This is a genomic window from Sphingomonas sp. BL-S-30, assembly GCF_055521475.1.
The window spans coordinates 2,543,637-2,770,895 of record NZ_CM145481.1 but is presented as its reverse complement, the minus strand read 5'-3'; the positions used below and the strand labels follow the sequence as shown (position 1 = coordinate 2,770,895).

Here is a 227,259-nt window from a genome sequence, read left to right as displayed (position 1 = left end):
CAAGTCGAAGGTCAGCAGGATCGACACCGTGCGCGGCGGCGCCTCTTCGTCGGGCAAGCTACGCGGGTATGTGGCGACCGGGCCGAGCCGCCTGGTGACCTTGCTCGACGCGACCGCAAGGTTCGACAGTGTCCGCGTGGCCTATAACCAGCAGATGCTGCGCCAATACTACCTGACCCAGGGCTATACCGATGTCCGCTTCACGTCGGCGATGGCCGAACTGACCCCGGACAAGACGGACTTCATCATCACCTATGTGGCGCAGGAAGGTCAGCGCCGTGACTTCAGAGCCACCGCCGTCGACAGCGAGTTTGGTAACGACGACACGATGAAGTTTGCCACCACGTCGCAGGTCAACCGCGTCGTTTGGTACGACACTGCCAAGGGCGCGATCGACAATCGGGCAGAGCCGACTGGCTTGTTCGCCTATGCCTTCACCGAGGTGAACCCCGAGCTCGATCGCAACGGTCAGTCCCCGACCATGGGGAACAATTCACCTACCTCGGACGGCAGGCAAGCTTATGTCGAGCGGATCGACATCAACGGCAACGCCCGGACGCGGGGCAAGGTGATCCGCCGCGCGGTTGGCCCGCGGAAAGGTGACGCGTTCAACAGCTTCCAGGTCAAGCGCTCGCAGGACCGGATCAATTCGCTCGGCTTCTTCCAGGAGAAGTTCGAGGTCAGGAAGACGCAAGGTTCTTCGACCGACCGCGTCGTGCTGACCGGTGACCTCGAAGACAAAACGGCCGGCGAGTTGTCGCTGTCGGCTGGCTATTCGAGCCTCGAGAAGTTCATCATCGGGGCTTCGGTCAAGCAGCACAACTTCCGCGGCAAGGGCCAGGAACTGCGCGCCAGTATCAACTGGTCGGTCTACGCCAAGTCCGCCGAGCTCGGCTTCACCGAGCCCTATCTGTTCGACAAGAATATCGCGATCGGCGGCGATGTGTTCGGGCGCGAGTATGGGGCATTCAGCTATACCGGTGACGCGTGTCAGACGATCTACACGCAGGTAGCGGCCGGTTTCCGGGTCGTTGCCGGTGCGCCCGTGCTCGGCGACCGCCCGTCATCCGGCGGCTCCGGCCTGTCTGGTTGCGACGTTGACCTCGTCAAGCCGGCCGATGGCGCCAAGGCCGTCACTGCGCCCGGCAGCGAGGTGCTCGGCACCCGCATGACCCTATCGAGCGACCGGTACGAGCGCGGCAATAACGCGCTCCTGCTGCTGGTCGGCGCCGAGGCTGCCGCGCTCGCGCATCGTGACGGACCGGACAGCGGCGCGACCAGCGACGCCTATGGTTTCGGTGGTGGCGCGATCGGGCGCCGCAGCACCGACAATCCCGGGGCCGGGCGGTGCGCTGAACGCTACGCATCCGGCGGCGGTGTCCAAGCCGTGGTCACGCGGATCGGCGGCGCGACCGCTTATGCCGACCATGCGTTCGGCGGCCATCTCACCTATCTCGGAAGGTCCGACCTCGAGATGCCGCTCGGCACGCTAGGCGACGAAACCCGCCTGATCCCGGCGATCTCCGTCACGATCCCGCCCGGCACGCTGATTTGCAAGACTGGCTATGCGATGACGCTCGACACTCGCGTGACGCCAGAGCGCGCAGTCTCGATCGGGGGCGCCGCGTCCGGCACCACGATGGCAATCGCCAACCTGATCGGCGTCGGTTCCAAAGGCGCCGGCCTCCCGGTCACTACGGCTCAGGCTAAGGCCACGCCCTCGCCACGCTTGTGGACCGAGATCGCTTTTCACTTGTCCGGCGGGACGCGATCGTGACCAACATAGGGACACAATCCTGCCGACGTGATCGGCTGCCGGCGCAGCATCCGGCTGGTATCGGAAGCGTGTCGCTCACTTGGCGGTCGTTGCCCGATCGTCGCGCAGGTCATTGAAGCCCGGAAACGGTATTCAACGCCTCGGCAGGAACGGTGTCAGCCGCGCGGGGAGCTATCCGCCGCGCGCTTCGGGTCGTTGGCTCAGCGCATTGCCTGGCGTACGGCCGCGTTGACTATTGTTTCACCCGAGGCGGACACCGCCAGGGGTGCGCTCGACCGCCCCATCAGCGATCAGCGGCAGGCTCGGGCAGAGAGAAATGGCTCTGCATCCACATTCAACGCACGCAGCTTTGCGCGCAACAGGGATCTCAGGTCGACGTCGCGCGCGAGCGTTGCGCGAAGGTCATATCCTTCCATCAGCAGGATGGCCTTTGACGGATTCTGCCTGAGCATCGGCACGACGTGCTCGGACCAGCCGCTGATCGACAGAAACAAACCCATGGTCTGCCGTCCCGACCTGTTCACCTGACCGATCAACCCGTCCAGATCGCGAGTATCGGCCGGCTTTTGGCGCCATCGGCATTCGACGAGATAGTGCCAGCCGTCCATTTCGAACGCGCCATCGATCTGCTCGGCGCCGTCGTTGCGGAAAAAGGACTTGGTCACCGGGAAATCGTGCAAATCGAAAAGCCGATTGAGCAAGTCCTGCAATAGGAAGCCGCGTTCGTGCGGTTCCCCGTTTGAGGTGGCGTGGTCGAACTGGCCGAGCAGCAGAGCACTCTGCTGTCTCACCTGCGCCGACTTTTCGGTCGCTGCGTCCTCTGCCGCCTGCCGCGCGCGCGCGGCGGCGACCTCTCGCTCTTGCGCATCCTGCTCGAGCATATGGCCTTTGACCTCGCGGGCCTTTTGCACGGTGCCACGCGCGACATATTCGTCGGCGGCTAGATGGTAAGCGTCCCACTCGGACGCGATCGCGATGAGACGGGAGACGATTTCCTCGTCACCGCCGTCCCGCGCCAGCACGTCGAGCACCATCGTGCCAGCCACGCGCTTCGAAAGACGCTCGTTCGTGGCGGGATCACGGTCCTTCAGGAAGCGCTTGATCAGGTCTTCGGGAACGCCGGCGCGGCGTAGCAGCTGGTCGGCCGCCGACCGTTTGATATTCACCAGGGTCGCGATGATCTCCAGCGCCAGACGGCGGCGGTCCGCAGCCGAGACGGTCACGTTTCTGGTCCAGACGCGCTCGCGTATGAACTCTCAGTCTCGCTCATCTCTGCGTCCGTGAGAGTCCCGAACTCATCGCCGCCCGCGCAATAAAAAGGGCGTCCGCCATTCTCGTTCGGGAATGTGTGCAGCACGTTATACTGACCTGGGGGCATGTTCATGATCCGCTCCACGCCGTGGCCGAAAGTATCGAAGGACGCAAGGAAGCGAACGTCGTCCGGCGGGAGGTGATTGCTGGTTTGCGCGGCACGATCGGGAAGAACGCGGCAGGAGCATGCGCGTCGAAACAGCGATGCCAATCGCCGCTCTCGAGCAGCGCTTCGACATGCTGCCACTCGCCACTAGAATGTAGTTATCCAACCTCACATTGGCCGATGCGGGAAATTGCGATACGATTTCCTGGAGGCAGAAGGGTACGAGACGGCGTATAGAATGCTCTTAGCCGCCGTGGGCCCCGACAATACCTATTCTCGACGTGTCGAAGACTCACTTTCGTCGCTCGGCGATGGCGGGGAGCCCGTCGGGCCGATTTGAGGTGGTGCGCACGGGCCGTCAATTTTCCTACAGGCCTTTGTGCCAGCCGTCGAATTAAACGAGGCTCCCGTGCTACGGTCAGACCAGACTGGCGCCAGCCCACGGCGGAGGGCGCGACGGTAGCCCGGTTCGACGCCGCTGATCCCGCCGCTCTGCCGGGTGCCAGCCTTTGTTGGCGGTTGGCGGCGGCTGCGCCGTCGGTGCAAGCGGACGCCGCTTCGCGGCGGCGTGGTTTGGGCCACTCCCAACAGCGGAAGTGAGCGGCGCTCCGTGCTAGGCCGCCCGCGGTCCGGTGTGGCTGGCTATTGGCTGGGGTCGAGATTGTCGATCGTGTCGTCGGCTCCCTCCAGCCCGCCGCTGCTTTCCTCGGTAGCGGCCGACGCCGTCACATCGACCGCCGCAGCGGGCGGTCCGATCCTGGCTTGGAGAGCGCTAAGCCTGGTGTCGGCTTCGTCCGCCGCTTCGCCTGCGCCTGTCGCCGCGGCCAGATAGCGTCCGGCCGCGACTTCGTTCTGGAAATAGGCGGTTTCCTTCTCAAGCCCCGCCACGTCAGTTTCCGGCAGCGACTGGACCGCAAGCATGTCGAAGGCGCCGCAGATATCGAGCTTGCCCCAGCCAAAGGAGCGGCTGAGCGCATCATAGCAATTCTGGCTGTATATCATCGCGCCGGAGACGCCTTCCGCTGCAAAGGCGAGCCGCTCATGGGCCATGCCGCGCTTGACGCTCTTTCGGCTGAGCGGCTGGACGGGGGGTGGCGTCTGCGCCTTCACTGCGTCGCTCAGGCTTTGCGCCATCGCGGTCGGTGCCGCGCTGCTGTTCTGCGTGCCGGTCGGCGTCGAGCAACGGGAAAGGCTCCAGGCGATGCCGATCACCACGATGATGACGACGGTCATGGTGCAGCCATTGTCAGGCGGCTGCGGGCCGGTGCCGGAAGGGGGCGAGGGTTTCACCATTGCCGCACACGCTCGCGCGCTTGTTCGATCATCCCGCATCCTCCCGAAATATTCGAGCAGTCTAGCCGCGCCGGCGATGCGCGCAATCGTCTGATCTCTCGCACGCGCTCAATATTCGTTCTTGTTGAGGGCAGACGCGCGGCCTAGTCTAGTCATCTGCCGCGCTTTGGGAGGAGCGCCTTTATGCCTGATACTATCCAATGCGACCTGCGGCCCGAGTGCCTTTCCTTGTCGCAGACTGCTTCAGGCTGGGTTCGAGCTTTTTATCCCGACGTGACACTGGAGCTGGAGGGAACAACCGTCAGCCTGTCCTCGACGGTCAGGCGAGGCGGCGAGCTGGCCCTCATCTGGAAGTCGGCGCTCGCCAACGAGCGCCTGCTGGCGCGCGGCGCCGTCGCGCGCAGCGTCGTGCTTGCGCGGTTGCTAGAATGACCTTCCTGCCGATCCGCGCCACGCCTATGCGAGGCGACCGGGCACTCCTCGTGAGCGACACAGGGGGCTTTTGCACCGTTTCCTACGGCTTGCTCGACCGGCTCGCCGAAGATGCATTGTCGAGCGAAGACCTTCATGTCCTTGAACGCCATGGCCTTGCGATCGTCGACGAGGACGCGCTCGGCCATGTCGCGCACGCCTACGGCCTGGCGGAGCGGCTGACCCGTCCGGGACCGCTCGATTATCTCATCCTCGTACCGACGCTCAGGTGCAATCTCAGCTGCTCCTATTGCCAGGTGTCGCGTGCAGGCCTTGCGCAGAAGGGCTATGACTGGAGCGACGCTACGCTTGGCGCGGTTCTTCGCCAGCTTGACGCCCTGCCGACCAAGCGCATCAAGATCGAATTCCAGGGCGGCGAACCGACGTTGCGGCCCGACCTGCTGCGCGCGGTGATCGACGGTTGCGCGCGCTTCGCCAAGCGTCAGTTCGTCATCTGCACCAATCTGCACGCGCTCAGCGACGAGATCCTTGCGATCTTCGATCGGCCTGACGTCTATATCAGCACCTCGCTTGACGGCGACGCCGCCACGCACGGCCACAACCGCACCGGCGATGCCGCGGAGACCAGTCAGTTCCTCCGGAACCTCGACGCCGTCATCGCGCGCTATGGGCCCGAAAAGGTGTCGGCTTTGCCGACGATCAATCCGCTTTCACCGCCCGCGATCGACGACCTGATCGACAGCTATGCAAGCCGCGGCCTCGACAGCCTGTTCCTGCGACCGATCAATTTCCAGGGCTTCGCCAGGAAGCGCCACCGGGACTCGCGCGAACAGGACGCCGCCTGGCGCGATTATTATGAACACTTCGTCCGCCGGATCATCGAGCGCAACTGGGCGGACCGGAGCCGCGTGCTCGAGGAAACGTATCTCAGTATCTGCCTCAGGCGGATCTTCCAGCCCGGGCGCGATCGTCATGTCGATCTGCGCAACCCCAACCCGATGGGCACCGATTATATCGTCGTCGACCATGACGGCACGGTCTATCCTACCGACGAAGCGCGGATGCTGGCCCGGTCGGGCGTGATCGATCTCGCGATCGGCGATATCGCCTCGGGTTGGGACACCGAAAAGCGGGCGTTGCTGAACGCCCACGCGACCAACCAGTTCGATCCGGCCTGCCAGCGCTGCGCCTACCAGCCCTATTGCGGCCGTGACCTTGTCGACGACATCGCACGCTATGGCCGCATCGACGTGCCACGCGCCGAGACCGATTTCTGCCGGCGGCACTTGCACCTGTTCGATTTCATCTTCGAGCTGATCTATTCGAACGACCCGGCGGTGCGCCATTCGCTCAGCCGCTGGCTGCGTCTCCCCGGCACCCCGTCGGAACTCGGCGTGTCAGCCCTATGATCCCGCTCAGTCTCGCAGCGCTTGCCGAGGCGGACCGCCCGTTCGTCACCCGGCTGCGGTCGGACAGGAGTGCCGGGCTCGTCGAGTGGGATTCAGTCCTGGTCGACCACGAGGAACTTGGCGCCTGCTATGCCGGTAAGCACGGCCTGGTCGCGATCGACGGTGCCGCGGCCACCGACCTCGATGGCGATATCATCCTGGTGCAGCCGGGTACAGGCCGCGCCGAGCGCCTTTTGCGCAGCGGGTCCGCCCACAACACGCTCCTGGTAACGGAACGCTGTGACCAGCTTTGCGTCATGTGCTCGCAGCCGCCCAAGAAAACGCACGTCGACCGGTTCGACCTTTTCGAGCAGGCCTGCTTGCTCGCCGAGCCGGGCACGCTGATCGGCATCACTGGCGGCGAGCCGACCCTCTACAAGGAGCAGTTATGCGGTATGATCGAGCGGGTTCTCGCCGCCCGGCCCGATCTCGAATTCCACGTGCTTACCAACGGTCAGCATTTCGCGGACGACGACATCGAGCGGCTGCGCGACCCCCGTTATGCGCGCGTGAGCTGGGGCATCCCGCTTTATGCATCCGACGCAGCGCTCCATGATGAAATCGTCGGCAAGACGGGCGCATTCGTCCGCCTGCAGCAGAGCCTCGCGATTCTGGCGCTCGCCGGCGCGAGGATCGAGCTGCGGACGGTGTTACTCACCACCAACCTCGATGCGCTGCCTGGGCTCGCCCGCCACGTCGCGGTCCGTCTTCGCTTCATCGAGGTCTGGTCGATCATGCAGCTGGAAAATACCGGCTATGCACGCAACCGCTGGGGGAGGCTGTTCGTCAATCACGCAAGCCGGTTCGATCCGATCGCACAAGCGCTCGACCTGACAGCCCTGCACGGCATGGACGCGCAACTGTTCAACTTCCCGAGATGCACCGTGCCGCAGTCCTACCGCCACCTGGCAATTGCCTCGATCTCGGACTGGAAACGCAAGTTCACGCCGGCGTGTGAATCCTGCCGTGAACGCGATGCGTGCAGTGGTTTTTTCGAATGGCACCCCGATGCTGACGCGCTTGCCGGAGTATCGCCACTATGAAGCGAACCCGTTTCCTGATCTCGAGCATGCTGGCCGCTGGCTTCGGCACGCAGGATGCCGCCAACGCCGCGTTCATCAGCGCAACGACCACGGGTGTCGATGATCCCAACAAGGGCACCCTGTTTCGTGTGTTCGGCCAGGATCACCTGATGATCCTCGCCCAGCATCGCAGCCATAGCAGCCACTCAAGCCATTCGAGCCACCGGTCGGGCTATGGCGGCGGGCATTACAGCCATACCAGCCACCGCTCGAGCACGGGCGGCGGTTACGGCGATTCGAGCTATACCGCCCCCGCCTACACGCCGCCGGCACCGAGGCCAACGCCGAGCCCGACGCCTGATCCGGCGCCGCAGCCGCTCGTCGCACTGTCCGAGCGGGCGACGGCACCCGCGGAACCCGCTACCTCGACGCTGTCCGGGCGGACCAAGCGCTTTGCAGCGATCGTCCGCCGGGTCCAGATCGCCCTGCTCGCGCAAGGCTTCTATAATGGACGGATCGACGGGATCGTCGGGCCGGCATTGCGCTCGTCGCTTCGCCGGTTCCAGGCGAGCAGGTCGCTGGCGGTCACCGGGACGATAACGCCCGAGGCCCTCGACGCATTGATGGTGTCGAGCAACTGAGTCCAGCCGGGCGGCGATCTGCCGCAACTCTACCAGGTCGCAGTACGTGCTATTCCTCGACGGCGGCCGGGGTCATTGCCAGAAGGGCAGGCCTTGCGTGCAGCGTCTCATAGTGTCGACCGCCTGGTCCGCGAACGCCAGGGCGCCGGTGACGGCAGCGGTAGCGGCCGCTCAGCGTGGATGGCGTCTCGACTGCATATAAGTTCCTTCTTCCTCGAACTTCGGAGTGTATTGCCCGACTACGCGGCCCAGGCCTTGGTATGCAGTGTGAGCATCAGTGTTGCGCGCCGGTGCCGTCGATGGCTCGCAGGGCGGTTGATCACGCCAACTACGTCGTAGTACGGACCTGAAGGGCTCAACGCTGCTCATGGCGGGCAAGCCGGTCAGGTTTTGGGACCGCTGAGTATAGCAAGCGGATGTCGTTTCGACAGGCTCGAACCTCCGGAATCTTGACCAAGTGTAAGGGAACTGAATTGGCCGAACCAGGCGCACCGCAGATCGGGCCAGAGATCCAACGGCTGCGCAAACAGGAGAGCCTGACGCTCGAGCAACTGGCCAAGCTTTCCGGAGTGTCGCGTTCGATGCTTTCCCAGGTCGAGCGAGGTGAGACCAATCCCACGCTCTCGACGGTGTGGATGCTGGCAGAGGCCCTCAAAATCGATATCTCGGAACTGATTGGCGGTCGCCAGTCGGTTCCGCGCGTTGCGATCGACGTCGCTACCGCGTCCTTCACGCCCCAGATCCGGACGGACGACGAATTGTGCTTGCTGCGCATCCTCAGCCCCGCCGATCGTGCAGGCTCCGTCGAATGGTACGAATTGCGTTTCTTGCCTGGTGGGGCTTTGGTGTCCGCACCGCATGCAAAGGGCATGCGCGAGCACCTGACGGTATTGGATGGGGAGATGGAAGTCGCCGCGGGCGACCAGCGGAGCGTGGTATCAGCAGGCTCAACGGCTCGTTATCCGGCGGATGTCGAGCACGCCATCCGCAATGTCGGGAGGGCCGACGCCAGAGCATTACTGGTCGTAATAGGTTAGAGAGAATTCCTAATTCCATTATATTGGATAATGGTTCCGCCATATCGTAATCATCCGTCATCTTGTGAAGGAAAGCTCGATGGATCTCGGATTTTACGACCGGATAGGTGCCGAACTCGGTGCGATCGCTGAAGCCGGCCTCACCAAGACTGAACGCATCTTATCATCGCCTCAAGGCGCCACCGTACGGGTGGCGACGCGCTCGGGCCCGCGGGAGGTGCTCAATCTGTGCTCCAACAATTATATGGGCCTGGCGGCAGATAGGCGTGTGATTGCGGCGATGCAGGACGCAACCGCGAAGTGGGGCGCGGGCCTCGCTTCGGTCCGGTTCATCTGCGGAACGCAGGATATCCATAAAGACCTGGAAGCGGCCCTTGCCGGCTATCTTGGCTTCGAAGACGCAATCCTTTTCGCTGCTGCATTCGATGCCAATGGCGGCGTATTCGAGCCATTGCTGGGCGAGAAGGACGCGATCGTCTCGGACACGTTGAATCATGCGTCGATCATCGACGGCGTGCGCCTGTCCAGGGCGAAGCGCTATCGCTTCGCTACCAATGACATGGCTGATCTGGAGCGCCAGCTCATCAAGGCCCGATCCGAAGGGGCGCAGTCGATATTGGTTGCAACTGACGGCGTATTCTCGATGGACGGTACGATCGCTGACCTCGTTACGATCACAGACCTCGCCGAGCGCCATGGTGCGCTGACGCTGGTGGACGATTGCCATGCAACCGGCTTCCTCGGGCCCCAAGGGCGGGGCTCGGCTGCTTATCGCGGGGTGGAGGGGAGGATCGATATCCTGACTGGGACCTTTGGAAAGGCACTTGGCGGCGCAATGGGCGGCTATGTTACCGCGCGGCGGTCAGTCGTGGAACTGCTGCGGCAGCGGGCGAGGCCCTATCTGTTCTCTAATGCGCTAGCGCCGGCAATTTGCGGGGCGAGCCTCGCCGCGATCGAGATCGCGAAATCAACCGAAGGCGATGTCGCAAGACGGCGCCTGATGGAGAATGCCCGGCAGTTTCGCGCAGGCCTCACCGGTCTCGGCTTCGAGCTCCTGCCCGGTGAGCATCCGATCATTCCGGTGATGCTGTTCGATGCCGTGAAAGCGGAACGCCTGGCGGCGGCTCTACTCAACCAGGGCGTGTACGTGACCGCCTTCTCGTTCCCCGTCGTGCCGAAGGGGCAAGCGAGGGTCCGGACGCAGGTGTCTGCCGCCCATACGCCCCATAATATCAGCGAAGCCATCTCCGCCTTTGCAGCGGCGGGCCGCGCGGAAGGAATTATCCAGTGACCATGGCCACGACCTTTTGTCCGGACGCCGCTGTCGATACAACCATGTTCGGCCTCGCCAAGCTCGAGGCGAGAGAAGGTGTATGGGCGACGCGCGCGCCGATCCCTTCGCCCGCCGCGGATGAAGTGCTGATCAGGGTCCGCCGCACAGCGATCTGCGGTACCGACATCCATATCTACAATTGGGATGAGTGGGCGGCCCGCACCGTACCGGTACCAATGATCTTCGGCCACGAATTTGCCGGGGAGATCGTCGAAATCGGACGCGCCGTCACCCGGCCGCTGCGCGTCGGCCAGCGGGTATCGGGCGAAGGCCATGTCATCGACCCAGACTCCGTCGCTGCCCGCGCGGGGCGTTTCCATCTCGACCCCAATACGCGCGGTGTCGGCGTCAATCGCCAAGGAGCCTTTGCGGAGTATCTGTGCATTCCGGCCTTCAACGTCGTGTCGCTGCCAGACGAGGTAAGCCTGGATGTCGGGGCGTTGCTCGATCCATTCGGTAACGCGGTGCACACCGCGCAGCAGTTCGATCTACTGGGCGAGGATGTGCTCGTCACCGGTGCGGGGCCGATCGGGATCATGGCTGCGGCGGTCGCTCGCCGGGCTGGAGCGCGGTCGGTCGTTCTTACTGACGTAAACGACTTTCGCCTGAATCTCGCGACAAGACTCGCCGATGTTCGGCCGGTGAACATCGGCCGGGAGGATTTGCGCGACGTGATGGCTCAGGAAGGCATTACGGATGGTTTTGGCGTGGCGCTGGAGATGTCCGGTGCGACGTCCGCAATTCGACAGGCGATCGACGCGCTCGTCATGGGTGGCAAACTCGCGCTGCTTGGTATTCCGGGCAAGGAGATCGATGTTCGGTGGGCAGACATCATCTTGAAAGCGATCACCATCCGCGGGGTCTATGGACGAGAGATGTTCGAGACCTGGCGTAAGATGCTGGGCCTGCTCCGCAACGGCCTGGACCTTGAGCCGTTGATCACCCATCGCCTCGAGGCGCGTAGTTTCCAGGCCGGTTTCGACGCGATGCGCTCCGGAGGGGCCGGCAAGGTCGTGTTGAGTTGGTGAGGTCGAGTGGCTTGTGGCGTTGTATGCGCCCTGCAGTTGGATCGTGGCCGGCACTCCGAATTCTCGGGATCGGTTTCACTCAGCGCAGCGTGCACATGCAGCAGCCCTAATCTCGGCGGCGATGCAAGCGGTGGCCGCAATTGCATTGGCGCGCTTACTTGGTGGAGGAAAGCCCGTCACGCCTTTTCCACTGGAGAACGTGACGCTCACGATGACGCCGAAGGCTTTGACGCGCGCGAGCGGCACGGCCGACCGTTATTTGCTCGAGCCGCGCAGGTGCCGGAGCCTCCGCGTGACTGCGCCGACGGATTTCCGAACCGGAGGCAAGACGGGAAGTGCGGATCCCGGGCTGATCGGCTCAGTTTGCGGCTATACGTTGCAGCTCAGCGAGAAGCGCCGCCGCTGCCGGCATCTTGATATGCCCGAATCCCCGCACGGCGAGCGGCGCACTCGCGACGCGCAACGCGTCGTCCAGAGAGTCGGCCGACAACCGCCAGGAAAGCTGCTCGATCGCTGTCAGATAGGCGTCCCGCAGGTCGCGTTCCAGGCGGCGTTCTGTGGTTCGGCCAAAGGGGTCGAGCACGGTCTCGCGCAATGGTTTTAGCCTGGCCAGGAGGCCCAAAGCCGGGAAAATCCAAGGACCAAAGGTCCGCTTGCGTGGATGGCCTGTGCGTGGATCGATGCCGGAGAGGATCGGCGGCGCGAGATGCACCTTAACCGCGCGCGGGCTGTCGAACTCACTCTCCAGTGCCGCGCGGAAGCGGCCATCCGCGTAGAGGCGCGCGACTTCATACTCGTCCTTATACGCCATCAGCTTGTATGCCGAACGGGCTACCGCCCAGGCAAAGGCCTCGCCGCCGGAGACACCGGCGCTGGCGCTACGTACCTGAACCATCAGGTCGCCGTAGCGCCGAGCGTAGCTGTGGTTCCAGTAGAGTGCGAGATCGTCGCTGCGGCGCCCGATGAAGCTATCGAGCGTTTCCGGCGGTGGCGCGACATCCGCCGCTTCAAGCGCCGCACGCCGGCCCGCGTCAAAGGCGATGATATTGGCCGCGACGGCGCGATTGTTCAGCTCGATCGCCTTGATGATCGCCGCACGCGGCAACGGGATCCGGCCCTGCTGCCAGGCAAAGCCAAGCAGGATCATATTTGATCCGATCGCGTCGCCGAACAGGCGCGTGGCCAGCTGGCTGGCATGCAAGGTGTTGGGACTCAGGCCGGAGGCCGTGGCGAGAGGCGCCAGCAACGTCGCCGGATCGATCGCAGAATCGCGGTTGGCCTGAAAATTGGCGGTGGCGCTGGTGTCGCTGTTGCCGATCACCGGTGTTCCCTCAGCGATTGTGGAAAGCACTTCGGGATGCACTGCGGCGATCAGGTCGCAACCGAGAACGAGATCGGCCTGACCAGGGCCGATCCTGGCCGACACGACGCACGACTCGTCACGGCGCAGCCGGACGTGGCTGAACACAGCGCCACCTTTCTGGCTGAGTCCCGTCATGTCGAACAGATTGGCGTGAAGGCCCTCGATCTGCGCCGCCATCCCCAGCACAGCTCCGATCGTGACCACGCCGGTCCCGCCGATGCCGGCGATGATCATGTCGAACGCCTCCGCTGGCACACGGAAGTCGGGTTCGGGCAATGGGAGGTCGACCTGCGCAAGCTTGGGTGCCGCCTTGCGGAGGCTGCCGCCCTCGACCGTCACGAAAGAGGGGCAGAAGCCCGCGACACAAGAAAAGTCCTTGTTGCAGGCGGACTGATCGATCCTGCGTTTGCGGCCGAGTTCGGTCTCGAGCGGCTGGATCGCCAGGCAGTTCGACGCAGTCGAGCAATCGCCACAGCCTTCGCAGACCAGCGCATTGATGAACGTCCGCCGATCGGGGTCGGGAAACGCGTTGATCTTTCGACGCCGGCGTTTTTCGGCAGCGCAAACCTGATCATAGATCAGCACGGTGACGCCCGGAAGTTCCCGCAGCGCCTTCTGGACGAGGTCAAGCTCGTCGCGATGCCGCAATTCGGTCCCATGCGGCAGCGGCTCGTCGCTAAACCGCCCCGGGTCCTCAGACAGAACGACCACCCGCTCTACGCCCTCTGCCCGGACCTGCTGCACGATCCGGCCCACCGTGAGGTCGCCTTCGACTGGCTGCCCGCCGGTCATCGCCACCGCGTCGTTGAACAGGATCTTGTAGGTGATCGTTGTCCCGGCACGCACGGCAGCGCGAATGGCAAGCGAGCCTGAATGGTTATAGGTTCCGTCGCCGAGATTCTGGAAAATATGCGGCATGTCCATGAAGGTCGACAGGCCGATCCAGTTCGCGCCTTCGGCGCCCATATGACCCATCGGGATCGGATTACGTTCCGGATGGAACATCACCATCGAGTGGCAACCGATACCGGTCGCACCGAACGAGCCTTCGGGAACCTTGGTCGACAGATTGTGGGGGCAACCGGGGCAAAAGGCCGGGCGCCGTGCAGCAACTGGCAGCGACGCGCCCGCGCTCTGTGCACGTGCACGAACCGCTGCCAGAGACGCGGCGAAGTGCGGGGCATGCCGGGCGACCTGATCCATCATGGCCTCGATGCGTGCGCCGAGCGCCAGTGCCACGCTTGTGGGGTCGAGCGGCATATCCTCGGGCAGCAGGGCGCTGCCGTCCGGTGCCCGCTTGCCCGTGATCCGCGGGCGGTTGTCCTTCGCGTAGAACTGAATGATCGCCTGAGCTTCGGCATGGGGCCGCTTTTCCTCGACGAAGAAGATTTCGCGCGCCCGGGTAGCTGCATCTTGCAGGCCAGCCGGATCGAGCGGGTAGATCAGGGCAATCTTGTAGACCCCGATCCCAAGTCGTTCTGCTGCCCCGTCATCCACGCCGAGCAGGGCGAGAGCTGCGATGACATCCGGGAAGGCCTTGCCCGCCGTTGCGATCAACAATTCAGGCTGCAAGGCACCAAACGCCATACGGTCGAGCGCGTTGGCTCTCGCGAAGGTAGCAGCCATGGGCAGCTTGTGGCGTACCAGCCGTGCATCCTGCCGTTGCGTCGCCATGACTTCCGGCCGGATGTGGACACCCCCTTCAACCTCGGGCGCGTCCGGAACGATGAACGGCATGGGGGTCGGCAGGTCGATCGCTTCCGTTGCCTCTGCGGTCTCGTTGACGAGCTTCAGCCCGACCAGAAGCCCCGAGTAGCGTGACATCGCGATCGCAGCGAGCCCCATTTCCAGGATTTCGGCGACGCTGCTCGGATAGAGGGTCGGCACGCCCCAGCTGGCGAGGGTCAGGTCGCTTTGGTGCGCCGTGGTCGACGATTTTCCATTATGGTCGTCGCCATAGATCAGCACCACGCCACCCAGCGGCGATACGCCTTGCAGATTGGCATGCTTGATCGCATCGCCGGAGCGATCGACTCCCGGGCCCTTGCCGTACCAAAGAGCAAAGACGCCATCGACCTTCTTGCCGGGCATGAAATCGATCTGCTGGGTTCCGGCAACCGCGGTCAGCGCCAGATCCTCGTTCACCCCGGGATGAAAGACGATGTCGCTCGCGGCCAGCTCATCGCCAGCCTTCCACAAGGCGTCGTCATATCCGCCCAGCGGCGATCCGCGATAGCCGCTGATATAGCCAGCGGTGTTGAGACCGGCGCGGCGATCCATGTCGCGTTGCACGATCGGCAGGCGCACAAGCGCTTGCGAACCGCTGATCAACGCGCGACGGGCATCGACCCGGTACCGATCCTTCAGGCTTATCGTATCGGTGGGCATGGTGCACGCGTGCCTCTTGTGCAGGGAGTCGGGATCGTCGATCGCACCCGTATTTCTGCTCCGACGCGCATTTCAAACCACCAATTCGTAATGGGGCCATGAGGCCGGGAATTGAGCCGTTACGCGGCCCGCCGAGGGCGGCGGGTTCGGCACGCTATCCACGAAGGTACATGGACGCTGCGCGATCAGCGGGACGAACCGCGTGGGCGCGCTGTCAGTTCGAAACGCGCTTCAGCCTGAGATCGTGATAGTCGAAGCTGAAGTCGGCGAGCGGAGAAAGAGCTCTGAGCGTGACGCCTCCCATGTCTCCGCGCGTCATGTCGAAACAGATCACTGCGTCTTCCCCGGCGCCGCGCTTGAACCGCGTGCGGAAGCAGTCTGGACCAAAGGGCTCTAGCGCACTTTTGAGGGCGGGTGTACGCGTAAAATCGATGAAGAGGTTCGCTCCTCTCCGCGCGATCACAATGTCCCCATACCACGGGTCCCGGTATCGACCGGCATAAAGGTCGAGGGGGCGGCTCGGTCCGCCGGCCGGCGCTTTGAAGTCGCCATTTCCGAGCAGGGCCGCGACCTGCTTCAGCTGTTCGGCGCGGGTGCTGCGGGCGTTAGCCAGCCAGTCATGCGCCGGTGCGGCCAGCAGCAGGTCCATGATGGCGTAGCGAAGGGCCGAGACCGCATCGCTGTCCTCGCAATTGGTATAGACCACGAAGGCGATGCCCTGATCGGGCAGTAACGTCGTCCGCGTCACTTGCCCGGCGAGCCCGCCCGAGTGCGACAGCATCCGGCAACCGCGATAGTCGGCAACGCCCCAACCGAGGGCGTAGGCCGACAGAACCGTCCGCTCGGGGTGATCGGCGCCTGGCCCCGGGCCGCTCGAGATGATCGTGCGCGGCGTCCACATTTCCCTCGCCTGCGCTTCGCTCCACAAGCGAACGCCGCCCGGTATCGCTCCCTTGCCAAGCTGGACCTGCAGCCAGGGCACGGCCCCGGCCACGCTCAGACCGATTCCGCCTGCCGGTCCGATGACCGGCGACTCCGACGGAGGCACAACCTCGATAGTGCCGAGTCCGCGCGTCGGCGGGCCAAGCCTGGCGTGCCGGGCAGCGATGTTCGGGCCCGTCATCAGGCTGGTATTGGTCACCGCGTCATCCATGCCTAGCGGCGCGAAAATCCGTCTGGCGACATAATCGTCCCAGCTGAGGCCGGACACGCGTTGCAGCACGATGCCCGCGACGATGTAGAGGATATTGTCATAGGCATAGGCGGACCGAAATGGCGACGCCGGCTTGAAATGCGGCAGTGCCGCCAGCATGTCCGCGGCGCTGTGATCGGTCGGCGGCACCTGCATCAGATCGCCCGCGCCGAGCGGCAGCCCGCTATTGTGCACCAGCAGGTCGCGCACGGTCATCAGCGTCGTTACGGTGTGATCATACATTCTAAACTCGGGGACGTGCTGCGTGACCCTGTCGTCCCATGACAGTTTCTTCTGATCCACCAGCAGCGCAAGGCTGGCACTCAGAAACGCCTTGCTGTTCGAGGCGATGGCGAACTGGGTGTGCACGTCGACCCGGGCAGGCGCCCCCAGCTTTCGCACACCATAGGGCCGCAGTATCGGGTCGCGACCCGCCTGCACGATTGCGACTGCGACGCCTGGGATGTCGAAGGCGGCCATGAAGCGGGTGACCGTGCTGTCGAGTGCGTCAAGCGCCGGTGACGCGGCACTTCCGGTTGACGGTGCGATCGCCGCGAGAGTGCCAAGTGAGGCCCCTTTCACAAGCGCGCGGCGGCTGATCTGCACGGGGTCCCTCATGCTAGCTGCGCCTGTTGCGGCAGCCAGGCGCGGAGCCGCTCGATCGCTTCCTGCACCAACTCGGTCGACACCGCGAAGCTGAACCGGATGAACTCGCCCCCGCGCTCCGGATCGAAGTCGAGCCCGGGGGCTGCTGCGACGCCGGTCTCGGTCAGCATTTTCTTACAGAAGGCAAGGCTGTCTCCTGTGAGATGCGCGACCGAGGCATAGATGTAGAAGGCGCCGTCGGGCGGGGCAATCTCGCCCAATCCCAGCGCGGGCAAGTTTTCCAGCAGCAACGCCCGGTTGCGGCGATACGTCTCTACATGGCCGTCCAGTTCCTCCCTGCAGTCGAAAGCGGCGAGGGCAGCATGCTGGCTGAGCGACGGCGGCGTGAGGAACATGTTCCCCATCCGCTTGCGGGCTTCCTCGACCATGTCGGCGGGAGCGACCATCCAGCCCAACCGCCACCCGGCCATGCTGAAATATTTGGAGAAGCTATTGATGATGATGGCGTCCTGGGAATGCTGCAGCATGCTCTGTGCCGGCGCGGCGTAGCTGAGCCCGTGATAGATTTCGTCGGAAATAATGCGGATATCCCGTTCCGAGCAAACGCTGGCGATAGCGGCGAGTTCGTCCGGTGCGATGATCGTGCCGGTCGGATTGGCGGGGCTCGCGATGATCACGCCGCGAGGGGCAGGATCAATCGCGGCGATGGCGGCAGCGCTGATCTGAAACCTCTCGGGGGCGCTGCACTCAAGTTCGATCTCGTCCATGTGCAACGCGCGCAGGCAGTTACGATACGCGACATAGCCGGGCCGGGCCAGGGCCACGCGGTCACCGGGCACAAACGCCGTGCTCAACGCGAGGACGAGCGCAGGCGAGGCGCCGCACGTCAGCACGATTCGGCCCGGGGCGACCTCCAGGCCATACCTCTCGTTGTAATGCTGGGAGATACGTTCCTTGAGAGGAATGCTTTCCCAATAGCCCATCGGATCGCTTTCCAGGATCTGCCGGGCTATCGCTATCGCTTTGGCTGGCGCACCGGTTGAAGGTTGGCCGAATTCCATGTGGATGACCGAGCGGCCCTCAAGTCGAAGCTTATGGGCAAGCTGACTGATCGCGATCGCATGAAAGGGTTCGATTCGAGAGTTCAACTGGCTATCCTCGCGGCACTTCAGGCGTCACCGAAAGCGGCGAGCGCACCAAGGCACCATGGGAGGGATCTGTTGGCCATCCCGGAAAACTCTACGACCCATTAGCCAGCGCGATGGATCGAGCTCAGTTTCCGGGCGCGACGAGCGCGAGCATCTGAGATTGCGTCTCCGCCATCGTTCTGGCCCACCAGGCGGCGAATTGCCGCACCGGGGAACGTGCGTCGCCAGGCCGATGGGTCACGATGCGATAGCTCGGACCAGGCACTGGCGCATATGGGGCGGCGGGCACGAGCTCGCCGCGTTGCACAAGGCGCTGAACGATTGCGGCGCGGCCCATGGCGATACCCTGGTCGCACATCGCCGCATGGTAAGCGAGGATCGAGAGGTTGAAGTGGCGATCGATCACCGGCGCGTCAGGCCATGTCGTATTCACGATGCGGCGCCAGTCGCTCCATTCGAGATTGGGCGCTTCGCCAGCGCACGGCACGTCGTCGTGTAGAAGGACGATGGGCGGCGGATCGTCCGACTGAAGGCGCTCAAGATAGGCCCGCGAGCAAACCGGGAAGAGCAATTCGCGCACGGCGGCTAACTCGTGCATGCTCTCCGCGGTCTCCCCGGTGTAATCGATAACCAGGTCGACCCCCTCGTCGTCGAGCCGCTCCGAGGTCCACAGCACGAATTCGGAACGCAGGAAAATCTCGATGCCGGGATGCTCGCGATAGAAACTCTCAAGATGGGCAACCAGCCATTCGGTCGCGAGCGAGGGCACACAGCTCAGAACGATCGCACCGCGCTGATGCTGGTAGATGCGGCTGATGCTGTCATTCAGCTCCCTGGCGACATTCGTCATCGAATTCATCAGCAGCTCCCCCGCATCGGTAAGCGAGATGCGGCTCTTGTTGCGAATGAATAGGGGCGTGTTCAGGCGGGCCTCGAGCCGCAGCACGCGCTGGCTCACGGCCCCCTGGGTAACGCCCAGCTGCCGAGCTGCAGCCGTAATCGAGCCGAAGCGACCTGCCGCGCGAAATACCCAAAGGTCCGACAGCAATTGAGCGTCGAGACGGTGGGCATCCGCCTTCGAGTCTTCGCGGGGTATCATCGTCCGAACCTACCCATACGCCCGCATTTCGCAACAACCCACATGGGGCCGACGACGGAAGGTCGTGCGAGAAGCCTAATGACCGCATTAGCTTTGAGGCTTTGTCCTGCCGTGGGCGCGGTGGTTCCTTGACCCGCGTCATTCAGGAAGGCGCGGCACCATGTCCGCCCCCAGTCACGAGCGTGAGGCGGTGGTAACGAACCATGATACAGCGGCCCTATCTGATCTTTCTCGGCGATGCCAAAGGGGAACCCAATACCAAGACTGCTTTCGGCGTGCGCGACTGGCTGCCTGACGACGTAATCGGGCAGGTTCGCCTGCCGGGCTGCGATGTCGATCTCGGACTGCCGGAACTGTCGATGGCCGAGGGCTTTGAACGGGGGGCGCGGTCGCTGCTGATCGGCGCTGCGCCGGTCGGGGGGCTGCTGCCCGCAAGCTGGACGCCAAGCCTACTTGCAGCGCTCGATGCGGGGCTGGACATCGTCAGCGGACTGCATACGCGGCTCACCGATATCGACGAGGTCAGGCAGCGCGCTTCTGCCCTTGGCCGGACACTGCACGACGTTCGATCGCCGACCCGCCAATTCGCCGTGGCGACCGGCCTAAGGCGCGGCGGCAAACGCATGCTGATGGTGGGAACCGACTGCGCCCTGGGCAAGAAATACGCCGCGCTTGCGATCGAAAGGGCGCTGTCTGCCGCAGGGGTGGATGCTGATTTCCGAGCGACGGGCCAAACCGGGATCATGATCGCCGGCCGGGGAATCGCCATCGACGCCGTGATCGCTGACTTTGTTGCCGGCGCCGCCGAGATGCTTTCACCCGAGGCACCGGACGATCATTGGGACGTGATCGAAGGACAGGGTTCGTTGTTCCATCCAGCTTATGCAGGCGTCACATTGAGCTTGGTGCATGGCTCGCAGGCCGATGCACTCGTGCTGTGCCACCATCCGCTTCGCCAGACGCTGAACGGCTATCCAAGCTATCCCTTGCCCGACCCTGGCGAAGCGATGGACCTGTACCTGCGCGTGGCGCGCCTGACCAACCCTGCGGTTCGCTTTGTTGGTATCAGCCTCAACACGTCTCAGATGGAGGCCGCAGACGCTCAACAGCTCATCGCGGCTTTCGAAGACAAGTACGGCCTTCCCTGCTTCGATCCGCTGCGTTCGGACCTGGGGCCGTTGGTCGATCATGTGCTGGGCGGCAGGGTGCCGGCGTGACGCGGCTCGCCATGCATGTCGAGATCAAGAAATGGCCGATGCGCGAGCCATTTGCGATCTCGCGCGGCGTACAGGATGAGGTGCCTGGCCTTTGCGTGACGCTCACCGATGCCAAGGGTGCGCGCGGCCGCGGCGAGGCTTGCGGCGTCGACTATGCCGGCGAAACGCCCGAGAGCATGTCAAAGCAACTCGAGGGGGCTCGCGCGCCCATCGAGGCTGGACTGAGCCGGGCGGCGCTGCTCGACTTGCTGCCGGCGGGCGGGGCGCGGTTTGCTGTCGACAGCGCGTTATGGGATCTTGAGGCCAAGCAGAGCGGCACGCCGGCCTTCCTGTTGGCCGGCCTCGCAGAGCAGAATCCGGTCGATACCGCGTTTACCATCGGAATTCGCCCAACTGCCGATTATAAGAGCGCGGCGCGGGCGCGGGCCGAACATCGCGTGCTCAAGCTCAAGGTGAACGGCAGCGATCCGATCGGTGCCGTCCGGGCAGCCCGGGCGGGCGCACCGAGCAGCACTTTCATCGTCGACCCGAACCAGTCATGGAGCGTCGAACAACTCAAGCAATTCGCACCCGTGCTGGCCAAACTCGGCGTGGTGTTGGTGGAGCAGCCGATCCCGGTCGGCGCAGAAGCAGGCCTGGACGGGTATCACTGTCCAATCAGGCTCTGTGCCGACGAACTGATAGATAGTGTCGCCGATCTAGGAAAGGCGGTAGGCCGGTTCGACGTGATCAATATCAAACTCGACAAGGCCGGAGGACTCACTGCGGGACTCGCGCTCGCTGCCGCTGCTCGTTCACAAGGACTGGGCCTGATGGTCGGTTGCATGGCGGGTTCTTCGCTGGCGATGGCCCCAGCGACGATCCTGGCCCAGCAGGCCGACTTCGTCGATCTTGACGGCCCCTTGCTCCAGGCAGAAGATTGGCCGGACGCGTTGCGCTACGATCGTGGCCGGGTCCTCCCTCCGACGTCGGCGCTCTGGGGCTAGTGGCCAGCGCCGCCTCCCCGGATTCGGCCATGTGGTTTGGCCAACCACGCGGCCTCACGATCCTGTTCCTGACCGAAATGTGGGAGAAGTTCTCCTATTACGGCATGCGCACGCTGCTGATCTACTACATGGTCAAGCAGCTGATGCTCGGTCAGGCCCACGCGTCGCTGGTCTACGGGCTCTATACGGCATTTGTCTATTTCACACCGATCCTTGGTGGCATCATTTCCGATCGCTGGCTCGGTCGGAGGCGGGCCGTCATCATCGGTGGATCGATCATGGCGGCCGGTCATTTCCTGATGGCGTCAGAACCACTCTTCTACGTTGCGCTCGCGACCATCGCACTCGGCAACGGGCTTTACCTCACAAACCTGCCGAGCCAGATCGCGAGTCTCTATGCGGAGGACGATCCGCGCCGCAACTCGGCCTATAGCGTCTATTATGTCGGCGTGAATCTGGGCGCGCTGCTGGCGCCCATCCTGTGCGGGACCATCGGCGAAATCTATGGCTGGCATTGGGGCTTCGCCCTGGCGGGGATCGGCATGCTGACGGGCCTGCTCATCTATGTGTTTGGCGCACGCTATCTGCCTCCCGAGCCGGCCCGGGCGAGACCAGTCGCGCATGTCGAGGCCGAACCAGGCCGGTGGAACGCGCTCTGGCTCCTGCTGGGCGTCGCCATCGCGGTCGCCGTCCTGCGCGGCGCTTATGAGCAGATCGGCAACACCATCGCGCTCTGGGCGGATGGACAGGTCGATCGCAAACTCGTCGAGGGCATTATCATTCCGATGACATGGTTCCAGGCCCTCAATCCGCTCTTGATCTTCATCATTACCCCATTCCTGATCAGGCGCTGGACCCGTCAGGCGCGGGAGGGACGTGAGCCCAGTTCGACGAGCAAGATGGCAATCGGTGCCGCCGGCATCGGGTTTGCCTATCTCCTGCTGGCCGGCGCCAGCGCTGCGACCACAGCCAGTGGCGGGCAGACGAGCTGGGTGTGGCTGAGCCTGTTCCTCTTGGTGCTGACAGCGGCCGAGCTGTGGGTGCTGCCGATCGGGGTGGGTCTGTTCGCCCGGCTGGCACCGCCCCATATGAGCGCAACGATCATCGCCGCGTGGTTCCTTGCGACGTTCGCCGGCAACCTTCTGGCGGGTTTGCTGGGGACCTTGTGGAGCTCGATGCAACCCGCGCAGTTCTTCGTGGTGATGGGCGGCGTCGCGGCAATCTCGGCGTTCGGCCTCGTGATGCTCAATGGCCCCGTGAGCCGCGCCGAGGCGGCCAGGAGCGGCGCGTGAGAGCACCGCCTCCGCCGCCTGCCGATCTCGCTCCATTAATCGGGCAATATGGCGACCCGGGTGTGTTGCTCGACATATTCGAGGCCGAGGGCGCGCTCTGGGCGATGGGACCCGGATACGCAGCCGACGCCCTCGAGCGGGTCGACTCGACCACGTTCAGGGGAAAGCGCGGGAGGCGGCGGCTGACGTTCGAGGCAAGTGGCGAATGGCTTCTTGCCGACAAGGTGCCGCTGCGCCGCCGCGACGTCGGTGCCGAGCTGGTGTCGGCCTTTCAGAAATCGCTTGACCCCGCGGCATATTCCGCCTCGTCTCAATCGGACGGCCCGCGCTTGGAAGCCCTTGCCTCACTCGACGCCATAGCCGGAGTCCGGCTCGACATCCGCTATGCGACGGCGGACAATTTCATGGGCTTTGCGATCTACGATCGTCCCTACGCTTTTGCCCGTCCGGCGGTCGTGGACGCGCTCACTCGGGTCCAGGGTACCATGGCGCGCCACGGCTATGGCCTGGTCATCCACGACGCTTACCGGCCTTGGTCGGTCACCAAGATGTTCTGGGACGTCGTGCCGCCGGCATCGCGCGCGTTTGTTGCTGACCCAGCGATCGGGTCCAAGCATAATCGCGGCTGCGCGATCGATCTGTCGCTCTGCGACGCGGAAACGGGGTCGCTGTTGGTAATGCCGTCGCACTTCGACGAACCGACCGAGCGCGCGCACAGCCAGTATCGGGGCGGTACGACCCTGGCCCGCTGGAACCGTGACCTGTTGCGCATGGCAATGGAGACGGAGGGGTTCGCGGTTCAGGCCGACGAGTGGTGGCACTTCGACTTTCACGCCTGGCAGGATTACCCGATCGAGAATGTCAGCTTCGCCAACCTGGCGGTCTAATAGCGGCATTAGCTTTCGGCATTTGTCTTTGTCTATCGCATCGGGTGGCTTGGCGCATGCCTCAAAGTCTCTCCGCCAAGCGCTTCTACATCTCCGCCGACATCGAAGGTATCGCAGGTGTCGCGTCACGCGACAATCTGATGCCGGGCCGCTTCGAATATGAGCAGGCGCGCGACTGGATGACGGATGCTGTACTCGCATCCTGCGAAATGCTGACCGAGCTTGGCGCGACCGAAGTGGTGATCAGCGACTCTCATGGCAATGGGCAAAACATCCGGTACGAACGGATGCCCGAATACGCCCGACTGGTCCGTTCCTGGCCCCGGCCGCTGGGAATGATGCAAGGAATCGAGAGCGGCCGATACGACGGCGCGCTCCTGGTCGGCTACCATGCCGGTGCCGGAAATATCGGCGGCACGCTGTCGCACACCGTCAGCGGGCATTTCTTTCAGGAGATACGGCTGAACGGCGTTGCGGCGTCCGAGGCACTGATCAGCGCCGCGATCGCCGGGCATCATAAGATCCCGGTGCTAATGATTGCCGGCGACGATGTGGCGGTGTCGGAGACCAGTGCGCTGCTGCCGGGCATTGCGACTGCCTGCCTCAAAAGCAGCTACGGGTTTCTTTCGACCAACACGCTATCGCCCCGCGCGGCCGGCCTCGCCCTGCGCGAGGGCATCCAGCAGGCAGTGAGCAAGGTCGGCACGATCGAACCCTTTGTCATCGCTGGCCCGATCGACCTCGAGCTCCGCCTGCGTGACCGGTTAATGGCGGAATGGCTGTCCTATCTCCAAGGAGTAGAGCGGGTCGATGCCTTCACGATCCGCCATGGTTGCCCCGATATCGTGGCTGTGTCGCGCTTCCTCCAGTTCCTGACATCGGCAAAGGACGCGCTGGCGTGACGGCGCCGACGTTTCTCGGCCATCCGCGAGGGATCGCCTATCTTGCCTTTTCCGAAGCGTGGGAGCGGTTCTCCTATTACGGGATGCAGGCGCTGCTCGTCCTGTACATGGCGACCGAATTGCTGCTGCCGGGTCATGTCGAGAAGGTCGCAGGCCTGTCGCGGTTGAGAGCCCTGCTGCAGGGAGAGCAAGGGCCCTTGTCCGGCCAGGCGCTTGCATCGGCCATCTTCGGAATGTTCGCCGCTTCCGTCTATCTGACCCCCATCCTGGGCGGACTGCTCGCAGACCGCCTGCTCGGCCGGCGCCGCACGGTGATTCTCGGCGCGGTCCTGATGGCCGCCGGTCATTTCCTGATGGCGTTCGAACAGCCGTTCCTGCTGGCGCTGTTGCTTCTCACGCTCGGCGCCGGCTGTTTCAAGGGTAACATCGCGTCCCAGGTCGGCGGCCTGTACGCACCGGGCGATCAACGCCGGGCCGACGCCTTCCAGATCTTCTACCTCTGTATCAACGCTGGTGCGATCCTTGCTCCGCTTGTCTGCGGAACGCTAGGCGAGATGGTGGGCTGGTCCTGGGGATTCGGTGCGGCTGGTGTCGGCATGCTCGTCGGCCTGGCAATCTACCTGGCCGGCACGCAATATTATCCCGCGGAAGTGCCGCGTGAGGCGGGCCGGGTCGCCTTCGCCCCGATGAACGGGCGCGACTGGCAGGTGATGATGGTATTGCTGGCGATGTTGCCGGTCTCTGCGGTGTTGCTGATTCCCAACCAGCAGGTCGGCAACGCCTATCTGCTCTGGGCAAAAGCGCATGTCGGGCTCCACGCTTTCGGTCACGAACTCCCGGTGACCTGGCTCCTGACACTGGAATCGGTCGCGACGATCATCTGCCTTCCAGGATCCGTGGCGTTCTGGCGGGTCTGGGCACGGCGGCGGCCAGAGCCTGATGAAATGACGAAGATCGTGATCGGCGCTGCCTTTCTCTGCGTCGCCCCGGCAATGCTCGTGCTCGGGTCGATCCGGGCGACTGGAGGCGAGGTCGGCTTGGGCTGGCTCATCTGCTTCGCCTTCCTCAACGAGGTGGGGTTCGCCAACGTCCTCCCGGTGGCGCTCGCCCTTTACGCCCGTGCCGCCCCGCGCCGTTTCGCCTCGACGATCATCGGCATGTATTATCTTCAGTTGGTCGGCGCTAACTTCCTGATGGGCCTGGTCGGCGGGCTGCTCGCCCCGTTGGGACCAACCCACTTCTGGCTCCTCCATGTCGGCCTCGCCGGCGGCGGCCTTGTCGCCCTGCTTCTCATCCGGCTTGTCTCGCGAGCCCTGCTCGCGACCAATCCTCCTTCAACAACGAGTATCTCATGACCAGAATCGCGATCACCGCCGGCTCACTCCGTTTTGTTGCGCGGCTTGAGGAAGAGCGGGCGCCAAAGACCTGTGCGGCGTTTCGATCCATGCTGCCGTACCACGAGAAGGTCGTTCATGTCCGCTGGAGCGGCGAGGGGGTCTGGATCCCGCTCGGCGATCATGACCCCGGATTGCCCTTCGAAAACGCGACCAGCTATCCGGCACCGGGCGAGATCATCTTTTATCCCGGCGGTTACGGCGAGACCGAGATCCTGCTTGCCTATGGCGGTGTGCGTTTTGCGAGCAAGCTTGGCCAGCTCGCCGCGAACCATTTCATGTCGATTGTGGAGGGGCTTGATCAGCTGGCAGAGCTCGGTCGTCGCGCCCTGTGGGAGGGCGCACAGGATATCGCGTTCAAGCTTGCCGACTGATCCGTGCGAGCCTGCGACGCTGCTAATGGACGCATTAGATAAGACGTGTTGTCTCGAAAATGTAAATCAATTCTCCTGCGCCGACGTCAGCAGGTAAATGCCGCGGCGCAGCAAAGGGGTTTTACATGTCCTACCTCCTGACCAACTCGAAAAGCATGCCGCGTCGCGGCGTTGCGGCAACCTGCGCCGCGCTTCTGTGCGGCGTCGCGGTGTCCGGCATGACGGCCTCCGCGGCGAGCGCTCAGGCGCAGACCGGTCCAGTGGCCGATGCCGGGCCAAACGATGACATCGTCGTAACGGCGAACAAGCGGACCGAGCGCCTGCTGGATGTGCCGGCGCCGGTGACCGCCGTCAGCGCTGAGGATCTCGCGCGTACCCATGCCAACAAGCTAGAAGATCTGGCGGCGCACACGGCCGGACTCAACCTGACGACGACGCGCCCAGGCGAGACCCAGATCATTCTGCGCGGCATTACCACCGGTTCGCCGATCAGCTCGACCGTTGCCACCTATATCGACGATACCGCCTTCGGATCGTCGACGACGCAGGCGCTTGCCGGCTATCTCAGCCCCGATCTCGATCCGAGCGATATCAAGCGCATCGAGATCCTGCGCGGCCCGCAGGGCACACTCTACGGCGCGAGTTCGCTCGGCGGCCTCGTCAAATATGTGACGGAAGAGCCGGATCTCGAAAAGGTGAAGGGGCGCGTAGAGGCGGGGGTCAATGGCGTCAGCAAGGGTGGTACGGGCTTTGAATTCCGGGGCATGCTCAATCTCCCCGTGATAACCGACACGCTCGCGCTGAGAGTCAGTGCCTACAAGCGCCGGGACGCCGGTTTCATCGACGATACGCAGCAGGGCATCTCCGACGTCAATCGCACCGATGTCGAGGGAGGGCGAGCTGCGCTGCTCTTCCGGCCGAGCGAGAATTTTTCGATCGATCTGACCGCGACGCTGCAGAATCTCGAAGGACAGGGATCGTCCGACGAGGATGTCGTCGTAACGGGGACCAGCCTTGCGCCACTGCAGGGCGACCTCACCCATGTCCGGTACACGCCCGAGCCGCTCAAGCTGCGCTATCGTCTGTATAGCGGCACCGTGACCTATGATCTCGATTTTGCGCGCCTGGTGTCAGTCACTAGTTATAGTACGCTGCGGCAGTATGCGACCACCGACCAGACGACCCAGCTGGGCCCGACGCTGAGTGGCCTTCTCGGCGTACCAGGGGTGGGGTTCAGTGTCGGTTCGGATCTCAGCCTGAAGAAATGGACCGAAGAAGCGCGGGTTGAATCCCAGGCCAACACCACACTGGAATGGCGCCTGGGCTTTTACTACACGCGCGAGACGACGGCGCGGCTCGAGCCGAGCTCGACATTCCTGTACGCGACGCAGACAAAGATCCTCCCGGACAACGCGGTCTTCTTTGCCAATCTTTATTCGCATTATACCGAATATGCCGGCTTCGGCGACGTGACCTGGCATATCACTCCGCGGCTCGACCTGTCCGGCGGTCTCCGCCACAGCGGCAACACACAGGACTTCAGCGAAACCCATGGCGGTTTCGCGATCGGGCCAACCACCACCGTCGCGGAAACCTCATCCGACAAGAGCACGACCTTCCAGGTCTCCTCCAAATTCAAGCTGGACGCAGACAGCATCCTTTATGCGCGCATCGCCTCCGGCTATCGCCCGGGCGGGCCGAATGCCGTCACGCCGGCGCAGACTGCCGCGGGCGTGCCTTCGCAGTACCAGCCGGACACGCTGACCAGCTATGACATCGGCTATAAGGCAGCGCTGTTCAACCATGCAGTGACGCTCGACCTCTCGGCCTTTTATATCGACTGGCAGGATATCCAGTTGCTCACCCAGTTCGGCGGCTTTACCAGCGCCGGCAATGGCGGCGCGGCCCGCAGTCTCGGCGTCGAGGCGAGCGCGACGTGGAAGCCGGTAACCGGAGTGCGCTTGTCGGGGAACGCGAGCTATACGGACGCCAAGCTGACCGAGGATTCGCCAGGCGTAGCCGGCTTTGACGGCGACCGGCTCCCCAATGTTCCGAAATGGGCTGGCGCTTTGTCGGCGGACTATGACTTCACGCTCTCCGGCGGCGTATCGGCTTATGTCGGTGCCGGCGTGCACGCAGTCGGCGCGCGGCGAGCGGGCTTCATTTCGGGCTCGCCGGCGAGCTATGTGCGTCCGACGCTGCCGGCCTACGCGACCGTCGATCTGCGCGCCGGTGTCGACCTGGAGGCCTTTAGTGTGTCGATCTTCGCGAAGAATGTGGGTGACAAGCGGGGCTTCAACTATATCGCGTCGCTCAACAACGATGCGTATCTGCCGCCCTACTCCGCAAGCGTGATCCAGCCGCGCACCATTGGGGCAACCCTTTCGGCGAAGTTCTGACCATGCGCCGGGTGGGATTTCGCAGACACGAAAGGATTTCGATGAAGGCGTTCCTCACCCGGCTCATGATCGCGGCGGCCTGCATCACGGTCAGCGCGCCCCTGTCGGCGCAGGAGGGCATCCCGGCGGATACGCCTCTGGTCGATCACCACATCCATATCTTCTCGCCTGCTTCGTCGGCAGTGCTGAAAGGAATCTGCAAAGCGGTCGGGCCGGAGCGTTGTCCCGAAGAGATCTCGAAGGAACCCTCGACCGGTGACGACGTCGTCCGCGCGCTGGATGCCGCCGGGATAAGGAAGGGTGTGTTGTTCTCGGGGGCCTATTTCTTCGCCTCGCCGGCCGCGGCAGTGCCGCGAAGCAAGCTGGCGCAGCTGATCCGCGCCGAGAACGAGTTTATCGTTGCCCAGGCAAAAGCGCATTGCGGTCGCTTGATACCGATCATCAGCGTTAATCCGCTCTGGCCCGGAGCCGTTGCGGAAATCGATCATTGGGGGAAAGTGGGCGGCGCGGCCGGCGTGAAAATGCACCTTGGCAATTCCGGCTTCGATTTCCGCGACGCGGCCCAGGTCAAGAAACTCGCCGCTGTATTCGCGGCAGCCGACCGCAATCATCTGGCAATCGTCATCCACCTTCAGACGCAGCTTTCGACCTATGGTCCCGAGGATGCGCGAATTTTTCTGACCAAGGTGCTCCCCGCAGCGCCGCACGTGCCGATCCAGATTGCGCACGTCGGCAGCGGTGGCGGCCTCGACAAGGGCGTGCTTTCGGTGCTCGGCGTGTTCGCCGATGCGATCCATGACGAGCCGGCCCAAACGCGGCATCTGGTATTTGATCTCGCGATGGTGCCCGACCTTTTCTCGAACGCCCGCAAGCTGTCCGCTACCGCGAATGACGACGCTGCGCTCGGCGCCATAATGCGGCGCACCGGACTCGACCGGTTTGTGCCCGGCTCCGATTATACGTCCGGCCTCGATCTGCGCGCCTATTATGCCAATCAAAAGACATCGCTTGCGTTGAGCGAGGCGGACTGGCGGACCGTCGCCTATAATCAAGCCGCGTATGTGAGGGACCGGGCGCCGTGTCGGCGCCGGTGAACGGCGAAGCTGATCGCTTGGCGGACGCACTGGCGTGGTTGCCGGTTCGGAGCCCCGGAGCGTTCGACCTGAGAGTCGATTGCCAGCGTTGCCGATACAGCCACGTTAAACGCAGCCATCTCTGCGGCCGGTGCCCAATTGCGGTCGAGGAGTGACCAAGCAAGTCGCAGGTGCCCGATGCCGAGCAACACCCAAAGCACCAACAGCGATGGTAAAGCAGTGGCTTGCTCGGGAGCTAGAAACGGCATCGCCACCGCAGTTTCGAATTGAAGGAATGCAATGGGCAGCATTAGGCACAGCACAACGGCGTATCTTGCCAGAGCGAAGCGTCCTTCTGCTTGTCTGGGCATTTCCCGCCATGCGGCGAAAAGGCAGCCCATCGCGAAACCCAGGACCTTTCGATCCTCGATCGCTGCGTCCAGCTCACCCCACATCGCGCATGCCCATCCGCGACGATGTTCGCCCAGACTAGCGGTCGCAACCGCAAGGATTGCCCTCGCCAGCCCGGCCGTCATGCGAGCGCCGCTCGTGTCGACGGGCTGGCAGCCGCGACGTCGTTTGTCCGAGCAACAGCGATTCCGGCCGCCGTGATGCGGTAGACGTGGCGCGCGGGTCGGCCGAGCTGAGCCGGCTCACGCCATTCGGCCTCGACAAGGCCCTGCTCACTCATCCGCATCAACAGCGGATAGAGCGTGCCCGACATGAGTCCGGTCTCCTTCATGAGGTCATATCCATGTCGCCACTGCCGCCCTCCCGCGGTCAGCGCTTCCAGGAGGGCGAGCATTTGCTTCGATGGTCGGCGGCTGCGCGGCATCGCATCAGACAACCTATGTAGAGTTCGGAGTCAAGACGTGGCCGGCGTTTGTTGATCGGCTGCAGTCGTCGCTCTCGCCGTGGGAGGGGCTAAAACTGGAGACGACGATCGGCTCGTCTGCGCCCGCTCAGAGGATTGAGATAAATGAATGTCCGAAAGCAGGGATGATCCAGTCCCTCGGGAATGTCCGCAAATGGGTAACCGCAGAACCGGCATGCCGACGGCAGGAGGCGACAAACATACAACCTTCAGAGGCTGGGACGTGAACGGCCCGCTTGCTGTAAACCCGCTATTCGCCTCACCGACACTAGCCTGCCGGCAAGGCGCACAGCAGCCACTCGTAAGCAAACGCCATTTCGTGTAATCAGACCAGCTATCTCGGACGCATTCTTTGGCGCACTGTGTAAGGTAGTGTTGACACCCCGTAACGAGCGAGGTATGTCATGTTATCCTGACATAATGTCAGGGAGATCTGATATGGACAACGAGCCGCGATGAAGAACCGGCTAAGGGTGCTGCGAGCGGAACGCGAATGGAGCCAGCTCGAACTGGGCGGGCGGATCGGTGTTTCGCGCCAGGCGGTGAACGCGATCGAAACGGGGAAACATGATCCTTCGCTTCCGCTTGCTTTCCGTATCGCCCGACTGTTCGGCCTGCGGATCGAGGAGGTTTTCGATGATGAATGCGCGGATGAATGAGGAAGGCGAAGGCGCGCGTGCGGCGCGAGCCCGCATCCGGAGCTACTGGCGCACCGCTGTCTTGTCGCTGCTTGGCGGCGTTGGCATCGCCCTGATAATGTTACTGGGCAAGACCGAGCCGGGGCATCTCCAGCCGGTTTACGCGATTGCGACCGTGGCGGCGATGGCGATCGTGCTGCCGCTGGCCGTGCATTTCAACAATCGCTTGAAGGACGAGCTCGATCGGCTGAATGCGCTCAGGGCGAACAGCTTCGGCCTCTATGTCTGGCTGTTCCTTGGGTGGGGCTGGCTGGTCCTCGCAAATGGCGGGCTAGCGCCTCCGCCCAACATGCTGGCCCTGGTGGTCGTCACTAGCCTGCTCACTATGGCTTGTTACGTAAAGCTCAAGATGGGGCGGTAGCCCCGCCAACGCTCAGCCACCAGATTTCCGCTTCCGGGGAAGGTTCATGCGCATAGTCTTTCACGCCTTTTTGCTGATGACGGTATTGCTAGCAGGCATAGCGCCCGCCCGAGCCGCTCCACTGCCATCCTCGTCCGCGCAGGCCACGGCCGCGGCAATAGACGCCGTTGGCGAGTGGCATGGAACCCTCGTCACACCGGGCGGCGCGCTGACGCTGGTGCTGTTCGTCAGCCGCGCGGAGGACGGATCGCTCAAGGCCGAACTGGAAAGCCCGGACCAGGCGCCCGGGCAGAAGATTCCGGTGTCGAGCATCAAGGCCGAGGGCGACGAACTCTCGCTTGAGATCGCAATGATCCACGCGTCTTTCGAGGGACACTGGGTGGTGGCCGAACAGGCATGGAACGGAACGTTCCGGCAGGGAGCCGAACTGCCGCTCAAGCTGGCGAAGGGACCCCCGCCGGCAAAGCCCGTCGTAGCCGGGCTGGACGGGACCTGGCGTGGCAAGATCAGCCGCAACGGCGTCGATCTGCGGCTGGTGCTCCATATAAAAACCGGAGCCCAGGGAACAGCGGTGCTGTTGGACTCGCCAGACCAGCTCGCCAACGGCGTGCCGATCCAGGGCCTGATGCGGGACGGGCAGAAGGTGCGCTTCAGGCTCGACGTTCGCGGCATGCGCTATGACGGCGTCCTGTCGCCGGACATGCAGCGGATGAGCGGCACATGGCTGGCACCCGACCAACCCGCCGCGCCGGTCGATTTCGTGCGTGGCGATGGCGTTTCCGCCGGGAGCGCCCCTAAGCGGCCGCAGACGCCGCAGGCGCCTTTTCCCTATCGCGCCGAGGAGGTGGCGTTCGAGAATTCGGCAGAAAGCGGGGTCCATCTCGCCGGGACGCTGACGTTGCCGCAGGGCAACGGGCCGTTTGCGGCGGCGATCCTGCTCACCGGCTCAGGCCAGCAGGATCGAGACGAGACGATCCTCGGCCACAAGCCGTTCGCGGTGATCGCGGACTACCTGACCCGGCGCGGCATTGCGGTGCTGCGCGTCGACGATCGCGGTGTCGGCAAGTCGACCGGGGATGCAAGCAAGGCGACTTCGGCGGATTTTGCGACGGATGCAAACGCAGCCTTCGCCTTTCTGCGGACGCGCGGCGAGATCCGGCGCGATGCGATCGGCTTCATCGGCCATAGCGAGGGCGGCATGATCGGCCCGATCGCCATGGCGGCGAACAAGGACGTCGCTTTCCTGATCATGCTGGCCGGGCCGGGGACGGCGACCAGGGCACTGCTGCTTTCGCAGCGTCGCGCGATCGGGCTCAGCACTGGTCAGAGCGAAGCCGAGATCGATCGAGCTGAACCCGTCATGGCTGCCCTGTTCAAGGCGTTGGCAAGCGGCGCAAGTTATGAAGCGGGCGTCGCGGCCGCGCGTGCTTTGCTGACACCAGAGGCAATGACCGCGATCGGCGCGCCCCCTGGCGCGAGCCCCGAGCTGGTCATGGCGCAGTTCAGCAGCCCTTGGTTCCGCTATTTCTTCCAATATGATCCGGCGCCTAATCTGCGCGCGATCCGAGTGCCGGTGCTGGCGCTGAACGGGAGCCTCGACCGTCAGGTCCTTCCAGACGAAAATCTGGCCGCGATCAAGGCGGCCCTCAAGGACGATCACGATGCGACCATCGTCGAGATACCCGGCCTCAACCATCTGTTCCAGACCGCCAAGACGGGCGCCGTCGGCGAGTATGCCGATATAGAGGAGACGGTCGCGCCGGTCGCGCTTGAGCGAATGGCGGACTGGATCAACGCGCGCTTCGGACGCCGTCCAGGTTAATGCGTGGCGTTCCCGATAGCGGCTTTCGGCCCGTTGGTTATGGTGCCGGTCCGATGAGGTACATTGTCATAGCTGCGGCGACGATGTTGTGCGGCATCGCGTTGCCGAGCAAGGCCCTGGTGCCGCGACGTGCTGACCGGAAGATCGATCCCGCCCGGCTTCCGTTCGACGAGTCGAGCGGCTTCCTGAACGGTTACTCCCTCCGCGTCCCGCACCACGGCGACTTTCTGTGGAACGGCGCACCTGTCGGTCAGGTGGTGTTCACGAACTACCTTCGCCAATGGGCGGCTTTGCCCCCTAGCGCGGGCCGCCTCTTCGTAGCCTTCGAGCCGGGGACCCCGAAGGCCCGTGCGGGATGGGTCCGTAAGCAAGTCATCGACAGCGGCCTTTGTAAGCAGCATCGTTGTGCGGAGGTCGGCTGGAATGTGAAAAGGCCGGTTGTGAACTGACGCCTTGTGCTCCGCGCTTCAACGCGGACCGTCGCCCAACCACCAACTCAAGCTGTTCCCGGCCGCCTTCGGACGCCCCAAACCGGCCGTTCGATTGACATGAACGAGTGACCGGAATCGGGAAACCGAAGTTGCGCCGGAACGTCCGCATCTGGGTCAGACACGACCAAGATCAGGGATGCTTAGCCTACCGCTCCGCGTTCTGCGCCGTGGAATGGTGCGGATCGTCGCCAGGGACATAGGTACCCATTCCGCCGCCTCCAAGCGCGCCGCCACCTATACCACCACCACCGCCGCTCCGGCCAGCATCGTCCTTGTTGCTTCCGGCTCTGCCGCCGCCGGACGACGCGGGACGTGTGGGTCCCTGCATCGCTATGGTCAAGTCGGCTGGGATCGGGTCGAGATCGAGCGCATCGCGCACGAACGCACGCAGCGATACAACAAGATCATGCGTGTGGACCGGGTGGCCCGCGACCAGCTCGCGAACCGCCCTGTCCGCCAGCCGGACATGCTCCTCGGTACCGAGCAGGATGATGTCGGAAAGCGCGGCCTCGACCGCGTCGCGGATGCGGCGCGTGCGGTCCGACCGCGCCGCGCCGTCCGCACTGAGGTCCAAAGCGGCCATTGGCTCCTCTGCGACGCCGCCCTGGTCCCGCCGCCGCAGGTCGCGCCGGTGGGCCGGATCGACGGTCAGGTCCCCGGTAAACGATCCGCCGAGGACCTTGTAGGCGGCGATGAGTGTCCTGAGGCGCTCGTTGATCTGCCGGTTCATGCGCTCACGGCGCTGCTGGAACGTCATTTGGGTGAGCAGACGAATGCCAACGCCCAGCAGCGTAACCAGCGCCAGCCCGAGGATGGTGGCGAGCAGGCTCTGCCAAGAGCTGAAATCCAGACCGCGCAAGTGCATTCCCCTAGCTACAGTCTATGGAACGCTCGTCGATCCTGCAGGTGCCGCAGAGCGGCACGACGGCGAAAAGAGCGAGTGCAATCTCGCACTGTTAACGCAGCTCAACGGACGTCCGAAACTGGGAAACCGCAAAGCTACGCTGAATGTTGCCTTCTGGGTCGTATTGACCGGCGTCAGTGGGGCGCGTTCCAATCAGCTCCCGCGAGCGTCTAGCAACATGCGCAATCGTTCTGCATCTGCTGCCGAGGCAGGGTTGTAGACAATCATTCCGAGCTCGGGCCGTCCTTCGACTGCGAACGATGAGAACTCCATAGCGAGCAATCCCGCGTCGGGGTGATGGATCCGTTTTACCCCCTCGCCGTGAGCGACCACGTCGTTGTCCTGCCACAGTGACTGGAATTCAGCGCTGATGTGGGACAGTTCAGTGACCAGTTGGGTGACGGCCGCGCTACTGTTGGCGCCCGCCCGCGCCACGTCTGCACGGAAGGCGCCGACGACGAACCGGGCAACGCCTTCCCAGTCCGCGTTTCGGACACGGATGTGGTCGCTGCCGAACATCATGCGGAGGATGTTGCGTCCTTCACGCGGCAGCTTGGCATAGTCGGTCAGCAGCACCGCCGCCGCGCGGTTCCAGCCGACCACATCCCACATCGCCGTCTTGATGATCGCCGGGCTCATCACCATCCCGTCGAGCACGCGCTGCAGTCGTGGGGAGATGCCGTCTACCGGCTGGTAGCGCGCCTCCGGCGGACGGCCGAGGCCCAGCATGTAAAGGTGCTCGCGCTCCGGATCGGTCAGCATCAGGCCCTTGGCGATGCGGTCGAGCACGTCGGCCGACGGCGCGCCGCCTCGACCCTGTTCGAGCCAGGTGTACCAGGTCGGGCTGATGTTCGCGCGGGCAGCCACTTCCTCGCGCCGCAGCCCCGGGGTGCGCTGTCGGCCGCCGAACCCCAGGGCCACCGGATCGAGGCGGGTGCGGCGGTCGCGCAGATAGGCTCCAAACGGGTTAGGCGCTTCGCTGGCCATGATCGATCCTGTTAGGCGTTATACCACGATAAGGTCACTACTTTAACACTGTTGATTCGGTCGCGATATGCCTTCTCAGTAAGAAGGAGGTTTGAATATGCGCGTGTTCCTCACCGGCGCGACCGGCTTCATCGGCTCGCATGTCGTTCCCGAACTCATCGCGCGCGGCCACCAGGTGCTTGGCCTCACCCGCTCCGACGCCGGCGTCCGGCAGCTCGAAGCGGCTGGCGCCGAAGTCCATCGTGGCGATCTGGAGCAGCCCGAGACGCTCGCCAGCGGCGCGGCGGCGGCCGACGCGGTGATCCACTGCGCGTTCGACCATAATTTCGCGACCTTCTTCGAGAATACCAAGAAGGACGAACGCAATATCGCTGCGATGGGCGCTGCGCTCGAGGGGACGCAGAAACCTCTCCTCATCACCTCGGGCGTCGGCATCGGCACGCCGTTGAATGGCGGCCCGGCGACGGAGGACGTGCTCAACCCGCGCCACGCCAACCCGCGCATCGCGACCGAACTTGCCGGCGCGGCGCTGATCGCACGACGCGTCGACGTGCGCACCATCCGGCTGCCGCAAGTCCACGACACCACGAAGGCTGGCCTAATAACGCCGCTGGTCGCCGAGGCGCGTCGAGCTGGTGCGGTGGCGTATGTCGGCGAGGGGCGGACACGCTGGTCCGCAGCGCATGTCAGCGATGTGGCCAAGCTTTACGTCCTGGCACTGGAGAAGGGCGAGCCGGGTGCGCGCTACAATGCGTCGGTAGAGGAGGGCGTCACCGCTCGCGCCATCGCCGAGGCGCTTGGAAAGGGGGCCGGGCTGCCGGTCCGCTCGGTCGCAGCCGACGAAGTCGAGCATTATTTCGGCTGGATGGCACCCTTCGCGGCGCTTGAAATGATCGCGTCCAATGCCTGGACACGCGCGCGGCTGGGGTGGGAACCGACGGGACCCGATCTGCTCGCCGACCTCGCCGCGATGAACTATTCGCTGCTCGCCGAAGCCTGATCCGGCAATGCTCGCTGGCGAGCGGAACCGCCGAGCCAGCGATCAACGCAAGATCCGCGTAATAAGGGAGAAGTTGATGGGTCGCGGCGGATGAACGAGCCGCCTGTTGGGAAGCCGCCCGGATGCCCTGAAGGTCATTTTATGGGTTGTCGCTCCCGCAAAGTTGCCGGGCGCGACCCGCCCCACTTTCGGAAATTGTGGCTCGTTCATATAGTGCGGCGATGATTGGGCCATTCGAACCGGGCTACTGGTCCAAGAACGTGGCTCAGCGCTCGTTCGGAGCAATGGTGGCTGGAGGGCGATATGTCGTCGCCGTACCCTTCGCTGATTTCGATGGCGACGTTCATCCTGTTGGCGAAGGATGGACTTTCTTGGGGGCAGCGTTCTTGCCGTACGACGATGGGCAATCGTTATTCGTTTCGCTCGACGGTGAGCGTGAATGGCACATCCGTCTGCAATGGCGGGCCGATGAACAAGCCGAGATCCTCGACCATTTCGATGCGTATGTTCAGCCGGGGATCGGCAGCTAACCACCCGATTGTGTTGAAAAAGGCAGGCTTGAAGTAGTCGCGGACTGGTGATTCAATGTTCCCGCGGGTGCGGGAGACGATCCGATGATGGGCGAGCGGACGGTGGCGCAGGAGGCGCTGTTCTACAGCTTCAACCTGGAGCGTCATGTGCCGGCAGATCATCTGTTGCGCTCGATCGACCGTTTCGTGGACCTTTCGGATATCCGCGAGCAGTTGCGGCCTTTCTACAGCGAGACGGGGCGGCCCTCGATCGATCCGGAGCTGATGATCCGGATGCTCATCATCGGCTACTGCATGGGCATCCGTTCCGAGCGCCGGCTGTGCGACGAGGTGCATCTGAACCTCGCCTATCGCTGGTTCTGTCGGCTGGGGCTGGAGGGCGACGTGCCCGACCACTCGACCTTCTCGAAGAACCGCCACGGGCGCTTCCGCGATTGCGACCTGCTGCGCCGGCTGTTCGAGACCACGGTTGCGCGCTGCATGGCCGAGGGTCTGGTCGGCGGCGAAGGCTTCGCGGTCGACGCCAGCCTGATCCGGGCCGACGCCAGCCGGCAGCACACGGTCGATCGCGACGACGACCTGCCGCCCGGGAGCGGCAGCCATGCTGTGCGCGAGTATCTCGCCGTCCTCGACGATGCCGCGTTCGGGGCGGCCACGCCCGTCGCGCCCAAGCAACTGGCGGTTGCCGACCCGGCCGCACGTTGGACCGCTGCATCGCGGGAGCGGGCGTTCTTCGCCTATTCGACCAACTATCTGATCGATCTCGATCATGCCCTGATCGTCGACGTGGAGGCGACCACGGCAGTGCGCCAGGCCGAGGTTACTGCGCAGCGCCGGATGATCGAGCGCACGCAGGAGCGCTTCGGCCTGTGGCCCGAGCGGCTGGCGGCGGACGCTGGCTATGGCGATGCTCCAAACCTGGCATGGCTGGTTCATGAGCGCGACATCCATCCGCACATCCCGGTGTTCGACAAGTCGGCGCGGCGCGACGGCACCTTCGAGCGTGCCGCCTTCACTTACGATCATGACGATGACAGCTATGTCTGCCCCGGCGGCAAACGCCTGCGCCCGAGAAACCGCAACTTCGCCAACCCTCGCAGCAATGTCGGGCAGGACGGCTTCATCCGCTACCGCGCCCGCCAGCAAGACTGCGCCGGCTGCGACCTGCGGCAGCGCTGCACGCCCAACATGCCGGCGCGCAAGGTCATCCGCTCAATCCACGAAGGCGCCCGCGATCTGGCGCGCGACATCGCCACCACCGACGCCTACGTCACCTCTCGCCGCCAGCGAAAGAAGGTCGAGATGCTGTTCGCGCACCTCAAACGCATCCTCAAGCTGGACCGCCTGCGACTGAGAGGACCAAATGGCGCCAAGGACGAGTTCCTCCTCGCCGCCACCGCCCAGAACCTCCGCAAGCTTGCCAAAATCATCCCGATGCAGACGCCGCCGCTCCCTGCCTGAGGTCCATCGGCCCCCGCGCGCCGCGCTCAAACCAACACTACGCTGCGGCCCAAGGGCGAGTTTTTCAACACAATCCACCCAGTCGCAGACGTTCACTCGAACTTGCATTCGCTCCGGTAGCGGACTGCCTCTGGCCTACTTATGATGCCGGCATGCCAAGGGTTATCGTCCCTCTTTTCGCGATCGCGTTATGCGCCTGTGGCCGATCGCCCAACGTCACGGCCCCGCAACCTGCGGAACAGGAGATCGCACCACTATATCTTCCGTTCGACAACTCCACCGGATTTCTCGACGGCTACTCTCTGAAGGTGACCAACCAAGGCAACCTTTTCTTAGCGTGCCAATAAACGACGCCACCTTGAAGGATTATCTTAGTCGGTGGTCGGAACGCCCGCATGACGCCGGTGGTCTATTTGTCGCATTTGAACCGGGTATCTCCCTGACCCGTGCAGAATGGGTTCGACGGCAAGTGGTCAACAGCGGTCTCCGCGCCCAGCGACGCTGCCGGGAGGTTGGGTGGGACGTAAAGAGGCCCATTGTGAACTGAATGTTTTCAGGCCGGTGGTGAGCGAAAGCGGACTGACCGCTAACCACCCACGCTTGAATATTTTGCGGAACCGCGACGCTCCTGGGACCTGCCGATCAACCCAGATGAACGGGCGTGCATTTTGGGGCGGGATCCCGCGAACGCTGAACGTCCGCAGCTGGGCCTGGTCGGCTCGCACATTGGGCGGAATGACGGCCTGCGGATGATTGAGGCGATCCGCGCATCTGGATAGAACGATGCGACTCGCACGGGTGGCTGCCGCTCTGTCCAGGCTCCGGCTAAAGGCGTCAGCGCGTGTGCTAAGCATGTTCTCAACCGCCCGGCGGGTCACCCCGTTTCCCGCATCGCCAACATCGAAAAGATGGCTGCCCAAGACGGATCATGTATCGATGACATTCGCTACATTCTTGAATCCACTGGAGAATGATCCGTTTCTGAGGCAATTGGCGCTGACCTCTTGCCAATCGGTGGATGCGTAACCTAGCTTCGGCGTGCGCCGCTTTCAGCGCGGCGCCGAGGCGTGAGAACCTCGCTTAGCGACTGACGGATCCGCTTTCGCGGGCCGGGTGGCCTGCGCGCATGTCCAAGCCGTTCGCGGCCAAAGGCGTCGGCGCATGTTTCCTAAGCATGTTCTCATCACCCGGCTTCCGCCGGTCCAGCCTCGCGATGGGAGGCAGGTCGCTTGGAGCGGGTTCTGGAAGTTGGCGAGGGGCGGTGCATCTGCCGTCGTGCCCGGTGCCGCTGAGCCTCGGCAAGCTCGGCGAGGAGGCCCTCGACGACAGCATGGCGGCTTGCGCGGCACCTGCGCCGCCGGTGCCGCTCGATCTCGCGTCGCTCTACCGGTCCCAGCGCTCGCGCCTGTTGCGCTTCTTCCACCGGCGCACCGCCGACCCGCATGAGGCGCAGGACCTCCTGCAGGAAACCTTCGTCCGCGTGATGGGAGTCGAGCATGGGCCGACGTTTCGCAAGCCGGAGGCCTATCTGACGCGCATCGCCCAGAATCTGGTGCGCGACCGCGCCAAGACCCGGGCGCGGCGCTCGGCATCGGCGCATGTCCTTGCCGATGAGACGATTCTCGCCGGAACGGATCAGAATTGCCTGCTCGAAACCCGCGATCTGCTTGACCGGCTGGAGCGCGCCATGCTGGAGCTTCCCCAGTCAACACGGGACGTCTTCATGGCACATCGACTCGAAGGCCTGACCTATGCCGAGATCGCCGCGCGGTCGGGCCTCACGGTCAAGCAGGTCGAATGGGCGATTGCGCGATCGATGGTGGAGCTCGACCGGGCCCTAGGCCCGCGCTGATGGTGCCGCCTCCCATCGATCCGGCGGCCGAGGAGCGACTGCGACAGGAGGCAGGCGAATGGTTCGCGCGGATGCGCGGGCCCGATGCGGAGGGCCATCGCACCGCGTTCGAGGCCTGGATCTCGGCGCATCCTGACCATCTCGCCTTTTACGATCGGATGGTGCTGCGCTGGCAGCAGGCCGGCCTGGTCGGGCACACCGATGTCGGGCAACGCCGCGAAGGGCTGCCGCCGCGGCGCAGGGCGGTGCCGGCCGCGCGCTATTATGCGCTCGCTGCCTCGGTGATCGTTGCGGTCTTGATTGGCTTTTCGGCCTGGCTGTGGTCGCCCGGGCGATCCGGCGGCGGGACTGCGGGGATCGACATCGCGCGCACGGCGGTATCGTCGCCCGTCGGGATACGCCGCGTCCGGCTCGCCGATGGTTCGATCATCACGCTCGACACCCAGACCAGCGTGACGGTGCGCCTGACCCCGTCCGAGCGCCGGATCGTCCTCGTGCGCGGCCGCGCGCGTTTCGAGGTCGCCCATGATATCGGTCGTCCGTTCATCGTGTCGGCCGGCGACGACGAGGTGGTCGCGCTGGGCACGGTGTTCGATGTCAGCCTGGTGTCCGGCCGACCACGGGTCAGCCTGCTGCGCGGGTCGGTAGAGGTGCGGCGTGCGCCGCGTGCCGCGACGGGTCAGGTGCGGACGATCGCCCGGCTGGTCCCGGGCCAGTCCTTTGCATTGGATAGCGACGCGCCCGTCCCGCTGACCGCGCCGCCCGCCGATGCGGCCTGGGCGTCGGGCATGCTGGCGTTCGACGGCGCTCCGCTGAGCGAGGTGCTTGCCGTCGTCAATCGCTACTCCACGCGCGAGGTGACGATCGACGAGCCGGGGCTTGCGACCCTCAAGGTCACCGGCACGTTCAGGGCCGACCGGCCCGACCAGCTCGCCGCGACGTTGGCGGCTGCGTTCGGACTTGAAGCTGCGCCGCGCGGTGATGGGTTCGTTCTGCGCCGCCGGAGACCGGCGCAGCCCTAGCCGACTGCCGTCGCGCCGCGGCTGGTTGTCATTCTCGAAAATTAATTTCGGTCGGCTCCAGGGAAACCCGTTCCGCCGTCGTCAAGGCACCCCAGGCGACCCGCGATTTTAGCGGGCGCATGGGGAGAAGCAGGATGCGCGACCGGAATTTTGGACGGGGTTTCTTGGGGCTGAGTGTTGCGGCCGCAGCGTTCTGCGTGCTGCCGGCAGCAGGCCAGCAGGCAGGCTCGCATCGGTTCGACCTGTCCGAGCAGCCTCTCGGCGCGGCGCTCCGCTCGGTCTCCATCGCGTCCGGCGAGGCGATTGTCGCGCCTACGGAGCTGGTCGCGGGCAAGCGCAGCCGGGAGCTCGCGGGAAACTATTCGACCGAGGATGCGGTGGCCCGGTTGCTCGATGGAAGCGGGCTCATGGCCGTCAGGGTCGGAAACGCGCTGGTGATCCGGCGCCAGTCAGCCGAAAGCGCGCAAGACGCCCAAGGCGAAGGGGAGGGTGCCGGTGACGGCGAGGTCGTCGTGACCGGCACCCGAATCCGCGGGCGGGCGCCGGCGGGCGCGTCGGTGATCACGATCGACCGCAAGGCGATCGAGCAGAGCGGCTACGCGACGACCCAGCAGGTCCTGCAGGCGCTGCCGCAGAATTTCGGGGGCGGCCCGAACGAGACGACGTCGGCGACGGCGCGCGGCAACGCCGATTCCAATACCAGCTATGGTGCCGGTCTCAACCTCCGCGGGCTCGGGGCATCCTCGACCCTGGTGCTGCTGGCTGGCGAGCGACCGCCGATGGCCGGTGTCTCCGGCATCTTCACCGACCTGTCGATGATCCCGGTGAGCGCGATCGAGCGCATCGAAGTGCTGCCCGATGGCGCCTCGGCGCTCTATGGGTCGGACGCGGTGGCGGGCGTGGTCAACATCGTGCCGCGCAGCCGCTTTCGCGGGCTCGAGACGTCGCTGCGCCAAGGTTTCGGTAACGGCATGCACGAATTCCAGGGCAGCGCCATCGCCGGTACCGGCTGGTCGAGCGGGCAGGTGATGCTGTCCTACGAATATTATTTCCGCAGCCGGCTCGCTGCGGCGGACCGCCCCTATGTCAGCGAGGATCTCCGGCGCTACGGTCTTGGCGATTTCCGTGGCGCCGCCGGCGTTCCCGGCACGATCACCGCGGGCGGGCGGCGCTTCGGCATCCCGGCGGGTCAGGACGGCACGGCCTTGCGGGCGGCCGACCTCCTGCCGGGCCAGCTCAACCTGCTCGACCGCTATGCCGGTTCCGACATTCTCCCGCAGCAGGCGCGCCATGCGATCTTCGCCAGCGCGCGCCAGTCGCTCGGTGACCGTCTTGAGCTGCATGCGCAGCTGTTGTTCGGCGATCGCCGCTATGCGGTGCGGCGGCCGACGGCGCGCAATGCACTGACCCTGACCGTGCCGGTGACAAACCCCTTCTATGTGGATCCGATCGGGACGCACCAGCCGGTACAGGTGGCGTATAATTTTCTCAACGACCTCGGCTCGGAGAGCGGTCGCGGTTTCAGTCAAGCGCTCGGCGCGACCTTCGGCGCCGACCTCAGCCTGGGCCGCTGGAACGTGGCGCTTGGTACGACCTATGGACGGCAGGTCGAAGGCCTGACGGTCTATAATCTCGTCAACACCGCGCGCGCGGCGCTCGCGCTGGCGGACACCAGCCCGACAACCGCGCTCAACCTGTTCGGTGACGGCACCGCGAACAATCCCGCGACCCTCGACAAGATCCGCGGCACGCTCACCAGCGGCGGTCGTTACGGTCTCTGGGCGTTCCAGCTGCGCGGCGATGGCCCGCTGTTCGCGCTCCCGGCGGGCGATGTCCGGCTGGCGGTCGGTGCCGAGCACCGTCGCGAGCATTACAGGAGCGACCCGGCAGGCCTCGACATCACCGCGTTGGCTCCCGTCGTATCGACGGCGAGCGCGTTCAGGGGCGCGCGCGAGGTGACCGCCGCCTATGCGGAGCTTGCCCTTCCTTTGTCCGATTTCGACGGGAACGGTTTCGGGATCGGCCGCCTCGACCTGTCGGCCGCGCTGCGCGGCGAGCGGTACGCCAGGATCGGCGATACGCTCAATCCGAAGCTGGGGCTTTCCTGGGTGCCGGTCCGGGCCGTCCGGTTGCGGGGCAGTTTCGGAACCTCGTTTCGCGCGCCGAGTTTCGGCGACCTCAGACAGGATGCCAGCACCACAGCCTATTTCGCCTATCCGGTACCGAACCCATCCGCGCCCGGCGGCGTCACCAATGCCCTGATCGTCCGCGGCAACGATCCCGATCTCGGCCCCGAGCGCGCGACCACCTGGACGGCCGGCATCGACCTGCGCCCGGACGCGCGCTCCGGCCCGCATGGCCAGCTGACTTATTTCGGAATCCGGTATCGCGACCGCATCGTGAACCTGTCTTCCGCGCTGCTCACCTATTTCAGCGACCGCGCGGTCTACGCGCCGATCATCAATATGCAGCCCGATCCCGCGGCGGTCGCGGGCTATTATGCCAGTCCCTATTTCCTCCCGCTGACCGCGATCCCGGCAACCGCGATCAGCGCAGTCGTCGACGCGCGAACCCAGAACCTCGCGTCGCAGCGTATGTCGGGACTCGACTTCGACCTGGGCTATCGGTTCGCGCTGGCCGGCGGGGATGCCGAGCTTGGCGTGAGCGGCAGCTATCTGATCGACTTCCGGCAGCAGCTGACGGCGACCGCGCCGCCTGTCACGCTCGTCGGTACGATCGGCAATCCCCCCGATCTTCGGCTGCGCGGACGCGGGACCCTGGCGCTTGGCGGCTTTGGCGCTGCGCTGTTCGCCAATTATGTCGACGGCTACAGCAACGCCACCAGCGGCACGCCCAAACCGGTGGGGAGCTGGCTGACCTTCGACCTGCAGCTGAGCTATCGCACCGGCGAGGCCAGCATTCTTCCCGGCCTTTCCTTCTCGCTCAGCGCCAATAATCTGTTCGACCGCGATCCGCCGCGTGCGGCCTATCTGCTCGGCACGACCACTATCGGCTATGATGTCGAGAATGCCAGCCCGCTCGGGCGCGTCGTGGCGCTCCAGGTGAGCAAGCGGTGGTAAGGCGGCTGGCGGGGGCGGGCGCTGCATGGCTGATGATGGTGGCGTCTCCGGCGTTAGCGGAGGATTGCCGGGCACGCCTGCTTCCTCCCGCAGCCATTGACGCCGTTCCAAGGCGCGCGATCGACGCCGAGGACCTGATCGAGCTGCGCGACTTCGGGATCGCCATCGACGTGCCGGGTGGCGAGCCGCCATTCTCGCTGTCGCCGGACGGCTCGCGCCTCGCTCTGTTGCTTCGGCGTGCGGACGTGGTGACCAACAGCTATTGTCTGGGGCTGGTCGAGATCGACCTGAAGTCTCGGGCGGCGCGCCTGCTCGATGTCGGCGGCGAGCCGACGCTGATCCTGTACGACATCCACGGCATTGCCGATCAGGGAACCGGCGCGTTCGATGCGTTGCGCCCGCTCTGGTCTCCCGACGGCCGGTGGATCGCCTATCAGCGCCGGATCGGCGGCGTGACCCAGCTCTGGCGCGTGGCTGCCACGGGCGGTCCTGCGGAACAGCTGACGCATGGTCGAAGCGATATACGCCGCTTCGCCTGGGCCGGGGACAGCGACCGTCTTGTCTATGCCGTGCGCGACGGCATTGCCGAGGCCCGCGCGGCCAGTGCGGGGGAGGGCGACAGCGGCTATCTCTACGACGCCCGTTTCTGGCCGCTGTCGGGCGTAGCGCCCGAGCCCAGCGCGACGATCCCGCTCGCCTATTTCACCTATGACGTCTTGAACGGCATGGCGCGCGAAACGAGCGCGGCGGAGCGCGCGGTGCTGCTGCCCGCCGCCGATCCGCGCTATCCTGCCGGCACGCTGCTGCATGCCGAGAGCGGGACGGGCGACCTCGCCTGGGTCGCGCGCGCAGCGGGGCAATATCAGGGTCCGCAATCGCTCGCCGCGCGGGTCTCCGGCACGCTCTATCCCTGCACCGCAGAGGCCTGTGACGATCGCATCATCGGCCTGTGGTGGTGGCGTCCCGACGAAATCCTGTTCCTGCGGGACTGGGGTACGCGACGACTAGGGGAGCTCGAATTCTTCCGGTGGCGTCCGGGGAGCGCGCCGGTGTCCATGTCCCGGACGACCGATCCCCTCAACGGGTGCCTGCGCCAGGACGACACCCTGCTCTGCGGCCGTGAGGCAGCGGGCCAGCCCCGCCGGCTGGTCCGGATCGATCCGGCAGGGGGCAGCGACCTCGTGTTCGATCCCAATCCGGAATTCCAGCGTCTGCGTCTCGGAAAGGCGCAGCGATTTTCCACCGTGGCGGAAGATGGCGCGAAGGCCTTTGGTGATCTCGTGCTGCCGCCCGACCATCGGCCGGGCCAGCGCCATCCGCTTGTCGTGGTCCAGTATAATACGCGCGGCTTTCTGCGCGGCGGGACCGGGGACGAATATCCCGTGCATTTGCTCGCATCGCGGGGCTACGCGGTCCTGAGCTTCCAGCGCCCGCCGAGTGCCGCCTATGGCAAGCCTGTGCCGGATCTCCTTGCCTATCAGAAGACCAACATGGCGGGCTGGGCGGATCGCCGGCGTACCTTTTCGGCGCTCGACAGGCTGGTCGATCGGGTGGTCGCGACCGGCACGATCGACCCAGGCCGCATCGCGATCACCGGCCTGAGCGACGGGACCGCCACGATCCAATGGGCCTTGCTGCACAGCAGCCGGTACCGCACGGCGATCATGAGCACCTGCTGCGAGGATCCGTCGACGGTCTCCATTGCCGCCGGGCCGGCGTTCGCCGCCGAGACTCGCGCCTGGGGCTATCCCCCGGCGGGGCGAGACAATCCGGATTTCTGGCGGGAATATTCGCTCGCCCGTAACGCGGATCGGGTCGAAGCGCCGATCCTCGTCCAGGCTGCCGATCGCGAATATCGCCTGGCGCTGGAGACGGTCGCGGCCATGCGTGAGGCCGGCAAGCCCATCGAGCTCCATGTCTTTCCCGACGAATATCACATCAAATGGCAGCCGCGGCACCGTCGCGCGATCTATGAGCGTGTCCTCGACTGGCTCGATTTCTGGCTGCTCGGCCGCGAGGATCCGCTCCCGGCCAAGTCGGCTCAATATGCCCGCTGGCGCGCCTTACGATCCGGCCAAGGTTCAGCCGAGCCGGCCCGCCCAGGCCCGTAGCCACGCCTCGATCGAAGCCAGTCGGAGCAGGCGGTTGGCGGCCATGTTGGAGATACGCGCCTCGACGGTGAGCAGGGCGCCGATCGCCGGCAGGTCGATCAGCCGCTGCTCGGCGAGGCTCCCGCCGAGCAGCAGGTCGCGGACGACGTCCCGATTGTGGGTGAGGAGCGCATGCGTGAAACCGCCGAACCCGCCCTTGGTGCCGCGGGCCAGCGTGGTGGCGGGAAGCAGGTGTCGGAACGCGGCACGCGCGACCGCGCGGTTCCGCCCGTCGCGGCACCAAAGCCAGCTGGGGATCGAGAGACATGTCTCCACCACCGGTTGGGCGAGGAGGGGGGCGACGACCGGGGCCTGCTCGGCGCGGGCGGCCCATTCGAACTGTCCCTGCATGAGGACGAGCACCCGTACATAGGCCTGAACGCCGGGTAGCGTCCCGCGCGGCGCGGGAAGCCAGGGATGGGCGGGCATCGCCTCGAGCGCCTGGGCTGCCGGTGCCAGGAGAGTGAGGTCGTACGGCCAATGCCGCGGCCGGCGGCGCAGCAATCGGCGCGCCGCGAGCCGCAACGCTTCCGTCCGGGAAGCCCCGGTCATCCAGGCGAGGTCGTTCAGGGTCGCGAGAAAGGCGCCGACACCTTCGCAGCGGAGGCGGTCGAGTGCCGGCGCCACCGTCTGGAAATACCAAAGCACGTTATCGCCGCCGCCGCCCGAGAGGAACGCGTCGCACCCCATCTCAGCGGCAGCGCCGAGGACCGCATGATCCACTGCCTGGCTGAAAGCACGAGCGGTCGGCCGCGGCAGCGCCGCGGCGTCAGAGCGGCGGAGATCGACGGCGCCAACGTCGAGCGTCACGCTGCGCCACGGAAAGCCGAATGCCTGGGCGACCTCATGCGCATAACCGGTCTCGTCGAGATCGGTATCGCTTCCACGCACGGTCACGCAGCGAGCCTCACGCCCGGCGAGGTGAAGCGCAGCGGTCACGATCGAGGAGTCCACGCCGCCTGACAGCTCGCTCAGCGGCCTCTGATAATCGGCGGTGAGTGCTTTCACCGATAGCGCGATCACCTCACGGACGCGGCGCGCCGCCTGGTCGAACGCGGGCGGGTCGCGCCAGCGCTCCGCGTAGCGATAGGGCGACCATAGAGTCTTGGTCTCCCGCCGTTCCGGCGTCACCGTCATCGCCGTGCCCGGGACCAGTTCGGTGAGACCCTCGAGTGCCGTGCGTGCGGTCCGTCGGCCGATGAACTGCAGCTCCGATCGGATCTCCGCCCAGTCGATCGCCAACCCAGTTGCGCCTGCCTCTAGGGCATTTAGCGCATCCGAAGCCACCACCATGCCGGCGTCGCTCGTTCCCATATAGCAGGGCACGGCGCCCGACGGGTCGCGTATCACGATCAAGCGGTCGTCCGCTGCGAGCAGTGCGACATAGCTTCCCCAGAAGCGTTCCATCAGCGCCGTACCGCCCGTCGCGACCCAGTTTTCGGCGGCCTGCCTGGGTACCTCCCGAAGCATCGCCCCGCTGCAATCGAACAGCCGTCCCCAGATGACGCCGAGCCCGTCCGGCAGGATCAACGCGGTCCCCGATGGCGCGCCGTGAAAGCGGATGCCCGGCCGGTGCGCGGTCGCGTCGAGCACCAGACGCGACACCAGGCCGGCTGGCGGCGCCGGTGCGGGGCGTCCCCAATGCGGCAGGACGGCCGTGAACCGATCGTGCCTCATACGACCAGGATCGGTGTGAACGCTCTGACGTGATCTGCGTCGTCGTTCAGAATCTCGGTTGGCGACTGGAGCCAGCAATGCGCTCGAAACGGGTTTGCGATCACGCCGAAGATCGCCCGGGCATCGCTGCCGCGGCGATGCAGGAAATCGAGCATCGCGAAGGAGGCGGGAAGGCAATCGCCTTCGAGAGCGCGCGGGCCGCGCGCAAATTGAAACTGCGACGCGAAGCGCTGTGGCGGCCCTGGATTATCCGGGCGCATCGCTCGCGCGCGGGCGATCAGTCCGTGCAACCCGCCTGTCGCCAGGCGGCGCCGCGTGCGGTGGACGCTGAGGCGCGCGCCGCTCCATGCGCGCAGGGCGCCGAGCGGCGTCGAAGGCGCCGTCGCTCTCGGAAGCGAGTCGATGGGGATCGCCATCTCGACCGGCTGCGGCCGCAGGGTGGCGGCAGAAGCGCGAAGCAGGCCGGCCTCGACCAGCAGCGGCACCGCGGGAGGCGGTAGATCGGGCCTGTCGTCGCCGAGCCATGCGCGAAAGGAGTGCGTCATCCCGCCGGGCAGGGCGAGATACCGGTCGGCCTGCACATCGAGAAAGACCACCGCGTCCGATGCGATGCAGAAGCTGACATGTGGCGGGAGTTCCCAGCCCATGATCCGGGCGCCAGGCGCCGACGGCCAGCGCCGCCGGCGCCCATAGCGTCAGTCCTCGTCGGACAGACCGATTTCCCGCAGGCCGACGCCGACGATGTCGACTTCGGGGATCGGGAAGCCCTGGGTCTCGGCGGTTGCCGCGCCGAGGTCGATCAGCTTGGTCATGTCACGGTCCTTTCAGATTGCCGCAAGGATTTGCGGCATTCCAAGGATCGGACGGGTTTTGGGATACCCGAAGTTTATACGGCAGATATTTGGCGAATGTTTGGATCGCTGCGACGCAGCATCAGGCCGGACCCCGATGAAGCGCGCGGACGAGCTGCGGCACCGCTGCGATTCGCCGGCGGTGATAGGAGCCCAGCAGCGTCCTGAAGGTCCTGAGGTCGGCCCGGATCAGCGCCTCCAGCTCCTCCTGCGTGTCCGGCAGGATCGCCGGTTCGATCAGCCGGATCTTGTACAACCGGTCGTTGATGCCCTTAATCGCCATCGCGTGCTCGCGGTTCGAGGAGCGCTCGGCGATCGCGGTGAACAGATGCTCGACCTGTCCGGCGACTGCATCGGTCGGCTCGCCGGGGCGGTAGCTGAAGCGCGAGGCAAGGCTCGACTGCAGCGCGATCCTGAGCAGTTGCTGGTTCCAGTCATACAGGTCGCGGAGGTCGGGTTCGGTCGCCTTGGGGATGGTGAACCCGTCTGCCCCCGCCTCGACGAGCCGTTCGCCGGCGAGCCGGTGGAGCGCGTCGCGCACCGGCGTGATGCTGGCCACCAGCTGCCCGGCCAGATGCGCGGGATCGAGGCGGTCGCCGGGTGCGGTCCTGCCCTCGCGCAGCAACTGCTTCAGGCCCGCATAGACGCGGTCGAATACGGGCGCCGGGTTCATCATCGCGTTCACCTCTCGGCGCCCGGATCGGCATCGGCCGCGTCGAGGCCGCGCCGGAAGTCCGAGACCATCGCCGCCTGGTCCGGCCGTAGCGCATCCACCGCGCCGATCCGTTCGGGGAGCGCGGCCTCGAGGAGGATCGACGGGCACTGGCCCTCGTAATTGCCGAGATTGGGCCGGTGCTGCCGGTAGCCGACCAGCGCCGCCAGGTCGGCCGGGAAATGGCGCGCGACTGCGGGCGGATAGGCGAGCCATTGATTCTCATACGGCTTGAGCCAGCCCAGGCAGTAGCTGACGATCATGCCGCGCCGGACCTCGTTGCTCCGGTTCCCGCCGGCGCCGTGGAGCGTCGAGCCGAGGAAGAGCAGCGCCGATCCCGGCGGAATCTCGGCCGGCCGGCACGGACCTGGCTCGCCCTGTTCGAGCGCCCGCGCGCCATGGCTGTCGGGATAGATCAGGGTCGCGCCATTCTCCGCCGTGTAGGGCGTGAACGGCCACATCACATTAACGAGATACTCGACCTCGCCCTTCACGCCCTCCCACATGTCCTGGTCGCGGTGCGGCAGCTGGCGCGGGCTGCCTGGATGCAGCTCGATCGCCTGGCTGAGGTTGAGCTGGATGCAGTCGCACCAGGGGCGCAGCACGCGCTCGACGATGTCGATGATGATGGGGTGCTGGATGAAGGCGGCGGCGTGCGCCGATCGCGCGAGCAGACTGCCCAGGCGCTTGGTCCGCTCGCCATAAAAGTCGCCCTGGCAGAACAGGGTTCGTTCGAAATGCGCCTGCAGGTCTGCATCGAGGTCTGCGACCAGCGTCTCCGGCACGAGATCGGGAATAACGCACCAGCCTTGATCGAGCAGCGCTGCCGCCAGGCTGGCGGATTGTTCGGATTCTGCCTTGAGTGCGGTTGCCATGGTTTGTCTCCGGATGGGTGGATCAGGCGGCTTGCTGCCCGGTGCTCGGGTCGATGATCGCGGCGGGTGCGATGCCGGCGCGTGCGAGCAGCGCCGGCGTGTCCGGCGTGATGTCGATCTGCAGCGCGCCGAGCATCGCGCCGCCGACACGGCGCGGCGGCCCGAGCGGTTTGCAGTCCCAGCCAAAGGCGAGGATCTGCTGCAGCCAGCCCATCTCCGCCACGCCGGTATAGGTTTTGATGCCGGCCGAGAGCGCGAACTCGGCCAGTGCGGTGACCAGCGTATCGCGGGTGACGCGGCGCTGCCGGCCGCTCTGTTCGGGGTCCAGGCAAAATCGAGTGATTTCGCGAACCGCCGGGCCGTGCGGGATGGGCAGCTCGCTCAGCTCCGGGAACAGCGTGTCGAGAATATGCGGCCGGTCGGTTTCGAGCAGCCGTGCCGAGCCGAGATGCGCGCCGCTCGCATCGGTCAGCACCAGATAGGTGGCATGGGGATCGTCGAACTGGTCGACCTCATAGTGCCCGGCGAGGACGGGCACGTCCCATTTGAGCAGGTCGATGAAGACACGCTTGCGCGCTGCGAACATCGCCCGCAGCACCGCGTCTTCGCCGGCGCCGCCCGCGGAAACGGTGGATAGAAACACTGGCTTTCTCCCGTCTGGTGATGGACGGGAGCAGACCAAATGCGCCGTTGGCGCGACATCCCCAGTTCTGGGGGGTTGTCAGCGCTTCAAGATGTCCGCGAAGGTGATCAGTCCGTCGAACAGCGCCCAGACCGCCAGCATCGCCTGTTTCGGCACATCGTAGCGCGAGCGTGCCAGCTTGAGATGCTCGATCACGGTTTCCTCGCTGAGGCTGAGGATCTGTGCGATTTCCCAGGCGCTCTTGCCGCGCGCCGCCCACAGCACGCACTCGCGCTGCCGATCCGTCAATACCGGCGGGCGACCCGGCGCGACATCGCGGATCTTGTTCAGGCGCCGCGCAGCCTCGAAGGAGAAGGCGCCGATTGCCTCGATCAGGGGTAAGGTCCGCTCCGGCATCGCGCGGGACGGTTCCACCGCGAACGAGCAGGACCCGCTCATCTCGCCCGGCACATGTGCCGGTACGGTGAAACCATCACCGATGCCTTCGCGCCGAGCCCGCTCGAGCACATGCTCGTCGGCACGGGTAAGCTTGATCATCGCGGGGACGTTCGACCAGATGAAGCCGGCATTGGTGACCTGGCTTGCCCGGTGCACCGGATCGGATACGCTGAGACCGTTGTTATCGAACCACTCGACCCACGGTTCCGGATAATTGTGCAGGCGAATCGCCTGTCCGTCAGTCGAGGCGAAATGCTGGGTCAGTGCGAAATACTGAAATCCCATGCCGCGGCAGGCTTGCTCCAGGGCGTGTTCCAGTTCCTGGTTGGTAACCGCAGACTTGATCAGCTCCAGGAATTCCCGGCAACGTGTCAGTTCAGGCATAGCTCCTTTCGACCTCGGGGGCGTTCCCAATCCGCCTTGTCCCTCGAATCGCCTTGTTCGGGTCGCGATCGCCTGGCCTCATTTTCGGCAACAACGACGTAGCAGTTGCTTGCCTACAAGCATGGCAACAGCAATAAGGCTATTGCGGTTTGCAGTGCAACATCAGCGATTTAACCCCCATTTCTTGGTAAAGCGTAACCTGAGAATTTATGATCGGATTGCCCTCACATTTGTTGTGGGGAAAATTCATGCTCGCTCGGGCAGCACGGGCCCTCAAGTGCTTCTGGTCAACTTGTCGAGGATTCCGCGAAAACATGCTTGCAGCCCCCGCAACCGGGCAGGCTGCTTCTTTGTGACGCGAGGCCCGCACGCCGGCATGCCCGATGGCAGCGATCCGGCGCAGTATCGCTGGCTGGTGAAGCTCGACCGGCCCGGCTGGGCCTGGGAATGGCTGCGCCGTGATACCGCGTATGTCGGTAGCACCCCGTCAAAGGCAATCACAACGGCCGCCGGGCCCCTGTTGCTCGAGGAGGCTCCCGATCTTGCTCGGGGGCTGTTGTTTCGCGGAGAATCCGGCGACGCCTGCGTGGCGCGCACGGATTTTCTTCGATGCCGCGACGGACCCGTCAGTCCTGCCATGCGATGTCGCCGGCGAAGATCCTTCCGGGTTCGATCTGGCTAGCGTCGGCTGCTTCTCTGCGGTGCTGCGCGGCAAGGAGCCCCTGGAGCATGTCCTGCTGACCGACGGTCTGCACCGGCTCAGGCTCGATGTCCGTGGTGGGACAGTGACGAGAGCGCCGGTCCGTCTGCGGTTCGCCTTTGACGGACTGAAATCGATCGATGCCCCGCTGATGACTTTGCGTCGCCTGGTGGCGTTTGACCGCCGCGGTGCCATGCCGCTCGGCCTGTTCGGCACGGAGCGCAGGACCGGCCGCTGGATTGCGGCCCTGCGGGCCGACGACGCCCGGCGTGCCGGTGCCAGCCAGCGCGACGTCGCCGGCCTTCTGTTCGGACCGGATCGCGCTCGAAACGATTGGGTTGAGACGTCTGACTATCTCCGCTCTCAGGTCAGACGCCTCTTGTCCTTTGGTGAGCGCATGCGGTCGGGAGGGTGGCGGGACCTGCTGCTTTCGGGACCGGGCGCCTGAGAGCCGCCTGGTAATAGGGTAGCTGGCGGATGGCAGCTCCCGGCGGCGCAGCGCGTCGGACTTGCTGCCGGGGCCTTTTGGCTTCGAGAGGAAAGCCGGCGATCTTGCGTCCTGCTATTTTGCCAGTTCGGTCCTCACCAGGTCGACGAGCTTGCCGCGCTCAAACGGCTTTCTGAGGAAATGGGTCGCGCCTTCTCCCAGCGCGACGCCGGCTTCGAGATGGCCCGAGGTCAATATCATCGGGAGGGTCGGGAATCGCTGTCTGACGATCCCCAGAAGGTCGAGCCCGTCGACCGAGCCGGGCATGCGAACGTCGCTGAGGATAAGGTCGGCAATCTCCCCCGAGTCGAGTAGGCCCACGGCCTGATCGCCGTTAAAGGCTTCGATGACGACATACCCGGCCTCGCGCAGCGCATCGGCGATGAGCAGCCGGATCAGCTGCTCGTCCTCGACCACTAGGATCCGCATGCGGTGCCACGCCGGATTTGTGTCGCATCGTCCATCTGCATTCGTTTCCATCAACATGGCTGTGACCGCTAACGTGGGGCGGGGACGGCAGTTCCGCGCAAGGGACGTCGAAGCCTCGCCTGCGCGATATCGTGCGGTGCCTGGGTGCGCCGGCGGACTGGCCGTGACCGGGGCAAGGTCGGAAGGTTCGGAGCGACATCAGCAATGGTTGGGAAGCCTTCGGCTCCCCCGGGGGGAGCCGAACGCGGGGGATCAAGGGAGCGCGCACTGGCGGCCTTCTTCGAAGCCGCCAGGGGTCGCGCGTTTTTGAGCCCGCGTGGCACACTCGGGAGCGCCTTGGGGGCGCGGCGGCGGCTGGCCCCCAGGCCCGCGCGCACGCCGCCGCGCCAATGGCGGCGCCCCGAGGGTGCGTCTTTTGTTAGGCGCGCCCTGCGGGCGCGCGTCAGCGGTCGAGCGTTACCGTCACCGGGCAATGATCCGAATAATGGGTCGCCGTCGCATAGGGGATTTCCTCGAAGGATTTGAGGTCGCCGGCGGCGCGCCGGTCGAGCGCGACATGGTCGATGAAGTCCTGGTAGCGCCGATCGCAGCGTGGCGTGATGCCCTGGTCGGCGAGGGTCAGGTCCGCATCTGGCGGCGTTGCATCGTCGAGCTCGGCCCAGACCGGATCGCCGGGGGCGGCGAGGCGCCGGTTCCAGTCGCCCAGCACGATGAAGCGCGTCGGGCCGGCTGCGGCCTTGTCGATCCAGCGTTCGAGCTGGGGCACCTGCTGGAGCAGCGTCGCGCAGGCCGGACCCTGAGCGCCGGCGAAGCAGCCCGACTTGAGGTGGATGGCGAGCAGGCGAAGCGGCTGGCTATTGGCCGGACGGATGGTGATGTCGACGCCGGAGCGCAGATTGGGATTGCCGAGCTGGAGATCGGTGACGTCGGGCGCGCGGTCGAAGGCGAGATCCTTCCGGATCGCGAACCCAACCGCCTGGCGGATGAACGGCTGGGTGGGATTGGCGCCGCCGCAGGTGCCGCCGGCCTCGCCGGGGCGCTGTTCCATCACGATCGTGTAGCGCGCGGGGTCGAACACGCGGGCCGCGGCCCTGGGGTTCTCCGCTTCCTGGAAGGCGATCACGTCGGCGCCGAGATTGTCGGCGATCGCGCGCATCGCGGCATAGTCGGCTTGCTTGCGTGGCTGGCAGCCGGTGCCGTCCTTCCCGGCCAGGAATTCGAGGTTCCAGCTGGCGATCCTGAGTCCTGCGGCGGCTTGGGGAGCGCTTTGGGCCGGCGGGCGCGGAAGGACGCTCGTGCAGCTGGCGAGCAGGGCGGCCATGGCCAGGGCGAGGGGGAGACGCATGATCATCCTGCCTGACTAGTCGGTGGGCGACGGGGGCGGCAAGGACAAGGAGCATGTGGCGCCTCGCGCTGCAGGCGCGACCGCGTGCTACGGTGCATCCCCGCCCTTCGGGCGGGTGCACCGCCGAGCCCTTCAGTCTCGGCCATAAGGTGACGCCCGCTGGCGCGTGGTGCGGAGGCTGCTGTCGCAGCCGCGTTGTTGGTTGTGCCTCTCCCGTCGAGCGGGAGGTGGCCGGCGCTCCCGGCTAGGCCCGCCGCGGCCGACGGCAACCCTGCGCTTGGCGCTTCGGGTGCTCCACTTCGTTCCGCTCTGACGATGCCGCCGGCCGCTCGCTGCGGGCCTTCTCCGTCCGCTTCGCCGCCCACCCCCCGCTCTTTGCGGGGAGGCATGGTGATTTTGGCGGCGAGGAGGATGCGATGCGCAAAGCCGCTGGACGTGACGCCAAGCCCGACCGGGCCGATCTGTATGAGGAGGTGACCGCCCGGATCATTACCGAGCTGGAAGCCGGGCGCTTCCCCTGGGTGCAGCCCTGGGGGAGAAAGGGGGCGGGGCCGGGGCTCCCCCACAATGCCGCGACCGCGCGGCCCTATTCGGGGATCAACATCCTGCTGTTGTGGGGGGCGGCGCAGGAGCGCGGCTTTGCCGCGCAGGGCTGGCTGACGTTCCGGCAGGCGCTCGGCGCGGGCGGATCGGTGCGCAAGGGCGAGCAGGGGACGATGGTCTTCTATGCCGACCGGTTCATTCCGGGCGCCGAGAAGGCGAGGGCGGCGGATGCCGGTGAGGACCCCAAGGCGGTGCCGTTCCTCAAGCGCTTCACTGTGTTCAATGTCGAGCAGTGCGATGGCCTCCCCGAGGGGTTGGCGGGCAGCGCGGAGCCGTTGCCGGAATGCGAGCAGGTACCGCTCGCCGAGCAGGTCATCGCCGCGTCGGGCGTACCGTTCCGGATCGGCGGGGCGGAGGCCTATTATGCGCCCGGACCCGATCTGGTGGTGGTGCCGCCGCAGCGCGCGTTCCATGCCCCCATCGATTTCTACCGCACCGCGCTGCATGAGCTGACCCATGCCACCGGCCATGCCAAGCGGCTGGGGCGCAACCTGCTCAACCCGTTCGGCAGCAAGGATTACGCCCGCGAGGAGCTGGTCGCCGAGCTGGGCGCCGCATATCTCTGCGCCGCGCTCGGCATCGAACCGACCGTGCGCCATGCCGATTATCTCGCCTCATGGCTGGAGGTGCTGCGCGACGACGATCACGCGATCTTCCGCGCGGCGAGCCATGCCAGCAAGGCCGCCGACTGGCTGCTGACGCGCCACCGCGAGGCGCAGGCGGCGCAAGCCTCTGTCGCGCTTCCTCAGGCCGAGAGGATCGCCGCATGATCCTGCTCCCGGACGATCTGCGCGCGGCATTGCTGGCCAATGCCGCCGCGCATCAGGCCGCCCAGCGTGACGGTACCGCCGAACCGGACCCCGTACCGGTCTTGAAGCTGTTCAATCCGATGGGCGCCGCAACATGGCTCGCGACCGAGCTCGATACGGACGGCGACACGCTGTTCGGGCTCGCCGACCTCGGATTCGGCTATCCCGAGCTTGGCTCTTTCAGCCTGTCCGAACTCGCCTCGGTGCGCCTGAGATTCGGGCTCGGCATCGAGCGTGACGCGGATTTCCGAACCGCGTTCGCGCTGTCGGCATGGGCCGACTGGTCGCGCCGCTCGGGCTCGATCCTGTTCGCCGAAACCCTGCTGCGCCGCGTCGCGCTGGGGCGCGGCACCCTCGAGGTTCCCCCCGGACCCTGAGTCCGGCGGAAATGGCGCGCGGCGCGCCTTTCCGCCGCATCCCAAGCAAGGAGTGTAACCCATGAAACTGCAATTCATCGCGCTCGACCGGCTCTCGGTCAGCAAGGCAAACATGCGCCACGGCAAGGCCGTGCCCGATGTCAGCGACATCCTACCCACCGTCCGCAAGCGCGGCGTGATCCAGTCGCTATTGGTCCGGCCGGACGCGGAAGACGGGCATTTCCTGATCGATGCGGGCAGCCGCCGCTTCCATGCGGCGGGGATCGACGCGGCCGAGAAGGAGATTGCGCGCAGTGCCTATCTGCTGCCCTGCGGCATCCTCGAAGACGGCGACGATGCCGCCGCCATCGAGGCCTCGATGATCGAGAACATGGCGCGGCTCGACCCCGACGAGGTCCGGCAATGGGAAGCGTTCACCCGGCTGGTCAAGGAAGGCCATAGCCCCGAGGGCATCGGCCTGACCTTCGGCTTGCCCGAGCTTGCCGTGCGCCGCACGCTCGCGCTCGGCAACCTGCTGCCCCGCATCCGCGACCTGTATCGCCGGGAGAAGATCGACCGGGTGACGATCCGCCATCTGACCATGGCGAGCAAGGCGCAGCAAAAGGACTGGCTCGCTTTGTTCGACGATCCCAAGGCGCATGCCCCGACCGGGCAGCAGGTCAAGGCATGGGCGCTGGGCGGCAGCACCATCCCGACCGGCCACGCGCTGTTCCCGCTCGACGGTTTCGCCGGGCCGATTGTCGCCGACCTGTTCGGCGAGGGCGGCTATTTCGGGGACGCGGATATCTTCTGGACTGCGCAGAATGCCGCGATCGAGGCGCGCCGCGCCGCCTATCTGGAAGCGGGGTGGAGCGAGGTCGCGATCCTCCCGCCGGGTGAGCATTTCTATTCCTATGAATATGAAAAGACGCCCAAGAAGAAGGGCGGGCGCGTCTACATCGCCGTCCGGTCCAATGGCGAGGTGACCTTCCATGAAGGCTATCTCAGCCGCCGCGAGGCAGCGAAGCGGGCCAGGGGAGAAGCACCGGAGGCGGTCGTCAAGATCTTGCGCCCGGAGATCACGTCCGGCATGCAGGCCTATATCGACCTGCACCGCCACGCCGCCGTCCGCGCAGCGATGCTCGCCAAGCCCGGTGTCGCGCTCCGGCTGATGGCGGCGCATGTGATCGGCACCGGCAGCCAGTGGAGTGTCCGGCCCGATGGGCGGAACGCGCCGAGCGACGCCGTCGCCGAAAGCGCCGAAGGCGCCCCCGGCGAGACGGTGTTCGACGCGAAGCGCCGCGCCGCCTTGGCGGTGCTGGGGTTCGGCGAGGACGATGCCAATCTCAGCCATGGCCGGGGCGTCGGGCATGAGGTCAGCGCGGTGTTCGAACGGCTGCTGGACTGCCCGACGCGGTGGTGCTGGAGCTGGTCGCGGTGGCGATGGGCGAGACGCTGGCACGCGGCTCCGCCGAGGTGGAGGCCTTGGGCCTGCATCTGGCGGTCGACATGGCCGACTGGTGGCAGGCGGACACGGCGTTTTTCGATCTGATCCGCGAAAAGGAGGTGCTGGTCGGCATCGTCGGCGAGGTCGCGGGCGAGCGCGTCGCCGAGGCCAATAAGACCGAGAAGGCAAAGACGCTCAAGGCCATCGTCACCGCCCATCTTGAGGGCGCGGACGGGCGCGCGAAGGTCGAGCGCTGGGTGCCGCGCTGGATGGCGTTTCCGCCCGCAGCCTATACCGGGCGGGGCGGCGTCGGCACGATCAGGGCGCATGCCCGCGTGCTGGGCGCGCGGCCCGTCCTGCAGGAGCCCGAACAGCCCGTCGAGCAAAAGCTGGCGGCGTGATGCCGTGGACACGGGCGGCCGGGAGGCCGCCCGTGTCTTCATGGACCCTTGAAATCCGGCCGCGCCGCTCGCCTCTTCGAGGCAAGCGGCGCGGCTTTTCCTTTTGGATGTCGGATAGGCATCCCGCCTGGAAACCCTGTGTTTCCGCACGCTGGCATGACGGGGCGATGCGCCCGGCAGTCCGGCAGCCTATCTCCAGTCGCAGGCGCGGTCCGCGACGACCATGCCGTGATAGCAGCGACGGGAATGTTCATGAAGAAGATCGGCTTTCTCTCCTTCGGCCATTGGTCAGGCTCGCCCCAGTCGGCGACCCGTTCGGCCTCCGACGTGCTGCTGCAGTCGATCGATCTCGCCGTCGCGGCGGAAGAGCTCGGCGCGGACGGCGCCTATTTCCGGGTGCATCATTTCGCGCAGCAATTGGCCTCGCCGTTTCCGCTGCTGGCGGCGATCGGCGCGAAGACGAAGCGGATCGAGATCGGCACCGGCGTGATCGACATGCGCTACGAGAATCCCTTCTACATGGCCGAGGATGCCGGGTCGGCGGACCTGATCAGCCAGGGCCGGCTGCAACTGGGCATCAGCCGCGGCTCTCCCGAGCAGGTGATCGAGGGATGGCGGTATTTCGGCTATGCGCCAGGCACCGGCGAGAGCGATGCCGATATGGGCCGCCGGCACGCCGAGGTGTTTCTCGACCTGCTGAAGGGCGATGGTTTCGCCGAGCCCGCGCCGCGCCCGATGTTCCCCAATCCGCCCGGCCTGCTGCGCCTCGAGCCGCATTCCGCCGGTCTCCGGCGCCGTATCTGGTGGGGCTCGGCGTCCAATGCGACCGCGCTCTGGGCGGCCCGGCAGGGCATGAATTTGCAGAGCTCGACGCTCAAGGCCGACGAGAGCGGCGAGCCGTTCCATGTCCAGCAGGCGAAGCAGATCAGGCTGTATCGCGAGGCGTGGAAGGCGGCGGGCCATGACTGGACACCGCGCGTCTCGGTATCGCGCTCGATCTTCGCGCTGATGGACGATCGCGATCGGGCCTATTTCGGGCGCGGAGACAGCAGCGACCAGATCGGCGTCATCGACGACATGCGCGCGATCTTCGGGCGGTCCTACGCCGCCGAGCCGGACACGCTGATCGAGCAATTGCGGGCCGACGAAGCCCTCGCCGAGGCGGACACCGTGCTGCTGACCGTGCCCAACCAGCTGGGCGTCGACTATAATGCCCATGTCCTGGACGCCGTGATCACGCATGTCGCGCCGGCCCTGGGCTGGCGCTGACCCAGCTCGCTCGGTTGACGGCCGGGGCGTCCGCCCGGCGCCATTGCTGGCCTCGGGGCGCTTGTCCCGGACCTTGATTGGATGCGGTGCGCGTGGTGGGTCCGGCTGCCGCAGGGCGCGCGACCAGTGCCGCACCGACCAGATGTTCCCGTTGCCTCAGCCGCCACGCGGCCTCGAGATGGCTGTCTGGCGGAGCGCGGCCTTCATGCCTGCAACGGCTGCGCCGTCCTCCACTGCGTTCCGGCCCCAAGGGTGCACGCAGGCCGCATGCCCCGCCCGACCGACGCCATCGAGGCCGCAATCGGGCGGCTTCGACCAAGCATCTGGAGGTTATCATGGCACAGATTGGCAGCTTCACCCGCGACGACGCCGGCAATTTCACCGGCACGGTCTGCACCTCGGTTCTCAAGTTCAAGGCGGTGATGAAGCCGTCGCCCAAGGACAGCGACAAGGCGCCCGACTATCGCATCACCGCGAGCAACGGTGCCGAGGTCGGCGCCGGCTGGGTCCGGGCCGCGCGCGAGACCGGTGCCGAATATGTCTCGGTCAAGCTCGACGATCCGGCCTTTCCGGCGCCGATCTACGCGACGCTGGTGCAGGGCGATGCCGGCGAGCACAAGCTGATCTGGTCGCGCTGAGCGGCCGGCTGCGGCGCCCTTCGGGGCGCCGCACTTCTTTGCACGTCCGTCCGGGGGTGTCGTTTTCCGGGGGGTGGCGTTTTCGACACTGCACCCGATCGTGCCGGACCGGCACCTGTCTGCGTCCGGCAGGCCCTGAGCCCGCCAGCAACGGGACGGGCCGATGGACGACGACGAGCATGACCGGGCCGAGAGCGCGAGACGCGGCAGCCCCTATCTGACGACGGCGCAGGCCGCCCATTATCTCGGCATTTCCGAGCGCACGCTGCAGCGGATGCGTGGCGGCAAGCGCAAGGATCCGGGGCCGACCCCGCGCCGTCATGCGCGCATGGTCCAATATCATATCGACGATCTCGACGCCTGGTCGCGCGCCAGCTTCGAGGGGAAGAAATCATGACGCCCGAGGAATCGAAGGACGTTGCCCGCGCCTGGCGCTGGATCCTTTTCGGGCTCGCCTGCTTCTGGGTGACGGTCGTCATGGCGGTGTTTCCGCCGGCGCCGCGCCTGGTCTGGAACGCGAGCGACAGCGCGCCGCGCGGGCTCTACCGCGTCTTTCCCGGCACCCTGCCGGCGCGCGGCGACATGGTGATTGCCTGGGCGCCCGAGCCTTATCGCCGCCTCGCGGCGATGCGCCATTATCTGCCCGCCAATGTGCCGCTGGTGAAGCGCGTCGTGGCGCTCGACGGTGACCGGGTATGCGCGGCCGGTCGCTCGATCCTGGTCAATGGGAAACTCGTCGCGCATCGGCTGGCGGTGGATGGCAAAGGCCGGGCAATGCCGTGGTGGCGCGGCTGCCGGACCCTGACGTCACGTGACTATCTGCTGCTGATGGACGCCCCGGCCTCGTTCGACGGCCGCTATTTCGGGATCAGCCGTACCGACCAGCTGATCGGCAAGGGCAGGCCGCTATGGACGCGCTGAGGCTCGCGCTTGCGCTGCCGTCGCTCGTCCTTGCTGTCCCGGGTAGCGCCGACCCGGTGGCGCGCTGGCAGCCGTTCATCGCCGAGGCGTCGCACCGCTTCAGCATTCCGGAGGAGTGGATCGAGCGGGTCATGCGCGCCGAGAGCGGCGGCGCGACCAGCCGGGACGGGCGGCCGATCCGCTCGTTCAAGGGCGCGATGGGCCTGATGCAGCTGATGCCGGCGACCTGGGCGGACATGCGCGCGCGGCTCGGGCTCGGCGCCGATCCGGACGATCCGCGCGACAATATCCTGGCCGGCACCTGTTATCTCCGGCTGATGTACGACCGGTTCGGCTATCCGGGATTGTTCGGTGCCTATAATGCCGGGCCGGAGCGCTACACCGCCTGGCTCGCGGGCAGGTCGCAGCTCCCCGCCGAGACGATCGCCTATCTCACCGCGGTCGTGCCTGAGGGACGGAGCGCGCCCGCACCGGCTGCGCCGGCGCCGCCGCCGACCCTGTTCGCGGTGCGCCGGGAGGGTGATGCTGAACTGGCTTCCGAGGCTCCCGACCGGCCACGATCCTCGCTGTTCGCGGTGCGGAAGGAGCCGCAATGACGGCGCGTGGGGAAGGGGGCTGGTCGTGGTCGTCCCAGCATGACGGGCGGCGCAGCGGCTATCAAGGCCCGCGGGTGCCCCCCAATTTGCTGCGCAAATCGGTTCCCCCCGCGTCCGCTTCGCGGCGCCTCCGCTATCGCTCCGGCGGCCCTGACAGCCGCTGCGCCACCCGTCGGCGAGGCTGCGTCCTCGATGAGGAGGGCGGCAAGCGGAGACAGTTCATGATCCAATATCAACCCATCTCGGCCGCAGCGGATCGCGTGATCTCGGCACTGGCGGCGGGGCTCGAGCTCGAGTTCGGGCGCGGCGCAGGAGAAGCGTTGGCGCACCGGTTTCTGGCGGCGGAGGATGTCGAATTTCACTGGGATGCGCGGGTCGAGGAGCGCTGGATCGGCGCTTATGAATCCTCAGGCGAGGACGATATCGAGCTCGACCGGGTGCGAATCCTGGGGCGGCTGGACGGCACATGGTTCGTCGCGGTGATGATCGTCGACGGCGATGGCGATGCGCGCGGGATGATGGGCAGGCGCACTTTCAAGCGCCGCGGCGATGCCATTCGGGCGTTCGCTTATGCCTGATCGCACGGCCGGGACGCGGTGCTGAGAGGCACGCGCGTCCCGGCCATTTTTTTTTGCGCCGAGGGAGGGGGGTGGGGCGACTGGAGAAGGAAGAAGGGAATGCAAGAGAAAGGCAATGTCTCGCGGCCATTGCTATGTGGTTGTCTGAACATCGTTTTTTCACGAGACATGGGCGACGGTGCGCGAGACATAGGTAGAAGAACTGGCGGAAATTCGCCATTTCTTGCGCTCGATTGCGAGACTCTCCAGTCCGGACGCTACCGGTGAGCGAGGACGACGACTTCACGCCGCGTCTCGGCAAGATCCGCAATCGGGGCGGCGGCAAGCGCGCCCGGCAATACCTCTCGACCGTCATTGTCGCGGCGGTCCGCTCGGCCGAGAAGGGCGCGATCGGCAGCCGCCGGTTCGACGGCAGCAGGATCGGCCGGGGCGCGAGCTTGGGTCGCCTGCTTTCCAGCCGTGACCGGCTGGCCGCATTCCGCGCGCGGCGCGCGGTCGTCAAGACGCGGTTGGTTCGGCTGGGTGGCAAGGGCCTGTCCGCGGCGCGCGCGCATCTTCGCTATATCCAGCGCGACGGCGTCACCCGAGAGGGCATGCCGGGGGAGCTCTATTCCGCCGAGCACGATACGGCGGACGGCAAGGCGTTCCTCGAACGCTGCGACGGCGACCGGCATCAGTTCCGATTCATCGTCTCCGCCGAGGACGGTTCGGAATATCCCGATCTCAAGCCCTACATCCGCCGGCTGATGACGCAGATGGAAGCCGATCTCGGCACGCACCTCGATTGGGTCGCGGTCGACCATTTCAACACGGCCCATCCTCACACGCACATCATGCTGCGCGGCGTCGATGAGCTGGGCCAGAATCTGGTCATTGCGCGCGAGTATATCTCGCACGGAATCCGCGAGCGCGCGGCTGAGCTGGCGACTCTCGATCTCGGGCCGCGCACCACGGAGGAGATCGAGGCACGCTTGCGCCATGATATCGGCGAGGAGCGGCTGACCGCGATCGACCGCCGGATGCTGCTGACGATGGATGCGGATCGTGTCGTGTCGTCGGCCGATTGCGATCCGTTCCAGCAGTCGCTTCGCGCGGGCCGGCTGCAGAAGCTCGGTACCCTTGGTCTGGCCGAAAATCTGGGCGGTGGACGATGGCAGCTCGCCGACGGCCTGGAGGAGACGCTGCGTGCGATGAGCGAGCGCGGCGACATCATCCGCACGATGCAGCGGGAGCTAAGCGCGCGAAGGCTTGAGCGGCCATGGGTTGGACGAAGCCTGTTTGGAACGGGGGAGGAAACCGAGCCGATCGTCGGCCGGGTGATCGCGCGCGGTCTCTCGGACGAGCACAATGATTGCCACTTCCTGCTGGTCGATGGTGTCGATGGCCATGCGTACTATGTCGATATCGGCCGCGGCGACGCGGTCGGCCCGGTCGCCGAGGGCTCCGTCGTGATGGTCAGCGCGCGAAGCTTGGCAATTCGCGATGCCGACCGGATGGTTGCGGAGGTCGCGGCTGCCAATGGTGGGCGTTACTCGGTCGACCTGCACCTGCGGCACGATCCGACCGCGACACAGGCGTTCGCCGAGGCTCACGTTCGACGCCTGGAGGCGATGCGGCTCGCCCGTACGGGCGTCGAACGGGAGGCTGATGGTAGTTGGCGTATCGAGACCGACCATGTCGATCGGGCGGCCGCCTATGAGGCGCGCCGGCATCGTGACCAACCGGTCGAGGTCGAGATGCTGTCGTCCGTTCCGGTCGAGCAACTGCCCGGCGCGGACGCGTCGACCTGGCTCGACCGCGAGCTTGCGGCGGGTGCGCCGCATGCTGCGCGCGACGCCGGGTTCGGGCGCGAATTGCGCGCTGTGCTCGCCGCGCGCCAGCAATGGCTGATCAAGCAGGAACTGGCGGAAGGGGAGGGCGGTCACTTCCGGCTCCGCGCCAACGCGCTCGCTGTCCTGCAGCGTCGCGAACTGCTGCGGGTCGGTGAGCAGCTGTCGTCAGACCTCGGTAAGGCGTTTGTCGAGACACGGACGGGCATGGAGATCGAGGGTAGGCTCTCACGTCACGTCGATCTGGTGAGCGGTCGCTTCGCCGTGGTGGAAAAGGCCCGGGAATTTACGTTGGTGCCGTGGCGCCCCGTGCTGGCCAGGCAGGTCGGCAACCAGGTTGGCGGGATTATGCGCGACGGTGGCGTCAACTGGATATTCGGGCGGGAAAGGGCAGGGCCGCAAATTGACTAACTGGCAACGCGGTGATCGACCGCTATGCGCCTCAATTGCGGTCGTTCCGACAAGGTTTGGCGCCTCCCTAAAGCCGCCCCTCGCTCATCTGCTGACTGCGAGGTGCCAGAATGTCGAGTCTGAAGCTTGCCTTGCCATTCCAATGGCGGTCCAGAACGACAATTTCCGATAGGAGCTGCTTTCAGACGCCATCCCCATCGAGCATCGTCAACAGTCGCCGCGCATTCCAAGCCTCACGCAGGATCAGACCCTCGTTCAGCAGCTTGCGGAACTCGGATTCGTCCAGTGGCGGAGAAAATAGATACCCTTGGCCCACGGAGCAGCCCAGCGTCCGCATGATTGCACGTTCTGCCTCCGTCTCGATGCCTTCCCCGACGACGCGAATGTCCAGCGCCGCCCCGAGCTTGACGATGCCCTCGACGATGACGCGCTTGGCCACGCTGTGCGCAACATCATGCACGAAACTTCGATCGACCTTGATCTCGCTCAGCGGAAAGCTCTCAAGATAGCGCAGATTGGAATAGCCGGTGCCGAAGTCGTCGATGGAGATGCCGATCCCTAGGCTTCGCAGCTCCTCGAAGGCGCGGCGAATATGCTCCGGCTCCGGGACCATCAGGTCCTCGGTGAGCTCGATCGTCAGCCAGTCGGCATCGCAGCCGGTCTCGTCGAGCGTCTGGCAGACTAGGGTCACCATGTCGCGCTGCATGAATTCCATGACCGATACGTTCAAGGAGAAGCGGATGGGCGTGCGGCGGTTCCGGTTAACCTGCGCCGCATGCGCGGCGAGCGTGCGCAGGCCCCAGGCGCCGATTTCCAGGATCGCGCCGGTTTCCTCCGCGATCCCGATGAAGCGGCTCGGCGGCTGCAGCCCGAACGCGCCATGGTTCCATCGAAGAAGCGCCTCGACGCCGACCAACTCGCCGGTCCCGAGATCCACTTGCGGCTGGTAGTGAAACAGCAACTCCTGATTTGGAACGGCCATCTGGAGCTCGCTCGCTAGGCGGATACGGTTGCGCGCATCGCGCTCGTCCGCGGCGATGAAGGCATGCGGTGGATATCCCGGCGTGGTCTTTGATCGCTGCAACGCCGCACCGGCCTGCCGGACGAGTTGGAGCGTGTCGGTGCCCGCCATCCCCAGGGCGAAGCCCGCGGCAAACTGAACCGCCAGGGACGCCCCCGGAAGGACGAAGCGCGGCTTCAGCAACGCAAGGACATCCTTCGCCACCCTGGCGCCGCCCAAGGGGTGGTCCAGTTCAAATGCGAGTGCGAAGCTGTTGCTGCCCACGCGCGACACGGCGGCGGTCGGCAGCGTCGCCAGTCGCGCGGCAGCTGACCGAAGCAGCGCATCGCCAACGTCATACCCGAAGCCGTTATTGATGTCGTGGAACCGGACGATGTCGACCTTGACCATCAGCAAGGCGGAAGTTGCGGGCGCGTCCGACGCCGACAGTCGGTCGAGCAGGCCATAGCGGTCGAGCAGGCCGGTCAGACGATCGACACCCGTCGCATGGGTCATGTCTCGGATCAGTCCGATGAAATGCGTCACCTCACCGTCGTCGTCGCGAAGCGGCGTGAGGCGCAAGGCGTTGCGGAACATGGCGCCGTCCCGGCGATAGTTGCGCAGCGTCACCGAACAGGAGCGGCCCTCAGCCAGAGCGGCCCGGACCTCGGCGATTTCGGGCTGCAGGCGGTCGCTGCCCTGAAGATAGCGGCAGTTCTTGCCGATCGCCTCCGACGCCGCATAGCCGGTGATCGCTTCGAACGCAGGATTCACTTGGACTATTGGCTGGCCCCGCATGCGCATATCGGCGATCAGGACGCCGTCCGCACATTGCGCCATGGCGAGGGCGGCGGCGGTCGCTGGCAGCGCTTGCACGCCCTCCGGCGCTCCCACGAGCGGGCCCGCGCGCCTGACGCTCCAGAATCTCATGGCCGCTTTCCTTGCATCTCGAATTGCGAGTCGCGGCGCACTCAGCCGTTCCGGAACGACATCGTGTCCAAGGGCGTCAGCCCCGCGACGAAGGCGATATGCAGGGCGTGTGCGAGCGTACCGGCCTTGAGCCGATCCATCATGCCGGCGCGATAGATCTCGATCGTTCGAGAGCTGATTCCCAGGTCGCACGCGATCTGCTTGTTGCTACAGCCGGCGACCGGCCCGGCCGGCACATCGCGCTGGCGCAGGGCCAGGCCATCGACCTTGGAGCGGCACTGCTGCGCTAGAAGCGCGTACGCCGCCTTCCCGTCAGGCGGCGCGGGTGCTGCGTCGGTGACTGGGACTGGGCGCGACTTCGTCCGGTGGCCGGAAGACGCCGGGGCGCGTAGAGTGGCTCTGTCCAATTTCGTTGACGCACGCTCGGCGGGTTTAACTCGCATGTCATGGCCTCCGGTCACGACGATGCGGCCAAGACGTCAGCGTTTCAACGCCGGCCCGGCGGCGCTTCAGGACAAAATGGCGGCACCTACGTCTTCGCTTTGACCTCCCGGCCCCGTGGTCTGGAATCGCAGCCGATACTCAAGGGGCGTGACGCCGATCCCACGCACGAACGCCCGACGGAGCGTGGTCGTCGATCCGAAGCCGGCCGCATAGGCAATGGCCTTGATCGGAGCGGTGCTGTCTTCCAGCAGCTGCCGCGCTATATCGACTCGGGTCAGTTCGACATAGGCAGTCGGGGTCAACCCAAGTTCGGCGCGAAACATCCTGGATAGATGTCGCGGACTGACACCAGCCACTTCAGCAAGCGCTTCCAACTCCAGGGGCTCGCGCGGGTTTTCTAGGATGTGAAGCCTTATCCTGTCGATCGGACTGGCGGCTGCGGTCTGCGCGGTCAAGGCCGCGCTGAACTGGGACTGGCCTCCGGGCCGCTTCAGAAAGACGACCAAACGGCGTGCCACCCATAACGCCAGGGCACGGCCATAATCCTCTTCGATCAGGGAAAGGGCAAGATCGAGTGCGGCGGTCACCCCGGCCGAGCTGAATACCCGCCCGTCGCGCACGAAGATGCGGTCGCGTTCGACCTGGATATCGGGATATTCGGCGGCAAGCCGTTGGGTATATTGCCAATGCGTTGTCACTCGGCACCCCGACAACAGCCCCGCATCGGCCAGGAGGAAGGCGCCCGTACACGTCGAACCGTATCGTCGCGACAAGTCGGCCTGTTCCCGCAACCAGCGCGCGACCTTTTCGCTTGGCGGGGAAGGCACTCCATAGGGTCCAACGACGATCAAAGTGTCCGAAGGCTGCGTCGCTTGCGCGATACCCGCGTTCGGGATGAACATCATGCCCGAGGCGCTCTCCATGGCTGCGCCTCGCTCGGTTACTAGCCTCACCCGATAGGGTTGTCCGGAGCGAGCCTTGCAGTTCGCCTCGAACAGCGCGTCCTGCACGGCGGCGACTTCGAGCAAATGCATGTTGCCAGGGGCATAGATCGTGATGAGCATCGCGCGTCCTGGCTACGCGGCGCCCACGGCACCGGTCGTTCTACTCGGATACGCCTCCTTGTGCTGATTACCTAGAGCGACGGCACCAAGGCTTTGGCATGGGCCGCAATCGTCTTGCGAGGCAAACGTAGAGCACCGAGCCGCAGGGCATGAAATTGAGGGCCTTCGATCTGTCTAACCATCGTCGAAAACCATGGTGGTCAGATCTGGGTAGCGGAAAAGCGAGTGATGTCGTTGACAGTCGTCAATGCGCATCCGTGCGCGAGCGGCCAGAAGCGCAACTTAATTTCATCGAGGTGCTTGCCATGAAGACCGACCGGCTGATGGCCTTCACCGACGCGGTGCTGGCGATCGCCATGACCATCATGGTCCTCGATCTGCGCGTTCCCGCCACCGACAGCTGGCAGGCAGTTCGGCCCGCGATTCCGCTGCTCGTCGCCTATGCGCTTGCCTACATCAATATCGGCATCTTCTGGACCAACCATCACCATATGCTTGCGACTGCCAGCCGAGTGAACGGACGTGCGCTCTGGGCCAATCTGTTCCTCCTCTTCTGGCTCACCTTGATGCCATTCGTGATCCGGTGGATCGGCCTTGCCGGAATCACGCCCCAACCGGTTGCCGCATATGGGGCGGTGACCGTAATGGCGGCTTTCGGGTACATCTGGCTTGAACGCGATCTGATCCTGGCCGAGGGCACGGAGTCGCGCATTAGGGCCGTGGTCGGCTCACGCACAAAGGAATGGGTCACGTTCTCCCTCTACGGCCTCGGCATCCCCGCGGCCTTCATTTCGCCATGGGTCGCCATTACGTTTTATATCACGGTCTCTCTCATGTGGTTGATCCCGGACCGCCGCTTTGAACGCTGGCACAACTTGCAGCAGTCCGCAGCGCATCCCCCGTCGCCGCAGTAGCGGACAACTTCCGCAAGAAGTCGCGCGCGACGAGAACGCACTGATCGAGGCGCAGAGGGCACCGTACTTCTGTTGGTCAGCACGCGCGCGACGGGAGAACTTGCGTTGTGACGATCAAGACTTGGGGCGCGTATTCGGCTGGCGGTTTGCCTGGGAGAACAACGCCTTGATCCGATCGAACAGGCGCTGGCCGCTGCCTTCGCCTTTTGTTTTGCCTTCCATGACCTTGAGCTCGTCCGACAGCGCATCGAGATCCTTCTTCGTCGCGTAACCAAGCGCCTTGGCCAGATCGATCTGCCGCCCCGCATCGGCGAGGAGCTGTTGCAACCGTGCGTTCTCATCGGCGCTGCGTTGCGCCTTTTCGGCGAGGGGTTGCGCCAGACCAAGCGCCGCCCCGGCCCGGGCGAGCGGCAGCGGGACGATCGTGTCCACCACCACCAGCGTCGCGAGCGCGGTTTCGAGCATCACCTTCGCCTCGGCGGTGCTGCCGGCAAGGATGCGCGCCGCTGCCTGCCTTATCGCCGCCGGATAGCTCGCGAGCGGGATGTTGACGGTGCTGATGGCACTTTCGCTGGCGAGCCCCGCGATCAGATGCCGCGCATCCTGCAGGCGTCCGTCCTCAAGAGCCGCCTCGGCAAGGTCGCGCAACGCCTTTACGTCGGCCGGCGTGGCGATGACGTCATGGGTCGTGACGCGGACATCGACCGGAGCAAGGGCGAGGTTGGGATCCGCCGCGAGGACAATGTCGAGCTTGCCGGTGGCGCGCGACAGCGCCTTGACGGCGTCGTCGGTCTTGCCGGCCGTCAGCAGGTCGAGCGCTGTGTAGCTTTCCTGAAGCGCCGACACCGCGTCGGCGATGAGTGTACGGCGCTTCTCGGCGATCTGGCTGCCGACACTGATATCGGACGGCGTCGCGGCGCGAGTGGCGTCGGCAGCGGCGGGGACGGCCGCCGTGCCGCTCTGGGCGTTGCCCGCGGGATTGCTTCCCGGTGAGCAACCCGGCGCCAGCAGGGTCAGGCCGATCAAGGCGACGCCCATAAGAAGGCGGGGCGCGTGCCGGCCGTGGAAAGACGGTGCGGTGGGATGGCGAAGGGCTGACATGGGACATTCTTCCTCGGGTTAAGGGAGGGGCGTTCGATCTGCCGGCGGTCTAGGAGGCCGCCCCGGGCCACTGCCTTGTTCATCCTGTTGGCGAAGGATGGACTTTCTTGGGGGCAGCGTTCTTGCCGTACGACGACGGGCAATCGTTATTCGTTTCGCTCGACGGTGAGCGTGAATGGCACATCCGTCTGCAATGGCGGGCCGATGAACAAGCCGAGATCCTCGACCATTTCGATGCGTATGTTCAGCCGGGGATCGGCAGCTAACCACCAACTCAAGCACTTAACGAGCCGAGCCGATAGGCCCAGGAACTGGCATAAGATAGAGATGAGCGCCTGGATTCGGGGAATGGCACGGGTGTCGCGAATGACCGAGTTTGGGTCTTCCGGCTGCATCAGCTTGCTGAACGAATGGCGGCTATTTCGGACTCGTTACTTGAAAGCAGACAGGCCGCTTTCATGAAGAGTTTCGGATGCCGACAGGCGTACGAAAGTCTTCAGGAGAACGTACCGGCAGCTATTGGGCTTCCGACTGGCGTAAGCGGACCTTCGTTCAGCCCGATCATGATGACAGCTTCGCGCCTCAGAGTCGGTCTATGTTGCTCCACGGATCGTGGTAGCTAAACTAACGCTCGCAACTTGGTGTACTGGAAACGCACTAGGCAAACCCTTGGCGCGTTTTGCTTCCTCCGCCGGCCTCGACGGTAATGCCGGCGAACTGAGGAGCGCAGCGATGCTGCGCTCCTCGACTTCGTCAATAGTCCATCGCCGGCATCGGCGCGGGCTTGTCTTCCTTGGGCAACTCGGCGACGAGCGCCTCGGTGGTGATCAGCAGCGAGGCCACCGAGGCCGCGTCCTGAAGCGCTGTACGCACCACCTTTGCGGGGTCGATCACTCCCGACGCGACCAGGTCCTGATAGTCGCCGGTCGCGGCGTTGAAGCCCCAGTTATAGTCTTCGCTCTCGAGAAGCTTGCCGACGATCCACGCACCGTCCTCGCCGGCATTGTCGGCGATTTGGCGCGCGGGCGCCCGCAGAGCCCGGCGGACGATGTCGATGCCCGACTGCTGGTCGTCGTTGGTGGCCTTGAGGCCCTCCAGCGCCTTCAGCGCGCGCAGCAGCGCGATACCGCCGCCCGGAAGGATGCCTTCCTCGACCGCGGCGCGGGTAGCGTGGAGCGCGTCGTCGACGCGGTCCTTCTTCTCCTTGACCTCGACCTCAGTCGCTCCGCCGACGCGGATCACCGCGACGCCGCCGGCGAGCTTGGCGAGCCGCTCCTGGAGCTTCTCGCGGTCATAATCGCTGGTGGTCGTCTCGATCTGCTGGCGGATCTGCGCGACGCGGCCATCGATGTCGGCCCTGGTGCCGACGCCGTCGATAATCGTGGTGTTGTCCTTGTCGATCACGACCTTCTTGGCGCGGCCCAGCATGGCGACGGTGACGTTCTCGAGCTTGGTGCCGAGCTCCTCGCTCACGACGTTGCCGCCGGTCAGGACCGCGATATCCTCGAGCATCGCCTTGCGACGATCGCCGAAGCCGGGCGCCTTGACTGCCGCCACCTTGAGGCCGCCGCGCAGCTTGTTGACGACGAGCGTGGCCAGCGCCTCGCCCTCGACGTCCTCCGCGATGATCAGCAGCGGCCGGCCGGCCTGCACGACCTTCTCGAGCAGCGGCACCAGCGCCTGGAGGTTCGAGAGCTTCTTCTCGTGGATCAGGATATAGGGGTCGTCGAGCTCGACACGCAGCTTTTCGGTGTTGGTGACGAAATAGGGCGAGAGATAGCCGCGGTCGAACTGCATGCCCTCGACCGTCTCGAGCTCGGTCTCGAGGCTCTTGGCTTCCTCGACGGTGATGACGCCTTCGTTGCCGACCTTCTCCATGGCTTCCGCCAGGATGCGACCGACCTCCTCGTCGCCATTGGCCGAGATGGTCGCGACCTGGGCGATCTCGCTGTTGGCGCTCACCTGCTTGGCATGCGCTTCGAGATCCTGGACCACCGCGTTCACGGCGAGGTCGATGCCGCGCTTGACGTCCATCGGGTTCATGCCCGCGGCGACGGCCTTGGAGCCTTCGCGGACGATCGCCTGGGCCAGCACGGTGGCGGTGGTGGTGCCGTCACCCGCTTTGTCGTTCTGCTTGTTGGCGACCTCGCGCAGCATCTGCGCGCCCATATTCTCGAACTTGTCGGCGAGCTCGATCTCCTTGGCGACGGTGACGCCGTCCTTGGTGATGCGCGGCGCGCCGAAGCTCTTCTCGATCACGACGTTGCGGCCCTTGGGGCCCAGCGTGACCTTCACTGCATTCGCAAGCGTATCCACGCCGCGCAGCATGCGGTCACGCGCGTCCGACGCAAATTTCACTTCCTTGGCAGCCATCTGGCTAACTCCTTTCTCTTGTCCTTCCTGAGATGTTGAGGGATCCGGCGATTACGCCGCCCGCTTGAGCTCGGCCTGCAGCTCGATGACGCCGAGGATGTCGCTCTCCTTCATGATGAGCAGGTCCTCGCCATCGATCTTGACCTCGGTGCCAGACCATTTGCCGAACAGGATGCGGTCGCCGGTCTTCACCGACAGCGCGACGAGCGAACCGCTGTCATCCCGCGTGCCCGGGCCGACAGCAACGACTTCGCCTTCCTGCGGCTTTTCCTTGGCGGTGTCGGGAATGATGATGCCGCCCGAGGTCTTCTCCTCGGCTTCGATGCGGCGGACGACCACACGGTCGTGCAAGGGGCGGAAATGCATGCATAACCTCCAGTTGCATAAGCATAATGACAATGTGCCCGACATTGCCTGGCAACGGCGGGCAGCGGCGAATTAGGAAGCTCGAATTTTCGGTTCAAGACCCGGAACGCAATTTTTGGCACTCGTTGGCCCTAAGTACCAAACGTCGTGATTGAGCGGCCTGGGCGGCGCACCCGACCCCTTGACGAGGCTCGCTGTCCGACCAAATTTGGCACCTGGGCATAGCCCGATGAGAAAGGAGCGACCTGAGGAAAGGAGGACAGCCATGTCGCAGCCAGTCTCCCGTTTTCTGCACCCCTTCGACGTCGCGCATCACCCGAGCCTCGAGCCCGAGGTCAAGCGCGCCATCCTCGCCCGCTGGGCATCCGACCAGTCCGCGGTCCGAGGCAAGCCGGCGCTGCGCAAGCCGCCGGGCGCAGGACAGCCCGTTCCCATCGACGACGTCTTATCCGCATTGCGCGCGCTCGACGGTCAAGCGGGAGCGGGCGAGGCGCGCCGATGAACGACCGCGCGTTCCTCGCCCAGCTCGAGGGGTACGGGCTCACCACTGCCGAGATCCATTATTATCGCCCGGACGCACCGTCCTGGCTCCAGCTGTTCGTCTGGCAGGACTATGACCTAGCGCCCGATTTCCCGGTGCTGTTCGATTTCCTCGACCTGTGGGAGCGCGAGATCGAGGCCGCGCTGCATTCGGTCCGGATCGTCCATGGCCGGCTGATCGGGCCAAGGGAGTGGCGTGCGGTCGACGGCGTCATCACCAGCCAGTGAGCCGCGGTGCGATCCGGCGGTGGCGCGAGCGTGGCGGGCGGATGGTTCGCCTCCTGCTGCCGTTCGACGACATCATGGAGTTCGCGCTGGCGCTGCTATCGGTGACCCCCGCCGAGCTCGAGCTGCTCGGTTGGACCTTTGCCGACCGCAAACGGCTGCTCGATCACTTCCTCGCGTCGGGCAAGGCGGCGCAGGGTGCGCGGCCGAGCGACCTGCCCGGGATGCCGATCGAGCTGGCGGTGCCGCAGCGTGATATCGACCGTCTGCAGCGCTTTGCGCGGCGCGAACTACCCAAGGCCGCCAGCAACGCCGTGATGCTCGACCGCGTGCTCGCGGCGCTGGACGCGGCATCGCACCGTCGCCGCTCCGCCTGAAACGGCAAGCGCCGCTTCTATCCGTGCAGGAACGAGGCCTCGGCCAGGCCGTCGAACACGAACTGCACCGCGAGGCCCGCGAGCAGGATACCCGAGACTCGGCTGACCACATCCGCTCCGGTCCGGCCGAGCACCTCGACCAGCCGCTCGGCCGCTCGCATCGCGCCGAAGGTCAGCAAAAGACAGGCGAGCACCATCGCGATGACGCCTATGGCCTCGGTCCATCCCGCGGTCCGTCCCATCACCAGCACGGCGGCGGAGAGGCTGCCGGGGCCGGCGATCAGCGGGAAGGCGAGCGGGAACACCGCAATATCGCCGGGCTGCTCGGCATCGTGCCTTTCGCTGTCCTTGAGCGACGACAGGCCCGGGCTCGAAAAGGTCAGCGTCAGCGCCTGCAGGAACAGCAGCAGGCCGCCTGCGACGCGAAAGGCCGGAAGCGAGATGTGGAGCAGCGACAGCACCAGCGATCCCGCGATCGCGAAGAGCAGCAGCACGAATCCGGCAATCGCAACCGAGCGCCGCGCCAGGCTGCGGCGCTGGGCGCGGTGAACGCCCGCGGTCAGGTTGGCGAAGACGACCGCCGTCTCCACCGGCCCGATCGTCACGAACAGCGTGACGAAGCTCGACAGGATGCTGGGTGCGATATGCATGACGATGGCGTGGATGAGCTGGACGGCCGGCAGCCGCGATCGCGCCGGCCGTGCGGGGCGATTTTCCCTCGGCAAGCGGATCGGGGAGCGGCCGAGGCCGCCCCCCGAGGGGCTCAGGTGGTTGCGGTGGAAGCGCTGTGAATGTCGGGTGCCGCTTTCGCCGGCGTCACGGCGGACCCGGCGGGCTTTGCCGGGGTTCCGGCATCACAGTCGCCCGAACTGGCCGAGACCAGCTTGGGCTGCTGCCCGGCGCCCTGCGAGGTCCATTGCCAGCTCTGGCTGCAGAAGCGGTTGCCGTCGCTCGTCGAGACGAAGCGATAGCTGACCGTTCCGGCTGGCATGGCGCCGAATGCCGCCACATCGGGTTTGGCGCCCGGGTCGAGCGGCTGCGATCGCAGCGCGCGCACCTGGCGCATCATCGCCGCGGCCTGCCGGTCCATGTCGGCGAAGATCCGGTCCAACCCGGCGAACGGCGCGGCGTCGAACGGATCGACGAACAGAACCGGTTCGAATCGGGTCGTCGGATCGATCCTGACCTTGGGCGCCACGGCGCCCTGATATTCGATTCGCGCGACCGAGCCGTCGGGCAGGTCGACCTTCATCACATGGGTATCGTTGCTCGCCGCCACCGCCGTGCCCGCGACGCAGAGCGCCGCGACCCCGGCCAAGACGGCCGTACGAATTTTTCGCATCAATCGTCCTCCATCCAAGATGTATGGGGGTCAAAATCTACCCGGCGAAGCTGAACGCCGGATGACTCGAGCCTTTCCTTGCGGTCTTCGTAAAGCGCCCCTCAGGCCGCCTTGCTATCGATCGGAATCCGGCGAACATTCTCGTTCGACGCCGCCGACTTGGGCAAGGTGACGGTGAGCACGCCGTTCCGGAATGTCGCGCCCGCCTTGTCCGCCTCGATGCCCTTGGGCAGGGCGATGCGGCGTTCGAAGTGGCCGTAGCTGCGTTCCGAATAGCCGCGGTCCTTGACCTCGGACCGCTTCTCGCCCCGCAAGGTCAGCACACCGTCCTCGAGTGCGAGTTCGACGTCCTTCACGTCCAGCCCGGGCAGCTCCGCGGTGACGTGGATTTCCGTGTCGGTCTCGCCGAACTCGACATGGGGCCACGCGAAGCTGCGCTCGAAGGACCCGAGCGACGGCACGCCGAACCCGCGAAAGACATCGTCGAACAGCCGGTTGACGTCTCGGTGCAGCGATAGCAGCGGATGATCGTCGCGGTCGCGGCCTGCGCCGGACGCGACGGAGAGCCGGTTCTCCTGCCGGCTCCAGGGGATCAGATCACGGATAGCCATGGGTTCCTTTCTCCTTTCCTGGCTGAAGTTGGGATGGCCCACCGGCGCCATGCGCGGCGCCGGTGGGACATTTCGGCTCAGGCCGCCTGGCGAGCCTCTTCGCTGGTCGCTGCGATCCGCTCCTGGGCAGGAGCCCCGCCGATCGCGATCTTGCGCGGCTTCATCGCCTCCGGAACGACACGCTGCAGCGCAATGCTGAGCAGGCCGTTCTGGAAGTCGGCCGACCGGACCTCGACGAAGTCGGCAAGCTGGAAGCGTCGCTCGAAAGGACGCGCGGCAATGCCGCGATGAAGGTACTGGCCCTCGTCCTGGTCCTCGGCGCGCCTGCCGGTGACGGTCAGCTGGTTCTGCTGGGCGACGATCTCGATCTCGTCGGGGCGGAAGCCGGCGACCGCAAGCGTGATCCGGTAGCGATCCTCGCCGTCCCTGGCGATGTCGAACGGCGGATAGCCGTCGCTGCCGTCGCCGCGCATGCCGGTCTCGAGCAGATCAAAAAGACGGTCGAAGCCGACCGTGGAGCGCCGATAGGGCGCGAAGTCGAAATTGGTCCTCATTTTCCAAATCCTCCAAATGAAGCAATCTGGGCATGAGAAGCGCCGGAGAGAGCCGGCGCCCTCTATGTCCACCGGACCCGAACACGGCGCCCGGCGGCAATCAGGTAGGATGCGATTTTTTCGAGTTCAAGGGATCGCGCCATTCCTCGACAGGCCACGATGATTTCTTCGAAGACGGACACATCGCCACCGTCGCGCGCAACGAGCTGCGCTTGCAACGCGCCACGAAGATCGGGCGTGCGCGGCGGTAAATGGCTTTGGGGATCAGTATCGGTGTGATCCGGGGTTCGCACCATCGCAATCAAGCCGCGGCGGCGCGAACCGATGCGTTCAGGCAGGCGACGGGCTGCCATCCTGTCGATCCGAGCACGACTCCGGCGCGGGGTGACGCCCGTAGCAAACGACCGCATCGAGATGCTTACCCTTAAAGTGGCCCCGCTGGTTCCGGCGCAGTGTAAGACGAAGAGAAGTTCCTGTATCAAGGTCCGGTTCCGGGGCACGGACTCGCCGGTCTTAATATCCGCTCGTTGGAGCCGCAAACGGCGGGTGGCTAAGGTTCAGAGGCTGACATGCACGTGCCGAGACGAAACAACTAGGCGGGATGAGCGAATAATCGAACGGCCTTACGCCGCTGGGCGACATCAATTAAGGCCACTGCGGCACTTTCTGCGTTGGTGTCCGTTAGAAGAGGTAATTCTCTCGGCTGGGCTGCCGTTGGGGAAGGAAGGTAAAAATTCCGCTCGCGCCCCGGGGAACGCTCATGGACAATCTTCCGCTTCTCCTGCTTGTGGAGGATGAGCCGGTCATCCGAACTGCATTGGCTGCGGCGCTCGAAGACGGCGGTTACAGGCTGATCGAGGCGGGCAGTGCCGCGGAAGCGATGCAGGCGATTGAGGGTGGCGAGCAATTATTCGGGGTCATAACGGACATCCAGCTTGGTTCTGGAGGCAACGGATGGGAAGTCGCGCGCCACGCTCGCCATCTTTTCCCCAAGCTTGCTGTCGTATACATGACCGGTAACAGCGCCGCTGATTGGGCAGCAGAAGGGGTGCCGAACAGCACTTTGTTGCAGAAGCCATTTGCGACCGCGCAAATGATTACGGCAGTGTCCACGTTGCTGAACGTAGCTGACGTATTCCCGGCGCAGGCCAGTCCTGCCGACGAGTAAGGCAACTTGTTGCTTCCACCAAATCGCTGACATTCAGGCAGTCGCCTCGCACGAAAGCGGCGATACCTTTGAGATGAACGGATGTCCGGTTCGGGAACGTCGTACCGCGCCGCTGAACGTCCGAAACTGGGTCTTCGCGGTCGCGAAGCTATCGGTCAGCAACGCGCCCTGAGTGTCGCCGTTTGCTGCCCTTGTCGATCCGGGAAGCCGTCCTTCGTCATTATGCTCCACTGCTTGCCCGGATCGACTGACGTGGTGACAAAGAGGTCGTCTCGCGACGCTCCACCGAACGACGGTTTGGAGTACTGGGGGGCTCAGCCGACGATTACATGCTCCGCCGACCGTCAGCCGAGCCCCTGGGCCTTTGCCCAGGCAGCGAACATTTCCCTCCAATGCCGTGCTGGCTCTCCCGCCGGGCCCGGCAAGCCAAGGCCATGTTGGCCGGCGGTGAACAGATGGGTCTCCACCTTAACGCCTGCGGCTTTCAAGGCAGCGCGCATCTCGACGCTGTTCTCGACCGAGACCACCGTATCGTCCTCGGCATGGGCCATGAAGACCGGCGGCGTGCCGGCAGCTACGTTGCGGGCGGGGCTGTGCGCGCGCTGCATCTCGGGGGACGCGTTTAGCCCCAGCAGCATCTCGCGCGACCCGCCATGGGCGAGCGGCGCGCTCATCGACTGGACGGCATAGATCGGAGCGGCAATCGCTGGCCGCGCACTCAGCCGGTCCACGGCGTCGATTGGATCATAGACCTTCGCATCGTACCGCGTGGCGAGATCGCCACAGACATGGCCCCCTGCGGAAAAGCCCATCGCTCCAACCTTTTCGGGATCGAAGCCATAATGCGCGGCGCGCGATCGGATCAGCCGCGTGGCGCGCTGCGCATCGACCAGAGGCACATCCGCGCGATTTGCCCAACCTTCTCCTGGCAGGCGATAATACAGGACGAAGACGGTCCAGCCGCGTTCGGCGAGCCAAGGTCCGATCTGATACCCTTCGACATCGATTACGATCACCGAATAGCCGCCGCCCGGGGTCACCAGCAGGGCCGCGCCGTTCGGCTTCGCAGGCCGGAACGCCTTCATGCGCGGACGGGCAATGCCCTTGACCATCCGGCCATGATGGGCCTCCGTGCCCGTCTCTATGACTTGCTCTATTGGCATGACGGCGGGCGCGCCGGGCGGCATAACCGGCCAAAGGTCGATCTCTTCGGCCGGATATGCGGGCCAGGATCCAGTTCGCTGTTCCGCACGCGCTCCCGGACTGAGCAAGGTCGTCGCCAATCCTGCCATCAGCGCTTCACGGCGGTTCAACATGGGCAATCCCTCTCCTCGTCCGCGACCATAATCAGCGGCACGATCCTGAGTGTCAAAGCTCGAAATGCGGCTATCGCGTCGCGAGAGGCTGCGGCGGGGAATAGAATGTGATCCCAGACCCATCAATCCGCTCCCGGCCCACAGCTACCGGTCTGGAATGCCCCCAGTTTCTGTCGTTCAGGCCGATGAGCGCACCTCCCGATAGCCGCCGCCCGTTCATCATCGAATGGCTGCTCTCCCCTAGTCGAGCTCGGCGATCTGGTCCTTCGCCGCCTGCCGCGCGCGCGGGTCGGGATCGGTGGCCATCACTTCCTTATTTACCTCGATCTGCGCGACGTTGAGCGCGCGGTCTTCGGACGAGGGCAAATCGGGTAACACGCCGGTCGCCTGCCAATTGGTGTGCGTCACCGGATTGATCGCCCGGCCGGTCGGCACGAAGATCATGAAGTGCGCGTTGATCCGCCGCGGCTGTCCGGGATGCGCGCCGCCGCCCTGGGTCGGAGTGCCGACGATCGTCGCGCGCCGGTTCGATTTTAGCGCATAGGCGAAGTCCTCGCAGGCCGAGAAGGTCTCCGCCCCGGTCAGCACATAGAGTTTGCGCCTCGATCCATAATTGAGTCCTGCAGCGGCGGGCTGCGTCCAGCGCTGCTCGATACGATTGCCTTCGCGCCACTGGATATCGTTGAGATGCGTCGGCACCTTGAAGAAATAACTCGCCAGCAGCATCACCGTTTCGGGATCGCCGCCGCCGCATTCGCGCAGGTCGATGATTAGCGCCCGGGTATCGCTGAGCACCGCCATCGCCCCGGCGAGCTTCGCCGCCGAAGGACCCGGCCGGCTAAAGGCATGGAGATCAAGATAGCCGATGTTCGACTTGAGCCGCTGCACCGTGCGAACGCCGTAGTTTAGGCGCTTCTGGTTGCTTGCTTCCTCGATCTTTTCCGTGGGGGTTTGGTCCTCGCCCGGCGGCAATTCGGCGATCGGCTTCTCGAAATAGCGCAGCGCGAAATGCGGGTCGCCGGTCTCCTGTTGCAGCACGTCGCTTAGCGACGCCGCCAGTTTCTCGGCGCTGGTGATCGCATCGAAATCGCCCCGCTGGAGCATCTCGCGCAGGTGCTTGGCGATCCCGGGCGCCTTGTCGGCGAAGACATAATAATGCTCGATATCTGCGATCGCGCCCTCGATCACCGCATTCCGCATCGCCGCATCGATCCTCATGTCGGCCTGGAGCGGTGCGAACGGACCCCAACCCATCTCATAGGCGGTAAACCCGGCGATCCCGCCGCCGACACCGAACGTGCCGATCACCACAGCCGAAATCACCAATGCCTTCTTCCACTTGCGCTTCATGCTCATTTGCCTGCCTTTTCCGCCGATTGCCTGCGGCGGGGCTAGGAGCCGAGTGTGGAGGGACTATGGATGCGGGCTAGAGCTCGACGCGATAGCCGACGCCGTACACCGACTGGATGATGTCGGCATCGGGAAGCAACAAAGCGAGCTTGCGGCGCAGATTCTTGATATGGCTGTCGATCGCCCGGTCGGTCACATCGAAATTGTCCACCCCCGCCACGTCGAGCAGGCGCGCGCGCGAATGGATCATGCCCGGCCGCTGCGCCATCGCCGCGAACAGGCGGTATTCGGTCGGGGTGAAATCGAGCAGGCGCGATCCGACGCGGATCGTCTGCTTCTCCGCGTCGATATGGATGCGCGGTGTATCGTCGCGCTCGCCCGAGGTCCTGCGCAGCACCGTCTTGATCCGCGCAACCAGCTCGCGCGGACTGAACGGCTTGCACAGATAGTCGTCGGCGCCGGTCTCCAGCCCGAGCAACCGGTCGATCTCCTCGACCCGCGCCGTCACCATGATGATCGGCACGTCGGATCGTTCGCGAACCGCGCGGCACAGCGCGATGCCGTCGAGTCCGGGGAGCGTCAGGTCGAGCACGATCAAGCGCGGAAGCTGTTGCCGAATGTGGGCCAGCGCCGCCTTGCCGTCCGGCATCACCTGCGCTTCATAGCCGGCCGCGCGCACATATTCGGCGATCAGCGCGGCCAGATCGGGTTCGTCCTCGACGATCAGGATCGTGCCGCTCATGCGGCCACCAGCGTAAGCACGATGCGCACGTGCAGCCCGCCCAGATCGGAGGCGGCGAAGGTGATCCGCCCGCTTTGTGCCTCGACGATGCGCCGCGCCAGCGCCAGCCCGAGACCCGCGCCGCCGTGGCCGCCGGCGCGGGACTGATCGGTGCGGAAGAAGCGCTCGCCGAGCCGGTCCAGCAACGCTTCGGGAACACCCGGCGCCGAATCGTCGATGGTGAACACCAGCGCGCCACCCTCGATCGCGCCGCCGAGGTGAATGCTTCCCCCGGCATCGGTATACCGCACCGCATTCTCGATCAGATTGACCAGCACCTGCCGCATCCGCTCGGCATCGCACAGCACCGTCGAGCGTGGCGGCGCCGCATCGCGCGTGATCGACAGGCCGGCGGCGGCCGCGCGATCCTGGAAACTGTCGGCGACGCCTTCGATCGCCGGCCACAGTGCGACGGGCTGCGTGTCATACCGCAACTCAGCCATGTCCGCCTGTGCGAGAAGATAGAGATCGTCGACGCGCCGGGTCAGCGATCCGACATGGGTCAGCATCAGCCCGAGATTGTCCGGGGTGGCCATGCGAATGCCGTCCTGCAGGCTCTCGATCTGGGCGCGCAGCACGGCAAGCGGCGTGCGCAGTTCGTGCGACGTGTCCGCGACCCACTGCCGCCGCGCCGCTTGGCTGATCTCGAGGCGGGCTGCAAGGTGATTAAAGGTGCCCGCCAGCACGCCCAGTTCGTCGCCGCGGCTGGCGTCCACCCGCATGTCGTAGCGGCCGTCCTCCAGCATCCGCGCCCCCGCCACCAGCTTGGCGATCGGCCGGCGGAAATGCGCTGCCAGCAAGACCGCGAGCGCGAGGGCAAGCACCCCGGCGCCGGTGCCGATGGCGGCGATCCGACCGCCTTGCTGAAGCAGGAATGCCACCGCCAGCGTATCCTCGGCATTGTCCGCACCGGCGACGACGAGATAGCCCACGCGCCGGCCCTCCACCGTCAAGGACATGGATCGCGTATCAATCGAGCCGAACGCGCGCAGGACCGGGCCGGGCGAGACGCCGCTGAGGAGACGGCCGCCTATGTCGACCAGCCCGATCCGGTCGCCGTACGTGCCAATTGTCACCACGGACGTGCCGTTGTCGGCGCTCAGCGTTTGAATCCACAGGGTGCGAAGCCAGCGGCGGCGGTCCTGCGCATCGGACGGCAGGAATGCCCAGTTGCCATGATCTTTGAAGGTGGCTTGCAGTGCGTCGATCAGGCCGCGGCTGTCGGCGTCGATCGCCCGGGATGGCGGCGACTGGTCGCGGAGCAGGCTCCATCGGACGGTGAGAATCGTCGCGCCCCCGAGCGCGCCCAAACAGAGCAAGGTCGCAACGAACAGGCGAGGACCAATCCCGAATTTCACGCTTATCTGCACCCGTTAGGATTGGCTGGCATCGATCGAGGCGCATTGTGCTGATGTTTCGACCCGATAGCCAGCGCCAGGCGATGCGAGCGACTGTAGCGCTGCTGAACCGAATGACAGCTCTCGCCGCTTCAGAGCCGAAAGCGGCCTATCGGCTAGCGGCCCAATTCCGGCCGTTCCTCCCATGCTTGGCGAGATCTGACGAGCACTGACGCGACTGGGCTAGTCCCCCTGGATGTCGTGATGTGAAATTTAGCTCCCGCCCGCGGACACGTGTTCGCGGTCGGAGAGCCAAGTGACCCCGACCAAGCTTCTCATCGGCCAGATCGCCGTCGTGTTCGCGATCGTCATCGGCGGCATCTGGCTGGCAACCCAGTGGGCGGCGGCGCAGCTTGCCTACCAGCCGGAGCTCGGCCCGCCGTGGTTCCACGCGTTCGGCCGCCCCTTCTATCAGCCCTGGGCGCTGTTCGAATGGTGGTATCATTTCGACGCCTATGCACCCGAAGTGTTCGACCGGGCCGGCGGGATCGCGGCAGCGAGCGGCTTTGCCGGCTGTGGGGCGGCGGTTTTCGGCTCGCTCTGGCGTGCGCGTCAGCGCCGCAACATCACCACCTATGGCTCGGCGCGATGGGCCAGTAACGCCGAAATCCGCCGCGCCGGTCTGCTCAATCCCGCCGGTGTCTTCCTCGGCCGGACCGGCGCCGACTATCTTCGTCATGACGGACCCGAGCATGTCATGGCCTTCGCGCCGACCCGCTCGGGCAAGGGCGTGGGGCTTGTCGTGCCGACCTTGCTTGGGTGGACCGGCTCGGCCGTCGTTCACGACATCAAGGGCGAGAACTGGCAGCTGACCGCCGGCTGGCGCGCGCGGTTCTCGCACTGCCTTCTTTTCAATCCGACCGATGCCCGCTCGGCGCGCTACAATCCGCTGCTTGAGGTTCGCCGCGGCGCCGAGGAAGTCCGCGATGTCCAGAACATCGCCGACGTCCTGGTTGACCCGGAGGGAGCGCTGGAGCGTCGCAGCCATTGGGAGAAGACGAGCCACTCGCTCCTGGTCGGGACCATCCTCCATATCCTTTATGCCGAGGAGGAGAAGACCCTCGCGCGCGTCGCCACCTTCCTCTCCGATCCGCAGCGGCCGTTCACCGCGACGCTTCGCCGGATGATGACGACCAATCATCTGGGCACGCCCGACGCGCCGCAGGTCCACCCCGTCGTCGCCTCCGCCGCGCGCGAAGTCCTCAACAAATCCGAGAACGAACGCTCCGGCGTGCTCTCGACGGCAATGTCGTTCCTCGGCCTCTATCGCGATCCGACCGTGGCCGAGGTCACCTGTAGATCCGATTGGCGGATTGCCGATCTGGTCGAGGGCAAGTCGCCGGTCTCGCTGTACCTCGTGGTGCCGCCGTCCGACATCAGCCGCACCAAGCCGCTCGTGCGACTCGTGCTCAATCAGATCGGCCGCCGGCTCACCGAGCATCTCCACGCGCAAAGCCCAGGCGGTCGGCACAGGCTGCTGATGATGCTGGACGAGTTTCCGGCACTCGGCCGGCTGGACTTCTTCGAGACGAGCCTCGCCTTCATGGCCGGGTACGGTGTCCGCGCCTTCCTGATCGCCCAGAGCCTCAACCAGATCGAGAAGGCTTACGGCGACCACAACTCGATCCTCGATAACTGCCATGTTCGCATCGCGTTCGCGACCAATGACGAACGGACGGCCAAACGAATCTCCGATGCGCTTGGAACGGCCACCGAGCAGCGCAGCATGCGCAACTATGCGGGACACCGGCTCGCGCCCTGGCTCGCCCATGTCATGGTCAGCCGCCAGGAGACTGCCCGCGCGCTGCTGACCCCCGGAGAGGTCATGCAGCTGCCGCCGACCGACGAACTCATCCTGATCGCCGGAACCCCACCGATCCGCGCGAAGAAGCTGCGCTATTTCGAGGACGGCAGCTTTACCGCGCGCGTCGTTCCGCCGCCCTTGTTGATGATGGGGGCCTATGCCGACCGTCCCGCCGCGCGCCGCGACGACTGGCAGGGCGTCGTTCGCGGGGTCGATACCAGGCTGAGTGCGGCCGACGAGCAGAACAGCGAACGCAGCAGCGGCGGACTTGAGCAGGCGCGGCATCCAGCGCACGAGGTCGAGAAGCCCGTGGAGCCCGAACCCACGATCGCCGACCCGCTCGGTCTCGGCGACGACGAGGGCGATGCGGCCGGCGACAAGCGGGCGATGGACCAGGCGCGCGCTCTCGGCACTGCCCGGACTGTCTATGCGATCGACGCGGCCGGCGGGCACGCCAACGACCTGCAGCTGGATCTGTGAGGATGGTCGTGAAGGTCCGCCACCAGCTCTTCCTCCCGAAGTCGGTCAGCGACCGGCTTGAAGTGCTCGCCGCGAAGCCGGGCGCGTCCAAGTCCGCGATCCTCGCCGACGCGGTGACCGCCTGGCTGGACCGCCGCGGTCGCTCCGAACTGGAGGACCGGTTCGGGCTGCGGCTTGATCGCTTCACGGCATCGCTCGGCCGGATCGAGCGGGACAATCATGTCCTGCTCGAGACGCTGGCGCTGTTCATTCGGTATGAACTCGCGATCCAGGCGCCCCTGGCCGAGAACGACGCTGCGGGGCGGGCGATCGCCCGGGATCGCTTCGAGGCGTTCGTCGCCCAGGTCGGACGACAGATCGCCGCTGGCCGTCGGACGATCGACGCTCAGGCGGCAGACCGATGAGCGGCGCGGTGACCGCCGACCGCCGCCGGGCGATGCTGCGCACGGCGATGGGGCCGGCGATTGCCGCGGCGATGGCAGACGATCGTGTGATCGAGATCATGGTCAATCCCGACGGCGCGCTTCGCGTCGACATTCTCGGCGAGGGCAGGGTCGATACCGAAATACGGCTCGAGGCCGAACAGATCGAGCGCATCATCCGGCTGGTGGCGAGCCATGCGCGCGCCGAGGTTCATGGCGAAGCTCCGATCGTGTCGGCCGAGCTGCCGCCGCATCTCGAGGGGCGCGCGGGCGAGCGGTTCGAGGGGGTCCTGCCGCCCGTCGCGACCGGGCCGTGCTTCTCGATCCGCAAGCCGGCGACGCGTCTCTACAGCCTCGACGACTATGTGAGCGATGGCCTGATGCACCATGCTGCCGCGGATCGGTTGAAGGCGGCGGTCGTCCAGCGCTTCAACATCCTGATCGCCGGCGGCACCAGCTCGGGGAAGACGACGCTGGCCAATGCGCTTCTCGCCGAAATGGCGTGGATCGACGAGCGGGTGATCCTGATCGAGGACACGCGCGAACTCCAAAGCCCGGCACCGGACACGGTCGCGCTACGCACCCGACCCGGTTTCGTCACCATGGCCGATCTGGTCCGTTCCACGCTCAGGCTGCGCCCGGACCGTATCATCGTCGGCGAAGTTCGCGGGCCTGAGGCGCTCGACATGCTGAAAGCCTGGAACACCGGACACCCCGGCGGCATCGCGACCGTCCATGCCAACAGCGCCGCGTCCGCGCTCTTCCGCATCGAGCAGCTCGTACAGGAAGCCGTCGTCACGGTGCCCCGGCGGCTGATCGCCGAAGCGATCGACCTCGTCGTCTTCATCGCCGGCCGCGGCGTCGATCGCCGCATCGAGACGATCGCCCGCGTCGCCGGCCTCGATCCCGACGGGAATTACGGCCTCATCGACCTCCACAGTCTCGCCAATCCCAAAGGAGAATGAACATGCGCCTCTCACGTACCTCCAACCGCGGAGCAACCTTCCTCGTCGGCGCCGCGCTGGGCCTGGCTCTCACCATCGCCGGCAATGCCGATGCGGCCGGGTCCGGCATGCCGTGGGAGCAGCCGCTTCAGCAGGTGCTCGAGTCCGTCCAGGGACCGGTCGCCAAGATCGTGGCGGTGATGATCATCATCGTGACCGGCCTGACGCTCGCATTCGGCGAGACCGCGGGCGGCTTTCGCAAGCTCATCCAGATCGTCTTCGGCCTGTCGATCGCCTTCGCCGCATCGAGCTTCTTCCTCTCCTTCTTCTCGTTCGGCGGCGGGGCGCTGATCTCGTGACCGGGCATGGCGGCCATATCGAAGGGTTCGAAGCGCCGATCCACGCCAGCCTCGGATCGCCGATCCTGCTGGGCGGCGCGCCGCGGGCGATCGCCATCGTCAACGGCACCGTCGCTGCCGCTGTGGGGCTCGGCCTCCAGCAATGGATCGCCGGCTTCGTGCTCTGGGCGGCGGGGCACAGCCTCGCCGTCTTCGCCGCCCGGCGCGATCCCAATTTTGCGCCGGTGCTGGTTCGCCATCTCCGCCAGAAAGGGCATTTCAGGTGCTGAACCTGTCCGAATACCGCAACCGCGCCGACCGGCTCGCCGATCACCTGCCATGGGCGGCCCTGGTCGCGCCGGGCATCGTGCTGAACAAGGACGGCAGCTTCCAGCGGACGCTCAGGTTCCGCGGCCCCGATCTGGAATCGGCGACCGAAGGCGAACTGCTTTCGGCATGCGCTCGGGCGAACAATGTCCTCAAGCGCTTCGGTACCGGCTGGGCCCTGTTTTTCGAAGCCGAGCGCCGCGAGGCCGTAGCCTATCCGGACAGCGTGTTTCCAGATCCCGCTTCCTGGCTGGTCGATCGGGAAAGGCGCGCGGGGTTTCTTGCCGAGGGCGAGCATTTCGAGAGCATCTACCATCTGACCCTGACCTGGCTGCCGCCGGTGGACAGCGCCGATGCGGCGGGGCGCTCGCTTGTCGACCGGCCAGAGGCCGAGAAGGGAAGGGACTGGCGCGGCAGTCTCGCCGGTTTCGTGGCCGAGACCGACCGCGCACTCGATCTCTTCAGCGGGTTCATGCCGGAGGTGCGCGCGCTCGACGACGCCGAGACGCTGACCTTCCTGCACGGCGCGATTTCGGCGCGCCGCCATCCTGTGCTGCCGCCCGAGACGCCGATCTATCTCGATGCGCTGCTCGCAGACACGCCGCTGGTCGGCGGTCTCGAGCCGATGCTTGGCGACCGACATGTCCGTACCCTGACCATTCTCGGATTTCCGGGCATGAGCCGTCCCGGAATCCTCGACGCGCTCAATCATCAGGATTTCGCGTACCGCTGGGTCACGCGCTTCATCGCGCTCGACAAGAGCGACGCGACCAAGGTGCTGACCAAGCTCCGGCGCCAATGGTTCAACAAGCGCAAGTCGATCACCGCGCTGCTGCGCGAGGTGATCTACAACCAGCCGGTCCAGCTGCTCGACAGCGACGCGGACAACAAGGTCGTCGATGCCGACCTCGCCCTCCAGGCGCTGGGCGGCGATCATGTCGCCTTCGGCTATCTGACCTCGACGATCACCGTGACCGACCCGGACCGCGCGAAGGTCGAGGACAAGGTCCGGCACGTCGAGCGGATCGTCAACGGATTGGGCTTCACGACGATTCGCGAAGGCGTGAACGCGGTCGAGGCGTGGCTGTCGTCGTTGCCCGGGCACGCCTACGCGAATGTACGGCAGCCCTTGGTTCATACCCTGAACCTGGCGCACCTCATGCCGCTATCGAGCGTCTGGGCGGGGCCTGCATGCAATGCGCATCTCGATGGGCCGCCGCTGCTCCATGCCGGCACTGCCGGATCGACGCCGTTCCGCCTGTCTACCCATGTCGGCGATGTCGGGCACATGCTGGTCGTCGGGCCAACCGGCGCGGGCAAGTCGGTGCTGCTCGCCCTGATTGCCCTCCAGTTCCGGCGCTACGTCGGCGCGCAAGTCTTTATCTTCGACAAGGGTTTCTCGGCGCGTGCCGCGGTGCTGGCGATGGGCGGGGCGCACCATGCGCTCGGTCTCGGTGCCGATGCCGGCAGGACGCTGGCCTTCCAGCCACTTCGCCGGATCGATGATGCGACCGAGCGGAGCTGGGCCGCGGAATGGGTGGCGGCACTTCTGGAGCATGAGAAGGTCGCGGTTACGCCGGCCGTCAAGGATGCGCTCTGGTCGGCGCTCGGTAGCCTGGCATCCGCGCCGCCCGAAGAACGGACACTGACCGGCCTGGCGCTCCTGCTGCAATCCAACGTACTGCGGGTCGCGCTCGGCGCCTACACCCTGGACGGCCCATATGGCCGGCTCCTCGATGCGGCCGAGCCGCCCCTCGCATTTGAAGACGTGCAGTGTTTCGAGACCGAGGCGCTGATGGGCCAGGCAGGAGTGGTCGCGCCGGTGCTCACCTATCTCTTCCATCGGCTCGAGGAACGGTTCGATGGACGACCGACGCTGCTCGTGCTCGACGAGGCCTGGATCTTCCTCGATCATCCCCTGTTCGCGGCACGCATCCGCGAGTGGCTGAAGGTGCTTCGCAAGAAGAATGTCGCTGTGCTGTTCGCCACGCAGAGCCTTGCGGACATCGCGTCGAGTTCGATCGCACCCGCGATCATCGAAAGCTGTCCGCAGCGCATCCTCCTACCCAACGATCGCGCGATCGAGCCGCAGGGGCGGGATGCCTATGCGCGCTTCGGTCTCAACGATCGCCAGATCGAACTGATCAGCCGGGCAACGCCGAAGCGGCAATATTACCTCCAGTCCGCCCGCGGCAATCGCCTGTTCGAACTCGGCCTCGGTCCGATCGCGCTCGCGCTTTGTGGTGCCTCCGATCCCGCGACGCAGCAGCGGATCGACGCCTTGCTCGCCGAGCACGGCGCCTCCGAATTTACCCCCGCTTTCCTCAGCAGTGCCGGTCTCGATTGGGCGGCGGCGCTGCTTGCGGATTTCCCCGCCGCCCAGATCCAGGAGTAATTAAATGCGTACCCGCTTCTCCGCCAGGAAGACGCTGACCGCGGCCCTGCTCGGGCTCTGCTCGGCAGGATCGCTCGGCATGGCCTTGTTCACCTGCACGCCCGCGCGGGCGCAGCTCACGGTGTTCGATCCGACCAATTATTCGCAGACGCTGCTGACCGCGGCGCGGTCGCTTCAGCAGATCAACAACCAGATCCAGTCGCTGCAGAACGAAGCGACGATGCTGCTCAACCAGGCGAAGAACCTGGCCCGTATCGATTTTCCCCAGCTTCAGCAGATCACCCAGACCCTGCAGCAGATCGATCGGTTGATGGGGCAGGCGCAGGGCATCGGTTTTCGCATCGACGGGATCGACGAGCAGTATCGCAAGCTGTTCCCCCAGGAATTCGACGCGGCGTTGAACCGCGACGGGCGGGTCGTCGCCGCGAAGGCGCGTCTCGACGCATCAATGGGATCATTCCGCCAGGCAATGAGCATCCAGGCGCAGGTGGTGACCAATGTCCAGGCCGATGCCCTGACGCTCAGCGATCTGGTCGGCAACAGCCAAGGTGCCGAAGGCGCGTTGCAGGTCGGCCAGGCGACCAACCAGCTTCTCGCGCTGAGTGCGAAGCAGCAGTTCCAGATCCAGAACCTGATGGCCGCGCAATACCGCGCACAGGCGACCGAGGAGGCGCGCCGCGCCCAAGCTGAGATCGACGGTCGCGCAGCCACCAGGAAGTTCCTCGGGTCCGGCGCGGCCTACACCCCCCGATAGGCCGCAACCGAACGACGGTGGCGCTGCCTTGCCGCCTCCGTCGCCGCGGGGCGTGGTGGTCAGCTCCCCCCCAAACGCCACGCCTCGCGGCACCCTCTCAAGCGAAGCGAAAGTCGACGCCCGTGAACGACCTCAACGTCATCGACCGCTTCATGCAGGACTTCATCCGCTACATCGACAGCGGGTTCGGCTTGCTGGGGCCGGACGTCGGGTTTCTGACGGCGACGCTGATCGGCATCGACATCACCCTGGCGGGGCTGTTCTGGGCGCTGGGCGGCGATGACAATGTGCTCGGCCGCTTCATCAAGAAGATCCTCTATATCGGCGCGTTCGCGTTCATCCTGAACAGCTTCTCGACGCTTGCCGACATCATCTTCCGTTCCTTCGCTCAGGCAGGACTGACCGCGGGCGGGGGCACCTTGTCGGCGGCCGACCTGCTCAAGCCCGGGCGCCTCGCTGGAACCGGGTTCTCCGCCGCATGGCCGCTGCTCGAGCAGGTTTCGGAACTGATGGGCTTCGTCAGCTTCTTCGAGAATTTCCTGACGATCGCGGTGCTGCTGTTCGCCTGGGCGATCGTGATCCTGACCTTCTTCATCCTCGCGGTGCAGATGTTCGTGACGATCATCGAGTTCAAGCTGACGTCGCTTGCCGGGTTCATCCTCGTGCCGTTCGCACTGTGGAACCGGACCAGCTTCCTCGCCGAGCGCGTGCTCGGGAACGTCGTGTCCTCCGGCATCAAGGTCATGGTGCTCGCCGTCATCGTCGGCATCGGCTCCAATTTCTTCGCCGACTTCACCAGCGCGCTCGAGGGCCAGGAACCAGATATCGGCCAGGCCCTCAGCTTGATGCTCGCATCGCTGACCCTGTTCGGGCTTGGTATCTTCGGCCCCGGCATTGCTTCCGGGCTCGTCTCGGGCGCACCCCAACTCGGGGCGGGCGCAGCGCTCGGGACGGTCGCCGGGGCAGCCGGCGTCACGATGCTTGCGGGCGGTGCGGCCATGGGAACGGCGCGCGCGATCGGTGGCGGCGCGCTCGGCGCCATCCGTGCCGGCACGTCGATGGGGTCGGCTGCATCCACTGCGTACACGCTCGGCAAGGAGACTGCCGCGACCCCCACCGTCGGCGCGGGACTCGGCGGCGTCGCCCAGGCTGCCGGCAATGCGATGCGTGATCGCGCTTCCAGCGCGCTCGGTCTCGGCGAGGCCGCGAGCAGCGGGCGAACCGCCGCCTGGAACGCCCTCAATCGCTCTGGCCAAGGCGGCTCGGCCCCGCAGGGACAGGAAGGTGACGGCGCGCCGGCCTGGGCGAAGGCGATGCGCGCCGAGCAGACCGGCCGTCATCACCGTCAGGTCGCTGCCCACGCGCTCCAGCAGGGCGATCGCGGCGGCGCTTCCGCCACCCCCGACATCAAGGAAAGGGACGAATGATGATCTTCAAGCGAAGCGTCCAGCGCTACGGGCGTACCCCCGAGCCGGAAACGCCCTACCAACGGGCCGGTCAGCAATGGGACGAGCGGATCGGCTCTGCGCGCGTCCAGGCGCGCAACTGGCGGCTCATGGCATTCGGCTGTTTCGGCCTGGCTTGCAGCCTGTCGGGCGGGCTGATCTGGCAATCGATGCAGAGCCGAGTGACACCCTATGTGGTCGAGGTCGACCAGCTGGGCGAGGCGAGGGCGGTGACCCCGGCCGAAGCTGCCTTCGAACCGTCCGATCCGCAGATTGCCTGGCACCTCTCCCGGTTCATCACCGACATTCGCTCGATCTCGCTGGACCCCGTGCTGATGCGGCGCGGATGGCTCGAGGCCTATGACTTCGCGACCAGGCGCGGCGCGCAGTTCCTCGGCGATTATGCGCGCGCCGCAAATCCCTTTGCGCGCATCGGCGAGCGGACCGTGTCGGTGCAGGTGACCAGCGTCGTTCGAGCCTCGGAACGGTCGTTCCAGGTAAAATGGACTGAGACCGCCTTCGAGCGTGGGTCGCAGGTCGGCGCCTCTCGCTGGACGGCGATCGTCACTGTCGTGCGCAAGCTCCCCGCTTCCGCGGACACGCTGCGCAAGAATCCGTTGGGGATCTATGTCGACGCGATCGACTGGAGTCGCGAGCTGGAGCCGACGACACCTGCCGCCGCCCGGCCAGCCGTCGCGGCGCCCGCGAACCTGCCGCTGGGCTCACCCCTAGATCCCAGCCTCGCGAACACCTCACAGTCCCCAACGGAGATCCAGCCATGAAGCTCTTCATTGCAGCGTCGATGGTCGCGCTGTGCATCGTCACCGCGAGCGCCCAAACATCAACGCCGTCTAGACCCGTCGCGTCGATCGCTTCGCCCCAGAAAGTTGTAGCCGGCCCGCGTCACCAGAGCGCTCGCCACCGCAAGCCGAGGGTTGCTCCCGCGGTCGCACGCGTAGCCGCTGCGAACCGCGACGCAACTCGCGCGCCGGCGTCGGAAGGGTTCATCAACGCGGCTCAGATCTATCCTTTCAGCGAGGGCGCGATCTACCAGGTGTTCACCACACCGGGCGTCGTCACCGACATCGCCCTGCAGCCGGGCGAGAATCTGGTGGCGGTGGCCGCGGGCGACACCGTCCGCTGGGTCATCGGCGATACCAGCAGCGGAAGCGGCCCGGACAAGCGAACCCACGTGCTCGTCAAGCCATTCGCATCTGGCCTTGCCACCAATCTCGTCATCACCACCGACCGGCGCAGCTATCATCTCCAGCTCAACGCGACCGCCCGGACCGCTTTGGCCGCCTTGTCCTGGAGCTATCCCGCCGATGCCCTGATCGCGGTGCGCCGCGCCGCCGCCGCAGCCGAGGTTGCCGCCCCCGTGGCGCAGGGCCTGACGGTGGAGAATCTCCGGTTCAACTATGCCGTCAGCGGGGACCACCCCGCTTGGAAACCGGTCCGGGCGTTCGACGACGGCCGCCAGACCTTTGTCGAGTTTCCGGAGACGCTGACAGTGGGTGAGGCGCCGCCGCTGTTCGTCATCGGCATCACGGGCGAAGCCGAACTCGTCAATTATCGCGTGCGCGGCCGCTTCTATGTCGTCGACCGCATCTTCGACAATGCCGAGCTCCGGCTCGGCACGAAGAAGCAGCAGGTCGTGCGCATCAGCCGCGTTGCCGAGCCCGCTCCGCGCAAGGGGAAGAAGTCGTGACCGAAGTGGTCTCTGCCCCGCTGCCCAAGGTCGATCCAGAAACACTGGTGATCCGGGCGAAGCCGCAACGCGCCATCCGCTTCCGGCGCGGTGTCATCATAGGCATCGCCGCTCTGGGATCGGTGAGCCTGGTGACGGTCGCCTGGGTCGCGCTGAAGCCGCAGGTGTTCCGGCATGCCGCCAGCCAGGAGGACCTGTCGCAGCCGAGCACCCGGCCAGCAGCCGAAGCGCTGAGCGGCGTTCCCGCAAGCTATGGCGATGCCCCGAGACTCGGCCCGCCGCTTCCGGGCGATCTCGGCAGGCCGATCCTCGAACATCAGCGTGCGATGGCGGTCGAGACTAGACCAAGTGGCCCGGATGCCGGTGTCCAGGCCGAACAGGCTGAGCGATCTCGACGAGTTGCCGAACGTAAGGCTGCGCTGGAATCGGCCGTCATCGTCTCAAGCAAAGTCGGCACCGCAATCACGACCGAGGGGCAATCGCCGATGCAAACGCCACCGGCGACGGGCGTGGCCGCGCCCGCATCCGATGCGGGAAAGATTGCGATCGATCCGGCTCGTGATCCGAACGCTCAGCAACGCAAGAGCGACTTCATGGGCGTGCTTGACCCGCGCGCGGACATCAACCCGCATCGGCTCGAAGGCGCCCCCTCGCCCTATGTGCTTTCCGCCGGGAGCGTCATTGCTGCCAGTCTCATCACCGGCCTTCGCTCTGACTTGCCTGGGCTGGTAACCGCGCAGGTGACCGAGCGTGTCTATGACAGCCCGACCGGCCGCCTCCTTCTGATCCCACAGGGTGCCCGTCTCGTCGGGAGCTACGATAGCGTCGTCGCATTCGGCCAAAAGCGGGCGTTGGTCGTCTGGCAGCGCATCATGCTTCCGGATGGAAGCTCGCTTCGGATCGACAATGTCCCCGCGACCGATCCATCGGGGTATGCTGGACTGCAAGACAGGGTGGATTTCCATACCTGGACCCTGCTCAAGGGCGTGGTGCTCTCGACGCTGTTGGGTGTCGGGTCGGAGATGGCGTTCACCGGTGACGGCGATCTCGTCCAGGCACTGCGACGTTCGACCCAGGACAACGTCTCGCGCGCAGGTGACCAGATCACCCAACGCAACCTCAATATCCAGCCGACAATCACGATCCGCCCAGGAGCCATGATACGCCTTGTAGTTCACAAGGATCTGATCCTCGCGCCGTGGCGCGAATAGGAGGGCCCGGTGGCTGAGCTGAAACTAGGCAAACTACCTGATCGCACACCGGTCAGGCTGGCTATCTCCCTCACACCGGAACTCCATCAGGCATTGACGGAGTACGCGGCGCTGTACGCTGAGGCCTACGGCAAGGAGGAGGCGGTGTCCGAACTTGCACCGGCGATGCTGGCTGCATTCCTGGAGGGTGATCGCGAATTCAACAAGCGTAGGCGGACTCCTCCGGCACCAGGCTGATATCATGAAACACCAGCGATCATGTCGGAATCGGATGGACGCGATCCCCGCGGACCATGCGGCGCGTCCGCTGTCTGGCTCGGTGCGTCGGTACTCGCGGGAGCTTGTCGAAGAGACGATCAGGGTCTGGCAGCCTTACTATGATGCGCCTCTGACCGAGGCGGACGCCCGGGAGATTATCAGCAACATGACGACATTTGCAGCCGTGCTGCTGGATCTCAGTCCTCCGGATCGTGTTCCGGCTGGATCATTGTCCAATTCGGATGCGTCTCGCTCTTGACGGGTTGCTATCGGAGGATCGGTCGTCAGACTGGTGTTAGTCAGCTGGTTCTTCTGTGATGCGCGGCTGACGAAATGTCAGCGAGAGAGCGTATATGAACAGGCCTAGATCGGATCGTCGCCAGCCCGCGCGAAAGTCACAACGTGCGGTTCTTTATGCACGGGTATCGTCCAAGGAGCAGGAACGAGAGGGCTTTTCGATCGATTCTCAGGTCAAGCTCCTCAAGGCCTACGCGGAGGACGCCGGCCTTCAGATCGTCCGCGAATATATCGACATCGAAACTGCCAAGACCAGCGGCAGGACTCACTTCGGCGAGATGGTCGCCTACCTGCGAAGCCATCCCGCCGTGGACACGGTCTTGGTCGAGAAAACCGATCGGCTGTACCGAAACCTGCGGGACTGGGTGACTGTCGACGAGCTCGATCTCAGCATCCACTTTGTGAAGGAGAATATCGTTCTCGCTCCGGACTCGCGATCCTCGGAGAAGTTTCTGCACGGCATCAAGGTGCTGATGGCGAAGAACTATATCGACAATCTCTCCGAAGAGGTCCGCAAGGGTATGCTGGAGAAGGCGGAGCAGGGGATTTGGCCCTCGGCCGCACCCACCGGTTATCGCAATGTCATCGGGCCGAACGGCAAGCGCGTCATTGAGGTTGATCCGGATAGCGGCGCCCACGTGACGCGCCTCTTCGAATGGTACTCGACGGGCATGTATTCGCTTAAGCAGGCGGCGGCCCGCGCACGTTCCGAAGGCATGACGTTCAGGGGTAGCGTAAAGCCGATCAGCTTGAGCAGCGTTCACAAAATCCTTCGTTCGCGCATCTATACCGGCGAGTTCGAGTGGATCGGCAAACGCTATCAGGGCTCACACGAACCGCTGGTTTCGGTCGAAACCTGGGAGCGAGTCCAGGGCGTGCTCGATGGTCGTCACACCGCTCGTGTCCGAGGCGTCGAGAAGGACTTCCTGTTCACAGGTATGATCGCTTGCGGGCATTGCGGTTGCGCGTTGGTGGGGGACATCAAGAAGGAGAAATATGTCTATTACCGTTGCAGTCACGCGAAGGTGAAATGTGCCGAGCCCTATGTGCGCGAGGAGGTGTTGCTCGAGCAGTTCGGCGAGATGCTCGACCGCATCTCCATCTCCAGCGAGATGTTCCAGTGGCTGACCCACGCACTTCGAGAGAGCCTGTCGGTGATGCAGAAAGACCACGACGCTGCGGTCACGCGGCTTCAGAAGGAGCGTGAGAGGCTGCGGGATCGCATGAAGCAGATCTACATTGATAACATCGATGACAAGATCGACGATTCGATCTTCAACGCGCTAACGGCGCAATTTCGGGAGCAGGAGCGCCGAGTATCGCGCGAACTGGAACTCTGCCACGATGCTGATCTCAGTCATATGGATGACGGCATCGCTCTTCTGACGATCGCCCGCGATTCGAAGCGTCGGTTCTTGGATGCCGAACTACCGGTCAAAAAACACGTGCTTTCCGTGGTACTTTCGAACTGTTCGTTTCGGGATCGAAAGCTTTCCGCCGCGTACCGTAAGCCCTTTGATATCCTTATGGAAAACCTCCCCCAGGCGAGACGGGACGGAAGGGCTCAGAAGGGCAAAAACTGCGAAAGTGCGAAATGGCAGGGGAGCTCGGACTCGAACCGAGGGCCTTCGGTTTTGGAGACCGACGCTCTAACCAACTGAGCTACACCCCTGTGCGGATGCGGGCTTTAGCGTGACGTTGGGCGGGGGGCAAGCGCTCAGGCGGCCGCTGACGCGCCCCAGTCGCGATCGGCAACCGCGCGCGCTTCCTCGACCGGCAGCGGGCGTCCGAAATAATAACCCTGGACCCTGGTGCAGCCGAGATCCTGCACCATGCGGTGTTCCTGTTCGGTCTCGACGCCTTCCGCGGTGGTTGCCATGCCCAGGCTTTGCGCGAGCGCGACGACGGCACGGATGATCGCGATCGCCTCGGGCACTTTCCGCGAGGCGCCCTGCACGAAGCTGCGGTCGATCTTGATCGAGGAGAATTTGGTGCGGCTGAGATAGCCGAGCGAGGAATAGCCCGTCCCGAAATCGTCGAGGCTGAGCCGCACGCCCAGATCCATGATGCGTTCCAGCACCTTGGTCGCGCCAGTGCCCTCGCGCATGAACACGCTTTCGGTCACCTCCAGCTCGAGCCGTTCCGGCGTCAGGCCGCTATTGGCCAGCGCCGAGGCGACGATCGAGACGAAGGCGGGGTTGTGGAGCTGGTCGGGCGAGACGTTCACCGCCACGCGCACCGGCGATTTCCAGCGCGCTGCTTCCTCGCAGGCGGTGCGCAGCACCCACTCGCCGATCGGGGCGATCAGCCGGGCGTCTTCAGCGAGCGGGATGAACTTCACGGGCGAGACCGTGCCGAACTGCGGATGAGTCCAGCGCAACAGAGCCTCGAATCCGGTCAGCGCGCCCGTTATGGCATCGACCACCGGCTGGTAGTTCAGGTGCATCTCGTCATTCTGCACGGCCTTGCGCAGTGCCACTTCGAGGACCCGGCGTTCCTCCGCCTCGACATGCAGTTGCGGCTCGTAGATGCGCACGACTCCGCCGCCGGCATCCTTGGAGCGGTACAGCGCGAGGTCGGCGGAACGGATCAGCATTTCGGCGTTGCGACCATCGCGCGGACCGGTCGCCACACCAACGCTGGCGCCCGTGTACAGCGTATGCTGGTCGAGCTCATAGGGGCGCGACAATACTTCGATGATGGTGTGGGCCAGCTGCTCGATGCGGGCCGAATCGCCGGCGTCGCGCACGACGACGGCGAATTCGTCGCCACCCAGGCGCCCGACCACCTCGTTGTCGGTCATCAACTGGCTCAGCCGTTCGGAGACCCGGCCGAGCAGGCGGTCGCCGATCGGATGGCCGAGTGTGTCGTTGACGGCCTTGAAGCGATCGAGATCGATCATCATGAAGGCGCAGCGGCTGCCCCATTTCTCCGCATCGGCCAGGGCGTGGACGAGAGCCTCGTTGACCAGCAGGCGATTGGGCAGGCCGGTCAGCGTGTCGAAACGCGCCATGCGGTTGATCTTGTCGGCCGAGGCGCGCTGCTCGGTGACGTCGGAGCCGACGCCGCGGAAGCCGATAAAGGCGCCGTGATCGTCCAGCCGGGGATTGGCGGCGATCTCCCACCAGCGTTCCTCGCCATTGACCTCGACCGGCAGCAGCAGGTCGCGGAAGCTTTCGCGACCCTTCAGCTTCGCTGCCAGCGTGCGCAGGCCGGCGGAGAAATTGCCGGACTCCCAGGCGGAGCCGGCCAGCACCTGGAGGAACGGCATCCCGTTGACCGAGAGGGGATCAAGCCCGACCGAATGCGCGAAGCGGGGCGAGGCGCGGACGATGCGGCGATTGGCATCGGTCTCCCATAGCCAGTCGGCGCTATGCTCGGCGAACTCGCGGAGCAGCAGGCTGACGGTCTCGTCGCGCTCGGCCAGCGCGATCTCGCCCGCGCGGATCACGACCAGCGCCTTGCCGCGCCCGAAACAAACCAGCATCAGCAGCACGGTAAAGACGATCGCGGTCGAGGCGAACAGCGATCCGCCGACGAAATAGAGCATCACCGCGACGGCGGCGCCCAGGATGCCGAGGAAGCTGAGCGTCGCCATGGGCAGGGCCGCCATGGCCACGGCCGATGCCGTCATCAGCAGCGCGACGACGATCCACAGGCCGAAGGCGGTCGTCGGGTCAGCGCTGATGCCGAAGACCAAAGGCGGCACTGACCAGACCGTGGCCAGCGCGATCCCTTCGATCACGGTATGGCGGACGTCGCGCAACGTCGCGGTCTGCGCGGTGCGATGACGGAAGGAAAGGCGGCGGAACGTGATGGTCACGGCGACCGTCGCCACCGCGGCGCCCCAGCTCGCCAGCGCCCAGAGCGGCGCGATCGGCTGGAGCACCATGGCGACCAGCATCGCGCCGACCACATTGGCCGCCAGCAGGAACAGGGCGAGCTTGCTGCCCGCATTGACCTGGGCGGCACGAATCGGCGCCCAATCAGTGGTGTCGGCCGGGTCGTACAGGCCGAGCAGCGCGCGGCCATCGATACGCGGGCGGGCGAATTGGGAGGCGGGACGAGTGCTCACGCCGCTATCGCTACACCAGCGTTGGTTAGCGGATGGTTAGGCGAGGAACCGATTCGGAGGTTTTATTTTCGTACGATGTCGTGTCCATATGCGGGCCACTGCCGCAACACCTGCCGAAGGGCGGTCACGATTACTTCTCCAGGTCCGGCGTACGGTTCTAGCGCGGGCATAGCGGGACTGTGTTGCACAATTGTAACACGGTGGCTGGAAAGCTCCGCACCGGACCTTATCCAATTTACAAAAATTGCTCTGCAAGACACGTAGGCTCCATCGGGCGTCCAAAGCGCCCGGCTCGGCTCATTCGGCCGATGCACATAACCATAAATATCGGGGGCTTCATCAATGCGTTCATTTCATCGCCTTAACGCCACGCGTCTGTGTGCCAGTGCCGCGCCGCTCGCCCTTCTGCTGGGCCTGAGCAGCCCTGCCTTCGCGCAGGACGCGCCGGCCAGCGCCACGCCGGCCGACCAGGCGGCCGAAGGTGAATCGGCGGACATCGTCGTCACCGGCTCGCTGTTCCGCCGCACCGATACCGAAACGCCGTCGCCGGTCACCGTGCTGACCGCGGACAGCCTGGCCAAGGCGGGCATCACCACGGCCGCCGAAGCGATTCGCTCGGTCTCGGCCGATAGCGGCGGCTCGATCGGCGTCGGCTTTCAGAGCGGCTTCTCGGCCGGCGGCGTCGCCGTCTCGCTGCGCGGCCTCGGCGTCTCGTCGACCCTGGTTCTGGTCGATGGTCTGCGTTCGACCAACTTCCCGATCAACGACGATGGGCATAACGCCTATGTCGATCTCAATTCGATTCCGTTCAGCCTGATCGACCGTATCGAAGTGTTGAAGGACGGTGCGTCCTCCACTTACGGTGCCGATGCGATCGGCGGCGTGGTCAACCTGATCATGAAGAAGCAGTTTGTCGGCGTCGCCGGCACGGTCGAGGCCGGCGCCAGTGAGAAGGGCGACGCGGGTCACCAACGCGCCAACCTGACGGTCGGTTATGGCGATTATGCGGAAAAGGGCTTCAACGTCTATCTGAACGGCGAATTCCAGCAGGACGGTCGCGTCACCGCGCACAGCCGCGGCTTCCCGTACAATAACCGCGATCTGACTTCGATCGGCGGCGCGGACAATAACGGTGCCGACAACTCGCTGACCACCGCGACGCCGAACGCGGTCGTCGTGCGCACGACCCAGACCAATCTGAACAATCCGCTGAGCGGTGGCACGGCGGTGCTGACAACCCAGTACCAGTCGCTCAACCTCAACTGCGCGGCCGGCACCTACACGCAGGTCAGCGCGGCGGTGAACGGCGTGGGCTGCAAGCACAATATCGAAGACGAATATTTCCAGCTTGCTCCGCTGCAGCGCAAATATTCGGTCAACGGTCGCATCAGCCTCCGTCTGGCCGACAATGTCGAAGCCTATGTCACTGGCAGCTATTCGAACAGCTATGTCAGCATTCTCAACGCCCCGCGCGCCCTGCGCAACACCCAGCCTTATGGCGGCGCACCGTCGCTGGCGTCGAGCAACCCCGGCATCGTCCTGCCGGTCTATATCTGCACCTCTGGCGTCAATTGCGCGACGCCGGGCACGCCCGGGCGCGCGCTCAACCCGAACAATCCCTATGCGGCTGCCTTTGCCGCCGATCCTGCCAATGGCGCAGCGCGCATCTACTATCTGTTCGGCGACATCAAAGCCGGCAGCGACCGCACCAACGAAGTCTATCGCTTCGCCGCGGGCCTGAACGGCAGCTTCGGCGACGACTGGACCTGGAAGATCGACGGCGTCTATGCCCGCGACAATCTCGAGATCGTCCAGCACGGCTATCTGAACATCGCCGCCACGCTCAACGCGATCAACACCGGCAGCTATAATTTCGTCAATCCGTCGCTGAACTCGCAGGCGGTGCGCGATGCCATCGCACCGGACAAGATCACGCCGTCGCATTCGGAAATGTATTCGGTCGACGCCGCGATCACCAAGCGGCTGATCGAGCTGCCCGGTGGCCCGCTCATGGTGGCCATCGGTGGCCAGGTGCGCCGCGAATCGCTGGAGAACAACAACCAGAATGCCGCGCTCGATACCTATAGCCTGACGACCTCGTCGGCGTTCGGCCAGCACACGGTCTCGGCCGGCTATTTCGAAATCGCGGCACCGGTGCTCGATATCCTCGAGATCAACGGTTCGGGTCGCTACGACCATTATTCGGAAGGTTTTGGCCGCTTCTCGCCCAAGATCGGCTTCAAGTTCACCCCGATCAAGCAGCTGGCGGTCCGTGGTACCTATTCGCAAGGCTTCCGCGCGCCGACCTTCGCTGAATCCGGACCGCGCTCGCAATATGCCGGCTTCGTCACCACCACGCCGTCGTGCCTCTTCATTCTGGCGCACAACGGCACCGGCAACACCACGACCTGCTCGGCCAATGGCAATCCGTACAACCTGGCCTATTCGGTGGGCCGCGGCTTCGTCGGCAACCCGAACCTGAAGCCGGAAACGTCGCGCAGCTTCACCGCCGGCGCGATCTTCGAGCCGGTGCCGTGGCTCAGCATGACGGTCGACTATTATAACGTGAAGAAGTCGAACCTGATCGCCAACGGTCCGGATGCGGGTAAGGCCATCACTGCCTATTATTCGCAGTCGACACTGGCAGCCGCCACGGCGGCCGTTGCGGCGGTAGGCCCGGGCTATTCGGTCAACACGATCGACGGTGTCGATCCGGCGGCGCCCAACGCACTGCCGCGGTTGCTGATCATCAACGCGCCGTTCGTCAACGTGAACTACGATCTGACCTCGGGTCTCGACTTCTCGGCGACCGCTCGTATCCCGCTCGGCGACGGCATCCGCTTCACCAGCCGCGCCGAGGCGACTTATGTCATTCAGTATGACCGCCACACCGCGTCGGGTGTGCAGAAGTTTGCCGGTACGCTCGGGCCGTACGATCTGTCCTCGGGCAACGGCACGCCGAGCATTCGCGGCAACTGGCAGAACACGCTGGAAGTCGGGAAGTTCTCGCTGAGCGCAACCGCCTATTATGTCGGCAGGATCAAGGAGGTCGCGACCGACCAGGGCAATCTGTCCACGGCGTGCGCGGCGAACCTGTACAAGACGCCGACTGACGGCACCGGCAACAGCTTCTGCTATGTGAACAGCTTCATCACCGTCGACATGAACGCGACGGTCCGCGTGAACGACCAGTTCAGCTTCTTCGCGAATGTCGGAAACGTGCTCGGTGCCCGCGCACCGATCGCGCCGGCGTCCTATGCGAGCTCGCCGAACTTCCTGACCACCTGGCACTATGCCGGTCTGATCGGGCGCACGTTCAAGGCAGGCGCAAGCTTCAAGTTCTGATCGTACCACCGTCGAAAAACTGGGGCGGCTCCGCAAGGAGCCGCCCATTTTTCATCACCTAGAGTAGCTTGCATTACATCAGAGCCACCACCACCCGTTCGTCCTGAGTAGCCATCGAGTAGCCGCGCAGCGGCGTATCGAGAGGGCGTATCGAAGGACAGGTTCCGCGTGACAACCTGTCCTTCGATACGGGCTCTCGATACGCCTTCGGCACCTCGATCCCTACTCAGGACGAACGGATCAGATTTAACGCTCGCCGCTCTAGTCGAGCTTGGTCTCGAGCGTCGTCCAGGTGTTGAGCTGCGTCCCCAGGCCTTTGCGCGCTTCGTTGGCCTGGCCGACCAGCGCGCCGATCGGCGCGGCCGCGCCACCGGTGGCGAGGGTGAAGCCGATCGCCGCCACCAGAACGAACAGGCTGACGCCGAGCGCGATGCCCGACGCCGTCGTCCTGGGTGCTCGCCACTCTGACCTCGGCCTGGCTCAGATTGCCGCCCCAGCCCGTTCATGAGCTCAGGGCTTCGCCAGTTTTCGATCAAGAAAGTCGTTGATGAGCGGTGCCATCTCGTCGAGCTTGTCCTCGAGCGCGAAATGACCTGAGTCGAGGAGGTGGAATTCGGCATCCGGCAAATCGCGGCGATAAGGATAGGCGCCTTCCGCGGGGAAGATCGTGTCGTTCTTGCCCCAGACGATGAGCGTCGGCGGACGGCGCGTCCGGAAGAAGTTCTGGAATTGGGGATAGAGCGGAACATTGGTGCGATAGTCGTAGAGCATGTCGAGCTGGATCTCCCTGTTCCCCGGCCGATCCAGCAGCGCCTGGTCCTGCACCCAATTATCAGGCGCGATCCGCGCGACATCGCTCATGCCGTCGGTGTACTGGAACTTGGTGATGTCGAGGGTCACGAGGCGACCCAGGGCGTCGCGGTGCTGCGTTGATCCGTCGGCCCAATAGGCCTTGATCGGATCCCAGAAGGCGCGAAGCCCCTCCTCATAGGCATTGCCGTTCTGGACAATGAGCGCGCTGACCCGTTCGGGATGCTTGAGCGCGAGGCGATAGCCGACGGGTGCGCCGTAATCCATCACGTACATCGCGTATTTCCGCGCGCCGAGCTGCCCGAGCAGCGAGTCCATCATGTCGGCATAATGGGCAAAGCTGTAGGTGAAATGCGCGCGATCCGGCGCATCGCTCTGGCCGTAACCCGGATAGTCCGGCGCAATGACGCGATACCGGTCGGCGAGCAGAGGGATCAGGTTGCGGAACATGTGCGACGAGGTCGGGAAGCCGTGCAGCAGCAGCACGACCGGTGCGTCCGCCGGCCCGGCCTCGCGATAAAAGACCTTCACGCCGTCGATCGTCGCATATCGATGGAAGATCGGGACCGGGGCGCGGGGCTCAACCGCCGCGGGGGCGCCGGAGGCAGCGAATGCCTGGGGCGCGGACGCCGTGCCGGCGATGGCAAGCAACAGGGGCAAGGTCAGTCGGTTGATCTTGGGGATTTTTACATTGCTCATGACGTCCTCCATCGCTTCGCCGTGTTGGGTGAGCGGCGGATCGACTTCTACAGTCCTGAAAAATCGATGGGCGTTAGCACTGGTGAATTCCGGTAATTTATCCTTGCGGCAGCGGCCGCCCGGGCCGGCGCGCCCTGCCCTGGGACAGCCGCGATCGAAGGATTGCGTCAGGGGCGGGTATCATCGCCCGCGACCAGCATGCCGGATGTCTCGATCCGTCATGCGCAGGTCGAACGCGGTGCCGGAGCGGCACCTGCGCGCCGTCATCCGGATTCCGGCTGCGCGCGCCAGCTCGGCAATGATCGCCGTCCCGGCCCGCGGCGTCACGCTCGTCGGCTGCATGCCGATGCCGTCATCGCGCACGGCACAGTGGATTTCGCCGTCGTGGCTCGCCAGGTCGACATGGATCAAACCGCCCGGGCCCTGAAAGGCGTGCCGCGCCGCGTTCGTCAGGAGTTCGGCGACGATCATCAGCAATGGCCAGCCGCGCGCGGCATCGATGCGGATCTCGGCCGAGCGACAATGCACGAACGCGGCCTGTCCGGCGAACCGCGCCTGAGCCTGATAACGACAAAGCGCGCAGAGCTTGTCGGCAAGATCCATCACGTCCTCGCGCGGTGGCTGGAGGAGGCGCTGGATCGCCGCCAGGGCATGCAGCCGCTCGATCGCCGTCGTCAGCTGGTCCCGGACTCGGTCGAGCGTCGTTCCGCCTGCGGCGATACGCACCTCGGCGCAGGCAACGGTGAAGTCATTCGCCGAGCGGTGGATGAATTCCGCCAGAAGCAACGTGCTTGCGAGCTCTACGTCGCTCGGGTCCGTTGCATGACGGGACCAACTGGTGTCCGGTTGCATATCGGCCTTCCCCTGAAGGGCATCGGCGCAGTGCGCCGTCTTGCGCTGCGGCCGCTCGGGGCCCGCAACAGGACTTATCGGACAAGCCAGGCGACTGCCCGTAAATTGAGGTTAAGCTGCGCGGGGCCGAGCGCTGGGGCAGGGGCGGGCGACCGTCAACTTCCTTGCGTGCCGTCCCGAATACCCAGCGCGTCCGCCATCCTCACCAGCTTGGGGACCGAGTCCGCCCCCATCTTGCGCATCACATGGCCGCGATGGAGTTTGACCGTCGCTTCGGTGAGATCCACCTCGGCTGCGACCTGCTTGTTGAGCCTTCCGGTCGCGACGAGCGCCATGATCTGGCGCTCCCGCTCGGTAAGCGTCGCATATCTCGACTGCAGCTCCAGGCGTTCGCGCGCCTCGCTGCGGTGCAGCCTGTCCTGCGCGATGCCGCGATTGACTGCCTCGAGCAGGTCCTGCTCGTGAACGGGCTTGGTCAGCACATCGACCGCGCCGGCCTTCATTGCCCGCACCGCCATGGGAACGTCGACATGGGCGCTGATCAGCACGGTCGGCCAGGACGCGTCGCCCTTTGCCATCGCTTCCTGGAATTCGAGGCCGCTTTGGCCGGGCAAGCGGATGTCGAGGACGATACAGCATGGTCCGCCGGGCGCCTCGTCGCTTTGAAACGCCTGAACTGAACCATAGGTCGCAGTGAGGAGCCCGACAGACTCGAACAGACCGCGCAATGCCTCGCGCACGCTTGCGTCGTCGTCGATCACGACGACGATCGGCTCTTCATCGTCACCGCGCTCGACCGTCACTGGCTTCTCCCCGGCGCCATGGGCACGGTGAAGCTGAAAGCACTGCCCCGCGGCGCATTGTTCGACGCAGAGATCGAACCGCCATGCGCTTCGATGATCGACCGGCAAATCGACAGGCCCATCCCGATTCCGTCAGGCTTGGTGCTGAAAAAGGCCTCGAAGATCTGGTCCACTAGCTCGGCCTTGAGGCCCAAGCCCGTATCCGTGACGCTGATCCTGGCGAACCCATCGCCATCGGCCGCAGTGCATATCGTCAGACGCCGTCGCGCGCCGTCGGTTTCCGCCATCGCCTCCACGCCGTTCATCACCAGATTCAGCACGACCTGCTGCAACTGGGTGCGATCGCCCAGCACGATCAGCGGCTTTCGCGCGGCATCGAAGCTCGCGGTGACGCCGCGGCGCCGGAACTCGCCGTTCAACACCAGCAACACGTCGCGGATCGCCTCCTGTACGTCCATCGGCTCCATGCGGACGGGCGCCTTGCGCGCCAGCGCCCGAATACTCGCGATGATCTCCCCGGCGCGATGTCCGTCCCGGATCACGCGTTCGGCTGCCTGCCGCGCCTGGACGGGGTCGAATTGCGTCTCATCGAGCCACCGGAGGCACGTCCCGGCGTTGGTGACGATCGCCATCAACGGCTGGTTGACTTCATGCGCGATCGAGACCGCCAGTTCACCCAGGGTCGTCATGCGTGCGACGCGCGCGAGTTCGCTCTGACTCTGTCGCAACTCCTCCTCGGCGCGCTTGCGATCCTCAATTTCGATGAGCGCGCCGTACCATTTGGCCACATCGCCATTGTCGTCGAGCAGGGGAGCCTGTCGCAAGTTGAACCATCGATATTCGCCATCCGCACGGCGAATGCGTCCATCGACTTCCTCGCCGCGCTTTGCCGCTCGCACCCGGTCCCAGCTGCACCGCATCGTTTCCAGGTCATCGGGGTGGAAGATGCGATAAAAGCCTTCTTCCATGATGTCCTCGAACCGAAGACCGCAGAAGTCGAGCAGGTTCTTGTTCCAGAAATCGACCTTTCCATCGGCGTTGGCTGACCAGGCCATGGCGGGTATCGTATCGATGATCAGTTTCAGCCGCTGCTCGCTCGCCTTGAGCGCATCCTCCGCACGCTGCAGATCTTCGAAGTCGATATTGGCGCCGACCCATCGAACCACGCCGTTCGCGTCCGTTATCTTCTGCCCGGCGAAGTAGAACCAGCGATATTCTCCATCGAACCGTCGGATTCGCCCTTTCAGGCTCATCCGGTCTTTCGTGGCGAGGCAATCCTTCCAGGTCTCCACCATGTCGGCCACGTCGTCCGGATGGTAGAAATTGAGGAAGCCCCATTCCAGAATCGTCTCGGCGTCGACGCCGGCATATTCCGCCCATCGCTGGTTGACGAAATCTGCGCCCCCGTCCGGGCGGGCGACCCAGGCGAGAACCGGGAGTGAATCGATGATGAGACGGAGATTCTGCTCGCTCGCCGCAAGAGCGGACTTGGTGTCCTTCAAGGCATTTTCGGCGCGCTTGCGATCCTCGATATCGAGGACCACCCCATACCATTTGATGACGTTTCCCTTCGTGTCCAACAACGGCTTCTGCCGCAGCGTGCACCACCGATAGTCGCCGTCGGCACGCCTGATTCTGCCATCTACCTCGCGACTGCGCTTCGACGCCATGATCTCCTGCCAGGCGGATAGAAGATGAGGCGTGTCGTCGGGGTGGAAGATGCGGTAGAAATTGAGCCCGCCGATCTCCTCGAACGGCCCTCCGATAAAATCCAGGAAATGCTGATTGCCGAAGTCGAGCATTCCGTCCGGCGTCGCCGACCAGGCCATGGCCGGGATGGTATTGATGATGAGGTTCAGCCGCCACTCGCTTTCCGCCAGCGCCTCTCCTGTCGGCTTTTCCGGGCGCATGTCGGTGGGGGGCGCGCGGTCGCTGAGCTCGCGTACCTCGCGGATGGCGAGGCTTGCCTCGCTTGCCGCGATCCGCAACTTCAGCAATTCGTCGGGCCGGGGAAACCCGTCCCGTCGCGACACCGCGATGAGCTGCCCCATGCTGGAGATGGCGCCGAGCGGAAGCGACACGGCGAACAGTTGATCGCCCCCGATCGAGAGCATGGCCGACGACGATTGCGGATCGCTCTTGAGCCAGGTTTGCACGGCGGCGAGCATGGGCTCGAGCCCATTGGCATCGGCGGCGCGCCGGAAGATGTGCGGGGTTTCGCTGAAGCGAAGGCCGACGAAATCCAGCCCGAGCATGTCGAGCAGCGTTTCCAGAACGTGCTCGGCGATGAAGGTAGGGTCGACGCCTTTCCACGCCGCCGGCAGCCGGCTCAACCGGTCGATATCGTCGCGGCATTGCTGCAACTCTCTTGCCTCGCCTGGCGCGACAGACCTCGTGTGTCCGCTCACTACAGCTCCCGCCCAACATCATTCACCGCGGGCCGTGGGGGCGTTCACGGCAACCGAAATCCGACGTTCACCCTAGCGCACGCGAAAGGCCGCTACCACTCGACTAACGTCGATCGCGACACGACCATGCGCTAGGCATTCAAGAAATAATGGGGGTTCCCGCCCCTTTTGTGGGCGCGATGCCGCACCTTGGTTGATAGGGCGGCGGCGCTTCACGCTTGTGTGATCCGGCCTAGACCAAAGTCGAGCGAAGCAGGACTCACATCCAATGATCGACGACCAAGTTGAATTTGAGGGCTCGTTACGAGCGAGCTACGATCCGATCGACAGCAGCGGAGACATGATCGCATTTCCAGCAATTCGTTTGAACGCGGCTGTTGTTCAGGCGAGCCAAAACAGGGGTGGATCACATGAGCGAAGCAAGGATTTTCTATTTTGGACCGTTCCTGCTCGCGCCCGAGCGCCAATTGCTCACGCGCGGCGACGCCCGGGTGCAGATCGGTGGACGTGCCCTCGATCTGTTGACCGCGCTCGTGGAGCGGCCAGGAGAACTCCTGTCCAAGAAAGATCTCATGGTCCGGGTCTGGCCCACGACGACGGTCGATGAAAGCAACCTCAAGGTCAACATCGCCGCGCTGCGGCGCGCGCTGGGCGACGATGTGGGCGCCGTCAAATATATCGCGACCATGCCGGGGCGAGGGTATCGCTTCATTGCTCCGGTCGAAACGCGGGCGGCTTTTGGCCAACCCCGGGAAGCGCCCGCGGGCGAAGGGAGCCTACAACCGCCCGAGAGGGAGAGTGTCGGCTGGACCGAGCATGATGGCGACCTATGCGTTCCGACAGATGCCTCGATGCTTGATGTTTCGGATCAATGGACAGGCATGCGAGTGGCCAATGTCCCCTCGATCCAACAACCCAGGGCTGGCCTGTCGCCGCTGCACGACCTGTTTGAGCGTGCCGGATACGGGATTGTCATCGATGGGGAGATGACGCTCTGGTTCGATGAAACCGTGGTGTTGCTCAAGCCCGGCAGCGTGGTGACACGACGCGGCTCCAATCATCCGATCGAGACCCTTTCGGCCGGGCCCTGTCGCATGCTCTGTGTCCTGGTCCCCCGCGACCGCGACGTCTCCATTGTTTCGGAGCTGTGCAGCGATATTTAATCAAGTAGTTGATTAATAAAATAATTGCCAAAGGCGCATCATTTAGAATGTCAGTGAACTGCATGACATTCTGAGCAACCCGCCTCGATTCAAACTATCCGTCGCTGCCGCTATTTCCGGCACCGTGATTTATGAACCCGACTTCGCCGATCAGGCCCACCATGAGCCGTTGAGAGCGACCGACGAAGAGTGGCCAGCCGAGCCGCGCCTTACGCCGCGATGTCGTAGGGCTTGATCTCGCCATTGAGATACAGATTGCGCGCCTTGGCGCGGCTGAGCTTGCCCGAGCTGGTGCGGGGCAGGGTGCGCGGCGGGATCAGCTCGATCACGCAGTTCATGCCGGTCACCGACCGGACGCGCTCGCGGATTTCCTCGCGCAGCCGCACGCGCTCGGCATCGTCGGAGCTGCGGCACTGCACCAGCACGGCGGGGGTCTCTTCACCGCCCGGCGTGGTGATGGCGAAGGCGGCGATGTCGCCGGCCTTGAAACCGGGCAGCTGCTCGACTGCCCATTCGATGTCCTGCGGCCAGTGATTGCGGCCGTTGATGATGATCATGTCCTTCGCCCGGCCGACGATATAGACATAGCCATCCGACATGTACCCCATGTCGCCGGTGTCGAGCCAGCCACCGACCATGCAGGCGTCGGTCGAGGCCTGGTCGCGGAAGTATCCGACCATCACCGACGGGCCCGAGCACCAGACCTTGCCGATCGCGCGCTCGGGAAGCGGCGTGCCGTCTTCTTCGCGGATCTCTACCTTCATGTCGCGCACCGGCTTGCCGCAATTGACGATCGCACGGTAGCGCTGCGGCCGGTCCTGCCCCGCGGCGACGCCGGAGAGCTGGGTTTCCTCGACCAGCTCGACCCGAATGCCCTGGCCCGGCGGCATGATCGACACGGCCAGGGTCGCTTCGGCGAGGCCATAGCTCGGCAGGAAGGCGGAGGCCTTGAAGCCGGCATCGGCGAACGCGTCGACGAAGCTCTGCATCACGTCCGGGCGGATCATGTCCGCGCCGTTACCCGCGACGCGCCAGCGCGACAGGTCGAAGCGGTCGCTCGCCTTGGTCTGGCTCGACATGCGGCGCGCGCAGATGTCGTAGCCGAAGGTCGGCGAATAGGAGAGGGTGGTGCCCTTGTTGCGGCTGATCATGTCGAGCCAGGCGAGCGGGCGCCGCGCGAAATCCTCGGTCTTGATGTAATCGGTCGAAACCTGGTTCGCGACCGGCGACAGGAAGCAGCCGACCAGGCCCATGTCGTGATACCAGGGCAGCCACGAGACGCAGCGGTCGCTCGGCTGCAATTCCATGCCGTGGCCGTGCGCCGCGAGATTGTTGAGCAGTGCGTGGTGGGTGATCGCCACGCCGTGCGGAAAGCGGGTCGATCCGCTGGAATATTGCAGATAGGCGATATCGTCGCCCTTGGCCGAGGGCAAAGCGACGTCGGGTACGGGACGCGCGACCAGCTCCGACCAGTCGACGCCCTCGAGCCTGGCGAGGCGGGCCGCTTCGCCGGCCATCTGGGCCAGTTCGGGCGGGTAGATCAGCATGGTCGGATCGCAGCTCGAAAGCTGAACGCGGAGCTGCTCGATATAGGAATCGCGGCCGCCGAACGAGGTTGGCAGCGGCAGCGGCACCGGCCATGCGCCGGCATAGACCACGCCGAAGAACAGCGCGGCGAAATCCGGACTGGTCTCGGCGACCAGTGCGATACGGTCCTCCGGCTTGACGCCGGCCGCGATCAGCCGGCGCGCCATCGCCAGCGCATCCTCGCGCAGCTCGGAGAACGGATAGGGCCGGACGAGACCACCACGGGCATCGTGGAAGTTGAGGCCGCGAACGCCGCTAGCCGCGAAATCGAGCGCTTCCCCAAGCGTTTCGAAATCCGCGAAGCGCCGCGCGAGCGAATCTTCGGTGGGCGTCGAGGTCACCGTGGCGCGCTCCGCCAACAGCTCTTCCGATCCCGGAACGTCACTAACCATTATTCCTTGCGCCCTTGAATGCGGCCTTTCCCCAAAAGCCGCTCCACTATGAAAGCCTGCATCTCTGCCGCTTCCAAGCGTTCAAAATCCGTTCCGAGTGTGGCACAATGATGGCGTGATGCCGCAAGCCCGCCCCAGCCGAGAGCGCCGCCCGCCGCCGCCGCTCGATGCGGGGGCGCTGGAAAGGCTGGCCTTGCGCTATGTCGAACGCTTCGCGACGACCCGGGGACGCCTGACATCCTATCTGATGCGCAAGATCCGCGAACGGGGCTGGGAGGGCGAGCGCGGCGACCCGGCGGCCCTTGCCGAGAAGCTCGCCCAGCTGGGCTATATCGATGACCGGGCGTTCGGCGAGGCGCGCGCCAGCGCGATGGCGCGGCGCGGGCTGGGCAAGCGCCGCGTGGGCGGTGTGCTGCGCCAGGCCGGGATCGGTGAGGAGGATGCCGAGGCGTTGGCCCCGGCGATCGAGGCGCGACGTGTCGAGGCAGCGCTGACCTTTGCCCGCAAGCGGCGGATCGGCCCGTTCGCTGTGGTTGCGCCGGATCGGCCGCAGCGCGAGAAGCAGATCGCAGCGATGATCCGCGGCGGTCACGACTTCGCGCTGGCGCGCCGGATCGTCTCGATGGCGCCCGGTGAGGATATCGATCAATTCGAGTGAATTCGGTTGAATTGTCGTTTTTGTCCTAGCGATGATCCGTGCTAATATAGGATCCGGGGGATTAGTTGGTCATGCGTAACGATCCGCAACCGGCGTTCGGGGGCCGGGCCTGGGATGAGTCGATCGACGAGGCGTCGCCCGTCGCGTTTTCGGCTGCGCCGCTGGTCTCGGGCACGCTCAAATGGTTCGACGTCACCCGGGGCTTCGGCTTTATCGTCGCCGACGATCCTTCGATCGGGGATGTCCTGATCCACTTTTCCGTCCTTCAGCCGCACGGTCGCCGCAGCTTGCCCGAGGGCGCGCGCGTCGATTGCCATGCGGTACGGCGCGAGCGCGGCTTCCAGGCGAGCGAGATCATCTCGATCGACCTGACCAACGCGATCGAGCCGCCGGTCAGGCTCAGGCAGGGCGAGGACCGGATCGATCCCGCGGCGCTGGTCGAGGATGCGGGGCCGTTCGAGGCAGTAACGGTCAAGTGGTTCAATCGCCTGAAAGGCTATGGATTCCTCGTGCGCGATGCGGATTCAGCCGATATATTCGTCCATATGGAAACGCTGCGGCGTGCCGGCATCGCCGAAGTCGAGCCCGATCGGCGCCTTCGGGCGCGCATCGTCGAGGGCCGCAAGGGCCCGCTCGCGGTAGTGGTCGAAGAGGAAGGCTGAGTCTGTCATGATGCTGAAGAATTTCGCGGCGGCGTTTGCGCTGGCCGCGCTGACGCTTACCGCCTGTTCCAGCGATGGCGCGACGGCCGCCTCCGGCGCCGCGGAAACGCCCGCGACGACGATCGCGCTGACCATCGCCAGCGCCAACGGCACGCACGACTTCACCGTCGAGACGGCGAAGACCGAGCAGGAACAGCAGCACGGCCTGATGTTCCGCACCGGCATCGCGCCCAACGCCGGCATGCTGTTCGCACCCTATCCGCCCAATGGCGGCGGGCCGAAGGAAGCGAGCTTCTGGATGAAGAACACGCCGAGTCCGCTCGACATCATCTTCATCCGCGCCGACGGCACGATTGCGACGATCGCCGAGAACACCGTCCCCTTTTCGGAGACTCCGATCCCTTCGGGCGAGCCGGTCGCGGCGGTGCTGGAGATCAACGGCGGTCGCTCGGCGGAGCTTGGCATCGCCGAGGGTGACAAGGTGACCTGGACCGGTCACGGCAAGTGATGAGGCGGACCTGCGAGAGGGCAGTTGCCCGCGTGGCGAGCAACGGGTAAGCGGCGGCGCATGGGCATCAACCTCAATCCATTCACCTGGTGGAACGGCGCCTCCTGGGGCACCATGATCGGCCTGCGCGGCAAGACGCAGGTCGGCGAGGACCATCTCGGCAATGTTTATTATCAGGGCGGTACCGACCCCAACGGCATCCCGCGCCGATGGGTGATCTATGCCGGCGCCAATGATGCGAGCCGCGTCTCGCCCGAATGGTTCGGCTGGCTGCACCACCAGGTCGACGACCTGCCCGATCGTGCGCTGCCCGCGCCGCGCATGTGGGAGAAGCCCGCGGTGCCGAACATGACCGGCACCGCGCTCGCCTATCGCCCGCCCGGGGCGCTGGAAAAGGGCGGTCATCGCGCCGCCGCCACCGGCGATTACGAAGCCTGGACTCCGGAGTGATGCGTCGACTGCTGGGCGGCGCGGCGATCCTTGCGCTGCTCGCGACCGGCGCGTGCGACCGGAAAGCCGCCACGTCCGGCTCCAAGGCGACGACGAAGACGGCGCTCGACGAGGATCAGCCGCCGTCCGGCGTGGTGACGGTCGATGTGCCGGCCGGCGCGGATCCGTCGTTCGGCGCCACGCCGATGGCGCAGCGCGTCGCGGTGATCGGGCTGCTCAACAAGCGCAATGGCGTCGCGCGCGACGTGACGCTAAAGCCGGGCCAGGCGGTGCGGGTGGGGGATGTGATCATCCGGCTGCGTGCCTGCGAGCAGACCGCGCCCTGGGAGCAGGACCATTATACCGGGGCGTTTGTCCAGCTCGACGTGCAGCAGCTCGACCGGACCTGGAAGCGGGCATTCTCGGGCTGGCTGTACAAGGAGCGCCCGGCGCTGAACGTCGTCCAGCACCCGATCTACGATGTCTGGACCAAGAGCTGCGCGATGACCTTCCCTGCCGGCGGCCCCGAGTCGGTGCCGGTCGGCAGCGACGAGGGCACGCCGCGGTCGAGCGCGAAGAAGTCGCCCGCCGAGGCAGCGCCCGCCGCCGAGGCGCCGGTGCCGACCACCCCGTCGACCGCCGCGGACAGCAACCCGACATAGGTGCTGCGCGGAATCTCGACCGCCCCCAGCGAGGCGAGATGATCCGTCATGAACTGGCAGTCGAGCAGGGTGAAACCGCCGATACGCAGCCGCGCGACCAGCCAGGCGATCGCCACCTTCGACGCGTCGCGCGCGCGGCTGACCATGGATTCCCCGAAGAACGCCCGGCCCAGCGCGATGCCGTAGAGCCCGCCGACCAACTGGTCGCCGTCCCACACTTCGACCGAATGGGCGAAACCCAGGCGATGCAGCTCGATCGAGGCCTGTTCGATCTGCGGGTTGATCCAGGTGTCGGGGCGATCGGCAGCCGATTCGGCGCAGAGCGCGATCACGCGTTCGAAGGCAGCATCGCCAGTCACGCGAAAGCGGTCCGAGGCGATGGTCTTGCGCAGCGAATGCGAGAGATGAAAGCCATCGAGTGGCAGGATCGCGCGGAATTTTGGCTCGACCCAATAGACCCCGTCGGCGTCGCGGGCATCGGCCATGGGGAAAACGCCGATCGCATAGGCGCCGAGCACCAGCTGCGGATCGAGCGGCGTGAACGCAGCCGCCGGATCGGGCGGCCCGGCCTTCACTGTACCAGCCGCCGTTCGATCGCCTGCCAGAGCTGGGCAAAGGCCTGGCCGCCCGGCGACTTCGCGGCATAGGCGCCGACCGGCGCGCGGCGGACTGCCATCGACTCGACGATGCTGGCCATGGGCACGACCGGCCAGTCGGGGTTGCGCGCCAGCGCCGCGGCATGGAGCTTGCGGCGGCGGTCGACCATCGAATGGACGGGCATGATTTGTGCCTTGCTGCCGAGATGCTTGACCACCTCGGCATAAGCCCGCTCGGAGAGGGGCGAGGGGATGACGGGCACCACGATCAGGTCGGCGGCGCGCATCACCTGGTCGCTCGTCTCGGTGAGGCCGGGGGGACAATCGAGCAGGATGCGGTCATAGGATTTGCGGAGGCCCGTGAGCAGTTTTTGCAGGCGCTTCTTCTTGTCGAGCTCGTGGAAGAGCAGGTCGAGCCCGCGCAGCGACGAGTCGGCGCTGATCAGGTCTAACCGATCGATGCCGGTGGGTTGAATCAACCTGGACGGCTCGACGTCCTTCGAGAAGATCGACTGGGCCTGATCCCTGGTCTTGCCGCCCGACGAGAGCAGGAAGCTGCTCGCGGCTTGCGGGTCGAGATCCCATAACAGGGTGCGGCGGGCCGAAAGGGTCGCGGCGCACCAGGCGAGGTTGACCGCCAGCGTGGTCTTTCCGACGCCGCCCTTGAGGCTGTAGATCGCGATGGTCGCCATAGCGGCATCGTGCCCGACCCGCTGGAACCGCGCAACCGTTCGGCACATGAAAAAGGCCGGCGGATCGCTCCGCCGGCCTGTTGGAAGTCGATGAACCCGTGCCTTACTGGTGGCAGGTGGTCGAGCCCTTGCCCGGTGCGGTCAGGCTGATGCTCTTGGGCGTGCCGGTGAGCGAATAGCCCTCCGCCTTGAGCGGATCGCCGGCCTTTTCGGCCTTCAGCGTCGTCGCCGGGCCGTCCTTGGCCAGCTTGACCACCGCCATCTTGTCGCCTTCGAAGAAGGTGACGTAGACGAGGCTGTTGTCCTTGCAGCGCATGGTCGCTTCCGCCTTCATCGCGGGCGGCAGTTCGACCGGCGCGCGATTGGCGATTTCGGCCGCCTGCGGATCCGGCGCGGTCAAGGTAACCGTCTCCGGCTTGTCGTTGTTACAGGCCGAAAGCGCGAGAAGCGCGACGGCGGCGAGGGGGATGAAGCGGCTCGTCATGTCGGAGGCTGCTTTGCTCACAGAATGGGGTGCGTCAATAGCTTATTAGTGCATCGTATAGGATTCTCCGGCCCATTCCGGGCAGTCACAAAATCGTAATATCAAAAAGCATTGGCAAGTGTCGGACTATTCGTGGAACTCGCTCAATTCCGGGATTCTTCCAAAGGCGATCTTGGTGCCGACCCGGTCCAATCTGCCGCCATGAAGCGGCCCGACACTGACCGCGTTCCGGCCGAATCGCTGGTTGATTCGGTCCATCGCGCGGCTGAGCGAGAGCGTGCGAGTCTCGCGTGCCAGCGGGTCGTCCGGATCGAGCAGGGCGAACAGCGAAGCCTGCTCCCCCGCGACCGGCTCGATCTCGGCGAGGGTGACGCCGACCATGCGGATCTGGAAGTCGCCCGGACGGGCGCGGCCGACCGCGACCAGCCGCGGGTAGAGTGCCTCGAGCCCGGCCAGCACCGCGAAACTGTCCTGCGTGGCGGGCAGCTTGATGCTGGCGCGCCAGGTCGACTTGTCATCCTCGAACCGGGCGTGGAGCACGAGCAGGCGGCTGCGACAGGATTTGCGCCGCAGCCGGCTCGCCGCCTTGAGCGCGAGGCGGCGCGCGGTGAGACGGACCGGCTCGACGCCGCGCTTGCCGGGCGAGAGGACATGGCTGTGGCCGATCGAGCGGCTCTGCGTCGCTTTCTCGGGCAGGTCGACGCCGTGGAGCAGGTACCAGAGGCGGTCGCCATTGGTGCCGCCCCAGGCCGTGCCGGCATCGCGCGGGCGGCGTTCGCACAGCTGGCGGATGTCGTTGATGCCATCCTGCGCGAGGCGCCGCTCCATCTTCGCGCCAATGCCGGCGATGTCGCGCAGCGGCAGATCGAACAGGCGCTGGGGAAGCTGGTCTGCGGTCAGCACGACCAGGCCGTCGGGCTTCATCATGTCCGAGGCGAGCTTGGCGAGCAGGCGGTTGGGCGCGATGCCGACCGAGCTGGTCATGCACTCGCCGATATTGGCGCGGATGCCGGCCTTGATGCGGTGCGCCAGCGCGATCGCGGCCTCGGGGCTGTTCTCATTGTCGAGCAGGCGGCAGGCGACCTCGTCGATCGAGCAGACGCGGGTGACGGGGACGTGTTTCCAGATCTCCTCAATGATGGCGTCGTGGAACTCGACATATTTCTCGTGCCGGGCGGGCGTGATGATGAGGTCGCGGCAGAGGCGTTTCGCTTCCCAGACGGGCGTGCCGGTGGAGATGCCGTAGCGCTTCGCCTCGACCGAGGCGGCGATGGCGACGGTGGTGTCGCTGTCGACCGGCGCGACGAGGACGGGACGGCCGCGCAGTTCAGGCTGGAGCTGCTGCTCCACGCTCGCGAAATAACTGTTCAGGTCGAGGAACAGCCAGCGCAGCGGGCGTGGGGGCAGGAGGGGCGAGTCGTCCGGCACGATGGGAACATAGCATGAACGGCGGGATTTGTTGAATCGGATTCGGGACTTCCTTTTACCTTCCCCGGCGGAGGCCGGGGCCCAGTAGGGGAAGGGTTCGTGACTAGCGCGCCGACCGTTTCCAAGCGTCTCCCAACTGGGCCCCGGCCTTCGCCGGGGAAGCAAGAAGGGGGAGGGGGTTGTGGTTAGGCCAGGTACTTCCGCAGCGCGTTCCATGCGGGTTGTTTCGCCGCTGCGCCGACGGTGTGGAGGGGGCTGCTGGAGGGGAGGGCGACCAGTGCGAGGCCGGGCGCCGCGCCGAGCTGCTTCGACCCGTGGCGGAAGGAAGTTGCGCCGTTGAAGCCGATCGCGCGGAGATCGGGCAGGGTGGCAACCAGCCCGGCGAGATCGTTGCCGACGAGATCGCGGATCGCGGCGTCGCTGCTGCCGTCGCGGCTGGCGCTGGCGACGACATCCCACAGGCCGACATGGGCGGCGAGCAGGGCGGCGAGGCGGTCTTCATAAGCGAGCGCGGTCAGATCGCGATCGATGACGCCGGACATGAGCCGCCAGAACTGGTTCTGCGGATGCGCGTAATAACGCTGTACGGCGAGCGAGCGATCACCGGGGAGGCTGCCGAGCACGAGCAGGCGGACCTGCGGGTTCACGACCGGGGGGAAGGAGCGTTTCGCGACCATTTGCGTGCTTTACCGGTCGCGAGGCGCTTGTCGAAGCGCTGCGTGGGAAGGGGTTGGACGATGAAAAGAGCGGTGTGGGCTATGTCTGCGGCCGGAATAGAGGAGGGTGGGGGACGGTTGAATCAATCATGCGCCTTTCGCCGGCGGGTGTTGGAGCGGCGGGATAATAGTCGCGAAGAATTCGCGGCATGCTTTGCGCGGGTCTGCGGAAAATCTCGAACTATTCGATGATTTTTGCCAGCCGACGTCGACCCCGAATTTTTTTTGTGTTTCTTCGGGCCTGCAAGAAAATCGGCGAGGATCGGAATCTGCCTTGGCACGGGGACTGTCTGGACGTGGCGAAAGGCGATTCAGCGTACTGAAGGGGTATTCGCCTTTTACTTCCAGAATTATGAGAATGGGTCGTAGTTTCTTCACGCTTTCTCGCCCGTTGAATCGAGTAGTTCGGTGCCCGAACGAGGTGGCGTGCGGGCGGTTCCGGGAGATTTGAGCACAGGGGCGCGGCGGGTTGAATCGGGGATGGTCGGGGGTGGATCCACTATCGGCGTCCGTCCGGGCTGGCCTGATTTGGTTCACGCGAAGACGCGGAGGCGCGAAGGGAGATTGGGCAGGGCGCGGACGGGATCGAGCGGTCGCTTTCGCGGAAGGCCGGCGGCAGGGCGATCGCTCTATGCTCTGCGTCTTCTGCTTCGCGTCTTCGCGGCTTCGCGTGAAACCTCTTCCGCGCCGCAAGGAGCGAAGCCCGACCGAGTGCCATCGAGCCTCTCGAAGACGCTTGCGACAGGCTAGGTCTCCAGTCGACTGGAACGGGTGCCAGGGGCGGCGGCGCGGGCCTCAGTCCCCGTTTACGCTTTCGGCAGGCAAGGGGCCTTTGCCTTGCTGAAGCGGATGCAGTCCCACTCCGTGTCGTCCCGGCCGATCGCATTGTGCGTGTAGCGTACCGCGAGGGTCGCGTTTTGCGGGTCGGTGAGGGGCTCAGCCCGCGCGGCGGCGGCGGGGTCCGTCCAGCCATAGATGGTGCAGGCCTGCCGGCCCTCGCACTGCTTGCGAAGGGCGGCCTCGGTCTTCCGGACATCGGCGTTCGGGGCGATCGTGACGGCGAAGACGTCCGTGCCGATCGGCCTGAACTGGGTGCCCGTCGCGCCGTCGGCCTTGCCGCCACCGCCGCCGCAGCCCGACAGGAGCAGGGCGGCGGCGAGCGCGGCCGCGCGCGTTGCCGATGGTCGCACGGGCATCAGCGCGCGCCGAGATAGTCCAGCTTGCCGATCGGCACGCCCTTGTGGCGCAGCAGGGCGTAGGCGGTCGTGATGTGGAAATAGAAGTTCGGCAGGGCGAAATTGGTCACATAGGAACGGCCGGTGAAGTCGATCGAGCCGCCGGGCGTGGTGAGGGTGACGGTGGTCTCCTCCTTGCCGTCGATCGCCTCGCGCGGGACGGCCTGGAGGAAGGCGACCGTCTTCGCGATGCGCGCCTGCAGGTCGGCGAAGCTGGTTTCCTCATCGGCCATGGGAAGGTTCTCGACCCCGCCGAGGCGGACCGCGGCGAGCTTCGCCGTGTCGCTGGCGCGCTGAATCTGGCCGGTGAGCGGCGCCATATCCTCGATCAGCCGCGCGGTGAGCAGCGCTGCGGGATCCAGCCCCTTCTCGGCGGCGAAGGCCTCCCCCTTGGCGAGGAAGGTGGACATTGCGTGGAAGCCCCGGAGGAAGATCGGGACGGTGAGATCGTAGAGCTGAGTCGTCATGGCGCGCGGTGTAGCGGGGTGGGGGCGGGGCGTCGATGGGGTGGGAGGGTGCCGTGACGGAATAAACCACGCTCCTAAAGTCCTGGTGTTGAGGCATGTTGTCGGTAACAGCCAAGCAGGGCGCTCCTTTACCTGCTAGTAGCCGATCGCTTTTTGTTGAGCGCGCCCGCAGCCTCGTAGCAATAGGCGACGCATTGGTCGCGCACTGCCCGGTCCAGCCAGCAGTCCGCCGCTCGGAGTGTCTGGCCTAAGTGTAACATTCTACCTGCTGCGCGAGCGGCCTGGGCGGGTGTGCTATACGTTGCCGCGGCCGAAGCAACTTCTCGGACCGGTTCCAAAAGCGGGTCGAGCTTCGCGCTCGGTAGCTTAGTCAATTCAACGATATGCGTTACAAGCTCATCGAACCGGCCGGCCTTCATCAAGTAATTTTTTAGCAGGAATGTCGAATTAGTGAAATGATTCTCAAACATATACGCTTGTTTTGTGTTGTCTGACGCAGTCAAATGGTAGCCTCGGGCGTGAAGTTTAATAGATTCGAGAAGTCGATTAACAGATTTCTCAGGATCAGAGTAGAATCCATTCTTGGCTAAATTGTAAAGTGTCGTTGCACGCCGAGACATAAACTCTAGTCTAATGGCGTCGTCATATTCTCGGGAATTGTCGACTAGTTTATATATTAAGCCGGTGTAGTGGTCGGCGCCATCCAATTTTTGCTCAGCTACGAACCACTCGCGCACATATTGGACATCCGGCCCATGGCGCATCGCGAAGCTGTTTTGGAAGTAATCTCTGGCGTCGGCGATATTGGGTGGTCTAAGATGCAGGGCCGCGTAGCCGCAGGCAGCCATGAAGCGAGGGTCCTCGCGAATTAACGCATTGTCCTTAGACTGCATAAGAGCTTGCCACGCAGTCTGGACAGATAATTGATCATCATCATCGCGCATTGATCCCACCAATAGCCTCTCAACACGATGAAGGAGCCGGCTCAATTCCGGAGAATCTGCATATATATTTGTTACAAATTTTGAAACTCGAGCTTTTAGCGCAGAATAATTGTCAAGTTCTCGGGCGGCGTCGAGAACGAAGGCTCGGGTAAGTTCATTGAGTCTGTAAAGTGATCGATCGCCCTCCCGCTCTACTTGAACGAACATCTCTTGGACTTCGGCCATCGCGTCCGGGACAATGGCGGCATTGTCATACATGAGCGCGACAATATCTTCATACACGATTTTTGCTTTGTATAGGGCGAGCAGCGCGAGAAGTTCTCGGCCCCGAGAGGCCGGCTTGATCGAGTCCCATTCCCGGCGGAACACGTAGCCTCGAACATCGTCGCCACCGCCGCTTTTGAAAAGTTCGATGGCTCTCTCATAGGAATCAACGCGCCGCCGAAGCGCAATTACGGCTTCAATGACCAGAGGACGGCGTTCGGAGACGGAACTTAAGTCATCATCTCTGCATTTTGAGTTCGGCGATTCAACGCCAAATTGATTGCTGGCAAGATTAACGAACTCAATATACTCGCTATCATTTAGTCCTGGAACGTCAATTGAATTAGAGAGTGCCTGGGATGGCGCATTTCTGAGCGTGTACAATAATCTAGAACGTTTCGCTGACTTATAGAGCGCGCCAATTAGAAATTCAAAGCCTGCTTCTAGGCCCTTAGTGGTTAAGGTATCAATATCGTCAATAACAATAAAAGCTGAAACTCGCTTGAAAAGTGCCGAAACTTCTTGCTTAAGTTGAACAATAGATAAATCGTCAAGAGAGTCGTATGCCGATCCCCCTTCCGTCAATATCGCCTCGTACAAGGATCTCTCGTCCTTGAAGTCGTTATAGGCAACGCCTTTCTGCAGTTGGGTGCCTGGATCAAGTTCCCGTTCCTTGCCTGTCAGGTACATTACTTTCTCAAGGGGGTCGGCGCCTTCGATCAAGAAGCCGGCGCCAGATTCGCGGAGTGTCTTTGCGACTTGGAACGCGATCGTAGATTTCCCTGACCCGCCCTTGCCGTGTAGAAAATTTCTAGGCTGGTCGGACGTTTTCAGCCATTCGAATATGCGATCGATCGTAGCCATTCGCCCGACAAACTGCCTGATGGTTGCCGGACTCGGTGGCAACGTGCCGTCGATTTCATCGACGTGCTCCTCGTTGCCCCGAATTCCTCGGCAGTACAGTTGAGCTATGTGTTTTGGGCCAGCAGTCTCGACTTCATGCCCTTGGCGTACCCATATAGTACCTGATAGATAATGTTTGCTTTCGGCCCTGAATCTCAGGGGAAGCTCATTGCTCTCGAGTGGGAGCACTAGCATGACCGAGAACTTCCCCGGTTTCTGCGTTTCATACCGTCGAAAGTCGATTCTGAGTTCAGAGCCCACCAGTTCTTTAAAAGCTTGCGCAAAACGGTCGAGATCGGGCGTCGCCTGGCTGCTGCTCACCACTCGAGTTTTGTCGGTCACACCGAAAACTATCAATCCACCGTTCGTGTTAGCGAAAGCGCAAATGAGACGGCAAAGCCCATGAAAATAGGAGTCTGAGTATGACTGGGGCCATGTCTCTTTGAAGTCCCAAAGTGGGCCCTCGCGTAGCACAAAAGAGCCATCTGCTTCTGTAAGAAACGGCAGGATGTCAGCGGCGTCATGTGGCAGGATGCCACGTTGTATAACTTCCTCGAGTTGTTTTGCCATGTCGCTGTCAATGCTCCCCTATGACCAGACCTTAACGTCCGTTCAGAAGTAGGCAAGACCGGCCTCATGAAACCTCCATTCCCCATCCCACGGAATGGATGGAAGCGCCGAATGCCGGCGCCAATGCGCCAGCAGATCAGCATGGCATTATACGGAGCGCAAGCTCTTTACCCATTAAGTGCGCCTGTGGGAGTTCCCAATCATTAATTTGGTCTTGCAGTTGCGTAACGACCGCATTCTCGGTCAAATAGCGTTATGGCGGAACGACAGAACAAGGACGTATCTGGCGCGGTGATCACGCTTCTGACAGGGCGCAGTGAACTCGAGCCTTACGTTGCCCGCATTCAAGCTGTCGCGGATCAGGAAAGGCACGCGTTCGGCTTTCTACCTACCACGGCTTATGGTGAATTTGCTTATCAAGGGCGGATGATTGTAGCTATTGATTCTTTCGGCGAGCTTGTGGGCTATACGGTTTTTGGCGGCGCTATGCCCGAAGGGCGCATATTCCAAACATGGGCATCTACGAATTTTCGCGGCTTTGGCGTTGGGCGGAGGCTTCTCGAGGAAGTGATCCGCGTCCTAGAAAAGTCGAGCTACCTTAGCGTGCGTGCCGATGTGGCGAGTGACCTACCGGGCGCTAACGCATTTTATTCTCAATTAGGATTTGAAGTCATCCGAACAAGGGCGGGCGGCAAGTCGCGCGGGCGGACAATCAACGTTCGCGTTCGCGAGCTGTCCACTCCTAGCCTTTTAGATTTGGCCGCCGATCAATCTTCCGGGTTGGGACTACTTGCAGTTGATGTAACTGCAACTGGGCGTGCGCCCCTCTACGTTCTCGATCTCAACGTCATTTTTGACGTTACGAAGCAGCGAGTTAGGAGTGAGGATGCCAGCAGAGTGATGGCGGCTGCCTTTGAAAATGATGTCAGGCTCGCGATCACGGCTGAGCTTGTAAAGGAATTGGAGCGTCATTCAGTTCCGGGTAAAGGCGATCCCGTTCTGGAACTTGCTAAAGCCCTTCCACGCCTGCCGTCGCCGCCGGCAGCAAGCGTTGAAGCACGTAAGGCAGAACTCGCCGTTATAGTTTTTCCGGATCGAGCGCGGGACCGAAAGCTGACGATTCAAGATTCATCAGATCTCATGCATTTAATCACAGCGATTAATGAGTGTGCGGTTGGTTTTATCACCTCGGAAAAGGCGATCTTGAAAGCAGCAACGCTCCTGCGATCAAGATACGGTTTAGATATTATGTCGCCGGAAGCGTTCTCACCCGATCAGGGCGAGGACTACGGTGCGGGGATCAGGGTAACTGCGACAGCTGGCGTCGTGCAGATCGGTACCGGACCTGTGCGGGATGAAGATTACAACTGTGTCGAAGAACTCATGTCTCGCGCTCATGCCTCTATCGCCCAAATCCGGTCGGTGTTGTCGCGCGGTACCGCTACACTTCCGCGGCGTCGCTTTATCGTTCGCGCTAACGGCGAAGCATGTGCCGTAGCTGCCTGGGATTCTCCCAGTATGAACGCGCGTCATCGCGAACTCTCACTCTGGGTTGACGAACGGAGCTCCGTCGCACTGATCGGCGTAGAGCACTTGCTGGGCCGGGTGATGGGCGATCTCGGCACTGCGCTGCCGTCGGTCTTCCGGATGACAGTGCCCGCGAGTCAGCCAACTGTTCGCCAGGCAGCTATCGGCAATGGTTTCTTTCTAGCTGAAGGCGATGGCCCGCGCTCGCGCATAATGACGAAATTTGCTTTGGGGCAGGCGATCACACCTGCCAACTGGAGCAGCTGTTGCGACACGATACGCAAACGATCGAAAATTTCGTTCCCGCCCGCGCCGCCGAAGTTCATCAACTTGGCCCAGCCCTTCGAACTCCGCAACGACATAGGAAAGTCGGCCGCGCCGACCTTGGCGGAGGTTGAGCGACAGCTCTCTCCAGCGCTGATAATTTTGCCTGGGAGGCCGCTGGTGGTGCTTCCGATCACTCAAGCGTATGCGGAAGAACTGTTCGAGGGTTCGGCGCAGCCCATGTTTCTCGCTAAACGGGAAGCGGTTCTGCACACCATTCGCAGCTACATCAGTAGCGCCAACACATATTCCGTCATTCGGGAAGGTGCGCTTGGCGTGTTTTACGAATCCTCCACTGGAGGAGGGCGCAGCGCTGCCATCGGCATAGCACGGATCAGTCGCCGCTATTTGATGGACAAGGCGAGTGCCTCGCAATACGCGTCGAGGAAGGGTGTGCTTGAGACCCGGGTTATTCGGGGCATGGGCGCAGGTATGCAAGTGTGTGTCAGTGAGTTCGACAACCTCATGCTTTTTCGTAAACCGGTTACGCTCGCCGCATTGAGAGCGATCGGTTGCGTAGACGGCGCGAACTTCGTAACGGCGCGCGCGATTTCCCTCGATCATTTGCTAGCAATCATTGAGACCGGCGAACCGAATGAGTGATCGCGACAATGTCCTGATTTCCGTCCAGGGCAGATTTATCGACAATATGTTGGCCGGAACCAAAAAGGTCGAATTGAGACGTCGCGCACCGCGCATCGCGGTGGGTACTCGTATTTGGATTTACGACAAGGCCCCTATAGCGGCGGTCCGGGCGGTGGCCATCCTTGCCGTGGTTGAGACGATGAACCCCGAGTTGCTTTGGCGCCAACACGGCGCAACGCTTGGGCTCTCACATGACGAATATCAAAAATACGTTGCTGGTTGTGAGCAGGCCACCGCTCTCTCGCTTGACCGCGTGACGTCGCTACCTCCAGTTGGTCTCAATCAATTGCGCGCGCTGAAACGCGACTTCCATCCTCCACAGTTCTATCTACGGCTTGAAGCGTCGAGCCCGCTCGTGTCGATGTTTGAGCGGCATTTGAGTTCTGCCATTCCCTGATACTGGCGAACAACGGCATACGCGCAACGCTACCGATTGAACCCATACCGCAACGCATATCCCGTCGTCGTCCCAGACGCTTACCCTCGAAGCCCAAACGAAACCCGAGCATAGCCAAACTGCCCCGGCGCATCATCGGTCGTCGGATCGAAGTTCGCGCTGTCGCAGGTGAATCAGGTCGGGGCAGCCCGGTCGAACACATTGTCCACCCCGAGCATCAACCGCACGCGGTGGTCCATCCAGGCCGGCGAGACATAGAGCTGCACATCGCCATAGAGCACGCGGCCCATCGTGTGCACGCCTTCGCCGACCTCCTTGCGTCAGCACCACCGCCTCTTTGCTCGGCCCTGTAAAGAGCTCTTGACAGAGCCGCGCTTATTTGTAAAGAGCTCTTTACAGGCTTGGAGGATCGTCTTGGAAAGCAACTTGAAGGCGATGCGCGAGGGGCGGGGTTGGAGCCAGGGCGAGCTTGCCCGGCGGCTCGGGGTCTCGCGCCAGACGATCAACGCGGTCGAGACCGACAAATATGATCCAAGCCTGCCGCTGGCACTGCGCATGGCGAAGCTGTTCGGCGTCGCCGTGCCCGAGCTCTTCATCGATCATTGGGAACCGGAGGACGAATGATGGCCATCGCGAGCAATCAACCCGTGTCGGCATGGCGCGATTTTGTGGCGTGGAGCGCCGTGGCGGCGATTCCCTACATCCTCGCCATGGGCGCGGCGCTCTTGCTGATGCACCGGGACGGGCTCCGCGCGATAGTCCAGCCGGGCGTCGCTCCGGTGCTGGGCCTGAGCCTGGTCGCCGCGATGGCGGTGGTCGGTCTCAGCCGGCGGAAGCGGCCGGTCACGCCGCGGAATCTCCGTAACTTCCTGGTCGCCGATTCGGTGGCGGTCAGCCTGTTTCTGCTCGCCGCCTGGTCCTTCCGGTCGATCGGCGCGGCCCGCGCGATGGGCGTCTCGGAGGCGGTCGCGGCTTTTACGGGCCTGGTTCTCCTCATCTGCGCCATGACGGGCATGCTTTTCACGGCGAGCGCGCGGACGGGCGCCGATCTCATCGGCGACGAGGATGCGGCGGAGGAGATGCGCGACCGCAGCCTGCTCTATTTCTACAGCTTCATCTGGATGGGCATGTACGGCCTGTTGCTGATCGGGCTGAGCCTCGCCGGGCGCGGAGACCCGCTGCCGCCCGTCCCGGCGCTGGCGGGCGCCCTGGGGCTGATCCTCGCCCTGGTCGCGCTGGGGATCGCGGTATGGCGGATGTCGGACGAGCTGGGGCGCACCCTGTCGCACGAGACCGGCAACATGGCCTTCTACCTGATCCTGGCGCTGGGCGGCGGCTGGGCGATACTGGCCCATCTCGGCTTCGTGGCCGCGCCCGCGCCGCTCGACTGGCTGACGCTGTTCACCGTGCTGCTGTTCGCGGCGAGTTTCATCGTCCTGGGGCGGCGGAAACTGCTGTCGCGGTGAGCGCAAGCAAGGGACGACCTTGCCAAAAAGCGGCCGGGTGGCCAGAGGGGGAGGACCTCGGGCGAGTGGCGTCGAACCCGGCGGGTCATCGTAACGGCCGTTCTCGAGGGACCAGGCAGCTGACCATGACTCCGCGGGTTCGCCACGGCATCGACCTCCTGCGCGCCGGCCTGCCCGTGCTGCCGATGGTCCTTATCGCCGTGCTGCTGTTCCTCTGGGCCTATCATCCGGCGATGCTCGATCCCACCCAGCTTGGCTGGGTGCTGCGCGGCGGCGACAATGGCGAGAATGCGCTGGGCATGCATGCCTTTCTGCACCGGGCCGACGGGCCGTTGCACACGCCGCTGCTCAACGCGCCGGAAGGCGTCTCCCTGTTGTTCACGGACAGCAATCCGCTGCTGGGCATCGCGTTGTGGGTGGTCGCGCCGCTGCTGCCGGCCGAGGCGCAGTTCGTCGGCCCGTGGATGTTGCTGTGCCTGTTCCTGCACCTCTTCTTCAGCTGGAAGCTGCTGCGGCCCTATGCGCCCGGCGTGATCCCGCTCTGGGCGGGCGTCGTGCTGATGACCCTGCTGCCGACCTTGTTCAACCGCTACGTCCATGTGAATTTGATGGCGCACTGGCTGATCCTGTGGGCGCTGTGGCTGTTCGTCGATGCGCGCCGCGCGGGCAATCTGCTGGCCTGGGCGGCGGTGCTGGTCGCGGCGGTGCTGGTCCACAGCTATCTGTTCGTGATGGTGGCGGCGATATGGGGCAGCGCGATGCTCGAGCGGTTCGCCGTCGCGCCGGACTGGCGGGAGCGGGGGCGGCTGGTGCTGGGCTCCGCGCTGATCCTCGCGGCGACCGGGTCGATCGCGATGATGCTCGGCGCCGGCGGGGAGTTCGTGCGGCCCTGGGGCTATGGCAAGTTCGCGATGTCGCTCGATGGGCTGTGGAACCCGAATTTTCCGGGCTTTTCGACGATCCTGCCGGCGAACCCGCCGAGCGGCCTGCGGCCCTATGAGAGCTTCCAGTATCTCGGCGTCGGCCTGCTGGTCCTGGCGGTCATCGGGCTGGCGGCCGGCTGGGCGGCGCCGCGCCGCCCGGTCGAGGACGGGCTTTATCGCCGGCTGCTCTGGCTGCTGCCCGCGCTGCTGGTGCTGACCCTGGTTGCGATCAGCAACGAGCTGGAAGTCGGCGGGGTGGCGCTGGTCAGCCTGCCGCTGCCCGCGTTCGTCACCCCTATCACCGATGCCCTGCGGGCTTCGGGCCGCCTGTTCTGGCCGTGCAGCTATAGCCTGGTGTTCGCCGCGATCGTCGCCGTGTACCGCCTCAGGCTCTGGCAGAGCGGGGCGGTGCTTGCCGCGCTGGTCGTCGTGCAGCTGGTCGACATCTCCGGGATGATGAGCCTCATCCGTGCCTATCACTATACCGAGATGACGATGCCGTTTCCGAATTTCACGCGCAGCGCGCGCTGGGACGAGCTGATCGCCTCGTCGCGCGACATCTCGTTCGACGCCCCCGACGTCACGCGCGATCTCGGCCGGTTCCAGGAGATTGCGTGGCGCGCGGTGAATCACGGCGTGCCGGTGCGCCAGGCCTATGTCGCGCGCTGGTCGACCGTCACGATGGAGCGCTATCGCCAGGAAAGCATCGCCTTCCAGGCCGGGGAGCGCGTGCCGGGCCGGCTTTATGTGGTGCTGGCGGGAACGACGCCGCCGGCCGGTGCGGATACCGAGATAATCGATGGGGTGACGGTGGTGCGACCGGCCAAGCCGCTGGCGGGATCCGCGCGGTGAACGGCGGCGCCGAGTGAACCCGATAGGGAAAAGCCGGGCGCGGTTTCCCGCGCCCGGCCTCCCGTACCGCAACCCTGCCGCTCAGAGCCCGAACGAAATCCGCGCATAGCCAAACTGCCCCGGCACATCATAGGTGGTCGGGTCGAAGTTTGCGCTGTCGCAGGTGAAGCAGGCCGGGGGATCCCGGTCGAACACATTGTTCACCCCGAGCGTCAGCCGCACGCGGTGGTCCATCCAGGCTGGCGAGACATAGAGCTGCACGTCGCCATAGAGCACGCGGCCCATGGTGTGCACGCCGTCCCGTTCCGCCACCTTGCTGATGTAGCGGCCGGTGAAGGACGCGCCGAACATCGGGCCTGACCAGTCGATCGTCGCGTTGGCCTTGAAGCGGGGATAGGCCTGGTCGGGGCTGCCGCGCTCCGTGCCGGCGAATTCGAGCGTCGGGGCGCCGAGATCGGCGGGCGGCAGGACATTGTATTTCAGCAGCCAGGCGGCGTTGACCGACAGGCCCGCGGTGCCCCCCGCGATGTCGCGCGAGCGGAAGTTGAACGAGGCGTCGATGCCGTCGGTCTCGATCGCGTTGAGGTTGAGCAGCCGGGCATTGATGCTCGCCACCGCGCCGCTGCCCGTGCGGCGGACCGCCGCGCAGCTGATCGGATCCGCATTGAACGCGCAGCGCGTGAGCGTGAGCGTGGCGGGGACAGAGTCGATCGCGTTCTTCAGGCTGATCTTGTACCAGTTGACCTCCAGGCTGAGCGCGCTCGAGAAGCCGCGTGCCCAGCTGGGGCTGTAGACGCCGCCCGCCGTCCAGGTCTTCGCCGTTTCCGGCTTCAGCGCGGTATTGCCCTGGGAGAAGACCCCGAGCTGTCCGCCGACCGGTTCCGCATAGCTGCCATTGGCGGGGACGCCGTTGGCGATGCAGTTGGCGCGGACGGTCGCGTTGGTCTGGAAGAAGCCGCCGGCCGCGCTGGTGCAGGGATCGTCGATCGTCGCGTCGAAGCGCGAGGGACCGGCATAGAGCTCACCGATGCTCGGGGCGCGCAGGCTCTCGGCATAGCCGCCACGCAGCAGCAGGTCAGTCACCGGCTTCCACAGGCCGGACGCGGTGTAGGTCGTGTTGCTGCCGAAGGACGAATAATTGGAATGGCGGACGGCACCGTCGAGTTCCAGCTTTTCGAAGAAGGGCGTGCCGCTGAGCAGGGGCACGCGGATTTCGCCGTAGAATTCGTCGACGTTGAAGCCGCCGCGCGCCGGGCTGGTCGGCACGTCGGCGCCGAGGCCGGCGACGATCAGCGGATCGGGATCATAGCTCGCCTGCTGATCGCGGTGCTCGTAACCGACCGCGATGCCGACCGGGCCGGCGGGAAGGTCGAACAGGTCGCCCGACAGGTTGGCGGTGAAATCGGCGAGGCGCTGGTTGCTCTTGTCGCGTTCGTCGAAGGTCACATAGTTCAGCATCGGTTGCGTGATCGAGCCGACGCCGCCGAAGATGTTGAAGGGCACGCATTCCCCGGTGCAGGCCGAGACCGGACCGAGCGCGCGGGCGAGCTTCGCCGCGTTGAGGTTGCCGGTGAACAGCTGGTGCGCGTCGTTGTTGCCGTAGACGCCGTTCACATCCCAGTACCAGCGGTGATCGCCGATGTGGAAGGAGCCGTCGAAGGTGACGGTGGCCGACATGGTGTCGACATTCTGGGTGAAGGTGCGCTGCCCGCCCTCGACGAAGCGGCGGCGGATGGTGGAATAGTTGGCCGGGGTGCCGTCCGCGCCCGACGAGAGCGTGACGCCGAACGGGTTGTACGGGTTGGTCGCGTCGACCGAGATGGTGTCGAGCAGGTTGCCGTTGCCGGCGTCAGGCCCGAGGAACAGCGGAAGGAACGCCGCCTGGGTGGTCGAATGACGATGGTTGTAGACCAGCTTCACCCGCATGTTGATGTTGTCGGTCAGTTCCTGCTTGAAGTTGAAGAAGGCGCCGTAGCGTTCCGACGGGGTGAGCAGATAGTTATAGGGTGCGAAGTTGAAGCTGTCGGTCGCCGAAACATAGTTGCGGAAATCGGCCGGGTAGCTCGGGCGGCCGACGACCGGCGCGCGCAGGGTGAGGCTCTGACCGAGCACGTCGAAGCGCCCATTGGGGATCGCGCTGGAGCAGCCGCCCGCGGCGCAGCTGGTGGCGCCGGGAGTGGGGAATTGCGAGATCGCGCGGTCGCGGGTGCTGACCGCTTCCTGCTTGGCGTAGCTGCCGCCGAACACGACCGAGGTGCCGGTGTTCGGGGACTGGATGCCGTAGCTTGCCTCGAGATTCCAGGTGTGGCCGTCGCCTGCGCGGTAGGTGCCGAATTGCGCGGACGCCTTGAGCCCGACTTGCGCCTGTTTGGTGATGATGTTGACGACGCCGGCGACTGCGTCCGACCCGTAGAGCGGGGAAGCGCCGGATTGCAGCACCTCGACGCGCTCGATCATGTTGGTGGGCAGCTCGTTGAGGTCGACCGAGGCGGGGATACCGCCCGCCGCCGAGCCGTTGACGAAGCGCAGCCCGTCGACCAGCACGAGCGTGCGCTTGGCGGCGAGATAGCGGAGATCGATCTCGGCCGAGCCCGAGCTGACGCCGGTGCCGTCCGGCGGGCCGCCGATATTGCCGGCATTGTTGACCTTGGTGTTGAGGCCGCCCGCGGCGCTGGGCAGGCGTTGCAGCACGTCGCCGATGGAGGTGAGGCCGGTGCGCGCGATGGCGTTCTCGTCGACGGTGACGACGGGCTTGTCCTGGTCGAGCGGGCTGCGCCGGATGCGCGAGCCGGTGACGACGATGTCGTCGCTGCCGGCGGCGGTGTCGGCCGGCGTCTCCTGGGCCTGGGCCGGTATGGCCGACAGCCCCGCGATGAGCGCCAGCGACGCTATACCGATGAGTTTCCCCGATTTAAATGTGCGCATGATATCATCTCCTGAACCACGCCCCCCGCGACATCCCCCCTTTTTTTTGCCCTGTCACAAAGGTGAAACGGTGCGGGGGACGCTGGCAAGCGGAGATGCGCGCGCGTACGGTTTCGTTGCTCGTTTGTTGCCGGAGCGTGCTTTGCGGGAGACACATCGAACGCGTTTCGGTTGATTTTTCAGGGCGCTCGTCCGGCGGCGGCGGGACCGCGTACCCATAGTGAGCGCATGGATGGTGCCAAAAGGTCCGAAATGGCATAAAGGCGCCGCCCGCGCGGTCTCACCGAGTCTGCGACGCGCCCGTGTCCGAGGAGCCTGCCCCCAATGCCGTCGACTGCGAGACGCAGTTCCCAGCTCGCCCGATGGGTGGTGGGCGTGGCGATCATCGGCATTCCGCTGATCCTGCTGATCCTGACGGTGACGATCGACCGGGGGTTCGGCGACGACGCCGAGCTCCGGCGCGAAGTCATCCGGTCGTACGAGACGCGGGCCGACCTGCAGCGTGTCCTGTTGCTCCATCAGGATATCGAGACGGGGCAGCGCGGCTTCGTGATCACCTCGAACCACCGCTTCCTAGGCCCCTATTTCAGCGCCATCACCCGGGTGGACGCGGACCTCGCGCGGCTCTCGGAGGATCTGCGGTCCGACCCCGAGGAGCAGGCCGACCTCGCGGCGCTGCGCACGGCCTCGGCCGGGGTGCGCGACTTCGCCGCCCGCACGATCGCGCTGACGCGCGCCGGCGCGCGCGACGATGCGCAGCGGCTGGTGGCGGGCGGCGAGGGCAAGCAGCGGATGGACCGGCTGCGCGAACTGGTCGCGAAGCTTTCCAGCGCCGAACGGATCGACCTGAATCGGCTGACCCAGGAAGCCGAGCTAGCACGGATCGACCTGCGGCGCCGGAGCACCGCGCTCGAGGTGCTGATGCTGCTGACGCTGGGCGCGGCGGCCTATCTGATCGCACGCGGCAGCGCCTCGCGGCAGCGCGCGCTGCTGCGGCACGCCGACCTCTCTGCCCGGCTCGAGGCGATCTTCCACTGCGCGAAGGACGGCATGATCGTGCTCAACCCGAGCGGCAGCATGGAAAGCGTCAACCCCGCCGCGGCGAAGATGTTCGGCTATACCGCCGAGGCATTGTTGCGCCGCGACGTGGCGGTGCTGTACGATGTGGCGCCCGACCGGGGGCAGGTCGAAACCTTCCTGCGTCGGCTGGAATCGCGGCACCGCGAGTCCTCGGGCGAAGTGCAGGAGTTCGTCGGGCGCCGCGTCGACGGCACGGCCTTTCCCATCGAAGTGTCGATCAGCCCGGTCCATCTCGCCTCCAAGACGCTGTTTCTCGCGGTGACGCGCGACATCACCGAGCGGCGCCAGATCGACCAGATGAAGAGCGAATTCGTCGCGACGGTGAGCCACGAGCTGCGCACGCCGCTCACCTCGATCGCGGGTTCGCTCGGCCTGATCACCGGCGGCGTGGCGGGCGAGATCCCGCCCAAGGCGCTGCGCCTGGTGCAGATCGCCCAGGCCAATTCGGCGCGACTGGTGCGGCTGATCAACGACATCCTCGACGTCGAGAAGATCGAGGCAGGGCGGATGGAGTTCGACATCCGGCCGGTCAGGCTCGACGCCGTGCTGGCGAGCGCGGTCCAGGGCAATGCCGGGTTCGCCGCGGAATATGGCGTGACAATCGAGCTGGCGCCGGTGCCGGCCGGGGCGGCAGTGCTCGCCGACGAGGACCGGCTGATGCAGATATTGACCAACCTGCTGTCCAACGCAGTCAAATTCTCGCCGCGCGGCGCCGTCGTGGGGGTGTCGGTGACGCCGCTCGACCGCCGTTTCCGGATCAGCGTGTCGGACAGGGGCGGCGGCATTCCGGAGGCGTTCCACGGGCGCATCTTCTCGAAATTCGCCCAGGCCGACAGTTCGGACACGCGGCAGAAGAGCGGCACCGGGCTGGGCCTGAGCATCGTGCGCGAGATCGCCACGCGGCTGGGCGGGTCGGTGAGCTTCGACAGCGTGACGGGGGAGGGCGCGGTCTTCCATGTCGACCTGCCGGCCGCGATGGAAGTCGAGACGCGGCAGAAGGCGGCGCCGGCGGCAGTGCCCAGGGGTCGGACCGGGCTGCCGCGCATCCTTCATGTCGACGACGATCCGGACATGCTGAGCGTGCTGTCGAGCGTGTTCGAGGATCGCGCGGTGATCCATTCAACACCGACGCTCAAGCAGGCGCGCGCAGCAGTGCGCGAGACCGCGTTCGACGCGGCGATCCTCGATATCGGGATGGAGGACGGGAGCGGGCTCGATCTGGTCCCCGAGCTGCGCCAGCGCCGTCCCGACATGCCGATCCTGGTGTTCACGGCGCAGGAAGTCGAACCGCATCAGTTGAACGGTGTCGACCTGGCGCTGGTCAAGTCGCGCGCGACGCTCGACCGCCTGGTCGCCGAGGCGATGCGGATGGTCGAAGGGCGCCCCCAGGAGGAAGTCGAATGACGCGGATCCTCTATGTCGATGACGAAGCCGACATCCGCGAGGTCGCGCAAATGGCGATCGAGCTGGACCCCATGTTCGAGGTGCGATGCTGCGCGTCGGGGCCCGAGGCGATCGACCAGGCGACGGAATGGGTCCCGGACCTGATCCTGCTCGACGTGATGATGCCGGGCATGGACGGGCCGACCGTGTTCGCGCGACTGAAGGAGCAGGCCGGGACGGCGGCGATCCCCGTGGTGTTCATCACCGCGCGGACTCAGACCCGGGAAGTCTCGAGCTTCCTCAAGCTCGGCGCGCGCGGCGTGATCGCCAAGCCGTTCGATCCGATGACGCTGGCCGATCAGGTCAGCGCGTTCCTCGCTTGACCGAGTTCGACGCGCGCATGGCCGCGCTGCGCGCGCGCTTCCACGCCCGCGCGCTGGAAGAAGCCGATGACGTTACCGGCCAGCTTTCCGCCGGTGCATGGGGTCCCTTGCGCGATCTGAGCCACGGCCTGTCGGGCCGCGCCGGCATGTTCGGTTTTCACGCGATCGGCGACGCCGCCCGGGCGGTCGAACAGGCGATCGACGCCGGCGCTGCGCCGGAGGCTGTACGGGCGTTGGGAGAAACGCTGGTCGCGCTTCTGCGGGAACCGTCGCAGGCGTCCTGATTCACGGCCGCGTTGCATAGGCCTTGACGAGGTCGAACAGGAAATCCCGTCCGACATAGACGGCGCGCACTTCGCGCCGCTCGTTCAGGCCGTGCGTGCCGTTGCCCTCCACATCGCCCCAGCCGACCGGGACGCCATAGGTCGGGATACCGATCGGGGCGATATAGGTCGCGTCGGTCGCGCCCGTCATCATCACCGGGATGAGCGACACGCCCGGGAAATAGCGCGCGACGAGCTTTTCCGCGGGCATCATGATCTTCGGGTCGAGCGGCGGGGGGACGGCGACGGGGCGGAGGCGGCCGACCAGGGTGACCTTGGCCTTGGGATCGCCAATCGCTGCGATCAGTGCGGCGCGGGTGGAGTCGGCGTCTTCGCCGGGCACGATGCGGCAATTTACCGTCGCCCTGGCCCGTTGCGGCAGGGCGTTGGCGGCATGGCCCGCGTCGAGCATCGTCGCCACGCAGGTGGTGCGCAGCATCGAGTTGTAGCTGCGGTCGGCCGACACCAGCGCCTCCGCCGCGCGATCGGCGGGATTGGTCGCGAGCGCCACCATGGCGCGGCCGACATCGTCGTTCCGCGCGGCGCCCTCCTTCGCAAAATAGGCGCGGGTCGTGTCGTTGAAGCGGATCGGGAATTTCCAGGCGCGAACCTTCGCGATCGCATCGGCGAGTTCGTAGATGGCGTTGTCGTCGACCGGGGTCGAACTGTGGCCGCCGGGGTTGGTCGTTTCCACTTCGAAATTCCGGTTGGACTTCTCGCCGATCTGGATCGATTGCGAGACGACCTTGCCGTGCCCGTCAGCGCGGCCGCCGCCGCCTTCGTTGAGCGCGAATTCGGCGGCGATGAGATCGGGGCGGTTCTCCGCGAGCCATTGCGCACCGTTCATGCGGGCGCCGGATTCCTCGCCGCAGGTCAGCGCGAGCTTGATCGTGCGCTTCGGCCTGTAGCCCTGTTGCTTGAGGCGGATCAGCGTATCGACCCAGATGGCGACCATCGCCTTCATGTCCGAGGTGCCGCGGCCGTAGAAATAGCCGTCCTCCTCGATCAGGCTATAGGGATCGCGCGTCCAGTCCTCGCGGCGGGCATTGACCACGTCGAGATGGCCGAGCAGCAGCATCGGTTTGGCGCCGGCGGAGGTGCCGGGAAGCTGCGCGACGAGGCCGCCATCGAGCGGGAAACCGTCGACTTTGAACAAGGTGACCTGATCGTCCGCATAGCCGGCGGCCTTCAGGCGTGTCGCCATCTTCTCCGCGGCGGCGGTGCAGCTGCCGGTGGAGACGGAGGTGTCGGTCTCGACGAGCTCCTTGTAGAGGGCGCGGAAGGCAAGCTGGTCCGGCCGCGGGGCGATCGCCTGGGCTGAGGCTGCCTGGGAGAGGAGCAGTACGAGGGCCGTTGCGGCTGCTGTGGCGAGCGGTTTCATATGGTGTCCCCCGGTGCGTCAAGGCGAGGCTAGGGGGCCGGTTCGGGCAGTGTCAAACGCTTCTGCGAGGCGGGCGCCTCTATCCCGATGCTCCGCCTACCAGCAGGATATGCGCCGCGCGATCGATGAAAATGGGATCGCCGGCGCAGAAATGTTCGAGACGGGCAAGGCTTGCCTCGAGCGCGGGATCCTCGGTTTCCGGGTTCCAGGCGCTCTCGGGACGGAAACGGCTGTGGAAGACGTCGATCCCGGCCAGCTCGCGGATCGCGCAATGCGGCGCGAACAGGGTGCGGAACTCGCGGGCGCTGAACAGATGAAGGCCGAATTCGAGATGACGGCCATCGATCAGGTCGATCTCCAGCCGGTCGTGCGCATGGTCCTGGTGGAAATGCCGCACCTTCTCCATGCCCGAGATGAAGATCGACGGCAGGCTGCCGGTCGAGCGCACCGTGGCGATCAGGACACCATAGGTCACCTGGGCCAGCGCGCGGGCGACTGCAGGGAGTTGAGCGGGGACGACATGGTTGAGCACGCCGTAGAGGCAGAGCGCGAGGTCGCAGGCGTGGCGCCCTTCCCGTTCGAGCGTCTCGAGGATGTCGCCGACGGCAAAGGTCAGGCCGATGCGGGGATCGGTGACCGCGGTGGCGGCCTGGCGGGCGAGGGCGATCATCGCGGGCGAGAGGTCGATGCCGTGCCCCTCGATCGCGGTGAAGCCGAGCGCGCGGGCGCGGGCGACGGTGCGCAGCAGCCAGGTGCCGGGCCCGCAACCGAGATCGAGGATGCGGATGGCATGGCGGCCCTGGGCACGCAGCTCGATCAGCGCCTTGTCGATGCGCTGCCATAATTCGCGGTCGGCAAAGCCGTAGCGGCCGGAGAAATCGGCGGCGGTGTCGCCATCGGCATAGTTGCGATAGTCGATGCCGGCGGCGTCGTAGGCGAGGGCGATTTCTGCGCTTCCTGGTAATGGGTCCAGGCTTGGGAACATGATGGAGCGGGTGGCCATGGGTAGTCCTGTGAGAAGTTGTGTCCCCGCGAAGGCGGGGACCCAGTCTGGGCTCCCGCCTTCGCGGGAGCACAAGTGACGGTCAGCCGGGAACGCGACGGAGTGATCTCAGCGATAAGGATCCCGAAATCCGAGCGTGATGTCGGGTCGGCGCGACTGCTTGGGTTGCGCTAATCGGCATCGTATCGCGAGACCGATCAGCGGGATGCAGATCAGCCCGATCACCAGCAGGCCGGTGATGTCCGGAGTCATCATCTTCCTCCACATCAGGCCGCAAGGGTGGAGATGAGCGGGGCGCTCACCAGCTCAACCGTCGCGCCGGGGAAGGCGTGGCGTTCGAGGCGGGCGAAATGGAGGGCGGCGTCGCGTGAAATGAACACGCCCTCGATCAGGCCGTGATTCTCCTGGACCATCCAGCGGCCGCGGCGATCCTGTCCGACCTGAAGGATATGGGGTGTCGCACGGGCTTCGGCGGGACTGGTGTGCATCGAGATGCTCCTGCGCCGGCAAAGGGGCCGCCGGCACGGCACGGCGCGCTGTCGCGTCGTGGCGTTCAAATAGGCGCAGGGAGCATTAAGCTTCGATGGCGCGCTGAAGGCTTCGCATAAGGAATGCGTAAAGAGCGGCCGGGGGTTGGACATTTCCCCGGCCGCTCCCTGCTGTGGTGATCGCGTCGCTTTCCGGACCTCCCTAGCCGATCCAGTTGCGGCGCGATTCCACAGGCACTTGCCCCGCCTCGGCGAGTTCAGTGAGCTTGACGAATTCCTGGCGCCAATATCCGTCCGGGTTGCCGGCGAGGCGGCGGATATCGGCATAGGCGATGTCGCCGAGCCGCGTGTCGCCGCGCAGCTTCTGCCCGAACGCGGCGACCGCGGTGGCGAAGGCCATATCGCCTTGCGGCAAGCTATGCGTGGCAAGCTGGCGAGCGTCGACCGGGCGTTCGATCAGGCGCGAGGTGTCGCCGCTCGGCAATTTGTAGCGCAGGCGGACAAAAGCCATTTCGCCGTCCTGCTTGCCGGTCGCCGTCGCGCGGCGGTTGTCGGTGTAGCGTCGGTCGGAGAGCCAGCCTTTGGTGCCGGCGGGCACGACCTCGTAGATCGCGGTGACCTGATGACCGGCGCCGATGTCGCCCGCATCGACCTTGTCGTTGTCGAAATCCTGCTCGGCCAGCGCGCGATTCTCATAGCCGATCAGGCGGTACTGGCTGACATAGGCCGGGTTGAACTCTACCTGGACCTTCACGTCCTTGGCGATGGTGAAGAGGGTGGAGGACAGCTCCTCGGACAGGACCTTCTTCGCCTCCATCGCGCTGTCGATATAGGCATAGTTGCCGTTGCCGAGGTCAGCGATGGATTCCATCAGCGAATCGTTGAAATTGCCCTGGCCGAAGCCGAGCGTGGTAAGGGTAATGCCGTCGTCGCGCTCCTGCTCGATCAGCTTTTCCAGCTCGGTCTCGTCCGTGATGCCGACGTTGAAATCGCCGTCGGTCGCGATAAGGATGCGGTTGACGCCGTCCTTGATGAAATTGTCGCGGGCGATGGCATAGGCGAGCTGCAGGCCTTCTCCGCCGGCGGTGGAGCCGCCCGCGCTGAGATCGTCGAGCGCTGCCTTGATCTCGGACGGATTACTGGTGGAATCGAGCACCACGCCGGCCGCACCGGCATAGACGACGATGGCGACCTTGTCCTCGCGGCCGAGATTGTCGGCGAGAGTGGAGAGGGCGGATTTGACCAAAGGCAGCTTGTCGGGCTCGTCCATCGACCCCGAGACATCGACCAGGAAGACGAGGTTCGCGGCGGGGCGGCGGGCATAGGACAGGTCGTAGCCGCGCAGGCCGATGCGCAGGATTTTGGTGTCCCGGTTCCAGGGCGATTGCGCGACGTCGGTGGTGACGCTGAACGGCGCTTCGCGGTCGGAGGGCAGGGGATAGTCGTAGCGAAAATAGTTGATCATCTCCTCGGTACGGACGGCGTCGACCGGCGGTTTCTGGCCCTGAGTGAGGAAGCGGCGGACATTGGCATAGGCGCCGGTGTCGACATCGACCGCGAAGGTCGAGACGGGCGTGTCGGCGACCATATGGACGGGCGAAATGGCGTTAGGCTTGTATTTCTCGCCGGCGGCGTCGGTGGAGGTCAGCTCGTCCGCCACGGCACTGTCTGCCTCGTAACTGGGGGTCGAATAGCTGTTGCCACCTGGCTTCGAACAGCCTGCCAGCATCGCCGCCAACGCCACGCCGCACAGAATCGCTTTGGACTTCATGACATGCTCCCTAGCTCGGCTCGCCTTATTTGAGCCACATTATGGCCATGTTTGTGTCACGCCTTTTTCGGGCTGGCAAGTGTTTTCCTATCTCATAGGAGGGGATTGGATTTTCGCGGTTTTGTGCGGCGCGGTGGCGGCGAGCGGGACGAACTTGTGCTGTTCAGGCGCCATGGTAGAATCCGCAGTTATGGCGAAACAGATCACCAGCTATGCCGCATTCTGGCCTTATTATCTGCGCGAGCATGCGAGGCCGGAGACGCGGCGACTGCATTATGCCGGGACGGCGCTGACCTTCGTCTTCCTTGCGGTCGCGCTGATGAAGGGCGGCTGGTGGTGGGCGCTGGTGCCGATCGCCGGTTACGGCTTCGCCTGGGCGGCGCATTTCGGCGTGGAGAAGAACCGGCCGGCGACCTTCAGCTATCCGCTTTGGTCGCTGTTCAGCGATTACCGGATGTTCTTCCTGTGGCTGACCGGGCGGCTGGGCCCACACCTGCGCGCGGCGGGCGTGGCCTAATCAGAGGGCGGGCACGATATCGGTCCGGGCGAAATCATCGCCCTTGAAGAGGAGCGGTTCGCCCGTCGCCTTGGCAAGGGCATAGGCAAAGCAGTCGCCGAAATTGAGGTCGGCCGCATGTCGTGTGCCTCGACCATATTGCCGATAGCCGTCATTCGCGATTGCCGCGATTTCCCGCGTGACACCCTCGATCTGGATGTCGAAGCGAGACAGCAAGACATCGGCCGCCTCGCCGATCCGCGCATCGCCGCCGCGCGTCGTGACCACCGTCAACTCCAGCCAGGAGCCGGCGGACATCCGCAGGCTCGTCGCCGCGGCCATCGCTTCCAGAAAGGATCTCGCCTCGGGTTCGTCTCGCAGGATGGCAATGATCGCCGAGGTATCGACGATCACTTGAACGAGCCATCCTCGTTATACAGCAGGTCGCCATGCGTGAGCGACAATTCCTGATCGCGAAATTCCGGTTTCCAATGCTCCCGCAAGCCGCGAACGACCGCCATCATCTCCTCGACGGTTGCGCGGCGTCGCGGCGGCACCGCGCGGGCGCGCCGTTCCTGAAGGGCGATGCGGACCGCCTGGGTAACGCTCTCGCCCATCTCGGCGGCGAGTTCGCGGGCCAGCCTGACGGTCTCTTCGTCTTTGATGTTGAGCTGAACGCCCATGTTTCTACCTCCACGCAGGAAAATTCTACCATGGGCGCGGTGAAGCAACAACGGCGAACTTGGCGGGCCGATGATTCAGCTTGCTTGCCCGCCGCGCGATCGCGCGCCATCTAGGCGCCATGCACACTGCCCCCAACACGCTCGCCCTGATCGGCAACACCCCGCTCGTCCGCCTCACGGGGCCGAGCGAGGCCACTGGCTGCGACATCTTCGGCAAATGCGAGTTTGCCAATCCCGGCGCCTCCGTGAAGGATCGCGCCGCCCTGTTCATCGTCGAGGATGCCGAGGCGAAGGGGCAGATCCAGCCCGGCGGGACAATCGTCGAGGGTACCGCGGGCAATACCGGCATCGGCCTTGCGCTGGTCGCCAATGCCAAGGGCTACCGGACGATCATCGTGATGCCCGAGACTCAGAGCCGGGAGAAGATGGATACGCTCCGCGCGCTCGGCGCAGAGCTCGTGCTGGTGCCGGCCGCGCCTTATTCGAACCCCGGTCACTTCGTGCACACCTCGCGGCGGATCGCCGAGGAGACGCCCAATGCGATCTGGGCCAATCAGTTCGACAACATCGCCAATCGCCGCGCGCATATCGTGGGCACGGCGGAAGAGATCTGGGCCCAGATGGAGGGGCGGGTCGATGGCTTCACCTGCTCGGTCGGCACTGGCGGCACGCTGGCAGGCGTCGGAATGGGGCTGAAGGCGAAGGATGAGAATGTCTGCATCGCACTGAGCGATCCATACGGCGCGGCGCTCTACGAATATTATGCCTGTGGCGAACTGAAGTCCGAAGGGAGTTCAGTCGCGGAAGGGATCGGGCAGGGGCGGATCACCGCCAATCTGGAAGGCGCGCCGATCGACACGCAATTTCGCATCTCCGACGAGGAGGGCATGGAGTGGGTGACCCGGCTGCTCGACGAGGAAGGGCTTTGCCTGGGGCTGTCGTCGGGCATCAACGTCGCAGGTGCGGTGCGGCTGGCGCGGGAACTGGGCCCGGGCAAAAGGATCGCGACGATCCTGTGCGACACCGGATTCCGCTATCTCTCGACGCTCTATAATCGTGCCTGGCTCGAGTCGAAGGGCCTGGCGGTTCCGGAGCGGCTGAAACGCGAATAGTCGAGCCCATCGACAAGACTCTCTTCATGCGTTACATTTATGCCACACGTATGAAAATCATTGCTCAAGATCCTGCGCAGACGTCGCAACGGGTGAAGGTCGGGATGATCGGCCTTGCCGCCGTCCTGCTTCTGATCGGGCTGGCGGCCGCGATCTTTTCCACCGCCAGCAAGGAACGGCCACTGATCGTGGTCGGCGGCGCGCGTCCCGACGTCGTCGCCAACATGGCGGCGGGCAGTCAGGCGCCGCCGGTCGAGGGCACAACCAGCGAACCGCTCGCCGAACTCGGTGTGGCGCCGAGCACCGCGACCGACGTGAATGTCGCGCAGCTTTCCAACAACGCGAAGCCGAGATGAGCGCCCGCCCCGGAACCGAGTGCGTCGGCCGGGAAAGTCGGGGAGATCATGGGCAAAGCCCCGGGGCATTCCGGGGAAAACACCCCCCAAACGCAGCGATCAGCGGAACACACCGGGAACATATTGAAATGACAGTAATTAATTCCCCGGAGAATCGAAGATATTAGGGCCTTCGCCCCGATTTTCCCCTGATTTCCCCTTGAATCCCCGAGAGCCCCGAGTTAACCCTGTGCCGACAGGGGTAAACTCATCTCGCCTGCGCGGCGTCGCGCTGGAGGGCGGCGAAGGCCGTCTTTCGAAGACGGGAGAGTCATGCCTGCTGGAGTTCGGGGTACGGCGTGGCGCAAAGGGCAGAATATCAGGGAGACGGACTTGGCCTTGTCGACGACAAGGGCCGTGTCGCCATCCCTGCCTCGCTCAGGGCCATTCTCGCCCAGAACAGCCCGCGTCCCGACGGCAAGGACGGCGGCACCGTCATCATCGGCGTCCATCAGAAGCACCCCTGCCTGATCGCCTATGACCCCGCCTATGTCTCGATCCTGAAGGCCAAGCTCGACGCGCGCGAGGAGAATTACACCTCGGACGACGGAGAGTATGACTACAACATCAAGCGCCGCGCGGCGCAGGGCGAGGCGACGCCGTTCGACGGCAGCGGGCGTTTCATCATGCCCGGCTTTCCGCGCTTTCACGCCAAGATCGGCACCAACGCCTTTTTCTACGGCGTGTTCGATTATTTCGAGATCTGGGATCCCAAGACCCTGATCGAGGCCGAGGGCGTGGCCGAGATGGTCAAGTCATGTGCCCGCTATCACTGCCAGCTCAAGGGAATCGCGCTGTGAGCGCCCCGGAGCTCCCTGTCCCCGCGCCGCATGTCCCCGTGCTGCTCGACCAGGTCGTCGCCGCGCTCGCCGTTACCCCGGGCGAGCGTCATGTCGATGCGACCTTCGGTGCCGGCGGCTATACCCGCGCGCTGCTGTCCAGCGGCGCGATCGTGTTCGCGTTCGATCGCGACCCCGATGCGATCGCGGGCGGACGGGCGATGGAAGCGGCGTCGGACGGCGCCCTCACGCTGATCCCGGCGACCTTTTCGGCGCTCGACGCCGAGCTGGAGGCGCGCGACGCGGTGCCGGTGGACGGCGTGACGATGGATATCGGCGTGTCCTCGATGCAGCTCGACCAGGCCGAGCGCGGTTTTTCCTTCCAGTCGGACGGGCCGCTCGACATGCGGATGAGCCAGGAAGGCGAGACCGCCGCCGATTTCGTCAACCATGCCGACGAAGCGGTGATCGCCGACGTGCTGTACAATTATGGAGAAGAGCCGCGGGCCCGCCGGGTGGCGCGCGCGATCGTCGCTGCGCGCCCGATCGCGCGGACGGGCGAGCTCGCGCACGTCGTTCGCCGGGCGCTCGGCTACAAGCCGCACGACAAGAAGGATCCGGCCACCCGGACCTTCCAGGCGATACGGATTCACCTGAACAGGGAACTCGACGAGCTCGCCGACGGCCTTGCCGCGGCGGAGCGGGTGCTGAAACCGGGCGGCCGGCTGGCCGTGGTGACGTTCCACTCGCTCGAGGACCGGATGGTGAAGCGATTCCTGCGCGAGCGCAGTGGATCGCTGCCTGGCCGGTCCCGCCATCTTCCCGAACTGACGGCCAATGCGAAGCCGAGTTTCGAGAATGTCGGTCGCGCGGTGCGTGCCGACGACGCCGAGATCGCGCGTAACCCCCGCGCGAGATCGGCGACCTTGCGGACAGCGCTGCGGACCGATGCCGCAGCCTGGACTTCTGAAGGAGCGTTGTGATGCTTGCGTATGCTTGGAAGAGTCTCGGTTGGTTCCTGGCCGGCGTTGCCGTCGCGCTGGGCTTTCTGCTCGTGCCGTTGCAGGTCGCGGCTGAACGCAAGAAGCTGGACAAGACGGTGGCGCTGATTGCCCAGGCGCACCGCGACATCCGCGCGCTCGAGACCGAGTTCGATACGCGCGCCAACCTTGCCCAGCTCGAAAGGTGGAACGGCGACACGCTGCGCCTGACCGCGCCGGCGGCGGCCCAGTTCGTGGCCGATGAGGGCGCGCTCGCGTCGCTCGATCTGAGCCAGGGCCAGGCCGCGACGGTGCAGACCGCATCGCTGGTCGTGCCCGCTTTGCCCGACGGTTCGACCATGCGCCCGGCGGCGACGCCGGCGGTGGCGACGCGGATCGTCGAGACCACGCCCGCCGTGGCGCAAGCTCCGGCTCCCGTCACGGTCGCCGCGGCGACCCGCGTGGCGGCCAAGCCGATCCGGACGGCGGCTGCGGCGCCGACGACGACGCCCGGGCGCACCGTCCGGAGCGTCAAGCCGCAGGCGGTGGCGCTCCTCGACCGCAAGCTGCTCAGCGATTCGACGGTCGGCGACCTGTTCAGTGGCGCCCGCGCGGAATCGGGGCGCATGCGTTGACCGCGCTCGTCGCACGCCCGCTGCCACAGCGGCGACCGACCGGCCAGCGCCATGCGCTGGTCGCGACGGCGCATGTGCGGCTGATGATGCTGATGCTACTGATCGCCGCCGGCTTCACGCTGGTGATCGGGCGTATCGCGATGCTCGGCTTCGTCTCGGAGCCGACCAGCACCCAGGGACCGGTGTCCGGCATCATGCAGCGCGGCGACATCCTCGACCGCAATGGCGAGCCGCTGGCGCGGACGATCGAGGCGTGGACCATCGGCGTGCATCCCGGCAAGCTGCTCGGCGACAAGCGCGACCTGGCGGCGAAGCTCGCCGCCGTGCTGCCGGGGCATGACGAATCCTGGTATTATGCCAAGCTGACCCTGCCGGTGAGCTTCACCTATCTCGATCGCCATGCCTCGCCCGCCTTGGTCAACGCCGTGCACGCGATCGGCGAACCGGGGCTTGCCTTCGCGCGCGAGCCGGAGCGGCTTTATCCGCAGACGACCATGGCGGCGCATGTGCTCGGCTATATCGGCCCGACGGGCGACGACAGGCGGATCATGGGGCGTGCGGGAATCGAGCGGGCGTTCGAAGACCAGCTGACCAGCCCCTCGACGCGCGGCACGCCGGTGACCCTGTCGATCGACAGCCGCGTCCAGGCGGCGATGGAGAGCGAACTGGGCCGGGCGATGCTCTCGTTCAAGGCGCGATCGGCCACGGGCATCGTGCTCGACGTCCATACCGGCGAAGTGATGGCGATGGTGTCGCTGCCGGTCTACAATCCCAACAAGCTTGCCGGCACGAGCAGCGATGCGCTGCGCAACAACGTGACGCAGAGTGTGTACGAGCTGGGATCGACCTTCAAGCCGATCACGATGGCGACCGCGATCGAAAGCGGCGTCGTCACGTCGATGGCGCGGCGCTTCGACGCGACCGCGCCGCTGCATGTCGGCGGCTTCACCATCCATGACGACCATGCGCAGAAGCGTTTCCTCGACATGCCCGAGGCGCTGATCCATTCGTCGAACATCGTGACCGCCCGCATCGCCGACGAGATCGGCAAGGATCGCATGGCGGCGATGTTCAAGGCGATGGGTTTCGACACGCGCCCCGAGATCGAGCTGCGCGAGAAGCAGAAGCCGATCTGGCCGGTCTTCTGGGCGCGTACCACGGTGATGACCACCGCCTATGGCCACGGCATCGCGGTCACGCCGCTTCACCTCGCCAACGCCTATGCGACCCTCGTGAACGGCGGCATCTGGCGGCCGACGACTCTGCTCAAGGTCGCGCCGGGCAAGGCGCCCGAAGGTCGCCGCGTGCTTTCCGAGGCGACCAGCGCGCGCATGCGGCAGCTGCTGCGGCTGGTCGTGACTCAGGGCACCGGCCGCAAGGGCGAAGCGCCGGGATACCGCGTCGGCGGCAAGACCGGCACGGCCGAAGTCGCTGGTGCAGGCGGTTATTCGAAGAAAGCGAACGTCTCGACCTTCGCGGCGGCTTTCCCGATGGACGCACCGCGCTATGTGGTGATCGCCATGCTCGATTCGCCCATCGGCAATGCCGAATCCTTTGGTCTCACCACCGCCGCCTGGACCGCGGCCCCGGTCGTCAGCCGCGTCATCTCGCGCACTGGCGCGATGCTGGGCGTGACGCCTGACGACCATCGCGACGTCGATGTCTCGGAGCTGCTGCCGCTGCTCTGGCATGCTCCGGGCGAGAACCCGGCGGACGCCGAATGAAGCTTGGCGCGCTGACCGGTGGAGCGGAGGACGCGACGGTCACCGGCTTCGCGATCGATCATCGCAAGGTGGCGCCCGGCACCGTGTTCGGTGCGTTCGAGGGCGCGCAGGTGAATGGCGAGGATTTCATTCCGGCGGCGATTGCCGGTGGGGCGATCGCCGTGGTCGCCCGGCCGGAGGCGCGCGTCGAGGGCGTGACGCACATCGCCGACGCCAATCCGCGCAAACGCTTCGCCGGACTGGCGGCGCGCTATTTCGCGCCTTTCCCGGGGACCGCGGTCGCGGTGACGGGCACCAACGGCAAGACCTCGACGGTCGAGATGACCCGGCAATTGTGGCGGATGACCGGGTTCCATGCCGCGTCGATCGGAACGCTGGGCGTGACCACGGCGGACGACCAGGTCTCGACCGGCCTGACCACGCCGGACATCGTCACCTTCCTGTCGAATGTCGCGGGGCTGGCGCGCGAAGGCGTGAGCCATGTCGCGTTCGAGGCGTCGAGCCATGGGCTGTCGCAATATCGCACCGAGGGGCTGCCAGTGCAGGCGGCCGCCTTCACCAATCTCAGCCGCGACCATCTCGATTATCACGGGACGATGGAGGCCTATTTCGAGGCCAAGCTGCGGCTGTTTTCCGAAGTGGTGGTCGATGGCGGCGCGGTGGTGGTGTGGGCCGATGATGCCCATGCGGCGCGGGTGATCGATATCGCGCGGGAGCGGGGGCTTCGCGTGCTGACGGTCGGCACCCAGGGCGAAACGCTGAAGCTGGTGTCACGCGATCCGACCCTGCTGGGACAGGGGCTGGTGATCGAGGCCGAGGGCAAGGCGCACAAGGTGATGCTGCCGCTCATCGGCGCCTATCAGGCAGCGAATGCGCTCACAGCTGCAGGGCTGGTGATCGCTACCGGCGGCGATGTGGCGCAGACCCTGGCGGCGCTCGGCCGGCTGCAGCCGGTGCGCGGGCGGCTCGAGCGCGCGGTGATCGCGCGGAGCGGGGCGCCGGTCTATGTCGATTATGCGCATACGCCCGACGCGCTGGAGGCAGCGATCGCGGCATTGAAGCCGCATGTCGCCGGCCGGCTGATCACGGTGTTCGGCGCGGGCGGAGACCGCGACCAGGGCAAGCGGGCGCCGATGGGCGCGGTCGCGGCGGCATTGTCCGACAAGGTCTATGTGACCGACGACAATCCGCGTTCCGAGGATCCGGCGGCGATCCGCTCGATGGTGATGGAGGGCGCCCCCGGCGCGACCGAGATCGGATCGCGGCGCGACGCAATCGGCGCGGCGATCGCCGAGGCGGGGCCGCGGGACATCGTGCTGGTCGCCGGCAAGGGACATGAGCAGGGGCAGATCGTCGGCGATCTGGTGCTGCCGTTCGACGATGTGAGCGTCGCGCGGGAGATGGCGGCATGATCCATTTTCCGTTCGCTTCGAGCGCAGTCGAGAAGCAGGCGCGCAACAAGTGTTTCTCAACTGCGCTCGAAACGAACGGCGGAGGGGTGGTGCTGTGACCGCTCCCCTCTGGACCTCCGCCGAGATCGCGGCCGCCACCGGCGGGACCGCATCGGCCGACTTCGCCGCCAGCGGCGTCACCTTCGACTCCCGTGAGGTCGGCCCGGGCGATCTGTTCGTCGCGCTGAAGGGCGAGGCGAGCGACGGGCACAAATTTCTCGATCAAAGCTCCGAGCGGGGAGCGTCGGGTGCGGTTGTCAGCGTATCGACACCGCACCCGCATGTTTTGGTCGCCGATACGATGGCGGCACTGGAAGATCTGGCGCGCGGCGCGCGGGCGCGCACGGACGCGAAGATCATCGGCGTGACCGGATCGGTCGGCAAGACCAGCACCAAGGAGGCGCTGTTCGCGGCGCTCGATCGTGGTGCGCCCGGCACCGCGCATCGGTCGGTGAAGAGCTACAACAATCATACCGGCGTGCCGCTGAGCCTCGCGCGCATGCCGGCGGCGAGCCGGTTCGGTGTGTTCGAGATGGGCATGAACCATGCCGGCGAACTGGCGCATCTGACCACATTGGTGCGCCCGCATGTCGCGATGGTGACCGCCATCGCCCCCGCACACACTGCCTTTTTCCCCGACGAATCCGCCATTGCCGACGCCAAGGGCGAGATCTTTGCCGGGCTCGAGCCGGGTGGGGTGGCAATCATCCCGTATGACAGCCCGCATCGCGACCGGCTGATCGGCCATGCCAGGCCCCATGCGGCCAGGATCGTGACCTTCGGTCTCGACCAGGGCGCGGACGTCCGCGCGATCGAGACGATGCGCACCGCGAGCGGCGGAACCTTCATCACGGCATCGCTGGGCGAGAAGGAGCTGAGCTTCACCGTCGGCCAGCCCGGCATGCACTGGGTGTCGAACGCGCTGGCGGTGCTGGTGGCGGTCGACGCGGTCGGCGGCGATCTTGCGATGGCGGGGCTCGCCCTGGCGGAACTGAGCGGGCTTGCCGGGCGCGGCGCCCGGTTGACGGTGCCGGTCGCGGGCGGCGAGGCGCTGGTCATCGACGAGAGCTACAACGCCAATCCAAGCTCGATGCGCGCGACCCTGGCGGTGCTCGGTGCCGAGAAGGCGATACGCAGGATCGCGGTACTGGGCGAGATGCGCGAGCTCGGCGAGAAGAGCGACGCCTATCACGCGGCGCTGGCCGAACCGATCATCGCGGCAGGCGTCGAATGGGTCATTCTGGTCGGTGAAGCGATGGCGGCACTGGCGAACGCGCTTGAGGGCAAGGTCGATTTCGTTCATGTGGCCGATGCCGCCGCCGCGCGGACGAGCCTGTCGGCATTGCTGGCGCCGGGCGACGCGGTTCTCATCAAGGGTTCGAACGGAGTCGGGTTGGCGAGCGTGGTCGCCGGTTTGGCGAACGGGACAGCATAATGCTCTATTTGATCGCCAATTATCTCGGTTTTCCGGGTCTTCTCAATCTCTTCCGCTATCAGAGCTTTCGGTCGGGCGGCGCGGTCGCGACGGCTTTGTTCATCGGCCTGATCATCGGTCCCCGTTTCATCGGCTGGCTGCGCGTGCGCCAGGGCAAGGGGCAGCCGATCCGCACCGATGGACCGCAGAGCCATCTGGCCAAGCGCGGCACGCCGACCATGGGCGGGTTGATGATCCTGACCTCGCTCACCCTCTCGCTCCTGCTGTGGATGCGATTCGACAACCCGTTCGTCTGGGCCTGTGTGTTCGTGACATTGGGGTTCGGCGCGATCGGTTTCCTCGACGATTATGACAAGGTGAGCAAGGCCAGCACCAAGGGCGTTTCGGGCAGGATGCGCCTGCTGGGCGAGTTCGCGATCGCGGCGATCGCGAGTGCCCTGATCGTCCACGAGAACGGGACGCATCTCTATCTGCCCTTCACCACCGGCGTCTCGATTGACCTGGGCTATTTCTACATCGTCTTCGCGGCGTTCACGATCGTGTCGTTCGGCAATGCGGTCAATCTGACCGACGGGCTCGATGGCCTGGCCACCATGCCGGTGATCATCGCCTCGGTGACGTTCATGATCATCGTTTACCTGGCGGGCAATGCGAAGTTCGCGGCCTATCTCGGCATCCCGCACGTGCCGGGCGCCGGCGAACTGGCCATCTTCTGCGGCGCGATCGTCGGCGGCGGACTGGCCTTTCTGTGGTTCAACGCGCCGCCGGCCGCCGTCTTCATGGGCGACACGGGCAGCCTGGCACTGGGCGGCGCGCTGGGTGCCATCGCCGTCGTCGCGCACCACGAGATCGTGCTGGGCATCATCGGCGGCCTGTTCGTGATCGAGGCGCTGTCGGTCATCATCCAGGTGTTCTTCTACAAGCGCACCGGCAAGCGCGTATTCAGGATGGCGCCGATCCATCATCATTTCGAGCAGCTCGGCTGGAGCGAACCGACGGTCGTGATCCGTTTCTGGATCATCGCGCTGGTGCTCGCGCTCGCAGGCCTGTCGACCTTGAAGCTTCGGTGATCACCAGCCCCACCTGGCGCGGCAAACGCTACGCAGTGCTGGGGCTTGCACGCTCGGGCGCGGCGACGGTGCGCGCGCTGGTGGCGAGCGGGGCCGCGGTGACGGCGTGGGATTCGAACGAGGCGGCGCGGGCAGCGGTTGGCGGAGCGACCATCGCCAACCCGGAAGAGATCGATCTTACCGGCTTCGACGGGCTCGTCGTATCGCCGGGGGTGCCGATCAATCGCCACCCGGTGGCTGCCAGGGCGCGCGCGGCGAACGTCCCGATCATCGGCGATATCGAGCTGTTCGCGCAGGCGCGGGCCAGCTTGCCGGCACACAAGGTGGTCGGGATCACCGGCACCAACGGCAAATCGACCACGACCGCGCTGATCCACCATATCCTGGAGACTGCAGGCGTCCCGGCGCGGCTTGGCGGGAATATCGGCAAGCCGATCCTGGGCGAGGAGCCCTTGTCGGAAGGTGGCGTCTATGTGCTCGAGCTGTCGAGCTATCAGATCGACCTGACGACCAGCCTGGATTGCGATGTCGCGATCCTGCTCAACATCACGCCCGACCATCTCGATCGCTATGACGGGTTCGAGGGTTATGCCGCCTCCAAGGCGCGGCTGTTCGCGATGCAGTCGCCCGATCACGCCGCGATCGTCGGGATCGGCGATGCCGCCTCGGCCGGGATCGCGCGGTCGCTGTCGGCGCGGGGCGAGCATCTGACCAGGATCGCGCCGGGCATCTGCATGGACCAGTCGCGTTGGCCGTCGCTGCAAGGGCCGCACAATGCCCAGAACGCGCTCGCCGCGATCGACGCGTGCACGGCGCTCGGCGTCGATGACACAGCGATCGAACGCGGTCTGGCGAGCTTCAAGGGTCTGCCGCACCGGATGGAGCGGGTCGCCGCGCATCGCGGCGTGGCGTTTGTCAACGACAGCAAGGCGACCAACCCGGAATCCACCGCGCCGGCGCTTGCCGCCTTCTCGCACATCCACTGGATTCTGGGCGGGCAGGCCAAGACCGATGACCTGGATGCCTGCGCTCCCTGGTTCGGGCACGTCGCACGCGCTTATACGATCGGCGAGGCCGGACCGCGTTTCGCCGCGATCCTGAAACCGCTCATGCCGGTCGAGCAAAGCGGCACGCTCGAAGCGGCGGTGAAGGACGCCGCGGCGAACGCCGCGGCCGGAGACACGGTGCTGCTGTCGCCGGCCTGTGCGTCGTTCGACCAGTTCCGCGATTTCGAGGATCGCGGCGATCAGTTCCGCGCGCTGGTCGAGGCGTTGCCATGACCAGGACCGGCTCCGGCACGCTGACGCTGTGGAAGCGCATGAAGGGCGAAGGCGGTCGCGGCGACCGTTCGGCGCTCGGCATGTGGTTCTGGGATATCGACCGCGTGCTCCTGCTGCTCACGCTGTTGCTGATCGCGGTCGGGCTGATCGCGGTAGGCGCTGCCTCGCCAGCGGCGGCGACGCGCTATTCGGACGACAAGCATCATATCCCGCCGCTCTTCTATCTCTGGTGGCAGCTGGCCTGGGTGTGCGTGTCGCTGCCGATCCTGTTCACCGTGTCGATGCTGCCGGTCGCCATCGCGCGGCGCATGGCGCTGCTCGGCACCGTCGCCTGCCTCGTGCTGCTGATCGCGGTGCCGTTCTTCGGGGTGGAGAAGAATGGCTCGACGCGCTGGCTCAATTTCGGCGTGTCGCTGATCCAGCCGTCGGAATTCCTGAAACCCTTTTTCATCGTCACCTGCGCCTGGCTGTTGTCGATGCGCGCCAAGGACGAGTCGCTGCCGGTGGTGATCATCACCGGGGCGATGACCGTGCTTGTCGCGGTGCTGCTGATGCTTCAGCCCGATTTCGGCCAGACCATGGTGTTCGTCGCGGTGTGGCTGGCGTTGCTGATGATCGCGGGGACATCGCCCAAGGTGATGGCGGCGCTGATCGGCTGCGTGCCGGCCGGCGTGATCGCCGCCTATCTCTTCTACGGCACGGCGCGGACTCGCATCGACGCCTATCTCTTCCCGAACGCCGAGGGGGCGGGGGGATCGGACCATTTCCAGACCAACGCGGCGCACGATACGATCACCGGGGGCGGCTGGCGCGGTACCGGGCCGGGCGGCGGATCGATGAAATTCCGCCTGCCCGAGGGGCATACCGACTATATCTTCTCGGTGATCGGCGAGGAATTCGGACTGATCGCCTGCATGATCATCGCGCTGCTGTTCCTCGCGATCGTCGTCAGGGTGTTCGTGAAGCTGCTCGATGAACAGGACGAGTTCCGGCTGTTCGCGGCCGCCGGCCTCGCGACTCAGTTCGGCACCCAGGCGCTGATTTCGATGGCGGTGAACACCGGACTCGCCCCGTCCAAGGGTATGACCTTGCCCTTTATCAGCTATGGCGGATCGTCGATGATCGCGCTGTCGATCGGTATGGGCATGTTACTGGCTTTCACCCGGCGCAATCCCTTCGTATCGCGGTCGCCTTATATCGCACGATGGAGCGGGGAATGACTCAGGCACGGCATTTCGTCCTCGCCGCAGGCGGCACCGGCGGCCATATGGTCCCGGCAGCGGCGCTCGCGGCCGAACTGATGAAGCGCGGCCATCATGTCGCGCTGATCAGCGACGATCGCGGCGTCCGTTTTCCCGGGCTGTTCGAGGACGTGCAGACTCATGTGCTGCCGGCCGGGCGTCTCGCCGGCGGGCCGCTCGGCTGGGCGCGCGCGGCGTCGGCGATGCTCAAGGGCCGCGCGATGGCGATCGAGCTGTACCGCACCTTCCGCCCCGCGGCGGTGATCGGGTTCGGCGGCTATCCCGCGCTGCCGGCGCTGCTCGCCGCGTTCCACCAGAAGATCCCGACCGCGGTGCATGAGCAGAATGCGGTGCTGGGGCGCGTCAACCGGCTGGTCGCCGGCAAGGTCAGCGCCATCGCGACCTCCTATCCCGATGTCGCGCGGCTCGCGCCGAAATATCGCGGCAAGACTCACCTGGTCGGCAATCCGGTGCGCGATTCGGTGCTGGCGCTGCGTTCCAGGCCCTATCCGCTGCTTGAAGAGGACGGCATCTTCCGTGTGCTGGTGACCGGCGGCAGCCAGGGCGCCAACATCTTGAGCCAGGTCGTGCCGGAGGGGCTATCGCTGTTGCCAGTGAGCTTCCGCCGGCGGTTGCAGGTGACGCATCAGGCGCGGATCGAGGATATCGATGCGGCCCGGGCGAAATATGCCGAACTGTCGATCGCGGCCGACCTTGCGACCTATCTGCCCGACCTGCCCGAACAGCTTGCCTGGGCGCATCTCGTGATCGCCCGGGCCGGCGCGTCGACTCTGGCCGAGCTGACCGTGGCGGGCCGGCCCGCGATCCTCGTGCCGCTGCCGAGCGCGACGGACGACCACCAGACCGCCAATGCGCGCGAAATGACCGAGGCCGGCGGCGCGCGCACGATCGACCAGCGCAGCTTCACCCCGGTCGAGCTGGCCAGGCAGATGCAGAAGCTCGGGCTGGACCCCGTGGCGCTGCAGAACGCGGCGGGCCGTGCGCGCAGCTGCGGCCGTCCCAACGCCGCGCGCGACCTCGCCGACCTGGTCGAGAATTTGAACGACACGCCCGGGGACATGCCGATCGGCGTGCCGATCCCGATGGGCAGCAATGGAAAGCCGCTTTACGCATGAAGGGTGTCGCAACCGATATCGGCACGATCCATTTCGTCGGAATCGGCGGGATCGGCATGTCCGGCATCGCCGAGGTGATGCACAATCTCGGCTACAAGGTGCAGGGCTCCGACATGGCGGAGGGCTATGTCGTGCAGGGCCTGCGCGACAAGGGCATCACCGTCCATATCGGCCAGAAGGCCGAAAATCTCGCCGACGCGGTGGTGATCGTCACCTCGACGGCGATCAAGCGCGGCAACCCCGAACTCGAGGCCGCGCTCGAGCGCCGCATCCCGGTGGTGCGGCGCGCGGAGATGCTGGCCGAGCTGATGCGGCTGAAATCCACCGTCGCGGTCGCCGGCACGCACGGCAAGACCACGACGACGTCGATGATCGCGGCGCTGCTCGACGCGGGCGGCGTCGATCCGACCGTGATCAACGGCGGGATCATCAACAGCTACGGGTCCAACGCGCGGCTCGGCGCGAGCGACTGGATGGTGGTCGAGGCCGATGAAAGCGACGGCAGCTTCCTGCGGCTCGACGGGACGATCGCGGTCGTCACCAACATCGATCCCGAACATCTCGACCATTATGGCTCGTTCGACGCCGTGAAGGACGCGTTCGTCGAGTTCGTCGAGAATGTGCCCTTCTACGGCGCGGCGCTGCTCTGCCTCGATCATCCGGAGGTCCAGGGCATCATCCCGCGCCTGCGCGACCGCCGCGTGGTAACCTACGGCTTCTCCGCCCAGGCCGATGTGCGCGGCGTCAACGTCACGCCCATCCCCGGCGGCAATCGTTTCGAGACCATCGTGCGCAACCGTGACGGGACAAGCCGCTCGATCGAGGGGATCGAGCTGCCGATGCCGGGCCGCCACAATGTCCAGAACGCGCTCGCCGCGATCGGCGTGGCGCTCGAGCTCGGCATCGACGATGCCACGATCCAGCAGGGGTTCAGCAAGTTCGGCGGGGTGAAAAGGCGCTTCACCAAGGTCGGCGAGGTGCCGCTCGACGGCGGCGTCGTGACGATCATCGACGATTACGGTCATCACCCGGTCGAGATTCGCGCGGTGCTGTCGGCGGCGCGCGAGGGCGTCGAAAGCCGGGTGATCGCGGTGGTGCAGCCGCATCGCTATTCGCGGCTCGGCGACTTGATGGAGGAGTTCCAGCAGGCGTTCAACGATGCCGACATGGTCTATGTGACGCCGGTCTATGCCGCGGGCGAGGCGCCGGTCGAGGGGGTCGACGCGGAAGCTTTGGTCGAGGGCATCAAGCGGCGCGGCCACCGATCGGCGGCAACGATTGCCGATGCCGATGCGCTTGCGACGACGCTGGCCGGGGTGGCCCGGCCGGGCGACATGGTCGTATGTCTCGGGGCGGGGGACATCACCAAATGGGCTGCGGGCCTCGCCGATGCGATCGAGGCAGCGCGATGAGCAATGTCTGTCATGCCTTGCCGCCGCTGCAGGGCACGGCCGTGCATGACGGCAGCCTGGCCGACTTCATCTGGTTCCGCACCGGCGGGCCGGCCGAATGGCTGGTGCGGCCGAAGGACGTGCACGACCTGTCGGTGTTCCTGGCCGGGCTCGATCCCGAGACGCCGGTGCTGCCGGTGGGGGTCGGATCGAACCTGATCGTGCGCGATGGCGGCGTGCCCGGGGTCGTGGTGCGCCTGCCCAAGGCGATGGCGAAGACAGTCATTGAACCGGGCAACCGGGTGCGCGCCGGTGGCGCGGCGATGGGGATTTCCGTCGCGAGCGCCGCACGGGACGCTGGCATCGCCGGGCTGGAGTTCCTGCGCGGCATTCCCGGCACGGTCGGCGGCGCGGTCAAGATGAATGCGGGCGCTTATGGCCGCGACACGTCGGATATCCTGATCGAGGCGACCGTCGTGACACGCTCGGGCGATGTCGAGATCTGGCCGGCGGCGAAGTTCGGTTATGTCTATCGCCATTCCGATCTACCGCCGGGTGCCGTGGTGGTCGAGGCAGTGTTCGGAGGTACGCCAGGCGATCCGGCGGTGATCGGCGCCGAGATGGACCGGATCGCGGCCGAGCGCGAGGCGTCGCAGCCGCTGCGGTCACGCACGGGCGGATCGACCTTCAAGAATCCCGACGGCCACAAGGCCTGGGCGCTGATCGACCAGGCGGGCTGTCGCGGGCTGACCCGCGGCGACGCGCAGGTCAGCGAGAAGCATTGCAACTTCCTGCTCAACCTCGGCCGCGCGACCAGCGCGGAGATCGAGGCGCTGGGCGAGGAAGTGCGCGAGAAGGTGAGGGCGACGTCCGGGGTCGAGCTCGAATGGGAGATTCAGCGCGTGGGCGTTAAGAAGTGAGCTTGCACGTCGCAGTCCTGATGGGCGGCTGGTCGGCCGAGCGCGAAGTGTCGCTGATGTCGGGTGCCGGGGTCGCTGATGCGTTGGAAAGCCTCGGCCATCGGGTCACCCGGATCGACATGGGTCGTGACGTCGCGGCCAGGCTGGCCGAGGCGGCGCCGGATGTCGTGTTCAACGCGCTGCACGGGACACCCGGCGAGGACGGGTCGGTGCAGGGCATGCTCGACCTGATGGGCCTCAAATACACGCATTCGGGCCTCGTCACCTCAGTGATCGCGATCGACAAGCTGCTGACCAAGCAGACTCTGGTGCCACACGGCATCCCGATGCCGGGCGGGCGGATCGTGAAGAGCGAGACCCTGTTCGATGGCGATCCATTGCCGCGCCCCTATGTGCTGAAGCCGGTCAATGAAGGCTCCTCGGTCGGCGTGGCGATCGTCACCGACGAAGGCAATTACGGCAACCCGATCGCACGCGGCGTAAGCGGGCCCTGGGGCGAGTTCGAGGAGCTGCTGGCGGAGCCCTATATCCGGGGGCGCGAGCTGACCACCGCCGTGCTGGCCGGCGAGGCGCTCGCCGTGACCGAGCTCAAGCCCAAGAGCGGCTGGTACGATTATGATGCGAAATATACCGATGGCCTGACGTTGCATGTCTGCCCGGCGGAGATCCCCGACGAGATCGCCGACGCCTGCAAGCGCATCGCGCTCGATGCGCACCGGCTGCTCGGCTGCGAGGGCGTGTCGCGCGCCGATTTCCGCTGGGACGACAGCCAGGGCGTGGACGGCCTGTTCCTGCTCGAGGTCAATACCCAGCCCGGCATGACCGCGCTGAGTCTCGTGCCCGAGCAGGGGCGCTATATCGGTCTCAGCTATGCCGAGCTGGTCCAGAAGATCGTCGAGGAGGCCCTGGGTCCGGAGAAAAAGACGTGAGCCGAACGATCAAGCGCGGATCGCCGCCCCGCCGGCAGATCCAGTCGAAACGCCGCCAGCAGCCCAAACAGTCGATCATCGACCGGATGATCGAGGCGCTGCCGATCAGCCACGAGACCCTGGGCCGGATTGCCACCTGGTCGATCGTCGGCGCGGTCGGTGCGGTCGCGATCGCGGCGGCGACCTGGTTCGGCGTACCGGGCGCGATCGGCGTGGCCATTGCCGAGGGTGTCGGTCGTGCCGGCTTTCGTGTCGAGCAGGTCGAGGTCACGGGTCTCAAGCGAATGGATCGGATGACGGTCTATGCCGTTGCGCTCGATCAGAAATCCCGCGCGATGCCGCTGGTCGATCTCGAGGACGTTCGCCAGAAGCTGCTGTCCTTTGGCTGGATCGCCGATGCCCATGTCTCGCGCCGGCTGCCCGACACACTGCTCGTTCATATCGTCGAACGCACACCGACCGCCGTGTGGCAGGATCGCGGGCGGTTGTCGCTGATCGCGGAGAACGGGGTGTGGCTGGAGCCGGTAAAGGCTGACGCCATGCCCGATCTGCCGCTGGTCATCGGGCCCGGCGCGAACCAGCAGGAAGCGAATTATCAGAAGCTGCTCGAGGCAGCGCCCGCGCTCCGCCCGCTGGTCAAGGCGGCGACCTGGGTCGGCAACCGGCGCTGGAACCTGTTGTTCGAATCCGGCGAGACGCTGGCGCTGCCCGAAGGTGATGCCGACGCCGCCAGGGCTCTGGTGAAATTCGCCCAAATCGACGGAGTGACGCCATTATTGGGCAAGGGCTATCTCCGTTTCGACATGCGCGATCCGAAGAAGTTTGTCGCACGCAAGCCCGGTCAGGTGGTCGAGCGTGCGATTTCCGACCCGGACAGCGAAAATAGGCCGCAGGGACCGGCACTTATCGAAGCTAAGCATAGCGCGTTCAAATTGGTACAGGGATAAGGCGTATGGCGAAGACAGCACCTGAAGGACTGATCACTGCGCTCGATATCGGATCGTCCAAGGTTTCGGCGCTGATCGCGCAGAAGGGCGATGGCGGCGAACTGATCGTGCTCGGCACCGGCCAGCGCGAGAGCAGGGGGGTCAAGCGCGGCTATATCGCCGATGCGGCGGCGACCGAAGTCGCCGTGCGCGAGGCGGTCGAGCAGGCCGAGCGGATCGCCGGTACCAATATCGAGAATGTCTGGGTCAGCTTCTCGGCCGGCGGGCTGGTGTCCGATGTCGCCTCGATCGAGTTCGAACTGGGCGGCCACCGCGTCGAACAGTCGGATATCGACGCGCTGCTCCAGGCGGGGCGTGAATCGATCGATCCGGCCGGCCGCATGGTGCTGCATGCGCAGCCGGCATTGTACACGCTCGATGGCCTGACGGGGGTGAAACGCCCGCTCGGCCTGCATGCCGACCGGCTTGGCGTGCATATCCATGTCGTCGCCGCCGACGGATCACCGGTGCGCAATCTCGGCCTGTGCGTCGCCAATGCGCATCTCGAAGTGAAGGCGATCATCGCGTCGCCGGTCGCGACCGGCATGGCCTGCCTGTCGGAGGAAGAGCGCGAGCTGGGCGTCGCGATGGTCGAAATGGGCGCCGGCATCACCAATGTCTCGCTGTTCGCGGGCGGCATGCTGGTCGGCCTGACCTCGATCCCGATCGGGGCGGCGGACATCACCGACGACATCGCCTCGGCATTCGGCACGCGCCGGGCCCAGGCCGAGCGGATGAAGTGCTTCTACGGGTCGGCCAATGCGTCACCGCGCGACAATCACGACATGATCGAGGTCGCGCCGATCTCCGCCGAGGACGGCGCGGGCGAGGGCGCCCGCATCACGCGCGCGCAGCTGATCTCGGTGATCCGCCAGCGCCTCGATCATCTGATGAGCGAAGTGCAAAAGGCGCTGGTCGACCTGAAGTTCGAAGGTCCGGTCGGGCGCCAGGTCGTGCTGACCGGCGGCGGCGCCGAGCTGAAGGGGATCGCCGATTATGCGCAGCAGGCCCTGGGCCGTTCGGTCCGCATCGGCCGGCCGCGCGGGCTGACCGCCTTGCCGGAAGCGCATGGCGGACCGGCATTCGCGACCCTGGCGGGCCTCGCTTTCTATGCCGCGGCGGATCCGGTCGATTTGCGGTCCTTGTCACCGACTAACCAATTGGTGCACCGGCCCAAGGGACTTGCGATCTTCAAGAGGCTGATCGCAACCGCCAAGGCGAATTATTAAAGAAATACGACAAGATTTAGCTGTTCGTGCTGGAGTCACCGCAAGGGATGGTGCAGAACGAACGGTATCATCATTTAAGCGCCCCGATGTTTGGGGTGTTGCGGAGACCAGGCGATGAGCATCGAATTCCTTCCCCCTGAAGTCGACGAACTGACGCCGCGCATCGCGGTGATCGGGGTCGGCGGTGCCGGAGGCAACGCGATTGCGAACATGATGCGCGCTGAAGTCCAGGGCGTCGATTTTCTTGTCGCCAACACCGATTCGCAGGCGCTCAAGCAGTCGAGCGCGTCGCACAAGATTCAGCTCGGCGCGAAGATCACGCAGGGCCTGGGTGCCGGTTCGCGTCCCGAGATCGGCCGCGCCGCGGCGGAGGAGACGATCGAGCAGGTCAGCAAGATGCTCGAGGGCGCGCACATGTGCTTCATCGCCGCCGGCATGGGCGGCGGCACCGGCACGGGCGCCGCGCCGGTCATCGCCAAGGCAGCACGCGACATGGGCATCCTGACCGTCGGTGTCGTGACCAAGCCGTTCGCCTTCGAGGGCAAGCGCCGCGCCGCGAGCGCAGAGGCAGGCATCGAAGAGCTGCAGAAATATGTCGATACGCTGATCGTCATCCCGAACCAGAATCTGTTCCTGGTCGCCAATGCGAACACCACCTTCAAGGAGGCGTTCCAGATGGCGGACGAAGTGCTGCAGCAGGGCGTGCGCGGCATCACGGATCTGATGGTCATGCCGGGCCTCATCAACCTCGATTTCGCCGACGTCCGCTCGGTGATGCAGGAGATGGGCAAGGCGATGATGGGCACCGGCGAGGCGTCGGGCGACAATCGCGCGATCGAGGCGGCGTCCAAGGCGATCGCCAATCCTCTGCTCGACGGTGTGAGCATGAAGGGCGCCAAGGGCGTGATCGTCTCGATTACCGGCGGCGACGATATGCGCCTGCTCGAAGTCGACGAAGCGGCGAACCACATTCGCGAACTGGTCGACGAGGACGCGAACATCATCTGGGGTTCGGCGTTCAACCCCGAGCTCGAGGGCAAGATCCGCGTTTCGGTCGTTGCGACCGGCATCGAAGCTGACTCGCGTCCGACCGCCGCGGCGGCCCCGGTGTCGCGCGCCTTCACCTTCTCCGCGCCGAAAAAGGCCGAGGAAGCGCCGGCACCCGTGATAGAGGCCCCCGAGCCCGTGGCGTTCGATGCCGAGCGACCAGCGGACATCGTCCTTGAGGTGCCCGAGGCCGCCGGCGACAGCGATGAACTCGTACTCGGCAGCGAGACACGGGTTTCCAACATCCCGGTGTTCGGCGACGAGGAAGAGGTCGCGGCGGCGCCTGAAGCCGCACCCAATCCCGATTTCCCGGCGCGCCGCCGCTGGCTGTCGCCCGGCGCCCCCGCCGCGGAGGAAGCGCCGGTCGAAGCAGAGCCCGTCCCCGCCGCGCCGCGCGTGAAGCTGGGCGGTACCCTGTTCGAGCGCATGTCGAGCGTCTCCCGCGGTGCCGCGCGCGACGAGGAGCCGGCCGACAAGGATGGGCTCGACATTCCACGCTTCCTGCATCGCCAGAACAATCAATGAGATGATGCCAGCGTGCGCGCCCGGTTTGTCGCCGGTGCGCGTCGCTCTGGCGCGTGGTGCCCCGGCGGGACATTGTCCGTTCAGCCGGGCTCGGCTCTAGGCTGCCTTCTCATGCGCGTCTCCCGCCTCTTCGGATATGCCTTCACGCTTGCCGTGCCCCTTTCGGCGATGCCGGCGGTGGCACAGGTGCAGACGGTGCAGCCGCTCAACCCGCTGGGCGACGAGCTGGCGGCGGAGATGCGCCTGCTCGCGGCCAACCCGATTGACATCAACGCGCTGGTACGCGCCGGCGAACTCGCGCTGAAGCTGGGTGACCAGACGGCGGCGGCGACGTTTTTCGCGCGCGCCGAGCGGCTCGATCCGCGCAACGCGCGAATCAAGGCCGGCACGGGCAGCCTCCTGGTCCAGGCCGAACGGCCCGGCGAGGCACTGCGCCGGTTCGGCGAGGCCGAGGCGCTGGGGCTCGATCCGCGCTATTATGCCGCTGATCGTGGCCTGGCCTATGATCTGGTCGGCCAGCAGGAACGCGCCCAGCGCGACTATCGCCTGGCCCTGAAGGATGGCGCCGCCGATGAGACGATCCGCCGCTATGCCCTGTCGCTGGGTATATCGGGCAAGCGCGATCTGGCGCTGCAGCAGCTCGATCCTTTGCTCCGCCGAAGCGATCGCGGCGCATGGCGCGCGCGCGCCTTTATCCTGGCGATGAATGGCGACGAGCAGGGCGCGGCGCGTATCGCCACCAACATGATGCCCCCGGGACTCGCCGAGGGGCTGCAGCCCTTTTTCGAGCGGCTTCCGGGCCTCGGCGCGACCGATCGGGCCTTTGCGGTGCATTTCGGCGAGCTGCGCGCGACGCCCGAGCGGATCGCGGACAGCCGGATGGTCCCGACGCTCGCGCCGCTGCCGCCCGAGCCCGGTGCCGTCGCGCCCGCAGTCTTGGCGGCGGCGCAGGTCCAGTCCAAACCCCAGCAGGACGATCGTCGCAGCCGCCGCAGGAAGCGCGGCAAGCTGGATATCGTGCCGGCGGCAACGGTGCCGCCGCCGCAGGTCCAGCCGCAGGCGCCGCCGTTGCCGCAACCGCCGGCCTATGTCGCAAGCACTGAACCGGCCTATCAGCCACCCTACAGCCAGCCGGGCATGGTACAGCCGCTCCGCGGCGTACCGACGCGGACATCGGAGGTCGGTCGGCGAAACATGACGCTGGCCCCGGCGACCGGATCGCGGCCCGCGACCGTCGCCCCCACGCCGCCGCCCGCGCCGGAACGGCGTACAGTACAGGCGGAAGCCGATACGCGCGTGGCTGCTGTTTCGACCCCGTCGCCGGCCGCTCGGCCGGTATCGCCGCCGCCCTCGGCATCCGGATCATCAGCGCGTGCCTCGTCGACGTTGCCGGATCGTCCGGCAATCGTGACGAGGTCGCCGCTGCCGTCCGCGATGGAAACCAGCACCGGGGCCCCGGAAAACTCTCCCCGGCCGCTCGTCGGTGCACCGGCATCGGTTGCGTCGTCCACCGCGGTGCCCACACCTGCCGTGACGACCCCGCCGGTGCGCGGCGTCGCGGCGGCGCCGAGCCCGGTACGGAGCGAGGATTCGATCCTCGCCAACATTATCGCGAATATCGCCGTGCCCGGATCGGAACTGGTGGCCGGCGCCCCGGTCGACACCGTCCGGGCCGATCCGACGCCCGCGCCAGCGCCGGTCCGGGCGGCGCAACCGCCGGCCGACACGGGTGCAGCGGCGCGCGAGCTCGCGGAAAAAAAGGCGGCGGCCGACAAGCAGGCGCTCGCCGACAAGAAAGCGGCTGAAACGAAGAAGCTGGCCGAGGCCAGGAAGCTTGCGGACGCGAAAAAGGCCGCCGAGCTGAAAAAGAAGAACGATCCCAAAATCCTGGAACCCTCGCGCGTCTGGGTTCAGGTCGCGGGCGGGGCGAATGAAGCGACCCTGCCCAAGGAATGGGAGAAGGTCCGCGCCAGGGCGCCTGTGGCGTTCAAGGGCAAGACCGGCTGGACCACGCCGCTGCGCGCCACCAACCGCGTGCTGGCGGGGCCGTTCAAGACCAATGACGAGGCCCGCGCCTTCGTCAATGCGCTGGCCAGGGAGGGGCTGTCGGCCTTCACCTTCACCAGCGACGCTGGCCAGAAGGTCACGAAGCTGGCGGCGAAGTGAGCGCCGCCCCGCGTCACGCGCCCTGGGCCGCGGACCCGGCGAAGAGCCGCGGCCGCCTGAACGACGAGCAGCGCGAAACCGTGCGTGGGCCGCGCGACGCGTTCCAGCGCGACCGCGACCGCATCATCCATTCGATCAGCTTTCGCCGGCTGCGCCACAAGACCCAGGTGTTCATGGCACCGGATGGCGACCATTTTCGCGTTCGCCTGACTCATAGCCTGGAGGTTGCGCAGATCGGGCGAACCGTGGCGCGCACGCTTGGCCTGAATGAGGACCTGACCGAGGCCTTGTGCCTGGCGCACGACATCGGCCATCCGCCCTTTGGCCATGCCGGGGAGGATGCGCTGAAAGAGGCGCTGACCGGGCTGGGCGGGTTCGACCATAATGGCAACACGCTGCGGGCGCTGATGGTGATCGACAGCCCCTATCCGCGCTGGAACGGCCTGAACCTGACCTGGGAGACGCTTGAGGGGCTGGCCAAGCACAATGGCCCGATCGCCCGACCGCAATGGGCGCTGGCGGAGGCCGATGCGGCGTTTCCGCTCGACCTGACGCGCTGGCCTTCGCTCGAGGCGCAGGTCGCGGCGATCGCCGACGACATCGCCTATGACAATCACGATATCGACGACGGATTGCGTGCCGGGCTGCTGACGCTGGATCAGATCCTGGCGGTGCCGGTCGTGGCGGCGGGCTGGGACGCGACCCGCAAGCGCTTTCCCGACATCGCGCCCGACCGGCTGGTCGGCGAGCTGGTGCGCTCGCAGATCGGCACGATGGTCAACGATCTGATCGCGGAGACCCGGCGCCGCGTGACCGATGTGGGAATCGAGACGGCCGAGGATGTACGGGCCGCAGAGACCTGCCTCGCAGGCTTTTCGGACGAGATGCGTGAGGCCGAGCGGTCGCTCAAGCGCTTCATGTACGCCAATCTCTATCATCATCCGCGCCAGCTCGAGGCAGCGCGGATCGCCGGGGAACTGGTGGCGGGGCTGTTCGACGCCTATCACGCCGACCCGAGCCGCATGCCCCCCGACTGGCATGGGCGGCTACCCGCGGAAGAACCCGCGCGCAGCCGCCACATTGCCGATTTCATTGCCGGGATGACCGACCGATATGCCATCACCCGCTATCGCGAAGTGGTCGGTCCGATCGATCTGCCCGAAGGGTTTTAGCGCAAGAGTTTGTTGGCTTGAATCATCTCTCTCCGTTCGCCCTGAGCTTGTCGAAGGGCTGTTCTTTCTTCGGAGGAAGAGAAGAGCAGGGCTTCGACAGGCTCAGCCCGAACGGTGGGGATCAACCCAGCCCGAGAACGTCTTAGCGCGAGGCGAGCACGACCGGGGTCAGCTTGGCCTGGGCGTCCTTGACGGTGAACGAGACGGGCTCGCCGCCCGACACACCGCTGACCTGGTCGCCGCGCACGACGAAATCGAACGCGCTGCCGGAGGGATAGCGGCGGCCGCTGATGACCACGCGGTTGGCCTTGATCGCCATGGTGTAGACATAGGTCTGGCCGTCGCGGGTGAACTTGCGCTGGGGTGCCGCGTCGCTGGCGAGAGCGGGAGCGGAGAGGGTCGCCAGCGTCGCGGCGGCGGCAAGGAGAGTCTTGGGGAGGATAGTCATGGATCTTTCCTTTCGTTGCTCGAAAGCCAGATCAGCATCCTCACCGCTCGTCTTGTGGGCTCATGATATTGCAGTGCAGCAAAATCCCAACCGCAAAGATTGCGCGGCCAGTTGCAAGAAATGGAGGTGCACCGCTGCGGCCATGGATCCGAGGGCCCGCCTGCGAACAGGACTGGGTTGGTCGCGCGATTTGAGTGTGGGCGCGCCATCCGCTAAGGGCCGCGCTCGCTCTTTTGACCGGACCAGCAATGACCCTTTACACCCGTTTCGCCGCGCATCTCGATGCGGCGCTTGATGCCCTTGCCGCGGCGGGCGATCTGCCCGCCGGGCTGGATCGCGCCAACGTCACCGTCGAGCCGCCGCGCGACCCGAGCCATGGCGATCTCGCGACCAACGCCGCGATGGTGCTGGCCAAGCCCGCCGCGACCAATCCGCGCATGCTGGCGGAGAAGATCGCGGCCGAACTGGGCAAGCTCGACGAGGTCCAGGCCGTCTCGGTCGCCGGCCCCGGTTTCATCAATCTCGCGCTGACCGACGACACGTGGCGGTCGGAACTGTCGACGATCCGTGACGAGGGCGGCGATTATGGGCGCTCGACCAAGGGCGCGGGCACCACGGTGAACATCGAATATGTCTCGGCCAACCCGACCGGGCCGATGCATATGGGCCATTGCCGCGGCGCGGTGGTGGGCGATGCGCTCGCCAGCCTGCTCGAATTCGCCGGCGCCACCGTGATCCGCGAATATTATGTCAACGATGCCGGCGGCCAGGTCGATACTCTCGCCCGCTCGGTACACCTGCGGTATCGCGAGGCGCTGGGCGCCGATATCGGCGAAATTCCCGAAGGCCTGTATCCGGGCGATTATCTCGTACCGGTGGGTCAGGCGCTGGCCGCCGAATTCGGCGACAAATATGTCGACGCGCCGGAGAGCGAGTGGCTGGTGCTGTTCCGCAAGCGGGCGGTCGCGGCGATGATGGAACTGATCAAGGCCGATCTCGCCTTGCTCGGCATTCATCACAACCTCTTCTCCTCCGAGGCGGAACTTCAGGCAGCGGGCAAGCCCGAGGCGGCCGAGGCGGATTTGCGCGCGCGCGGCCTGGTCTATGACGGCATGCTCGAAGCGCCCAAGGGCGAGACGCCCGAGGATTGGGAGCCGGTGGTGCTGCCGCTGTTCCGCTCGACTCAGTTCGGCGACGACCAGGACCGGCCGATCAAGAAGTCGAACGGGCAATGGACTTATTTCGGCGCTGACCTGGCCTATCATTACCAGAAAGCGCAGACCGCCGACGCGCTGATCGACATCTGGGGCGCCGACCATGCCGGCACGGTGAAGCGGATCGTCGCGGCGGTGCAGGCGCTGACCGGCGGCAAGACGCGCTTCGACGTGAAGCTGGTGCAGATGGTGCGCCTGCTGCGCGCCGGCGAGCCAGTGAAGATGTCGAAGCGTTCGGGCAACTTCGTCACCCTGGCCGATGTCGTGCGCGAAGTCGGCAAGGACGTGGTGCGGTTCACCATGCTGACCCGCAAGTCGGACGCGCAGATGGACTTTGATTTCGCCAAGGTGGTCGAGGCGTCGAAGGACAATCCGGTCTTCTATGTCCAATATGCGCATGCCCGGGTTGCGTCGCTGCATCGCCGGGCCGCCGAGGCGGGTATCGTTTGCGGGGCGGTCGATCTGTCCCGACTGGAAACGGAGGATCTCGCGCTGGTGAAGCGCGCCGCGCAGTTCCCGCGAGTCGTGGAAACGGCGGCGGCGGCGCGCGAGCCACACAGGATCGCCTTTTATCTCTACGATCTGGCCGCTGAATTCCATGCGCTGTGGAATGTCGGCAACGATCGGCCCGACCGCCGCTTCCTGATCGCGGACAATGCAGCGGTTACCTGCGCGCGTCTTTTCCTGGCGGAAGCAATCGGGCAGATCATCCGCAATGGCCTCGGCATCATGGGGGTGCAGGCGGTCCAGGAGATGAACTGATGACGACGTCGAGAGACTATGAGGTCCGCGACGAGGATCGGCTGCCCTGGCTTCAAACCGTGGAAGAGGATTACGATCAGGGTCCTTCGGTCCTTCGCGTGATCCTGATGATCGTCCTTGGCCTCGCGGTCATCGCGGCGGCGATCTTCGGTTATTATTGGTACCAGCGGCATCGGGGCGCCGACGGGAACGGCGCGCTGATCGTCGCGCAGGAAGGCGATTACAAGGTCAGGCCCGACGATCCCGGCGGCCTCAAGGTCGAGGGCGAAGGCGAGGTAGCCGTCGCGACGAGTGACGGCGAAGGTAGCGGCAATGCCGCGATCGATCTCGGCGCGACGCCGGAGACGCCTGTTGTCGGTACGAAGGTCGCCCCCGTCGCGCCCGCTTCAGGCGGCTCGAAGACGGCCGTGGTGGCCGTCCCGGCATCGGGCGGCAAGCTGGCCGCGACGACGCGGTCGTCCGCGCCCACCGCCGGACCCATGTCGCGCGGTTCGCTGGTGCAGCTCGGGTCCTTCCCCGACGAGGCGTCGGCCAACACGGCCTGGGCCCGGGCGTCGAAACGCTTCACCTACCTCGCCCCGCTCGGCAAGTCGGTGCAAAAGGCCGAGGTGAACGGGCGCACCGTTTTCCGTCTCCGCGTCAATGCGGGCAGCGCGGGCGCGGCGACCGAGCTGTGCGGCCGTCTGAAGGTCGCGGGCGAAGACTGTTTCGTGGCGAACGACTGACCCGTCTCCGGACATGTGGCGTGTTCAGTTAAATATCTGATATAAATGTATATTATAGGAAATATTAGGCGCGCGGGCGAGCGGGAGATATGGGACATCATGGTGTCCCATATCTCCCGCTCGCCCTCGAACCGTTTCCTGAAGGACGGGGCTTTTTGAGGGCGGGGCTTCCTGTTAGTCCCCTCTCATGAAGCCCGTCATCTACGGCCTGTCCGGCCTGACCCTCACGTCCCAGGAACGTTCCTTTTTCGCCGCGGCCGACCCCGCCGGCTATATCCTGTTCAAGCGGAACATCGCTGATCGGGCGCAGGTCCGCGCGCTGACTGACGATCTGCGGGCCCTGTCGGGACGCGACGACCTGCCGATCCTGATCGATCAGGAGGGCGGTCGCGTCGCGCGGATGGGGCCGCCCGAATGGCCCGCTTTCCCGGCCGGCCCGGCCTTCGACGCGCTGTACGAGACCGCGCCGATCTCGGCGATCGAGGCGGCGCGGGCCAATGCCCAGGCGATCGCGCTGATGCTGGCCGAGGTGGGCGTCACGGTCGATTGCCTGCCGTTGCTCGACGTGTCGCAGCCGGACACCACCGAGGCGATCTCGACCCGCGCGCTTGGCTCCGAGCCGATGCGCGTCGCGGCGATGGGCCGCGCGATCATCGAGGGGTTGCGCGAGGGCGGGGTGGTCGGCGTGGTCAAGCATATGCCGGGGCACGGCCGGGCGAAGGTCGACACTCATTATCACCTGCCGACCGTCACGGCCTCGGACGCCGAGCTCGAGATCGACCTGGCGCCGTTCAGGGCGCTGGCCGGCGCGCCGATGGGAATGACCTCGCACATCGTGTTCGAGGCCTGGGATGCGGAACGGCCGGCAACGCTCTCTCCGGTCGTGATCGAGCAAGTGATCCGCGGGCGGATCGGCTTCGACGGCCTGCTGATGACCGACGATATCGACATGAAGGCGCTCAGCGGCAGCGCGGGCGACAAGGCGGCCGGAGCGATCGCCGCCGGATGCGACCTGGTGCTCGATTGCTGGGGCCGGATGGACGAGATGGAGGATATCGCCGCGCGGCTTGGCGAAATGCCCGCGCGGTCGCTCGAGCGGCTCGACCGGGCGATGGCGACGATTGCCGGCAAGGCGCCGCAAGGCGAGATCGCGGCGCTGATCGCCAGGCGGGACGCGCTGCTGGCGCACACCTAGTGCCTCCCTCTCCCCCTGCGGGGGAGGACCTGTTAGCGTGATGCAATGGACGCTGAAGCCGAGACGCTGACCCTTGATATCGATGGCTGGGAAGGCCCGCTCGACCTGCTGCTGGCACTCGCGCGCAACCAGAAGGTCGATCTGCGCGAGATCTCGATCCTGGCGCTGGTCGACCAGTATCTGCGTTTCATCGAGGAAGCCAAGGCGATCAAGCTGGAGGTGGCGGCCGATTATCTCGTGATGGCCGCGTGGCTCGCCTATCTCAAATCGGCGCTGCTACTGCCGCGCGATCCGGAGGAACAGCCGAGTCCAGAAGAACTGGCGCTTCGCCTCCAGCTTCGCCTCGAACGGCTCAATGCGATGCGTGAGGCCGGCGCCCGGCTGATGGCGCGCGACCGGCTCGACCGCGACGTCTTCCTGCGCGGCGCGCCCGAAGGGCTGCGTACGGTGCGCAAGGCATTGTGGCAGGCCGAGATCTACGACCTGATCTCCGCTTATGGCCGGATCAGCGCGCGTACCCGGCCGGTGATGCATATCGTCGCCAACCGGCCCGTGATGACGCTCGACGCCGCGCTGGAGAGGGTATCGCGTCTTGTCGGCGAACGGATAGACTGGGCCATGATCGAGACCTTCCTGCCTGAGTCAGCTTCGGGCATTTTCCGCAAGTCGGCACTCGCCTCCAGCTTCGTCGCCGCGCTCGAGCTGGCGCGGCAGGGCAGGGTCGAGCTTCGCCAGAAATCGCCCTTTGCTCCGCTCTACCTGAAGGCGCCGTCGGTGGAGGCCGGGGCATGAAGCGCGCCGACGATCTGACGCGGGCGGTGGAAGCCGTGCTGTTCGCCGCGACCGAACCGATGACGGTGGACGCGATCCGCGCGCATCTCGGCAATGCCGACAATGTCCGTAGCGTGCTGGAGGAGATCCAGGCCGATTTCGCCGGGCGCGGTATCGAACTGGTCCGGCGCGGCGACCGATGGCATTTCCAGACCGCGGGCGACATGGCGCACCTGCTCCGCCGCGACCGGGAGGAGCCGCGCAAGCTCAGCCGGGCGGGCATCGAGACGCTGGCGATCATCGCCTATCACGAGCCGGCGACTCGCGCCGAGATCGAGGCGATTCGCGGCGTGCAGATCTCCAAGGGCACGCTCGATGTGCTGATGGAAGCAGGCTGGATTCGCCCCGCCGGGCGCCGTGAGGTGCCCGGAAGGCCGCTCCTCTACGCGACGACGCCCGAATTCCTCGGCCATTTCGGCCTTGCCAGCAGGCGTGACCTGCCGGGAATCGACGATCTCAAGGCGGCGGGGCTGCTCGATCCGGTCGATCTCGCGCTGGAACATGCCGGCGAGCATGAAGATGAGAACAGCGAGGTAGAAAAGGCGGACGATGAGGACTAGATAGGCCTGCGTCCTAGGAGATTTGTGATGGGTAGTTTCAGCCTGATGCACTGGCTGGTGTTCGGTGTAATCGCGATCCTCGTGCTCGGGGGCGGTCGTTTCTCGAACATGATGGGTGACGTCGCCAAGGGCATCAAGCAGTTCAAGAAGGGCATGGCCGAAGAGGAAGAGACGCCTCGCGAGCCGAGCCGGATCGACCGCAAGGTCGGCGAGCCCGTGATCGAGGTCGAGGGCGAGAAACTGCGCGAGGAGCGCTGAGCGTTGCAGGCGTGCGTCGCGTCGAGCCCGCTTGAGGCGGACCGGCGCGTGCGCGCTTCCATGACCTTCATCGTCGCACCGAAAATGGCCCTGGCGCGCCTTCGGGGCCACGGCATTTCATAGAGTTTCCGCATGTTCGATATCGCGCCCACCGAATTGATGCTTGTCGGGATCGTGGCGCTGCTCGTCATCGGCCCCAAGGACCTGCCCAAGGCGATGCGTTTCGTCGGCTATTGGGTGTCGCGCGCGCGTGGCGTCGCGCGGCAGTTCCGCTCCGGCTTCGATTCGATGATGCGCGAGGCCGAGTTGCAGGAAATGGAGAAGAAATGGGCGGAGGAGAATGCGCGGATCATGCGCGAGCATCCGCCCACGCCCCAGCAGATGCTCCCGATGGCCACGATCGATCATGAGGATGCCGAGCCGGTGCTGGTCGAGCAGCCCCTGATCTCCGCCGCGCCGGAACCGGAGCCGGAAGCATTGCCCGCGACCGAGATGAAGCCGGCCCGCAAGTCCGCCGCGAAACCAAAGGCTGAGGCTGACCCTGACGCGGCGCCCGCCAAGCGGGTGCGCAAGCCCGCCGCCAAGGCTGAATCGTGAACGCGCCCATGGACGATCTCGACGCCAGCCGCGCTCCCTTGCTCGATCATCTGATCGAGCTGCGGCGGCGGCTGCTCTACTGCGTCGCGGCGATCGTGGTGAGCTTCTTCGTCGCCTTCTATTTCGCCGAGCAGATTTTCGCCTTCCTTGTCCATCCGCTGGCGGCCGCCGGACAAAGTAAGGTCATCTATACCCAGATCTTCGAGGCCTTTTTCGTCCAGGTGAAGGTCGCCTTCTTCGCGGCGATGATGCTGTCCTTCCCGGTCATCGCCAACCAGCTCTGGCAGTTCGTGGCGCCGGGCCTGTACCGCCAGGAGAAAAAGGCGCTGCTGCCCTTCCTCCTGGCAACGCCGGTATTGTTCATCTGCGGCGCGGCGATGGCCTATTATATCGCCGTCCCGATGGCGCTGCACTTCCTGCTTTCCTATCAGGGCGACCTGGGGGGCGGCATCAAGCAGGAGGCGCTGCCTTCGGTCGCCAATTACCTGTCTTTCGTGATGCAGTTCCTGTTCGCCTTCGGCGTCTCGTTCCTGCTGCCGGTGGTGCTGATGCTGCTCGAACGCGCCGGCATCGTGACGCGCAAGCAGCTGGTGAGTGCGCGGCGCTACGCGATCGTTGGCTCGTTCGCGGTCGCCGCGGTGCTGACGCCGCCCGATATCGGATCGCAGCTGCTGCTCGCGATCCCGCTATGCCTGCTCTACGAGCTGGCGCTGATCGGCATCTGGTTCACCGAGCGGAAGCGCGCGAAACAGCCTGCCGAGGCCGAGAGCACCAAAATCGAGAAGGTCTGAAACCGGCCCGTCCTGGTGACGGCGACCTGGCGCAGATAAAGAAAAGGCCTCCTCCGTTCGGGAGAAGGCCCAGGCTGCCTAGAGGGGCGCCCTTATTTGGCGTCGTCAGCCGTCTTTGCGACGGTGCTGCCGGCCGAGGACACGTCCTTGCCGACGCCTTCGACGGTGTTGCATGCGCTGACCATCAGCGCTCCGGCGACGAGGGCCAGTCCAACAAGCTTGCGCATCGAATATCTCCTGAGATTGGCTTTGTGCCGAGGTTTCAATGATCGGCGAACGCGTTCGTTCCGTGAAAGAAACGGCGCGATATGATTGAGGCTGAAAAGAATTTGGGCCCGAAAGCGCCACCGGGGGGGGAGGGTTGACGCTTTCGGGCCCATGTCTTGGATAGCGAGAGCGGGGGGGCATAAATTCACTATCCGAAGCTAAGAACGTGACTCTCGCGAAGCGGTTCCAGGGATTCGAGATTTTTTTTGATTCTTTTGAATCGCTTGAATCAGTCGCGCCCGATGATGGCGATGGCGATTTCATAGGCGCCGACCAGCGGATCGTGATGGAGGCGCGAGCGCAGCTGACGGGACAGTCCCTCCATCACCCGGCCATAGCGCTCCTCCACTACCCGGCGCAGCTCGTCCCCGTCCACCAGCGCCGGGGAATTGACGCGCAGCAGCGCCCGGTCGGCGTTTTCGTCCGGCTTCACCGAGATCCGGATCTGCGCGATCGGATTGAAGGTCATCGCCAGTTCGACGATTTCGGTGATCAGGAACGCGACGGCGATGGCCACGTCCTGATTGACCAGGAACGGATCGATATCGATCGCAATGCCCAGCTGCGAAGAACCTTCGGGCGCCGTCGCCCGGATATTCGACGCGAGCTCGCCGATCACCGAGCGCAGGGAGAGCCCGCGATGCTCTTCCAGCTCGGCGAAATGGTGGCGATGGACCACCGCGAGCGCGTCGACCCGGCGCTGGATCGAGGAATAGGCGGCGGTGGCTTCCTTGCTCCGCGCGCCACGCGCGTGGAAATTGATCAGGCTGGAGATGACCTGGAGATTGTTCTTCACGCGGTGATGTACCTCGCGCGTCAGCCTGGTCTGGCGCACCAGACCCTCCGCGAGGCCGGCCTCATGCGCGGCGACGGTGCGGCTGATCATGCGGAAGGTATCGCCCAGCTCGCGAATCTCCTGCGCCGGCAAGGCGCGGACCTCGTCCGGGTCGATTTCCTCGCCGGGCACATAAGCGGCGACGCTGGTACGCAGCCGGCGCAGCGGACGGATCAGCAGCCGGTCGACCACGAACCAGCCGATGCCGGCCGCCGCCGCCCACATCAGGATCGGCAGCAGCATGGCGATGAGCAGAGGCGAGGTAATCGGCGCGCTGCGCACGCTGGTTTCGAGCGACAGGCCGCCGATGCCGAGCGGGGTCCGCATCGTTTCCCGCCTTTCCAGCGCACCGCGCGGGGGAAGCAGAGTCACCGGCAGCGATTCGCTTCCTTTCACGAGCAGCGCTTCATAAGGCGGCGCGAAATCGCTGGGCCGGCCGGTTTCGGCGAGGAAGCGCGTAGGGAAGAAGGCAGTCGCCGTGGTGCCGCTTGCCCCCGTGATCGCCAGCAGGAGGCCACGCTCGGGCACGATGCGGATAGCAACCGGATCGGTGCCGGCGGCGACGGGCGTCAGATCGGACGGAAAATCCGCGCCACATAAGGGACGTGCGCGACGGTCGCGAATAACGAAGCGGGTGCCGCTGACGGCCTGCTGGGCGAACACGCCCTGCGCGCGCGCGCAGCTGGGCGCGTCGCCCTGATCCGCGTCGAGCGCGTTCAGCGCCACCCGAAGCGCGGTCATGTCGCCGACGAGCTCGATCGCCAGCTTGCGGGCACTTTCGGCGGAGGCGAGGCGGAGCTGAGCGCGAGCGCTCTCGTCGGCGGTCTGGGTGGTCTTGAGCGAGGCGAAAAAGGCGATGATCGCGAGCGGCAATAAAGCCGCGCTCAAAATCAGGAAGATCTTGGCGCCGGTCGGAATCTGTGCGGCAAGCTTCGTGTTGCGAGCCGGAGCCTGAGGCTCGGCGGAATCCGCCATGGCCTGCTCAGTCGAGCTTGCTCAGGAGGTCGAGCATCTCGGGCGGAACCGACTCGTCCACCGTCTTCTGATACACGGTGCGCAAGGCCGCCCCCATATCACGGTCCTTGCTCTGGACCCTGGCCTTCGCGGCCCGCGGTTTTTTCGAAGACTCGTCGCCCGAACGCAAAATCGTCCCCCTTAAGCATCCGGTGTATAAGCCGGGCATATCGAGAAACCCGGCCGAGGAAATCGGCAAGGCGCATCGCGCATACAATCCGCGACGAATGCATGAAACCAAATATCGCGTCGATTGTTCCATGTCCGATGCGAAAAAGCCCGGCACTCACGCTCGGGTCGCGAAACGCGTTGCAAAGCCGGGGGGCCGCTTCCACAAGGACCCTCGTCAGATCTTGGCGTTTTTCTGGAGGAGACCTCGACAGCCATGTCGCTTGGACAGCAGCTTGCCCCCCACCTTCCTTTCCTTCGCCGCTATGGCCGCGCGCTGACCGGCAGTCAGCAGCATGGCGACCGCTATGTGCGCGCGACGCTCGAAGCAATCGTTGCGGCCCCGGCGGAATTCCCGCGTGACGTGGACCCGCGACTTGGTCTCTACCGGACCTTCCAGGCGATCTGGAACTCCACCAATTACGACGAGACGCCCGAGAACGCAGGCGCCGATGTCGGCAGCAGCCAGGAATCGATCGCACGGGCGCGCCTCGCCAAGATGACGCCGCTGTCGCGCCAGGCGCTGCTGCTCACCGCGATGGAAGGCTTCACGCCCGAGGATGCGGCGTACCTAATCGAAGTGCAGACGAGCGAGGTCGACGCGCTGGTGAACGAAGCGCTGGCCGAGATCGAGAAGCAGACCCGCGCACGCGTCCTGATCATCGAGGACGAGCCGATCATCGCGATGGATATCGAGACGATCGTGCGCGACCTTGGCCATGACGTTACCGGTGTCGCGGTGACTCGCGATGAAGCCGTCGCGCTGGCGATGGAGGACCGTCCTGGCCTGGTGCTCGCCGACATCCAGCTTGCCGATGACAGTTCGGGCATCGACGCGGTCAAGGATATCCTTGCCGAGTTCACCGTCCCGGTGATCTTCATCACTGCTTTCCCGGAGCGTCTGCTCACCGGCGAACGCCCCGAGCCGACCTTCCTGATCACCAAACCCTTCCAGCGCTCGACCGTGAAGGCCGCGATCAGCCAGGCGCTGTTCTTCGATTCAGCGACGGTTCCCGCACTCTGACGGGAACTTTTCCATAACCCCCGGCATTGGAGTTCCATCTGGTACGGACCCAAAACAATGCTCGGGGGTTATAGGCATATGGCAAATCCGGAAGAACAGACTCACCTCAGCGGCGATGAGGCCAGGGCAGGCGCGACGCCGCATATGACGCGGTACATATTGGGCATCTCGCTGGTGCTGGTGATCGCGATCTTCGCGTTCCTGCTGCTCCGCTAATTCATTCAAATGAACGAAACCGCATGTGTGGTGGACTTGATCATGGTCCGCCCCCATGTTCGCATTTCGGACCACGAAACGGATGTTCATGACCGACGCGTACGAGAATGACGACGAAGACGATGTGGCGCCAGAGCCGGTCGAGCACGTTGCTCTCTCCGATTCCGAATTCAAGGCGCAGCTGGCGCAGGTGATCCCGCATCTGCGCGCCTTTGGGCGCTCCTTGTCGGGCAATCGCGACCTCGCCGATGATCTGGTCCAGGAAACGCTGATGAAGGCCTGGGCGGCCCGCCTGCGCTTCCAGGCCGGCACCAACATGCGTGCCTGGACCTTCATCATCCTGCGCAACCTTTATCTCTCCCAGATGCGTCGAGCCCGGTTCAAGGGCGAATGGGACGATCTGGTGGCTGATCGCATACTGGCCGCGCCGGCCAGCCAGGACCGGCATGTCGAGCTGGGCGACATGCAGCGCGCCTTGCTGCATTTGCCGCAGCCGCAGCGTGAGGCGTTGATCCTCGTCGGCGCGGGCGGCTTCGCCTATGAGGAAGCCGCCGAGATTTGCGGCGTCGCCGTTGGCACGATCAAGAGCCGGGTCGCGCGCGGCCGCGTTGCGCTTGAGACGATCATGAACGACAATTCGCTGCCGTCGCGTCGCAGCCACAGCAACGAGCCGGGCATGACCGCGCTCGATTCGATCATGGGCGAAGTCGAGGATCTGAGCCGGGATCGCGGCTGACGCCGCGAAACCCATCACCTCAGCAGCGTTGTATGGTCCGATCGGCGACATCGATCTGACGGAGCAAGGCGGCGAAATCGGTCGCCTGGGTATCCTGGGCCCCGAATGCGGCGCGCAAAGCGCCGCTGATCATGTCGCTCGTCTTCGGCGCGGCCACGACATATTCTTGTGGCACAACGTCTTCTGTAGAGGGCGTGATCTTAATCGACATGAACCAAGAACGAACGAGCAACCCGATTGTTTCTTGCACCTGTGTTAATTAAACGGAATTATCCATAGTTGCCGCATGCATGACGCCTATCCCGAAGAATTGATCAAGGACGCGGTTCGTCGTGCGCGGACCGAATCGCCATTCCTGACTCTGCTGCTCGATCGCGAACCGGCACTTGCCGAGGACCTTGATCGGGGCATGCTGCCTCTCCTTGCGGGGGTGCCAATACAGGATCCAGCGATGCCGGTGATGCGCCGGTTGCGGCTTGAGCGGCGCAGGCTGGCGCTGCTTGTCGCCATCGGCGATCTGGCTGGTGTCTATGACCTTACAGCCGTCACTGGCGCGTTATCCGATTTCGCTGACCGGGCGCTCGATGCCGCGATTGCCGCTGCCATCGCTGAACGAACGCCGGGCGCTGCGCCCATCGGTTTCGCGGCCATCGCGCTCGGCAAGCAGGGCAGCCATGAGCTCAATTATTCGTCGGATATCGACCCGATCCTGATCTTCGATCCCGTCACCTTGCCGTGCCGGCCGCGCGAGGAACCCGATGAAGCGGCGGTGCGGATCGGGCGCCGGGTGGTGGAGATTCTGCAGGCGCGTGACGGTGACGGCTATGTGCTGCGTGTCGATCTGAGACTGCGCCCGTCGCCGGAGGTGACCCCGATCGTTCTCCCGGTGGACGCCGCGATCTCCTATTATGAGTCGCTGGCGCTGCCATGGGAGCGCGCCGCGTTCATCCGGGGCAGGGCCGCCGCCGGAGACCTGACGCTCGGCGCGCGGTTTCTCCAGACGATCCGGCCGTTCATCTGGCGCCGTGCGCTCGATTTCGGGGCGATCGGAGAAATCCGCGGCATCTCCCGCCGAATCCGCGATCATCATGCGCAAGGCCAGGCCTTCGGCCCGGGATTCGACCTCAAGCGCGGGCGGGGCGGTATTCGCGAGATCGAGTTCTTCGCGCAGATTCACCAGCTGATCCATGGCGGGCGCGATCCCTCGGTGCGCGCCCCTGCGACGCGCGACGCGCTGGCGCGACTGGCCGAAGCGGGGTGGATCGATCCTCGGGTCGCCACGGCGATGACCGAGGCTTACACCATATTCCGCACGATCGAACACCGGGTGCAGATGGTCGACGACCGTCAGGCGCACCATCTGCCGACCGGACCGGCGCTCGACGGGCTGGCGCGGCTTCATGGCATCCCCGATGGCGCGGCACTGCTCGACCTGTTGCGGCCGCATGTCGAGGCGACGGCGCTGACCTATGACGCCCTCGACCCCGACGATGGGGGGGCGTTGTCGCAGGACGGCGCGCATCTCGAAGACCAGCTCGCCGAAGCGGGGTTCGCCGATCCGCCAGCGGCCGCGCGGCGGATCGAGCAATGGCGTTCCGGGACCTATCCCGCACTGCGTAGTCCGGCCGCACGGGAAGCGCTGGAGGCGGTGTTGCCGGGGCTGATCGAGGCGCTGGCCAGGGCGCCCGATCCGCAGGGGGCGATCGTGCGGCTCGACGTCATGCTGGCGAAGCTGTCGAGCGCGATCAATTTCTTTCGCCTGCTCGAGGCGCGACCGGCGCTGGCGCGTCTGCTCGGTGCGATCCTGAGCCATACGCCGACCCTGGCCGAGGCGCTGGGCAGGCGTCCGGAACTGTTCGACGGGCTGATCGATGCCAGCGCGCTCGACCCTGTCGGCTCGGTCGACGCGGTGGCGCAGGAGATGCGCGAGGAGACCGGGGACTATCAGGCGCAGCTCGATCATGTCCGCCGGGTGGTGGGCGAGAAGCGCTTTGCCCTCGGCACGCAGATCGTCGCCGGCGTCAGCGATCCGCTCGATGTTTCGGCCGGTTATGCGCGGGTGGCGGAGGCGGCGATCGCGACTCTCGCGCAGGCGACGGTCGCCGAATTCACGCAAAAGCACGGTGTCGTGCCGGGTTCCGAACTGGTCATCCTGGCGCTGGGCCGGATGGGCGGCGGGGCGCTGACTCATGCCTCTGACCTTGATCTGATCTATCTTTTCACCGGCGATTACATGACCGAGTCCGATGGTGAAAAACCTTTGGGCGCGGTACTTTACTATAATCGTCTTGCACAACGGGTGAGCGGGGCGCTCTCCGCGCCGACGGCGTCCGGTCCATTGTACGAGATCGACACGCGGCTGCGTCCCTCGGGGACTCAGGGGCCGCTGGTCGTCTCGCTCGACGGCTTTGCCCGCTATCAACGCGAGGATGCCTGGACCTGGGAGCATATGGCGCTGACGCGCGCGCGGCCGGTATTCGGCTCGGCGCATGCCCGGGCGGCGACACAGGCGGTGATCGACGCCGTATTGCGCGGGGATCGGCCGGCGCGCGACGTGGTCGCCGATGCGATCGGCATGCGCGCCGAGATGGCGGCGCACAAGCCGCCGGCCGGGCCGCTCGACGCCAAGCTGTCACCGGGCGGTCTGGTCGATCTCGAATTCGCGGTGCATGTCGTGCAGCTCACCCGCCATGCCGGCCTCGATCCTCACCTCGCCGTGGCAATCCGCGAACTGATCGAGGCCGGGCTGGTGCCCGCGCCGATCGCGGCCGCGAATGATTTCCTCACACGCCTGCTGGTCACGTTGCGGCTGGTCGCACCGGACGCGCAACCGCCGGCCCAGGCGACCCGCGACCTGATCGCGCGCGCGCTCGATGTCGCCGATTGGGAGGCGGTGGTTGCGTGCTTCGCGACGACGCGGCAGGAGGTCTCCGATTTCTGGGCCGCGGTAGCCAAGGCTGGAACAAGGACGGGAGACGAATGATGGCGGCGATCGGCGAGGGCGACTCGCTTCCGGATGTGGCGCTGACGACGCCGGACGGCGGCAAGATCAACCTGCGCGGCTATCTCGGCAAGCCGTTGGTCCTGTACTTCTACCCCAAGGACGACACGGCCGGCTGCACCCGCGAGGCGCAGGACTTCAGCCTTCATTATCCCGAATTCCAGGCGCTGGGTGCGGAAGTGCTCGGCGTGTCGCGCGATACGCCAAGTAAGCACCAGAAGTTCATCGGCAAATATGACCTGACAGTGCCGCTCGCTACCGATGACCAGGATCAGGCCATGGCGGCGTTCGGCGTCTGGGTGGAGAAGCAGCTGTACGGCAGGACCTATATGGGCATCGACCGATCGACCTTCCTGTTCGATGCAAAGGGCGTGCTGGTGCGCGTCTGGCGGCGCGTGCGGGTGCCCGGGCATGTGGCCGTCGTGCTCGAGGCGCTGAAGGAGCTCGGCTGATCGGCACGATGAGCATCGCGCAGGCCGTGCGGGGCGTGCTGGAGACCGGCGATCCCGCGGCCAAGGTTCGCGCCGCCCGGTCGGTGGCGCGGGCGTGGCGTCAGGGGCGCCTCGCACCGCTATTCGATGTCGCCATTCCCGATCGTCCGGCGCGGCCCGCTCATCCGGAACTGCTGGCGCCCAGCCAGATGCCGAAGCGCGGCAAGGGCGGTTCGGAGCGGGGGCGGATCGCGCTGCTCCACGCGCTGGCGCATATCGAGTTCGTCGCGATCGATCTGGCCTTCGACATGGTCGGGCGCTTCGGTGCCGAATTCCCGCGCGGCTTCACGGACGACTGGATATCGGTGGGCGCCGACGAAGCGATGCATTTCGCGCTGCTCGACCGGCGGCTGCGGGCGCTTTCCAGCCATTACGGCGCGATGCCCGCGCATGACGGCTTGTGGGAATCCGCGACGGCGACGGCGCTGGATCCGCTCGCCCGTCTCGCGGTCGTGCCGATGGTGCTCGAGGCGCGCGGACTGGATGTGACGCCGGAGACGATCCATCGCTTCAGGTCGGCGGCGGACGAACCGAGCGCGCGCATCCTGCAGCGCATCCTGACCGATGAGATCCGGCATGTCCGCGCGGGTACCATCTGGTTCGAATTTGGCTGCTCCGCCAAGGGATTCGTGCCGGAATCGCATTGGCGTTCGCTTGTCGCGCGGCACTTCCGGGGGGTGATTAAGCCGCCGTTCAACGACTCGGCGCGCAACTCAGCCGGTTTGACGCGAGAATATTACGGCGCGCTTGCCCCGACCTGAAAAACTAGGTCAATTGCGACATGTCCGGGGCGTGGAGGGGCTGCGACCAGGACATCAGGGGCGGGCGCTGGATTTCCCGGCAATCGCATTCATTTGGTCGCCGGGGATAAATGAACAAAATTTCCATCGCGTCGAGCGCGCAGTTTGCGTCGCGGCTGAAGACGCACTTCACCACCCGGGACTTCATTTTTCACGACGGCCGTGACCTGCGCCGCTTCAGCGTCGGGGGGCGCACCCAGGCGCTGATGGCCGGCGTTGCCGGTGTCACGCTGTGCTTTTCGGCTTATGGCGTCGCCCAGGCAGCCGTTGGCGCCGTCGCGATGAGCGGTATCGTCGATGCCCCGTTGTCGCCGGAAGCCAAGGTCGCGCAGATGCAGGCGAAGGTCGCCGCGATGCAGGCCGATGTCGAAACCATCAAGCAAGCCGCCAAAGCCCATGCCGTCCGCGTCGAGCAGCGCCAGGCGCTGATCTCCGCCGTCATCACCGGCAAGGGCGATCCCCGCGCGCTGGCGCTGGTCGCGCCGACGATCGACAGCCATGCCGACCAGCTTGCCGCCGACGTGCTCGCGCCGCTCAAGAAGGTCGAGCAGCGTCAGGTCGCCATGGCGGTCAAGGCGCGCCAGGCCGCTGAGCAGCGTTATGCCATGACCGTCGCGCATGTGCGCAAGCTCGGTATCGCGCCGGAGCGTTTCGCGGCGCGCATGCCGGCGATGGGCGGGCCGTTCGAAGCCGCCGACAGCGTCGAAGCCGAAGCCGATCTGCGCGCCGACATGCAGTTCCGGTCGCTGTTCATGACCTGGAAGAAGCTCGATTCGCTCGAGCAGGGGGTGATCGCGATCCCGTCGGCCCAGCCGGTCGAGCGCCTTGCCTTCACCAGCAATTATGGCGTCCGCTCCGATCCGTTCCGCGGCACCGCCGCGATGCATGCGGGCGTGGACATTCCCGGCCCGGTCGGCACTCCGATCTACGCGACCGCCGACGGCATCATCGATCGCGCCGAGCGCTCGGGCGGTTACGGCAACATGGTCGAGATCAACCATGGCAAGGGCATTCAGACCCGTTACGGCCATCTCTCCAAGATCCTCGTTGCGCCCTTCACCCGCGTGCATCGTGGCCAGTTGATCGCGCTGATGGGGTCGACCGGCCGTTCGACTGGCCCGCATCTCCATTACGAGGTCCGGATCGACGGTCACGCCGTCAACCCGATCCCCTTCCTGCAGACCGCCGACTATCTGCTCGCGGTGCAGGATCGCGCGCTGAAGACCACTCAGGTTGCGGTGGGCGGCCCGGCTGCGGCCGACTGATCCATCCAGGTGCCCGGGCATCGGTTGCCGATGATCTCGGGAACGCCTATCTGCCAGTCATGGCAACCGTGACAGCTCCAGAAATCGCGCTCACCGATTCAGCCGCCGCGCGCGTCGCGGCGATTGCGGAAAAGCAGGGCAAGCCCGCCATTCTTCGGCTTTCGGTCGATGGCGGCGGTTGTTCGGGCTTCCAGTACAAGTTCGGCTTTGCCGATGCGGTCGACGCGGACGACGCGGTGGCCGAGAATCACGGCGTGAAGCTTGTCGTCGATTCGATCAGCCTCGATCTCGTGCGCGGCGCAGCGGTCGATTATCTCGAGGATCTGGGGGGCGCCGCGTTCAAGGTGACCAATCCCAATGCCGCGTCGGGTTGCGGCTGCGGCTCCAGCTTCTCGGTCTGATTTCCTTGAGAATCGTCACCTACAACGTCAACGGCATCAAGGCGCGCCTGCCGCGCCTGCTGGAATATCTCGCCGAGCAGGCGCCCGACGTGGTGTGCCTGCAGGAGCTGAAATCGAGCGACGATACCTTCCCGGAGGCGGATATCCGTGCCGCCGGCTATGGCGCGGTGTGGCACGGGCAAAAGGGTTTCAACGGGGTTGCGGTGCTGGCCAGGGGCAGCGACCCGGTCGAGCGGCATCGCGGCCTCGCCGGCGATCCCGAGGACGAGCATAGCCGCTATCTCGAGGCGGAAGTCGACGGGGTGGTCATTGCGTCTATCTATCTGCCCAACGGCAATCCGCAGCCGGGGCCGAAATTCGACTATAAGCTCAAATGGATCGAGCGCCTGTCCGATCGGGCGCAGGCACTGCTGGCCGAGGAAAAACCGGTGGTGCTGGCGGGTGACTATAATGTCATTCCCAATGACGACGACACTTTCTCGGTCCGCGCGATGCAGGACGATGCGCTGATGCAGCCGGAGAGCCGTTCCGGCTATCGCGCGCTGGTCGGGCAGGGCTGGACCGACGCCTTGCGCACGCGGCACCCCAAGGGCGGCGTCTGGACCTTCTGGGATTACCAGGCCGGTGCATGGCAGCGCGATGCAGGCTTCCGGATCGATCACCTGCTGCTCAGCCCGATCGCTGCCGACCGTCTTGCCGATGCCGGCGTCGACAAGGACTATCGCGGTCGGGAGAAGGCGAGCGACCATGCGCCGACCTGGGTATGGTTGCGGTAGCGCCCGGTGGCGTTCGATCTCCAGAAGATGCTCCACCGCAAGGGCGAGTTCGAAAGTGCCCGCCTCGACGATTTCGCGTTCCGCACCCGCGCCAGGACGATGCGCCTGCTGGCCGAGGCGCTCGGCCGCGATGCGGCGCCGCTGCTCCGCGGCCTGGCGAAGGGGGAGGATTCGACCATCCTCGACGCCCTTGCCGCTGACGGGCTCGACCGCGTCGAAATTGACCAGGCCTATTACCGTGCTCGCGACAGGGCGGAGCGCATGGTGCGCCACGAGCTGGGGGATCCATCTCCGGTGCGGCTGGCATGAAGCCGCTGGCGGTCGCGCTCCTGCTGCTGCCGGGCGCTGCCTTGGCCGAGGAGCGCGACTATTGCCCGACGCGCCCTGGGCTGGGAACGCCGCCCTGCACGATGGCGCCGGGCCGCGTCTCGGTCGAGATGGGGCTGGCCGACTGGACTCGCGACGACTCGCCGGACACGCGCGACGACACGATCCTGATCGGCGACACGCTCGTCCGCATCGGCCTGACCGACCGGATCGAGGCGCAGGCCGGCTGGACCGCGTTCGGCCATGATCGCACTCGGGACAAGGCGAGCGGATCAGTCGACGCGGCGAACCGCACGGGCGACGCGCTGCTCGGGCTGAAGGCCAATCTGCGCCACCCTGACGGCAGCGGCGTTTCCGTCGCGGTCGAGTCCTTCGTCACGGTTCCGGTCGGCCGCAGGCCGATCGGGGCGGGGGACTGGGGTGCGGGCGTGCTGGTGCCGGTCAGCTTCGACCTCGGCCACAAGCTCAGCCTGCAACTGTCGCCCGAAGTCGATGCCGCGGTGGATCAGGATGGGCGAGGGCGGCATTTCGCCGCCAGCGGTACGGTCGGGCTCGGGGTCGAGCTCAGCGACAAGATTACCGGGACGATCGAGGTTCAGGAAACTCGGGACGATGATCCGTCCGGGCATATGACCACAGCGCTAGCGTCGGGATCGCTCGCTTGGGCGCCGCGCAAGGACTGGCAGTTCGACGTCGGCGCCGTGGCGGGGCTGAACCGCGACGCGCCGAATGTCGAACTCTATATCGGCGTTTCCCGGCGGCTCTAGCAATCTTCGAGCGTGGCCGTTGCCGCCCGTTTCACAGCGTCTTCTGATAGATCTCGTAGGTCTTGTTGACCCGACTCTGGATGGTCTCGGCGATGGCGTTCATGCCCTGATTGTCGTCGAGCACCCACCCGATCTCGCCGCGGCTCGCACCGTATCGGGTGATGGCCGCGCGCCGGATATATTCGATCATCATGAAGGCAAGCTGGCTCGCCATGCGCGAGGACTGGAGTTCCTTCAGGACGCCCATCAGCGGCACACGCATGGTGCGCACCTGGGGCTTGCGCAGCCAGAGCAGCAGCTTGGCCCAGCCGAACGGCAGCAGGCTGCCGTTGAGCGGCTTGATCGCCTCGTTGAGATCCGGAAGCGTGATCATGAACGCGACGGGCCGTCCGTCCAGTTCGGCGATGCGGATCAGGTCGTTGAACACGATCGGCTTCAGCTTGACGCCGACATCGGCGATCTCCGGCGGGGTGAGGGGGACGAAGCCCCAATTGTCCGACCAGGCATCGTTGAGGATCGCGAGGATGATCGCCGCTTCCTCGTCGAACTTCGATTTGTCGACCTCGCGGATGCGGATGCGGGGATTCTTCTCGCCCGACTGGATGATCCGCTTCACGATCGGCGGGAATTCCTGGGTAATATCAAGATCATAGGTATAGAGCGTCTTGGCGGGACTATAGTCGGCCGCCTCGATCCAGCCGCGATATTCGCGCTTGGCATGGCCCATCATGATCGTCGGCGCATGATCATAGCCCTGGATCAGCAGCCCCGGCTCTTCCCAGATCGACATGCTGATCGGGCCGAGCACCCTGGTCATGCCCTTGTCGCGCAACCAGCCCTCTGCGGTGGCGATCAGCGCCTGCGCGGTTTCCGGGTCCTCGGCATCGAAGAGGCCGAACTGGCCGCAGCCGGGGCCGAAGCCCTGTTCGGCCGGCATGGTCAGCGCGAGCGTGTCAATATGAGCGGAGATGCGCCCGACGGCCCGGCCATCGCGCTCTGCGAGGAACAATTGCGCCTCGGCGTGGCTGAACCAGCCATTCTTCTCCGGCGTGATCAGCCCCAGCGCTTCGCCCTTCAGCGGCGGCACCCAATGGGGATCGTCCTTGTAGAGCCGGAAGGGCAGGTCGACGAATTTCTTGCGATCGGCCTTGCTGCTGATCGGGCGGATGGAAAGCGGGTGCGTGGTAGCCAAGACGACAAGCCTCTCTGTAAGAACTGCGCACTCCCGCCTGCGGCACAAGCTGTCAAGCGCGCTCCTGTCAAGCGCGCGGGCGCAGGGGCAACGACATACCCTGTTGCTGCCACCATATAGCCACTATCTTTGTGCAATGCCGCGAACCATGAACACATCGCTTGCCTTCGATCCGCGCGAGACCGTGTCGGGCTCCAGCACCGTCCTGCGCGCGCCGCGGGAGCGCATCGCCGACGACAAGGCGATGCTGCGCGCCGCCGCCGAACTGACCCGCGACCTCAACGCGCCGAAGCCCGCCATCTACTGGACCGACCTGATCCTGTCCGCGGTGCTTGGCTATGCGGCGCTCGCGGCCACGATCCTGGCACCCTCGACGGGCTGGGCGATCGTCGCGGGCGCCGTGGCGATTCTCGCTCTGTACCGCGCCGACAGCTTCATCCACGAAATCACCCATATCAAGCATTCGGCGCTGCCCGGCTTCCGGCTGGGCTGGAACCTGATCGCGGGCATCCCGATGATGGTGCCGTCCTTCATGTATGAAGGCGTGCACAACCTCCACCATGCGCGCACGCGCTACGGCACGTCGGAAGATCCCGAATATCTGCCGCTCGCGCTGATGAAGCCCTGGACGCTGCCGCTGTTCGTCGTCACCTCGCTGCTCGCGCCGGTCGCGCTGTTGTTGCGCTTCGCGGTGCTTGCCCCGATCGCCCTGTTCTTCCCGAAGATGCGGGCCATGCTCGACGAGCGCTATTCGAGCTTGTCGATCAACCCGTCCTTCCGCCGCCGCCCGCCCGAGGGCGCGTTCAAGACTCATTGGCGCCGGATGGAGGCGGCCACGAGCGTGTGGGCGATCACGCTGCTCACCCTGACCGCGACGGGGATCATTCCGGTGCGCGCCTTGCTGACCTTCCTCGGGATCACGTCCGGCGTGGCGATCCTCAACCAGGTGCGCACGCTGGTCGCGCATCTGTGGGAGAATGAAGGGGAGGCGATGACCGTCACGGCGCAGTATCTCGATACCGTGAACGTGCCGCCGCCGGCGCTGCTGCCGGTGCTGTGGGCGCCGGTGGGCCTGCGCTATCATGCGCTTCACCATCTGCTGCCCGGTGTTCCCTATCACGGGCTGGCCGAGGCGCACCGCCGCCTTTCCGCCGCCCTGGGCGAGCAGTCGCCCTATCACAAGGCAAGCTATCCGGGCCTGCCGGGCTTGGTCGATCGGCTGGTGCGCAGCACGATGGGCCGCCGCCCGGCCTGACCTCTGAGCGCGCCCCTCTGCGCGAACACTGATGTCCCGCCTGCCGCCGGTCCGCGCTCCCTGTTCCGCCCCTGTTCTTCCCTGTTATTTTTATTTTTTCGTTTTTTGCCACGATTCAGGTCAAAAAACGGCAGTTTTATCTTTCTAAAATAATACCTTAATCGCATCTTCCCTGTTATCGCGGAACAGGGAACACGCGAGCCCGTAACAGGGGGTGCGTGATAACAGGGTGACTGTGTCGTTGCCGAAACTGAGAAAGAGCCGGGCGGTGCGACGGGAAGCGCCACGCGCGACGACGATCTGCCATAAGAAGCCGGCACATTGAATCGAGGGCGCGATATCGACCGCTTCGATCGACCCGTGCGGTTACTCCTCGGTGCGCACCAGCACTGCTTCGCCGATCAGGAAGAACAGCAGAAACGGCGCCCAGGCGGCGAGAAAGGGCGGGTAGGCGCCCAGATTGCCCATCGCGAGCGCGAAATTGTCGGCCACGAAATAGGTGAAGCCGAGCATCATGCCGATGACGGCACGGAGGAACAGCTTGCCCGACCGCGCGAGGCCGAAAGCCGCCACCGCGCCGAGCAGCGGCATCAGCACTGAGGACAATGGCCCGGAAAGCTTGTGCCACAACGAACCCTCGAGCGCCTTGGTCGGACGCCCGGCATCGGACAGATCGGAGATCGCCGAACTCAGCGCGCTGAACGATAGTCCGTCGGGATCGACCGTCGACAAGGTGAACTGATCGGGGCGCACCCCTTTTGCGACGGTGATCGTGCCAAGCGCCGTCTTCTTGCCGCTCTTCACGTCGAAACGGCTCGCGGAGTCGATCTGCCAGGCGTCGCCAGCGCGCTTGCCGGTCGGGGCGCTGATGATGCCGATCAGGTTGCCGCCCTGGCGATCATATAAAGTGATGTTGGCAAGCGTGGCCGCGTTGCCCCGCCCACGGATCTGACCGACCTCGATAAGATCGTCGCCGTCACGCACCCAGACGTTCGAGCGGTCGCCGCGGTCAATCGGCACGGGTGCATATTCCGCCTTCTGCCACTGATCGAGCGTGCCCGTCGCTCGGGCGACGATTCGGTCGTTGAAGGTGAAGGAAATGAGGGCCACGCCCAGGCTGGCGACGATCAGCGGCGCCAGCACCTGATGCGCCGACAGGCCCGATGCCTTGAGCGCGACGATCTCGCTGTTCTGGTTCAGCGTCGTGAGGGTGATGATCGTGCCGAGCAGCACCGAGAAGGGCAGGAAGCGCGCGATGATCTCCGGCGTGCGCAGGCTGACATAGCGCCAGATCTCCGCATCGCCATTGCCGGCATAGGCGAGGATTCGTCCCGACTCACTGAGCAGATCAAGCGACTGAAGCACGAGCACCAGGGCGGCGAGGATCGCGAAGGTGCGCACCAGGAACATGCGGCCCATGTACAGCGACACGGTGCGCGACGGGAAAAGCTGCAACGCGATCATGTCGTAGCCGCCTCTTCCTCTTGAGTCTTGGGTCTGGCGCCGGGCAGCCAGCGACCGACCAGCTTGCCGGCCTTGGAGAAGACGCGTTCGAGCGCGCCGATCGGCTGACCGCCGGGCACATAGGCGATGGTATAGTACATCCAGAAAATCAGCGCCGCGAAGATGATGAAGGGTCCCCACAGGGCAATCAGCGGGTCGACCTTGCCCATCCCGCCAACGTCCCGGGCATATTCGTTCACCTTGTGATAGGTGACGAGCATCACGATCGACAGGAAGACGCCCAGCGCGGACGTCGATCTCTTGGGCGGCACGCCAAGCGACAGCGCCAGAAGCGGTAGCAGGAACATCGTCGCCACTTCCACCACGCGGAAATGGAAGGCGGCACGGCTGGTGTCGCGCAATTCCTCGGGCGCGGCACGATTGCCGCCGATCCGCGCCAGCTCGGGCAGGGTCAGCTCGTTCCTGCCCTCCCGATTACGGAAATTCTCATATTTCGGCAGCGCGATCGGCAGGTCGTGAAGGCTGAAGGTGAGCACGCGCGGTGTCGCCACGCCCGGTTCATTGCGCACCAGCGTACCGTTGGTCAGGCGGAAGACGATCTCGTCGGGATTGTCCGTCGCGAAGAACTGCCCGTGATCCGCCGTCACCGCATAGTCGCCGCCCTTCTTGTCGACCATGTGCACGAAGATGCCCGACAGCTTGCGACCCTGTTCGCGGCTCTGCTCGATGCGGATCGTCATCTTGTCGCCGAAATGCGTGAATTCGCCGACCTTGATCGACGCCCCCAGGGCGCCGGTGCGCAGCTCGAAGCGCAGCTTCTCATAGGCGTAGCGCGCATCCGGCTGAACGAAGCCGACGATCGCCAAATTCACGATGGCAAGCCCGATCGTGTACATGAAAGGCACCCGCAAGAGGCGGGTATAGCTCATGCCCACGGCGCGGAGCACGTCGAGTTCTGAGGTGGTGGCAAGCTTGCGAAAGGCGAGCAGGATGCCGAGCATCAGGCCGATCGGAATGCCGAGCCCCAGATATTCCGGCAGGAGATTGGCCAGCATCTTCCACACGACGGCGACCGGTCCGCCTTCGGTAGCGACGAAATCGAAGAGCTTCAGCATGCGATCGAGTACCAGCAGCATCGCGGAGATGATGAGGGTCGAAAACAGCGGCACCGCGATCAGCCGGGCCATGTAGCGGTCAATGGACTTCATGGAGCTAGCGGCGACGGCCTTTGCGAGAGGGCAGGGTAAACACGCCCGGTCGGGCGGCTATATCGGGGGAGGGGCGCGGCGTCAGCTACCAAATCACTCTGCGGCGATACTGGTGGATTCGATGCCGCGCGGCGCGGCCACCGCCGCGGCGATCGCGCGCTCGAGCCCGGAGATGGTGAACGGCTTGCGCAGCACATGCTGGCCACCAAACGCCGCTTCGCTCGCCTCGCCGGCAAAGCCGGTGACGTAGAGGACCGCGACATGGGCATAATCGTCGGCCAGCGACGCGATCAGTTCGGGGCCGGTCTGCGTCGGCATCAGCACATCAGTGACGATCAGGTCGATGCTGCTCATCCGGTCGAGCAGGGCTCGCGCGAGAAGGGGATCGTCGCAGGCGAGCGGACGGTGGCCCAGTTCGGTCAGCGCGGCCATGGTCGCGCCGAGCACACGCGGGTCGTCCTCGACGACCAATATGTCCAGCGATGCCGCCGTCGCGACGTCGACCAGCTCCTCGCGCTGCGCCTCGACGATGGCGGCGCCGATATGGCGCGGCAGATAGAGCGTGACGGTCGTGCCCTGGCCGGGTTCGGACGCGATGCCGATCTCTCCATCGGCCTGACGGACAAAGGCGAAAATCTGGCTGAGGCCGAGGCCGGTGCCCTTGCCGACGGGCTTGGTGGTGAAGAAGGGCTCGAAAACCCGCTCCAGCACCTCGGGCGACATACCGCAGCCGGAATCGGTCACCGCGATCGTCACATAGTCGCCGGCCGGGCAGGTGCCGACCTGCTCGGCGGCGAGCACGGTGCGGGCGGTGGTGATGGTCAGCCGGCCCCGGCCCTCCATGGCGTCGCGCGCATTGACCGCCAGGTTCAAAAGGACATTTTCGAGCTGGTAGCGATCGGCGCGAATCTGCCAGCCATCGCCGGCGTCGCGAGTGGTCACGGTGATGGCGTCGCCGAGCGTCCGGTCGAGCAGGTCGGACATGCCCGCGACGAGCGGGCCAGGTTCGATCGGTTCGACTTTCAGCGCTTCCTCGCGCGAGAAGGCAAGCAGGCGCCGGGTCAGCGCGGCGGCGCGGTTGGCGCCTTCCATGGCATTGTCGATATGGCGCCGGACCTGGGCGGCATCGGCGACATTGCGGCGCGCCAGTTCGAGTCCGCCAAGAACGACCGCAAGCATATTGTTGAAATCATGAGCGATGCCGCCGGTAAGCTGGCCGACCGCCTCCATCTTCTGGACCTGGCGGAGCCGCGCTTCCTTTTCGAGCAATTGGGCCGTCGCCTTGGCGACCGCCTCCTCCAGATCCTCCGCGCGTTCGCGTTCCGTCTCTGCTTCCGCATTGGCGATGGCGCGTTCGCCCAGCGCGCGCACCGTCATCCAGCCCAGCACGATCGCGCCGAGCACGATGAGGATGCCGAACCCGCCGAGCACCCGGGCGACGCGAGTCGATTGGGCGACCGAACGCAACGCCTCGCCCGTGCGCGCGTCCAGTACGGTGCGCTCGCGGTCGATGATCTGATCGAGCAGGCTGTTGATCTGGCCCAGCGAGGCCGCCTCGCGTGCCTGGTAATAGCGCGCCAGCGCCTGGTCGTTCTTGTGATAATTGGTGCTGAGCGCGATCAGCGCCAATTCCCGGCCGCGCACCTTGTACGCCTGCTGCAGACCATCAGTCAGCTTCTGCTGGTCGGGGTTGTCGCCGGTCACCCGATCCAGCTTGGCGATCTGCCCGCCCGCGACGCGCCACTCGTCGTAAAAGCGGCGGCCGAGCGACTTGTCGCCGCTGATGACGTAGCGGCCGAGCGACGCTTCCGCCCCTGAGATGGTACCGGACAGCGTGCGCGCCAGAATCATCACTTCGAAGCTGTGAGTCTGCAGGCGCAGCGCCCGGTCGCGCTGGCCATTGGCATCATTGAGCGTCAGCATCAGGGCGACAAGCACCAACGCGCCCAGCAGCCCCATCACGACAAGCATGATGACCCGCCAGGCGCCTCCAGGCTCCTCGGGAGCCACGGCGTCGCCTTCGTTCCCGCTCATTGGCCGCGATTCTACCCGCAAGCGCGACTCCTGAAAAGCCGCCGCATTTTCGGCTCAGCTTATCGCGCCGGTGGCCTGTCCCGCGGACCTGAACATCTCGATGATCGTTTCGATCTGTTCGGCGCTATGTTCGGCGCAGACCGAGCAACGCAGCAGATAGGTACCGGCCGGCGTCGCCGGCGGGCGCGCCATGTTCACATAGAGGCCGCCTTCAAGCAGCGCCTGCCACATCGCGACTGCCTGGGTCTGATCCTCCAGGATCACCGCGACGATCGCCGATTCCGGCGTGGCGGTGCCGAGCCTGAAGCCCATTTCGGTCAGGCCGCCGTGCAGCCGCTTGCTGTTCTCCCACAGATGCGCGCGCTTGTTATGGGCGTGCATCAGCTTGCGGATCGAGGTTGCGGCAGTCGCGACGACCGAGGGCGGGAGCGAGGCAGTGAAGATATAGGGGCGGCTGACGAAGCGCATGATCTCGAACTTCGGATGGTTCGAGACGCAGAAGCCGCCGACGGTGCCGACCGACTTGGAGAAGGTGCCGACGACGAAATCGACCTGGTCCTCGAGCCCCTGGTCCTCATAGACGCCGCGGCCATTGGGGCCGAAAAAGCCCATCGAATGCGCTTCGTCGACCAGCACCATGGCGCCGTGCTTCTTGGAGACGGCGACCATTTCCTTCAGCGGGGCGATATCGCCCATCATCGAATAGACGCCTTCGAGCACGACCAGCTTGCCCGGTTCCGGGGGCAGGCGGCCGAGGCGCTTGTCGAGATCCTCGACCGAATTGTGGCGGAAGCGCACGACCTCGGCATTGCCCATGGCGCAGCCGTCATAGATCGAGGCGTGGCTGTCGGCGTCGAGGATGATATACTCCCCCTTGCCGGCGAGCGCGGAGATCATGCCGAGATTGGCCTGATAGCCGGTCGAGAAGACGATCGCACCGGTGGTGCCGTAGAATTCGCGCAGCGCCGCCTCGACATCGGCATGGTCGCGAAAGGTGCCGTTGAACACGCGGCTGCCGTTGGTGCCCGAGCCGTACTGGTCGAGCGCGTCCTTGCCGGCCTGGATGACGTCGGGATCGAACGTCATGCCCATATAATTATAGGTGCCGAGCAGGATCGTCTCCTTGCCCTTGATCACCGCGACGGTCGGCGACTTCACTTCGTCCATCACGATCGCGAACGGATCGCGCACGCCGGTGTCGAGCAGCGCCTGGCGCTCAGCGATCAGCGGGTCGTATTTGGTGAACAGGTCGCGCTCGGGCGCGATGACGGGCGGGTCGATCGGCGGTGCGTCGGCAGTCTGGGCGGAATCGGTCATCGGGTCAGGCTTTCAGCTTCATCACCGCATCGACGAGCTGCCCGACCGTCTCGATCTCGGCCTGCATGTTCATCGTTATGATGATATCGAATTCGTCCTCGATCGCCGCGACGAAATCCATCACCGTCAGGCTGTCCCACTCCAGATCGCCCTGGAAGGTGGTCGCGTCGGAGAGTGCGACACCCTTTTTGTTGAAGGGTTCGATCAGCCCGGTGACGGTGTCGAAAACGTGTGCGCGGTCAGTCAAGACATGTCCTTCGAAGAGTGGAGCCAAGCCCTGCCAAGAAAATGCGGCGGCTTTCTGACGATCCTATAGCAGCCCCGAACGGCGATGCCACCGGGGCAGTTCGCTCGCGGTCGAGTGCCGGGTCGAATCGGTGCTCATAAGTCACTCTGACCCCTTTTTGGGGGCGATTGGCAAATCGGGGGAGGGCGTGGCACTCTCCCGCCATGGAAACCCGGCCGCCCCGTCGTTTCGCGCCCAATGCGGTCCATATGGTCCGCACCGCCCAGGCGATTCATGTCCAGCTGAGCGCGATGGCGGACCAGAAGGCGAGCATCCTGATGGGCGCGAGCTTCGTGATCTTCACCATCACGATCAACCAGAGCCACGGTACGCTGCCGCCGCTTCCGCTGCTGGTGCTGGGCAGCTTCGCCTTTGTCAGCGCGGTGCTGACGGTGCTCGCGATCATCCCGAAGACCAGGGCACCGGCGGACGGCCCGGTCAACCTGCTGTTCTTCGGATCCTTCACCCGGTTGCCGGAGGATGAGTTCGTCGACCGGATCGTGGACGCGATGGCCGACGAGGAAAGCATGCTGCGTACCGTCGCGGCGGACCTCTACAGCAACGGCCAGGTGATGCAGCGGAAGAAATATCGCCGGCTGGAATGGGCGTACAAGATATTCCTGACCGGCCTGGTCGCGTCGGCGGTGATGTTCGTCGCCCAGTTCGTCTGATCAGAGCAGGCCGTTCGCGCGGTACCAGGCGGCAGTGGCGGCAAGGCCGCGCGGCGTCGGTACTTCGGGCTGCCAGAGCGAAGGGGCGGGGCGGCGCGCGGGGTCGATCGTCCAGTCGGGGTGCGAGAGATAGCCGACCCGATCGGCGGTGAGCTTCGCCTTCGGGCCGCGGAACAGCCCGTCGCCCTTGGCCGCGAGCGACAGCAGGGCCTTGGGCAGCGCAAGGGGCAGAACACGCTGGCCGACCGCCGCGCCGATCGCGCGGGCGAACGCATCGTGAGTCCAGCCGCCCTCGACGCCGTCATCGGCCTCCAGGATCACGCGCCCCGGATCGGTCGCGACCAAGGCGAGCAGCAGCCGCGCGAAATCGCCGACTTCGATCACCGAAATCCTGCCCGGCGGCGGCAGCAGCGCGAGGCCGCGCTTCGCCAGGCGGAACATGTCGCGCATTTCCATGTCGCCCGGGCCGTAGATCGCGGTGGGGCGGACGATGGTCCAGTCGAGCGAGGAGACCTCGACGACATGCTCGGCGCCGGCTTTCGACCAGCCATAGGCGGACAGAGAGGGCTCGCGGGCGGCGAGGGAAGACACGTGGATAAAGCGGCGGGCGCCGGCGCCGGTCGCGGCATCGACCACGGCCTGGGTGCCGGCGATATTGCCGGCGGCAAAGCCGTCGCGGTCAGGCGCATTCACCACGCCCGCGACATGAATCACCGCGTCGGCGCCGCGCACCAGGCTGGTCAGTGCTATGCCCGTGTCGAGCGCGCCGGAGACCCAGGTGACGCGCGGCATGTCGGGCTGCGGTCGGCGGGTGAGGGCGCGGACCTCGTGCCCGGCCTGCACTGCCAGGTCGATCAGCGTCTTGCCGACGAATCCGGTGCCGCCGGTGATGGCTAGCAGCATGAGGTAATCTCCCCAACCGTTCGCCCCGAGCTTGTCGAAGGGCTGTACTTTCTGGCCCGAAGAAAGAGCAGGGCCTCGACAAGCTCAGCCCGAACGGGGTGAGGGGAGAGATTCCTCACAACAGCGCCATATGGTTGCGATGGACCAGCGCGGCGCGGGGTGCGTAGCCGAGGATGGCGGCGAGCGCGTCGCTGCGGCGGCCGATGATCTTGCCAGCGTCGGGCGCGTCATATTCGGCGAGCCCGCGCGCGACGGGCTTTCCGTCCGGCCCGCAGATCGCGACGAGGTCGCCGCGCCGGAATGTGCCCTCGATCCGCACCGCGCCGGCGGCGAGCAGGCTCTTGCCGCCGAGCAGCGCCTTCATCGCGCCGGCGTCGATATGGATCTCGCCCTTGGCGGTCAGGCCGCCCGCCAGCCAGGCCTTCCGCGCGGGCGCGGTCTTTTCGGCGACGAACACCGTGCCGCGGCCGGTCTGCTCGAAGGCCGTCAGCGGGCTGATCTGGTGACCCGAGACGATCGCAAGATGCGCGCCGGCGGCCGTGGCGATGCGCGCGGCGGCGATTTTCGACACCATGCCGCCCGACCCCATGCCCGAGCCGGAACCGCGATCGGCCATCGCCTCGATCCTGGCGTCGATCCGCTCGACCCGGTCGATCATGATCGCGTCGGGATTAGTGGTCGGATTGGAATCATACAGGCCGTCGACGTCGGACAGCAGGATCACGCCCTGCGCGCCCGCCGCCTGGCCGACCCGGGCAGCGAGCCGGTCATTGTCGCCGAAACGGATTTCCTCGGTCGCGACGCTGTCATTCTCGTTGATCACCGGCACCACGCCCAGCGCCAGCAGCCGGCTGAGCGTGGCGGCGGCGTTGAGATAGCGTCGGCGATCCTCGAGATCGTCGAGCGTGATGAGGATCTGCGCCGCGGTCAGCCCCTCGGCGCCGAGCAGTTCCGCCCAGACCTGGCTCAGCGCGATCTGGCCGGTCGCGGCGGCAGCCTGCGCGTCCTCCAGGCTGGCGCGCCCGCCCTTGGGCAGCTTCAACCGGCGCGCGCCGAGCGCGATCGCGCCGGAGGAGACCACGGCGATCTCCTGGCCGGCCTTTGCGCGCGCGGCGATGTCGGCGACGAGGCTGAACAGCCACTCGCGTCGCACCGTGCCGTCAGGCGCGACCAGCAATGCCGAGCCGACCTTGACGATCAGGCGGGGGCATCTGGCCGGGGAGAAGGAGAGCGTGGCGCTGGTCATCGCTCAAGCGCTTAGCGACGGTTGCGCCCGCAATCCACCGGCACGTCACACGATCGACGGGCGCCCGATATCGCTGCGATGCCCGGTCGGCGTAGCGGCGAGCCGCGCCACGATCGCGTCGCGCGTCTCTTCGTCGCCGGCGCGGATTTCGCCGAGCTCGACGGCAGTGAGCAGCACGACCGGCACCATGCGCACGGGCGACAAGGGCATGTCCTCGATCAGCGTGGCGAAATCGGGAGCGGGGCCGCCGATGAGAATGCCGATCGCATCGTCCGCGGTGACGAAATCCTCGGGCAGCTGGTTTCCGATCGCGTGGGACGAGGAGACACCGGGCACCTCCATCGACAACACACCATAGCTTTCGAGCTGCCGCTCGATCCCGCCGGCGCCGGCCACCGTGCCGGCGACATTCTGAAGCAGCTCGAGCATCCAGCTCCGCGCGAGCGGGGATATGTCGCCTGGCGTGCCGGCGAGGTCGGCGGGCAGGTCGGCGCTTTCCACGAACAACTCCAGGTTGAAGCCGTTGGTATCGCCGCCCCGGTCACCCGCGTCGTCGAACGGATCGGACAAGCCGTCGGTCGCGATCAGGATCGATCCGTTCGCCCGGCGGATCACGCGGTAAGCCTGGCGGGTGGTCGGCCAGGCGGGGCCGCCCATCAGGCCCGGGCTGACGAGATGCGTGAGGACGTCGCTCTGGACGGTGCCGACCGTTGCCCAGAACGCGTCCCGCCGCGCTGCCGAGCGCTGGACCGTGTCGAGCTCGACCGGCTCGGGTTCCACGGCCATTTCGGGGTCGACGGCTATGGGGTCGGCAATCGCTTCAGGTGTAGCAGGCGCTTCGGTAGCGACGAGTGCCGGCTGCGATGGAGCGGGCGCGCGGCCGAACAGTTTCCGGATCAGATCGAAAAGCGCCATGTCCACATCTCCGTTCGGTTTCCAGGGCGACGGCCCCGAATCGCTACGGCGTGATCGCGCGGATATGCTTCACAGCGGTGACCATTCGATCGTATCTTCCGCCCCGTCGTCGCGCACCGGCGCCGTTTCGGCCGGGCCGATCGCTTCGAGTAGCCGGTCGAGCACTGCTTCCAGCCCTTCGCCGCCCGCGCCCGACATGGGCAGGACGTCCGCCTTGCTGGCGCGCTTGAGCTTGGTGATCAGCTTCTTGGCATCGGCGGGCTCGATCGCATCGACCTTGTTGAGGCCGATCACCTGGGGCTTGTCGATCAGGCCGGCGCCATAGGCGTCGAGCTCGCCGCGCACGATGCGATAATTGCCGACCGGATCCTCCTCGGTCGCGTCGACGAGATGGAGCAGCACCTTGCAGCGCTCGATATGGCCGAGGAAGCGGTCACCGATGCCGGCGCCGTCCGCCGCGCCTTCGATCAGGCCGGGGATGTCGGCCACGACGAACTCGCGATTGTGGCGGCTGACTACGCCGAGCTGCGGCCGGACGGTGGTGAAGGGATAATCGCCGACCTTGGCCTTGGCATTGGTGACGGCATTGATGAAGGTCGATTTGCCGGCATTGGGCAGGCCGACCAGCCCGGCATCGGCAAGCAGCTTCAGCCGCAGCCAGACCCAGGCCTCTTCCGAGGGCCAGCCCGTGCCGTGCTGGCGCGGGGTGCGATTGGTCGAGGTCTTGTAGCTGGCATTGCCGCGCCCGCCATCGCCGCCGCGCAGGAACACTTCGCGCTGGCCCGCCACGGTGAAGTCGGCGAGCACTTCCTCCTTGTCCTCGGACAGGATCTGGGTGCCGACGGGGACCTTGATCACCAGATCCTCGCCGCCCGCCCCGGTCATGTTCTGGCCGGAGCCGCCATGGCCGCGCGGCGCCCGGAAATGCTGGGTGTAGCGGAAGTCGATCAGCGTATTGAGACCGGCGACCGCCTCGAAGATGATGTCGCCGCCCTTGCCGCCATTGCCGCCGTTCGGGCCGCCATATTCGATGAACTTCTCACGCCGGAAGGCGACGGCGCCGGGGCCGCCCGCGCCCGAGCGGACGAAGATCTTTGCTTGGTCAAGAAAATGCATGGCCGCTCTCTAGCGGAAATCGTAATTTTATCCAGTACGGGCGTGGATCAGGCGTTTTCGCTCTTGTGCGACGCCATCAGCGCATTGGTGGCGAGCTCGCGCGCCTTTTCCCGGGGCAGGCCGAGCGCCTTCGCCATCGGACCGCCGAGTAGCGCGTCGCCCAGCGCGGTCAGCACCAGCTGGAGCGTTTCCTCATGGATCGTCATGCGGCTGGCCTCATGGTCCTCGGACAATTCCTCGACGAGGTTGTGGATCGCCTCGAGGATCGGATCGAGCGCATTCTGGTTGCCGGTCAGGATCATCCAGCTCGCCATCGCGCCCGCGCCACGGGCGAAGGCGTCGAAGGTCATGTCGACCACTTCGCGCGGATTCTGGTCGGTCTCGCGCGCGCGCTTTGCCGCGGCGCCGATCTGTGCGGTGATCTTGTCGGCGAGATGCTTGATCAGCGCGCGTTGCAGATCCCCGGCCGAGCCGAAATGATGGAGCAGATTGGCATGGGTCCGCCCGATCCGCGCCGCGACCGCCTTCAGCGTCACGGCCTGCGGCCCTTCCTCGACCAGCAGCGCGCGTGCCGCCTCGATCGCGGCATCGCGTGATTCTTCCGGGCTAAGGCGTTTGCGAATTATTGACACTAGTGTAAGTAAAGCCTATTGACAGTCTTGTAAGCGACCCATTTCCCTACCCTGTTCGGAGGTTTTCGTGGCGAAAGCAACCACTCCCGGTGACCTGACGATCACGCCACGCGATCGCCGCTTCGGCCGCGAGACGCGGATGGGGCGCTGGTGGCTCAACAACGACCCTTATGCCACGGCCTTCTACAACGCGCTGTCGGTGACGTTTCCGCGCGGCGAGGCCTTTTTCGTGGAGAGCGTCCGCGCGTTTCGCGACGGCACGCCGCCCAAGCTGTCGGGCGAGATCCAGGCGTTCATCAAGCAGGAAGTGATGCATACGCGCGAGCATGTCGCGTTCAACCGCCATGTCGTCGACCAGGGTTATGACATCGCCGGGCTGGAGGCGCGGGTGCAGAAGGGGCTCGACCTGACCAAGGGGCGCCCGCCGATCGCCAATCTGACCGCGACGATGGTGCTCGAGCATTTCACCGCGATCATCGCGCACGAACTGCTCGCCAATCCGCGCCATCTCGCCGGCGGCGAGGAGGAATTCGCCAATCTGTGGCGCTGGCATGCCGCCGAGGAGATCGAGCACAAGGGCGTCGCCTATGACACCTGGCTGCATGCGACGCGGAACTGGAGCGAATGGCAGCGCTTCAAGGTGAAGGCGCTGGTGATGCTTCGCGTCACCGCCAATTTCACGCGCGGACGGACGCGCGGCATGCTCGACCTGCTCGCGCAGGACGGGCTGACAGGTCCCAAGGTGTGGGCGAAGATGTTCTGGTACGCGTTCGGCCGGCCCGGCATGGCGCGCAAGATCGCGGGGCAATGGCTCGCTTTCTTTCTGCCGAGCTTCCACCCGTGGAACCATGACGATCGCAAGCTGATCGGCATGTACGAGAGCGAGTATGAAGCGGCGGTGCTGCCGCGCGAGACGGTCGCGGCCTGAAAAGGGGAGGGCCGGCGAACCGGCCCTCCGTCTTCTTACCAGGTTACGCCGAGCCGCGCGTAGAGATAGCGCCCGTTGAAGCCGAACGGCGAGTAGTAGGGGAAGCCGACCAGGCCGGTGCTGTTGAGTGCCGTTCCCCGCGACGAAGCGAGCTTCACATAGTCGGGATAGGTGTCGAACAGATTGTTCGCGCCCACCGCCAGATTGACGTTGCGGATCACCTGATAGCGCGCCTCCAGATCGAACACCGCGTGGCGGCCGGTATGGATGTCGTCCTCGGCAAAGCCGGTGCTGCTCGGCTGGGTCACGTCACCATAATAGGATCCGCGTGCGGTGACGCCGAGATCGTCGAGCGACCAGTCGACCGTGCCGACGACCTTGGTGCGCGGCGTACCCTGCTCGAACGAGATGATGCGCTGGCGGCTGAAGATCGGCAGCGTGACGCTGGTCGCGCCGCTGGTGATCGTCGCCGGCGCGGGGGCGCGCGTGATCTTGATGTCGTTGAAATTGCCGGCGGCCGTCAGATCGAACGTTCCGATGCCATCGGTCTTCACGCGGTAATGGGCGACCACGTCGATGCCCTTGGTGGTCGAGCGGATGCCGTTGAGGAAGAAGCGGCCGGCGGTGACGCCATAGGGCTGGAGCAGCGACACGACCACCGCGCCGCTGAGATTCTCCGACAGCGCGATCTGATCGCGCACCTTGATCTGATAGGCGTCGACCGACAGGTCGAACCCCCCCGAACGGACGACCAGACCGGCCGAGAAGTTCGTCGCCTTTTCCGGACGCAGCGGCTTGCCGCCGAGAGCGGAGCCGACGGGGCTGATCGACGGGAACAGACCCGTCTCCACGATGTTGCCGTTGCTCAGCACCGAGGCGGTCGAGGTGAAATATTGCTGCTGCAGCGAGGGCGCGCGGAAGCCGGTGGAGGCAGTACCGCGGATCGCAATCCAGGGCGCGAACTCGTAGCGCGCGCTGACCTTGCCGTTCACCGTCTCGCCGAAATCCGAATAGCTCTCACCGCGAACGGCCGCGCCGATCGTCAGCTGCTGGACCGGGTGTGCCTCGATATCGAGATAGCCGGAGACGTTGGACCGGTGGGCATCGACCCGGTTCGACGGCTGGAAGCCGGGAAAGCCCTGGGCGCCGGAGCCGAGCGTGGTCGGCGCCGGGGTCGGCAGGCTCGGATTGCGGTCATAGGATGCCGGTTCGCCCGCGCCGATCTTGAAACCCTCGCGACGAACCTCGCCGCCGCCGGCAATGTTGATCGTGCCGTCGCCCAGCGGCAACTCCTTGGAGATATCGAGGCCGCCGACGATCTGATCGTAGATCAGTTGCCCGTCATAGAATTCCCGCGCGGAATTGGCGCCGTACGTCGCGTTGCCCGAATTGCGGGTGTAGAATGTCAGCTTGTTCCGGCCGTAGGACAGGTTCAGGTCGACCTTCCAGCCGGAGATCTCGCCGCGCAGGCCTTCGGTGAGCGTCACATCCTCCGACTTGACGTTGATCAGCGGCGTGAAACCGTCGGGATAAAGGGCGGCGAGGGCCGCCGCGCTGAGATTATTGTCGGTGCCGCCATTGATGCGCGGGGTGGCCGCGCTGGTGCTGTCGCGGTGCTGATAGCCGCCGAATCCGTAAAGCTCCCAGCCGCTATCGCCCAGGCCATAGCCGGCATTGGCATAGATGCTGTACTGCTCGACTTCGGGGTCGCCGAAGCGCGAGCGCACCCGGATCGGGCTCTTGCGCGGGTCGAAATCGCCGCGGCTGGTGGCGTTGCGGTTCAGATATTCGGCGGAGAGCGTGAGGAACCCCTGCGGCCCCAGGGCGAGGCCCTGCCATCCGGAAACGGTGACGGTCTCCCCGTCATGCTCGTTGCGCTGCCCCCGCGCGGTCTGCACGTCCGTGATATACTGGCCATAGGTCACGGTCGCGCCGCCGCCGCTGCGCGCTTCCCGCAGGCGGAGATTGACCACGCCGGCGATCGCGTCGGAGCCATATTGTGCGGCGGCACCGTCACGCAGCACTTCGATCCGGTCGAGCGCCACCGAGGGAATGGTGTTGAGATCGACCGCCGCGGAGCCGCGACCCACCGAGCCATTGGTGTTGAGCAGCGCCGAGGTATGCGCACGCACGCCGTTGATCAGCACCAGCGTCTGGTCGGGTGAGAGCCCGCGCAAGGTGGCGGGGCGGATCGAATCGGTGCCGTCCACGGCGGACGAGCGCGGAAAGTCGATCGAGGGCACGACTGCCGACAGCGCGGCGCCGAGTTCGGTCGTGCCCTGGCGCTGCAGCGTCGCGTTGGTCAGCACATCGACAGGCGAGGCGCTGTCGAAGCGCGAGCGGCCGGCAGTGCGGGTGCCGGTGACGACGATATCGTTCTGGTCGACCGGTGCGGCGGCATCAGTCGAGTCGGCGGGGGCGGGTACCTCCTGCGCGGCGGCCATCGAGCCATGGGTGAGAGCAATGGCGGATACGGCCAGGGCCAGAGCGGATCGCGACGTCATGGATGGAAACCCCTTTATCTTGCTTGCCGATCCGTAATCTGGCCAAAGGTTGCGCTATGGATCAGCGGGTTACCATAATCCTCCCGTTCGATAGGAATTGATGCGAAGAAATCATTTTCGCACCTAAAGCCGGTGCCGAAAACGGACATGTCCTCTCCCTTGGTCGGGGAGAGGACTGGTCATGCCGCCATCTTCACGTCGCACATTCGGTCCCCGTCCACCTCCGGGTCGAGGTCGAGCGTGAACACGGCGCATGGTACGTCAACGCCGCGCGCGCGCGAATGGCGCGGCACGATATCGCCGGTAGGCCGGAAGCCGAGCTTGGAAAGCACCCGGCCGGAGGCTGGGTTGTCGACGAAATGCCCGGCGCGGATGTGCTTCACGCCGAGCGCGTGGCGCCCCATCTGCAGCACGATGCGCCCGGCCTCGGTCGCATAGCCGCGGCCCCAGGCCGAGGGGGTCAGCCAATAGCCGAGCTCCCAGGCATCGTCCTCCACCCACATCGCGATCGTGCCGACGATGCGCGGATACTCCGCCTCATGGCTGAGGATCATGAAACGCGCTTCGTCGGCCGCGCGGGGGCGGGCGAGGAATTCCTCGGCATCGGCGAGCGTATAGGGCCAAGGCGCGCGGGCCAGGTTGGCGACGACCGCTTCATGCGCGATCGCCTGAGTCAGCGCCGGGGCATCCTCGGGCCAGCCGGGGCGCAGCGTCAATCTTGCAGTCCGAGCGAACATTTTACTCTCCTCGTCGGTCGCATTGCCGCTCGCACGCCGGGATGACGCGGGAACGACAATGGGTGGGGAGGGAGCATGAAAAAAGGGAGCCGGGGCGACCCGTCTCCCTTTTTCGGTTCTCTTGCGAAAACCCGGGTCGCCCAAGTGGGCAACCCGAACGGTTACCCGTGTTATTCGGCGGCAGCCGCCATAATCTCTACCGAGCAGAACTTGCGGCCGAGCTTGCCTTCCTTGAACGACACGCGGCCGTCCACGAGGGCGAACAGGGTATGATCCTTGCCCATGCCGACATTGACGCCCGGGTAGAACTTCGTGCCGCGCTGACGCACCAGGATGTTGCCCGGAACGACGGATTCGCCACCGAACTTCTTCACGCCGAGACGACGGCCGGCCGAATCGCGACCGTTGCGCGAGGAGCCGCCTGCTTTCTTATGTGCCATCTAAACTACTCCTTACGCCTGAGCGGCCGGGGCTTCGCCCTCAGCTGCTGCGGGGGCTGCGTCAGCCTTCTTCGCCTTGGCCTTCTTTTCCTGCTCGCCGATGGCGAGGATCTTCAGGATCGTGTGCTGCTGGCGATGGCCGTTCTTGCGGCGATAATTGTGGCGACGCTTCTTCTTGAAGATGATGACCTTGTCGGCCTTCGCCTGGGCGATGATCTCGGCGGAGACCGTCAGGCCCTCGACCGACTTCAGCTCCGACCCTTCGCCTGCAAGCAGGACATCAGCGAGCGTGATCGACGCTCCCGCTTCGCCGTCGAGCTTCTCGACGACGATCTTGTCTCCAGCGGCAACGCGATATTGCTTGCCGCCTGTGCGCACGATTGCGAACATGGCCCTCATCACTTTCAAAATGCATATGCCCGCGCAGGCAAGCCCGGCGGGGGAAGGGGCGCAGCTAAGGGAGGCAGGCGATTCTGTCAACGCCGAATTGCCCTTCCGCCGGTCAGCGGGGCCACGCCGGAGCGATATAGGGGTTCGAGCGCGAGTCGTCCACGCACCCTTGCCGTCAGGGGATGGCCGCCTGACGATATTGCACGAAGGAGAGAACGTTCCCGTCCGGGTCGCGGACATGGAAGTCGGTGCCACCCCAGGCCTGTTTGACCAGCCTCTGTGGGAATATGACGCCGCGGGCATCGAACTCCTCGAAAAGTGCCTTGATATTGCCCGTCTCGATCGTCGCCAGGATGAGCGAGCCTTCGTGTGCCGCCAGCTCGGCAAAATTGGGCTGGTGAACGAATCGCAGATGCAGACACGCGCCGTCGCGCGAAACGGCGCCGTAGAATGGCGGATTGCCGTGGAGGAAATCCACCGCGAAGCCGAGCTTCTCTTCGAACCAGGTCGCCGCCGCCGAGACGTCGCGCACGAACAGGATGGGGGTGATGGCCTTCAGGACCGGGGGCCCAGGCTCAGTCCGTGGTTGGAATGGGCTGCTCAAGCCCGCCTTGAGCGCGGCCCAGGTCGGGAAGCCGGCTTCGACTGCGACGACCTCCTGCGCTAGCGTGAGTGGCAGCGGCATGTCGAGCGCTTCGCGATCGGTGAGGCGGCTGAAGCGCTCCAGCAGGCGCAGCTTGCCGCCCACGGAATAATTGCCCTCGCGGTGCCAGCGCAGCAGCAGCTTGGCGTGCTTGCGATAGGCTTCCAGGGCGGGATCAGGGGAATCGGACATAGGCAGGCTCCGGCTGAGAATGTCAGCGGGCGGGCCTTGCCCTTTCGGCACCATGCCGATGCACCCCGGTGGAGCAATGCGAGACTAGATTCTGCGCCGGCCGCCTGTCAATCGGCCGCAGGCTCAGTGCTTGTGCTCGCGGCGCAGCTGATAGCGTCCGTCGGCGAAATCGGTGAACAGGTCCGAGATCGCCGGATGATCGATCGGCTCGTCGGTGTCGTCAGCCACCAGATTCTGCTGGCTGACATAAGCGACGTAACTCGACTCCATGTTCTCGGCGAGCAGATGGTAGAAGGGCTGGTCCTTGCGCGGCCGGATATTCTCCGGGATCGCCTCATACCATTCGGCGCTGTTGGCGAAGATGGGATCGACGTCGAAGATCACCCCGCGGAAATCGAACATGCGATGCCGCACGACGTCGCCGATGGCGAAGCGCGCATGAGAGACGGGCGGCAGGGGAATCGTCGCATCGAAGGGGTGAGCGGGGATATGGGCACGAGGCATGATGTCAATCTAAGGACTCTTTTGCGCTGCACAAGCGGATTGCCCGCGAAGCGGTGCTTGTGCGACGTTTAGCTTTGCGTTAGAGGCGCGCGCTCTTCGACCGGCACCCCTTGCTTTCATTGGCCCGGGTTGCTTGCAAAGACCTCTGCGGAGAGGTGCCAGAGTGGTCGATTGGGACGGTCTCGAAAACCGTTGTGCCCTCACGGGTACCGTGGGTTCGAATCCCACCCTCTCCGCCACGGGGCCCTCCATAAGGGGGCCATGCCGGGCTATCGGTATCGAGTTTTTCCTCCTGAAACCGATGCTTAGTCGATCAGTTCACCACGGCCGTTCGTGTCCTTCCGGCGAATTTCGGAGACTCAAACATAGCCAAGCCGCGGACCAGACCCCGCGCGGCTCGATTACCGGCTACGCGACCTCCATGTCACCACAAGGCATTTCAAGAGGTTTCGGCCGCGCGGGGATCGACCATGACGCGCAACACGCGCAACTGCAGTGCTTCCAGTGATTCCTGACGCTCGGCGATAGCGGCGTCGGTGAGCCGGGCGTCCCGAAATTCTTCGAGCGTCGTTCCACGCAAGTCGGCGACTTCGCGTTCGAGACGGTCGATTCGGTCGTTCGACACCGACAGTTCGACCAGCAACGCCAGTGCGATCGCCAACACCCGTTCGGTTTCGACATTGTCGAGGCTCGTCGGACGGGCGCCCCGGCCCGCTGCGATCACCGCATGGATCGCATCCGTGGCGCTCGTCATGCGGCAACCAGCGGCTTGCGGCCGCTGATCACGTACCAGCGGTTGAGATTGCTTACAGCGGCGACGTTATGTTCAGCGACATCGGCAGCGGCGAAACCAGCGGACAGCATATCGGCCTCGAGGTCTGACTCGGTATAGGTCTGCCAGAATATCTCGCCATTGAAGCGGGTGTCCCAGTTCTTCTCGACGCGGTGGACATCGCTCGGCGCGAAGCGGGTGTCGACGTCCTGGAAGATCACCAGCCCGCCCGGCCGCACCACGCGCAGCGCCTCGGCCATGGCGCGGCGGCGTTTGTCGGCGCCGATTTCATGCAGCATGTTATGCGAGACGACGAGGTCGAAATGATCGTCGGGATATTTCAGGTCGGCGGCGTCCATCTGGCTGAAATGCACTGCGACATCGAGCGCTTCGGCGCGAGCGTGCGCATAGCGGAGCATGCCGGCGCCGATGTCGATCGCATGCACCTCCGCGTCGGGAAAGCGATCGGCGTAAGCGGCCGAGGCAGCGCCGGCCGAGCAGCCGAGATCGAGGATGCGCTTCGGTTCGAATCCGGCGAATGTCTCGTCGAGCAGGCGGAAGATGACGCCTGCCTTGCTGTCGCTCTTGCCGGCGCCCTGGCCGAAGGAGAACACGTTGCCGCCGGTTTCGTAAAAGGCGCCGGCGACGACATCGTCGGGCCCGTCATCGCGGGCATAGCCGCCAGGCTGGAGATGAACGTCAGTGCCGGCCAGTTCGGGCGAGGGATCATAGGACGGGTCGAGCGTCAGGCTGCCCTTGCGGTCGGGGGAGGTCGCGAGATCTCGCGCGGCCGCCTGCATCCGGTCGCGATCGCGGAAGATCGGTTCGCCGACCGAGACCCAGATCATCTCCTGGGCGGCGCGATTGGCGGCACTCCACAGGCGGTAGCCGGGGGATTCGAACAAAGCGGCCGAGATGTCGTCCGGCGACTGCGGCTGGCGCTGGTGGCGCGCGGCGAAGGCGGGCGCACCCTCGTCATGAAACCGGCGGACATTTTCCGAACGGACGCGGGCGTTGAGCAACTTGCGCAGCGACACCACGGCGCGCTGGCGGCTCAACTCCTCGGCCGTGGCGCGCGGCAGGACGGGGTGCTGCACGTCCCGGACGTTCATGGCCTTGGTCATCACGTTGCCTCCTCGATGAATTCGATCAGTTCGCCCGCCGGCCCGCGTACCGTGCAGGCGAGCCGCCCGTCATAGCCGGGGCCGTCACGCCGCACCGGCGGCGTGATCGCGAGCGGGGCGATCCGGTCCATCGCGACCGTCGCGATGCTGGCCATCGCGCAGCCCGGCGGGAGCATGCCCGGCGCGCAGGGGCGCGGCCCGGCGATCAGGCCGGGGCCCGGGGGATATTCGTCGAATTCGAACAGATAGCCATGATCGCGCAGGCCCGCCGTGGTCATCCGCGTCACCGTGTCGGGGGAGAGGCCCTGGGCGGTCTGCACCAGCGAAATCCGGCTGTCGCGCAACGGGCGGCGCTTGAGATCGAACAGGTCGCAATACCAGTTGCGGAGCGCGTCGAAGTCCGGTCCCGCTACGACCAGGATGAAGGGGCGATCGATCAGCGAGCGCGGTTGCGGTAGGATCGAGGTAGTGCGGTCGCCGCTTTCCATGGTGAAATAGAGGCATTCGCCGGATGGGCCGACGGCCTGCATCGCGACGATCGAGGGCATGAACTGCAGTGGCCGGGGCTCGCCGATGATGGTGAAAGCGGAGGCTTTGAGGCGATCGTGCACTTCGTAGACATCGTCGACGATGATCTCGAACGCGGCCCAGCCATAGGTGGTCAGGGCGCGGTATCGCGACACGGGAACAACCTCCACGAGGCGGAGATAATCGTCGCTGGCGCCGGCGGTGCTGAGGGTATGACAACGTTGTCCAGCCATGGCGGGGGTGCCCCAGCTGGCGGCGAGATCGGGAGCGATCGTGCCGCTGTCGCGGACGATGTAGCCGAGCGCGGCATAGTCGGCGACGCAGCCGTCCAGATCGGGGGTGGCGACCGTGGCGAAGCGGAACCGCGTCAGCAGCGGATCGCCGTCCGAGGTCCAGTCGGTCATGTCCGCATGCTCTTCATGAGCGGCAGATTATCACCAATTACACTTATTTCTATATCAAATGAGCAATTCGTGGCAAAAGCATCAAGATGTGCGCGAAACCCGCAGATTCCCGACCTTTTCGACGTCCGTCAGGGCCGCGCGGAATGCAGGTCGAGCTTGATCTGATAGAGATCCGGGCGGAATTGGGCGAGCACATACTGGACCGGGCGGTGCGCGGTATCGAACACCGTGCGGTTCACGCGCAGGATCGGCGAGCCGATATCCACTTCGAGCAGATTGGCGAGCGTCCCGTCCGCCAGCGACGCAGAGATCGTCTGACTCGCCGCGCCGATCTGCACGCCGGCCTGTTCGAGCAGCGAGAGCATCGGCGTGGTCTTGAGCGCGGTCCGGTTCATCGCGCCGGCAAGATCGCCGGGGACGTAGCTGACGAGATGGCTGATCGGCTGGTTCTCGAGCCAGCGGACCCGGTCGACGCGCAGGACCTGGCTATCGACCGGCAGCCCGAGGGCATCGCTGATCGGCGGGCGCGCCGCGATCATGTCGAGCTCGAGGATGCGGACCTGAGTCTTGCGGCCATAGGTGATCAGCGATTCGAGCGCCTGTTCGAGGCTGCCCTCGATCGGCCTGGCGGGCGACTGATAGGTGACATGGGTGCCGACGCGGCGCTTGCGTTCGACGAGGTGCGTGTCGGCGAGTTCGGCCAGTGCCCGGCGCGCGGTGATGCGCGAGACGCCGAAGTTTTCGGACAATTCCTCCTCGGTCGGCATGCGCGATCCGAACGCACGGCTGCCGTTGATGATCTCCTCGCGAAGCTGGAGGAAAATCTGATGATAGAGCGGGATCGCCTGCAGGCGGTCCACCTGGTCTTCGTTGCGCTTGCTCAAGGCCGATCGTCTCCCCCGTTGCACCTGCGCTTGTCACTTAACCACCAGCCCACCAAGAGGGAAAAGACTTCATGATTACCAAATTTTGCCTGAGTGCCGCCGAACTGGACCGGATGCTGGCCGCCGCGAGCGCGAAAGCCGCGGAGCTGGGGCTGGCAGCCTCGATCGCGATCGTCGACGAGGGCGGCTATGCGTTTCGCCTGTATCGCGGTGACAGCGCCGGGCTGATGACGCCGGCGGTCGCGCAGGCCAAGGCCCGCACGGCGGCCCTGCTGCGCGCGCCGAGCGGGGTGCTGACCGCCCGGCTCAAGGACCAGCCGGAATTGCTGCGGCTGACCGAATATCTGCCGATGCCCGGCGGCTTGCCGGTGCGGTTCGAAAACAGCGTCGTCGGCGCGGTCGGGGTATCAGGCGGCTCGCCGGACCAGGATGAGGCGATTGCCCAGGCCGCCCTGGACGCATTGGGCTGACATGACGCGGAAGGGCGGGGGGATCAGTGCATCTCCTCGCCGCCCGACACGTTCATCGCCTCACCGGTGATGTAGCGCGCCTGGCCCGAGCAGAGGAACGCACAGGCATTGGCCGTGTCCTCGGCCGTGCCGACTCGGCCGAGCGGGATCCGCCCGCGCATCGCCTCAAGATATTCCTCGATCGTCTGACCGCGCATCTTCGCCATGTACTCGTTCTGCCACGACCCGAGCCCGGTGGTGACATGGTTGGGGCAGACCATGTTCACGTTGATCTGGGCCGACCCCATCTCGATCGCGACCGAGCGGGTCAGGCCGACCAGCCCGTGCTTCGAGGCAATGTAGGAGGAGGTCAGCGCCGAGCCCGATTTCGAGCCGCGGCTGCCGATCGACACGATCTTGCCCCGGCCCCAATCGGCCACTTCGTCCTGCTTCAGCATCTGACGGATCGCGTGCTTCATCGCGAAGAAGGCGCCGCGCAGGTTCACGTCGAGCACGGTATCCCATTGCTCCTGAGTCTGCTCGATGAACGGGCCGAACAGATATCCGACGCCGGCATTGTTGACGAGGATGTCGAGCTGGCCAAATTCCGCGACGGCGCGCGCGACCAGCTCTTCGACTTCGCTCTCGACCCGCATGTCAGCGGTATGCGTGACGATGTCGGGATGGATCGCGCGCAGTTCGGCCGCGATCTCTTCCAGCTCGGACGCCTGGGCGACGCCGTGTTCGGGCGCCATCGCGCCCTTGGTCGTGCCGAGATCGTGAAGGATCAGGCGCACGCCATCCTCAGCCAGCTTGCGGGCGATCGCCGCGCCAAGACCGCCATGGCGGCCAGCGCCGGTGACGATCGCCACCTTGCCTGCGAGATCGGGATACATCGGCAAACTCCTCAGAATGACATGGCGGCGTGATAGCCTTCGGATGTCGCGGCGAGCACCGTGCGGGGCGCATAGGCATCGCCGATCGTGCGCACGTCGAGACCCGCCGCGAGCAACGGGGCTTCGAGCGCGAGATCGGGAATGCGGGCGGTGGCATAGGTGAACAGCGCGATATCCGTCAGCACGGTTTCCCGCCCGGAAAAAACATCGGCATAGGCAAGCTCGCCTTCCTCGAAGCGCGACGTCGCGAGGGGGCGGACCGAAGTGACGAAGTCGATGCCCTTGCGGCCGAAACGCGCATAGACGCCCTGGCGCGTGACCATCGCTTCGTCCGCCGCGAGACGTTCGCGGTCCGTGAGGATCACGACTCGCTCGAAGCGATCGTTGAGCAGTTCGGCCGCCGCATAGACGAACGCCGTACCATCGGAATCGTGAATCACGGCCGTGCCCGTCTGCCGTCCCGGCCGCTGGGCGAGATCGGCCATCACCTCGCGCAGATCGGGAAAGAAGCCCTCACCGCGATATTCAGCCGGCAGATAATCGGGCCAGGCGGGCGTGGCGCCAGTGGCCAGCACGACATGATCGGGGGCGAGGGCGATGATGTCGGCGGCCGTGGCCGGCATGTTCCAGCGGAAGACGGCGCCGGCACGTTCGGCGGCGAGGCGCTGGTAATCATAGATGCTGCTGAGATTCTCGCCCCCGGGCAGCAGGGCGTGGAGCCGCGTCTTGCCGCCGGCCTCATCGGAGGCGGCAAAGACGGTGACATCATGGCCTCGCGCCGCGGCGACCCAGGCGGCCTCCATGCCGGCGATCCCGGCGCCGACAATGACGATCTTCCGCCGCACCGGCGCAGACTCAGGCTGCCAGTCCGCTTCGTCGGGTGCGCCGACGCGCGGATTATTGTCGCAGTGCAGGCCGCGCCCGACATTGATCATGTGCCAGCACGTGTTGCACGACACGCAATAGCGGATCTGTGCCTCGCGCCCGGCCTCGGCCTTGATCCCCCAGGCGGGATCGGTGACCAGCGGACGGCCGAGCATGACGAGATCGGCGAGACCGTCCCGCACGATGCGTTCGCCCTCGTTGGGATCGGTGATCAGGCCGAGCGCGCCGAGGGGCGTACCGGGCGCGGCGCGGCCAAGCGCGGCGATGCGATCGACATAGGGTGTGCGGAGCCCGTGCAGATCGGGGAGATGTTCGTAGAGCGTGTCGCCGTGGGCGCCCCAGCAATAAGTGAGATAATCGACCTGCCCGGTGGCGTGGACCAGGGTAGTGATATCGGCCGCGGCGGCGAGATCGATGCCGTCGGGCATGCCATCCTCGGCGGGCAGCTTGGTGCCGATGATGAAGTCGCTGCCGCAGGCCGAGCGCAGCGCCGCGATCAAGTCGAGCAGCAAGGTGGCGCGGCCAGCGAGATCACCGCCATAGCGATCCTCGCGCACGTTCGAGCGCGCGGCGAGGAACTGGTGGAAGAGATGGCCGTGGCCTGCCGAGATCTCGACCCCGGCAAAGCCGGCCTGCTGAAGTGTCCGTGCGGACTGAACGAATTCGGCGATCATGCGCTCGATCTGACCGATCGAGAGCGCGTGCGGCACGGTACCGCTGAGATCGTCGGGCAGGGCCGACGGACCGAACGCATTCGGATTGCGAAAGCCAGACCGGAAGCCGCGCCCGTTATCCTGAATCTGGCCGAGCATCAGGCTGCCATATTCGCCCACCGTATCGGCCCAGCGCGTCAGTTCGCCGGCATTGATGCCGGAGAGGATCGCCGGGCGAGTAGGCAGATTCTGCCAGGAGAGCATTGCCATCGGCTCGCTGACCAGCATCGACGCGCCGCCTCGGGCACGATTGGCGTAATAGTCGATGAGGCGCGGCGTGACCCGGCCGGCCACTGCATAATGAGTCGACATGGATGCGTGGACGATGCGGTTGCGCAGGGTCCGCGGGCCGATCGTCACCGGCGAAAAGAGATGGGGGTAGGCGGTCACGGCTGGCGGTGCGTTCATCCCGGCGCGTGCATCCGCATCACGCGCTGGAAATAGGCGTTACGCCATTCAGTCCGCTCGGCCTCGACGGCTGCGTCGGCACGGTAGGCCTCGATGTCGGCACGCGACACCAGGCCCTTGTCGTCGAGCAGCCGCTCGATCGTGTCGGTGCGCTCGCGCAGCACCGCAACCTCGGTCATCAGCTCGAAGAAGAAGGTCATCATCTGATCGATCGACGGATCGTCGAAGAAGTGCGGGCGCTGGCCCTTGCTGCTGCGCGGCAGCGAGACATCTTCCGGGGGACGGGCTTCGGACATCGGATCAATCCTGCGGATAGGGACGTGCGAGGGGCGGTACGCAATGTCTGCGCCCCGCCCCTCGGTATTGGCAATCAGAAGTCGAAGCGCGCACGCACCGTCCACCGACCCGGCTCGTTGAGGTACGGGAAGATCAGGAAGGACGCCACGTACCGCTTGTTGAAGCAGTTGGTGCAGTCGGCCGACAGGCTCCAGCCCTGTTCCCGGTTACGCAGGGTGAGGCCGCCGTTGAACAGGCTGTGCGCCTTCTGATAGCCGCGCACATCATTCTGTGCTGAGGGATAGCTGCCGTCGGTATAGGCCCAGGTGACCGACGGAATCAGCTGGAAGCTGCCCCCGAGATCAGCGGTATAGTTCGCCCCCAAGGTGGAGTTGAACGGCGCCACGCGCGAGGGCAGGGCGATATTGCCTGCCGCCGTGACGATGCCCTGGTTGCAGTTGGTCGTTGCGGCGATACCCGCTTTGCAGTTCGCGGCCTGGGTCAGCACCGAAGGATCGACATTGACGAAGCGGGCATGCTGCAGGCCAGCCGTCCAGAAGATGTTGAACCCACGAGCCGGCACGATCGTCAGTTCCGCTTCCAGACCGTAGTTGCGCAGATCGGCGAAGTTGCGCGTGACATAGATGATCTGGCCCGGGACCAGCGGGTTTTCGCGACCGGCTGGCAACTGGTTGTCATAATCGTTGAAGTAGAAACCGGTCAGGTTCAGACGAACCTTGCGGTCGAAGAATTCCGAACGCAGGCCGCCTTCATAGGACCAGATCGTCTCCGGCTTGAAGGCGAACATCCCAGCGGCGTTATAAGAGCGCGATACCCAGCCGCCCGATTTGAAGCCCTTGGTCGCCGAGGCGTAGACCGAGATGTCCGGCGTGATCTTGTAGTCGAGCGCGAAACGCGGGGTCCACACCTTGGCGGTCTGCTTCACCGGATTGCCCGCCGCGATGATGTCGGCCGTGGTGAAGGGCTGGTTGATCCCGACGGGGGTCAGCGGAGTCGCGTTTGGTTGGAAATGAATGTCCTTGAATTCCGCGGTGTAACGGATGCCGGCGGTGAAGGTCAGTGCCGGGGTGATCTTGTAGTCGCCCTGGAAATATCCGGCGATGGCATCGGTATTGTTGTACATGGTGCGATCGGCCGAGAGCGTGCCGACGCCCGCCGCAGTGATGGAAACGTTGGCGAAGCTCGTCTTGTTGTCCTCGCGGATATAATAGACGCCGGCGGTGTAGTTCAGCTTGCCACCGAGCCCTTCGCCGTTGATCTTGAATTCCTGGCTGAACTGCCCGTGCCAGCTGTCGTTCGCGAGCACCGAGGTCGAGCCCATCACCGGCGTGACGATATCGCCCGGATAGGTGTAGACCGTGCTTGCGCTGGCCAGGCTCATCGCGCTGTCAGTGAGGTATTCGTTATAGATGTGGCGATAGCCGGTGATGAGGTTGATCGTCAGGTTGTCGCCCGCGTCGATCTGCACGTTCGAGGTCGCCGACCATGAGGTGGCGGTGTTGCCAAGCTTGTTGTCGGCGAGCCCGGGCGACAGATAGTTGCGGCCGCCGAACACCTGCGAAACGGTCGAATCCTCGCGCAGCCGCGTGTAGCTGACCCGATCACCGGTCGCGGGATCGTAGAAGTTCGGGAAGTTGGCGTAGCTCTGGGAATTATAGTCGCCAGTGATATCCCAGCTGGTGTTGCCGGCGCCGAGCAGGCGGAGCGCGCCGCGGAAGCCGTAGCTGTGCTCCGAATTCAGCTTTTCGCCGGTGACGCGGTTTTTCACATAGCCGGCATCGTCGATATAATAAGCCTGGAACTTGCTGAGCAGCTTATCCTTGATGATCGGAATGTCGACTGAGCCGCGCGCCTGCACGCGATCATATTTGCCGTAGCTGACTTCGCCGAAGCCGCCGAAATCGGCGCCCGGCTTCTTCATGATGACGTTGATCGCGCCGCCGGTCGTGTTGCGGCCGAACAGCGTGCCCTGGGGGCCGCGCAGCACTTCGATCCGCTCGACATCGAACAGCGAGAAATTGTTCGCGCTCTGCCGCGACATATAGACGTCGTCGACATAGGTGCCGACCGGCAGATCGAAGGTCGAGATCGTCTCGTTGTTGTTCAGGCCGCGCATCGAATAGCTGTTGGCGGTGCCGACCGAGGTGTTGTTGTGGCCGATCAGGTTCGGGACATAGGACAGCAGGTCGATAGTGCGCGTGATCTGGCGTGTCTGAAGCTCCTGCGCGGTGAACGCGGAAATCGCGATCGGCACCTCCTGCAGCTTCTGTTCGCGGCGCTGCGCGGTGACGACGATATCTCCAACGCCGTCGGATTCGTCAGCGGCCTGAGTGGCGACGGGCGTTTCGGTCTGGGCGTGAGCCTGGGTAGCGATGGCGATCGCATAGAGACTGAGGCCGAAAGCAGTGCTGTATCGTAGCTTCTTGGTCATCGTTGAACCCTTTTCCAAATGCCGCCGACCGGCGTTTTCGCCTTGCCGACCCCACGCCCGAACGCCGGGCAATACGATCCCGTCTCCGCCAACCCGAGGTCAGCGGCACGCCTGCAAACTTCATTTCTTATTTGTTATAGAGCTATGACATATACTCGGCGCTGTCACGTGAATTATGCGTTAGCCCGAGGGATCGTCCGGAGTGTGTCGTGATTGCAACAATCACCCATTATAGGCCGGGCGCGCCACGGCCCGATCGAGCCAGCCAGCCAGGTTGGCATATGAATTCAGGGACACTTTCGACGGCTTTGCCAAGGCTGCGATGGCCGCGAGATTGACGTCGGCGACGGAAAATTCCCGGCCCAGCAGCCATGGGCGACCGGCGAGCGCGGTATCGAGCACTTTGAGCGGCGCCTGCAGATCCCGTTCGGCCTGCTCGGCGGCGCCCGAGTCGCGATCGGCTTCCGGCTTTATGACGCGTTCGAACAGGCAGACCGTCAGGTTGCGTTCGAGTTCGTTCAATCCCCAGAAGCTCCACTGCCAGACCAGCGCTTCCTGCTCGACAGTCTCGGGATAGAGGCGGCCGGTGCCATATTTCTTGGCGAGGTAAAGGCTTTCGGCGAAGGATTCGAACAGGGTGAAGCCGTTATCGACCAGCGCCGGCACCTTGCCGTTGGGATTGATCGCGAGATAGGCGGGCTGCCTGGTCTCGCCGGCGGCCGGTTCGATATTCTGCACGTCGAGTCCGAGCTCGCGCGCGACCCACAAGGGGCGGCGGGCGCGGGATCCGGGACGGCCGTAGATGGTAATCGTCATTCGGTTGTTCAGCCTTTGCGTTGCAGGAAATCCAGGATCGGTGCGGCCCATTCGGCGGCGCGTTCGAACACCATGCCGGCGCCGCCCGGCAGCTCGGCATAAGCCCAGCCGGGACGACGCTCGACGAGCTGCCGGCCCATCGGGAACAGCCGGTCGGTGCGGCTGGCGATGACGAGCGTCGGGCAGGTAATTGCATCGAGATCGGCTTCGAGATCATAGGCCGGCGCAGCGCGGTGACCGTCCTCCTTCCACGGACCGTTCGCGAAATAGGCGACGATGCCGACATGCACCGTCTCGTCGCTCCACGCCGGATCGGCGATGCGGCGCACGGTGGCCCAGCGATCGGTGAAGTGACTGCCGTCCGCCTTGATCTCCTGCGCATCGTGCAGGCCGGAGGCGCGCTCGGCGCGCTGTTCCGCAGTGTAATAGGGCATGTTGTCCGTGATGAGCGCGGCGATCCTGTCGGGCCGGGTCGCGGCGACCCGCGCGGCGACCAGGCAACCGCCATGGTGGCCGGCGATCGCGACCTGGTCGAGCCCGAGCGAGTCGATCACCGCGGCTGCGGCTGCGGCATAGCCCTCGATGCTTGCCTCGGTGCGCGGCGGATCGGACATGCCGTGGCCTGGCATGTCGGGAACGATGACCTGATAACCAGCCGCTGCCAGCACCGGCATCGCCTTACGATATTGAATGGAACCCCAGGGAGCCTGGTGGATCAGCATGATCGGCGTGCCGGTGCCGAGAATCCGGCAATGAACCTGTCCGTCCGGACCATCGACGTACAGCCGGCGCTCGCCGGGGATGAGGTTTACCGAAGGCAGCATCACCTGGCTCCCGAAAGACGCTGGCCGAGCAGGCGGCCGAAGGTGAGCGCCGGGGTGACCATCATGCCGCCGCACGCCGCCTTGCCCATCGTCTGGCCGGAGCCGAGCAATTCGCCGGCGGCGTAGAGATTGCCGACCGGCGCGCCATCCTGGCGGATGACCTGCAGATCATCATTCACGGCAAGGCCGATCGCGCCGGTGATCGCGCCGCCCTGCATGCGGATCGCGTAGAACGGACCCTGGGCGATGGGGGCAGGGGCGGGGGCGCGACCGAGGAAATCATTGCCGGTCTGCACCCCGTAGTTGAAACCGGCGACGGTGGCGGCGAGGCCGTCTGCGTCGATCCCGGCGGCCTCGGCCAGCCCCGCGATGCTGTCGGCCGAGGCGAAGGAGGGGCCGTTTTCGGCGAATTTCGCGGCAAGATCCTCGCGGGTCCAGCCGACGACGATCGGCGGCGCGCTGTCGAGAATATGCTGGTCGAATATGATCCAGTAGCGCCGGTCCGGCTGGTAGCTCAGTGCCATCTCGCGAGCGTCGACGCTGCGGATATCCTCGCGGATGAAGCGCTGGCCAGCCGCATTGACGTAGATTTCCCAGGGCTCGCGCCGTTCGGGGAAATGCTCGACCGTGCCGATCGCGCGCGCCGGAAAGGTCGCGCTGTTGTAGAGCGTGCCGAAATTGTTGAACACCTTGTCGTGCCCGCGCAGATAGCCGCCGACCGACTGGCCGAGCTTCAATCCCGCGCCGCGCGAAAAGGGATAGGGCGCGGCATTGTACAGCGGATAGCCGTTGAGTTCGGCGAACAGCGCCGGATCGGCCGTGTAGCCGCCCGAGGCGAGGACGACGTTGGCGGCATCGAAATCATGGGTCTGGCCATCGGCGTCGCGCGCCGTGACGCCGGTAACGCGGCCGTCGGGGTCCGTGCGCAGCGCCGTGACTTCATGGCCGAGCTTCAGCGTCACCGCCCCGCTTTCGGCCAGCCCCTCGACGATCGGCACCAGCACGTTTTTCACGCTGATGCCCCCCTCAGGACCCCAATAATAACGCTTCTCCCGATACGGCTCATGGCCGAAACCGGTGACCGGGTGATCGGGCAGCGGCTCGAAACCGCGGCTCATCAGCCAGTCGAACGTATCGGCGGCATTGTCGATCGCGAGCCGGGCAAGGCCTGGATCGATCGTGCCGCGGCTAATCCGGATCACGTCCTCGAAATGCGCGTCGGGCGTATCGGCAATGCCGTTCGCTGCCTGCAGCTGCGTGCCCGCGGCGCTCATCTGGCCGGTCGCGACCCAGAGCGTGCCGCCGAGCTTTTCAGCGGCGTCGACCAGCAGGACCCGCGCGCCGTTTTCAGCCGCGAAGATGGTCGCCGGCAATCCCGCAGAGCCGCCGCCCACCACAATCAGGTCCCACATTAGGCGTCTTTCCACTTGTTCTGAATAATGGAACATCGTTCTATAATGATGCTATGCCGGGCAATGAGGCATGGTCAAGCGCCAATTCGCGGACCGCCCGAAACAAAGTTACGCGCCGTATCGTGCGCCGGTCCGTCAGCATTGACTCGCCCGCTTCGCGGCGTCAGTCTTCATTATGGAACGGTGTTCTATATAGTGATACAAGGAGATTTCGGTGGTGATACGCAGCCTGATCCTGCTCGGCGTACTTTCGGGCGCAAGCGCGCTTGCCGCCAACGAACCCGCGGCACCGCCGCCGACCGCGCGGGCCGCCGCCTGCGTGCCGCCATCGATGCAGGATGCCAGCTGGGACGGGCTGGGCGTGCTGAAGGGCGGCAAGGGCTATGCGCCGACGCCGATGGGACAGGTACATTACCGCCTGATGGGGCCGAAGAACGGCCCGGTCGTCCTGCTGCTCCACCAGACGCCCTGGTCGCTGGTCGAATTCGCCGACATCCAGCCCTGCCTCGCGGCGCGGGGCATCCGGTCGCTTGCGATCGACACGCCGGGTTACGGCATGTCCGATGCGCCGGACGGGATGCCGACGATCCAGCAATATGCCGACAATGTCGCGCCGGTGCTGGACTATCTGAAGATCCGCAAGGTGATGGTTGCCGGCCATCATACCGGCGCCTCGATCGCCGCTGCCTTCGCCGCGCGCTTTCCGCAGCGGGTGACCGGCGTGGTGCTGCACGGTGCGCCCAATTACAACGACGCCGAGCGCGCACAACGCAAGGCGCTGCCGCCTCCCGACCTGCAGCTGAAGCCCGACGGCAGTCATCTCAGTGCCTATTACGCCAAGCTGTTCAAGGCGCAGGGCGCCTATCCGCGCAACCTGGCGACGATCAACTGGTCGACCCTGAGCATCTTCCTCGCCGGCGCCTCCGACGTGGCGCATGTCGCGGTCTATGACAACGACATGGCGAGCGACCTGAACAGGATCACGGTGCCGTTGCTGGTGCTGTCGGACGGTGCCGACGCGCTGAATGCGATCGACCAGCGGACCGGGGCGATGAAGTCCAATTTCCGATACGAGAAATTCTCGGACGGATCGGCCCATATGCTGATCGTCGAGCCGGCCCGCTGGTCCGACATCGTCGCCGGGTTCGTGAAGGGCCTGAAATGAGCTGAGCGTCAGGCCGGATCCGGGCCGCGCCCGGATCCGGTCGACGGCACCGGGGATTCAGGCGACCAGACGGGCCTGCCCGGCAATCCGCGGGACCGAAGCCCCGAGCGCGCGCGACGCCTCGGCGGCAGCGGCCCGGACCTGAGTCACCAGGGTCGCGCTATTCTCTTCGCTGAGGCGCGACAGCGGCAGGGCCAGGCCCATTGCAGCGATGATCTGGTTGTCCGGGCCCCAGACCGGCGCGGCGATGCCGCCGACCGCGGTTTCCCATTCGCCGCGGTTCATCGCGATGCCCCCCTCGCGCACGGCATCGACCGCAGCGGTCAGCGCGTCGGGATCGACGATCGTGCGCGGCGTGTAGGCGCGCAAGGGGCGCTCGAGCGTTTCGCGCAGCGCGGTCGGATGAAAGGCGAGGAAGACCTTGCCGGTCGCCGAACAGTGAGTCGGCGCGCGCTCCCCGATCTCCGAAAAGGCGCGGACTGAATGCACGCCTTCCGACTTGTCGATATAGATCACGTCGGCGCCGTCCGAGATGGCGAGATGGACCGTTTCCAGCGTGGCGCGGGCGAGCTGATCCATGATCGGGCGGATCGAGCGGCGCAGATCCAGCCGTTCGATCACTTTCGCACCCTGCTGCCAGACCTTCAGCGTCGCTGTGTAGCGGCTGTCGGCAGAGGCCGCATAGCCCAGCGCGATGAAGGTCTGCAGATAGCGGTGCACGTTGCTTTTGGTGAGCCCGACCTGGCGCGCCAGTTCGGACACGCCCATCGGTTCGGGTGCGGCGACCAGCGCTTCGAGCACTTGCATGCCCTTGACGATCGTCTTGTCCAATTCCGTCTCCGCTCGTCTATCTGGCCCGGCAGGGGCGTTGTTCAATTATGCGCATGGGCGGGGGAATTCGCCAGTGCCAACTCAAGCTCGCTCACGGCGGCACGGTAATATTTCAGCCCGGCGATGCAGAGCAGGATCGATGGAATGCCGAGCACGAGAACATAGCAACTGAGCACGACACCGATCATCTTCGGATCACCGGTCATATCGGTAGCAAAGCCGATGATCGGCGGGCCGAGCAACGGCCCGATCAGCGAGATGAAGGTGTTGAAGATCGCCATCGATTGTGTGCGGACTTCGCCCGGGGTGATCTGCGCCATTGAGGCGGGGCCGCCGGCGGTCGCCACCGACTTGCCGATAAAGGCGACGAACATGAATATCACCGCGATCGGGGCGCTCGGCATGATCGGATAGAGCGCGCTGCACGGCACGCAGATCAGCAGGCCGAGGATCAGCACGCGCATCGAACCATCGACCCGGCCGATCGCGAAATGCCGCTGCGCCCAGACCGCGACGGCGGTGCCGATCGGGCCGGCGGTGAAATAGAACAGCCCGGTGACGAGGCCGGTCTCCGCGATGCCCCAGCCCCACAGGCGCGAGAAGAGTGGCACGTTCCACAAGGTCAGGGCGCTCAGGGCGAAATTGCAGGTAGAGCCGACGATCAGCGCGCCGAAGCCGCGCCAGCGCAGGCCCATATATTTGAAGGCGGCGCTGGCGGGGGGGCGCTCGGTCGTGGTTTCCTGGCGCACCGGCTCCCTGACCGTCATCATCAGGCCGGCGAAGATGAAGCCCGGAATGCCGACCAGCACGAAGGTCGCCTGCCACGGTGCGAGCCGGCCGAAGATCGGCCAGTCGACATGGCCAAGCGTCTGCAGGTGACTGACGATCAGGCCTCCGAGCAGGAAAGCGAGGCCTGCGCCGAGATAGGGCCCGGCCATGTAGACGCTGATCGCGCGCGGCCGCTCCCGCCGGTTGAAATAATCGCTGATGATCGAGACCGAGCAGGGGCTGACCACTGCCTCGCCGAGGCCGAGGCCCAGGCGCATCAGGAACAGCGGCAGGAAGGTCGCGACCAGGCCGCTGCCGACCGTCATCGAACACCAGATCACGATGCCGGCGAGAAGCAGATATTTGCGGTTCGAGCGATCGGCATACCAGCCAAGCGGAATCGCGACGAGCACGTGGAAAGTGGAGAAAGCCGGTCCGAGCAGCAGCCCGACCTCGAAATCGCTGAGCTTCATCGACGCTTTCAGCGGCTCGATGAGCAGGCTGAGGATGAACCGGTCGAAATAGGAAAGGATGAAGACGCCGAGCAGCAATATCACGACATACCAGCGGTACGCCGGGCCGTTCTTCTCAAGTGTCACGCGCGGCGCCCCCTTGTTGTGGTGTGCGATGAGTGAAGATCAGCCGGGCTTGCGGCTGCCGAAGACATACCAGCCGCCTTTGCCGTGCCGCGGCCGGCCGGGCTCGTCCCAGGCAAAGGCAGTGCCGCGATCGGGATAGGCCGCGATGTCCGGCAGGATGTGCGCGAAGCTCGCCTGCGGATCGAAGCCGGCGCCGGCCATCAGCGCGATGGGATCCTGGTTGCGCCAGGCGGTATAGGCCGGCTCGTTGTTGTTGCGGGTATCCCAGTTCCAGAAATAATTCTCCCACGCATCGACCAGATCATGGGCGGGCAGTTCCTGGTGGATCATCAGGCCGCCGGGCTTCAGCAGGCGATGGCATTCCGCCATCACCTTCTTCGACGCCCAGACCGGGATTTCGTGGAAGAAGAAGCTGGAGACGATCAGATCGAAATGCCCGTCGGGGAAATTGGTCTGCTCGGCATTCTGCTGGCTGAAATGGACGGGCAGCCCGTCATGCTCGGCCGCGGCATGGCCGTAGCGCAGCAGGGGCGCGCCGACATCGATGCCGTGCGCCTCCACGTCGGGAAAGGCCTGGACATAGGGCATCAGGTTCTTGCCCGAGGTGGTGCCGAGATCGAGCATCCGGGTGGGCGTGAAATCGGGGAATTCAGTCTTGATCCAGCGGCTGATGACCCGGGCGACGCCGCCCCAGCTGCGGTGGCTCTGCTGCGCGGTGAAGACGCGCGCGCCGAGGCTGACGACCGCGCCCTGCGCGACATCGTCGTCAGTCCATTCGCTGTGAAAGCAGCCCGGCGTCAGGTGCACGTCCAGATTGGTGACATAGGCCGGCACCTCGAACCCGGGCGTCAGGCGCAGCGATCCGCCCGCCGGGTTGCGCTCCGCCGCGTCGCGGGCGACGGCGATCAGCTCGGGCAGGGCGCGCTCCACTTCCGGCTGGACTGACTGGAAACACATCTCCTGCGCGTTGTAGCGTAGCGTGCTGTAGAAGCGGTAGGACGGCTCGTTGCGCATCGCGCGGTCGATGTCGCGCCAGTCGGCCGGGGCGGGCGCCTTGGGGGCGATGCGCTCGTGGTAATCGCTTTCGAGCGCGGTCGCGAAATCCTGGATCGCGTGACGGCGCAGCGTGCTGCAGAATCGCTGGCGGGCGATCTCGTCATGCGTCGGCTTTGTCACCGTTTCGATGTTGGCGACGGCGGAATTGGAAACCAGCGTATCGGTCATCTCGACCCTCCATTCCAACATTTAGAACACTGTTCTGAATGCAGGCTAACATGCTCTTTCAGCCGTAGCAATGCGCCTGCGGCGATTATCCAATGCTTATTCGTACCCGCTCAGAAACCGCTTGCGCCCGCCTCATTCCTATTAGAAGTAATACAAATCATCCACGGGTCAACGGGGTCGGCGACGGGCATGGAAACGGGCGTGATCGTTGTCGGGGCAGGGCCGGTGGGGCTCACCGCCGCTTATCTGCTCGGGCAGCACGGCATCCCCTGCACGCTGATCGCCGAGGAGCCGGTGCTGGCGACTGACCTGCGCGCCTCGACCTTCCATCCGCCGACGCTCGACATGCTCGATACGCTCGGGCTCGCCGCGCCGCTGGTGGCGCAGGGCCTGCGCAGCCCGACCTGGCAGATCCGCCTTCACGAGACGGGCGAGCGCGCCGAATTCGACCTTTCGGTGCTGGCCGGGGACACGCGGCATCCGTTTCGCCTGCAATGCGAACAGTCGCGGCTGTGCGCGCTGCTGCTCGAGCGGCTCGGGGCGGAGGGCAAGGTGCGGTTGCTGCTCGGCCAGCGAGTCGAGCGCGTGGTGCAGGATGCGGACGGGGTGACGGTGACGGCGCGCCCGGTGGCGGGCGGCGATCCCGTCGCGTTCACCGCCCGCTATGTGATCGGCGCCGACGGATCGCGCAGCGTGGTGCGGCAGGCGGCCGGGATCGGCTTCGAGGGCAAGACCTATCCCGAGACGACGATCCTCGCGACGACGACCTTTCCGTTCCAGGATCATCTGCCGGGCCTGTCGAACGTCAATTATGTGTGGAAGGCGGGCGGCACCTTCTCGCTGCTGCGGCTCAGGCAGCTGTGGCGCTGCAGCCTCTATCCCGATCATGACGAGAGCATCGAGGACGGGCTGACGCCGGCCAGCATCGCGCGCAAGCTGCAGGAGATCGCGCCGAGCGATACGCCGCACGACGTGCTGGAGACGCGCGCCTACCGCGTGCACATGCGCATCGCCGACGATTACCGCGCCGGCCGCATCCTGCTCGCCGGGGACGCAGCGCACGTCAATTCGCCCGCCGGTGGCATGGGCATGAACGGCGGCGTGCACGACGCGTTCGAGCTGGCCGAGACCTTGCGGCAGGTGTGGGGCGGGGCAGGGGAGGCGCTGCTCGACCGCTATACGCGCCGCCGCCGCCCGATCGCCGAGCAGGAAGTGCTCGCGCAGGCCGACCGCAACCGCGCGCGGATGCAGGAACGCGACGGCGACAAGCGCCGCGAGATGCTGAGCGCGCTGCAGGTCGTCGCGGCCGACCCGGAACAGGCGCGCGCGCATCTGCTGCGCAGCTCGATGATCGCGGGGCTTCGGCGCGCGGCCGAGATCGCATGACCGCGGGCGGCTATGATTACGGCCGCGCGGGCCGCATCGGCATCGGCACGCCGCAGGCCAATCCGACGGTCGAGACCGAATTCGCCATCCTGCTGCCGCCGGCGGTCAGCCTGACGGTCACGCGGCTGACCAGCGGGGCGAGCGCACCGGCCGACCGGTTGCGCGCCTATCTGCTCGACCTGGCCGAGGATCTTGCGGCGTTCGACACGTTCCGCCCGGACGTGTTCGGCTTCGCCTGCACGGCATCGTCCTATCTGATCTCACCGGACGACGTGCGCGCGACGACCGCCGCCTGCGAGGACCGGTTCGGCTATCCGATCATCACCGCGGCCGAGGCGATCCATCGCGCGCTGCAGCGGATCGGCGCGCGGCGCATCGCGCTCATCTCGCCCTATCCGGTGGCGCTGGCCGAGGCGGCGACGCGCTACTGGTCCGGGCTGGGGTATGAACTCGTCGCGGTCGCCGCAGCGGGCGATCTCGCACCGGACGCGGATACGCGCGGCATCTACGCGCTGGGTAGCGATGCCGCCGCGGCGGCACTGGCCCGGATCGATCCTGGCGCAGCGGACGCCGTGCTGCTGAGCGGCACCGGCATGCCCTCGCTGCCGCTGATCGCCAGCGCGACGGCGGGCGTACCGATCCTGTCTTCCAACCTCTGCCTCGCCGCGGCGCTCTGCGCGGCGGTGGGTGCCGGCGACCTGCTCGACCCTGCCGCTTCCCGCGCCTGGTATGCCCGCTGCGCGGCGGCGATCGACCCGAAAGGACAATGAGATGACCATGATAACCGCATGGATCGACGGCGAGACCGTCAGCACCGGCGCAGCGCCGATCCCGGTGATCGATCCGGCCACCGACGCGCTGATCGTCGAATTGCCCGAGGCCGACAACGCGACGATCGACCGTGCCGTGGCCGCGGCGCGGCGCAGTTTCGACCAAGGGACTTGGCGGACCATGCCAGTCGACAAAAGACAGGCCGTGTTGCGCACCTGCGCTGACCTGATCGATGCCGCGACGGCCGAGCTGGGCGATCTCGAATGCGCCAATACCGGCCTGCCGCTGGCGCAGATCAAGGGCCGATCGATCCCGCGCGCAGCGGACAATTTCCGCTTCTTCGCCGATTATATCGGCCAGAGTGCGGGCGAGCTGTTCGAGCAGAACCCGGACTATCTGACCTTCGTGCGGCGCGAGCCGATCGGCGTCGCGGCGCTGATCAGCCCGTGGAACTCTCCGCTGGCGCTGGGATCGATGAAGATCGCGTCGTGCATCGCCTTCGGCAATTCCTGCGTGCTGAAGCCGTCCGAACAGGCGCCGCTCGGGATCAGCCGGCTGGTCGAGATCCTGGGCGCGGCGGGCATTCCCGAAGGCGTGGTCAACCTCGTCAACGGCCGCGGCGCGACCACGGGCGACCGGCTGATCCGCAACCCGGACGTCGATGTCGTGACCTTCACCGGCGGCACGCCCACCGGCCGCGTGATCATGCGCACGGCCGGCGAATTGCTCAAGCCGGCCACGGTGGAGCTGGGCGGCAAATCGGCGAATATCGTGTTCGATGACGCCGATTTCGATCAGGCGGTGGATGGGGCGCTGCTCGGCATCTTCACCAACAATGGCCAGCAATGCCTGGCCGGATCGCGCATCCTGGTCCAGCGCGGGATCGCCGATCGCTTCATCGAAGCGCTCGTCGAACGGGCGAAGCGCATCCGGGTCGGCGATCCGCGCGATCCGGCGACGGAGATCGGGCCGCTCGTCTCGGCCCGGCACATGGCGCATGTGCTCGGCTTCGTACCGCAGCCGGGCGAAGCGGGTGTCGCGCTGCTCACCGGCGGCAAGCGCGCGCCGGCGTTCGAGCGCGGCTGCTATGTCGAGCCGACCCTGGTGCGCGCGGACTCCAATGATTCGCGCGTCTGCCAGGAAGAGATTTTCGGTCCGTTCGGCGCGATCCTGGTGTTCGATACCGACGAGGAGGCGTACGCGCTCGCCAATGCCAGCCGCTTCGGGCTGGTCTCCTATGTCTGGTCGCAGAGCCTGATGCGGATCATGGAAGCGCAGGAGCGCATCCAGGCGGGCATCGTGTGGTGCAACACGCCGATGATGCGCGAGCTGCGCGCGCCGTTCGGCGGCTGGAAGGAATCGGGCATCGGCGCCGACGGCGGACGGGCGTGCGAGGATTTCTACACGCGGCAGAAAGCGGTCACGATCCCGCGCCGGCCGATCACGCTCAGGAAGCTTGGCGCTTGACCGCCACGGCGGCCGCACCGACCCGGTTCCTGTGGCAACCATGGGCGGCGGTGCTGCTGCTGTTCTTCGCGCAGGCGCTGTCGCATCTCGACCGCTTCCTGCCGAGCCTGTTGATCAAGCCGATCAAGGCCAGCCTCGACCTCACCGACTTCCAGGTCGGGCTGATGCTCGGCCCGGCATTCGCGGTCTTCTATTGCACGATGGCGCTGCCGGCGGGGTATCTCGCCGACCGCTACAGCCGCCGCAAGCTGCTGGCCGGCGCAATCGCGATCTGGTGCGTGATGACGGTGATGGCCGGATTCGCCCATAGTTTCGGCCTGCTGCTCGTTTCCAGGCTCGGCGTCGGGCTGGGCGAGGCAGCGCTGACGCCGTGCGCGCTGTCCCTGATCAGCGATTATTTCGACCGCAGCCGCCGCCCGCGCGCGATCGCGCTGATGATGGCGGGCACGACCTTCGGATCAGCCATGGCGTTCCTCGGCGGCGGCCCGCTGGTCGCCTATGTCTCGAGCCTGCCGCCGGTGGTGATGCCGCTGGCCGGCGCGGTCGAGCATTGGCAGCTGGTGTTCCTCGTCGCCGGTCCACCGGGCCTGCTGCTCGCCGCGCTGATCCTGCTGATCCGGGAGCCGCAGCGGACTGAACGGATCGGCGGCGCGATCGGCGCTGACGCACACAAGCATGTACCCCTGCTGTCGGCAATCGGCTTCATGGCCACGCGCTGGCGGGCATTCGGTCCGCTGGTGCTCGGCAATGCCGGGTCGCTGACGCTCGGCACGCTGAGTCTGTGGAACGTTGCCCTGTTCGAGCGGACCTGGGGTTGGGACGTTCGGCGCTTCGGCGTGACCGCAGGGCTGATCTACCTGGTGATCGGTGCGGTCGGCTATGTCTTTGCCGGCTGGCTGGCGAGCCGCGGGCTGAAGGCGGGCAAGAAGGACGGCACCCTGCGCGCCTTCCTGCTGGGCATCTGCATCGTCGTGCCGGCGACGATCCTCTATCCGCTGGCGCCGAGCGGCGAATTGGCAGCGGTCGGCTTCGCTTTCTTCATGTTCGGCCAATGCCTGTGCGGCACATGCGGACCGGCATCGCTCACCATGTTGACGTCGAGCGACGTGCGATCGACCGTCACCGCGCTCTATTTCATGATCCTCAGCCTCGTGAGCCTGATCCTCGGCCCGCTTCCGGTCGGCCTGATGGTCGACTGGTTCGGCGATCCGGCCGCCCTGCGTTACGCCATCGCGATCGAGGCGGCGGTGATCGGTATTCCGGCGATCCTGATCGTCCTGTTTGGTTTCGGTGGTTATCGCCGCGGCGTCATCGAGGTCGAGGGGTTGATCGCCCTTTCCGCCGCAAGGGAATCCCGCGCATGACCGATCGACGCCGCCTGGGCGGAATCCGCGCCGTGACGTATTCAGTGCCGGACATCGTCGCGATGGAACGTGCCTATTGCGACGTGCTCGAATATTGCGTCGCCGATCGCGGCGTCGTGTCGGCCGGGCGGGCGGCATTCTGGAACGCACCCGAGGCAGCGGGGCGGCCCTATGT

At 65.4% G+C, this 227,259-nt stretch carries 215 protein-coding genes, 2 tRNA genes and 4 pseudogenes (2 of these 221 running past the window's edge); 127 read left to right on the top strand and 94 right to left on the bottom strand.

The window, feature by feature from the left end; translation table 11 throughout:
* Nucleotides 1-1,777, top strand: the 3' portion of a protein-coding gene (bamA, locus tag ACZ1I5_RS12885; RefSeq protein WP_465169647.1) for an outer membrane protein assembly factor BamA. The gene continues 989 nt to the left of window position 1, outside the view; the window shows 1,777 of its 2,766 coding nt (coding positions 990-2,766); its start codon lies off the left edge, out of view; the stop codon is at nt 1,775-1,777.
* Between the two features lie 290 nt (nt 1,778-2,067).
* Here the strand turns inward: bamA and ACZ1I5_RS12880 are convergent, their stop codons facing one another.
* Both ACZ1I5_RS12880 and ACZ1I5_RS12875 read right to left on the bottom strand, forming a co-directional pair.
* A complete protein-coding gene (locus tag ACZ1I5_RS12880) occupies nt 2,068-3,000 on the bottom strand; it encodes a hypothetical protein (RefSeq protein ID WP_465169646.1) in 933 nt (310 codons plus the stop codon).
* An 836-nt stretch (nt 3,001-3,836) separates the two neighbouring features.
* On the bottom strand, nt 3,837-4,487 hold the full coding sequence (locus ACZ1I5_RS12875; RefSeq protein ID WP_465169645.1) for a hypothetical protein: 651 nt from the start codon (nt 4,485-4,487) through the stop codon (nt 3,837-3,839).
* 183 nt (nt 4,488-4,670) lie between these two features.
* Between ACZ1I5_RS12875 and ACZ1I5_RS12870 the strand changes: the two genes are divergently transcribed.
* From ACZ1I5_RS12870 to tdh, 7 genes are all read left to right on the top strand, one after another.
* Entirely contained in the window at nt 4,671-4,919 is a 249-nt protein-coding gene (locus ACZ1I5_RS12870) for a hypothetical protein (RefSeq protein ID WP_465169644.1), read from the top strand.
* Nucleotides 4,916-6,328, top strand: a complete 1,413-nt coding sequence (hxsB, locus tag ACZ1I5_RS12865) for a His-Xaa-Ser system radical SAM maturase HxsB (RefSeq protein ID WP_465169643.1) — start codon at nt 4,916-4,918, stop codon at nt 6,326-6,328. The genes ACZ1I5_RS12870 and hxsB overlap by 4 nt, the downstream gene beginning before the upstream one ends.
* A complete protein-coding gene (gene hxsC / locus ACZ1I5_RS12860) occupies nt 6,325-7,410 on the top strand; it encodes a His-Xaa-Ser system radical SAM maturase HxsC (protein WP_465169642.1) in 1,086 nt (361 codons plus the stop codon). The genes hxsB and hxsC overlap by 4 nt, the downstream gene beginning before the upstream one ends.
* Nucleotides 7,407-8,030, top strand: a complete 624-nt coding sequence (locus tag ACZ1I5_RS12855; protein WP_465169641.1) for a peptidoglycan-binding protein — start codon at nt 7,407-7,409, stop codon at nt 8,028-8,030. Before hxsC ends, ACZ1I5_RS12855 begins: the two co-directional genes overlap by 4 nt.
* Nucleotides 8,031-8,503: 473 nt before the next feature.
* Nucleotides 8,504-9,067: a helix-turn-helix domain-containing protein gene (locus ACZ1I5_RS12850; protein ID WP_465169640.1), complete on the top strand. Its 564-nt coding sequence runs from the start codon at nt 8,504-8,506 to the stop codon at nt 9,065-9,067.
* A 79-nt stretch (nt 9,068-9,146) separates the two neighbouring features.
* Nucleotides 9,147-10,358, top strand: a complete 1,212-nt coding sequence (locus tag ACZ1I5_RS12845) for a glycine C-acetyltransferase (RefSeq protein WP_465169639.1) — start codon at nt 9,147-9,149, stop codon at nt 10,356-10,358.
* A 2-nt stretch (nt 10,359-10,360) separates the two neighbouring features.
* A complete protein-coding gene (tdh, locus tag ACZ1I5_RS12840) occupies nt 10,361-11,428 on the top strand; it encodes an L-threonine 3-dehydrogenase (RefSeq protein WP_465173961.1) in 1,068 nt (355 codons plus the stop codon).
* Between the two features lie 358 nt (nt 11,429-11,786).
* On the opposite strand, the gene ACZ1I5_RS12835 is transcribed toward tdh, so the two are convergent.
* The 4 genes from ACZ1I5_RS12835 to ACZ1I5_RS12820 form a co-directional block, all read right to left on the bottom strand.
* Entirely contained in the window at nt 11,787-15,179 is a 3,393-nt protein-coding gene (locus tag ACZ1I5_RS12835; RefSeq protein ID WP_465169638.1) for an indolepyruvate ferredoxin oxidoreductase family protein, read from the bottom strand.
* 214 nt (nt 15,180-15,393) lie between these two features.
* Nucleotides 15,394-16,977, bottom strand: a complete 1,584-nt coding sequence (locus tag ACZ1I5_RS12830; protein ID WP_465169637.1) for a serine hydrolase — start codon at nt 16,975-16,977, stop codon at nt 15,394-15,396.
* Nucleotides 16,978-16,985: 8 nt separating this feature from the next.
* Nucleotides 16,986-18,125 carry an aminotransferase class I/II-fold pyridoxal phosphate-dependent enzyme gene (locus ACZ1I5_RS12825; RefSeq protein WP_465169636.1) on the bottom strand — a complete coding sequence of 380 codons (1,140 nt, stop codon included), beginning with the start codon at nt 18,123-18,125 and terminating at the stop codon, nt 16,986-16,988.
* A 124-nt stretch (nt 18,126-18,249) separates the two neighbouring features.
* Nucleotides 18,250-19,224, bottom strand: a complete 975-nt coding sequence (locus ACZ1I5_RS12820) for a LysR family transcriptional regulator (protein WP_465169635.1) — start codon at nt 19,222-19,224, stop codon at nt 18,250-18,252.
* A gap of 203 nt (nt 19,225-19,427) precedes the next feature.
* Between ACZ1I5_RS12820 and ACZ1I5_RS12815 the strand changes: the two genes are divergently transcribed.
* The 9 genes from ACZ1I5_RS12815 (at nt 19,428) to ACZ1I5_RS12775 (ending at nt 29,769) form a co-directional block, all read left to right on the top strand.
* Nucleotides 19,428-20,441 (top strand): DUF1611 domain-containing protein, encoded by a 1,014-nt coding sequence (locus ACZ1I5_RS12815; RefSeq protein ID WP_465169634.1) that lies wholly within the window; start codon nt 19,428-19,430, stop codon nt 20,439-20,441.
* Nucleotides 20,438-21,427: a dipeptide epimerase gene (locus ACZ1I5_RS12810; protein WP_465169633.1), complete on the top strand. Its 990-nt coding sequence runs from the start codon at nt 20,438-20,440 to the stop codon at nt 21,425-21,427. The genes ACZ1I5_RS12815 and ACZ1I5_RS12810 overlap by 4 nt, the downstream gene beginning before the upstream one ends.
* Nucleotides 21,427-22,719 (top strand): peptide MFS transporter, encoded by a 1,293-nt coding sequence (locus ACZ1I5_RS12805; RefSeq protein WP_465169632.1) that lies wholly within the window; start codon nt 21,427-21,429, stop codon nt 22,717-22,719. Before ACZ1I5_RS12810 ends, ACZ1I5_RS12805 begins: the two co-directional genes overlap by 1 nt.
* Complete coding sequence (locus ACZ1I5_RS12800; RefSeq protein ID WP_465169631.1) at nt 22,716-23,606, top strand: M15 family metallopeptidase; 891 nt, start codon at nt 22,716-22,718, stop codon at nt 23,604-23,606. Before ACZ1I5_RS12805 ends, ACZ1I5_RS12800 begins: the two co-directional genes overlap by 4 nt.
* A 44-nt stretch (nt 23,607-23,650) precedes the next feature.
* Nucleotides 23,651-24,508 carry a M55 family metallopeptidase gene (locus ACZ1I5_RS12795; RefSeq protein WP_465169630.1) on the top strand — a complete coding sequence of 286 codons (858 nt, stop codon included), beginning with the start codon at nt 23,651-23,653 and terminating at the stop codon, nt 24,506-24,508.
* Nucleotides 24,505-25,863 carry a peptide MFS transporter gene (locus ACZ1I5_RS12790; RefSeq protein ID WP_465169629.1) on the top strand — a complete coding sequence of 453 codons (1,359 nt, stop codon included), beginning with the start codon at nt 24,505-24,507 and terminating at the stop codon, nt 25,861-25,863. Before ACZ1I5_RS12795 ends, ACZ1I5_RS12790 begins: the two co-directional genes overlap by 4 nt.
* The gene (locus ACZ1I5_RS12785) at nt 25,860-26,276 is read left to right on the top strand and encodes a DUF3830 family protein (RefSeq protein WP_465169628.1); all 417 of its coding nucleotides are present in this window, start codon (nt 25,860-25,862) and stop codon (nt 26,274-26,276) included. The genes ACZ1I5_RS12790 and ACZ1I5_RS12785 overlap by 4 nt, the downstream gene beginning before the upstream one ends.
* 125 nt (nt 26,277-26,401) lie before the next feature.
* The gene (locus ACZ1I5_RS12780; RefSeq protein WP_465169627.1) at nt 26,402-28,675 is read left to right on the top strand and encodes a TonB-dependent receptor; all 2,274 of its coding nucleotides are present in this window, start codon (nt 26,402-26,404) and stop codon (nt 28,673-28,675) included.
* Nucleotides 28,676-28,716: 41 nt separating this feature from the next.
* The gene (locus ACZ1I5_RS12775; RefSeq protein ID WP_465169626.1) at nt 28,717-29,769 is read left to right on the top strand and encodes an amidohydrolase family protein; all 1,053 of its coding nucleotides are present in this window, start codon (nt 28,717-28,719) and stop codon (nt 29,767-29,769) included.
* A gap of 511 nt (nt 29,770-30,280) precedes the next feature.
* Here the strand turns inward: ACZ1I5_RS12775 and ACZ1I5_RS12770 are convergent.
* Nucleotides 30,281-30,553 carry a PadR family transcriptional regulator gene (locus tag ACZ1I5_RS12770; RefSeq protein WP_465169625.1) on the bottom strand — a complete coding sequence of 91 codons (273 nt, stop codon included), beginning with the start codon at nt 30,551-30,553 and terminating at the stop codon, nt 30,281-30,283.
* Nucleotides 30,554-31,077: 524 nt separating this feature from the next.
* Between ACZ1I5_RS12770 and ACZ1I5_RS12765 the strand changes: the two genes are divergently transcribed.
* Genes ACZ1I5_RS12765 through ACZ1I5_RS12750 form a run of 4 tightly spaced genes read left to right on the top strand, consistent with a single transcriptional unit; the run spans nt 31,078 to nt 33,952 of the window.
* Nucleotides 31,078-31,281 (top strand): helix-turn-helix transcriptional regulator, encoded by a 204-nt coding sequence (locus tag ACZ1I5_RS12765; RefSeq protein ID WP_465169624.1) that lies wholly within the window; start codon nt 31,078-31,080, stop codon nt 31,279-31,281.
* Nucleotides 31,259-31,681 (top strand): hypothetical protein, encoded by a 423-nt coding sequence (locus ACZ1I5_RS12760; protein ID WP_465169623.1) that lies wholly within the window; start codon nt 31,259-31,261, stop codon nt 31,679-31,681. Before ACZ1I5_RS12765 ends, ACZ1I5_RS12760 begins: the two co-directional genes overlap by 23 nt.
* A gap of 46 nt (nt 31,682-31,727) precedes the next feature.
* Nucleotides 31,728-33,503 (top strand): alpha/beta hydrolase family protein, encoded by a 1,776-nt coding sequence (locus ACZ1I5_RS12755; RefSeq protein ID WP_465169622.1) that lies wholly within the window; start codon nt 31,728-31,730, stop codon nt 33,501-33,503.
* Between the two features lie 53 nt (nt 33,504-33,556).
* Complete coding sequence (locus ACZ1I5_RS12750) at nt 33,557-33,952, top strand: hypothetical protein (protein WP_465169621.1); 396 nt, start codon at nt 33,557-33,559, stop codon at nt 33,950-33,952.
* Nucleotides 33,953-34,139: 187 nt separating this feature from the next.
* Here the strand turns inward: ACZ1I5_RS12750 and ACZ1I5_RS12745 are convergent, their stop codons facing one another.
* Together ACZ1I5_RS12745 and ACZ1I5_RS12740 are read right to left on the bottom strand one after the other, a co-directional pair.
* Nucleotides 34,140-34,859 carry a hypothetical protein gene (locus tag ACZ1I5_RS12745; RefSeq protein WP_465169620.1) on the bottom strand — a complete coding sequence of 240 codons (720 nt, stop codon included), beginning with the start codon at nt 34,857-34,859 and terminating at the stop codon, nt 34,140-34,142.
* A gap of 192 nt (nt 34,860-35,051) precedes the next feature.
* Nucleotides 35,052-35,885, bottom strand: a complete 834-nt coding sequence (locus tag ACZ1I5_RS12740) for a helix-turn-helix transcriptional regulator (protein ID WP_465169619.1) — start codon at nt 35,883-35,885, stop codon at nt 35,052-35,054.
* A gap of 97 nt (nt 35,886-35,982) precedes the next feature.
* Here ACZ1I5_RS12740 and ACZ1I5_RS12735 point away from each other — a divergent pair, with 97 nt between their 5' ends.
* The 7 genes from ACZ1I5_RS12735 (at nt 35,983) to ACZ1I5_RS12705 (ending at nt 46,941) form a co-directional block, all read left to right on the top strand.
* Nucleotides 35,983-36,885 (top strand): SDR family oxidoreductase, encoded by a 903-nt coding sequence (locus ACZ1I5_RS12735; protein WP_465169618.1) that lies wholly within the window; start codon nt 35,983-35,985, stop codon nt 36,883-36,885.
* Between the two features lie 221 nt (nt 36,886-37,106).
* Nucleotides 37,107-37,415: a DUF3601 domain-containing protein gene (locus ACZ1I5_RS12730; protein WP_465169617.1), complete on the top strand. Its 309-nt coding sequence runs from the start codon at nt 37,107-37,109 to the stop codon at nt 37,413-37,415.
* A gap of 84 nt (nt 37,416-37,499) precedes the next feature.
* Complete coding sequence (locus ACZ1I5_RS12725) at nt 37,500-38,876, top strand: transposase (RefSeq protein WP_465169616.1); 1,377 nt, start codon at nt 37,500-37,502, stop codon at nt 38,874-38,876.
* A gap of 1,261 nt (nt 38,877-40,137) precedes the next feature.
* Entirely contained in the window at nt 40,138-40,728 is a 591-nt protein-coding gene (locus ACZ1I5_RS12720; RefSeq protein ID WP_465169615.1) for an RNA polymerase sigma factor, read from the top strand.
* On the top strand, nt 40,728-41,750 hold the full coding sequence (locus tag ACZ1I5_RS12715) for a FecR family protein (RefSeq protein WP_465169614.1): 1,023 nt from the start codon (nt 40,728-40,730) through the stop codon (nt 41,748-41,750). Before ACZ1I5_RS12720 ends, ACZ1I5_RS12715 begins: the two co-directional genes overlap by 1 nt.
* A gap of 164 nt (nt 41,751-41,914) precedes the next feature.
* Nucleotides 41,915-44,830 carry a TonB-dependent receptor domain-containing protein gene (locus ACZ1I5_RS12710; protein ID WP_465169613.1) on the top strand — a complete coding sequence of 972 codons (2,916 nt, stop codon included), beginning with the start codon at nt 41,915-41,917 and terminating at the stop codon, nt 44,828-44,830.
* Nucleotides 44,824-46,941, top strand: a complete 2,118-nt coding sequence (locus ACZ1I5_RS12705; RefSeq protein WP_465169612.1) for an Atxe2 family lasso peptide isopeptidase — start codon at nt 44,824-44,826, stop codon at nt 46,939-46,941. The genes ACZ1I5_RS12710 and ACZ1I5_RS12705 overlap by 7 nt, the downstream gene beginning before the upstream one ends.
* Here ACZ1I5_RS12705 and ACZ1I5_RS12700 read toward each other — a convergent pair.
* The 7 genes from ACZ1I5_RS12700 to ACZ1I5_RS12670 all read right to left on the bottom strand — a co-directional run bounded on the left by ACZ1I5_RS12700 (nt 46,912) and on the right by ACZ1I5_RS12670 (nt 52,560).
* Nucleotides 46,912-48,657, bottom strand: coding sequence for an asparagine synthase-related protein (locus ACZ1I5_RS12700; RefSeq protein WP_465169611.1), 1,746 nt, complete (start codon nt 48,655-48,657; stop codon nt 46,912-46,914). The genes ACZ1I5_RS12705 and ACZ1I5_RS12700 overlap by 30 nt on opposite strands.
* Nucleotides 48,654-49,304 (bottom strand): lasso peptide biosynthesis B2 protein, encoded by a 651-nt coding sequence (locus ACZ1I5_RS12695; protein ID WP_465169610.1) that lies wholly within the window; start codon nt 49,302-49,304, stop codon nt 48,654-48,656. Before ACZ1I5_RS12695 ends, ACZ1I5_RS12700 begins: the two co-directional genes overlap by 4 nt.
* A 48-nt stretch (nt 49,305-49,352) precedes the next feature.
* Nucleotides 49,353-49,469 carry a hypothetical protein gene (locus ACZ1I5_RS12690; RefSeq protein WP_465169609.1) on the bottom strand — a complete coding sequence of 39 codons (117 nt, stop codon included), beginning with the start codon at nt 49,467-49,469 and terminating at the stop codon, nt 49,353-49,355.
* 121 nt (nt 49,470-49,590) lie between these two features.
* Entirely contained in the window at nt 49,591-50,184 is a 594-nt protein-coding gene (locus ACZ1I5_RS12685) for a GntR family transcriptional regulator (protein WP_465169608.1), read from the bottom strand.
* 5 nt (nt 50,185-50,189) lie between these two features.
* Complete coding sequence (locus tag ACZ1I5_RS12680; protein ID WP_465169607.1) at nt 50,190-51,095, bottom strand: phytanoyl-CoA dioxygenase family protein; 906 nt, start codon at nt 51,093-51,095, stop codon at nt 50,190-50,192.
* Nucleotides 51,096-51,117: 22 nt separating this feature from the next.
* The gene (locus ACZ1I5_RS12675; RefSeq protein ID WP_465169606.1) at nt 51,118-51,738 is read right to left on the bottom strand and encodes an acyl-homoserine-lactone synthase; all 621 of its coding nucleotides are present in this window, start codon (nt 51,736-51,738) and stop codon (nt 51,118-51,120) included.
* A 78-nt stretch (nt 51,739-51,816) separates the two neighbouring features.
* The gene (locus ACZ1I5_RS12670; protein WP_465169605.1) at nt 51,817-52,560 is read right to left on the bottom strand and encodes a helix-turn-helix transcriptional regulator; all 744 of its coding nucleotides are present in this window, start codon (nt 52,558-52,560) and stop codon (nt 51,817-51,819) included.
* Between ACZ1I5_RS12670 and ACZ1I5_RS12665 the strand changes: the two are divergent.
* Nucleotides 52,460-53,023 (top strand): annotated as a pseudogene (locus tag ACZ1I5_RS12665) (hypothetical protein); the annotation flags it as partial. The gene ACZ1I5_RS12670 and the pseudogene ACZ1I5_RS12665 sit on opposite strands and share 101 nt — an antisense overlap.
* 79 nt (nt 53,024-53,102) lie before the next feature.
* Nucleotides 53,103-53,708 carry a DNA -binding domain-containing protein gene (locus ACZ1I5_RS12660; RefSeq protein WP_465169604.1) on the top strand — a complete coding sequence of 202 codons (606 nt, stop codon included), beginning with the start codon at nt 53,103-53,105 and terminating at the stop codon, nt 53,706-53,708.
* Nucleotides 53,709-53,822: 114 nt separating this feature from the next.
* Here the strand turns inward: ACZ1I5_RS12660 and ACZ1I5_RS12655 are convergent, their stop codons facing one another.
* Together ACZ1I5_RS12655 and ACZ1I5_RS12650 are read right to left on the bottom strand one after the other, a co-directional pair.
* Complete coding sequence (locus ACZ1I5_RS12655) at nt 53,823-54,233, bottom strand: response regulator (protein WP_465169603.1); 411 nt, start codon at nt 54,231-54,233, stop codon at nt 53,823-53,825.
* Between the two features lie 385 nt (nt 54,234-54,618).
* Complete coding sequence (locus tag ACZ1I5_RS12650; protein ID WP_465169602.1) at nt 54,619-55,521, bottom strand: endonuclease/exonuclease/phosphatase family protein; 903 nt, start codon at nt 55,519-55,521, stop codon at nt 54,619-54,621.
* Between the two features lie 416 nt (nt 55,522-55,937).
* On the opposite strand from ACZ1I5_RS12650, the gene ACZ1I5_RS12645 reads away from it, so the two are divergent.
* The 11 genes from ACZ1I5_RS12645 to rlxS all read left to right on the top strand — a co-directional run bounded on the left by ACZ1I5_RS12645 (nt 55,938) and on the right by rlxS (nt 65,379).
* Nucleotides 55,938-56,894, top strand: a complete 957-nt coding sequence (locus ACZ1I5_RS12645; protein WP_465169601.1) for an ArdC family protein — start codon at nt 55,938-55,940, stop codon at nt 56,892-56,894.
* Nucleotides 56,891-57,310 carry a DUF2958 domain-containing protein gene (locus tag ACZ1I5_RS12640; protein ID WP_465169600.1) on the top strand — a complete coding sequence of 140 codons (420 nt, stop codon included), beginning with the start codon at nt 56,891-56,893 and terminating at the stop codon, nt 57,308-57,310. The genes ACZ1I5_RS12645 and ACZ1I5_RS12640 overlap by 4 nt, the downstream gene beginning before the upstream one ends.
* A gap of 61 nt (nt 57,311-57,371) precedes the next feature.
* Nucleotides 57,372-58,841 carry a ParB/RepB/Spo0J family partition protein gene (locus ACZ1I5_RS12635; RefSeq protein ID WP_465169599.1) on the top strand — a complete coding sequence of 490 codons (1,470 nt, stop codon included), beginning with the start codon at nt 57,372-57,374 and terminating at the stop codon, nt 58,839-58,841.
* Nucleotides 58,799-59,137 (top strand): hypothetical protein, encoded by a 339-nt coding sequence (locus ACZ1I5_RS12630; protein ID WP_465169598.1) that lies wholly within the window; start codon nt 58,799-58,801, stop codon nt 59,135-59,137. Before ACZ1I5_RS12635 ends, ACZ1I5_RS12630 begins: the two co-directional genes overlap by 43 nt.
* A 252-nt stretch (nt 59,138-59,389) precedes the next feature.
* Nucleotides 59,390-60,406: an LLM class flavin-dependent oxidoreductase gene (locus tag ACZ1I5_RS12625; RefSeq protein ID WP_465169597.1), complete on the top strand. Its 1,017-nt coding sequence runs from the start codon at nt 59,390-59,392 to the stop codon at nt 60,404-60,406.
* 335 nt (nt 60,407-60,741) lie between these two features.
* On the top strand, nt 60,742-61,044 hold the full coding sequence (locus ACZ1I5_RS12620) for a DUF736 domain-containing protein (RefSeq protein ID WP_465169596.1): 303 nt from the start codon (nt 60,742-60,744) through the stop codon (nt 61,042-61,044).
* 163 nt (nt 61,045-61,207) lie between these two features.
* Entirely contained in the window at nt 61,208-61,441 is a 234-nt protein-coding gene (locus ACZ1I5_RS12615) for a helix-turn-helix domain-containing protein (RefSeq protein WP_465169595.1), read from the top strand.
* Nucleotides 61,438-61,965: a S26 family signal peptidase gene (locus ACZ1I5_RS12610; RefSeq protein ID WP_465169594.1), complete on the top strand. Its 528-nt coding sequence runs from the start codon at nt 61,438-61,440 to the stop codon at nt 61,963-61,965. Before ACZ1I5_RS12615 ends, ACZ1I5_RS12610 begins: the two co-directional genes overlap by 4 nt.
* Nucleotides 61,953-62,561: a lytic transglycosylase domain-containing protein gene (locus ACZ1I5_RS12605; RefSeq protein WP_465169593.1), complete on the top strand. Its 609-nt coding sequence runs from the start codon at nt 61,953-61,955 to the stop codon at nt 62,559-62,561. The genes ACZ1I5_RS12610 and ACZ1I5_RS12605 overlap by 13 nt, the downstream gene beginning before the upstream one ends.
* Before the next feature lie 221 nt (nt 62,562-62,782).
* Entirely contained in the window at nt 62,783-63,139 is a 357-nt protein-coding gene (locus tag ACZ1I5_RS12600) for a hypothetical protein (RefSeq protein WP_465169592.1), read from the top strand.
* A gap of 263 nt (nt 63,140-63,402) precedes the next feature.
* Nucleotides 63,403-65,379: a relaxase/mobilization nuclease RlxS gene (gene rlxS, locus ACZ1I5_RS12595; RefSeq protein ID WP_465169591.1), complete on the top strand. Its 1,977-nt coding sequence runs from the start codon at nt 63,403-63,405 to the stop codon at nt 65,377-65,379.
* A 181-nt stretch (nt 65,380-65,560) separates the two neighbouring features.
* On the opposite strand, the gene ACZ1I5_RS12590 is transcribed toward rlxS, so the two are convergent.
* The 3 genes from ACZ1I5_RS12590 to ACZ1I5_RS12580 form a co-directional block, all read right to left on the bottom strand.
* The gene (locus ACZ1I5_RS12590) at nt 65,561-67,309 is read right to left on the bottom strand and encodes a putative bifunctional diguanylate cyclase/phosphodiesterase (protein ID WP_465169590.1); all 1,749 of its coding nucleotides are present in this window, start codon (nt 67,307-67,309) and stop codon (nt 65,561-65,563) included.
* Nucleotides 67,310-67,350: 41 nt separating this feature from the next.
* A complete protein-coding gene (locus ACZ1I5_RS12585; RefSeq protein ID WP_465169589.1) occupies nt 67,351-67,716 on the bottom strand; it encodes a LuxR C-terminal-related transcriptional regulator in 366 nt (121 codons plus the stop codon).
* Nucleotides 67,717-67,818: 102 nt separating this feature from the next.
* Nucleotides 67,819-68,817 (bottom strand): GlxA family transcriptional regulator, encoded by a 999-nt coding sequence (locus ACZ1I5_RS12580; protein WP_465169588.1) that lies wholly within the window; start codon nt 68,815-68,817, stop codon nt 67,819-67,821.
* 149 nt (nt 68,818-68,966) lie between these two features.
* Here ACZ1I5_RS12580 and ACZ1I5_RS12575 point away from each other — a divergent pair, with 149 nt between their 5' ends.
* Nucleotides 68,967-69,731: a TMEM175 family protein gene (locus ACZ1I5_RS12575; RefSeq protein ID WP_465169587.1), complete on the top strand. Its 765-nt coding sequence runs from the start codon at nt 68,967-68,969 to the stop codon at nt 69,729-69,731.
* 114 nt (nt 69,732-69,845) lie between these two features.
* Here the strand turns inward: ACZ1I5_RS12575 and ACZ1I5_RS12570 are convergent, their stop codons facing one another.
* Nucleotides 69,846-70,757 carry a YfdX family protein gene (locus ACZ1I5_RS12570; RefSeq protein ID WP_465169586.1) on the bottom strand — a complete coding sequence of 304 codons (912 nt, stop codon included), beginning with the start codon at nt 70,755-70,757 and terminating at the stop codon, nt 69,846-69,848.
* A 161-nt stretch (nt 70,758-70,918) separates the two neighbouring features.
* On the opposite strand from ACZ1I5_RS12570, the pseudogene ACZ1I5_RS12565 reads away from it, so the two are divergent.
* Nucleotides 70,919-71,098: pseudogene (locus tag ACZ1I5_RS12565) on the top strand (DUF3601 domain-containing protein); the annotation flags it as partial.
* A gap of 487 nt (nt 71,099-71,585) precedes the next feature.
* On the opposite strand, the gene groL reads toward ACZ1I5_RS12565, so the two are convergent.
* Together groL and groES are read right to left on the bottom strand one after the other, a co-directional pair.
* A complete protein-coding gene (groL, locus tag ACZ1I5_RS12560; RefSeq protein WP_465169585.1) occupies nt 71,586-73,205 on the bottom strand; it encodes a chaperonin GroEL in 1,620 nt (539 codons plus the stop codon).
* Between the two features lie 51 nt (nt 73,206-73,256).
* Complete coding sequence (gene groES, locus ACZ1I5_RS12555) at nt 73,257-73,571, bottom strand: co-chaperone GroES (protein WP_465169584.1); 315 nt, start codon at nt 73,569-73,571, stop codon at nt 73,257-73,259.
* Nucleotides 73,572-73,836: 265 nt separating this feature from the next.
* Between groES and ACZ1I5_RS12550 the strand changes: the two genes are divergently transcribed.
* The 3 genes from ACZ1I5_RS12550 to ACZ1I5_RS12540 are packed head-to-tail and all read left to right on the top strand — an operon-like array spanning nt 73,837 to nt 74,713.
* Nucleotides 73,837-74,073 carry a hypothetical protein gene (locus tag ACZ1I5_RS12550; protein WP_465169583.1) on the top strand — a complete coding sequence of 79 codons (237 nt, stop codon included), beginning with the start codon at nt 73,837-73,839 and terminating at the stop codon, nt 74,071-74,073.
* A complete protein-coding gene (locus ACZ1I5_RS12545) occupies nt 74,070-74,339 on the top strand; it encodes an usg protein (RefSeq protein ID WP_465169582.1) in 270 nt (89 codons plus the stop codon). The genes ACZ1I5_RS12550 and ACZ1I5_RS12545 overlap by 4 nt, the downstream gene beginning before the upstream one ends.
* A 41-nt stretch (nt 74,340-74,380) precedes the next feature.
* A complete protein-coding gene (locus ACZ1I5_RS12540; RefSeq protein ID WP_465169581.1) occupies nt 74,381-74,713 on the top strand; it encodes a hypothetical protein in 333 nt (110 codons plus the stop codon).
* Between the two features lie 17 nt (nt 74,714-74,730).
* On the opposite strand, the gene ACZ1I5_RS12535 is transcribed toward ACZ1I5_RS12540, so the two are convergent.
* The 5 genes from ACZ1I5_RS12535 to ACZ1I5_RS12515 all read right to left on the bottom strand — a co-directional run bounded on the left by ACZ1I5_RS12535 (nt 74,731) and on the right by ACZ1I5_RS12515 (nt 77,573).
* A complete protein-coding gene (locus tag ACZ1I5_RS12535; RefSeq protein WP_465169580.1) occupies nt 74,731-75,363 on the bottom strand; it encodes a MarC family protein in 633 nt (210 codons plus the stop codon).
* A 113-nt stretch (nt 75,364-75,476) separates the two neighbouring features.
* On the bottom strand, nt 75,477-76,055 hold the full coding sequence (locus tag ACZ1I5_RS12530) for a hypothetical protein (RefSeq protein ID WP_465169579.1): 579 nt from the start codon (nt 76,053-76,055) through the stop codon (nt 75,477-75,479).
* Nucleotides 76,056-76,156: 101 nt separating this feature from the next.
* On the bottom strand, nt 76,157-76,666 hold the full coding sequence (locus tag ACZ1I5_RS12525) for an Hsp20/alpha crystallin family protein (protein WP_465169578.1): 510 nt from the start codon (nt 76,664-76,666) through the stop codon (nt 76,157-76,159).
* A 77-nt stretch (nt 76,667-76,743) separates the two neighbouring features.
* A complete protein-coding gene (locus ACZ1I5_RS12520) occupies nt 76,744-77,220 on the bottom strand; it encodes an Hsp20 family protein (RefSeq protein ID WP_465169577.1) in 477 nt (158 codons plus the stop codon).
* A gap of 62 nt (nt 77,221-77,282) precedes the next feature.
* Entirely contained in the window at nt 77,283-77,573 is a 291-nt protein-coding gene (locus ACZ1I5_RS12515) for a hypothetical protein (protein WP_465169576.1), read from the bottom strand.
* Nucleotides 77,574-77,980: 407 nt separating this feature from the next.
* On the opposite strand from ACZ1I5_RS12515, the gene ACZ1I5_RS12510 reads away from it, so the two are divergent.
* A complete protein-coding gene (locus tag ACZ1I5_RS12510) occupies nt 77,981-78,388 on the top strand; it encodes a response regulator (RefSeq protein ID WP_465169575.1) in 408 nt (135 codons plus the stop codon).
* A 344-nt stretch (nt 78,389-78,732) separates the two neighbouring features.
* Here the strand turns inward: ACZ1I5_RS12510 and ACZ1I5_RS12505 are convergent, their stop codons facing one another.
* The 4 genes from ACZ1I5_RS12505 to ACZ1I5_RS12490 form a co-directional block, all read right to left on the bottom strand.
* Nucleotides 78,733-79,551 carry an alpha/beta hydrolase gene (locus ACZ1I5_RS12505; RefSeq protein ID WP_465169574.1) on the bottom strand — a complete coding sequence of 273 codons (819 nt, stop codon included), beginning with the start codon at nt 79,549-79,551 and terminating at the stop codon, nt 78,733-78,735.
* A gap of 393 nt (nt 79,552-79,944) precedes the next feature.
* On the bottom strand, nt 79,945-81,054 hold the full coding sequence (locus tag ACZ1I5_RS12500) for a S41 family peptidase (RefSeq protein ID WP_465169573.1): 1,110 nt from the start codon (nt 81,052-81,054) through the stop codon (nt 79,945-79,947).
* A 76-nt stretch (nt 81,055-81,130) separates the two neighbouring features.
* Nucleotides 81,131-81,796: a response regulator gene (locus ACZ1I5_RS12495; protein WP_465169572.1), complete on the bottom strand. Its 666-nt coding sequence runs from the start codon at nt 81,794-81,796 to the stop codon at nt 81,131-81,133.
* The gene (locus ACZ1I5_RS12490; protein ID WP_465169571.1) at nt 81,793-83,145 is read right to left on the bottom strand and encodes an ATP-binding protein; all 1,353 of its coding nucleotides are present in this window, start codon (nt 83,143-83,145) and stop codon (nt 81,793-81,795) included. Before ACZ1I5_RS12490 ends, ACZ1I5_RS12495 begins: the two co-directional genes overlap by 4 nt.
* A 343-nt stretch (nt 83,146-83,488) precedes the next feature.
* On the opposite strand from ACZ1I5_RS12490, the gene ACZ1I5_RS12485 reads away from it, so the two are divergent.
* The 14 genes and pseudogenes from ACZ1I5_RS12485 to ACZ1I5_RS12420 all read left to right on the top strand — a co-directional run.
* On the top strand, nt 83,489-85,516 hold the full coding sequence (locus ACZ1I5_RS12485) for a conjugal transfer protein TraG (protein ID WP_465169570.1): 2,028 nt from the start codon (nt 83,489-83,491) through the stop codon (nt 85,514-85,516).
* Between the two features lie 2 nt (nt 85,517-85,518).
* The gene (locus tag ACZ1I5_RS12480; protein WP_465169569.1) at nt 85,519-85,920 is read left to right on the top strand and encodes a CopG family transcriptional regulator; all 402 of its coding nucleotides are present in this window, start codon (nt 85,519-85,521) and stop codon (nt 85,918-85,920) included.
* Complete coding sequence (trbB, locus tag ACZ1I5_RS12475; protein WP_465169568.1) at nt 85,917-86,903, top strand: P-type conjugative transfer ATPase TrbB; 987 nt, start codon at nt 85,917-85,919, stop codon at nt 86,901-86,903. The genes ACZ1I5_RS12480 and trbB overlap by 4 nt, the downstream gene beginning before the upstream one ends.
* Nucleotides 86,900-87,241: a TrbC/VirB2 family type IV secretion system protein gene (locus ACZ1I5_RS12470; protein WP_465169567.1), complete on the top strand. Its 342-nt coding sequence runs from the start codon at nt 86,900-86,902 to the stop codon at nt 87,239-87,241. The genes trbB and ACZ1I5_RS12470 overlap by 4 nt, the downstream gene beginning before the upstream one ends.
* A complete protein-coding gene (locus tag ACZ1I5_RS12465) occupies nt 87,238-87,510 on the top strand; it encodes a VirB3 family type IV secretion system protein (RefSeq protein WP_465169566.1) in 273 nt (90 codons plus the stop codon). The genes ACZ1I5_RS12470 and ACZ1I5_RS12465 overlap by 4 nt, the downstream gene beginning before the upstream one ends.
* Nucleotides 87,504-89,942 carry a conjugal transfer protein TrbE gene (gene trbE, locus ACZ1I5_RS12460; protein WP_465169565.1) on the top strand — a complete coding sequence of 813 codons (2,439 nt, stop codon included), beginning with the start codon at nt 87,504-87,506 and terminating at the stop codon, nt 89,940-89,942. The genes ACZ1I5_RS12465 and trbE overlap by 7 nt, the downstream gene beginning before the upstream one ends.
* Before the next feature lie 4 nt (nt 89,943-89,946).
* Nucleotides 89,947-90,696: a P-type conjugative transfer protein TrbJ gene (gene trbJ, locus ACZ1I5_RS12455; RefSeq protein WP_465169564.1), complete on the top strand. Its 750-nt coding sequence runs from the start codon at nt 89,947-89,949 to the stop codon at nt 90,694-90,696.
* 122 nt (nt 90,697-90,818) lie between these two features.
* The gene (trbL, locus tag ACZ1I5_RS12450) at nt 90,819-92,123 is read left to right on the top strand and encodes a P-type conjugative transfer protein TrbL (RefSeq protein ID WP_465169563.1); all 1,305 of its coding nucleotides are present in this window, start codon (nt 90,819-90,821) and stop codon (nt 92,121-92,123) included.
* Nucleotides 92,123-92,923 carry a conjugal transfer protein TrbF gene (trbF, locus tag ACZ1I5_RS12445; protein WP_465173960.1) on the top strand — a complete coding sequence of 267 codons (801 nt, stop codon included), beginning with the start codon at nt 92,123-92,125 and terminating at the stop codon, nt 92,921-92,923. The genes trbL and trbF overlap by 1 nt, the downstream gene beginning before the upstream one ends.
* Nucleotides 92,920-93,849, top strand: a complete 930-nt coding sequence (trbG, locus tag ACZ1I5_RS12440; RefSeq protein ID WP_465169562.1) for a P-type conjugative transfer protein TrbG — start codon at nt 92,920-92,922, stop codon at nt 93,847-93,849. The genes trbF and trbG overlap by 4 nt, the downstream gene beginning before the upstream one ends.
* Nucleotides 93,846-95,060 carry a TraB/TrbI/VirB10 family type IV secretion system protein gene (locus ACZ1I5_RS12435; RefSeq protein WP_465169561.1) on the top strand — a complete coding sequence of 405 codons (1,215 nt, stop codon included), beginning with the start codon at nt 93,846-93,848 and terminating at the stop codon, nt 95,058-95,060. Before trbG ends, ACZ1I5_RS12435 begins: the two co-directional genes overlap by 4 nt.
* A gap of 9 nt (nt 95,061-95,069) precedes the next feature.
* Complete coding sequence (locus ACZ1I5_RS12430) at nt 95,070-95,297, top strand: DUF2274 domain-containing protein (RefSeq protein WP_465169560.1); 228 nt, start codon at nt 95,070-95,072, stop codon at nt 95,295-95,297.
* Nucleotides 95,298-95,331: 34 nt separating this feature from the next.
* Nucleotides 95,332-95,577: a hypothetical protein gene (locus ACZ1I5_RS12425; RefSeq protein WP_465169559.1), complete on the top strand. Its 246-nt coding sequence runs from the start codon at nt 95,332-95,334 to the stop codon at nt 95,575-95,577.
* Nucleotides 95,578-95,671: 94 nt separating this feature from the next.
* Nucleotides 95,672-96,643 (top strand): annotated as a pseudogene (locus ACZ1I5_RS12420) (recombinase family protein); the annotation flags it as partial.
* 567 nt (nt 96,644-97,210) lie between these two features.
* On the opposite strand, the gene ACZ1I5_RS12415 reads toward ACZ1I5_RS12420, so the two are convergent.
* Nucleotides 97,211-97,287: transfer RNA gene (locus ACZ1I5_RS12415), tRNA-Trp, on the bottom strand.
* 45 nt (nt 97,288-97,332) lie between these two features.
* Nucleotides 97,333-99,690, bottom strand: a complete 2,358-nt coding sequence (locus tag ACZ1I5_RS12410; protein ID WP_465169558.1) for a putative bifunctional diguanylate cyclase/phosphodiesterase — start codon at nt 99,688-99,690, stop codon at nt 97,333-97,335.
* 342 nt (nt 99,691-100,032) lie between these two features.
* On the opposite strand from ACZ1I5_RS12410, the gene ACZ1I5_RS12405 reads away from it, so the two are divergent.
* Nucleotides 100,033-103,035, top strand: a complete 3,003-nt coding sequence (locus tag ACZ1I5_RS12405; RefSeq protein WP_465169557.1) for a TonB-dependent receptor plug domain-containing protein — start codon at nt 100,033-100,035, stop codon at nt 103,033-103,035.
* Nucleotides 103,036-103,296: 261 nt separating this feature from the next.
* Here ACZ1I5_RS12405 and ACZ1I5_RS12400 read toward each other — a convergent pair whose 3' ends face one another.
* The 5 genes from ACZ1I5_RS12400 to ACZ1I5_RS12380 form a co-directional block, all read right to left on the bottom strand.
* Nucleotides 103,297-103,437 (bottom strand): hypothetical protein, encoded by a 141-nt coding sequence (locus ACZ1I5_RS12400; RefSeq protein ID WP_465169556.1) that lies wholly within the window; start codon nt 103,435-103,437, stop codon nt 103,297-103,299.
* A 108-nt stretch (nt 103,438-103,545) separates the two neighbouring features.
* A complete protein-coding gene (locus tag ACZ1I5_RS12395; protein ID WP_465169555.1) occupies nt 103,546-104,544 on the bottom strand; it encodes an alpha/beta fold hydrolase in 999 nt (332 codons plus the stop codon).
* Nucleotides 104,545-104,724: 180 nt separating this feature from the next.
* A complete protein-coding gene (locus tag ACZ1I5_RS12390; RefSeq protein ID WP_465169554.1) occupies nt 104,725-105,396 on the bottom strand; it encodes an ATP-binding protein in 672 nt (223 codons plus the stop codon).
* A gap of 155 nt (nt 105,397-105,551) precedes the next feature.
* Nucleotides 105,552-106,199 (bottom strand): response regulator transcription factor, encoded by a 648-nt coding sequence (locus ACZ1I5_RS12385; protein ID WP_465169553.1) that lies wholly within the window; start codon nt 106,197-106,199, stop codon nt 105,552-105,554.
* A complete protein-coding gene (locus ACZ1I5_RS12380) occupies nt 106,196-108,607 on the bottom strand; it encodes a PAS domain-containing sensor histidine kinase (RefSeq protein ID WP_465169552.1) in 2,412 nt (803 codons plus the stop codon). Before ACZ1I5_RS12380 ends, ACZ1I5_RS12385 begins: the two co-directional genes overlap by 4 nt.
* 410 nt (nt 108,608-109,017) lie before the next feature.
* On the opposite strand from ACZ1I5_RS12380, the gene ACZ1I5_RS12375 reads away from it, so the two are divergent.
* The gene (locus tag ACZ1I5_RS12375) at nt 109,018-109,770 is read left to right on the top strand and encodes a winged helix-turn-helix domain-containing protein (protein WP_465169551.1); all 753 of its coding nucleotides are present in this window, start codon (nt 109,018-109,020) and stop codon (nt 109,768-109,770) included.
* A gap of 209 nt (nt 109,771-109,979) precedes the next feature.
* Here the strand turns inward: ACZ1I5_RS12375 and ACZ1I5_RS12370 are convergent, their stop codons facing one another.
* A complete protein-coding gene (locus ACZ1I5_RS12370) occupies nt 109,980-111,749 on the bottom strand; it encodes a fatty acyl-AMP ligase (RefSeq protein WP_465169550.1) in 1,770 nt (589 codons plus the stop codon).
* A gap of 118 nt (nt 111,750-111,867) precedes the next feature.
* Here ACZ1I5_RS12370 and ACZ1I5_RS12365 point away from each other — a divergent pair, with 118 nt between their 5' ends.
* From ACZ1I5_RS12365 to ACZ1I5_RS12345, 5 genes and pseudogenes are all read left to right on the top strand, one after another.
* Nucleotides 111,868-112,407, top strand: coding sequence for a regulatory protein RecX (locus ACZ1I5_RS12365; RefSeq protein WP_465169549.1), 540 nt, complete (start codon nt 111,868-111,870; stop codon nt 112,405-112,407).
* Between the two features lie 71 nt (nt 112,408-112,478).
* Nucleotides 112,479-113,069: a cold-shock protein gene (locus tag ACZ1I5_RS12360; protein ID WP_465169548.1), complete on the top strand. Its 591-nt coding sequence runs from the start codon at nt 112,479-112,481 to the stop codon at nt 113,067-113,069.
* Between the two features lie 10 nt (nt 113,070-113,079).
* Complete coding sequence (locus tag ACZ1I5_RS12355) at nt 113,080-113,577, top strand: DUF192 domain-containing protein (RefSeq protein WP_465173959.1); 498 nt, start codon at nt 113,080-113,082, stop codon at nt 113,575-113,577.
* 60 nt (nt 113,578-113,637) lie between these two features.
* Nucleotides 113,638-114,027, top strand: coding sequence for an NADH:ubiquinone oxidoreductase subunit NDUFA12 (locus ACZ1I5_RS12350; protein ID WP_465169547.1), 390 nt, complete (start codon nt 113,638-113,640; stop codon nt 114,025-114,027).
* A pseudogene (locus tag ACZ1I5_RS12345) lies at nt 114,027-114,446 on the top strand (DUF2155 domain-containing protein); the annotation flags it as partial. The gene ACZ1I5_RS12350 and the pseudogene ACZ1I5_RS12345, both read left to right, overlap by 1 nt.
* 35 nt (nt 114,447-114,481) lie before the next feature.
* Here ACZ1I5_RS12345 and aat read toward each other — a convergent pair.
* From aat to ACZ1I5_RS12305, 8 genes are all read right to left on the bottom strand, one after another.
* Nucleotides 114,482-115,243, bottom strand: a complete 762-nt coding sequence (gene aat / locus ACZ1I5_RS12340) for a leucyl/phenylalanyl-tRNA--protein transferase (protein WP_465169546.1) — start codon at nt 115,241-115,243, stop codon at nt 114,482-114,484.
* Nucleotides 115,240-115,956, bottom strand: a complete 717-nt coding sequence (locus ACZ1I5_RS12335; RefSeq protein WP_465169545.1) for a ParA family protein — start codon at nt 115,954-115,956, stop codon at nt 115,240-115,242. Before ACZ1I5_RS12335 ends, aat begins: the two co-directional genes overlap by 4 nt.
* A gap of 103 nt (nt 115,957-116,059) precedes the next feature.
* On the bottom strand, nt 116,060-116,440 hold the full coding sequence (locus ACZ1I5_RS12330) for a hypothetical protein (protein WP_465173958.1): 381 nt from the start codon (nt 116,438-116,440) through the stop codon (nt 116,060-116,062).
* Nucleotides 116,441-116,566: 126 nt separating this feature from the next.
* Nucleotides 116,567-117,868 carry a Y-family DNA polymerase gene (locus ACZ1I5_RS12325; protein ID WP_465169544.1) on the bottom strand — a complete coding sequence of 434 codons (1,302 nt, stop codon included), beginning with the start codon at nt 117,866-117,868 and terminating at the stop codon, nt 116,567-116,569.
* A gap of 185 nt (nt 117,869-118,053) precedes the next feature.
* Nucleotides 118,054-118,545, bottom strand: a complete 492-nt coding sequence (locus ACZ1I5_RS12320; protein ID WP_465169543.1) for a DNA-deoxyinosine glycosylase — start codon at nt 118,543-118,545, stop codon at nt 118,054-118,056.
* Nucleotides 118,546-119,390: 845 nt separating this feature from the next.
* Entirely contained in the window at nt 119,391-119,780 is a 390-nt protein-coding gene (locus ACZ1I5_RS12315) for a hypothetical protein (protein WP_465169542.1), read from the bottom strand.
* Nucleotides 119,780-120,286 (bottom strand): DUF1993 domain-containing protein, encoded by a 507-nt coding sequence (locus tag ACZ1I5_RS12310; RefSeq protein WP_465169541.1) that lies wholly within the window; start codon nt 120,284-120,286, stop codon nt 119,780-119,782. The genes ACZ1I5_RS12315 and ACZ1I5_RS12310 overlap by 1 nt, the downstream gene beginning before the upstream one ends.
* 128 nt (nt 120,287-120,414) lie before the next feature.
* Nucleotides 120,415-122,967, bottom strand: a complete 2,553-nt coding sequence (locus tag ACZ1I5_RS12305; RefSeq protein WP_465169540.1) for an RNA-binding domain-containing protein — start codon at nt 122,965-122,967, stop codon at nt 120,415-120,417.
* 255 nt (nt 122,968-123,222) lie between these two features.
* Between ACZ1I5_RS12305 and ACZ1I5_RS12300 the strand changes: the two genes are divergently transcribed.
* Both ACZ1I5_RS12300 and ACZ1I5_RS12295 read left to right on the top strand, forming a co-directional pair.
* Entirely contained in the window at nt 123,223-125,421 is a 2,199-nt protein-coding gene (locus ACZ1I5_RS12300) for a GNAT family N-acetyltransferase (RefSeq protein ID WP_465169539.1), read from the top strand.
* Nucleotides 125,414-125,860, top strand: coding sequence for an ASCH domain-containing protein (locus ACZ1I5_RS12295; RefSeq protein ID WP_465169538.1), 447 nt, complete (start codon nt 125,414-125,416; stop codon nt 125,858-125,860). The genes ACZ1I5_RS12300 and ACZ1I5_RS12295 overlap by 8 nt, the downstream gene beginning before the upstream one ends.
* Nucleotides 125,861-126,033: 173 nt before the next feature.
* On the opposite strand, the gene ACZ1I5_RS12290 is transcribed toward ACZ1I5_RS12295, so the two are convergent.
* A complete protein-coding gene (locus tag ACZ1I5_RS12290; RefSeq protein ID WP_465169537.1) occupies nt 126,034-126,159 on the bottom strand; it encodes a hypothetical protein in 126 nt (41 codons plus the stop codon).
* 136 nt (nt 126,160-126,295) lie between these two features.
* On the opposite strand from ACZ1I5_RS12290, the gene ACZ1I5_RS12285 reads away from it, so the two are divergent.
* The 3 genes from ACZ1I5_RS12285 (at nt 126,296) to ACZ1I5_RS12275 (ending at nt 129,101) form a co-directional block, all read left to right on the top strand.
* Complete coding sequence (locus ACZ1I5_RS12285) at nt 126,296-126,484, top strand: helix-turn-helix transcriptional regulator (RefSeq protein WP_465173957.1); 189 nt, start codon at nt 126,296-126,298, stop codon at nt 126,482-126,484.
* The gene (locus tag ACZ1I5_RS12280; protein ID WP_465169536.1) at nt 126,484-127,326 is read left to right on the top strand and encodes a hypothetical protein; all 843 of its coding nucleotides are present in this window, start codon (nt 126,484-126,486) and stop codon (nt 127,324-127,326) included. Before ACZ1I5_RS12285 ends, ACZ1I5_RS12280 begins: the two co-directional genes overlap by 1 nt.
* 125 nt (nt 127,327-127,451) lie before the next feature.
* Complete coding sequence (locus ACZ1I5_RS12275) at nt 127,452-129,101, top strand: DUF6311 domain-containing protein (RefSeq protein WP_465169535.1); 1,650 nt, start codon at nt 127,452-127,454, stop codon at nt 129,099-129,101.
* A gap of 81 nt (nt 129,102-129,182) precedes the next feature.
* Here ACZ1I5_RS12275 and ACZ1I5_RS12270 read toward each other — a convergent pair whose 3' ends face one another.
* Nucleotides 129,183-132,026, bottom strand: coding sequence for a TonB-dependent receptor domain-containing protein (locus ACZ1I5_RS12270; RefSeq protein WP_465169534.1), 2,844 nt, complete (start codon nt 132,024-132,026; stop codon nt 129,183-129,185).
* Between the two features lie 324 nt (nt 132,027-132,350).
* Between ACZ1I5_RS12270 and ACZ1I5_RS12265 the strand changes: the two genes are divergently transcribed.
* Genes ACZ1I5_RS12265 through ACZ1I5_RS12255 form a run of 3 tightly spaced genes read left to right on the top strand, consistent with a single transcriptional unit; the run spans nt 132,351 to nt 135,156 of the window.
* Nucleotides 132,351-134,510: a CHASE3 domain-containing protein gene (locus tag ACZ1I5_RS12265; protein ID WP_465169533.1), complete on the top strand. Its 2,160-nt coding sequence runs from the start codon at nt 132,351-132,353 to the stop codon at nt 134,508-134,510.
* A complete protein-coding gene (locus ACZ1I5_RS12260) occupies nt 134,507-134,872 on the top strand; it encodes a response regulator (RefSeq protein WP_465169532.1) in 366 nt (121 codons plus the stop codon). Before ACZ1I5_RS12265 ends, ACZ1I5_RS12260 begins: the two co-directional genes overlap by 4 nt.
* Nucleotides 134,869-135,156 (top strand): Hpt domain-containing protein, encoded by a 288-nt coding sequence (locus tag ACZ1I5_RS12255; protein WP_465169531.1) that lies wholly within the window; start codon nt 134,869-134,871, stop codon nt 135,154-135,156. The genes ACZ1I5_RS12260 and ACZ1I5_RS12255 overlap by 4 nt, the downstream gene beginning before the upstream one ends.
* A 1-nt stretch (nt 135,157) precedes the next feature.
* Here the strand turns inward: ACZ1I5_RS12255 and ACZ1I5_RS12250 are convergent, their stop codons facing one another.
* From ACZ1I5_RS12250 to ACZ1I5_RS12230, 5 genes are all read right to left on the bottom strand, one after another.
* Complete coding sequence (locus ACZ1I5_RS12250; RefSeq protein WP_465169530.1) at nt 135,158-136,576, bottom strand: M20/M25/M40 family metallo-hydrolase; 1,419 nt, start codon at nt 136,574-136,576, stop codon at nt 135,158-135,160.
* A gap of 79 nt (nt 136,577-136,655) precedes the next feature.
* A complete protein-coding gene (locus tag ACZ1I5_RS12245; RefSeq protein ID WP_465169529.1) occupies nt 136,656-137,579 on the bottom strand; it encodes a class I SAM-dependent methyltransferase in 924 nt (307 codons plus the stop codon).
* A gap of 108 nt (nt 137,580-137,687) precedes the next feature.
* On the bottom strand, nt 137,688-137,831 hold the full coding sequence (locus ACZ1I5_RS12240) for a hypothetical protein (RefSeq protein WP_465169528.1): 144 nt from the start codon (nt 137,829-137,831) through the stop codon (nt 137,688-137,690).
* Nucleotides 137,832-137,845: 14 nt separating this feature from the next.
* On the bottom strand, nt 137,846-138,067 hold the full coding sequence (locus ACZ1I5_RS12235) for a hypothetical protein (RefSeq protein WP_465169527.1): 222 nt from the start codon (nt 138,065-138,067) through the stop codon (nt 137,846-137,848).
* A 202-nt stretch (nt 138,068-138,269) separates the two neighbouring features.
* Nucleotides 138,270-139,838 carry a vWA domain-containing protein gene (locus ACZ1I5_RS12230; protein ID WP_465169526.1) on the bottom strand — a complete coding sequence of 523 codons (1,569 nt, stop codon included), beginning with the start codon at nt 139,836-139,838 and terminating at the stop codon, nt 138,270-138,272.
* 190 nt (nt 139,839-140,028) lie between these two features.
* On the opposite strand from ACZ1I5_RS12230, the gene ACZ1I5_RS12225 reads away from it, so the two are divergent.
* Nucleotides 140,029-140,355 carry an Mpo1-like protein gene (locus ACZ1I5_RS12225; RefSeq protein ID WP_465169525.1) on the top strand — a complete coding sequence of 109 codons (327 nt, stop codon included), beginning with the start codon at nt 140,029-140,031 and terminating at the stop codon, nt 140,353-140,355.
* On the opposite strand, the gene ACZ1I5_RS12220 is transcribed toward ACZ1I5_RS12225, so the two are convergent.
* Nucleotides 140,356-140,748, bottom strand: a complete 393-nt coding sequence (locus tag ACZ1I5_RS12220; protein ID WP_465169524.1) for a type II toxin-antitoxin system VapC family toxin — start codon at nt 140,746-140,748, stop codon at nt 140,356-140,358.
* Complete coding sequence (locus ACZ1I5_RS12215) at nt 140,745-141,017, bottom strand: type II toxin-antitoxin system VapB family antitoxin (RefSeq protein ID WP_465169523.1); 273 nt, start codon at nt 141,015-141,017, stop codon at nt 140,745-140,747. Before ACZ1I5_RS12215 ends, ACZ1I5_RS12220 begins: the two co-directional genes overlap by 4 nt.
* A gap of 119 nt (nt 141,018-141,136) precedes the next feature.
* Between ACZ1I5_RS12215 and ACZ1I5_RS12210 the strand changes: the two genes are divergently transcribed.
* The 20 genes from ACZ1I5_RS12210 to ACZ1I5_RS12115 all read left to right on the top strand — a co-directional run bounded on the left by ACZ1I5_RS12210 (nt 141,137) and on the right by ACZ1I5_RS12115 (nt 164,620).
* Complete coding sequence (locus ACZ1I5_RS12210) at nt 141,137-142,129, top strand: cysteine synthase A (RefSeq protein ID WP_465169522.1); 993 nt, start codon at nt 141,137-141,139, stop codon at nt 142,127-142,129.
* 104 nt (nt 142,130-142,233) lie between these two features.
* Entirely contained in the window at nt 142,234-142,485 is a 252-nt protein-coding gene (locus ACZ1I5_RS12205; RefSeq protein WP_465169521.1) for a hypothetical protein, read from the top strand.
* Between the two features lie 338 nt (nt 142,486-142,823).
* Nucleotides 142,824-143,324, top strand: coding sequence for a division/cell wall cluster transcriptional repressor MraZ (locus ACZ1I5_RS12200; protein WP_465169520.1), 501 nt, complete (start codon nt 142,824-142,826; stop codon nt 143,322-143,324).
* Nucleotides 143,321-144,286 carry a 16S rRNA (cytosine(1402)-N(4))-methyltransferase RsmH gene (gene rsmH / locus ACZ1I5_RS12195; RefSeq protein ID WP_465169519.1) on the top strand — a complete coding sequence of 322 codons (966 nt, stop codon included), beginning with the start codon at nt 143,321-143,323 and terminating at the stop codon, nt 144,284-144,286. Before ACZ1I5_RS12200 ends, rsmH begins: the two co-directional genes overlap by 4 nt.
* On the top strand, nt 144,286-144,918 hold the full coding sequence (locus ACZ1I5_RS12190; protein ID WP_465169518.1) for a hypothetical protein: 633 nt from the start codon (nt 144,286-144,288) through the stop codon (nt 144,916-144,918). The genes rsmH and ACZ1I5_RS12190 overlap by 1 nt, the downstream gene beginning before the upstream one ends.
* Nucleotides 144,915-146,642 carry a peptidoglycan D,D-transpeptidase FtsI family protein gene (locus tag ACZ1I5_RS12185; protein ID WP_465169517.1) on the top strand — a complete coding sequence of 576 codons (1,728 nt, stop codon included), beginning with the start codon at nt 144,915-144,917 and terminating at the stop codon, nt 146,640-146,642. Before ACZ1I5_RS12190 ends, ACZ1I5_RS12185 begins: the two co-directional genes overlap by 4 nt.
* On the top strand, nt 146,639-148,054 hold the full coding sequence (locus ACZ1I5_RS12180; RefSeq protein WP_465169516.1) for a UDP-N-acetylmuramoyl-L-alanyl-D-glutamate--2,6-diaminopimelate ligase: 1,416 nt from the start codon (nt 146,639-146,641) through the stop codon (nt 148,052-148,054). The genes ACZ1I5_RS12185 and ACZ1I5_RS12180 overlap by 4 nt, the downstream gene beginning before the upstream one ends.
* Nucleotides 148,055-148,148: 94 nt before the next feature.
* The gene (locus ACZ1I5_RS12175) at nt 148,149-149,528 is read left to right on the top strand and encodes a UDP-N-acetylmuramoyl-tripeptide--D-alanyl-D-alanine ligase (protein WP_465169515.1); all 1,380 of its coding nucleotides are present in this window, start codon (nt 148,149-148,151) and stop codon (nt 149,526-149,528) included.
* Nucleotides 149,528-150,598: a phospho-N-acetylmuramoyl-pentapeptide-transferase gene (mraY, locus tag ACZ1I5_RS12170; RefSeq protein ID WP_465169514.1), complete on the top strand. Its 1,071-nt coding sequence runs from the start codon at nt 149,528-149,530 to the stop codon at nt 150,596-150,598. Before ACZ1I5_RS12175 ends, mraY begins: the two co-directional genes overlap by 1 nt.
* Nucleotides 150,595-151,878, top strand: a complete 1,284-nt coding sequence (gene murD, locus ACZ1I5_RS12165) for a UDP-N-acetylmuramoyl-L-alanine--D-glutamate ligase (protein WP_465169513.1) — start codon at nt 150,595-150,597, stop codon at nt 151,876-151,878. The genes mraY and murD overlap by 4 nt, the downstream gene beginning before the upstream one ends.
* Complete coding sequence (locus ACZ1I5_RS12160) at nt 151,875-153,098, top strand: FtsW/RodA/SpoVE family cell cycle protein (protein WP_465169512.1); 1,224 nt, start codon at nt 151,875-151,877, stop codon at nt 153,096-153,098. The genes murD and ACZ1I5_RS12160 overlap by 4 nt, the downstream gene beginning before the upstream one ends.
* Entirely contained in the window at nt 153,095-154,255 is a 1,161-nt protein-coding gene (murG, locus tag ACZ1I5_RS12155) for an undecaprenyldiphospho-muramoylpentapeptide beta-N-acetylglucosaminyltransferase (protein ID WP_465169511.1), read from the top strand. Before ACZ1I5_RS12160 ends, murG begins: the two co-directional genes overlap by 4 nt.
* Entirely contained in the window at nt 154,252-155,667 is a 1,416-nt protein-coding gene (gene murC / locus ACZ1I5_RS12150; RefSeq protein WP_465169510.1) for a UDP-N-acetylmuramate--L-alanine ligase, read from the top strand. Before murG ends, murC begins: the two co-directional genes overlap by 4 nt.
* Nucleotides 155,664-156,566 (top strand): UDP-N-acetylmuramate dehydrogenase, encoded by a 903-nt coding sequence (gene murB, locus ACZ1I5_RS12145; protein WP_465169509.1) that lies wholly within the window; start codon nt 155,664-155,666, stop codon nt 156,564-156,566. The genes murC and murB overlap by 4 nt, the downstream gene beginning before the upstream one ends.
* Nucleotides 156,567-156,586: 20 nt before the next feature.
* Entirely contained in the window at nt 156,587-157,495 is a 909-nt protein-coding gene (locus tag ACZ1I5_RS12140; RefSeq protein ID WP_465173956.1) for a D-alanine--D-alanine ligase, read from the top strand.
* A complete protein-coding gene (locus tag ACZ1I5_RS12135) occupies nt 157,492-158,442 on the top strand; it encodes a cell division protein FtsQ/DivIB (RefSeq protein WP_465169508.1) in 951 nt (316 codons plus the stop codon). The genes ACZ1I5_RS12140 and ACZ1I5_RS12135 overlap by 4 nt, the downstream gene beginning before the upstream one ends.
* Nucleotides 158,443-158,447: 5 nt before the next feature.
* On the top strand, nt 158,448-159,710 hold the full coding sequence (gene ftsA, locus ACZ1I5_RS12130) for a cell division protein FtsA (RefSeq protein ID WP_465169507.1): 1,263 nt from the start codon (nt 158,448-158,450) through the stop codon (nt 159,708-159,710).
* A 114-nt stretch (nt 159,711-159,824) separates the two neighbouring features.
* Nucleotides 159,825-161,282 (top strand): cell division protein FtsZ, encoded by a 1,458-nt coding sequence (ftsZ, locus tag ACZ1I5_RS12125; RefSeq protein WP_465169506.1) that lies wholly within the window; start codon nt 159,825-159,827, stop codon nt 161,280-161,282.
* Nucleotides 161,283-161,393: 111 nt separating this feature from the next.
* Nucleotides 161,394-163,448, top strand: a complete 2,055-nt coding sequence (locus tag ACZ1I5_RS12120; protein WP_465169505.1) for an SPOR domain-containing protein — start codon at nt 161,394-161,396, stop codon at nt 163,446-163,448.
* Nucleotides 163,445-164,620 (top strand): deoxyguanosinetriphosphate triphosphohydrolase, encoded by a 1,176-nt coding sequence (locus tag ACZ1I5_RS12115; RefSeq protein WP_465169504.1) that lies wholly within the window; start codon nt 163,445-163,447, stop codon nt 164,618-164,620. The genes ACZ1I5_RS12120 and ACZ1I5_RS12115 overlap by 4 nt, the downstream gene beginning before the upstream one ends.
* A 142-nt stretch (nt 164,621-164,762) precedes the next feature.
* On the opposite strand, the gene ACZ1I5_RS12110 is transcribed toward ACZ1I5_RS12115, so the two are convergent.
* Nucleotides 164,763-165,068, bottom strand: coding sequence for a hypothetical protein (locus tag ACZ1I5_RS12110; protein WP_465169503.1), 306 nt, complete (start codon nt 165,066-165,068; stop codon nt 164,763-164,765).
* Between the two features lie 248 nt (nt 165,069-165,316).
* Between ACZ1I5_RS12110 and argS the strand changes: the two genes are divergently transcribed.
* From argS to tatC, 8 genes are all read left to right on the top strand, one after another.
* The gene (gene argS / locus ACZ1I5_RS12105) at nt 165,317-167,044 is read left to right on the top strand and encodes an arginine--tRNA ligase (protein ID WP_465169502.1); all 1,728 of its coding nucleotides are present in this window, start codon (nt 165,317-165,319) and stop codon (nt 167,042-167,044) included.
* Complete coding sequence (locus ACZ1I5_RS12100; RefSeq protein WP_465169501.1) at nt 167,044-167,769, top strand: SPOR domain-containing protein; 726 nt, start codon at nt 167,044-167,046, stop codon at nt 167,767-167,769. Before argS ends, ACZ1I5_RS12100 begins: the two co-directional genes overlap by 1 nt.
* Before the next feature lie 187 nt (nt 167,770-167,956).
* Nucleotides 167,957-168,964, top strand: a complete 1,008-nt coding sequence (locus ACZ1I5_RS12095) for a glycoside hydrolase family 3 N-terminal domain-containing protein (protein WP_465169500.1) — start codon at nt 167,957-167,959, stop codon at nt 168,962-168,964.
* A gap of 45 nt (nt 168,965-169,009) precedes the next feature.
* Nucleotides 169,010-169,756: a segregation and condensation protein A gene (locus ACZ1I5_RS12090; protein ID WP_465169499.1), complete on the top strand. Its 747-nt coding sequence runs from the start codon at nt 169,010-169,012 to the stop codon at nt 169,754-169,756.
* Entirely contained in the window at nt 169,753-170,355 is a 603-nt protein-coding gene (gene scpB, locus ACZ1I5_RS12085) for an SMC-Scp complex subunit ScpB (RefSeq protein ID WP_465169498.1), read from the top strand. The genes ACZ1I5_RS12090 and scpB overlap by 4 nt, the downstream gene beginning before the upstream one ends.
* A gap of 27 nt (nt 170,356-170,382) precedes the next feature.
* Nucleotides 170,383-170,613: a twin-arginine translocase TatA/TatE family subunit gene (locus ACZ1I5_RS12080; RefSeq protein WP_372848388.1), complete on the top strand. Its 231-nt coding sequence runs from the start codon at nt 170,383-170,385 to the stop codon at nt 170,611-170,613.
* 132 nt (nt 170,614-170,745) lie between these two features.
* Nucleotides 170,746-171,210, top strand: coding sequence for a Sec-independent protein translocase protein TatB (gene tatB / locus ACZ1I5_RS12075; RefSeq protein ID WP_465169497.1), 465 nt, complete (start codon nt 170,746-170,748; stop codon nt 171,208-171,210).
* An 8-nt stretch (nt 171,211-171,218) separates the two neighbouring features.
* Nucleotides 171,219-172,001, top strand: a complete 783-nt coding sequence (tatC, locus tag ACZ1I5_RS12070; RefSeq protein WP_465173955.1) for a twin-arginine translocase subunit TatC — start codon at nt 171,219-171,221, stop codon at nt 171,999-172,001.
* Nucleotides 172,002-172,093: 92 nt separating this feature from the next.
* On the opposite strand, the gene ACZ1I5_RS12065 is transcribed toward tatC, so the two are convergent.
* From ACZ1I5_RS12065 to ACZ1I5_RS12055, 3 genes are all read right to left on the bottom strand, one after another.
* Nucleotides 172,094-172,228 (bottom strand): entericidin A/B family lipoprotein, encoded by a 135-nt coding sequence (locus tag ACZ1I5_RS12065; protein ID WP_372848382.1) that lies wholly within the window; start codon nt 172,226-172,228, stop codon nt 172,094-172,096.
* 269 nt (nt 172,229-172,497) lie between these two features.
* Nucleotides 172,498-174,078 (bottom strand): sensor histidine kinase, encoded by a 1,581-nt coding sequence (locus tag ACZ1I5_RS12060; RefSeq protein WP_465169496.1) that lies wholly within the window; start codon nt 174,076-174,078, stop codon nt 172,498-172,500.
* Between the two features lie 7 nt (nt 174,079-174,085).
* A complete protein-coding gene (locus ACZ1I5_RS12055) occupies nt 174,086-174,379 on the bottom strand; it encodes a hypothetical protein (RefSeq protein ID WP_465169495.1) in 294 nt (97 codons plus the stop codon).
* A 123-nt stretch (nt 174,380-174,502) separates the two neighbouring features.
* On the opposite strand from ACZ1I5_RS12055, the gene ACZ1I5_RS12050 reads away from it, so the two are divergent.
* From ACZ1I5_RS12050 to ACZ1I5_RS12040, 3 genes are all read left to right on the top strand, one after another.
* Nucleotides 174,503-175,309 carry a response regulator gene (locus ACZ1I5_RS12050; RefSeq protein WP_465169494.1) on the top strand — a complete coding sequence of 269 codons (807 nt, stop codon included), beginning with the start codon at nt 174,503-174,505 and terminating at the stop codon, nt 175,307-175,309.
* A 78-nt stretch (nt 175,310-175,387) separates the two neighbouring features.
* Nucleotides 175,388-175,525 (top strand): hypothetical protein, encoded by a 138-nt coding sequence (locus ACZ1I5_RS12045; RefSeq protein WP_465169493.1) that lies wholly within the window; start codon nt 175,388-175,390, stop codon nt 175,523-175,525.
* A gap of 88 nt (nt 175,526-175,613) precedes the next feature.
* Complete coding sequence (locus ACZ1I5_RS12040; protein ID WP_465169492.1) at nt 175,614-176,261, top strand: sigma-70 family RNA polymerase sigma factor; 648 nt, start codon at nt 175,614-175,616, stop codon at nt 176,259-176,261.
* Between the two features lie 19 nt (nt 176,262-176,280).
* Here ACZ1I5_RS12040 and ACZ1I5_RS12035 read toward each other — a convergent pair whose 3' ends face one another.
* Nucleotides 176,281-176,472, bottom strand: a complete 192-nt coding sequence (locus ACZ1I5_RS12035) for a hypothetical protein (protein ID WP_465169491.1) — start codon at nt 176,470-176,472, stop codon at nt 176,281-176,283.
* Nucleotides 176,473-176,547: 75 nt separating this feature from the next.
* Between ACZ1I5_RS12035 and ACZ1I5_RS12030 the strand changes: the two genes are divergently transcribed.
* From ACZ1I5_RS12030 to ACZ1I5_RS11995, 8 genes are all read left to right on the top strand, one after another.
* Nucleotides 176,548-179,244, top strand: coding sequence for a bifunctional [glutamine synthetase] adenylyltransferase/[glutamine synthetase]-adenylyl-L-tyrosine phosphorylase (locus ACZ1I5_RS12030; RefSeq protein ID WP_465169490.1), 2,697 nt, complete (start codon nt 176,548-176,550; stop codon nt 179,242-179,244).
* Complete coding sequence (locus ACZ1I5_RS12025) at nt 179,244-179,714, top strand: peroxiredoxin (RefSeq protein ID WP_465169489.1); 471 nt, start codon at nt 179,244-179,246, stop codon at nt 179,712-179,714. The genes ACZ1I5_RS12030 and ACZ1I5_RS12025 overlap by 1 nt, the downstream gene beginning before the upstream one ends.
* Before the next feature lie 8 nt (nt 179,715-179,722).
* A complete protein-coding gene (locus ACZ1I5_RS12020) occupies nt 179,723-180,514 on the top strand; it encodes a ferritin-like domain-containing protein (protein ID WP_465169488.1) in 792 nt (263 codons plus the stop codon).
* A gap of 110 nt (nt 180,515-180,624) precedes the next feature.
* Nucleotides 180,625-181,818: a peptidoglycan DD-metalloendopeptidase family protein gene (locus ACZ1I5_RS12015; protein ID WP_465169487.1), complete on the top strand. Its 1,194-nt coding sequence runs from the start codon at nt 180,625-180,627 to the stop codon at nt 181,816-181,818.
* A 59-nt stretch (nt 181,819-181,877) separates the two neighbouring features.
* Entirely contained in the window at nt 181,878-182,219 is a 342-nt protein-coding gene (gene erpA, locus ACZ1I5_RS12010) for an iron-sulfur cluster insertion protein ErpA (RefSeq protein ID WP_465169486.1), read from the top strand.
* A 5-nt stretch (nt 182,220-182,224) separates the two neighbouring features.
* On the top strand, nt 182,225-182,995 hold the full coding sequence (gene xth, locus ACZ1I5_RS12005; RefSeq protein ID WP_465169485.1) for an exodeoxyribonuclease III: 771 nt from the start codon (nt 182,225-182,227) through the stop codon (nt 182,993-182,995).
* 6 nt (nt 182,996-183,001) lie between these two features.
* Nucleotides 183,002-183,304: a hypothetical protein gene (locus tag ACZ1I5_RS12000; protein ID WP_465169484.1), complete on the top strand. Its 303-nt coding sequence runs from the start codon at nt 183,002-183,004 to the stop codon at nt 183,302-183,304.
* Nucleotides 183,301-184,089 carry a transporter gene (locus ACZ1I5_RS11995; protein ID WP_465169483.1) on the top strand — a complete coding sequence of 263 codons (789 nt, stop codon included), beginning with the start codon at nt 183,301-183,303 and terminating at the stop codon, nt 184,087-184,089. The genes ACZ1I5_RS12000 and ACZ1I5_RS11995 overlap by 4 nt, the downstream gene beginning before the upstream one ends.
* Nucleotides 184,090-184,120: 31 nt before the next feature.
* Here the strand turns inward: ACZ1I5_RS11995 and ACZ1I5_RS11990 are convergent, their stop codons facing one another.
* Entirely contained in the window at nt 184,121-185,281 is a 1,161-nt protein-coding gene (locus ACZ1I5_RS11990; RefSeq protein WP_465169482.1) for an N-acetyltransferase, read from the bottom strand.
* Between the two features lie 148 nt (nt 185,282-185,429).
* On the opposite strand from ACZ1I5_RS11990, the gene ACZ1I5_RS11985 reads away from it, so the two are divergent.
* Complete coding sequence (locus ACZ1I5_RS11985; RefSeq protein WP_465169481.1) at nt 185,430-186,536, top strand: fatty acid desaturase family protein; 1,107 nt, start codon at nt 185,430-185,432, stop codon at nt 186,534-186,536.
* Between the two features lie 366 nt (nt 186,537-186,902).
* On the opposite strand, the gene lptG is transcribed toward ACZ1I5_RS11985, so the two are convergent.
* From lptG to ACZ1I5_RS11960, 5 genes are all read right to left on the bottom strand, one after another.
* Nucleotides 186,903-188,000, bottom strand: a complete 1,098-nt coding sequence (lptG, locus tag ACZ1I5_RS11980) for an LPS export ABC transporter permease LptG (RefSeq protein WP_465169480.1) — start codon at nt 187,998-188,000, stop codon at nt 186,903-186,905.
* Entirely contained in the window at nt 187,997-189,208 is a 1,212-nt protein-coding gene (lptF, locus tag ACZ1I5_RS11975) for an LPS export ABC transporter permease LptF (protein ID WP_465169479.1), read from the bottom strand. The genes lptG and lptF overlap by 4 nt, the downstream gene beginning before the upstream one ends.
* A gap of 93 nt (nt 189,209-189,301) precedes the next feature.
* Nucleotides 189,302-191,242: an ATP-binding protein gene (locus ACZ1I5_RS11970; RefSeq protein ID WP_465169478.1), complete on the bottom strand. Its 1,941-nt coding sequence runs from the start codon at nt 191,240-191,242 to the stop codon at nt 189,302-189,304.
* 54 nt (nt 191,243-191,296) lie between these two features.
* Nucleotides 191,297-192,559, bottom strand: a complete 1,263-nt coding sequence (spt, locus tag ACZ1I5_RS11965) for a serine palmitoyltransferase (RefSeq protein ID WP_465169477.1) — start codon at nt 192,557-192,559, stop codon at nt 191,297-191,299.
* 4 nt (nt 192,560-192,563) lie between these two features.
* Nucleotides 192,564-192,806, bottom strand: a complete 243-nt coding sequence (locus tag ACZ1I5_RS11960; RefSeq protein ID WP_465169476.1) for an acyl carrier protein — start codon at nt 192,804-192,806, stop codon at nt 192,564-192,566.
* Nucleotides 192,807-193,009: 203 nt separating this feature from the next.
* Between ACZ1I5_RS11960 and ACZ1I5_RS11955 the strand changes: the two genes are divergently transcribed.
* Nucleotides 193,010-193,516, top strand: a complete 507-nt coding sequence (locus tag ACZ1I5_RS11955; RefSeq protein ID WP_465169475.1) for a Pycsar system effector family protein — start codon at nt 193,010-193,012, stop codon at nt 193,514-193,516.
* On the opposite strand, the gene ACZ1I5_RS11950 is transcribed toward ACZ1I5_RS11955, so the two are convergent.
* The 5 genes from ACZ1I5_RS11950 to ACZ1I5_RS11930 all read right to left on the bottom strand — a co-directional run bounded on the left by ACZ1I5_RS11950 (nt 193,517) and on the right by ACZ1I5_RS11930 (nt 198,328).
* Entirely contained in the window at nt 193,517-194,419 is a 903-nt protein-coding gene (locus ACZ1I5_RS11950; protein WP_465169474.1) for an NAD-dependent epimerase/dehydratase family protein, read from the bottom strand.
* 115 nt (nt 194,420-194,534) lie between these two features.
* Nucleotides 194,535-195,665: a glutamate 5-kinase gene (gene proB / locus ACZ1I5_RS11945; protein ID WP_465169473.1), complete on the bottom strand. Its 1,131-nt coding sequence runs from the start codon at nt 195,663-195,665 to the stop codon at nt 194,535-194,537.
* 45 nt (nt 195,666-195,710) lie between these two features.
* Complete coding sequence (locus ACZ1I5_RS11940; RefSeq protein ID WP_465169472.1) at nt 195,711-196,580, bottom strand: hypothetical protein; 870 nt, start codon at nt 196,578-196,580, stop codon at nt 195,711-195,713.
* 69 nt (nt 196,581-196,649) lie between these two features.
* Nucleotides 196,650-197,696: a GTPase ObgE gene (gene obgE / locus ACZ1I5_RS11935; protein ID WP_465169471.1), complete on the bottom strand. Its 1,047-nt coding sequence runs from the start codon at nt 197,694-197,696 to the stop codon at nt 196,650-196,652.
* 47 nt (nt 197,697-197,743) lie between these two features.
* Nucleotides 197,744-198,328, bottom strand: a complete 585-nt coding sequence (locus ACZ1I5_RS11930; protein ID WP_465169470.1) for a TetR/AcrR family transcriptional regulator — start codon at nt 198,326-198,328, stop codon at nt 197,744-197,746.
* Between the two features lie 67 nt (nt 198,329-198,395).
* Between ACZ1I5_RS11930 and ACZ1I5_RS11925 the strand changes: the two genes are divergently transcribed.
* Complete coding sequence (locus tag ACZ1I5_RS11925) at nt 198,396-199,256, top strand: metal-dependent hydrolase (RefSeq protein ID WP_465169469.1); 861 nt, start codon at nt 198,396-198,398, stop codon at nt 199,254-199,256.
* A gap of 35 nt (nt 199,257-199,291) precedes the next feature.
* Here the strand turns inward: ACZ1I5_RS11925 and ACZ1I5_RS11920 are convergent, their stop codons facing one another.
* The 6 genes from ACZ1I5_RS11920 to hspQ all read right to left on the bottom strand — a co-directional run bounded on the left by ACZ1I5_RS11920 (nt 199,292) and on the right by hspQ (nt 204,666).
* On the bottom strand, nt 199,292-201,760 hold the full coding sequence (locus ACZ1I5_RS11920; protein WP_465169468.1) for a TonB-dependent receptor plug domain-containing protein: 2,469 nt from the start codon (nt 201,758-201,760) through the stop codon (nt 199,292-199,294).
* Between the two features lie 179 nt (nt 201,761-201,939).
* On the bottom strand, nt 201,940-202,497 hold the full coding sequence (locus ACZ1I5_RS11915) for a GNAT family N-acetyltransferase (RefSeq protein ID WP_465169467.1): 558 nt from the start codon (nt 202,495-202,497) through the stop codon (nt 201,940-201,942).
* Between the two features lie 170 nt (nt 202,498-202,667).
* On the bottom strand, nt 202,668-202,937 hold the full coding sequence (rpmA, locus tag ACZ1I5_RS11910; protein WP_465169466.1) for a 50S ribosomal protein L27: 270 nt from the start codon (nt 202,935-202,937) through the stop codon (nt 202,668-202,670).
* A 12-nt stretch (nt 202,938-202,949) separates the two neighbouring features.
* Nucleotides 202,950-203,327 (bottom strand): 50S ribosomal protein L21, encoded by a 378-nt coding sequence (gene rplU, locus ACZ1I5_RS11905; RefSeq protein WP_465173954.1) that lies wholly within the window; start codon nt 203,325-203,327, stop codon nt 202,950-202,952.
* Between the two features lie 175 nt (nt 203,328-203,502).
* Nucleotides 203,503-204,162 carry a glyoxalase superfamily protein gene (locus ACZ1I5_RS11900; protein ID WP_465169465.1) on the bottom strand — a complete coding sequence of 220 codons (660 nt, stop codon included), beginning with the start codon at nt 204,160-204,162 and terminating at the stop codon, nt 203,503-203,505.
* Between the two features lie 123 nt (nt 204,163-204,285).
* Complete coding sequence (hspQ, locus tag ACZ1I5_RS11895) at nt 204,286-204,666, bottom strand: heat shock protein HspQ (protein WP_465169464.1); 381 nt, start codon at nt 204,664-204,666, stop codon at nt 204,286-204,288.
* Between the two features lie 149 nt (nt 204,667-204,815).
* Between hspQ and ACZ1I5_RS11890 the strand changes: the two genes are divergently transcribed.
* Nucleotides 204,816-204,905 (top strand) — tRNA-Ser (locus ACZ1I5_RS11890).
* 200 nt (nt 204,906-205,105) lie between these two features.
* On the opposite strand, the gene ACZ1I5_RS11885 is transcribed toward ACZ1I5_RS11890, so the two are convergent.
* From ACZ1I5_RS11885 to ACZ1I5_RS11870, 4 genes are all read right to left on the bottom strand, one after another.
* The gene (locus tag ACZ1I5_RS11885) at nt 205,106-205,420 is read right to left on the bottom strand and encodes a hypothetical protein (RefSeq protein ID WP_465169463.1); all 315 of its coding nucleotides are present in this window, start codon (nt 205,418-205,420) and stop codon (nt 205,106-205,108) included.
* On the bottom strand, nt 205,417-206,562 hold the full coding sequence (locus ACZ1I5_RS11880; protein WP_465169462.1) for a class I SAM-dependent methyltransferase: 1,146 nt from the start codon (nt 206,560-206,562) through the stop codon (nt 205,417-205,419). The genes ACZ1I5_RS11885 and ACZ1I5_RS11880 overlap by 4 nt, the downstream gene beginning before the upstream one ends.
* Entirely contained in the window at nt 206,562-207,494 is a 933-nt protein-coding gene (locus ACZ1I5_RS11875; RefSeq protein WP_465169461.1) for a VOC family protein, read from the bottom strand. Before ACZ1I5_RS11875 ends, ACZ1I5_RS11880 begins: the two co-directional genes overlap by 1 nt.
* 128 nt (nt 207,495-207,622) lie before the next feature.
* Nucleotides 207,623-208,378 (bottom strand): GntR family transcriptional regulator, encoded by a 756-nt coding sequence (locus ACZ1I5_RS11870; protein ID WP_465169460.1) that lies wholly within the window; start codon nt 208,376-208,378, stop codon nt 207,623-207,625.
* 71 nt (nt 208,379-208,449) lie between these two features.
* Here ACZ1I5_RS11870 and ACZ1I5_RS11865 point away from each other — a divergent pair, with 71 nt between their 5' ends.
* Nucleotides 208,450-208,848: a GlcG/HbpS family heme-binding protein gene (locus ACZ1I5_RS11865; RefSeq protein WP_465169459.1), complete on the top strand. Its 399-nt coding sequence runs from the start codon at nt 208,450-208,452 to the stop codon at nt 208,846-208,848.
* A 23-nt stretch (nt 208,849-208,871) separates the two neighbouring features.
* Here ACZ1I5_RS11865 and ACZ1I5_RS11860 read toward each other — a convergent pair whose 3' ends face one another.
* From ACZ1I5_RS11860 to ACZ1I5_RS11830, 7 genes are all read right to left on the bottom strand, one after another.
* Nucleotides 208,872-209,723, bottom strand: coding sequence for an SDR family NAD(P)-dependent oxidoreductase (locus ACZ1I5_RS11860; RefSeq protein ID WP_465169458.1), 852 nt, complete (start codon nt 209,721-209,723; stop codon nt 208,872-208,874).
* Between the two features lie 11 nt (nt 209,724-209,734).
* Nucleotides 209,735-211,711 carry an oxidoreductase gene (locus ACZ1I5_RS11855; protein WP_465169457.1) on the bottom strand — a complete coding sequence of 659 codons (1,977 nt, stop codon included), beginning with the start codon at nt 211,709-211,711 and terminating at the stop codon, nt 209,735-209,737.
* A 14-nt stretch (nt 211,712-211,725) separates the two neighbouring features.
* Nucleotides 211,726-212,025, bottom strand: coding sequence for a hypothetical protein (locus ACZ1I5_RS11850; protein WP_465169456.1), 300 nt, complete (start codon nt 212,023-212,025; stop codon nt 211,726-211,728).
* A gap of 74 nt (nt 212,026-212,099) precedes the next feature.
* Nucleotides 212,100-214,457 carry a TonB-dependent receptor gene (locus tag ACZ1I5_RS11845; RefSeq protein WP_465169455.1) on the bottom strand — a complete coding sequence of 786 codons (2,358 nt, stop codon included), beginning with the start codon at nt 214,455-214,457 and terminating at the stop codon, nt 212,100-212,102.
* A gap of 222 nt (nt 214,458-214,679) precedes the next feature.
* The gene (locus ACZ1I5_RS11840; RefSeq protein ID WP_465169454.1) at nt 214,680-215,273 is read right to left on the bottom strand and encodes a glutathione S-transferase family protein; all 594 of its coding nucleotides are present in this window, start codon (nt 215,271-215,273) and stop codon (nt 214,680-214,682) included.
* A gap of 8 nt (nt 215,274-215,281) precedes the next feature.
* Entirely contained in the window at nt 215,282-216,097 is an 816-nt protein-coding gene (locus ACZ1I5_RS11835; RefSeq protein WP_465169453.1) for an alpha/beta fold hydrolase, read from the bottom strand.
* The gene (locus ACZ1I5_RS11830) at nt 216,097-217,509 is read right to left on the bottom strand and encodes an FAD-dependent oxidoreductase (RefSeq protein WP_465169452.1); all 1,413 of its coding nucleotides are present in this window, start codon (nt 217,507-217,509) and stop codon (nt 216,097-216,099) included. Before ACZ1I5_RS11830 ends, ACZ1I5_RS11835 begins: the two co-directional genes overlap by 1 nt.
* Nucleotides 217,510-217,723: 214 nt before the next feature.
* On the opposite strand from ACZ1I5_RS11830, the gene ACZ1I5_RS11825 reads away from it, so the two are divergent.
* Nucleotides 217,724-218,674, top strand: coding sequence for an alpha/beta fold hydrolase (locus tag ACZ1I5_RS11825; RefSeq protein ID WP_465169451.1), 951 nt, complete (start codon nt 217,724-217,726; stop codon nt 218,672-218,674).
* Between the two features lie 57 nt (nt 218,675-218,731).
* On the opposite strand, the gene ACZ1I5_RS11820 is transcribed toward ACZ1I5_RS11825, so the two are convergent.
* Genes ACZ1I5_RS11820 through ACZ1I5_RS11810 form a run of 3 tightly spaced genes read right to left on the bottom strand, consistent with a single transcriptional unit; the run spans nt 218,732 to nt 222,096 of the window.
* Nucleotides 218,732-219,505, bottom strand: coding sequence for an IclR family transcriptional regulator (locus ACZ1I5_RS11820; RefSeq protein ID WP_465169450.1), 774 nt, complete (start codon nt 219,503-219,505; stop codon nt 218,732-218,734).
* A 41-nt stretch (nt 219,506-219,546) separates the two neighbouring features.
* Nucleotides 219,547-220,872, bottom strand: coding sequence for an MFS transporter (locus ACZ1I5_RS11815; RefSeq protein ID WP_465169449.1), 1,326 nt, complete (start codon nt 220,870-220,872; stop codon nt 219,547-219,549).
* Nucleotides 220,873-220,911: 39 nt separating this feature from the next.
* Nucleotides 220,912-222,096, bottom strand: a complete 1,185-nt coding sequence (locus ACZ1I5_RS11810) for a class I SAM-dependent methyltransferase (protein ID WP_465169448.1) — start codon at nt 222,094-222,096, stop codon at nt 220,912-220,914.
* A 201-nt stretch (nt 222,097-222,297) separates the two neighbouring features.
* Here ACZ1I5_RS11810 and ACZ1I5_RS11805 point away from each other — a divergent pair, with 201 nt between their 5' ends.
* The 5 genes in view from ACZ1I5_RS11805 to ACZ1I5_RS11785 are tightly spaced (at most 1 nt apart) and all read left to right on the top strand, a layout consistent with a single transcriptional unit that may run on beyond the window.
* Nucleotides 222,298-223,482 carry an FAD-dependent oxidoreductase gene (locus tag ACZ1I5_RS11805; protein ID WP_465169447.1) on the top strand — a complete coding sequence of 395 codons (1,185 nt, stop codon included), beginning with the start codon at nt 222,298-222,300 and terminating at the stop codon, nt 223,480-223,482.
* Nucleotides 223,479-224,252 (top strand): maleate cis-trans isomerase family protein, encoded by a 774-nt coding sequence (locus ACZ1I5_RS11800; protein ID WP_465169446.1) that lies wholly within the window; start codon nt 223,479-223,481, stop codon nt 224,250-224,252. Before ACZ1I5_RS11805 ends, ACZ1I5_RS11800 begins: the two co-directional genes overlap by 4 nt.
* 1 nt (nt 224,253) lies before the next feature.
* Nucleotides 224,254-225,720, top strand: a complete 1,467-nt coding sequence (locus tag ACZ1I5_RS11795) for an aldehyde dehydrogenase (RefSeq protein ID WP_465169445.1) — start codon at nt 224,254-224,256, stop codon at nt 225,718-225,720.
* A complete protein-coding gene (locus ACZ1I5_RS11790) occupies nt 225,717-227,084 on the top strand; it encodes an MFS transporter (protein ID WP_465169444.1) in 1,368 nt (455 codons plus the stop codon). The genes ACZ1I5_RS11795 and ACZ1I5_RS11790 overlap by 4 nt, the downstream gene beginning before the upstream one ends.
* Nucleotides 227,081-227,259, top strand: partial view of a hypothetical protein gene (locus ACZ1I5_RS11785; protein WP_465169443.1) — the beginning only. The gene runs 733 nt beyond the window's last position; the window shows 179 of its 912 coding nt (coding positions 1-179); its start codon is at nt 227,081-227,083; its stop codon lies off the right edge, out of view. The genes ACZ1I5_RS11790 and ACZ1I5_RS11785 overlap by 4 nt, the downstream gene beginning before the upstream one ends.

Coding starts and splice junctions, on each gene's coding strand:
- ACZ1I5_RS12875 (WP_465169645.1), bottom strand. CDS start 4,487: ATGGTGAAACCCTCGCCCCCTTCCGGCACCGGCCCGCAGCCGCCTGAC.
- ACZ1I5_RS12870 (WP_465169644.1), top strand. CDS start 4,671: ATGCCTGATACTATCCAATGCGACCTGCGGCCCGAGTGCCTTTCCTTG.
- hxsB (WP_465169643.1), top strand. CDS start 4,916: ATGACCTTCCTGCCGATCCGCGCCACGCCTATGCGAGGCGACCGGGCA.
- hxsC (WP_465169642.1), top strand. CDS start 6,325: ATGATCCCGCTCAGTCTCGCAGCGCTTGCCGAGGCGGACCGCCCGTTC.
- ACZ1I5_RS12855 (WP_465169641.1), top strand. CDS start 7,407: ATGAAGCGAACCCGTTTCCTGATCTCGAGCATGCTGGCCGCTGGCTTC.
- ACZ1I5_RS12845 (WP_465169639.1), top strand. CDS start 9,147: ATGGATCTCGGATTTTACGACCGGATAGGTGCCGAACTCGGTGCGATC.
- tdh (WP_465173961.1), top strand. CDS start 10,361: ATGGCCACGACCTTTTGTCCGGACGCCGCTGTCGATACAACCATGTTC.
- ACZ1I5_RS12835 (WP_465169638.1), bottom strand. CDS start 15,179: ATGCCCACCGATACGATAAGCCTGAAGGATCGGTACCGGGTCGATGCC.
- ACZ1I5_RS12820 (WP_465169635.1), bottom strand. CDS start 19,224: ATGATACCCCGCGAAGACTCGAAGGCGGATGCCCACCGTCTCGACGCT.
- ACZ1I5_RS12815 (WP_465169634.1), top strand. CDS start 19,428: ATGATACAGCGGCCCTATCTGATCTTTCTCGGCGATGCCAAAGGGGAA.
- ACZ1I5_RS12785 (WP_465169628.1), top strand. CDS start 25,860: ATGACCAGAATCGCGATCACCGCCGGCTCACTCCGTTTTGTTGCGCGG.
- ACZ1I5_RS12780 (WP_465169627.1), top strand. CDS start 26,402: ATGTCCTACCTCCTGACCAACTCGAAAAGCATGCCGCGTCGCGGCGTT.
- ACZ1I5_RS12775 (WP_465169626.1), top strand. CDS start 28,717: ATGAAGGCGTTCCTCACCCGGCTCATGATCGCGGCGGCCTGCATCACG.
- ACZ1I5_RS12770 (WP_465169625.1), bottom strand. CDS start 30,553: ATGCTCGCCCTCCTGGAAGCGCTGACCGCGGGAGGGCGGCAGTGGCGA.
- ACZ1I5_RS12765 (WP_465169624.1), top strand. CDS start 31,078: ATGAAGAACCGGCTAAGGGTGCTGCGAGCGGAACGCGAATGGAGCCAG.
- ACZ1I5_RS12760 (WP_465169623.1), top strand. CDS start 31,259: ATGATGAATGCGCGGATGAATGAGGAAGGCGAAGGCGCGCGTGCGGCG.
- ACZ1I5_RS12755 (WP_465169622.1), top strand. CDS start 31,728: ATGCGCATAGTCTTTCACGCCTTTTTGCTGATGACGGTATTGCTAGCA.
- ACZ1I5_RS12750 (WP_465169621.1), top strand. CDS start 33,557: ATGAGGTACATTGTCATAGCTGCGGCGACGATGTTGTGCGGCATCGCG.
- ACZ1I5_RS12745 (WP_465169620.1), bottom strand. CDS start 34,859: ATGCACTTGCGCGGTCTGGATTTCAGCTCTTGGCAGAGCCTGCTCGCC.
- ACZ1I5_RS12740 (WP_465169619.1), bottom strand. CDS start 35,885: ATGGCCAGCGAAGCGCCTAACCCGTTTGGAGCCTATCTGCGCGACCGC.
- ACZ1I5_RS12735 (WP_465169618.1), top strand. CDS start 35,983: ATGCGCGTGTTCCTCACCGGCGCGACCGGCTTCATCGGCTCGCATGTC.
- ACZ1I5_RS12730 (WP_465169617.1), top strand. CDS start 37,107: ATGATTGGGCCATTCGAACCGGGCTACTGGTCCAAGAACGTGGCTCAG.
- ACZ1I5_RS12725 (WP_465169616.1), top strand. CDS start 37,500: ATGATGGGCGAGCGGACGGTGGCGCAGGAGGCGCTGTTCTACAGCTTC.
- ACZ1I5_RS12715 (WP_465169614.1), top strand. CDS start 40,728: ATGGTGCCGCCTCCCATCGATCCGGCGGCCGAGGAGCGACTGCGACAG.
- ACZ1I5_RS12700 (WP_465169611.1), bottom strand. CDS start 48,657: ATGAGGCACGATCGGTTCACGGCCGTCCTGCCGCATTGGGGACGCCCC.
- ACZ1I5_RS12695 (WP_465169610.1), bottom strand. CDS start 49,304: ATGGGCTGGGAACTCCCGCCACATGTCAGCTTCTGCATCGCATCGGAC.
- ACZ1I5_RS12690 (WP_465169609.1), bottom strand. CDS start 49,469: ATGACCAAGCTGATCGACCTCGGCGCGGCAACCGCCGAGACCCAGGGC.
- ACZ1I5_RS12685 (WP_465169608.1), bottom strand. CDS start 50,184: ATGATGAACCCGGCGCCCGTATTCGACCGCGTCTATGCGGGCCTGAAG.
- ACZ1I5_RS12680 (WP_465169607.1), bottom strand. CDS start 51,095: ATGGCAACCGCACTCAAGGCAGAATCCGAACAATCCGCCAGCCTGGCG.
- ACZ1I5_RS12670 (WP_465169605.1), bottom strand. CDS start 52,560: ATGCCTGAACTGACACGTTGCCGGGAATTCCTGGAGCTGATCAAGTCT.
- ACZ1I5_RS12655 (WP_465169603.1), bottom strand. CDS start 54,233: ATGTTGATGGAAACGAATGCAGATGGACGATGCGACACAAATCCGGCG.
- ACZ1I5_RS12650 (WP_465169602.1), bottom strand. CDS start 55,521: ATGCGTCTCCCCCTCGCCCTGGCCATGGCCGCCCTGCTCGCCAGCTGC.
- ACZ1I5_RS12645 (WP_465169601.1), top strand. CDS start 55,938: ATGCGCAAAGCCGCTGGACGTGACGCCAAGCCCGACCGGGCCGATCTG.
- ACZ1I5_RS12640 (WP_465169600.1), top strand. CDS start 56,891: ATGATCCTGCTCCCGGACGATCTGCGCGCGGCATTGCTGGCCAATGCC.
- ACZ1I5_RS12635 (WP_465169599.1), top strand. CDS start 57,372: ATGAAACTGCAATTCATCGCGCTCGACCGGCTCTCGGTCAGCAAGGCA.
- ACZ1I5_RS12630 (WP_465169598.1), top strand. CDS start 58,799: ATGGCCGACTGGTGGCAGGCGGACACGGCGTTTTTCGATCTGATCCGC.
- ACZ1I5_RS12625 (WP_465169597.1), top strand. CDS start 59,390: ATGAAGAAGATCGGCTTTCTCTCCTTCGGCCATTGGTCAGGCTCGCCC.
- ACZ1I5_RS12620 (WP_465169596.1), top strand. CDS start 60,742: ATGGCACAGATTGGCAGCTTCACCCGCGACGACGCCGGCAATTTCACC.
- ACZ1I5_RS12615 (WP_465169595.1), top strand. CDS start 61,208: ATGGACGACGACGAGCATGACCGGGCCGAGAGCGCGAGACGCGGCAGC.
- ACZ1I5_RS12610 (WP_465169594.1), top strand. CDS start 61,438: ATGACGCCCGAGGAATCGAAGGACGTTGCCCGCGCCTGGCGCTGGATC.
- ACZ1I5_RS12605 (WP_465169593.1), top strand. CDS start 61,953: ATGGACGCGCTGAGGCTCGCGCTTGCGCTGCCGTCGCTCGTCCTTGCT.
- ACZ1I5_RS12600 (WP_465169592.1), top strand. CDS start 62,783: ATGATCCAATATCAACCCATCTCGGCCGCAGCGGATCGCGTGATCTCG.
- ACZ1I5_RS12590 (WP_465169590.1), bottom strand. CDS start 67,309: ATGAGATTCTGGAGCGTCAGGCGCGCGGGCCCGCTCGTGGGAGCGCCG.
- ACZ1I5_RS12580 (WP_465169588.1), bottom strand. CDS start 68,817: ATGCTCATCACGATCTATGCCCCTGGCAACATGCATTTGCTCGAAGTC.
- ACZ1I5_RS12575 (WP_465169587.1), top strand. CDS start 68,967: ATGAAATTGAGGGCCTTCGATCTGTCTAACCATCGTCGAAAACCATGG.
- groL (WP_465169585.1), bottom strand. CDS start 73,205: ATGGCTGCCAAGGAAGTGAAATTTGCGTCGGACGCGCGTGACCGCATG.
- groES (WP_465169584.1), bottom strand. CDS start 73,571: ATGCATTTCCGCCCCTTGCACGACCGTGTGGTCGTCCGCCGCATCGAA.
- ACZ1I5_RS12550 (WP_465169583.1), top strand. CDS start 73,837: ATGTCGCAGCCAGTCTCCCGTTTTCTGCACCCCTTCGACGTCGCGCAT.
- ACZ1I5_RS12545 (WP_465169582.1), top strand. CDS start 74,070: ATGAACGACCGCGCGTTCCTCGCCCAGCTCGAGGGGTACGGGCTCACC.
- ACZ1I5_RS12540 (WP_465169581.1), top strand. CDS start 74,381: ATGGTTCGCCTCCTGCTGCCGTTCGACGACATCATGGAGTTCGCGCTG.
- ACZ1I5_RS12535 (WP_465169580.1), bottom strand. CDS start 75,363: ATGCATATCGCACCCAGCATCCTGTCGAGCTTCGTCACGCTGTTCGTG.
- ACZ1I5_RS12530 (WP_465169579.1), bottom strand. CDS start 76,055: ATGCGAAAAATTCGTACGGCCGTCTTGGCCGGGGTCGCGGCGCTCTGC.
- ACZ1I5_RS12525 (WP_465169578.1), bottom strand. CDS start 76,666: ATGGCTATCCGTGATCTGATCCCCTGGAGCCGGCAGGAGAACCGGCTC.
- ACZ1I5_RS12520 (WP_465169577.1), bottom strand. CDS start 77,220: ATGAGGACCAATTTCGACTTCGCGCCCTATCGGCGCTCCACGGTCGGC.
- ACZ1I5_RS12515 (WP_465169576.1), bottom strand. CDS start 77,573: ATGGCAGCCCGTCGCCTGCCTGAACGCATCGGTTCGCGCCGCCGCGGC.
- ACZ1I5_RS12510 (WP_465169575.1), top strand. CDS start 77,981: ATGGACAATCTTCCGCTTCTCCTGCTTGTGGAGGATGAGCCGGTCATC.
- ACZ1I5_RS12505 (WP_465169574.1), bottom strand. CDS start 79,551: ATGCCAATAGAGCAAGTCATAGAGACGGGCACGGAGGCCCATCATGGC.
- ACZ1I5_RS12500 (WP_465169573.1), bottom strand. CDS start 81,054: ATGAAGCGCAAGTGGAAGAAGGCATTGGTGATTTCGGCTGTGGTGATC.
- ACZ1I5_RS12495 (WP_465169572.1), bottom strand. CDS start 81,796: ATGAGCGGCACGATCCTGATCGTCGAGGACGAACCCGATCTGGCCGCG.
- ACZ1I5_RS12480 (WP_465169569.1), top strand. CDS start 85,519: ATGGTCGTGAAGGTCCGCCACCAGCTCTTCCTCCCGAAGTCGGTCAGC.
- trbB (WP_465169568.1), top strand. CDS start 85,917: ATGAGCGGCGCGGTGACCGCCGACCGCCGCCGGGCGATGCTGCGCACG.
- ACZ1I5_RS12470 (WP_465169567.1), top strand. CDS start 86,900: ATGAACATGCGCCTCTCACGTACCTCCAACCGCGGAGCAACCTTCCTC.
- trbJ (WP_465169564.1), top strand. CDS start 89,947: ATGCGTACCCGCTTCTCCGCCAGGAAGACGCTGACCGCGGCCCTGCTC.
- trbF (WP_465173960.1), top strand. CDS start 92,123: ATGATCTTCAAGCGAAGCGTCCAGCGCTACGGGCGTACCCCCGAGCCG.
- trbG (WP_465169562.1), top strand. CDS start 92,920: ATGAAGCTCTTCATTGCAGCGTCGATGGTCGCGCTGTGCATCGTCACC.
- ACZ1I5_RS12425 (WP_465169559.1), top strand. CDS start 95,332: ATGGACGCGATCCCCGCGGACCATGCGGCGCGTCCGCTGTCTGGCTCG.
- ACZ1I5_RS12405 (WP_465169557.1), top strand. CDS start 100,033: ATGCGTTCATTTCATCGCCTTAACGCCACGCGTCTGTGTGCCAGTGCC.
- ACZ1I5_RS12395 (WP_465169555.1), bottom strand. CDS start 104,544: ATGAGCAATGTAAAAATCCCCAAGATCAACCGACTGACCTTGCCCCTG.
- ACZ1I5_RS12390 (WP_465169554.1), bottom strand. CDS start 105,396: ATGCAACCGGACACCAGTTGGTCCCGTCATGCAACGGACCCGAGCGAC.
- ACZ1I5_RS12375 (WP_465169551.1), top strand. CDS start 109,018: ATGAGCGAAGCAAGGATTTTCTATTTTGGACCGTTCCTGCTCGCGCCC.
- ACZ1I5_RS12370 (WP_465169550.1), bottom strand. CDS start 111,749: ATGGTTAGTGACGTTCCGGGATCGGAAGAGCTGTTGGCGGAGCGCGCC.
- ACZ1I5_RS12365 (WP_465169549.1), top strand. CDS start 111,868: ATGCCGCAAGCCCGCCCCAGCCGAGAGCGCCGCCCGCCGCCGCCGCTC.
- ACZ1I5_RS12360 (WP_465169548.1), top strand. CDS start 112,479: ATGCGTAACGATCCGCAACCGGCGTTCGGGGGCCGGGCCTGGGATGAG.
- ACZ1I5_RS12355 (WP_465173959.1), top strand. CDS start 113,080: ATGCTGAAGAATTTCGCGGCGGCGTTTGCGCTGGCCGCGCTGACGCTT.
- ACZ1I5_RS12350 (WP_465169547.1), top strand. CDS start 113,638: ATGGGCATCAACCTCAATCCATTCACCTGGTGGAACGGCGCCTCCTGG.
- ACZ1I5_RS12335 (WP_465169545.1), bottom strand. CDS start 115,956: ATGGCGACCATCGCGATCTACAGCCTCAAGGGCGGCGTCGGAAAGACC.
- ACZ1I5_RS12330 (WP_465173958.1), bottom strand. CDS start 116,440: ATGACGAGCCGCTTCATCCCCCTCGCCGCCGTCGCGCTTCTCGCGCTT.
- ACZ1I5_RS12320 (WP_465169543.1), bottom strand. CDS start 118,545: ATGGTCGCGAAACGCTCCTTCCCCCCGGTCGTGAACCCGCAGGTCCGC.
- ACZ1I5_RS12315 (WP_465169542.1), bottom strand. CDS start 119,780: ATGCCCGTGCGACCATCGGCAACGCGCGCGGCCGCGCTCGCCGCCGCC.
- ACZ1I5_RS12310 (WP_465169541.1), bottom strand. CDS start 120,286: ATGACGACTCAGCTCTACGATCTCACCGTCCCGATCTTCCTCCGGGGC.
- ACZ1I5_RS12305 (WP_465169540.1), bottom strand. CDS start 122,967: ATGGCAAAACAACTCGAGGAAGTTATACAACGTGGCATCCTGCCACAT.
- ACZ1I5_RS12300 (WP_465169539.1), top strand. CDS start 123,223: ATGGCGGAACGACAGAACAAGGACGTATCTGGCGCGGTGATCACGCTT.
- ACZ1I5_RS12295 (WP_465169538.1), top strand. CDS start 125,414: ATGAGTGATCGCGACAATGTCCTGATTTCCGTCCAGGGCAGATTTATC.
- ACZ1I5_RS12285 (WP_465173957.1), top strand. CDS start 126,296: ATGCGCGAGGGGCGGGGTTGGAGCCAGGGCGAGCTTGCCCGGCGGCTC.
- ACZ1I5_RS12280 (WP_465169536.1), top strand. CDS start 126,484: ATGGCCATCGCGAGCAATCAACCCGTGTCGGCATGGCGCGATTTTGTG.
- ACZ1I5_RS12275 (WP_465169535.1), top strand. CDS start 127,452: ATGACTCCGCGGGTTCGCCACGGCATCGACCTCCTGCGCGCCGGCCTG.
- ACZ1I5_RS12270 (WP_465169534.1), bottom strand. CDS start 132,026: ATGCGCACATTTAAATCGGGGAAACTCATCGGTATAGCGTCGCTGGCG.
- ACZ1I5_RS12265 (WP_465169533.1), top strand. CDS start 132,351: ATGCCGTCGACTGCGAGACGCAGTTCCCAGCTCGCCCGATGGGTGGTG.
- ACZ1I5_RS12260 (WP_465169532.1), top strand. CDS start 134,507: ATGACGCGGATCCTCTATGTCGATGACGAAGCCGACATCCGCGAGGTC.
- ACZ1I5_RS12250 (WP_465169530.1), bottom strand. CDS start 136,576: ATGAAACCGCTCGCCACAGCAGCCGCAACGGCCCTCGTACTGCTCCTC.
- ACZ1I5_RS12245 (WP_465169529.1), bottom strand. CDS start 137,579: ATGGCCACCCGCTCCATCATGTTCCCAAGCCTGGACCCATTACCAGGA.
- ACZ1I5_RS12240 (WP_465169528.1), bottom strand. CDS start 137,831: ATGACTCCGGACATCACCGGCCTGCTGGTGATCGGGCTGATCTGCATC.
- ACZ1I5_RS12235 (WP_465169527.1), bottom strand. CDS start 138,067: ATGCACACCAGTCCCGCCGAAGCCCGTGCGACACCCCATATCCTTCAG.
- ACZ1I5_RS12230 (WP_465169526.1), bottom strand. CDS start 139,838: ATGAAGTCCAAAGCGATTCTGTGCGGCGTGGCGTTGGCGGCGATGCTG.
- ACZ1I5_RS12225 (WP_465169525.1), top strand. CDS start 140,029: ATGGCGAAACAGATCACCAGCTATGCCGCATTCTGGCCTTATTATCTG.
- ACZ1I5_RS12215 (WP_465169523.1), bottom strand. CDS start 141,017: ATGGGCGTTCAGCTCAACATCAAAGACGAAGAGACCGTCAGGCTGGCC.
- ACZ1I5_RS12210 (WP_465169522.1), top strand. CDS start 141,137: ATGCACACTGCCCCCAACACGCTCGCCCTGATCGGCAACACCCCGCTC.
- ACZ1I5_RS12205 (WP_465169521.1), top strand. CDS start 142,234: ATGATCGGCCTTGCCGCCGTCCTGCTTCTGATCGGGCTGGCGGCCGCG.
- ACZ1I5_RS12190 (WP_465169518.1), top strand. CDS start 144,286: ATGCTTGCGTATGCTTGGAAGAGTCTCGGTTGGTTCCTGGCCGGCGTT.
- ACZ1I5_RS12180 (WP_465169516.1), top strand. CDS start 146,639: ATGAAGCTTGGCGCGCTGACCGGTGGAGCGGAGGACGCGACGGTCACC.
- mraY (WP_465169514.1), top strand. CDS start 149,528: ATGCTCTATTTGATCGCCAATTATCTCGGTTTTCCGGGTCTTCTCAAT.
- ACZ1I5_RS12160 (WP_465169512.1), top strand. CDS start 151,875: ATGACCAGGACCGGCTCCGGCACGCTGACGCTGTGGAAGCGCATGAAG.
- murG (WP_465169511.1), top strand. CDS start 153,095: ATGACTCAGGCACGGCATTTCGTCCTCGCCGCAGGCGGCACCGGCGGC.
- murC (WP_465169510.1), top strand. CDS start 154,252: ATGAAGGGTGTCGCAACCGATATCGGCACGATCCATTTCGTCGGAATC.
- murB (WP_465169509.1), top strand. CDS start 155,664: ATGAGCAATGTCTGTCATGCCTTGCCGCCGCTGCAGGGCACGGCCGTG.
- ACZ1I5_RS12140 (WP_465173956.1), top strand. CDS start 156,587: ATGGGCGGCTGGTCGGCCGAGCGCGAAGTGTCGCTGATGTCGGGTGCC.
- ftsA (WP_465169507.1), top strand. CDS start 158,448: ATGGCGAAGACAGCACCTGAAGGACTGATCACTGCGCTCGATATCGGA.
- ftsZ (WP_465169506.1), top strand. CDS start 159,825: ATGAGCATCGAATTCCTTCCCCCTGAAGTCGACGAACTGACGCCGCGC.
- ACZ1I5_RS12120 (WP_465169505.1), top strand. CDS start 161,394: ATGCGCGTCTCCCGCCTCTTCGGATATGCCTTCACGCTTGCCGTGCCC.
- ACZ1I5_RS12110 (WP_465169503.1), bottom strand. CDS start 165,068: ATGACTATCCTCCCCAAGACTCTCCTTGCCGCCGCCGCGACGCTGGCG.
- argS (WP_465169502.1), top strand. CDS start 165,317: ATGACCCTTTACACCCGTTTCGCCGCGCATCTCGATGCGGCGCTTGAT.
- ACZ1I5_RS12100 (WP_465169501.1), top strand. CDS start 167,044: ATGACGACGTCGAGAGACTATGAGGTCCGCGACGAGGATCGGCTGCCC.
- ACZ1I5_RS12095 (WP_465169500.1), top strand. CDS start 167,957: ATGAAGCCCGTCATCTACGGCCTGTCCGGCCTGACCCTCACGTCCCAG.
- ACZ1I5_RS12090 (WP_465169499.1), top strand. CDS start 169,010: ATGGACGCTGAAGCCGAGACGCTGACCCTTGATATCGATGGCTGGGAA.
- scpB (WP_465169498.1), top strand. CDS start 169,753: ATGAAGCGCGCCGACGATCTGACGCGGGCGGTGGAAGCCGTGCTGTTC.
- ACZ1I5_RS12080 (WP_372848388.1), top strand. CDS start 170,383: ATGGGTAGTTTCAGCCTGATGCACTGGCTGGTGTTCGGTGTAATCGCG.
- tatB (WP_465169497.1), top strand. CDS start 170,746: ATGTTCGATATCGCGCCCACCGAATTGATGCTTGTCGGGATCGTGGCG.
- tatC (WP_465173955.1), top strand. CDS start 171,219: ATGGACGATCTCGACGCCAGCCGCGCTCCCTTGCTCGATCATCTGATC.
- ACZ1I5_RS12065 (WP_372848382.1), bottom strand. CDS start 172,228: ATGCGCAAGCTTGTTGGACTGGCCCTCGTCGCCGGAGCGCTGATGGTC.
- ACZ1I5_RS12060 (WP_465169496.1), bottom strand. CDS start 174,078: ATGGCGGATTCCGCCGAGCCTCAGGCTCCGGCTCGCAACACGAAGCTT.
- ACZ1I5_RS12055 (WP_465169495.1), bottom strand. CDS start 174,379: ATGGAACAATCGACGCGATATTTGGTTTCATGCATTCGTCGCGGATTG.
- ACZ1I5_RS12050 (WP_465169494.1), top strand. CDS start 174,503: ATGTCGCTTGGACAGCAGCTTGCCCCCCACCTTCCTTTCCTTCGCCGC.
- ACZ1I5_RS12045 (WP_465169493.1), top strand. CDS start 175,388: ATGGCAAATCCGGAAGAACAGACTCACCTCAGCGGCGATGAGGCCAGG.
- ACZ1I5_RS12040 (WP_465169492.1), top strand. CDS start 175,614: ATGACCGACGCGTACGAGAATGACGACGAAGACGATGTGGCGCCAGAG.
- ACZ1I5_RS12035 (WP_465169491.1), bottom strand. CDS start 176,472: ATGTCGATTAAGATCACGCCCTCTACAGAAGACGTTGTGCCACAAGAA.
- ACZ1I5_RS12030 (WP_465169490.1), top strand. CDS start 176,548: ATGCATGACGCCTATCCCGAAGAATTGATCAAGGACGCGGTTCGTCGT.
- ACZ1I5_RS12025 (WP_465169489.1), top strand. CDS start 179,244: ATGGCGGCGATCGGCGAGGGCGACTCGCTTCCGGATGTGGCGCTGACG.
- ACZ1I5_RS12020 (WP_465169488.1), top strand. CDS start 179,723: ATGAGCATCGCGCAGGCCGTGCGGGGCGTGCTGGAGACCGGCGATCCC.
- ACZ1I5_RS12015 (WP_465169487.1), top strand. CDS start 180,625: ATGAACAAAATTTCCATCGCGTCGAGCGCGCAGTTTGCGTCGCGGCTG.
- erpA (WP_465169486.1), top strand. CDS start 181,878: ATGGCAACCGTGACAGCTCCAGAAATCGCGCTCACCGATTCAGCCGCC.
- ACZ1I5_RS11995 (WP_465169483.1), top strand. CDS start 183,301: ATGAAGCCGCTGGCGGTCGCGCTCCTGCTGCTGCCGGGCGCTGCCTTG.
- ACZ1I5_RS11985 (WP_465169481.1), top strand. CDS start 185,430: ATGAACACATCGCTTGCCTTCGATCCGCGCGAGACCGTGTCGGGCTCC.
- lptG (WP_465169480.1), bottom strand. CDS start 188,000: ATGATCGCGTTGCAGCTTTTCCCGTCGCGCACCGTGTCGCTGTACATG.
- lptF (WP_465169479.1), bottom strand. CDS start 189,208: ATGAAGTCCATTGACCGCTACATGGCCCGGCTGATCGCGGTGCCGCTG.
- ACZ1I5_RS11970 (WP_465169478.1), bottom strand. CDS start 191,242: ATGAGCGGGAACGAAGGCGACGCCGTGGCTCCCGAGGAGCCTGGAGGC.
- spt (WP_465169477.1), bottom strand. CDS start 192,559: ATGACCGATTCCGCCCAGACTGCCGACGCACCGCCGATCGACCCGCCC.
- ACZ1I5_RS11955 (WP_465169475.1), top strand. CDS start 193,010: ATGGAAACCCGGCCGCCCCGTCGTTTCGCGCCCAATGCGGTCCATATG.
- ACZ1I5_RS11950 (WP_465169474.1), bottom strand. CDS start 194,419: ATGCTGCTAGCCATCACCGGCGGCACCGGATTCGTCGGCAAGACGCTG.
- proB (WP_465169473.1), bottom strand. CDS start 195,665: ATGACCAGCGCCACGCTCTCCTTCTCCCCGGCCAGATGCCCCCGCCTG.
- ACZ1I5_RS11940 (WP_465169472.1), bottom strand. CDS start 196,580: ATGGCGCTTTTCGATCTGATCCGGAAACTGTTCGGCCGCGCGCCCGCT.
- obgE (WP_465169471.1), bottom strand. CDS start 197,696: ATGCATTTTCTTGACCAAGCAAAGATCTTCGTCCGCTCGGGCGCGGGC.
- ACZ1I5_RS11920 (WP_465169468.1), bottom strand. CDS start 201,760: ATGACGTCGCGATCCGCTCTGGCCCTGGCCGTATCCGCCATTGCTCTC.
- ACZ1I5_RS11915 (WP_465169467.1), bottom strand. CDS start 202,497: ATGTTCGCTCGGACTGCAAGATTGACGCTGCGCCCCGGCTGGCCCGAG.
- rpmA (WP_465169466.1), bottom strand. CDS start 202,937: ATGGCACATAAGAAAGCAGGCGGCTCCTCGCGCAACGGTCGCGATTCG.
- rplU (WP_465173954.1), bottom strand. CDS start 203,327: ATGTTCGCAATCGTGCGCACAGGCGGCAAGCAATATCGCGTTGCCGCT.
- ACZ1I5_RS11900 (WP_465169465.1), bottom strand. CDS start 204,162: ATGTCCGATTCCCCTGATCCCGCCCTGGAAGCCTATCGCAAGCACGCC.
- hspQ (WP_465169464.1), bottom strand. CDS start 204,666: ATGCCTCGTGCCCATATCCCCGCTCACCCCTTCGATGCGACGATTCCC.
- ACZ1I5_RS11885 (WP_465169463.1), bottom strand. CDS start 205,420: ATGACGAGCGCCACGGATGCGATCCATGCGGTGATCGCAGCGGGCCGG.
- ACZ1I5_RS11880 (WP_465169462.1), bottom strand. CDS start 206,562: ATGACCAAGGCCATGAACGTCCGGGACGTGCAGCACCCCGTCCTGCCG.
- ACZ1I5_RS11875 (WP_465169461.1), bottom strand. CDS start 207,494: ATGACCGACTGGACCTCGGACGGCGATCCGCTGCTGACGCGGTTCCGC.
- ACZ1I5_RS11865 (WP_465169459.1), top strand. CDS start 208,450: ATGATTACCAAATTTTGCCTGAGTGCCGCCGAACTGGACCGGATGCTG.
- ACZ1I5_RS11860 (WP_465169458.1), bottom strand. CDS start 209,723: ATGTATCCCGATCTCGCAGGCAAGGTGGCGATCGTCACCGGCGCTGGC.
- ACZ1I5_RS11850 (WP_465169456.1), bottom strand. CDS start 212,025: ATGTCCGAAGCCCGTCCCCCGGAAGATGTCTCGCTGCCGCGCAGCAGC.
- ACZ1I5_RS11845 (WP_465169455.1), bottom strand. CDS start 214,457: ATGACCAAGAAGCTACGATACAGCACTGCTTTCGGCCTCAGTCTCTAT.
- ACZ1I5_RS11840 (WP_465169454.1), bottom strand. CDS start 215,273: ATGACGATTACCATCTACGGCCGTCCCGGATCCCGCGCCCGCCGCCCC.
- ACZ1I5_RS11835 (WP_465169453.1), bottom strand. CDS start 216,097: ATGCTGCCTTCGGTAAACCTCATCCCCGGCGAGCGCCGGCTGTACGTC.
- ACZ1I5_RS11830 (WP_465169452.1), bottom strand. CDS start 217,509: ATGTGGGACCTGATTGTGGTGGGCGGCGGCTCTGCGGGATTGCCGGCG.
- ACZ1I5_RS11810 (WP_465169448.1), bottom strand. CDS start 222,096: ATGACCGATACGCTGGTTTCCAATTCCGCCGTCGCCAACATCGAAACG.
- ACZ1I5_RS11800 (WP_465169446.1), top strand. CDS start 223,479: ATGACCGCGGGCGGCTATGATTACGGCCGCGCGGGCCGCATCGGCATC.
- ACZ1I5_RS11795 (WP_465169445.1), top strand. CDS start 224,254: ATGACCATGATAACCGCATGGATCGACGGCGAGACCGTCAGCACCGGC.